We start from the raw sequence: 229862 nt of genomic DNA, 5'->3' as shown, positions 1-229862 counted from the left end.
ACTTCCAGCAGATTGACCACCTTGCGCACACCGGCGGTGGTGCGCGCGAGGTTGACCGCAGCCACGGCCTCGCCTTCGTTCACGATGCCCATCAGAAACAGTACGCCGTTCTCGGTCACCGGCTTGATGTGGTTGCTGGCGACCCGATCGTTGTCGAGCAGGCGTGCCTTGTATTTCGACGAAATGAACACGTCGTTGCTGCGCGAACCCAGGGTCGAAACTGCGGCGATTTGCAGTTCGTTGTGCACCCTGCGAATGCCCTCGATGCGCTCGGCCATGTCGCCGATGTCGGCGCGCGCCTGCGCGTTCGGAACTTCGCCCGTGACCAGCAGGTTCCTGTTGAAGGCGGTGAAATTGACGTTCGCGCTGTCGCTATAGGCGGACGGAACACGGTTCCGGCCCCGCCATTCAGAGGTTTCGTCGTCGGCCTGGATGCCGGTGGAGCGTCGGTCGTGGTAGCTGATGGCCGTACCGGCGGCACCGGTGACGAGGAGCGCAGGAACGCAGGCGCCAAGCAAGGAGGCGACGGCAAGAAGGGGGAGCAGCAGGCGTGGGACGGGTATCCGGGTCATGGTGGGTCTTGTCGGTGGATAAACGGACTACCAGCATCCAGCTGTTTGTTGTCAATTCGATGACAGAACCGGCATTACAGGTGTCGTGCATCTCGTTACCACGACGAAGATAGGGCGCTGATCGGCCTGGATGGGAGTGTTTATCGAATTTGGGCAGAAGCCTGGAGAAAAACGTCAGCAAATCGCAAGCGTTGTAACAGTTTGCAAATTTTGTTTGTTTTTGAATTTTCGCGCCGATAATTCACCAAAGCGTATCGCTTGAGAATTCCCGTGGCGTCCGTTGCCTGGCTATTTCCGGCAGCAACGCCTTGCTGACGTAGCGCGTCGAAAAATGGAAGGAGCAAACCATGTCGATCAGTAGTGTTCAAGGCAGTAACTGGCTATCGCAGATAAGTAGCCTGAATGCAGGACGCCCGCCACGGGGCAATGACGGCGACGGTGACGATATGCAGGCATCTTCGCGTCGAGGAGGCGGCCTCATGGCGGCTATCGGGAATGCGCTCAGCCAGATCGGCGTGGGCAGCAGTTCGGACTCGGCGAATTCGTCGTCAACGGAAAATGACAGCTCATCCCAAGATCCGGCCCAGGCGGTCAGCGCCTTTGTCCAGAGCTTGATGGGTGCCTTGCACGCACAGGACACCCAGGCAAGCGCGTCGCAAAATACTTCGGGAACCGATGCCGACGGAGACAATGACGGCAGCACGAGTGCTGCCCAAGGTCACCACAGGCACCATCATTTGCAAGCCGATCTGCAAAGCCTCATGCAACAACTGTCGTCTTCCAATACGAGCAACTCGTCGTCAAATTCGACAGCGCCATCCAGCGATCTTGAGCAAAGTTTCAAGAACCTGATGTCCGCCCTCGGCAATACCAATAGCAATGCAACGCTACCCAATTTTCTACAAGCCCTGAGCAATCAATTCGCCGGTGGTAGCAAAGCCGGGAACGCAGTCAGTACCAGTGCTTGACGGAGTTGCACATTGAAATGGGGCAATGGAAGGATTTCTGTTGCTTCGTTTCGCAAAACCGCTTCAGCGGGTGCGATGGAGGCTGTCGAGTAAGCCATATCCGTGGCTGAAATAAACCAATAAATGACACTATTCCCTGATAACGAGCATGTCGTTCCCAACCTGATTAATCCATATTGCGTCGTTCTTCGCACGCTAGAAGGCATAACGTGGCAGATTTTTCATTGTTTTGTATGGCTTTGTTTTATAAAGAAATAATTTGATAAAATTATCGACCACAGTTAACGCCCGAATTCGCTAGCCGTTGAATAGCTGATCGGCAACGAAATCCATGCTCCAGCAAGCATTCAATGTAGAGACCACAGGGCGTTCCTGCCTGTGTGCGGCAGCAACCCGACGACGCGGCCGCTTGCTACGCAGGTTAAGCCCTTCCTCACAGTAAATCCGGTAAGTCTTCTTGTGATTGATCAGCCAGCCTTCACGCCGCAGCAGTACGTGGATGCGTTCGGCGCCATAACGAATCCGCGTGGCCGCAATCTCACGAATACGCTGGCGCTCGGCCCGGTCATCCCGAGGTTTCGCTCGGTAGAAATACGTCGCCTGTCGCAACTGGATCACTGCTGTCGCCCGTCGAATGCTTACGCGGTAGGCGTCGATCAGGAAATTTGCCAGCTCGCGCTTGCGGGCTGGCTTCACAGTTTTTTTTGGATGACCTCCTGCAACATCTGCTTATCTAGGCTCAGGTCGGCCACCATGCGCTTGAGCCGTGCATTCTCCTCTTCAAGCTGTTTCAGCCGGCGTAACTCGGTGACGCCCAGACCACCGTATTTCTTCTTCCAGTTGTAGAACGTCGCTTCGGATATGCCCATCTTGCGATAGACCTCCCCAACAGCGGTGCCAGACTCTGCCTGACGCAATGCAAACGCGATCTGCTCTTCGGTGTATTTCGATTTCTTCATGTCAAATCTCCTGCCCCGATGGGCGTTAAATTTGCCAGAAATCGCTACTTTCACCGCTACGGTTTTGCGGGGGAAGATCAAGGAAGATCTTATGGTCATTTCTGACCTTTGAGGTGGCTCGAGGCCGCTCAGATTTTCAGCCGGAAATGCTTGGGCGACAGCCCGAAGTGGCGACTGAATGCCGTCGAGAAATTGCCCTGGCTGTTGTAGCCGGCGATCTCGGCGGCGCGGCCGACGCTGATGCCTTCCTGCTGCAGGGCGCGGGCGGCGCGCAGCAGGCGCTGTTCGCGCAGGTATTCGAAGATGGTCTGGCCGTAGGTCTGTCGGAACTGCTGCTGCAGCGTGTTCGGGTTGCAGCCGATATGCTGGGCTATGGCACTCATGTCCAGTTCGTCGGCCTGGCCGCTATCGAGCAGCTTGCGCAGGCTTTCGAGGCGCCGGTAGGCGGCTGGCGGCAGGGGCTGGGCGGGTGCCTCGCCGTCCTCGCCGGCCTGGGTCAGCGCTTCGGCGATCAGTTCCAGGGCGCGGCTTTCCTGTAGCAGCGCATGCATTGGGCCATCGAACTCGGGCGGCCGGATTAGTTGCTCGGCGACGGCGAGGCTGCGCGGCGACGGCAGCCAGCGCCGGATCGCCAAGTGCGGCAAGCCGGCCGGGAAGGGCTGGCCGGCCGAGGCGAACCATGCCTCGGTCAGGGTTATCACCACCATCCGTTCGCGAACTCCGGCCGTGCAATGGCGCTCGAACTCGACCGGCTCGGCCAGTGCGACGACGGCGCCGCGCGGGCGGCTGGCTGGGCCTTGTCCGGCATCGAGCGGGAGCGGCCGGCCGCCGAGTTTGACGCCAGCGTTGCCCTCCAGGCGGAGCAAGACCTTGATGCCGGTTTCAAGCAGCGCGGAGCGTGTGCGCAGTTCGCGCAGGTGGTCGATGTCGGTGCAGTGCATGTACAGCCCGTCGCGCACCTGGGCGACGGTGAAGTGGCCGGCCAGCAGCGGGCTACCCGGATCGGCGTCGGGCCCCAGGATGCGGTGCCCGCTGCCGAAGCGCCGGCTAAGCGCCTGGTTGTCGATCGGCTGGATGCGGCGGCGTTCGGGGTGGGCAGCGAGGCGAATGGCCTCGGTGCGGCGTGTGTGTCGACTCGGTGCAGACATCTTTCTTCGTTTGGCAAACAAAAAGCAAAGGGCTTCTTGCGATACTAGCGCCGTTTTTGGTTAATGAAAACAATTCTCGATTGCAATTGGCCATCGGTGCCTGTGAAGTTTTGGGGTAATAGCATGTATTTGAAAGACAAAATGGTAAATCTGAAACCCTTGGTCATCGCCCTCGGTCTGGCCTACACCTCGGCCGGCGCCTGGGCCGATGTCGGCGAGCGCGCCCTGGCGCCGGTGCTGGTCAGCGAGCAGGCCTATGGCGACACGACGGCGGTCGTCTCGGCCGACACGCTGGCCCGCGGCGCCGCCCGCGATGCGCGCGAAACCCTGCACAACGAGACGGGCGTCGCCGTCGGTGGTGGGGGCAGCGCGATGGCGCAGAAGATCTATGTGCGTGAAATCGAGGACACGTTGCTCACCGTCACGCTCGACGGCGTGCCTCAAGGCGGCAACGCCTTCCACCACCAGGGGCGCATCTTGATCGATCCGCATATCCTCAAGCAGATCGAGATCGACAAGGGCGGCACGGTAGCCAGCGTCGGCCCGGGCGGTCTGGCCGGTTCGGTGCGGATGACGACCAAGGAGGCGCGCGACATGCTGCGCCCCGACCAGAAGATCGGTGGCTCGCTGCTCGGCGGTGTTGCCTCGAACGACGGCTGGAATGCCGGTGGCGCCGTTTATGGCGAGGTCGCCGAGGCGTTCGATTTCCTGCTCTACGCCAAGCATAGCGACAACGGCGACTACAAGGATGGGCGCGGGATCACCCAGGAAAAGACGGCATCGACGCAGGACAGCCAGTTGGCCAAGCTGCGCTGGCGCTTGGCTCCGGGTCATGCCCTGGCCTTCAGCTACCAGGGCCTGCAGGACGAGGGCACGCGCTATCCCCGGCCGCACATGACCGGCATCCCCGGCAGCAACACGCCGATGCCGCAAAAGCTCGCCCAGCAGACGTTGACCGCCGGCTACCGCTTCGTCGGCGGCGGCGGCATTCCGGCCGTCGATTTGACGGTGTTCTCCGACGATGTCGAGAACACCCGCACCAATCGCGGCACCGGGCCGGTGTTCGGCAAGGCGGTCGGCTATAGCTTCGGCGAGCGGCTGGAAACGAGTGGCGTCAATCTGCTGCTCAAGTCGAAGATCGGCACCTCGCTGGTCCGTTACGGCCTGAACTACCATCACCGCGAGGCCGAGGCGATCAACCCGACCAAGCGCGGCGGCGCCGGCGGAACGAGCCGGGAGCAGAGCGACGTCAGCGGGCTGTTCGCCGAGGGCAGTATTCCGCTCGGCTCGATGCTGCTGCTCGGCCTGGGTGGCCGTTACGACTGGTTCTCGTACGAAGACAACCATGGCCAGCGCTTCGTCAGCAGCGGCTTCTCGCCAAACGCCAACCTGACGCTGCAGGCCACCGACGCGCTGAGCTTCCGTCTCGGCGCATCGCATACCGTGCGCGGTGCCGGCCTCAAGGAAGCCTTCATGCTCGACAACGGCCCGGGGCCGCTGATCTACCGCAATGCCGCGAACCTGAAGGAAGAAACCGCCAACAACATTGAGCTCGGCTTCAACTATGGCGCCGGGCCGTGGTCGTTCAAAGGCTCGCTTTTCCGCATGACCATCGACGACTACATCAATCTGGTCTACCGCAGCGGCCCGCCGGCCTCTGCTAGCCGCGAGAACGTCGGCACCGTCAAGTCGCATGGCTACGAGCTGGGCGGCGGCTGGAACAACGGTGTCGTCCGCGCCGGCCTGTCCGTCTCCGATGCCAAGCCGATGCTGAACGGCGCCGCCCTCGGCGACGGCGACTTCAGCCTGGGCACCACGCTGGGCCGCAGCTGGCAGGCCAGCGCCGGCTACAACCTGGCGGCCTGGAACGTCGATTTCGGCTGGAACATACGCAGCATGCAGAGCGTCACCTATCGTCCGTCCGGCGCCACAGCCGATGTCAGGAAGCCCGGCTACACGGTACACGATCTGAGTATCAACTGGCTGCCGATGGGCAAGGACAAGCTGCGCGTGACCTTCGGCGTGTACAACCTGTTCGACAAGTTCTACTACAACCAGTCGACCTACGGCTACAGCGCCGGCCAGGGCATGGTCCTCGGCTACGCCGATCCGGGCCGCAATGTGCGTCTCGACCTGCGCTGGCAGTTCTGACGGTCGAATCTCCTCCGTGCAACCCCGCATCCCCCCGGTTTTCGGCCGGGGGATATTTTTTTCGAATGATTCCGTGAACGCTTTTCCTCCTTCTCCCAGCCGCCGCGACGGCCACGATCTGGCGCTACGCATCCTGGTCGCCGCCAGCGGCGGCTATGCCCTGTGCTGGGGTTTGTTCGTCTTTCTGTGCGCCTGGCTGCCCTATGAGAAGGTCACCGTCTGGTACTTGACCGGCCAATTGGCCCCGCTGCCTTTCGTGCTTGTCCTGCTAGCCGCTTTCGCGGCCGGCTCGGCGGGGCGGGTGGCAGCCTGGAGCTTCGGCCTGGCCGGTCTACTGGCCGGCCTCGGGAGCCTGGAATGAATGCGCTGGGCAAGGCATGGCTGGGCCTGCACGCATGGGGCGGCCTGCTCTTCTCGTGGCTGCTTGTGCCCATCTTCGTGGCCGGCAGCCTGGCCGTGTTCGAACCGGAAATCGGCCACTGGATGCAGCCGGAAGTCGACGCCCGGCCGTTGCTGCCGGAGATCGCCGCCGGCCTGGCCGAAGCGCGTCTGCGCACGGTGGGCGAGGGGGCTGCACTGTGGCGGGTACGCCTGCCGAGCGCGCGCGAACCGGCGATCGGCATCGGCTGGGGGAACAACCCGCGCCAACTGAACGAAGCGCTGCTCGCCGCCGACGGCCAGTCGCTGTCGCCGCGCGCCACCCACGGCGGGCGCTTCTTCACCGATTTCCACGCCGAGCTGTTGCTCGGCCGCAACGGCCGCTGGCTCATCGGGGCGGTGGGCATCGTCATGCTCGCCAGCATCGTCTCGGGCATCTTCATCCACCACCGCATCCTGCGCGACTTCTTCACCTTCCGGCCGCGTGCCAATCGGCGGCGCGCCTGGCTGGACATCCACAACCTGCTCGGCGTGGCGCTGCTGCCCTTCCTGCTGGTCATCACCTACAGCGGCGTCGTGGTCCTCGCCGAAGCTTTCATGCCGGCCGCCACGCAGGTGTTGTACGACGGCAAGGCCGGCGGGCCGCGGGCCGATGCGGTGCGCGCCTTCCTGCGGCCGGCGAGCGGTCAGCCGGCGTCCATGCGGCCGCTGGCCGAGCAACTGGCCGGCGCCGAGGCGGTGCTCGGCGTGGGCAAGGTCGGCTCGCTGACCGTACGCCAGTCCGGCGACCGTAACGCCACGGTGCAAGCGCACCGCAGTGTGGACGACCGCCTGGCCGCGGTGGCCGACCATGTTACTCTCGATGCCGTCGACGGCCGCCTGCTGGCCCAGCAAACCGACTGGAATCCGATGACCTACGCCTATCGCGCCCAGGTCGGCCTGCACGTCGTGCATTTCGGCGGGCCGATCATGCGCGGACTGTATTTTGTCTGCGGTCTGCTCGGTGCCGCGATGATGGCAGCTGGCAGCGTGATCTTTCTGAACAAGCGTAGGCAGCGTCACGGCGAAGACCTTTTGCAGCGCTTCCTGGAAGGCTGTGCTTGCGCTTCGGTGGGCGGCATCCTGCTTGCCTGCTTGGCTTACCTGATGAGCAATCGTCTGTTGCCGGCCATCTTGCCGTCGCGCAAGGAGTGGGAAGTTGGCGCTTTTTTCCTGGCTTGGGGACTGGCTCTGGCGCATGCGCTGTGGCGTGGCCGCCGCGCCTGGCGCACCCAGTTGCTGCTTGCCGGCGGCCTGGCACTGGCTTTACCGGGGCTCGATCTGGCGACGGCCGGGGGCGGCGATGCGCTGCGCGGCGCGGTCGATCTCGGCGCCGCATTGTGCGGCGGCTTGTTACTGTTCGCCGGCTGGCGGCTGTTCCGCATGGAGGTGGTGCGATGAATCCCTATCTATTGCCGGCCCTGCTTTGTGTTGTTGCCGGCATGGCTGCCCTGGCGCTCGGCATGGAGCGCCATCATCGTCAGGTTTTCGGGCGGGGAGCAGGGGGCGGCCGGCTCCTGCTCCTGCGCTGTAGCGGCGGGTTGTTGCTGGCGCTCGCCCTGTTACCTTGCACGCTGGGCTGGGGCGCTAGCGTGGGCATCGTACTGTGGACCGGCCTACTTTCCATCGGCGTGCTGGTCAGCGCGCTGGCACTTGCCGCCATCGACTGAAATAGCTGCTTGTCGGTCCGCCTCGGTGAGCCGGCAAGGGCCGCACAGGCAAACGGTGGCCTGCCTGCCGCTCAGCCAGGAGCGCTCAAGCTTGAGGGCGGCAAGGAGCGTGGCGAGAGGCAGGAAAGCAGCCGGGCGACGATGACAGAACGTCCACCGTAATCTGGATCTTGTTCCGGTCGAGCGCGCTCATCAAATTCATTGTCGCTTCAAAGGGCGAATATGGTGCAGGGCGTAGCCAAAACAAAGCAACTGATCGCGGATTTCGTCAAAAACCAAATTCTCCCAATAAAGCTGCTTTTTGCCTTATTCGACACTGGGGGAGTTATACACAATAAGTGTGGATAAGCCTGTGGTTTTGCTGTGGATAAGTGCCATGCGGTGGCGCATGGTAAAGACTTTTCCTGCTCTGCCTGCGCAATAGGCAAAAAGAACTACTCGCGGGCAGGAACGGTATCTGGTCACGCTATAACCGCAGGATGATCGAGGCGTTCGCGCAGGCCCGGGAGTGACCCGATGGTCAGGCGCTGCGGCTGCCTGGTGCGCAGGCCGGTTGGGCGCCCTCCAGTGCGGCCAGCAGGGTGCCCAGCTTGGCCTCGGTTTCGGCCAGTTCCTGCTCGGGATTCGAACCGGCGACGATGCCGGCGCCAGCCTGCAGGGTGGCGTGTCGGCCGTCGATGAGCGCCGAGCGCAAGGCGACGGAAAATTCGCCGTCTCCTTCCGGGGTCAGTATGCCGAAACCGCCGCTGTACCAGCCGTGGCGCTGTTCCTTATGGGCGTTGAGCCATTGCAGGGCGGCTTCGCCGGGAAAGCCGCCGACGGCGGGGGTCGGGTGCAGGGCTCGGACAAACTCGAACAGGCTGCTGGATGTCCGGGAACGGGCCTGGACAGGGCTGCGCCAGTGCCACAGGCGACCGGCCGGGTGTTCGGCGGGAAGGCCGATCTGCGGTTCTCCGTCACACAGGGGGGCCAGTGCCTCGACCACGGCGCGGACGACCAGCGACTGTTCGTGACGATTCTTGTCGTCGGCCAGCGCCGGCGATCCGGGCCAGGCGGTCCCGGCCAGCGCATCGACATGAATCTGCTGCCCGCACTTGAGGACCAGGCGTTCCGGCGTCGCGCCAAGGAAGGTCTGGTTGCCGTTGCCGTGCGCGTAGATGACGCTGTCAGGTTGCTGGGCCGTCAGGGTGCCCAGGATGGCCGAGGGGGAAAAGAGCGTGTCGCCTTCGATGTGCCGGCAGCGGCTGAGCACGACCTTGTCGATGCGGCCGGCGGCGATATTGCGCAGGGCGGCGGTGACCCGGGCCTTCCAGGCTTGTTCGACGAGTTGCTCGGGGCCGGCGGGGGCGAAAGCCGTCGTCCCCGTCGCAGCGGGATGGGTCAGCCACTGCGGCCATTCGGCCAGTGCCTCGCGGATGCGGCCGGCCGGCGCACTCAGGGTCAGTGCGCAGCGGCCGCCGACGGATTCGAGCAGGATGGCCGGAATGGCCAGCAAGGCGTTGGGAAGCGGTGCGTGGTTGTCGTCGGCAAAGGCGAAACCGGCAAAGGCCAAGGCCGGTCCGTTGCGCCGCCATTCCCGGGCCAGCCCGGCAAAGGCCGCGTCGAGCGCAGAAAAGCGGTTGCTGCCGGCGCTCGTCACGTACAGGGCATGGCCGATGCCGAGGCGATATTCACCGCGCCCCGGCCGGGCGCGATACCACCAGTTTTGGCCGGCCGGAACGTTATCCAGCCAGTCGTTGGTCATCGCCGGCAGGTCAAGGCGCAGGCTGACGGCCGCGGAAGCTGGTGCGCCGGCGGCCAGTTCGTGCATCCGGCGGGCGGTGTCGTGCGAGGCGATGGTGCGGAGCAGGGTATGGATCACGCTGCCGCCTCCTGGGCCAGGCGGCGCAGCGCGCTACGTTCCAGCTTGCCGGCGGCATTGCGCGGCAGCCGGTCGAGCTGGCGCACACGGCGCGGCACGGCTGCCGAAGGGAGGTGGCGCCGCGCATGGGCGATCAGTGCTTCGGCGGCAACGTTGCCGACGACAAGGGCGACGACGAGATCGCCCCAGACCGGATCGGGTTGCCCGGTCACGGCGACGTCGACGATGCCCGGGCAGCCGGCCAGGCAGGATTCGATTTCCTGCGGATGGATGTTGCGGCCGCCGCTGATCAGCATGTCGTCGGCCCGACCGAGCACAGTCAGGCATCCGCTATCGTCGATTTCGCCAAGGTCGCCGGTGGTCAGCCAGCCATCGGCATCGGGACCGCTAACGCCGGGTTCGAGATAGCCGGCCATGATTTGCGGTCCGCGAATCCGGATGCGCCCGTCGGCTGCAATGCGTACCGCGTGTCCGGGCATCGGCCGGCCGACCAGGCCTTCCCGCCAGGGGCCGTCGTTCGGCCCGAAGGCAGCGACTAAGGCGGCTGTTTCGCTCATGCCGTAGCTGACGTAAAGCGGCCAGCCGGCGCCCGTTGCCCGTCGATGAAGCGGCGCCGACAGGGCCGCGCCGCCGATCAGGACGGCACGCAACGTGGCGGGCGGAACGATGCCATGGTCGAGCAGGCGGGCAAGCATGGCCGGTACCAGCGAAATGTGGGTGACGGGCCGGGCGTGGAGGTCGGCGGCGATGGCCTGGACGTCAAATCCTTCGTGCAGGAGGACGGTGGCGCCGACCCGCGCACAACGCCACAGGATGCTCTGGCCGCCGATATGGTAAAGCGGCAGGCTGTTCAGCCACAGGTCGCCGGCCCGCAAGCCGAGGCAGGCGTTGGCGGCGGCAGCGGCGGCATCGAGCTGGGCGTTGCCGAGCAGCACGGCGCGCGGCCGGCCTTCGCTGCCGCTGGTCGAAACGAGCAGGGCGGTGTCGGCCGGGCAGGCAGCCAGCGAAGGCGCCGGGCGTTCCGGCGGCAGAGGGAAGAAGGCGCGCCGGCCGGCGCTGCAACGGTAGGCGTCGAGCGCCAGTTCCAGGCTGCCGCCGCTGCGGGCGAGGGGCGCGCCATCGGCTGGCGCACGTTCGATGGCGAGGTCGGCGAACGACCATTGCCGGTCGCCCGCGATCAGGGCGGGCCGATCCGGATATTCCGCGGCGGTGCGGACGATGTGGTCGCGGAGCGAAGCAGGCTTCATAAGCCGGCGATTATACGCAGCCGGCAAGCGGCGGCCGGTGAGCCAGATCAAAATTCCGCGTTGCCGCGCCAGGCGGCCGCGGATGGCACCGCCTACTGTTCGACGAAGGCGCGTTCGATCACGTAGTCGCCGGCCTCGCCGATATGCCCGGAAATCTGGAAGCCGAAGCCGTCGAGCATGGTCGAGATTTCCTTGAGCATGGCTGGGCTGCCGCAAATCATGGCGCGGTCGGTGGCCGGGTCGAGCGGCGGCTGGCCGATGTCGGCGAACAGCTTGCCGGAGTGGATCAGGTCGGTCTGCCGCCCCTCGTTGCGGAAGGCCTCGCGGGTCACCGTCGGGTAGTAGATCAGCTTGTCGCGGATGTCGTCGCCGAGGTATTCGTGGTCCTTGAGGTCTTCCTCGATGTAGTCGTGGTAGGCCAGTTCGTTGGTCCACCGTACGCCGTGGATGAGAATGACCTTTTCGAAGCGCTCGTAGGTTTCCGGATCGTGGATCAGGCTCATGAAGGGGGCAAGGCCGGTGCCGGTGGCGAACAGGAAGAGGCGCTTGCCCGGCTTGAGGTCGCGCAGGACCAGCGTGCCGGTCGGTTTTCGGCTGACGAGCAGCGAGTCGCCCGCCTTCAGGTGCTGCAGGCGCGACGTCAGCGGGCCGTCCTGCACCTTGATGCTGAAGAACTCCAGATGCTCTTCGTAGTTGGCGCTGGCCACGCTGTAGGCGCGCATCAGCGGCCGTCCATTGACTTCCAGGCCGATCATCACGAATTGGCCGTTGGTGAAGCGCAGGGCCTGGTCGCGCGTGGTGCGGAAGCTGAACAGGTTGTCGTTCCAGTGATGGACGGAAAGGACGGTTTCGGTGTTGAAGGCGCTCATGGTTCGGCAATCGCTACAAGATGGATGATCTTCTCAGTGTAGTCTTGTTATTGATTCATGTAAGCGGATAATTTGTGTATTGCTTATTTGAATAATCGATATGAAATTCAGTCTGCGCCAGATCGAAATCTTCTCGGCCATCGCCCGCGAGCAAAACGTGTCGCGGGCTGCCGGGCGCCTCTGCATGTCGCAGTCGGCGGCCAGCAATGCGCTGGTCGAATTGGAGCGGCAATTCGATTGCCCGTTGTTCGATCGCATCGGCAAGTCGCTGCACCTCAACGCCTCCGGGCGCGCCTTGTTGCCGATGGCCGAGCAATTGCTCGATCAGGCCCGGGAAATCGAGTCCTGCCTGGGGGGCGGCGTTTTGGCGCCGCTGACGGTAGGCGCGACGCTGACCATCGGCAATTATCTCGGGACGCTGGTCATTGCCGAATACATGCAGCAGCACCCCGAGGCGCCGGTCAGCCTGCAGGTGGCAAATACCCAGAGCATCGTCGAGCGCTTGTTGCGCTTCGATTGCGATATCGGCCTGATCGAGGGCGAGGTCAGTCATCCGGATCTGCTCGTCGAATCGTGGCTGGAAGACGAACTGGTGGTGTTCTGTGGGCCTGCGCATCCGTTGGCGGCGGCTGGAGCGGCGGATACGGCCACCCTGGCCGGGCAGGCCTGGATACTGCGCGAACTGGGTTCGGGTACGCGTCGCCAGTTCGACCGGGGTGTGGCGCCTCTGCTCGGGCGCTACAACTTGCGCCTGGAACTGGAGCACACCGAGGCGATCAAGCGGGCGGTCGAGTCCAATCTTGGTATCGGCTGCCTATCCCGGCTGGCGCTGCGCGAGGCGTTTCGCCGCGGCAGCCTGGTTGAAATCGCTACCCCCCAGTTGGACTTGCGCCGTCATTTCTACCGCGTGCGGCATGCGCGCCGTCACGAAAGCCGGGCGGTGCAAACCTTTTGCGCGGTGTGCGACCGCATTTGCGGTGGAGTGGGGCGTACCGCCGATCTGGTCTTGCCCTTCATCCCATGAAAAAGGCCGGGAATTGCTCCCCGGCCTTTTTGCTGTGCCTGATGCGAATGGTTATAGCCTGAACCGGGCAACCGCCGATTTCAGTTCGCCGGAAACCCCGACCAACGTATTCGCAGTGCTGGCGACCGAAGCGACCGCCGACGTGTTTTCCTCGGACATCTGGGCGATGCCTTCGACATTGCGCGACAGTTCGGTCGATGCGCTGCGCTGCTCGCGCATGGCTTCGGAAATGCCGGCAATCGCGTCGCGCACCGTTTCGGTCGCCTCGCGGATGCCGTGCATGGAACTGCTGGCCTGCTGAGCCGAGGTGACCACGCCGGCCACCAGCTTGCAGTTGGATTGCATGCTGTCGACCGTCGTCGCCACGCTGCCCTGGATGGTGCTGATCACGCTGCTGATTTCCTGGACCGACAGCGTCGTCCGTTCGGCCAGCTTGCGTACCTCGTCGGCGACCACGGCAAAGCCGCGCCCCTGCTCGCCGGCGCGGGCGGCTTCGATAGCGGCGTTGAGGGCCAGCAGGTTGGTCTGGTCGGCAACGTCGCGGATGACGGTGGTGATATTGCCGATCTGATGTACGTGTTCGGACAGCAGCTGAATCTGTCGGGCGGTCTGGTCGATGCTCTCCGCCACCTGATGAATCTGGGCGGCTGCCGTGTCGACACCCTTGCCGCTCTCGATCGCCAGGCTGCCAGCTTCGTTTGCACGCTCGCTGGCATCGACTGCACTGTCGCCGACATGGTCGATGCTGACGGTCAGTTGTTCGAGTGCGGCAGCGGAGGCGGCCGTCGAACCGGACTGGTTCTGCGTGCTGTTCGATACCTGTTGCGCGGTGGTCGACAACTCACCGGCCGAATGGGCCAGGCGGTCACTGCAGCTGGAAATGTGGCTGACCACGTCGGCCAGGTCCCGGCGCATTTTTTCCATGGCCTGGATCAGTTGCCCGGCTTCGTCGCTGCCGATCTGGCTGGGTGTGTTGCGGGCGGAAAGATCGCCGGAGGCGATGCCGGCCGCCATCCGGTTGGCTTCATTCAGGCGGGCCATCAGGGCGCTGCGAATCTGCAGGCCGAGAATGCCGACGACAACAATGGCAATCAGCGAAACAATGGCGGAGGTCCAGGTTGCCGATGTCAGGGTGGCTGCACCGTCGGCAGTGGCCTTGTCGCTGAGTGTCTTGTTGTAATGCATGTGATCCGCGAACGACTGTTGCAGCGCCTGAGCATGATGGGTTACTTCTTCAAAATGCTTCAGCGCTTCTTCGTTCCGGCCTTGTTTCGCAAGATCGAGGATAGGGGCAGTGACCTGGATATAGTTCGCCAGCCCTTTATGAACCTCGTCGAGCAGGCGGCGGTCCTCTGCATCTGAAACCAAGGGTTCATAGGCTTTCAGTTCCTTCTGGAGGTTCGTACGGGCTTCTTCGATCGATTTCAACACGTTGTCGCGTTTTTGCGGGTCGCTGGTGGTTACGAGGCGATAAACGCGGATTCGCATCTGCATGAACTCCTGGCGCGCCTCGCCGAGGATGAGTACGCTAGGCACGACGTTGATGTTTCCTTCGTTGGCCGCGTCGTAGACTTTCTTCATCTGCAGGTAACCGAATCCGGAAACCAGAATCAGAGCAATGACGGCTGTCGCCATCAACAGATACAGGCGCTTCGAAATACTCATGATGAACCCCTCGGATTTATGGTTGCGCGTATGAAGCAACGCTGCCCCCGGTTTATTATTGAATGCTCATTATAGGACCGCACAAACCGTAAATGTGTAAAAAATGTTGGCGTCTTTAGCCCGGGAGAGGGGGACGCGGACAGCGGCCGGTATCGCTATTGCGAGAGTGAAATCTTGCGGAGTTGAAGTGCGCAAGATGCTTTTCGGGTTGTCGGCACGCCGCCGGTGGGCGATAGGTTGCGTCTGTTTAATTTGTTGTTTTTAACAAATTAATTGTCGATTCCGGTACTCAGACCGGAAGCGGACCGTTGGCGACTGGTGCGCGGCCGGTCGTCAGATAGCCGCGGCAGCGTTCGATGTATTCCCGCGTGCTTTTCGGCATGGCCGTACGGGCGCGCGAGATGTAGAAAATGAGGTCGCGCCCCTGGCGGATCAGTTGCAGGCCGTCGGAAAGATTGTAGGTTTGCGGCGAGTTGTCGCCGGCTGACTCGTGATGCCAGTCGATGTCCGACAGGCGCTCGCCGGCGGTGACCATGCGCGCCCAGACGTCGAAGATTTCGCTGTCGGTGCGCAGGGTTTCGGTCTTGATCTTGGCGGCGGTCGCCAGATCGAGGAGCGGGGCCTCGATATCGGCAAATGCCGGAATGCCGCTGAAGGTCTCGATCATGGCCAGGGAAATCTTGTCGATGTCGCGCAGGACCTGGCCGATCTTGATGTAGCGGCTTTCGTAGAAGTCTTCGAGCGGAATGGAGAAGGCACGGAAGGGTTCGCCCCACAGTTCGTCGATGCCTTCCTCGCCGCTGCGGTGCAGCACGCAACGTCCCAGTTCCATGGCGTCGAGCAGGCATTTGCCGCACTCGCGCATCAGCGGGTTGTCGCTGAGGATTTCGATGCCGCAGGCCTGCAGTTCGACCAGCTTGCGGAAAATGTCGGCTGCCCGGTTGAACAACGCGCCGGCCAGCATGGCGCCCTTGACGCGCTTGCGTGCCTCGTCGGTTTCGGTCTCGTAGCTTTCGCGCGCTTCGTTGAGACGGGTGCCGGGAATGTTCAGGCCATGCTCGGTATGGTTGAAAAGGCGCCGGGTCAGGGCATCGATCAGCTTTTTCTTGGCTTCCAGCGTATCGGCGGGAACAGGGTAGGTCTTGATCCAGTAGCCGTCGTACATCACGCGTTCGCGGCCGTCGACGATCCGCCGCGTACCTTCCGGGCAATCACGCGCAGCGGTTGGCGGGGGGGTTAGCGATTGTGCAGTATTCATGGGGTGAGTGCCTGTGCATTTTGGCGGGCCGGCTTTTTTTGACCGGCCTCTATTTTTTCCATGCTGCTGTCATGGTGCGGCGCAGCGTGTGGTAAATTGTACTCCGATATTTAGGCCTTTGGTCATAGGGGCGCTATCGAGGTACAACTGCGCCCCGTGCAGTTCGGCGATGCGTGCCACGATGGCCAGCCCCAGGCCGCTTCCCGGTTGCTCGGCCTGGTTCAGCCGGTGGAAACGCTGGAGAACGGTGGCGCGTGCCTCCGGCGGGATGCCGGGACCGCTGTCGCTGACCGAGAGTGTCAGCTTGTCGGCGTCGCGCCTGATACGGACCGACACCTGGCCGCCTTCGGGCGTGTAGCGCACGGCATTGTCGACCAGGTTGCGGATCAGCACCCGCAACCACTCGCCTTGCCCGGTCAGGGTTGCCGGGCTGACCGAGTCGAAGTCGAAATCGATGTTGCGGGCCAGGATCTGCGGGCCGAGGTCGGCGCAGACGGATTCAGTCAGGGCGGCCAAATCGACCGGTTGCGGGTCGGGCAGGCCGGACTCAGGATCGAGGCGGGCGAGCAGCAGCATCTGGTCCACGAGGTGGGCGGCGCGGGTCAAACCGCTTTGCAACTGTTGCAGCGAGCGGTCGTGCTCCTCGCTGTCGCGGGCTCGCTGGGCCACCTGGAGTTGGGCCTGAAGGGCTGCCAGCGGCGTGCGCAATTCGTGTGCCGCGTCGGCCGTGAAACGGCGCTCCGCCTCGAGGGTTTGTTCGACGCGCTGAAAGAGCCCGTTCAGCGCTTCGATCAGCGGGCGGATTTCCTCCGGAGCGGCAACCGGATGAATGGCCTGGAGCTGTTGCGGATCGCGGCTGGCGATCTGGTGCGCCACGCCGTTCAGCGAGGACAGGCCCTGACGGGTGGCTAGCCAGACCCAAAGGCCGATCAGCGGCAGGCCGAAGAGGGCGGGGAAGAGCAGCCGCCAGGCGATATGGCCGATCAGTTCGTCGCGGATGTGATGGTTCTCGCTGACCTGGACCTGCAGGCTGCGGCTATCGTTCCATTGGCTGAAGTGGCGCCAGTGACCGTCGTCTCCGTGGGTCTCCGAGAAGCCGCGGGCGGTCGTCAGCGGGGTTTCCGGCGCATTGTTCGAGCGGATCAGCAAGTTGCCGTCGGAGCGCCAGATCTGGAAGCGTAACTGGCGCTGGTACTTGTGGGCAGCGACACCGAGGTCCTCGACGCCTTCGCCGCCTTCATGGCTGGCCAGCGCGAGCAGCGTCTGGGCGGCCTGCGAGAGCTGGGCGTCGAACAACTCGTCGACTTCATGGTGGGCATCGATATAACTGAACACCATGGTTGCCAGCCAGGCTGCCGAGACGCCGCCGAGCAGCAGGCCGAGCAGCCGTCGACGCAGCGAGAACCAGGCGGTGGTCATTTCGGGATGGTGTAGCCGACGCCGCGCAGCGTCCGGATCAAGTCGCTGCCGAGTTTTCTGCGCAGATGGTGGATGTGGACTTCCAGCGCGTTGCTGTCGGGCTCATCGCGCCAGCCGTAGAGCGACTGTTCGAGTTGCGTGCGGGTCAGCACGCGGCCGGCGTTTTCAAGCAGCAGCTGGAGCAGCGAGAATTCGCGGCTGGACAGCTCGACCGCCTGCCCGTTCAGAGTGACGACGTGCGCCGCCGGGTCGACGGCCAGCTCGCCATGAACCAGCAGGGGGGCGGCCCGGCCGGCCGAGCGGCGGGTCAATGCCCTGATGCGGGCCGTCAGTTCATCGAGGTCGATTGGCTTGACCAGGTAGTCGTCGGCGCCGGCATCCAGCCCGGAGACCTTGTCGCCGGTGGCGTCGCGCGCCGTCAGGATCAGGATGGGCATGGTCTGCCCCCGATGGCGGGCGCGATTCAGCACCTCCATGCCGGACAGGCGGGGCAGGCCGAGATCGAGTACGACGAAATCGAAGATTTCGGTGTGCAGCGCCTGGTCAGCGGCCTGGCCATCGCGCAGCCAGTCGACCGCGAAGCCGGCCTGGCGCAGGCCAACCATCAGGCCGTCGCCCAGTTCGGGATCGTCTTCGACAAGCAGGATACGCATGGCCGGATTCTATCAGCTAGTCAGCCACCAGCTGGCGGTGAGCAGCCAGGCCAGCAGGGTGACGGCAGCCAGCGGGCGGGCCGAGGAAATCGCCTCGCCGGGTTCTCCCGCCTTGCGGCCGGTGAGCATGGCGCGAACGAGGTTTTCGCCATGCAGCAGGCTGCCCGAGAAGACGCCGGCCAGATGCACGAGCACCACCGCCAGCATGGCGGCGGCCAGGCCCTCGTGCAGTTCCTCCAGCCAGTGGCCGCCCAGTTCGTTGTAGGTTGCCCAGCCGCTGGCGCCGGTCAGTACGCCCAGCGCGAGCAAGGCCACGATTGCCCAGCCGCCGGCCGGGTTGTGGCCGGTGTGGTGCCGGGGTTGCAGGCGGAGCAGGCTGCCGAGGTAGGCGAGGACGGCGCGCGGGCCGCGTACGAAGCTGGAAAAACGGGCGTGGCGGGTTCCGACCACACCCCATATCAGGCGAAAGGCGGCAACGGAGATGACTGCGCTGCCAGACCAGACATGCAGCAAGCGGAACGTCTCGCTTTCCGAGGTCAGCCAGGCGATGACAAAACCGCCGACCATGAGCCAGTGGCCGATGCGTACCGGCCAGTCCCAGACCAGGATCTTTTGCATGATTTACCTCCTTAATTCCCGAATGGCGATGTCGTGCTCGCCGAAATTTCCTGTCGCCGCGCCACGGTGGCAGGCCTCGCAGTTGGCGGCCGATTTGACGCGCGGGTCGCTCCAGAAGCGGGCGGGGACTTCCCGGTGCTTGCGGATGAAGCGTTGGGTTTGCGAAATGCGCGGCGGGTCGCCGGCACTGCCGAGACGTTCCGGCCGGCCGGCGGCGTTCTCGAGAAATGTCCGGATTTCCTGCAATTGCCGCGCATCCAGTGTGGCATCGCTGCCGAAGTGATCGCCCAGTTGGCTCATGATGCGCCGCCAGTGGTCGGCGGCAAGCAACGCAGGGGGGTAGGGAAGGTGGCAGCTGCCGCATTCGCTCTTGTAGCTGGCCGGCGTTCCGCTCGGCAGCGGGAGATTGTCGGCCAGTACGGGAAGGGCAAATCCGAGCCCGAGGATCGTCAACAGTTTTCTCATGTCAGCGCGCCTCGCTCATATAGGCAACGAAATCGGCTTTTTCGGCGGCATTGCAGGCCCGTCCCAGGACTTCCTTGCAGTTGCGGCCAAACCATTTCTCGACCTTGGCCGGATCGCTCAGGCGTTCGCCGTTGGCCGACACCGCGAGCGGGCGTATGGCCTTGCCGGTAACCGCGTGCTGGCCGACGGCAAGCGGATTGTCGGTATGGCAGGCGGTGCAGCCGGGCATTTTGGCGTTGACGTCGAAACGCCGGTGGAAGAAGTCTTTTCCGCGCGCGGCGCTGGCGCTGAAGCCGGGGATCTGGCTGCTGGCTTCCTGAGCGTAGGCCTGGCCGATCTGTTGTGGGGTTCCGGCGTGGCTGAGCAGGCTGGTGCCCGTCAGCAGCAGGATGGCGATGGTTTTCATGCAGGTTCTCCGTGATGGCATGGGAACCAGTCTAGGGGCCTTGCCTTAAGTACCTCTTAGCCCAGGCTTAAAGCACGCTTAACGGCCGCCGGAGGCGGTGGCCGAATCCTGTTGTGCCCCGTATCGGCAGGGTTTCCAGGCGTTCTTCGGTGGCGCTCAGTCGAGATCCCACAGTTGATGCGCGTCGAGCAGCAGGCGGTAGCGCAGTTCGAGGGCATCGAGCTGGAGCAGGCGGGCCGAGAGCTGGGCTTCGTTGGCCAGCCGCCGGGCTGTCAGCAGATCGTTCAGGCTGCCTTCACCCAACTGATAGGCCCGCGCCGTCATGTCGGCAGCCCGGGTCAAGCGTTCGGCGGCCTGGCGCGCCGCCTGCCAGCCCGGTACGGCGGCTTGTGCCGACTGGACCAGGGCGACGGCTTCGGCCACGATTTTCTGGCTGCTGGCGGCCTCGCGGCGGCCGGCCACCTCGGCCTGGGCCAGCGCCGCATCGCTGCTGGCCCGCCGGGCGGTGCCGGATAGCGGAATGCTGACATAGGCGCCGACCACGCGTTCTTCGCCGGCCCGTTCGCGCGAAACATGCAGGCCGACCGTCGGGTCCGGCAGCCGGTCCCGACTGCTGCGCCCGGCCATGATCTGGGCGCGCTGCGCCTCCTGGCGGGCCAGCTGGTATTCGTGGCTGTGTTCGAGCAGGCGGTTGATCCATTCCTCGTCGCTGCCGGGAATCGCCGTCGGCTCGCTCAGGCCGGCCGGGGCAACGATCGGCAGGCCCGGAAAGCGGCGCCGGAGGTCTTCGCCGGCGGTCTGCTGGCGAATGCGGGCCTGGACACGCTGCGCCTCGGCCTGCGCCATGGCTGCCTCGCTCTGGATGGTTTCGATGCGGGCGGCGTCGCCGAGTTGCTGGCGGCGCCCGACCGATCTGGTCTGTTTGTCGAGCAGGGCGACCTGCTCATCCCACTGGCTTGCCGCGGCGCTTTCCTTCAGCCAGCTGAACCAGGCTTTGAGCAGCATGCGGCTGGATTCGTGCAGGGTGTCGCCGTAAGCGGTTTCGGCCAGCGAGACGCCGGCGGCGCCGAGCTCCGCGTCGAGTCCGGCCTTGCCGGGCAGTCGGAAGGGGCGTTCGAGCGCCGCATTCCACTCATTGAAGCGGTCGCTGCTGGCGGCCACGGGACTGACCCGGCGCTGTTGGGCGCCCAGGCGGACCGACCATTCGTAGGCGCCGGCTTCGAGTCGCGTCCGGTTCGCCTCCTCGACGCGGATCTGGCTGGCTGCGGCTTGCACGCCGGGATTGCCGCGCAGGACGCGGGCGACGACTTCGGTGGGTGGCAGGTCGGGGGTCGGCCCGGCGCCCAGGGCGGGGCCGCCGATGCTTGCCAAAAGGAGCAGGGCGACGCGTTTCACAGGTGCCCCGCCGCGATGACCGGGGTGATCCAGAAAAAGATGCTGGCACGGGGCAGCTGGTGCTTGATCAGGGCCAGCACTTCACGCTTGTCCGCCTCGGGGCCGACGGTGCGGATAACGGTGCGCGGTGCATGGCCGGCGACCAGTTCGGCATCCTCGACCAGGGGAATGACGGTGCCATGACCGTCGGCGGCATGGGTCGTGAAGCCGGGAACGAGATCGGGGCGCGACAGGAGCAGGTCTTCGACGTGCCGGGCGATATCGTCGGGCATGATCAGGGTGAGCAGGACATCAGCCATGGGATTTCTCGTTCAGGGAGCGTGCCGGAGCGACACCGAATTGCCGGAACAGGATGGGCAGCAGGATCAGGGTGAGGGCGGTCGAGGTGAGCAGGCCGCCGATGACCACGATGGCCAGCGGGCGTTGCACCTCGGCGCCGGGGCCGCTGGCGAAGAGCATGGGCAGCAGGCCGAAGGCGGCGATGCTGGCGGTCATCATCACCGGGCGCAGCCGGCGCTTGGCTCCTTCGACCACCGCTTCGGCGACGGGCAGGCCGCGCGCCAGCAACTGGTTGAAGTAGCTGACCATCACCACGCCGTTGAGCACGGCGATGCCGAGCAGGGCGATGAAGCCGACCGAAGCCGGCACGGAGAGGTACTCGCCGGCGATCAGCAGGCCGAAAATGCCGCCGATCATGGCGAACGGGATGTTGGAAAGGACCAGGAGCGCCTGGCGCACCGAGCGGAAGGTGGAAAAAAGCAGGAAGAAGATGAGCAACAGGGCGATGGGCACCACGATCATCAGGCGGGCAGCGGCCCGTTGCTGGTTTTCGAACTGGCCGCCCCAGGCCAGGCGGTAGCCCTTGGGCAGCTTGACCTCGCGTTCGACGGCGGCCCGTGCGTCGTCGACAAAACCAACCAGGTCACGGTCGCGGACGTTGGACTGGACGACGACATAGCGCTGGGCATTCTCGCGATCCACCTTGACCGGACCGTCGACGCGCTGGATGCGCGCCACGTCGGCCAGCGGCACGCTGCCGCCGCCGGGCAGCGACAGGCGCAGGGCCTCGAAGTCGGCCGGCGAGCCGCGCAGGCTGGCCGGGCCGCGCAGGACGACGGGCGTGCGCCGTCCCTGTTCGATCACGATGCCGACGGTACGGCCTTCGAGCAGGGCTTTCAGGTCGTTCTGCACATCGTCGACATTGAGTCCGAGGCGGCCGGCGGCCAGGCGGTCGACGGCGACTTTCAGGTATTGCACGCCGTCGTTCTTCAGCGTGAAGGTATCTTCGGCGCCGCGCACCTTCTTGACCGTCGTTTCGATGTCGTGGGCCAGACGGTTCAGCGTCGCCAGTTCGGGGCCGAATATCTTGATCGCCAGGTCGCCGCGCACGCCGGTCAGCATTTCGGAAACACGCATATCGATGGGCTGGGTGAAGGCATAGCCGATACCCGGAAAGTCGGCCATCACGGCGCGCAACTGGTCGGCCAGCCAGGCCGGGTCGGGCTGGCGCCAGGTGGCGCGCGGTTGCAGCACCATGAAGGTGTCGGTCTGGTTGAGGCCCATCGGGTCGAGGCCCAGTTCGTCCGAACCGGCCCTCGCGACAATGGCTTTCACCTCCGGCACCTGTTTCAGGATGGCCTGTTGAACGGCGGTGTCGATGGCGATGGTTTGTTCGAGGCCGATCGATGGCAGTTTTTCCAGCTGCATGATCAGGTCGCCTTCGTCCATGGTCGGCATGAAGCTCTTGCCGAGCCAGCCGAAGGCGCCGACAGCCGCGGCCAGGGCCAGCAGGGCGGCAACGATGTAGGGGCGGCTGCGGGAGAGTACCGAGCTGAGGAGACGATCGTAAGCCGCCGACATCCGGCGCACCAGCCAGGGTTCGTGATGCACGCCGCGCCGGATCAGCGCCGCCGCCAGCACCGGGACCACGATCAGCGACAGTAGCAGCGACGAGGCCAGGGCGAAGACGATGGTCAGCGCGACCGGGCCGAACATCTTGCCCTCCAGTCCCTGCAGCGTGAGCAGCGGCAGGAAGACGAGGATGATGATGACGATGCCCGAGGCCACCGGCGCGGCGACCTCGCGGGCGGCGCGGAAGATCAGGTGCAGCGTCGGCAGGTTTTCCGGGGCGTCGGCCAGCTGGTTCTCGACGTTCTCGACCACGACCACGGCGGCGTCGACCAGCATGCCGATGGCGATGGCCAGGCCGCCAAGGCTCATCAGGTTGGCCGACAGCCCGAACAGGCGCATCAGGATGAAAGTGGCCAGCGCCGACAGCGGCAGCATCAGGGCAACGACCAGGGCGGCGCGCAGGTTGCCGAGAAAGGCCAGAAGCAGCAGGACGACGAGGACGATGGCTTCGAGCAGGGCCTTGGAGACGGTGCCGATGGCCCGGTCGACCAGATTGCTGCGGTCGTAGAACGGCACGATGGTGACGCCGGCCGGCAGGGACGGCGCGATGTCGGCGAGACGCGCCTTGACGCCGGCGACCACCGATTGCGCATTGGCGCCACGCAGGCCGAGAACCAGGCCCTCGACGGCTTCGCCGCGCCCGCTCTGGGAAACCGCGCCGTAGCGGGTGAGGGCGCCGAAGCGCACTTCGGCCACATCGCCGACGCGGACGATGAGGCCATCCCGTGCCTGCAGCACGATGGCGCGCACGTCGTCGAGCTGGCGGATCGCTCCTTCGGCGCGGACCAGCAGCGATTCCTCGCCGTCGTTCAGGCGCCCGGCTCCGTCGTTGCGGTTGTTGGTCTCGAGGACGCTCTGCAGATCCTTCAGCGACAGGCCGCGCGCGGCCAGCAGCCGGGGATTGGGCACCACCTCGAAAGTCCGTACTTCGCCGCCCAGGCTGTTGACGTCCGCGACGCCGGGAATGGTGCGCAGTTGCGGACGGATCACCCAGTCGAGCAGGGCGCGCTTGTCGGCCAGCGGCAGGTCGCCTTCGATGGTGAACATGAACATCTCGCCCAGGGGCGTGGTGATCGGCGCCATGCCCCCGTTAACGCCCGGAGGCAGATTGCCCATGGCGGCCGCCAGCCGCTCGCCGACCTGCTGGCGTGCCCAGTAGATATCGGTGCCGTCGGCGAAGTCGATGGTGATGTCGGTCAGCGCGTACTTGGAAACCGAGCGCAGCAGGCGCTGGTGCGGGATGCCCAGCATCTCCTGTTCGACCGGCACGGCAATCCGCGTCTCGACTTCCTCCGGCGTCATGCCGGGTGCTTTCAGGATGATCTTGACCTGGGTGGTCGATACGTCGGGAAACGCATCGATGGGCAGACCGAGGAAGGCCTCAATCCCGGCACCGATGAGCAGCCCGGTGAGAACCAGAACCAGCAGGCGCTGGGTCAGCGAAAAGCGAATCAGAGCGGCCAGCATCACTCTTTCCCGACGCCGGTCAGCATCGCCTTCAGCGCCGAAACGCCTTTCACGGCCACCCGTTCCTCGGCCTTGACGCCCTCGACCGCGACCGTCTCGCCTCCCTGGCTGAGCACGCGCAGGGCACGCGGCTCGAATCGGGCGCCCTTGTCGTCGCTGGCCACCTGCACGAAGGCGAAAGTCTTCCCATCGTGGCGGAACAGCGCCGAGGCAGGCAGGCGCTCGCCGGCGCTGCCGATCCCGGCCAACTCCACCTCGACGACCTGTCCCGGGGTCAGCGTTTCCGCTCCCTTGGCGACGCTGGCGCGCAGCAGCACGGTCTGGCTCGCGCTGTCCACCGCCCGGCCAATGGCGATCAGCTTGCCGCTGATGTCCGAATTGCCCAGCTTGACCGGCATTCCTTCGCGCAAACCGGCGGCCAGACTCAACGGAGCCTGAATTTCCAGCCACAGCGGCGACAGGCGGGCGATGCGGTAGATCGGGGCCGAGGTGTCGACGCGTTGCCCCAGTTGCACGGCCTGTTCGAGCACGACGCCATCGATCGGTGCGAGCAGCGACAACGGCCCGCCCAGCTTGCCCGGTGCGATGCCGGCCAAGGCCAGGCCCTGCCGCCGTTCGCTGGCTTGCGCCCCGGCCTGGGCAGCGGCGGCGCGTGTGGCCTGCAGCCGCGATTCGGCAATCAGCCCCTCGGCGAACAGTTGCTCGTCGCGCTTCAGGTTCTGCTGCAGCAAGGCCGATTGACTGCCGGCTTGCAGCGCATCGCGCTGCAGTTCAAGTGCCTGTGGGCTGGCCAGCCGGGCGACCTCCTGGCCGCGTTTGACGCGGGTGCCAGGGGCAACGGCGAGCCATTCGATCATGCCGCCGACCGGGGCGGCGACGACCCGCATCTGCTCGTTGGGCACGATAACGCGGGCGGGCAGTCCGCCCGGTCGGCCATCGTCGGCATGACCGACGGCTTGTGTCGCGATGCCGAGCGCCTTCAGCTGGGCTGTCTGCAGGGTCAGCGTTTCGGCAAGGGCGAGCGCAGGGCAGGTGAGGCCCAGCATCAGGCAATACAGGGTAAGTCGGGCGCGCATGACAGGTTCCGGAGTGAGTCGGAAACGAGTCTACCGGTGCCGGATTAAGGCTCCCTTAAGGCACCGTTCGGTTCTCAATCGGTGTTTCGAACCCCGGCTTGCCGGGGGAGCACCCAGCGGGCCATCAACAGTGCGGCGAGCAGGGCGCAGGTGCCGGAAAAGGCGAATGCCAGCCAGCTGGCCACGGATTGCCACAGCCAGCCGAAAGCCAGCGAGGCCGGCAGCAACATGATGCCGGCGGTCAGGTTGAACCAGCCGAAGGCCGTTCCTCGCCGGTCAGACGGCGCCAGATCGGCGACCAGCGCCTTTTCGACGCCTTCGGTGGCGGCCATGAACAGGCCGTAGAAGCCGAAAAGGGCAAACAGCCAGAGGCCCTCCGTAGCCAGGCTGCCGAGCGCGATATAGAAAACGCCATAGGCGAGGTAGCCGCCGACCAGCAGGTGGCGGCGCCCGAAGCGGTCGGAGAGTGCCGACAGGGGCGTGGAAAAAACCGTGGCGACGGCCGAAATGGCAGCCCACAGCAAGGGAATCTGGGCTTCGCCGACACCCAGTTCGCGCGCCCGTAGGAGCAGGAACATGTTCGACGAATTGCCCAGCGTGAACAGCGCGACGACGACGAGGTAGCGACGAAAAACAGGCGGCATGTCGTTCAGGCGCCAGTCGAATGGCCGGTGCTCGGCGGCTTCGTGGGCCGGTTCGCGAATCGCCATGGCCAGCAACAGGCAAAGGATGGCCGGCAGCAGCGACCACAGGAAGACCTCGCGCAGCGCCATGCCGCTGGCCAGAAGGGCCGCCGCGACGAGCGGGCCGACGACGGCGCCGGCGTTGTCCATGGCGCGGTGCAGGCCGAAGGCGAGGCCGCGCTGCTCGGCGGGAACGCTGGCGGCCAGGAGCGCATCGCGCGGCGATGAGCGCAGGCCCTTGCCGATACGGTCGGCAAAACGGATGCAGAGCAGGGCTGGCCAGGCCGTGACGAAGGCGATCAGCGGGCGGGCAAAACCGGCCAGCGCGTAGCCGAAGACGATCCATGGCTTGGCGCGCCGGGTGCGGTCGAGCACCACCCCCGAGAACAGCTTGAGCAGGCTGGCCGTCGCCTCGGCGATACCTTCGATCAGACCCAGCACCCGGGGGCCGGCCATCAGCACGGAGGCCAGGTAGAGCGGGATCAGCGGATACAGCATGTCGCTGGCGGCATCGTTGATCAGGCTGATCAGGCCGATAAACCAGACGGTACGGGGCAGCGAGCGGAGCGTGGCGAGCATGGCGGAAGAGAGCATGCCAGAAGGCGGCTGGCTTGTGTATTTCGGACTCGGCACGATTTTGCGCGTGCCTTGCGGCGCCGGCCGGCCGCTCCGGGCTCCGCTTGGCGTCGCCGTGGATGGCAAGGAAAACCGGGGATGGAGTCGGCAAGACGAACGGGTATCATGCAGCCATGATTTCCGGAAAATTCCTGCCGTTGTTGTTGGCGCTGTTGTCGATGCTTCCGCTGCCCGCCGTGGCCGATGCATCGCGGCCGGGCACGGCGGAGGGTGCCGGCGAGGCTGGCGAGCCGTGGGCATTCAAGCTGACGCCGTCCTACTACGCGACGACCAACCAGCATTCGGCTACTGACCTCAACTTGCGTACTAACAGCGGGGCGCATGCCTTGTGGCTCGGCTATTACCGGCGCGGTACCGAATTCGAGCAGACGCGGGCCGGCTACGAATTCACCCTCGAAGCCGGCTACGCCACGCTCATTCCCTCGCTGCAACTGGCGACCCACGGGTTTGCCGGGACGGCGGTCAGCCTGGAAATCGGCACCTCGGTCTATGCCTTGCTGGGTTACGGCCGGACCAATGCCAGGGACTACTACAACCTGAACTTCGACCCCAACGATTCCATCGTTTATGGGATCGGCACGAGCCTGATTCCGAGCACCCGCCTGGCGCTCTATACGGTCAAGGACAACCGCCTGCACACCGAACAGGCGGTCACCCATCTGGTTGCACGCACGCAGTGGGCGGACCGCCAGCGCCTGACGCTCGACCTTTTCGAAAAAAGCGGCCGGGAGGCCGAGGAGGCGCCGAAGGTTTCTGGCCATGGCGTCGCGCTAACCTACGACTATCGCGACTTCTTCGTGCGCATGGCCCGGGATCACAAGGTCAATTTCTCGTCGGAGAACCAGTCGCGCATCTCGCTCGGGCTGCGTTTCTGACATTGTGCAGCGCAACTCCCCGGGGGCTGCACGGTCGAATTGGCTGAGATACACCGAGGGTTGAACCATGAAGTTTGAAACGAATTTTCGTCCCGGTACGCTGCCGCAGCCAACCGACAAGGCCACGCGGGAGCGTGTGCTGTCGATTCGTCCGTGGTGCGACAAGCTGTTGTCGTTCCGCACCTCGCGCAGCCAAAGTTTTCGTTTCCAGCCGGGGCAGTTCGTCCGGCTCGGCCTGGAAAGCCCGGCCGGCGACGTGGTCTGGCGGCCCTTCTCGATGGTTTCTGCCAGCTACGACGAGTACCTGGAGTTTTTCTCCATTCTGGTTCCCGACGGCGCGTTCTCCAACCGCCTCGCCCGGCTCGGTCCGGACGATCCGATTTACGTCGAAAAAGCGCCCTACGGTTATCTGACGACCAGCCGGTTCGTGGGCGGCCGGGATTTGTGGCTGCTGGCCAGCGGCACCGGGCTGGCGCCGTTCCTGTCCATCCTGCGCGACCCCGAGGTTTGGGCGCAATACGAAAACCTCGTCCTAGCCTACAGCGTCCGCCAGGCGCAGGAACTGGCCTATCAGGAAGAGATTGCCGCGCTGACGAGCGATATGCTGTTCGTCGGCGAAAAGGCACGGCTGCACTATGTTCCCATCGTGACCCGCGAGGCGCTTCCCGGTAGCCTCGGGCAGCGGCTGACCACGCTGCTGGGCGACGGATCGCTGGAAGGGCGGGTCGGTTTGCCCCTCGACCAGGCGCGCTCGCGATTGCTGATCTGTGGCAATCCGCAGATGCTGGACGACGTGCGCGGCATCCTGCAGACACGCGGCCTGCGCCCCGACCGCAGCCGCGAGCCGGGCAACTTCGCCAGCGAGAACTACTGGTGAAAGCATCCAACGACGAACCGACGCCGGGTGCCATTTACCTGGTCGAGCTGTGCAGCGGCGAACGGCGCCCCTGGCGATATTTCGGCCCGCCCGGGGCAGAGAACCCGCGCTGGCAGGATGTTGAGACGGCCTGCGAATTCGGCGAAGCGAGCGTACTGTACGTGTGGAAAATTATCCGGCGGCTGGACTGAGGGGGGCTTGCCGGCACACCATAAAAAACGCCGGCCAGGTGGCCGGCGTTCCGTGACGCGGTAAGACCTCGCTTATTCTTTGATTGCTTCGATCGCCACGTCGATGCGCACTTCGTCGCCGACGTAGGGTGCGTATTTGCCGGCGTTGAATTCGGAGCGCTTGACCACGGTCCAGGCGTTGGCGCCGATGGCGTCCTTCTTCAGCATCGGGTGCGGCATGGCCTGGAAGGAGGTAACGGTCAGCGTGACCGGTTTGGTGACGCCCTTGAGTGTCAGGTTGCCTTCGACCTTGACCGGCTTGTCGCCTTCGAAGATGACCTTGGTGGATTTGAAATGGGCGGTCGGGTACTTGGCGGTGTCGAGGAAATCCTCGCCCTGGATGTGTTCGTCGAAGGTGGCGTAGCCGGTATCGACCGACTTGGTGTCGATGGTGATGTCGACCGAACCGGTCTTGGCGGCCTTGTCGAAGACGACCTTGCCGCTGTTTTTGTTGAAGCGCGACAGCTGGGTCGAGTAGCCGAAGTGGCTGTACGAGAAGCGCGAGAAGGTGTGGGTGCTGTCGGCGACGAAGGTTTCCGGCGCGGCGAAGGCAGGGGCGGCGGCTGCGATAGCCAGGGCGAGGGTGGCGAGTTGTTTCTTCATGGTGATTTCTCCGTGTGAGATTGGGGTTACTTGCTGGTGGCGGTGATGCGGAACTTGATTACGACGTCGTTGGCGACGATGTCGAACTTGGCCCACGTGCCTTCGCCGATGGAAAAGTCGGCGCGGCGGATGATGAAGCTGCCGTCGAAGACACCGGTGTTGCCCTGGGTCGTGAAGGTGGCGGGGACGACGACATCCTGCGTCTTGCCCTTGATGCTCAGTTGACCGGCGACTTCATACTTGTTGCCGCCAAGCGGCTTGACGGTGCCGGAGACGAACCTGGCGGTCGGGAAGGCCTTGGTGTTGAACCACGGCTTGCCGGCGACTTCCTGGTCGCCTTCCGGCGCGCCGGTGTCGACGCTGGCCAGTTCGACATCGAAGGTAGCCTTGGCGGCAGCCGGCTTGGCCGGGTCGAAATTCAGCTGGCTGGCGAATTTCTTGAACTTGCCATCGACGGCGACGCCCATCTGCTTGTAGGTGAAGTTGATGGCGCTCTTGTCCGGCTGGACCTGGGTATATTCGACCGCCTGGGCCGAAAAGGCGCCGGCCAGGGCGAAGGCGAGGATGATTTTTTTCATGTCGGTTCTCCGTGAGGTGGGATCAGTGCTTGGGCAGCATCCGGGTCAGGATGTCGTCCTTGTCGATGAAATGGTGCTTCAGCGCGGCGCCGATGTGACCGGCGAGCACGGCGACGAAGAGGAGGTTCAGGCTCTTGTGCACCAGGGCCAGCAGGTCGCCGATTTCCTTGTTCTTGTCGAGCAGGTCGGGGATGGGCAGCACGCCGAAATAGACGGTCTGGAAACCCTTGGCCGAGCTCATCAGCCAGCCGGACAGCGGGATGGCGATCATCAGCAGATAAAGCATCAGGTGGCCGGCGTGGGCGGCGAACTGCATGATCTTCGGCATGCTGTCGGGCAGGGCCGGCGGGCGGTGCGCGATGCGCCAGGTCAGGCGGAGGGCGACGAGCAGGAAGGCGGTGACGCCGGCCCACTTATGCCAGGAATAGAGCTTCAGCTTGTCCGGCGACAGCGGCAGGTCGTGCATGTAGAAGCCGAGTGCCAGCAGGCCGAAGAGCAGGATGGCCATCAGCCAGTGCAGGACCTTGGCGGTCTTGGTGTAGTTCATGCGGGTTCTCCTTGCTCGAAGGCATAGGCATCCATGGCGATCACGTAATCGTCGATGCCGGCATGGAATCGTTGGCTGCGCGGATGGTCGCCGCCGGCTCCCAGTGCGACATGAAAGGGCAGCAGATGTTCCTCGCTGGGGTGCGCCTGCATGCCGTCCGGCGCCTGGCGGCGGTAGTCGAGCAGGGCCGGCACGTCGTCGGCAGCGACCCGTCCGGCCAGCCAGTCGGCAAATTCGCGGACGTAAGCCGGTGTTTTACCCCCGTCTTGCCAGGCCTTCTGATAGTCGCGCAGGTTGTGGGTAATGCTGCCCGAACCGACGATCAGGAATCCTCGTGCCGCCAGCGGGGCGAGGGCGCGACCGAGCCGGAAGGCTTCTGCCGGGCCGCCGCGGCTCTGCACCGAGAGCGGGACGACGGGTACTTCGGCGTCGGGGAACATCAGGCGCAACGGTACCCAGGCGCCGTGGTCCAAGCCCCGGGTGGCATCGGTGGCGACGGGCAGGCCGGCCGTCTCCAGGGCGGCAACCACTTCGCGCGAGGCTTCGGGGCAGCCGGTGGCCGGGTAGCGGATGGCATACAGCGCCTCCGGGAAGCCCCAAAAGTCGTGGATGGTTTCCAGTTTCTCGGCAAAGCCGACGGTCGGTACATCGGTATCCCAGTGCGCGCTGACGATGACGATGGCGCGCGGCAAAGGCAACGTGGCCGCCTTGGCGACCAGCGCGGCGCCGGCAGCCCCCGGGCGCAGCGCAAAGGTGGGTGCGCCGTGCGGGACGAAGAGAGCGGGTTGGATGGGGTTCATGACATCACTCCGTTTGCGATGGACGTACTGTATGCTCGTTTTTTGGTGCTAAATAGGGGACAATTGGCAAATAACTATTCTCGAATTGGCAACAATGGACCGTCTCGATGCGATGCAGCTGTTTGTGCGGGTGGCCGAGTTGGGTAGCTTCGCGGCCGCCGCTCAGCGGATCGGCGTTGCCCGTTCGGTGGTGACCCGCCAGATTGCCGGCCTGGAGTCGCATCTGGGCATCAAGTTGATGGTGCGCAGCACCCGGCGACTGGCGCTGACTTCGGCCGGTACGGCGTATCTGGAAAAATGCCGGGTCATCCTGAATCTGGTCGAATCCGCCGAAACGGGGGTGGCCGAAGAGCGGCAGATGCCGCGCGGCAATATCCGCCTTGGCGTGCCCCTCAGTTTTGGCCTGAAGCGCCTGGCCCCGGTGTTGCTCGAATTTGCCCGGCGCTATCCGGAAGTGAAGTTGGACATGGATTTCAGCGACCAGCGAGTCAACCTGATCAAGGAGGGCATCGATCTGTCCATTCGCGTCACCCGGCGTCTCGAGCCGGGCGATGTCGCACGCCGGATCGGCAGCAGCCGCCTGATGCTCCTGGCCGCACCCGATTACCTGGCAAGGCACGGGACGCCGCAGCATCCCGCCGAATTGGCGCGGCACCTGTGTCTTGGCTATACCAATGCAGGCAATGCCATCGTCTGGCAGTTTTCGGTGAATGGCCAGTTCGAAAACTTTCCCGTCCGCAGTTGCCTCGATGCCAATAACGGCGATGTTCTGGCCGAAGCGGCGGCGCAGGGGATGGGGATTACCTGCCATCCCGATTTTGTTGCCGAGAGTTTTCTCGCCAGTGGCCGCCTGGTCGAGATACTGCGGGAATATCCGGGGCCGGAACTGGGCATCTACGCCATGCTGCCCAGCAATCGGCACGTACCGCATCGGGTGAGGGTGCTCATGGATACGCTCGCTGAGCAACTGACGCGGCGGCTGGATGGAAACAATTCTTTACGCAGCGACGACAACCACTGAAATGACCGCACGTTAATATGAGCGGAGGGTGTCATGCCCTTTCGGCAGACAACCTGCTGTTTCCGGTACATCCAACTGAAAAGGAAGGCCTCAATGGGTATCGTGTGGACCATACTGGTCGGCTTCGTGATTGGCGTCGTCGCCAAGCTGCTGCATCCCGGCAAGGAAAACATGGGTTTCCTCGCCACCATCCTGCTTGGTGTGGGCGGTTCGTTCCTGGCCGGCATCATCGGGCAGGGCATGGGCTGGTATCAGGCTGGGCAGGGAGCCGGATTCATTGCGTCGCTCGTGGTGGCGATTATCCTGCTGGTCATCTACGGCCGCTTCCGTGACAAGGGAATCCAATGAAAAAGAAACTGCTTGCCCTGTGGGCCATGAGCCTTGCCGCAACCGCCCAGGCGGGTGCCTTGATTGATCTGTCCGCGGACTCCAGCCGGCCCGCCGCGAACGACATGGTGCGCGCCAGCGTGTTCAGCGAAGCCAGCGGCAGCAATCCGGCCGAACTGGCACGGCGGGTCAATGGCGATATTGCCGAGGCGCTCAAGGTCATTCGCGAAAGAAAGGGCGTCAACGTCAAGAGCGGCAGCCAGTCGACCTATCCGGTTTACACCCAGTCCCGCAAGATCGATGGCTGGCGGATGCGTAGCGAACTGCTGATCGAATCGAAGGACTTCGCTGCCGTTTCCGATCTGCTGGGGCGTCTGCAGCAGATGCGCCTGGCGGTTGGCGACATCAGCCAGATGCCTTCGCCGGAAACGCGGCATCAAGCCGAAGACGAGGCCATGCGCGAGGCCATACGCGCCTTCCAGAACCGTGCCGCGCTGATCGCCGATACCTTGGGCAAGAGCTGGAAGATCAAGCAGATGAACATCAACCAGGGGGGCGGCATGCCGCCTACGCCGGTGTTTCGTGGCAAGGCCGTCATGATGGCGGCTGAGGCTGCACCGGCGCCGCTGGAAGCGGGAGAAAGCCTGGTGACCACCCATGTCAGCGGGCAGATCGAACTGGCCGACTGATTGCCCTGACGGGCCGGCGAACCTTGGTGCGTCGTCGGCTCGCGGTTCGTTTCGTTCAGAAATGCAGGGTGGTGTGCAGCATGACGGTGCGCCCGAATTGCGGCATTTGCCAGCGGCGGACGCCCATGATCTGGTCGCTGGATACCGGGTCGGCATAGCGCCGGTCAAACAGGTTGTAGAGTCCGAGCGCGACGTCCCAGCGTTCGCCTGACGGGGCGTAGCGCAGGTTCAGGTTGGTCAGCAGGTAGGGAGGAAGCGACTGATTGCCCATGTCGGCGCTACGGCGGCTGATCCACTGGCCTTCAAGTCCCGCCATCAGATGGGGAAGACCGGTTGGCAGGCCGATATTGGCTTTGACCATGTGGCGCGGCGAGTTGTCGAAATGGCGCGTTTCGTCGGTGGCGTGCTGGATGCCGTAGCCGGTGCGCAAGTGGCTCCCGTTGTCCCAGCGTTGCTCGTATTCGACTTCCAGACCGATTGCCCGGACCGGGGAGCCGTTGATGGTCAGCAGGTTTTCATCCGTCGTGACCATCCGGGTTATATCGAAATGGTAGGCCGTGGCTGTCAGCTTCGACTTTGGGTTGAAACGCTTTTCCCAGGCGATTTCCAGGGAACGTATCTTTTCCGGTTCCAGGGCGAGGTTGCTATAGGGGAAGCTCGGTACCGTGTAGTAGCGTTCGTAAACGGTAGGTACGCGGAATGCCGTGCCATAAAGGATTTTGAACAATCCCGCGGTTCGTGTTTCGTGGGTCAGCCCGATACGCGGGCTCCAGAACGAAGCGGCTTGCCCTTGTGTATCGACGCGGTCGTGGCTGATCCCCAGCGTGAGCAGGGTAGCGTCGCCGATCTGAATCTCGTCCTGTGCGGTGAGGGAAATTTGCGTGCTTCTCCGGCGATCGTCGAGGCAGGGCATTGCGGTGCCGCTATCGACACAGCCGTAGCCCCGGGCATGGTTTAGCTGGTTCTGGCGCCAGTTCGATTTGTACTCGATACCCAACGTAATCCGCTGGCCGGACCAGGCGGTATTCACCAGCCGGTTCTCGATGCCCCACCAGCTGCCGTGCGCGCTATCGATGTCCATGACGCGGGGGTCGGCAATCGCGGTGTTCGAGTAGTCGTAGGGGAAAGCACCGTCGTAACGATAGTCGCCCAGATAAAACTGCTGGTGCAGGGTGTTGCTTGTGTTGAGCCGCCACTTCTTGCTCAGGTTGAGCAGGGTGTAGGTGTCCGTTTCTGTGTGGCCCCGGTCGTCGGCAAGGGTGTCGTAGCTGGCGGTGGGAACGATCTTTTCGCGCTGCGCATGGATCAGCGACAGATGCCAGTCATCGCCCCGGATTTTTGCGAACAGTTGCCCGCCTTCCTGGCCGTCTACGCGGTGCAGGTCGCGGCGCGAGCCGTCGCCGTTGACATCGTCGACCGAGAGCGTCCGGCCATGGGCTCCGAAGCCGGACACCGAGAGCAGCACATCGTGACCGCCGACCAGGCCGCCCCAACTCAGGCGCAGCCGGCGGTCTGCGCCGCTGCCGATCTTGAGCGAGGCTTCGGTTCCGACGTTGCTGCCGCTGCGGGTCACCACGTTGATGACGCCGAACATGGCGTCGCCACCGTAGATCGCCGCACTGGGGCCACGGATGACCTCGATGCGCTCGATCAGGCCGATATCGAGCGGGAAGGTCGAGTCGACCGGTGCGCTGGCGAAGATGTTCTCGGTGATTGATTGGCCGTCGATCAGCGTCTGCATGCGCGGGCGGTAGTCTCCGGGCTGCGAGATGCCACGCACACCGCCGTAGGCATAGGTGTGGTCATTGGTGACCGTGAATCCCTGCAGGCTGCGCAGCGCGTCGCCCAGCGTCCGCCAACCGTAAAGCCGAATGTCGTCGGCGGTGAGTATGGAAACGACCGAGGGGATCTGGTCCGGGTTTTCGGCAAATTTGGGCGTCGAGACGATGCGGACCTTGAGCAGATCCTCAAGCGAATTGTCGATGGCATCGATGGCGCCCCAGGCCGGGGTACCCAGCGCGAATCCCACGCTCAGCAACGCGAAGGAAAGGATATGACCGGGACGGATATTCCCGAACGTCATTCGGTATTGTCGACCGGCGCGGGTGAAGTCGGCACCGGCTTGAAGGCGAGGAATTCCTCAACCGGCATCGGCCGTGCGAACAGGAATCCCTGGAAGGTATCGCAACCGATATCGCGCAACAACGAGGCTTGCCGCTCCGTTTCTACGCCTTCGGCAACAACCGTCAGGCCCAGGGCGTGGCCCAGGGTGATGATCGCATGCACGAGTGCGCGCTCGCGGCTATCGTTTTCGAGGTCGACGACGAAGGAGCGGTCGATCTTGATTTCGTCGATGCTGAAGCGGTTCAGGTAGCCGAGCGACGAGAATCCCGTTCCGAAATCGTCGAGCGAGACGTGGATGCCACGCTGTCGCAGCTGGGCGATGACATTCTGGGCGGTATCGGCGTTCTGCATCAGAACGCTTTCGGTCAGCTCGATGACCAGCGACTCCGGCGGAATGCCGGTGCGGTTGAGTTGTTCGTCGATGAACTGGATGAGGGAGCGTTCGAAAATGCTGTCGGCCGACAGGTTGATGCTGATCCGTCCCGGCTTCATGCCCCAGGAGTGCCAGTCGGCGATCAGGTCGCAGACATGGGCGATCAGCCATTCGCTGATCGGATGGATCAGACCGGTTTCCTCGGCCAGGGGAATGAACTCGCCTGGCGAAATGATACCCAGTTCGGGGTGCTTCCAGCGCAGCAGGACTTCGGCACCCGTCAGTTCGCCTGTACGGGCGCAGAGCTTGGGCTGGAAATACGGCTGCAGTTGGCCGCCCTGTTCGATGGCGGCGCGCAGATGGCGTTCCAGCATCATGCGATGACTGGCGGCACGGTCATGCTGCGGGTCGAAGAAACTCACGCTGGCGCCGCCGCTGGCGGATGCCTGGGTGGCGACCAGCATGGCCTGGCGCATCAGTTCCGGAATGGCATCGGAATGTTCCGGGTAATCGGCGATGCCGATGAAGACCTTGATCAGGACTTCCTCATCTTGCAGCAGCAAGGGGCGCTGCATGATTTCGACGACTTGCCCCGAGAAGCATTGCACCCGCTCTTTCGACATATTCCCCGGCAGTGCGGCAATCAGGGCATGCTCGTCGTAGCGTGCCAGCTTCACTTGTTGAATGCATTCAAGATCGGCGCCGCAGCAACATCCCGGGGCTTCGAGCAAGCCCTTGAGGCGGCCGGCCAGCGCGCGGATGCTGGCATCGGCGATCTCCTGACCAAGGACGGTCTGCACGTCGCGAAGGTTGGCCAGATGAATGAAGATGACCGACAGCGGGTGTTTGCCCGACAATTCAGCCTCGCGCTCGAGCAGTTCGACCAGGCGGGCGCGGTTGTTCAGCCCGGTGACCGCATCGTGCCAGGCAAGGTCGCGAATCCTTTCCTCCTGCGTGACGCGTTCGGTAATGTCCTGGGTGAATCCTTCGGCACCAATGTAGCGGTGGCGTTCGTCGAAGCGGGGAAAACCGCGTTCGTGGACATGTTGCCAGGTATTGCTGTCGACCACGTTGCGCAGGCGGTAGTCGATCTGGTACGGGCGCCCCATGCACAATTCGGCGCGCTGGCGCAGCAGCAGGGTGCGGTCCTCGCGATGCACACGGGCCATCAGACGCTTGTCGGGGAACGGCAGCTGGCTGGCACCGATGATTTCAAGGTACTCCCGCGAGGCGCGAATGATGTTGCCTTCGGTGTCGGTCGTCCAGTTGCCGAGACGGGCGATCTGCTGGGTGTTGATCAGCGTCGCCTGGCTGTCGTACAGCTCGCGGATGGCCGAGGCGGAGCGCAGCAGGTAGCGGATGCGGTGCGGCATCAGCGGGATGTTCAGTGGCTTGGTGATGAAGTCCGTGGCGCCGCAGCGGTAGGCTTCGTCAATGGATTTCTGGTCGTCGAGCGCGGTGAGCATGATGATCGGCAGGTGTTCGAGCCGATGTTTGCGGCGCAGGATGCGGCAAGCTTCGAAGCCGTTCATGCCGGGCATCAGCACGTCGAGCAGGATCAGGCTGGGAAGGTAGCCTTCGCTGATCATCAGGATGGCCTGTTCGGCTGAGCTGGCCGTGCTGACTTCGAATTCATGCTGTGCCAGCACCGATTCGGTGATGGTGCGCATGACCGGTTCGTCATCGACGATCAGGATGCGGGGTTTGATGTTGTCCACTTTATTGCCCCTTTTTCTGGTTGAGTTCTTCCAGAAGTTTTTCGGCAGCGGAGCGGACCAGCACGAATTCCGAAACGATGTCCGGCAGCAGGCTCAGGAGCTTGTCCGATTGCTGGCTGCGGGCTGCCTGTTCGGCTGCCTTGCAGCGTGCCGAGAAATCCATCAGGCCGAGCGCCGCACTTGAGCTTTTCAGGTTATGCACGATGCGGGTGATGCGCTCGAGATCGAAGTCGCTACCCAGATTCGACAGCACCTCGATATGGGCCATGCCTTCCCGCAAGTATGAGTTCACCACATTCGGGATGATGCGGTCGGCCTCCTTGCCAAGGCTGTTGCGCAGTTCGCCGAAATCAAAGCTGGGCATCGCGGCCTCCTTGTGGTCGTCCTTCGGCGATTGCGCGGGGAGAGCTTCCGTCGCTTCGATTTCTTCAGCCGGCTCGTTGCCGATGCGGGTCGCCGGCAACCAGCGCAGCATCGCTGTACTGATGCCGCCGATGGTGACCGGCTTGGCGACGTAATCGTCCATGCCTGCCTGCAGACACATCTCGCGGTCGCCGGCGAGCGCATTGGCCGTCAAGGCGATGATTTTCTGTCGCGGCCGGTTTTCGGCGGCTTCCTGTTCGCGGATGTGGCGGGTTGCCGTCAGGCCGTCCATGACCGGCATCTGGACATCCATCAGGACCATGTCGAATGAGCGCTGGCGCAGGATATCCAGCGCCTCTTGTCCGTTGATCGCATGGCTGGTCTGACAACCCAGGGTGTTCAGGATCTGTTCGAGGATCAGGCGGTTTGTGTCGTTGTCTTCGACCATCAGCACCTCGGCACCGAAATGCAAGGCGCCGCCGGCTTGTGCCGTCTCTTCCTCGTCCTCTTCGGTCAGGCTCCACATCTGGGCCAGTTCGGTCCAGAGCGCCAGGTCGCCGAAGGGTTCGCTCAATTCGCCCTCGATCCACTCCGGCATCGGCAGAATTTGCCCTTCCGGGTTGGCAACGCCGCGTACGATCAATGCCGGTGCTGTCGGCCAGGTGTCGCGCAGTTTGAGGATGGTGCGCAAATCGGTGTTGTCTTCGAGCAGGATGGTATCGGTATTGAAACTGTCTGATGCCGACGGGTCCTGGCCCATATCCGAGGTGGAAATGGCGTTGATGCCGGCCCAGCGCAACAGATTCAGCCAGTGCTGGTTGCGTGCCTCGTTGTTGCAGGAAACGACAACATTCCTGCCGCGCAGGCCGGGCATCCATTCCGGTAGCCTGCGGGCTTCTCCGCCGGCACCCAGCAGCGGAAGCGTGATCGAGAACACGGATCCCTGGCCGGGTGTGCTGGTGACCGTGATCCGGCCGCCCATCAGCTGGATGAGGTCATGCACGATGGCCAGTCCCAGTCCGCTGCCGCCGAAGCGGCGGCTCATGCTGTTATCGGCCTGGCGGAAGGGAGAGAAAATGTCGCATTGCGCGGCTTCGCTGATGCCGATGCCGGTGTCCAGAACATCGATGCTCAACTGCTGTTTGCCGCTGTCCGTGGTGTGCCGGCAGGATATGCGAATCCCGCCGTTGCTGGTAAATTTGATCGCGTTGTTGAGCAGGTTGGTGATGATCTGGCCGAGGCGGTATTTGTCGCCGAGGATGTAGTCCGGCAGGTTCGGGTCGATGTCGAACCACAGTTCCAGCCCTTTCTTGCGCGCAGCGGGCGCGAAGGCATGGGCGACCTGGCCGATCACGTCGCGGAACGGGAAGGGGAGTTTTTCGAGCTGCAGGCCACCGGCTTCGATACGCGAGAAATCGAGAATGTCGTTGAGCAGGAAGAGCAGCGAGTCGGCCGAGCCGCGCAGGGTTGCCAACTGGCTTTGTTGATGGGCGCTGAGCTTGCCGGCGGCAAGCAGGTCGGCAACCCCGATGATGCCGTTCATCGGTGTGCGGATTTCGTGGCTCATGTTGGCGAGGAAGGCACTCTTGGCGCGGTTGGCACCTTCCGCCGCCTCTTTGGCCAGAACCAGTTCCTGGGTTCGCCGATTGACTTTTTCCTCGAGATGCTCGCGGTATTGCTCCAATGCCTCTTCACGGCTGTCGATTTCGACGAGCATGGTGTTGAAGGCATCGGCCAGTTGTCCGATTTCATCGTTGGAGTGCTTGGTCGCCCGCTCGCTGAAGTTCTTGCTGCCGGCAATCCGGTTGGCGGTGTCGGTCAGCGACCCCAGAGCGGAGAGCAGGGAACGTTGCATCCGGTTGGCGATCAGCAGGGCCAGCGCGAAGGCGACCAGCGAGGCCGCGGCAAAGGCGGCCAGATCGGTTGTGATTTCATGCCAGACGCTGCCCAGGCTTGCGGTCAGGGAAACCGTCCCGATGACCCTGTCGTTCATGGTGATCGGCACAATGCTGGTCACATGCTTCCAGTCGGCAACCGTTCCCGAGTTGGCGGCAAGCGTGCTCAGGCGGTGGGTTTCGGCGGGCGAGGTGGAGCCCGGGAGCAGGTAGGCGTAGGTAAAACTGCTGTCGGTATTGGTCATCCGGCCGACCACGATGTCCGGGTGCCGGGACAGGGCCGCAAACAGGCGTTCGGCGCCGGAAGCGTCCTGGAACTCGACGACTGCCGTGGCGTTGAAGGCGATCACCTCGGCCATCGAGCGGAGTTCGGTCAGCTTGGCTGAGCGCCGGTGTTCGGTCTGTCGAGCGGCGAAGAACAGCGCGGTACACAGCAGGCTGATGCCGATCGATACAGTGATGATCAGCGCCAATCGGCGGCGGATGGGCAGATCATGCTTCATCGAGCTGCTCCGGTAACTTGGCGGGCGAGGCGTAGCATTTGCGAACTCGCTTTCAGGTTGGCGCGACCGATCGCGTCGGCATTGACATCGAATTGCAGGCGTCCGTCGTTGCGGATCAGGGCAATGGCGCCACCGTCGCGAACGAAGGTTTCAACATCGCTGACGGTGAGTATGGGTTGCCGGTCAACCCAGCGCAAGATGGCGCCGATACGCGCTTCCTCAGTGTCCGGAATGAACAGCACCTGGCAATCGGTCAACTGGTCTGGCGTGCTCACCTTGCGGATGCGAAGTTCGCGTCCGATGATCTGGCGTCCTTCGTAACTGGCCAGGTACGGGCCAAGGCTGTCGCGCCCAAACAGGCAGATGCTGACAGTGCTGCGGGTGCCCGGCCATTCCACGTACTTGAGGAAATTGACCAGGTAGGCTGCCTTGAGTTGCGACTCCGATGTGATCTCGCCGAATGTCGACGGCATCGCCAGCACCAGGCCAAGGGCCAGTGCCAGCTGAGCAGCGATTCGACGAAAGGCGCGAGGCAGCATGTGAGGTGTCAGAAAGTCCAGCGTGTGCTGACCAGCCAGGTACGCGGGATTTCTGTCGCGGTGGTCGGGATGTAGTCGGAAATGTATTCGACCCGGTTCGCACCGATCAGGTTGCGGCCGATCAGTGCGAATTCGAGATCCTTGTTCCAGCGATAGGCATAGCGCAAATCAACGGTGACATAGCCACCTACCGTATCGAATCGCGGCGAACCCGTCGCGTTGGGGACCGTGTCGACCAGCTTGACGCGTTGGTAGCCGCTGGAGCCGCGCAACCACAGATCGAACTGTTGGTTGCTGGCGATATTCCATTGCGAGCGGAGCGATGCGACGTGGCGCGGATGGGCGCGCTCGGTAATCTCGGCGTCCTCGTTGACGATGGGGTCGCTGCTGCGGTCCATCTTCAAGGTGCTCCAGGCATACGACAGTTGCAGGCGCCAGGAGGGCATTGGCAACCAGTCGGCGGATAACTCGATGCCGTTATTCCAGCCCGCGCCTTCATTGACCGTTTGGGTCAGATTGAACATCGCCAGGGTTCCGGGAAATGCCGTGGGGATGCCGAAGTAATTACAAGCCGTTGTGTTCTGCCCTGGCAAGAAGGCGCTGCAACTGAATTGCCCTGTTTGGGAACCGGTGCGCAGGTTCGTATGCCGGTAGCGATAGGTGCTGAGGTCGGCGCTGAAGGTATTGGAGAACTGTTTGCGGTATCCCAACTCCAGGCCGCGCGACATCTCGGGGCCGAGATTGCCATTGGCATTCACGTAGCTAATCACCGGGATGGCAAACCCTGAGCTTTGGACGACCATCGCGCTACCAACAATCGAGATGTCGCGTTCGGCACGCACCGAGGTGCGGGGAGCCTGCGCCAGTTTCAGCCAGGCCGAGTCGGTGCGGGTCGGCGTCCACATCATGGTGGCGTTTGCGGAATAGTTCGTGCCGTTGTGGCTGCTGTTGTCAGCACGTGCCCCCAAGCCCAGTTTCAGGGTGTCGGCTATGAGCTGCCATTCGTCGTGGATGAATATGCCGGTATTGCGCTGGGTGTAGGACGTGCCGTTGATCGAAATATAGGGCGGGTTGGGCGATATCTCGTCTGTCGACGATTGGTGGTTGAAGCCCCAGATCAGGTCGTGACGGTCAAAGGCGCGCCGCCCCTGATAGTCGAGGTCGTAAGTCGTCCGGCTCTCGTGGATGAAGTTCGTGATCTCCATGCCGGAGTTGGTCACCGACATCTGGAGCGACGATTCGACACCCCAGTCGCTCAACCAGCGGTAGCGGCCAACCAGGCTCTGGCTGCTCATTTCCTGTGTCGGGTAGTACGACGAAACACGCAGCCCGGGTTGGCTCCAGTCAGGTTTTGTCCGCCAGATATCGCCGGTTTGGGTGCGCGTGGCATTGGCCCAGATGCTCAGGTCGCGACCCCCACCCAAGGCATGGTCGAGTCGGAAATCGATCAGCGAATTGTCGAGTCGGTCGCGTGCGTTTTCCGGATAATCGTGTTGGCGGGAATTGTCGATATGACGACCCTGGGCGGAAAGTCGCCAGCTGGTACTGTCGTTGACGATCTGTCCGAAGCGGGCGTAAAGATGGCCGTTTCCCCGGGTGCCTCCGGTCATGCTGACGGTCGTGCCGGCCTGGCTGCGCGTCGGCTTGCTGATGATGTTGATCAGGCCGTTGACCGCATTCGCTCCCCACATGACGGCGCCGGCTCCGCGAATGACCTCGATACGCTCGATGTCCTCAAGCGGAATGGGGTCGAGTTCCCAAATCACCCCCGCGAACAACGGGTGATAGATGCTGCGGCCGTCGATCAGGACCTGCAGCTTGGTTGCGAATCGTCCGTTGAAACTACGTGCCGTGACGGCGTAACGGCCATTGTCGATCTGTGCGACCTGGATGCCGGGCACCATGCGCAATACGTCAGGCAGGGCCTGGGCACCTGAGCGCCGGATGTCTTCGGCGGAAATGACGAAAGCGGCTGCGGCGACATCGGAAATGCTCTGGCTTTTGCGTGATACCGAGGTGATGTCGGTTTTGACGAGTTCTTCGAGACTCATGTCATCGATAAAAGGGTCAGCGGCCTGACTGTTCGTCGAAAAGATCGAAAGCAGGGCCATCAACACACCTGTATATCTCATTGTCATTTCCAATGTGCGATCTATCACAAGTATTATTTTTGTTATTTTATAGGCTCGAATATGATTCTCACCTTGCCAGTTTGATAATGCAAGTCGGGTTGGCTAAAAACCGATGAGATTATTCATAAATATATGAAATATTGCGTCTTGGTTTCATTTGCCGTTTCGCATCCTCGGGTGAAGAGGGAGGGCTCGATGCACATGGCGGGAGAGGGCGGTGCCCGGCCTGCCGAGCGCTCAGCCGAGCAGGGCGACCGCCTTGATCTGGGCGCGCAGGACGAGGCCGGGTCGTATATCGAGTTTTTCGGCGGATCGTCGGGTGATGCGTGCGAGCAAGGGTTCGCTTCCCGCCTGCAGTTTGACCATGATGTGGCCGGGGGTGTCGGTTGGCGCCAGGGCGACTACGGTAGCGGTCACACAGTTCAGGATGCTGGACTGCATTTGCGGCACCAGCGCCAGGCTGACATCACGGGCGTGAATGCGGCAGCGCAGCGGCGTACCGATAGCTTCGCTGCGGCGGGACACGAAGATTGGGCCACCCGAAAATTCAAGGCGTGTAAGGTCGTCGGCCTCATGGTCAGCAATGCGGGCGTTGATAACGACGCCGGCATCGTCGGCAAAGGCTGCCGGCAGGTCGAGGCGCCCGAGTACGTCATTGAGCGGGCCGCTGGCGACAGCCCGGCCATTCTCCAGTAGAACCAGGTGGTCGGCCAGACGGGCCACTTCATCCGGGGCGTGGCTGACGTAGATGACGGGAATATCCAGGTCGCGGTGCAGGCGTTCGAGGTAGGGGAGGATTTCTTGCTTGCGCCGGAGATCGAGCGCGGCCAGCGGTTCGTCCATCAACAAGATTCTGGGCGCCGCCAGCAAGGCGCGGGCGATGGCCACTCGCTGGCGTTCTCCCCCCGACAACTGCTGCGGTGAACGTTCGAGTAGATGGGCGATGCCGAGCAGGTCGGCGACTTCGGAGAGGGTCAGGGCACTGCTGCCGCGTGTCCGCCGTTGGCCGAATTCCATGTTTCCTCGCACCGACAGGTGGGGGAACAAGCCGGCCTCCTGAAAAACGACGCCAAGGGCGCGCCGGTGCGGTGGCAGGAAATGGCCGCGCGTTTCGTCCTGCCATACTTCCTCGCCAAGGGAGAAGTAGCCTTTGGCTGCCCGTTCCAGCCCGGCCATCGCGCGCAGACAGGTGGTCTTTCCCGAGCCGGAATGGCCGAACAGAGCGGTCACGCCTTGCCCGGGCAGGGTCAGGTCGACATCGAGTGAAAACCCGGCCCGTTCGACGCGAAAGCGTGCTCTGATTTCACCGCTCATGGCGCGCTCCGGCGTGCCGGGTTGAAGGTGTACAAAGCCATCAACACCAGGAAGCTGAACAGGACCATGCCACCGGACAGCCAGTGGGCCTGGGTATATTCCAAGGCCTCGACGTGATCGTATATCTGTACCGACACGACGCGGGTCTTATCCGGAATGTTGCCGCCTATCATCAGTACGATGCCGAATTCACCCACGGTATGGGCAAAACCGAGAATGGCGCCGGTCAGGAAACCTGGCTTGGCGAGCGGCACCGCGACTGACCAGAAGGTATCCCAGTGGCTTGCGCGCAGCGTGGCGGCTACTTCCAGCGGGCCGTCGCCGATGGCTTCGAAGGCATTCTGTATGGGCTGCACGACGAAGGTACTCCCGTGTACTTGCGGAAATACGCTAACTCCCGCGTTGATGCTTTATTGACAAAGGAAGGGGCTAGTACCTATTCGTGAAACTTCATAGCTTTGGAGTTCTAGTTGTGCGTAGTTGCGTCGCTGCAAGGGATTTTTGTTGTATTTGCGCAAATAAAATCTAGTTGTTTGGCGGATGTTCACTTATACGCTATACGAATCAGTAACTTAGGTTTGTTGTTGGTTTCTGGCTCCATTAAAGTCTCTGGCTATGCGTGAGAGGTTTGGGATGCTGCTTTTTCCCTTTCCTTGCAAAGGCAGTAGCGGTTTTCAGGAATGCTGTTGATGGGGCAATGGACTACATGAATGATTCTTCTCTACGCAGGGCGAAGAAGGTAACACTTCCATCCCTATCCATTACAGAGCTGTGTCACTCTGGCGATGATGGTGCGTTCCTAGTCACTGAGGCTGATGAGCCATATTTTGCTCGATATGTCATGGCTGATGGTGTCGGCGGTCGCCGAGATGGTCTGCCTAACTGGGTGCCAGCCCAATTCAATCTGTATCCCCTCGTACTTGAAGGCTCAGGGCAACCGTGGGCAGAGGCCTGTCTCTACTTACTTGCCGGACTGGAGGGTACGCCAGGCCCTGATATGCGCACTTATGATGCAAAGGCCCTTGATTTGGCTGCTTACCGCCGCTTTGTCGAGGAAACAAAGATTGACTGGACCGATTTTCATAAGAACAAGCTCTTTCGGCCAACCTACCGGTATTGTGCTCATCTAAATCTAATGCTGCGTACCGGCGAACTAGGTGCCAGGACGCTGAATCGTAGGATGGGTTCAGTTGTTGGCTTCTATCGCTGGCTGGTGAGTGAGGGTCTTTTCACCCCTGCAAATCCCCCCTGGAAGGAGCGCGATGTTTACATATCATCGAAGGACTCCTTTGGTTTTCAGCGAACGAAAGCCATCAAATCTACCGACTTGGCCATACCGGTTGCCGAGCAGCAGGATACCTTTGATGAAACCATTCAGGACGGCGGTCGATTACGCCCGCTTCCTTTGGAGGAGCAGGAGTGGTTGCTCTCAGCATTGCAGGCTGCCGGCAATACAGAGATGATTCTTATACACCTGATGGCCTTGGTGACAGGTGCTCGACTGCAAACAGTGTGTACGCTGAAGGTTTGGCATACTGAAATGGCATCGCTGTCTGATGACCCCAATGAGATAGTAAAACTGCCAATTGGGCCGGGCACCGGAGTAGACACGAAGCGGAACAAGCGTTTGGTGTTGCACATACCAGGTTGGTTTTATCGGACTCTTCAAACCTATTCCGTCAGCCATCGTGCGTGCCGTCGGCGCCAAAAATGCGGAAGGGAGGACTCCAGTCAATATCTCTTCCTTACCCAGCACGGGACACCGTATTACACCGATAAACAAGAGCGGCAGACCTTTGACCCAAAGAACAAACGGCGTTACGACTTCGATGGAGGGGCGATTGGGACATTCATTCGTAATGTAATTCGACCGTACGTCCAAAAGAATTTTGGGTGCAAAAAGTTTGATTTCAGCTTCCACGATACCCGGGCAACCTTTGGGATGAACCTGACGGACCTGCTGCTAAAGCAAGTTGAAACCGGCAAGATGACGTTGTCAGAGGTGCGGGAGTTCGTGAAGGCACGAATGGGCCACGAAAGTGCCGCAACTACTGATTTGTACTTGAATTACCGGCATCGCCTTAAATTCAAGCGTGCAGTCGTTGGGCAACATGAATCGCATCTTAAAGAGCTCTGCCGTAGAGCAATGGAAGGTGTGCTTTGAGCCAGTATCAGTCGCGCCCCGTAACGCTCTTTACTCTGCCGTTTTCCGAGGGGTTTAGGGTTCTCAATCCTGAACAGGCGGTCATCGAATTTCCTGGCAAAGGAACTCTGGATATTGGGTCGCTTTGCTTTTTAAAGCGAGCCGTGGACGGACCAAGCCGACGGCGTACGGACGGGCGGCGAGTGGACCTCTCGTCTATGGACCTCGAAAGGGTCGAACAAGTCCAGAGAATTATCCAGTACGTTGCCGACCGGTACTCCCACGGAGGTATATCCCCGGTAACAGCCCATTTTGAAACCTCTCTCGGTATTTTGAACTTCATGGACTGGGCAGATGCAGCAGGGCACCACCAAGCGTGCTGCAACGAACATTCGGCTCGTGTCGCCTTCGTCGATTTTGTTGATGGTGTTTGGGAGCGTCTGCTTCGCAAGGAGATTGTATCGGGGACAGCAGCCCGCTTCTGTAACTATCCCCTAAAGTTCCTATCGAACTTCCTTGAGGTAGACGACCTAAAGCAAGGGCTGAATTTGCCGCAAAAAAGCAATGACGATAGCCAACCAACTGTGCCACCTGTCGAGGCGAATCAAGCCAGGGCGCTAAGCCTGGCCTATTCGTTTTTTCACGGATTAACGGACCTCGTTCTCAAGAAGCTTGACTACCCGTATCAACTCGGACTCCCGAAATATCTGGAATGGCCGAACGATGGGATGTGGGTTTTTCCAATGAATGAATGGTTTCGAACGCCTCTTGAAATCGAGGCATATAGAAGCAAAAAAGACCATTCGTCGGCATATAACTTTGCTGAAGGTAGAGTCAATGCACTTCATGAAGTCTTGCATAAACACTCTTTAAGGTGCAATGCCCAGAAAAGCGTTCGGAGTGCCATCGCAAACTTAAGCGCAGCGAACAATAACGTCAGACATACCTACCGATTGGCATCCGGTATGCAAGCTCTGCAAGCGTTTACCCTTCTATTCATTGCCTACACCGGGATGAATCTGGAGCAAGTTAGGACCTTAGAGTGGAGTGGCGAGTACGAGGTCGGCACCGTTCGCCAGAAATTCCGGGTGGTCAAGTGGCGGGCGCACGGGAAAAAGCAGTCATTTGAAATTCAGTCCACGTTTTTAGCAGACTTTAAGCGGTATCTCGAACTGCGTAGCTACTTGCTGAATGGTCGTCAGTGTAAATGGCTCTTTTTCTCACTCGGCGTTAGAGGCTTGGGGCAGCCTGGGCAACTGAAGTATTACGCACCACGGCAACTGTATCAAAGGCTGATGCGCATCGATTCATCCTTGCCAGTGATTACGCCACGGCAGTGGCGCTCTGCTAATGTAGATTGGATGCTACGCAAGGAGGTACCGCTTTCGGTGGCGGCGGACGTTGTCCAGAACTCGGAAGAGACGTTGAAGGCGGCTTATGTGGCTGGTTCCCCCGAAACTCACAGAGTTGAGATGACAGCTTTTCTCGACAGGGTTTCCTCTGTTGTATTAGAGGGGGAGCAGGTGCGGAATGCCAGTCAAGAAGGGCCTGTTGGGCGCTGTTTAGATTATGGGAAGCCCAAGGCGGATGGTACATCTGGCACGGTTTCTCCCGATTGTCGCAATCCTGAAGGCTGTTTTTTCTGCGACAACTATAAGGTCCATGCCGATGAACACGATGTCCGAAAACTCCTTAGTTGCCGTTATTGCATTCAGAAAACCAGTTCGCTGGCCGCAAGCGTTGAGCACTTTGATAGCGTTTTCGGAGAGGTTCTGTCGCGCATTAACGAGCTACTTGTTGAAATTGGTAAACGCATCCAGAAACCTGAGTTGATTTCAAGCACTACTCGGTCTATTGAAGAGTTCGGTGAGCTGGATGAATATTGGGCGGCAAAACTCGAATTGCTAATCCAACTGGACTTGGTGTCCCCATGAGTCAAAGCACATTATTTAGTCCGAAGTATTTCGTAAACGACGGTAGCCCTGCACCTGACCGGTGGGACTTGAGTCGTGGGCTCATTCCCATTGATAACATGGTGGTGAGCAGGGCAAAAGACGGACAAATTCTTTCGAGATATGGGGATGGCTTTTGGGATTTAACCCCGTACTACGGTCGTGGGGATTTCACCTGTCTGTATTTTTACGTCTTTGACGACGAGTCCGTAGCGGGCACTGAATCCTTGGTGGCCGAGATGAGGTACTTTCTATTTCTGCTTATGTATGCCAGACCCGGGGTTCGGTTATCTTTGAGCAGCCTGAGAAACTATCTCAATATGCTGCGCTCGGTTGCGGTATTTGCATTTAATAAAAAATGCTCCCTAAAAGACGTATTAAGTAGCAAGCCTCGTTTGGCTGAGTATGCCTATGCCGAGCCAATCAAAGGGAAATTGACGATGTTGGCGGCCCTCCTGTCATTTTTGCTCAAATTGGGTGCAGAAAAAATAGGGTTCCTTGTTGTCGGAAAGAGTGGACAAGATGTACTTTTGGCTTGCATCCAACTCAAAGGGGATACTGGAAAACAATATCCGCCAATTCCAACTAGAATATATTCGTTACTTATATCCGCGCTTGATTCAGAACTGAAGGACTGGGAGGCTGTAGAACAAAGATATTTATCGCTGCTTAGGGAGTGCCTGGGAGACCCGATTCTCGGAAAGAGCAAGCGTCAGCAAATCACCATAGCGACAAGACATGGAATTGCGCGCACCCCAGGTGAATACAAAGATGATTTCACTAAGTTACTGTCCAACTATCGGTTGAAAGAATATTTCGACATTAACAACTTATCGTACAGTGTGCATGGCTTGGTTTTTGGATTGTCTTCGGTAATGAATGTCGCTAAATTGTACATCATTACATTTTCGGGAATGAGAAATGCCGAAGCGCGCTACCTTCCATTCAATTGTATCGACGAGGAGCGCTCACTAGGAGGTGTGGTTCACCGCCTTATTCAAGGTAATACCACGAAGCTAAAAAAGGTTAGAACTAAATGGGTGACCAATAGCGAAGGATATCGTGCAATTCGTATTGTTCAGCGTATATCGAAAGTTATTTATGCGCATCTTGGCGAAGTGCCCTCAATAACAAAGAAGCCTGATGATGATTTCCCGTTATTTGTAACTACTGCTTATCTGAACTTTACTGGACGGAACACACGACGGGCTGGAAAGACATTTCAGGCGCTCGGTAATTCGTTCTTTAGCACCAAGTTCGTGGAGCTTCGAAAGCGGGTTTGTCCCTTGATTGAAGATGGAGATTTGAAGGAGCTTGAGCATATTGACCCGCATCGTGCTTGGCGTTCTGAAGCTGAATTTCAGGTGGGAGTTCCTTGGCCACTGACCGAGCACATGTTGAGGCGGTCCTTGGCTTTGTATGCACAGAGGTCCGGGTTGGTTTCACTTTCTTCGCTACGCCGGCAGCTACAACACTTGACCGAGGAAATGTCTCGCTACTATGCCCGGGGGTCAATGTATGCCAAGAACTTTATCGGCGACGACAAAGAGCACTTTGGCTTGGAATGGCAAGAGGCCGGGCCAGTAGCATCCGGACTTGCATTCATTCGGGACGTTCTTTTCCCTGACGAGCCAATATTTGGCGGCTACGTGAAGTGGATTGAAGATCGTGTGGGCGGTGCTGAAGGGCAAATTATTCTTGACCGCGAAACTACGTTGCGGCGCTTCCGGAACGGCGAACTCGCCTACAAGGAAACGCCTATTGGTGGATGTACGAAGGTTGGCCCTTGCGATGAACTGGCCATTCGTTTTCTTGATGTGGACTGCTTGGGGGGATGCCCTAACCTAGTCGGTCGCTTATCAAAACTGGAACAGGTAATTAAGGGACAAACGGCATTAGTCAGTCGGCTTAGACCTGACTCCATTGAGTGGAAAATTGAGAAAGCAGACCTCGATGTTTTGCAGGAAACTAGGGCACGGGTCCTCCAACAGCGCGGAGAGGTTAAATAATGGGGAACCAAACACTAGATGACTACTTTGATGCACTGGAACGCCTCAAGAAGGGTGCGTCGAAAGTTGTCCCAAAGGGTACGAGAATCACCAATGATGCCGTTGCACTGGAAGCTGGCAGGGGCAAGGGCAGCATCAAAAAATCGCGTTTGGTTTTCGCAGACCTGATTGCCGCCATCGAGGAAGCAGCTCGGGCTCAAGCTTCGCCAGCACGAGAGAACTATGAACGTATTGCGCGAGCTAAAGCGGATGCTGACGACTATCGGACCAAATTAGAAGCCGCTTTGGTCAGAGAGGTGTGCTTATTACGTGAGTTGGCGGAGGTAAAGAAGAAATTAGCCCAGTTCACCGGCTCAAAGATACTGCCAATCAGAGGCGACTCAAAGCCTGCGATAACTGACTGAACAGCGAAAACCGGCAATTAACTCGCCATCAACTTCTCGGCGGTAGCTACTAAATCGCTCGCTGTACAGTTCAGTGCTCTGGCCAACTTGAGAATCGTCTGGAATGTCGGCTGCTTATGGCCGTTCTCGAGCAGAGAGACGTAGACTCGCTCCAAGTCAGCTTCAAGGGCAAGCTTTTCCTGGCTCAATGAGCAAGCCTTTCGCCGTTCGCGTAATGCTTTTCCGAATGCTTCGCTCGCTTCCACTTACCCCTCCTGACAGAGAGGAGACGGTAGGGGATGGGCAGTCGTTCGTCTTTATACTAAAGTATACATTATTTGCCGAAGACCCTTCGGCGACTGGATAACCTATCAATTGAGATGACGAGCTATGGGGCACTTGGCTAGGGCTCTGGATGCGCTGATTTCGGGTGGCCTGGAACAGCAAAGCATCAATGCCTCGAAGAAAAAAGCGAGTGGGAGCAGTGCAAGGAAAGTTTCGCCAGAGAAGTTATCTGGAATGGAATTGGTTCATGCTGTTTATTCAGAGGAAGGGGGAGATGTCGTTGGTAGCCCGACGGCAGGCTTTGCTTATTTTGCGAACGAAACAGATACCCTCGTAGTGGTTAGCGAGAATGGAAAAAACGTTAATCACGTTACACCTAACGTAATTATGATTAGCCATGCGATGGAGGTCGCTCAGGATTTGGAAGCGAGCTTCATCGTTCATGGTGCTCAAGTAGTATGCAACATACGTGGCGTCTCCCAAGCCGGAGGCTCGTATGGCGAAGCTGCATTAAGAGCAATACTGGCTTATTCGAGGGAACAAGCAACATAGCAACTCTAATAGCCAATATAAGCAGTACGCAGAGCGTAATCGACTGGCAACCCTAGTGGCAGCACCCGACTCTATGCTGAGCTTGGGGCTCATTCGTCAGATAGCTGGTGAAACCCTCAATGCAGTCTTTGGTTTAGAAAAGCTTGTCGGGGGTATATCGAATACCAAAAGATACCCAATGGCTATTACCTTCTCCGGAAAGCTGCTGACCAAAGGTGGCATCGACCTGAAACAGGTCTGGTATCACGGAATACCGTACCCCCACCTGCCCATAAGACAGGCCACGATTGTCGCCAAATGTTTCGGCGATGCCGAGCACTCTCGGATGCAACTTGAACTCTCCGCCAATGCCCCATGAAGTGCTGTTGAGGCCGGATGCCTTGTCCTTTAGCCAGCCAAGATTAGTGTGGACAATCACCTTGTCGTCGTACATCGAAAAAGACAGAGGGATGTAGGCATAGGTGTTGCCAAGCATGTTTGGCCCAGGATTGATTTCCGGGTGACGAATCGTACCGACCGCCAAGCCCCAACCCCAACCATTGGTTTCTAGTGGGCGGAACAGGGTCTTGGCTTGAAACACATAGTCAGTCGTGGCTTGTTCACCATCAGCTTTAGCCCTGCCACCACCAAACGTGAACTCGAGATTTCCTGTCGGATTGCATGCAGGAAGGGCCCAGATTTCAGTGCTATTGGGGTAGATGCGCATCCAGCTTTCAAGCTGACAACTCCCTCCCGTGGTCAGGCGAGCATCGTCAGTCACGAAAGGACGAGCAGCAAAGGCAAATGATGGAATGGCGAGAACTGCGCAGGCTAAAGCTTTAAATTTCATCGGCGTTGTCTTTTGATTTCTATATTCGTGGTCCGTTGGAATCTTCGTTCTTGATGGCGTGCCGTCATTACTCCGTTGTACTTGGACTCCAGAAGGCTTGAGTAATGATGGGTGCTTCTGCCAGTCGCCGGGTCAATTGGTCGAGTTGTTCCCCCTCCACCGCAGAGGCCAGCAATACCGCTTCGATTTCAACGGCATCATCACCAAAGGCATGAACCACCATGTCACGCGTGCCGTAGTCTGCCTTTTCCAGCATGCTTTCTAGCAATTGCAGTGCTTGTTTCTGATGCTCACGCGGGGCTATGACATACACCGTATTGGTCACTTCCACCGCGAGGGTGTCGATAGGCTGCCGGTTGATTTGATTGACGACCGGGCGAAGCAAGGTATTCGATGCAAGCACGAACAAGGCACCCATCACCGCTTCCAACAACAAGTCAGCCCCAGCGCAAGCACCTACCGCAGCCGACCCCCAGAGCGTTGCAGCGGTATTGAGTCCGCGGACGTTTCCTTCTTCTCGCATGATGACGCCAGCGCCAAGGAAGCCAATGCCAGAGACCACATAGGCAACGACACCGATAGCGCCCTGGTGTCCGTTAAGGCGGTTGGCCATATCCACAAAAATGGCCGCACCTACGGCGACCAGGACATTGGTCCGCAAACCAGCCGTCCGCTGGCGGTACTGCCTTTCGACGCCAATCAAACTGCCAAGAAGGAAAGCGGTCGTTAAGCTAATAGTGGTATCGGCCAGCGAAGCCAGGTTGATGTGTTCGATTGCTTGCAGGTTCATAGGGCACCACGTATTTACGAAGGGGTCGAAATTGGTTTCGGGATGGCTGCCGGCCTACTTGCCGCCATCCGGCGTTACGGGGTCAACGTGCGTCATCAGGTAGAGCACCGGATGGCGAGACATCACATTCAGCTTGGCTTGCCGGGCAATAGCGTGCCCTTCAGCGACCGTTAATTGCCCATCAATTTCGAGATGCACATCGGCCAGAATCATATCGCCCGTTTTGCGGGTTTTCAGTTCGTGTAGCCCGAGTACGCCCGGCGTGGCCAGAATGTCTTCCGAGATACCAGCAATCTGCTCCTCGGTCGCCGCTCTGTCGGTCAGGTCATGGAGCGCGTCCCAGGCAAATGACCAGCCCATGCGAGAAACCATGAAACCGACAATCAGTGCGGCAATTGGGTCTAGGAGAGAAAAGCCCAACAGATTGCCACCAATGCCGATGGCCACGACCAGCGAGGAAGCTGCGTCGGAACGGGCATGCCAGGCATTCGCAACGAGCATGCTGGAGCGAACACGCTCAGCCACCGCCAGCATGTAACGGAAAAGAAGCTCCTTGGCCGCCAGTGCCGCCAAGGCCACCCAGAGGGCAGTCATGTGCACTGTCGGAATGCTTTCCGGGGTTTGCAGCTTGTGCGCGGCTGACCAAATCATGCCGACGCCAACAGCCAGAAGTAGTCCTCCGAGGACCAGCGATGCCGCGTTCTCGTAACGCTGATGCCCGTAATGATGGTCGGCATCCGCTTCCTTCTGGCTGTGCTGAATGGCGAGCAATACGACGAAGTCGGCCACCAGGTCTGACAAGGAATGGATGCCGTCCGCAATCAGACCTTGTGAGCCGGACCAAATCCCCGCCACGACCTGGGAAATGGTCAGCCCGATATTGACGACCACGCTGACCCAGGTGCTGCGCTTGGTTGCTGCCTCACGCTCGGGGCTGGCGTCTTCATTATCCATCTCGGCAAGGCGGGAGAGTTCTTGTGAATCGTTCATGGTGTAGTTTCAAAAATCAAAAGGCGTCGAATCGAAATACCGGAAATTCTTGCGCTATCAGGCCAGTTTCCTGTTTCTCAGTGCCTCTCGCTTCTGATGCAGCTTGAGACCCAGATAAGTGACCCAGCCCACCGCGCCCATCGCGACCGTGAATGCCGCATAGGAGTATTCCCAAGGGATGCCGCTCGTCATCATCGAGAATTCCGACATCCCGCCCATACCGGCCAGGATGTTGATGGGCATGAAGATGATGGAGAACGTAGTCAGCTTGCTGACTCGCTGGTTCTGGTTGATGTTGATGAAACCCACCACGGCGTCCATCAGGAAGTTGATTTTTCCGAAGAGGAAGGAGGTGTGGCTATCCAGCGACTCGATGTCACGCAGGATTTGGCGGGAATCGTCATTTTGATGAGGCGTGAGTAAATGGCTGCGCACCAGAAAGGACAGCGCCCGGCGGGTGTCCAGGACATTGCGACGTACGCGACCATTCAAGTCTTCCTGGCGGGCAATATCCCCCAGGATTTCCCCGGCCTCATCGTCGGATAGGCGGGTACTCAACACCTTCTTGCCGACCTGTTCCAGTTCGGCATAAACGTCTTCCAGTCGGTCAGCCGAATACTCCGCATCGGCCGCATAGAGGTCGAGCAGGACATCCTTGCCATCGGTGACATAGCCGGGCTGCGTTCGGGCCCGCATACGTTGCAGCCGGAAGACAGGAAGCTCCTCGCTACGTACCGAGAACAGAATCTCGTTGTGCAGAATAAATGCCACAGGGACGTTACGAGACTCGTCGTTCAGATTGAGCAGGAAATCCGAATGCAGGTGAACCTCGCCGTTGTCTTCAATGTAGAAGCGGGCCGAAGCTTCCAGGTCGGTGAGGTTGTCCGGGTCTGGCAACTCAAGGCCAAAATGCTGGCCTACCCATTCCCTAACCTTGGGCGTTGGCGCAACCAAATCCACCCAGATAGGCTGGCAACCGGCAAAGTCCTGCGGTCGTTTGATGTCCGTTTGACGCAGTCGACCGTTGTGCAACTCGAAGATATTGACCATCACCTTGGAACTGATTTGATGGCCATCGCCCACCAAGGCTTCTCGAATATCGTCCGAGAGCAACTCAAGGATGTCATCCAGCCGTTCCTCGGCAAGCTCCTTCCAGACAAGCAAGCGCTCTTCCTCGGGAAGGGCGTTTAGAATCAAGGCAACGGATACCGAGGGAAGGCGAGCCAGCAGGTGCCGAAGCTCGGCGATATGCTGGCGTTGAACCAGATTGTCCACCACCTCTTTTCGTGGCGAATCCTGCCGACGGGCCATCTCGCCGACTAGGCGATGTTTGGCGAGAAGTTCCTGAACTTCGAGCAAGTCGTCCTTGACCGTATCCACCTGAATGACCTTGGTCGGTTCCATGGCTTAACCCTCCAAGTCTGGTACGACATTGCAGGTTGAAAGGGAACTGGCACTCCAATCGTCGTGCTGGTCGGCTATACGCATGGCCGACGCAGCGATAGCGAACACTCGTAGCCGGAAAACCAGAGATGCACTGTTGAACTGACGATTGAAGTTGAAACGCATGGTCTGCCTCCTGAAAACTGAAAGGCGGACACCCATGGAGACCCATGTTGAGGACGTGTTTTGCAAGCCAGCCTGTTCCTTTGGCCAGCAGAATCGGCCCAGGAGTATGGCTATGGCAGGCCATCAGTCATGCGCTTGAACATGACAAGACCTGGCAGCAAATTGTTGGTGGAATTGGAGGGAATCCTGGTGACAGGCTTCCTGCGCCGCTTCCCGCTCTTGGCGAGATAGCGGCAGTTGAACTGCGCGTTATCGTGCCGAGAGAATGCTCGTCAAATGGACAGAGCAACAACTATCACTCGAACAAGGGCCCACAGGGGGTCTCCGCGAAATAAAAACGGGCGGATTTTGAGTCATAAGGATATGAAAGTAAAGTGACAATGCGGTGAAAATCAGCGCAAGCTGTCAGTAATCACGAGATTTTTCCAATGAGACAGCTGAAGTCCAGAGTGACCCTGTCAGCTAACGCTCCTTGTGTGCGGAGCTAAAGTCTGGCCTGGACGGAAACGGACTGATACCACCTGATTGCTGGCTGTAGTACAGCCAACGAACCTGAGCAGACGTTCGCTTCCAGCAATGAGCGTCTGCTCTAGGAAACAACGCATCCGTTCGCACTCCTAAGAGTAATTTGCTGCTAGAATTCGCCCAAGGAGATGGCATTCCTCCTACTTAACCGCCCTTGGGGCTGATGATGCCTACATGGTTCCTGGTTCATCGGGAAGATGTAGGCATTCGTCCATATCCTCTCTGTATGTCCAGGTTTGCGTAAAAAAAACTTATTGGACATGCATGAAGCCTTCAAAACGTCCCGAACAAATCGACCTGTTGCCCTACCTTGGCAAGTGGATTTTGTTGTCCACGGCAGTTGCTGCCTTGGCCGGCTCGGCATCGGCCTTCTTTCTCATATCGCTCGACTGGGCGACTGAGACCCGCAATACACACCGCTGGCTTATCTGGCTACTGCCCTTGGCTGGGTTTGGCGTGGGTTGGCTCTACCTAAAGTTCGGCCAGCACGTCGAAGCGGGGAACAATCTCCTCATCGACGAAATCCATGACCCCAAGAAGGTGGTGCCGCTACGCATGGCACCGCTAGTTCTGGGCGGAACGGTCATTTCGCATCTGTTCGGAGCTTCAGTCGGCCGCGAAGGGACTGCCGTCCAGATGGGCGGCGCGCTGGCAGACCAGTTCACTCATCTTTTCAAATTGAAGCATGAGGACCGCCGCATCATCCTGATGGCAGGTATCAGTGCGGGTTTCTCGTCGGTGTTCGGCACACCGTTAGCGGGAGCTGTTTGGGGCCTTGAGGTATTGGCTATCGGCCGGCTTCGCTACGACGCACTGCTCGCCTGTACGGTTTCGGCGATTGTGGCCGACCAGGTTTGTAGCTTCTGGGGTGTTCACCATACCCACTACCTGATTACGGAAATCCCCCGCATCACTGCCTGGGGGCTGTGCGCCATGGTGTTGGCCGGCATCGTCTTCGGGCTGGCCGGCAAGGTGTTCGCCGATGCCACCCATGCGCTCGGCGGATGGGTAAAGAAGACCGTCAGCTATGGACCGCTGCGTCCTTTGCTGGGTGGCGCAGTTCTGGCCGGGGTCGTCATGTATTTCACCGCAGACCGTTACATTGGCCTTGGCATACCGGTCATTGTGGAAGCCTTTGAGAAGCCGCTGCCTGCCTACGATTTTCTCGGAAAGATGGCCTTCACAGTGTTTTCCCTGGGCTTTGGCTTCAAGGGTGGCGAGGTCACCCCTCTGTTCTATATTGGCGCCACGCTGGGCAATGCCTTGGCGCCACTTCTGAACATGCCGTTTCCGCTACTGGCCGGCATTGGCTTTGTCGCGGTTTTCGCTGGCGCGGCCAACACGCCGATTGCCTCGACCCTGATGGCGATGGAGTTGTTCGGGGCGGAAGTCGGTGTATACGCCGGTATCGCCTGCGTCATCAGCTATTTGTTTTCCGGGCACACCGGCATCTACCGCTCGCAGCGGGTTGGCCATGCAAAGCACGTGCATGCCCCGGAGGGCATGAAGCTGGGGGAACTGCCCGCCTATCACAAGCAACGACGTGCAGAAGCAGCCCAGCAGGCTGTAGAGGCCAAAACAAAGGAAGAACAATTATGAGCGACCTGACCGCCCTCCGTCTTTACTTTCCCCAGGCGGCACGTGCCAAGCCGACCAGTTTCTGGCATCGCCTGACGGCTCCGGCCTTGAGCCACCGTCTCCTGACTGCGGCCAAACGTGCCGGCATCCAGCAGGCACTGCTGCACAGAGTCCATGCCGGCTATTTGCCGGGACACAAAATGAGTCATCACCACATCGAGAGTACCCCCGCCCAACATCCGTTGTGCATCGAGCTTATTGACGCGGAAGAGCGCCTGCGTGACTTCATTAGGCAGCATGCGGATGAATTGCATCACGTGCGTGCAGTTTTCTTCCGCTGCGAACTTGCCACCTGAAAGAACAACTATCGGAACAGGAGTTCAGCATGTGGAAACCGATATTGGCCATATCCGTGGGCGCTGCACTGGGGGCTCTGTTTCGTTGGCAATTGGGTATTCGCTTGAACGGGCTCCTGCCCGGCATGCCTCCAGGCACTCTGGCAGCCAATCTTATTGGTGGCTTCATCGTGGGGCTGGCGATTGCCTATTTTGCCCAGAGCCCGACGCTTTCCCCCGAGTGGCGGTTGTTCATCATCACTGGGTTCTGCGGCGGGCTGACGACCTTTTCCACCTTTTCAGCCGAAGTCGTCACGCTACTTCAATCGGGGCAGGTGGCGTGGGCAATGGGTACGATGAGCCTGCATTTGTGCGGTTCTCTACTGAGTACCTTTGCTGGTTTGATGCTCGGCCAAGCGGTCAAAACAATCTGAGGAGACCATCATGAAAGGCTATCAAGTCACTTTCTTCACCCAGCAAGACCGGCGGCATGGTCATAAACCAGTTTCGGAGTGGCTGATGCTGACTGCACGGGAACTGGGTATTCGTGGGGCCACCATCGTAGCGGCCAGCGAGGGATTTGGGCATGACCGTCGTATCCACTCGGCACACTTTTTTGAGCTAGCCGACCAACCCCAAGAGGTGGTCATGGCCGTGACCGAGGATGAGCTCAAGCGGCTATTCGAGGTTATTGAGCAGGAGGGTGTTCATGTGTTTTACGCCAAGACGGAGGTCGAGTTTGGTGTTCTTGGGGAACCGTCTGCACAACCATGAATTACCGAAAATCTGAATTTCTCTTGGTGGCCGTCGTTGCCCTGGTCCTGGCCATCGCCTTTATCACCTTGCCCCAACTCGACCTGATGGCCAGTGGCTCGCTCTACCGTGACGGGGCCTGGCTCCTGGATAGGGATTCGCCTTGGCTCTATCCCATCTACATGGGGCTGCCCCGGCTTGGACAATTACTTTTCCTGTTGGTGGGCGTGCTGCTGGCATTGAGCCTCCTGGACCGGCACGGGAAGTTTCGCGCCATGCGCTCCGTGCTTGTCTTCCTCTTTGCCGGCATTCTGGTCGGACCGGTGATGGTGGTCGATGTCGGATTGAAAGACCATTCCGGCAGAGCTCGTCCCATCAATGTTCAAGCCTTCGGCGGGGCGAAGGAGTTCAGTCCCGCTTTCATACCTGCCAATCAGTGCATAAAGAACTGCTCTTTTGTTAGTGGCCATGTAGTCGGCGCCTCGTTCATCATGGCATTTGGCTGGCTTGGGGCTCCGCCTATCCGTCGTCGATGGCTGCTTGGAAGCTTGGGTTTTGCGGGTGTGGTCGGCCTAGCGCGCATGCTGCCCGGCGGCCATTTCTTGTCCGATGTCGCATTTGCCTGGCTCTTCGTCTACTTCAGTCTGTGGCTCACTGAGGGGCTTCTCACAGTTCTTGGATGGCGTCGTCCCGGACTTGAAGGAAATTGAAATGCTGAAAACCATACGACAACTTCCCAGAACGGTCTGGCTGATTGGCCTCATCAGCCTGGTCAACGATAGCTCCAGCGAAATGCTGTATCCACTGATTCCGCTCTACCTCTCGTCGGTCTTGATGGCGGGACCGCGAGCGCTGGGCATCATCGAAGGGATTGCTGAAGCCACTGCCAGCTTGCTCAAGTTGTTTTCCGGGGTCGTGGTTGACCGAACCCGACATTCAAAGCCGTGGGTTGTCGTCGGCTATGGGCTGGCTGCTTTCGGAAGGCCGCTGATTGCCTTCGTCACGAGTTGGCCTGGGCTGTTACTCATCCGTTTCGCCGACCGGATTGGCAAAGGGTTGCGCTCATCGCCGCGTGATGCGCTGTTGGCCGGCAGTGTTGATGCCGAGCAGCGCGGTGTGGCATTCGGTATCCATCGCGCCATGGACAATGCCGGTGCCGTGGTCGGTCCACTCGTCGCTTCGGCGCTGCTGGCAGCGGGCATGGCATTGCATGACATCTTCCTCTGGTCGGTCGTGCCGGCCTTGCTGTGTGTGGGCCTGGCGCTGTCCATTCACGAGCCCCGCGACAGACAGCCGGTTTCCACCACGCCGTTTCAGTGGAACCTGCGCGATATGCCCGATTCGTTCAAGCGTTATCTGGTCGTGGTGGCCATCTTCACGCTGGGCAACTCGTCCAACATGTTCCTGCTCTTGCGTGCCAAGGAGCTTGGGGTGTCAGAGGCCAGTATTCCACTACTATGGGCAGCTGTGTCCCTGGTGGCCATGCTTTTCTCGACGCCGCTCGCTGGACTGTCGGACAAGGTTGGCCGCATTCCACTACTGCTGGGCGGCTATGTGGCCTATGGCCTGTTCTACGCTGGGCTGGGTCTGATGACCCATGACGGCAGCGTTCTTTTCGTTTTGTTTGGTTTCTATGGCCTCTTCATGGCAGCCACGGAGGGCGTCGAGAAGGCGCTGGTCGCCGACATCGCACCAGTCGAGCTGCGTGGGACAGCCTTTGGCTGGTTCAACCTGACGGCTGGGCTATTTCTGCTGCCCGCTTCCGTCGTCTTTGGCTGGCTTTACCAGGCGTTTTCCCCGTTGGTTGCGTTCGGGTTCTCGACTGGTTGTTCGCTGACCGCTGCGCTACTGCTTTGGAGCTGGGCTTTTCGTATGAAATTGCGTGATGCTTATCAGACTGCCGACGGGGCCGACCACTGAGCCGGTAATAAATTCTCGATAGTGCGAGTGCGAGGATTCATGGCCCTGTTTCGTTATTTGCCGGTGACTTCACCAGGAAGTACGAAGCCATATTTGGTCATGACTGTACGGGCAGGCTTCGTGCCCATGTAGTCGGCAAAGCGCTTAGCGGCAGCATTCCCCTGTGCGTGCTTGATAATCACGAAACCCTGCTCAAGGGGTTGATGGAGATTGTCCGGAATCATCCAGTAACCCCCTTTGCTGGCCAGTTCGGCATTGACCGCCAGAGACAAGGCAATCACGCCGACCTGGGCGTTGCCCGTCTGGACGTACTGGGCAGTCTGGGCGATGTTCTCACCGTAGACCAGCTTCGGTTCCACTTTCTCCCAAAGGCCTGCCGTTTTCAGCGCCTCTTCGGCCCGCTTGCCATACGGGGCGTGCTTGGGATTGGCGATGGCGATGCGAGTGATTTTGGGGTCAGTAAGGCTGGCCAGTGTTATTTTTGTCGCATCCAGGCTGCCGCTCCAGAGCACGATGCGGCCGACAGCATAGGGCTTCACTTCCGAGGCCGCGAGGCCAGACGCAACTAGCTCACGGGGGAAGCCGATGTCGGCGGAAAAGAACATGTCATAAGGCGCTCCCTGCCGAATTTGCGTGTGGAACTTGCCCGACGACCCGTAGATAACATCGACTTCATCGCCAGGGTTCGCTTTTCGGTAGGTGTTGGCCAAGTCATCCATGGCGAACTTGAGGTCGGCTGCCGCCGCGATGGTGAGCTTTTCAGCTTGGGCGGCGAAGGAGAGAACGGTTGCGCAGACGGCCAGAATTGTACGAAGGTAGGGCATCGAGCTTCTTTCCGGTAAATGGCGTTCAAGCAAGCAGGGCGACCGCCTTGACCTGAGCCCAGACGGGTTGCCCGACGTGTAGGTTAAGTGCTTTTCTGGAGCGTTCGGTGATGCGTGCCAGCAGTGGGGTGTTCCGGAGGCTGAGTTGAACCAGAACGTGGCCCGGTGTGTCGGTGGGCGCAATCGCGGTGACGATGCCATGGAAGACATTCAGGATGCTGCTGGCCACTGGCTTCTCCAGCGCAAGACTGACATCGCGGGCGTGAATGCGGCAACGCAGCCGACGACCGACGGTTTCGGGGCGTCTGGCGACAAAAATACTACCGCCGACAAAGTCGAGTTGGGTCAGGTCGTCCTCCTCGTGGTGGGTGACAACAGTCTTGATGACAACGCCGGCGTCGTCGGCAAAGGCTTGAGGTAGGTCGGCGCGGGCCAAGGTTTCGGTGAGTGGCCCGCTGGCCACAACCTTGCCCGTATCAAGGAGAACAAGATGGTCGGCGAGGCGGGCTACCTCATCTGGGGCATGGCTGACATAGATTAGGGGAATCGACAGTTCATCATGCAGCCGCTCAAGGTAGGGAAGGATTTCCTGTTTGCGCTTCAGGTCGAGGGCCGCCAGTGGCTCGTCCATGAGCAACAGTTGCGGCGCGGTCAGCAAAGCTCGTGCAATCGCCACACGCTGGCGCTCCCCTCCCGATAGGCTAGCTGGTCTGCGGTTCAGTAAGCCCCCAATGCCCAGTAGTTCAGTAACATCGGATTGCTTAAACCTTCGCTCGGATTGAGGGATGCGTTTGCGACCGAACTCCAGATTGTCTTCCACGGTAAGGTGCTCAAACAGGCTTGCTTCCTGGAAGACGTAACCCAGCGAGCGTTGGTGGGTCGGAATGAATATACCTTTTGCATCGTCCTGCCAGACGACATCGCCAAGGGCGAAATAGCCTCCAGGGGCGTGCTCCAGTCCGGCAATGGCTCGAAGAACGGTGGTCTTCCCTGAGCCTGAGTGACCGAATAGCGCTGTGACGCCATGACCAGGGAGAGTAAGGTCAACATCTAGTCGAAAGTCGCCTCGGTCGATTCGGAATGTTGCGTGAATCTGGCTCATTGCTCACGTCCTTTCACCTTGTTTGGGTTCAGGGTATAGAGCGTCAGCAGGACGAGGAAGCTGAAGACCAGCATGCAGGCGGCGAGGACGTGGGCTTGTGTATATTCCAGCGCTTCGACGTGGTCATAAATCTGGACCGAGACGACTCGGGTTTTGTTGGGGATATTGCCTCCTATCATGAGGACTACGCCGAACTCGCCAACAGTATGAGCGAAGGCCAAGACAGCGCCGGACAGGAAACCAGGCTTCGCCAGGGGTACCACAACTGACCAGAAGGTATCCCAAGGGCTAGCACGAAGCGTCGCCGCTACCTCGAGTGGCCTGTCACCGATAGCCTCGAAGGCGTTCTGTAATGGTTGAACCATGAACGGGAGCGAGTAAAAAACTGAGGCGATGACTAGACCAGGGAAGGTGAAGGGCAGGAGGCCAAGGCCAAGCCATTCAGTGAACTTTCCGACAAGGCCGTTCGGCCCCATCGCCAGGAGAAGGTAGAAACCAAGGACGGTTGGTGGCAGGACGAGAGGAAGGGCGACGACGGCTCCGAAGACTCCCTTCAGCTTGGAACGTGTTCTAGCGAGCCACCATGCGATAGGGGTGCCGAAAAGCAGGAGTAGTATCGTGACCACGCTCGCCAGTTTCAGCGTGAGCCAGATGGCACCTAAGTCGTTTGCATCCATGGGTCGTGAGAATAATGGCTAGAAAAAATGGACAGTCAAGCTATCGACGGGTCCATTTTTTGGAAAAGTTGATGGACAGGTCGATTTTTTGCCACTCCATTAAAACAGCCACTTAGGTTGTCCATTTGGGTAGTTGACCGGGGTGCCAAATGCAGGGAATAGAAAACCGAGGCGATGACCAGCCCGGGGAAGGTGAAGGGCAGCAGGCCGAGGCCGAGCGATTGCGTCAGTTGACCGATGGGTCCGTTCGGCCCCATGGTGACCAGCAGGTAGAAGCCAAGCACCGTCGGCGGCAGGACCAGCGGCAATGCAACGACGGCACCGACCGCAGCCTTGAAAACGGAGCGGGTGCGCGCCAGCCACCAAGCGATCGGCGTACCGACGACGAGCAGCAGCAGCGTGACGATCGTGGCCAGTTTCAGGGTCAGCCAGACGGCAGCGAGATCGGTACTATCCATGCAGGCTAGGGGAGGGTGAAGAATCCCGGCAGTTTACACAGGGTTGGCGCGATACCGAAGCACCTTGCAAGCCCTACAGGGCGCCCGGCGTACATTCCTGGCGGCGGCGAAAATCAATTCCATGTGAATTTGCTCACGGACGTTTTTTCGGGTCTGGGAGAAACTGATGCCAAGCCAATAGGAAAGCCCGATCATGCCAGCCATTTACTCCAAGACGTTACGCCCGCAGCCTGCTGACGCCGCTGGCAAATCCGTGATGCAATCCGGTCAGGACGAGATCGGTGCCTTCAGCCTGCGCGACACCCTGAGCGGTATTTCGGTGCGTGAAGCCAATTTCGGCGAATTTCTGGCTGCCATGAAGCAGCGCGGCATGGTGGCGGTCAAGGCCTGAAGGCTGACCAAATCGACGGTTGTTGAGCCATTCAAGGCATCACGGTCGCGCGGCGACCGGAAGGGTGGTGCCCATGGGCAGGATCGAACTGCCGACCTCTCCCTTACCAAGGGAGTGCTCTACCACTGAGCCACATGGGCAACCTGGTGCGTCCTGACGGGGTCGAACCGCCGACATTCGCCTTGTAAGGGCGACGCTCTACCAACTGAGCTAAGGACGCGAAAGGGGGCGCATTGTAACCGATATCTGCCGAAAGTCGAGCTTTTGTCGCATGAAATGCGAGAAAACAGCCGGTTTTTTCGGGACTGTTTGACGCACTACGGGAAAGTCCGCACTTGATGCAAGGGGGCGAACCCCCGACAATGCGCTACTTTTCGACCCGCCGCGCCGATGTCGAATCCAGAATTCCTTTCCTGCGAATAGCCATGCACCGTATATTGCTTGCGTTCCTTCTGTTGCCCGCCACCGCCTTCGCGGCCGGTTCCCTGCCATCGGTCGGCGGCATTCCCGTCGATTTCATCCTCTTCGCCCTGACCCTGCTCGGTGTCGCGCTGTTCCATCACGCCACCTTGTATGTCGCACTGACGGGCCTGGTCACCATCAGCCTGTACAAGATTCTGTTTACCGGCTTCAAGACCGGGTTGGGGGTCGCCGGCTGGTTCGGCCACCTTGGCCACGAATGGGTGACCATCGCCAACCTGTTCTGCCTGCTCACCGGCTTTGCCTTGCTCGCCCGCCATTTCGAAAAGAGCCACGTCCCGGTCATTCTGCCCAAGTTTTTGCCCGACGACTGGAAAGGCGGCTTCGTCCTGCTGGTCATGGTCTTCGTGATTTCGAGCTTCCTCGACAACATCGCGGCTGCGCTGATCGGCGGCGCCATGGCCCACCAGCTGTTCAAGGGCAAGGTCCATGTCGGCTTCCTTGCCGCCATCGTCGCCGCCTCCAACGCGGGCGGCTCCGGCTCGGTCGTCGGCGATACCACGACGACCATGATGTGGATCGACGGCATCAGCCCGGTCGTCGTCTTCGATGCCTATGTCGCCGCCGGCGTGGCCCTGCTCATCATCGGCTACTTCGGCGCCAAGCAGCAGCATGCCTACTGCCCGATCATCAAGCATGCGCACGGCCACACCCGGATCGACTGGGGGCGCATCTTCATCGTCGCCACCATGCTCATCTTCGCGGTCGTCACCAACATCACGATCAACGTCAAGTTCCCCGAGCTGGCCGAACATTTCCCCTTCATCGGCGTCGCCGTCTGGCTCGCCATCCTTCTCACCATTCCGGTGCGCCGCCACGATTGGGAACTGCTGCCCGAAACCATCAAGGGCTCCGTCTTTCTGCTCTCGCTGGTGCTCTGCGCCTCGATGATGCCGGTCGAGGAGCTTCCACCGGCCTCCTGGCAATCCGCCTTTGTTCTCGGCTTTGTCTCCGCCGTCTTCGACAACATTCCGCTGACCGCGCTGGCTCTGCGTCAGGGCGGGTTTGACTGGGGCTTCCTGGCCTACGCCGTCGGCTTCGGCGGTTCGATGCTGTGGTTCGGCTCCTCGGCTGGCGTCGCATTGTCCAACATGTTCCCGGAAGCCAGGTCGGCGGCGAAATGGCTGCGCCATGGCTGGCATGTGGTCGTCGCCTATGTGGTCGGTTTCATGGTCATGCTCGCCGTTCTCGGCTGGCATCCGGATGCCGGACACAAAAAGGTGGCCGAGCCGGTCAAACTGGCAACGCCGGTGGCGGCGCCGGCGCAGTAGCCGGGCACCTGCCGGTTTTCCCCAAGGGCGGCTGTGGCCGCCCTTGTCGTTTCTGCGTGCTGTGCCGTCATGCTCGAGTCAGGTTGCGGTGCTAGATTCTTTCGATAGCCTTTGGCTTGACTGAAGGCGGTTTTCGAAGAAATCCGGTGTAAACACGCCGACAGGGGGAATCATGCAGTCACGTCAGGCCACGTCTACGTTGACACTGGGCGCAATCGGCGTCGTCTTTGGCGATATCGGCACCAGTCCGCTCTATGCATTGAAGGAAATCTTCAATGGCCACCATCCCATCCCGGTCACGCCGGACAATATTCTCGGCATCCTGTCGACAGTGTTCTGGTCGATCATGCTGCTGGTTTCGCTCAAATACGTTTTGCTGATCATGCGGGCCGACAACCGGGGCGAAGGCGGTTCGCTGGCGCTGCTGGCGCTGGTTACGGAGCGTGCCAGGAATCCGCGCCTGGCCTGGGTGGTCACGCTGCTCGGCATTTTCGCGGCGGCGCTGTTCTACGGGGACAGCATGATCACGCCGGCGATTTCGGTGCTCTCCGCCGTCGAGGGCATGGAGCTGGTGACGCCAACGCTGAAGCCGTATGTGATCCCGATCACCTTGATCATCCTGACCGGCCTGTTTTTCATCCAGAAGCGCGGCACCGGCTCGGTAGGCATGTTCTTCGGACCGATCATGACCGGATGGTTCGCTATTCTGGGTCTGCTGGGCCTGCTCCAGATCGCGTACAACCCAAGCGTGCTGGCCGCATTGAATCCGCTGTATGCCCTGGGTTTCATCGGCGCCCACCCCGGCCTTGCATTCCTGGCGCTGGGCTCGGTCGTGCTCGCCGTCACCGGCGGCGAGGCGCTTTATACCGACATGGGGCATTTCGGGCGTTTCCCCATCCGCCTGGCCTGGTTCGCCTTCGTGATGCCGGCGCTGGTACTCAATTATTTCGGCCAGGGCGCTTTACTGCTGGCCGAACCGGAAGCCATCCAGAATCCCTTCTTCCATCTGGCACCGGACTGGGCGCTGATTCCGATGCTGGGGTTGGCCACGCTGGCGACGGTGATCGCCTCGCAGGCCGTCATTTCCGGCGCCTTTTCGGTGGCGCGCCAATCGGTGCAGATGGGGCTGTTGCCCCGCATGCAGGTGGTCCATACCTCCGGCCACGAAGAAGGGCAGATCTACGTGCCATTTACCAACTGGAGTCTTTACCTGGCGGTCGTGGCCCTGGTCATCGGCTTCAAGTCGTCGTCCAACCTGGCGGCTGCCTACGGTATCGCGGTTACCGGCACCATGCTGATCGATACCATCCTGGTCGCTTTCGTGATGGCGCTGATGTGGAAATGGCACTGGACGCTGGTCATTGCCGTGGCAGGTTTTTTCCTGACGGTCGATATTGCCTTCTTCGCCGCGAATGCCATCAAGATTCCCGAGGGGGGCTGGTTCCCGATCGCCATGGGTCTGATTTCCTTTACCGTGCTGACCACCTGGCGTCGCGGCCGGCGGCTGGTGTCGCAGGAAATGGCCAAGCAGAGCATTCCGATGGAGGATTTCATCACCGCCATTGACGATGTCCATCGCGTCAACGGAACGGCCGTTTTCATGACCAGTTCGAAGGAAGGCGTACCGCCGGCGCTGCTGCACAACCTGAAGCACAACCAGGTGTTGCATGAGCGGGTGGTGCTGGTGACGGTGCAGACGGCCGACACACCGCACGTCAACGACATGGACCGCATCTACCTGCACCGCATGGGTAAGGGTTTCATGCGGGTGATCGTTCGCTACGGCTTCATGGAAAGCCCGGATATTCCGGCCGTTCTCGAACAGTGCAAGCACCAGGGCGAACGCTTCGACATGATGGAGACGACTTTCTACCTGTCGCGGGAAACCATCGTGCCGTCGATGACCCGACGCATGACACTGCTTCGAGCCCGCCTGTTCGCCCTGATGTCGAAGAACGCCACCAGTGCCAGCGATTTCTTCCAGATCCCGACCAATCGGGTGGTTGAACTGGGTACGCAACTGGTGATTTGAGCGTTTTGGAAGTAGGGGGGGCGGCGGAAATTTGTAGTGATCGGGTTTAATGATTGAGTTTTTATTGTTTTTGGTGAATCATAGACCGACATGGTCGCCCGTCTCCTCCGTCCCGACATCGTTTCCTCCCCGCAGCATCTTCGGCTATCCGAACTGATCTCAGCGCTGAGTCACGCGCTGGATATCACCGAAGGGCAGCCGGAGGGGCACTGCGTGCGTTGCTGCTGGATAGGCATGCACATCGGTCGACGCTTCGGGCTCGATGAGGGCGAGCTGTGGAATCTCTACTACACGCTGTTGCTCAAGGATCTGGGGTGCAGCAGCAATGCGGCGCGCATCTGCGAGTTGTATCTGACCGACGACCTCCAATTCAAACGCGATTTCAAGACGGTTGGCGACAGCCTGCCGCAAGTACTCGGTTTCGTGCTCGGTCATACCGGGTTGCAAGCGCCGCTGGCCGAGCGATTCCGCAGCGTGCTGACCATCTTCCGGGATGGTGACGAGATCGCCCAGGAGCTGATCTCTACCCGTTGCCAGCGTGGTGCCGATATTGCCCGCCTGCTGCGCTTCCCCGACAGCGTGGCGGCCGGCATCTACAGTCTCGATGAACATTTCAATGGTCAGGGAAGGCCGCAGAGGCTTGCGGGGGAAGCGATTCCGCTCTACTCGCGCATCGCGCTGCTGGCCCAGGTCATCGACGTATTTCATACGGCAGGCGGTCCGCAGGCCGCTGTCAACGAAGTGCGCGGACGCTCCGGAAGCTGGTTCGATCCCGCGCTGGTCGGGATTTTCAATGAGCTTGCCGGCGATGATGCCTTCTGGGCGACGCTGGCCTCGTCCGATGTGATGCACGCCGTTCTGGCGCTTGAACCGGCCAGTCACGTCGTCGCGCTCGACGACGATTACCTGGATGACATCGCGGCTGCCTTCGGTCAGGTCGTCGACTCGAAAAGCCCCTACACCAGCGGCCATAGCGCCCGGGTGGCGCTGTATACCGACCTGATTGCCGAAACGCTCGGCCTGCCGTCGGATCGTCGGCGCTGGCTCAAGCGCGGTGCCTTGCTGCACGATGTGGGCAAGCTGGGGGTGAGCAACAGCATCCTCGATAAACCGGGCAAGCTCGATGCCGACGAATGGGCAGCGGTGCAGTCGCATGCCGCTTTTACCGAGGCGATTCTGTCGCGTATCGGCGCTTTTGCCGAATTGGCGGTCGTTTCTGCGGCACACCACGAGCGACTGGATGGCAAGGGCTATCCGCGCGGTCTGTCGGCCGATCAGATCACGCTTGAAACCCGCATCATCACCACCGCCGACATCTTCGACGCCATCACCGCCGAACGCCCGTATCGCGGCGCCGTACCGATCCCGAAAACGCTCGAGATCATGGCCGAAAACGTCGGTACGGCCATCGATCCCGCGTGTTTCGAAGCCTTGAAGCAAGCCATCGCCCGCTTGCCGGCCTGAGCGTTTGCGGCAAGGTTTGGGCGTTCACCCGGTAAAATACGCGTTTTGCTCGCCGGCCAGCCCGGACAAGGTTTTATTGCATGACTACTGAACTCAAAGTGCCGACCGTCGGCATCGTTTCCCTGGGCTGCCCGAAGGCCGGTTCCGATACCGAACGCATCCTGACCAAGCTGCGTGCCGAGGGCTACAACCTGTCGCCCAACTACGACGATGCCGACCTAGTGATCGTCAACACCTGCGGCTTCATCGATGCGGCGGTCGAGGAATCGCTCGATGCCATCGGCGAAGCGCTCAACGAGAACGGCAAGGTGATCGTCACCGGCTGCCTGGGCGCCAAGGGCGATATCGTGCAGAGCACGCATCCCTCCGTGCTGGCCGTCACCGGCCCGCACGCCGCCGACGAAGTCATGGGCTACGTCCATCAGCACCTGCCCAAGCCGCACGATCCCTACACCGACCTGGTGCCGCCGCAGGGCGTGCGCCTGACGCCGGATCACTTTGCCTACCTGAAGATTTCCGAAGGCTGCAACCACAGTTGCACCTTCTGCATCATCCCGTCGCTGCGCGGCCCGCTGGTGTCGCGCCCGGTCGGCGATGTGCTGGCCGAGGCCGAGAACCTGGCCCGGGCCGGCGTCAAGGAACTGCTGGTCATCTCGCAGGACACTTCCGCCTACGGTGTCGACCTGAAATACCGTACCGCCTTCTGGGGCGGCAAGCCGGTCAAGACCCGCCTCAAGGAGTTGTGCGAGGCGATGGCGCAGTTCGGTATCTGGGTCCGCCTGCACTATGTCTATCCGTATCCGTCGGTCGATGACGTGATTCCGCTGATGGCCGAAGGCAAGATCCTGCCCTATCTGGATGTGCCGTTCCAGCACGCCAGCCCGAAGATTCTCAAGGCCATGAAGCGCCCGGCGTCGGCCGAGAACACGCTGGAGCGCATCGCCAAGTGGCGCTCGATCTGCCCGGAAATCGTCATCCGCTCGACCTTCATCACCGGCTTCCCCGGCGAAACGGAAGAGGATTTCGACCAGCTGATCCAGTTCCTCGAAGACGCCAAGCTCGACCGTGTCGGTGCCTTCGCCTATTCGCCGGTCGAAGGCGCCAAGGCCAACGAAATCGAAGGCCTGCCGCCGGAAGAGGTGCGCGAGGATCGTCGCCGCTGGCTGATGCAGGTGCAGGAAGACATTTCGGCCGAGAAGCTGGCCGCCAAGATCGACACGGTCATCCAGGTGCTGGTCGACGAGGTGGACGAGGAAGGCACCATCGCCCGTTCCAAGGCCGATGCGCCGGAAATCGACGGCCTGGTCTATATCGACGGCCATTTCGATGCCCAGCCGGGCGACTTCCTGCAGGTCAAGGTCATCGATGCCGACCACCATGACCTCTACGCCGAAATCGTCTGATCTGATCGACGTTCTAGCCGGCATTGTCGGCACCGCGCAGGTGCTGAGCGAGCCGGACGACATCGCGCCGTTCGTCACCGATTGGCGCGGTCGTTACCGCGGGGCGGCGCTGTGCGTCGTCCGGCCTGGCAGCACCGCCGAAGTGGCGGCCGTGGTCAGGGCTTGCGCCGAGGCCGGCGTGGCCATCGTGCCGCAAGGCGGCAATACCAGCCTGTGCGGTGCGGCGACACCGGATGCCACAGGGGCTGCGGTCGTACTCAGCTTGGGGCGCCTCAATCGCATTCTGGCGGTCGATTCCGGCAACAACACCATCACCGTCCAGGCCGGCTGCACCCTGGCCGCCGTGCAGGAAGCGGCGCGTGCCGCCGACCGGCTGTTCCCGCTGGCGCTGGCCTCGGAAGGGACGTGCCAGATCGGCGGCAACCTGTCGACCAATGCCGGTGGCGTGCAGGTTCTGCGCTACGGCAATACCCGCGAATTGACCCTCGGCCTGGAGGTCGTGTTGCCCAGCGGTGAAATCTGGGACGGCCTGCGCGGTCTGCGCAAGGACAATACCGGCTACGACCTGAAGCACCTGTTCATCGGTGCCGAAGGAACGCTCGGCGTGATCACCGCCGCCGTACTCAAGCTCTTTCCGCTGCCCAAGCTGCAAACGACCTGCTGGCTCAATGTGGCGACGCCGGCGGCGGCTGTCGAGCTGCTCAACGCCGCCAAATCGGCTTTCGATGCCCAGCTCACGGCTTTCGAACTGGTATCGGAAACCGCGCTGCAACTGGTTTTGAAGAACATTCCGGGTGCCGTGCGCCCGGGCATCGCCAGCCCGTGGTATGTGCTGGCCGAATTCTCGGATACCGAACCGGATTCCGTCGAAGCCTGGCTCGCGGCGCGCCTGGCAGCCGGCGGGGTAGGCGACGGCGTGCTGGCTGCTTCCGAAACACAGGCCGGGAAGCTCTGGGCCTTGCGCGAGCATATTTCCGAAGCCCAGAAGATCGAGGGCATCAGCATCAAACACGACGTGGCGGTGCCGGTGTCGCGTATCGCCGATTTTCTGGCGGCTGCCGATGCGGCGCTGGCAGACGCCTACCCGGGGATTCGTGTCGTTGCCTTCGGGCATGTCGGTGACGGCAACCTGCACTACAACCTGTCGAAGCCGGATGCGCAGGACAATGCGGCTTTCCTCGCCGGCCAGCCGCAGGTCAATCGCATCGTGCATGATCTGGTCCATGCCTGCGCCGGTTCGATTTCCGCCGAGCACGGCCTGGGGCAACTCAAACGCGAGGAAATCCTGCGCTACAAGAGCCCGGTGGAAATGGCCATGATGCGCTCGGTCAAGCAGGCGCTGGACCCGCAGGGCCTGATGAATCCGGGCAAGGTGCTCTGATCGTTCGGTAAGGCTTCAGGCCGGGGTGGTCTGGGCGGGAATTTCCGGCACGACCGGTTGCAGCGGGACGGCAAAGCTGAATGTGCTGCCTTGGCCGGGATGGCTGACGATGTGCAGTTCTCCGCCCAGCAGCTTGATCAGGCGGCGAACGATCGCCAGGCCGACGCCCAGGCCGCCATGGCGTCGGATGCTTGAGCCATCCGCCTGAATCAGCAAGCCCTCGATGGCCTTGAGCGCATCCGGCGACATGCCGTGGCCGGTATCGCTGACGGAAAATTCGACCCAGACGGCGTCGGCAGTGGGTTGAGCGAGACGGGCCGAGATGCTGACGACACCCTTGTCGGTGAATTTGATGGCGTTGTCGATCAGGTGTCCGAGTGCGTTGAAAAGGCATTCGCTGTCGCCGACGAGCGTTCTGGGAATCTCGGGCGCTGACTCGTGGCGAATGTCGATTCCTTTGGCGGCGGCATCCTTTTGACGGCGGTGGGTAGCCCGGGTCAGCAGGTCGGTACAAAGGAAGGGAGCGGGGGACAACTGGACCTGTTCAGCTTCGAGTTCGGACAGCTTGATCAGATTGTTGATCTGCGTCATCAGGAGGTTGGATGACAGCAGAAGGTGGTTGAGCAATTCCTTTTGTTCTGGCGGCGCATCGAGTATCAACAGGTCGGTGATACCGATGATGCCGTTCATCGGGGTACGGAGTTCGTGGCTGATATTCGACAGGAATTCCGTTTTCGCGCGAAGCGAGCGTTCGGCGACCTCACGGGCGTGGGCCAGGTGGGTCGCCAGTTTTGCCTGCTCGCGCTCAAGATGGATCGCGTCATGCAAGGCTTCGTTGAAGAACTGGGCGCTGCGCGTGACGGTGACCAGAAAAAGCAGGCTCATCAGGGAGAAGGCGATCCCCATGCTGTCGAAACTGAACCCGCAGAACGCAACGGCCGCGACGATCGGCCAGGCGTAGCATCGAAAGGCGGTGAGGTCCGCCGCAACAACCTGTACCGCGCCCGCGACCATGCCGGCCATGATGAAGGCCGTAAACAGCTTCAGGACCGGGTCGCCCGCCGTCATGAACAGGATCGTGCCTCCAGACCAGGCCAGGCCGCCGAGACAGGCGCCGATGATGGCGCGCTGGCGCCAGAGTGCGGCCTGCTCGTTGCGTTCCTCGATCTCCAGTTGCCGATAGGAATGGTCGGCGAACAGGCGCAGCAGGGCGACGGCCAGGGCGATACTGCCCCAGGCGATCAGGTATTCCTTGGCAAGATGAGCCGAACCGAGCCAGACGAGGAGGGCCGTGTTAAGAATGGAGACGATCTGTCCCAGTCGCAGATTGCGATACAGCAACGCAACCTGCGGCCCCAGTACGTCAGCATCGTCTCCGGCGGTCAATTCAGCGCCCGCCCTTCACTGGCCGCGAACAGCGCTGTCACATCTTCCGGCGTAAAGCGATAGTCGCGATTGCAGATGTCGTCGCGAATCAGGATTTCACCGTGCTCGGCGAGGATGGCCTCGGCGTCCGCACGACCGATGCCGCGGATCATGTCGCGGACTTTTTCCCAATCCTCCGGACAGTGATAGGCAACCGGCAGCGGGTCGTAGAGGCGGATACCATGAGCCGCGATGTCTTCGTGGAAGAGGCGGGTGAGCAGGCTTTCGGCATCCAGTTCGAGCAGTTCGGCAGTCTTCACGGTGGCGGCGAGCTGCGTGATGCGATCCCAGCCGTCCGGGTCGCGGGCATCGGCATCCGGCATTTTCTGCAGGAAGAGGCAGACGGCGGCGCGCGGGCTCGCCGTGGCGAACAGGCGGGAGGGTTGCTGCTCGGATTGCTCCAGATAATGTTCGAAGATAGCGGCGATGCTGTCGCCGACCATGGGAACGTAGCTCTGGTAAGGCTGGCGCGCGGTCGGCAGGTCGAGGCTCATCAGCAGCTGGCCGCCCTGGTGGGCGCCGAGCAGGTCGGGTACCGGTGCCGGCAGCACGACCGGATTGCTGCGCGCCATGCCCCGCATCTGCAGTTTTTCGTTGCAGTCCATGACCAGCAACTGGATCGGGCCACCGCCGCGCAATTGCAGGGTCAGGCGGCCGGGTTGCTTCAACTGGGCGGCAATCAGCGCCGTGACGGCGGCCGTTTCGCCGAGCAATTGCGCGACGGTAGGCTGGTAGTCGCGGCCCTGCTGCATGGCCATCCAGGCATCCCCGAGATGCACGATGGCGCCACGAATATCCAGTCCTTCGAAAAGAAAGCGGCGGACGAAACTGTCGCTCATTTCTGCAACTCCGAGGCGTAGGTTTCCGGCACAAAACCGACCAGCAGCTGCGTGCCGGTATCGAGCACCGGGCGCTTGATCAGCGACGGATAGGCGGCCATCAGCTGCAGCGCCTTGGCTTCATCGACATCGGCCCGTTCGGCGTCGGACAGCTTTTTCCACATCAGGCCGCGCGTATTGAGCAGCTTTTGCCAACCGGCGCGCGCCGCCCAGTCGGGCAGATTGCGCTCGGCAACGCCGGCTTTCTTGTAGTCGATGAATTCATGGGCAACGCCATTTTCGGTCAGCCAGTTCAGGGCCTTCTTCATGGTGTCGCAGTTCTTGATGCCGTATATCTTGGTCATATAGGGTCGTTCCTACTGAGGTGGAGATTTTATCATTTCATTGTCCGGCGTGCCGTCCCGGTCGCCGTCGACAAAAAAAGGCAGCCACGCGGACTGCCTTTCCGGGATTGGACGGTTTTCTGCAGAGGCGTCGGTCTTACTTTCTCAACTTCGCGAAGGCGGCAGCCATTGCATTGCCGGAGGGGGGCGGGGCGCTGTTGTGCCGGGATTGCCCGCCGCCAAAACCGCCGCCCGGGCGCTGTTTCGACGACGGCGCACCGCGCTGGGCACCGGCGTCGTGGCTGCGGCCCTTGCCGGGTTCGTCGGCCATGCGCATGGTCAGCGCGATGCGCTGGCGCGGCAGGTCGACTTCAAGCACCTTGACCTTGACTACCTGGCCGGCCTTGACCACGTCGTGCGGGTCCTTGACGAAGGTATTGGACAGCGCCGAGACATGCACCAGGCCATCCTGATGCACGCCGATATCGACGAACGCACCGAAGGCGGCGACGTTGGTGACGACGCCTTCGAGGATCATGCCAGGGCGCAGGTCCTTCACTTCCTCTACGCCGTCGGTGAAGGTCGCCGTCTTGAATTCCGGGCGCGGGTCGCGGCCGGGTTTCTCCAGTTCCTTCAGGATGTCCTGTACCGTCGGCAGGCCGAAGCGGTCGTCGGTGAATTTGCTGGCGTTCAGGCTCTTGAGCAGGCGACCGTCGCCCATGATTTCCTTGATCGGCTTCTTCAGGTCGACAATGATTTTTTCGACCAACGGATAGGCTTCCGGGTGCACCGACGAGGCATCGAGCGGGTTGTCGCCGTTCGGCACGCGCAGGAAGCCGGCGGCCTGTTCGAAGGTCTTGTCGCCAAGGCGCGGCACCTTCTTCAGCTCGTCTCGCGAGCGGAAGGCGCCGTTGGCATCGCGATAGCTGACGATGTTCGCGGCCAGCCCGGCATTGAGGCCGGAGATGCGGGTAAGCAGGGGCACCGAGGCAGTGTTCACATCGACGCCGACGGCATTCACGCAGTCCTCGACCACGGCGTCGAGGTTGCGCGCCAGCTTGGTCTGCGACACGTCGTGCTGGTATTGGCCGACGCCGATCGATTTCGGCTCGATCTTGACCAGTTCGGCCAGCGGGTCCTGCAGGCGGCGGGCGATGGATACCGCGCCGCGGATCGACACGTCGAGATCGGGGAATTCCTTGGCCGCCAGCTCGGAGGCCGAATAGACCGAGGCACCGGCTTCCGAGACTACAATTTTCGTCAGTCGCGCTTCCGGGTACTTCTTCATGACGTCCTGGACCAGCTTGTCGGTTTCGCGGCTGGCCGTGCCGTTGCCGATGGCAACCAGCGACACGCCATGCGTCGAGGCCAGTCGGGCGATGGTCGAGATCGAGCCGCCCCAGTCGTTGCGCGGCTCGTGCGGGTAGATGGTAGCGGTGTCGAGCAGCTTGCCGGTGGCGTCCACGACGGCGATCTTGCAGCCGGTGCGGATGCCGGGGTCGACGCCCATGGTCACGTGCTGGCCGGCCGGTGCGGCGAGCAGCAGGTCCTTGAGGTTCTTGCCGAAGATGCGGATGGCTTCTTCCTCGGCCCGTTCGCGTAACTCGTTCATCAGCTCGAGTTCGAGGTGGGTATAGACCTTGACCTTCCAGGTCCAGCGCACGGTGTCCTGCAGCCACTTGTCGGCCGGGCGGTTCTGGTGCTTGATGCCGTAGCGGGCGGCGATGCGCAATTCGCAGGGATTGGGGCCGGGCTTGATGTTCTCTTCGTCGAGTTCGGAGTCGAGCACCAGCGTGACGCCGAGCACGCCTTCGTTGCGGCCGCGGAGGAGGGCCAACGCACGGTGCGACGGCATGTCGGCAATCGGCTCGGCGAAGTCGAACCAGTCGCGGAACTTGGCGCCTTCGACTTCCTTGCCTTCCACGACCCGGGAGCGCACCTGGCCGTGCTCGCTCAGGTATTCGCGCAGTTGGGCCAAGAGGTCGGCATCCTCGGCGAATTTTTCCATCAGGATCTGGCGGGCCCCGTCGAGCACCGCCTTTGTGTCGGCAAAGCCGGCCTCGGCGTTGAGGTATTTCTCGGCCTCGTCGTCCGGCGTCAGGCTCGGGTCTTCGAGCAGGCCAAGGGCCAGCGGCTCGATGCCGGCTTCGCGGGCAATCTGCGCCTTGGTACGGCGTTTCTGCTTGTAAGGCAGGTAGAGGTCTTCCAGGCGCTGCTTGGTTTCGGCGTCGTCGATCTCGGCCTTGAGTTCCGGCGTCAGCTTGCCTTGTTCTTCGATGCTGGCAAGCACGGCGACGCGGCGGTCTTCGAGGTCGCGCAGGTAGGTCAGGCGTTCGGCCAGGTTACGCAGTTGCGTGTCGTCCAGCTCGCCGGTGACTTCCTTGCGGTAGCGGGCGATGAAGGGCACGGTCGCGCCTTCGTCGAGCAGGGCGATGGCGGCGATGACCTGGGCCGGTCGAACGCTGAGTTCAAGGGCAATGCGGTGTTCGATGGGTGCGAGCATGGGTGCGGCAGTGCAGCAAAAAAGGGGGGTGAACTATGCGCAATCCGGCCGGAAAATACAACCGTGTGCAGTTGGTGTAGGATGGTCAGGTTCGATATTCCAATCAGATTGAGGAGGAAGGGTATGAAGGTAGAAACCTATTTGTTCGGTGCAGTCGAGGTGAGTCCGGAAAAGGTCATTGCATTCCCGAACGGTCTGGTCGGATTCGAGCAGAACAAGCGGTTCATGCTGGTGCACGAGGAAGGCAATGCCCAGCCCAGCAGCTATACGCTGCAGTCGCTGGACGACCCGGCACTGGCCTTGCAGATCGTCGATCCGGTGACGCTCGGCTTCAACTACGAGCTGGCGCTCTCCGATGCCGAGATGGCTATCCTGCAGTCGCCGGCCGCCGAGGATGTGGCCGTGATGCAAGTCTTGTTCAAGCAGGAAGAGGGTGGCAAGGCGGCGATCATTCCAAGTCTGCGTGCGCCGCTGCTGATCAATATCAAGGCCCGCGTCGGCCTGCAGAAGGTCATGGTTCAGGTAAACCAGAACATCACCTTGTCGAATCTGGCAAGCAGCGTCTGAACCGGGTTTTTCGCCATTCCATGAAGGCCACCGTCGATACGCCGGTGGCCTTTTTTCTGCCGGCTTACTTGTTGGTCTGCAGCCGCTTGGCGATTTCGCCGTCACAGGCGTTGGCGACCCGTTCGTATTCTTCGCTGGTGTCGATCAAGGCCTGTGCCGTGTCGACTTTCCGGAGCTCACGTTGCACATAGGGTAGCCAGCGTTCGTTCAGTTCGTCTTGCAGGCGCGCCATGCTCTGGCCGGCCGGTCCTCGCCACGGTGCACCGGTGGCGAAACGGGCGTTGAGGGTATCGGCAAGGGTTTTCTCGAGTTCGGCCTGATGCGTCCGGTAGGCCTGCACGTGCCGCATCTCGTGTTCGTGGATTTCCTTGTGGGCGCAGCTGCCCGGCGGGAACTCGCGGGCGACGTAGACGGTCATCGGGCTGAAGCCGTAGGTCAGGACGATCTGCGGGCTGGCGCATTCCCACCGTTGACTGGCGTCGACGATGGCGGGCGTGTTCGAAGTGAAGCGTACCGTCGCGTTTCCCCGGGTCAGACCGAGTACCTGCTGGCCCGGGCGAGCCTGGGCCGAACCGAGGTTGGTCAGCGACCGGTAGCTGTAGGTTGTGTTGAGCGCAAGCGGCGTTTCCAGCTGCTTGATGGTCACCGAGGGCTTCGGGAGCTCGGCGCATGGGTCGGCTGCCCGGCCTGGCAGGGCCATGGCCAGCAGGATCAGGGCAGCCGGGCGGCGCATGCGCGTCAGATTTCCTGAAGCTTGTCGCGGTAGCGGGCAGCGTTGGCCACGTAGTGGTCCGCCGATTTTTTCAGGTTCGCGACATCGGCATCGCTCAGTTCGCGCACGACCTTGCCGGGTGAACCGACGATCAGCGAGCGATCCGGAAACACCTTGCCCTCGGGGATCAGCGTATTGGCGCCGACGATGCTGTGCTTGCCGATGACGGCGCGGTTGAGGACGACCGAGCCGATGCCGATCAGGCTGCCGTCGCCCACCGTGCAGCCGTGCAGCATGACGAGGTGGCCGACGGTGACGTCGTTGCCGATGTGCATGGGCACGCCCTCGTCGGTGTGCAGTACCGATCCGTCCTGGATGTTGGTGTTGTCGCCAATGTGGATCGGGTCGTTGTCGCCACGCAGGGTGGCGTTCCACCAGATCGAACTGTTCTTGCCAAGGCGCACGTCGCCGATGATCGTGGCGTTGGGGGCAATCCAGGCGTTGTCGCCGAGTTGCGGCTGTTTGTCGCCGAGTTTGAAAAGGGGCATGTCTGTTTCTCCCGTTGTTGGTGAAGGCCGATTTGCATGTTGGTCGACTCGGGGCCGGCCGCCAATGTTACGCTGAGAGTCGGTTGGGGGCAGCACTGCGGGCAAGCAATGAAACAGGAGTCGATGTGAATTTTCGTGGAATCAAGTTGTGGCAGTGGGTGTTGGTCGTGCTGGCCCTTCTGGCGGCGGTCGATTGGGCCATTCAGCGCCCGGACCCGCGGACCCGGGAACTGAACCGGATGATCGAGACGCAGGCCAGCCAGAAATTGCGGGAGTATCCGTATCAGTTCCATGTCATCCGGGTCGAGGGCGATACGGCGGTCATGAGCACGCCGCGCAATTTCGATGTGCCGGCCTTTCGCATGTTGGGCGTGCTGTATCCCGATATCAACGTCAAGGATCACAACAATCCGGCCTTCATCGCCGTCGAACGCCTGCTGGGGCAGGTTCAGGACGAGGCCAAGGATATCGTCCTGGCGCAACCGGGCATCCGGCAGGTGCGTTGGGAGCTCGACAAGAACTGGCTGCAGCGCAAGGGCATCGAGATGCCACTCAAGCCGTGACGGAACGCTAAGCCGCTTCGGTGGCGGCCAGTTTCTGGACGACCAGGCTGCCCACCATGTCGCCTTCGACGTTGACGGCGGTACGCACGGTATCGAGGATGCGGTCAATGGGCAGCAGGATGGCGATGGCTTCGGTGGGCAGGCCGACCGATTCGAGCACGAGCACCATCGACAGCATGCCGACGCTGGGTATGCCGGGCGCGCCGATGGCGCCGAGCATGGCGACGAAGAAAACGATCATCTGGCTGGCGATGTCGAGCTCGATGCCCGCCAGGCGAGCAACGAAGAGGGCAGCCGCCGCCTCGTAGAGGGCGGTGCCGTCCATGTTGGCCGTGGCGCCGAGCGGCACGACGAAGCTGGCGATTTCTTTCCTGACGTGCAGGTGCTGTTCGGTGCAGCGCAAGGTGACGGGCAGCGTCGCCGCGCTGGAGCTGGTGACGAAGGCCGTCAGTAGCGCTTCGCGCGAACCCTTGAAGAATTGCCAGGGCGAGTGGCGGGTGACCAGCCAGAGGATCAGCGGCAGGACGACGATGCCGTGGAACAGGGTCGAACCGATGACGACGGCGATGAAATGGCTGAGGCTGACAAGCAGGGCATGGTTTTGGGTGGCGACCAGTTGCAGCAGCAGGGCGGCCAGGCCGAGCGGGGCGAGGCGCATGATCCAGCCGACGATCATCAAGCACAGTTCCTGGAGTTCAGTCATCAGCTGGCGGATGTTGCGGTAGCGCTCGCCGCCGACGATCAGCGCAATGCCAAGAAACAGGGCAACGATCACCACGGCGAGGATATCGCCCTGGGCCAGCGCTTTGAACGGGTTCTGGAACAGCCCGCGCATGAACTGCGCGACGTAGTCGGGCAGCGACATCTGCCGTGCCTGGTAGTTGCGGGTCGCCTCGGCAAACATCTCCAGCTGCAGTCCCTGGCCGGGCTGGAAGAGATGGGCCGCGCCAAACCCGATGACGATGGCGACCCCCATGGTCAGGAAAAAGAAAGCCAGCGTCGTTGTCCACACCCGGTGCATCTGGTCGTGGGCGCGCAGGTTGGCGACGCCGGTGACAATGGAGGCGAAAACCAGCGGCACCAGGACCATGCGCAGCAGGTCGAGGAACAGGTTGCCGACCATCTTGGCGCCGTATAGCACGTCCGGTGCGACCGGCGCGGCACCAGGCGATGATAGCCAGGCGCCACCCGCCAGGCCGAGCAGGCAGCCGATCAGGATTTGCGTGTTCAGCGAGGGGAGTTTCATGGAGCGGTTCGAGGCGGAGATGCCGCCATTCTACGTTGTCGGCAGCGCCGACGACTGGCATCATCGCCGCTTCAAATCAAGGAACCGGGACATGAGCGAACTTGCTGCACTCACCGCCGCCATACAGGCCTTTCGCGATGCGCGCGACTGGCGCCAGTTCCATTCGCTGCGCAACCTGATCGTGTCGCTCAACCTCGAGGCGGCCGAATTGCTCGAACTGACGCAATGGAAGAGCGATGCGGAGATCGACGCGATGCCGGGCGAGCCGAAATCGGCCGAGGCCCTGCGCGACGAATGCGCCGACGTCCTGCTGCTTTTGCTGCTGGTGGCCGACAAGGCGGGCATCGACCTCGCGGCGGCGGCCTACGACAAGCTGCGCAAGAACGAAGACAAATACCCAGTCGCCAAGGCCTACGGCTCGCGGGCGAAGTACACCGAGTTCAGTTAGTCCCGAGCGACGGTGGCGACGGGCGGAGCCTGCTCCGGCTCAGACCGATTCGCTCTCCAGAGCATATTTGGCACCATCGCCCTGGGCCAGCAGCTCGGTCACCCGGGGCAGGGTTTCGTGCAGCTTCCTTTCCAGCGTCCACGGGGGGTTGATGATGAACATGCCGCTGCCGTTCATGCCGAAACCGTCCTTGGCCGGCGCCTTGACTTCCAGCGTGGCGTGCAGCCAGTTCCTGGCGCCCAGTCCTTTCAGGCGTTCCGGCAATTGGCGGGATTCGAGTTTGGCGAGCATCGGATACCACACCGCGTAAGTGCCGGTCGGGAAACGCTTCAAGGCTTCCTGCAAGCCTTTGATCACGGCGGCATAGTCGTTCCGGGTCTCGTAGGAGGGGTCGATCAGGACCAAGGCGCGCCGCGGTGGGGGCGGCAGCAGCGCCTTCAGACCGGCAAAGCCGTCGCCTTCGGAAACCGTGACGGCGCGGCCGCTGCCCTTGAAGCATTCCTGCAGTAGCTTGATGTCGGTGCTGTGCATTTCGAAGACGCGCAATCGGTCACTGTCACGCAACAACTGGCGGGCCAACCACGGCGAGCCGGGGTAGTGCTTCAGCTTGTCGTCGGGGTTCAGCTGGCGGACGAGATCGACGTAGTCGGTGACGGCCGGCGGCAGGCTCTTGGCATCCCACAGGCGGCCGATGCCGTCTTTGTATTCGCCCAGTTTCGTGGCATGCGGCGATTCCAGGGAGTAGCGTCCGGCCCCGGCGTGAGTGTCGATGATCCAGAACGGCGCCGGCTTCTCGCCCATGTATTCCGCGATCTGGACGAGAATGAGGTGTTTCAGTACGTCGGCGTGGTTGCCGGCGTGAAAGGCATGGCGGTAGCTGAGCATCGGGAGGGGCCTGTTTCGGGTGGGGGATGTCCGGTACCGGGGCGATGCCGGACAGGCCGGAATTGTGCCGCGTAGTCCTTGCGGCAGGCAAGCGCTGTGGCGAAGCGGCCGGCCGCTCCTAGTCGGGAATCTGGTCCAGGGAGAAAAATGCCAGGCCGTCGTTGGCTTCCATGCAATTGCCGAGCTGGCGGAGCAGGGAGCGTCCGGGCAGCTTGACCAGGACCTTCTGGCCGGAGCGATAGCTGCCCGGCGGAATGATCAGGCCGGAAAACTTGCCGTAAGCCGGCAGGCTATGCAGAAAGATGGCCCGGCAATCGCCCGCGACCTCTTCGATGGTGACATCGACGACGCTGACCTGCGGCGACATCAACTGGAGCCCGATTTCCAGGCGGACTTGCGACGATGAAATGCGGCGGACGAAACAAACGTGGATCTTGCTCGATTCGCGGGGTTGCAGGGCGACGATGTCGCCGGCCCCGAGGGTTTTCTTTTCACCCTTGATGAAGCGGAGGCGGAATCCGTCCGGGCTTTCGTCAACCAGCGCCCATTCGCTGGAGGTGAATTCACGCCCGTTGTAACGATGGGCGGCGTCTACCGAGCGCCGTGAAAAGGCGTTGCCGTCCAAAAAGGTGATGACGGAATTGAATCCGGAAACCAGATCGCCGCGGGGGCGGAAGTGGGTTCGGCTGAAGCGCCGCGAACTCTTGCCGCCAATGGCCACGCGCAGCGATTGCAGCACGGCGGGCGGGGCATTGAGGTCCGGCTCCACGGTCTTGCCAGGGCGGCGCGTGATATTGCGATCGAGTGCCGCCAGCACCTGCGAGCAGTCGACCAGCAGGCTGCCGAAGGTGGAGGTGGATGCCTGCAGGCGCGAGAGCGGGTAGCCCGGATTGCCTTCGTCGGGACGTACCATGAAGCAGGAGTCCGGGTGCTTGATGCCGGCGGGATCGGCCAGTGCATCGCCAATGCTCGCATAGGCCGCCAACTGGCGCGAGCAGATGTTGATCATCTCCAGATCGGAACGCGGCAGCTTGCTGGGTTCGAGGTAAGCGAACAGGAGCGCACCCAGGTATTCGTGTTCGATGGGCGCCGTTTCGCCGTTCAGCGGCATCGCCAGCGGCCCGCGGACCATTTGATAGAGATCGTGCAGGGTCTGCCAGGACGACGCGGAGGGCGCGGCATAGGCCCGGTAGGCCAGCAGCTGGCGACGGGAGACCATGGCCATGGCACGCTGGAGGTTGCGGTGGAAGAGGTGGCTCATGCCGCTTTCCATCTGCCCCTTGTTGATGCCTCGCGCAATGCCGGCATATGCAATCGAAAGGCCCTTGAGCAGGTTGTCGACGTGAAGTGCGGCGGTTGTCGTGACGAGCGGCAGCGGCAGGACGGCCTGGCTGATTTCCTGTTCGAGCCTCGGCAGCGCCTGCTCGGTTTCGTGCCGGATGTCCTCGAGCAGCTTGAAGCGCATGTGCAGGTTGGGCTGGCGATTCACCGTCGGCAAAACAGTGGCGGCCAGTTTGGCGACCGTCTCCTGCGGAGAAAGGCCGACCAGGGTATCCAGCAGGCCGCGGACTGCCGCAACGCTCTTCTGTTCGGCACTTGATGGGCCGAACGGGAGCAACTCGCGAAATAATTGCAGCGGGGAGTCCATGGTCTGGGGATGAAATTTGACGCTCGAATTATCAGATAAATCTGATCGATATTCTGTGGAGAATTTCCGCTTTTCGTATACTAATGTGATGAACTTGTATGAATTGTTGCTTCTGTGCGCGCTATCCGGGGCTGTCTGGTTTTGGCTGGACAGCCTGAAGGCGCGCGAGATCGGGGTTCTGGCGGCGCGCAAGGCCTGCCAGGAGGAGGGCTTGCAGTTTCTGGACGAAACCGTGGTCGGACGTTCCGTGAAATTGCAGCGGGATGACGAAGGTGTATTGCGGCTACGGCGTATTTTTGCCTTCGAGTACAGCGATACGGGCAATAATCGCTGTTTTGGCAGCGTGACCCTGACCGGCCATCACGTCGACATGCTGCATGTCCGTCCCCACCTCTACATTGTTCCGAATACACATGAAACCCTGCATTGAAGAAATCGAATTCCACGGCATCCCGGCTCTGCGTTTGCAGGGGCCGCGGGGTGCCAGCGCCGTAGTCAGTACGTTGGGCGCTCAGGTGCTCTCCTGGATCACGCCGGACGGGCGCGAGCGTCTGTTCCTGTCGGACAAGGCCGTTTTTGACGGCACGAGGGCCATCCGGGGTGGTATTCCGGTCTGCTGGCCCCAGTTTTCCGGCCTGGGCGACCTGCCGAAACACGGCTTCGTACGGACGCTTCCGTGGCAGGTCGGCGCCCGGCGTGGCGGCGACGACTACGCCCTGCTGACCATGGAACTGGCCGACGACGAGCAGACGCGCGCCCTGTGGCCGCATGCCTTCCGTCTCGAACTGACGGTAATGCTGGAGGCCGACCGGATCGATCTGGAGTTGTGCGTAGCCAATACGGGCGATGCGGCGTTCAGTTTCACCGGTGCATTGCATACCTATCTGCGCGTCGTCCAGGTCGAGGACGTGACGCTGGAAGGCCTGTACGGCCACAATTACCGGGATGCCGCCAAGGGCGACGCAATCGTTCGCGACAGCGGTACCCACATTGCGGTCGAGGCCGAGATGGATCGTGTCTATCGCCAGGTGCGTCGTCCGCAATTGCTGCAGGCCGGTAACCTCAGTCTGGCGATCCAGGGGCAGGGTTTTCCGGACGTCGTCGTATGGAACCCTTGGGTCGACCAATGTGCGGCCCTCGCCGATATGCCGGCCGATGGCTGGCGGCACATGCTGTGCGTCGAAGCCGCAGCCGAGCAGCCGGTGGTCGTGGCAGCCGGCGACGAATGGTATGGCCGGCAAACGCTGGTGGCGGTCTGAGCGGCAAGGAAATTTGATTTGCATTAGAGAGCTTGGCGTTCGGCTCCGATAGTCTCATACGGGATTGCGCCCGTTTGGCGCCATGACACCGGAGACGCCATGACCGCCCAGCCGCTCGATCTCGATACCCTCTTCGACGCCCTGGCCGAAGGTTGGCGGCTGGCAGGCGAAACGCGGGGAACCAGCATGGCCTACACCGCGATCTTCGTGTTGCTTGGCGCCGCTATCATCGGCGGTCTGCTGGCCCGCGGCTGGACCCCCTTCGTCATTGCCGCAGCGGGTGCCTTCATGCTGGTCGGGCCGGCCATCCTGGCGGGTTTCTTCGGCATTGCCGGAGATCACACGGCGGGAAAGGGGGCGGGTTTTTCATCGGTTGCCGCCGGGTTTTCCGGTGCCAGCCGCGCCATCTGGGCACTGGCCCTGGTCTGCGGCCTGCTGTTCATGATTTTCGTGACCGATGCGGCCATTCTCTACGCCTACATGATCGGCGACGTACCCGTCTGGCTGGGCGAACTGTTGCCTGCCTCGGCCAGCGTTGCTCGTTTCGTGCTGTGGTCTTCGCTGTCGGGAGCGGTGGTTGCCTTCCTGCTCTTCGCCATATCGGCCTTTGCGGTGCCGCTTTTGTGCGAGCGGCGGGTCGGGCTGGTCGAGGCGGTGGTGACCAGCGTCCGCGTCGTCTTCGGCAATTTCTTCACGACCATGGTCTGGGCCGTACTGCTGTCGGCGACGGTGATCGGCAGCATCCTGGTTTTGCCGCTGCTGTTGCTGACCTTGCCATGGCTCGCCTACACCAGTCGGGCGCTCTATCGGGTCGCGCTGCCGGTCTGAGGAGCTTGCCGGACCGGGTATAATGAGCGGTTTTCCGCATTCTTCCGCTCACCGTGTCCGCTCTCGACCAAGAAATCTCCCGCCGTCGCACCTTCGCGATCATCTCCCACCCCGACGCCGGTAAAACGACGCTGACCGAAAAACTGCTGTGGTTCGGCGGCGCCATCCAGGTGGCCGGCGAAGTGCGCGCCCGCAAGGCATCGCGCCACGCGACCTCCGACTGGATGGAGCTGGAGAAGCAGCGCGGCATCTCGGTGACCTCGTCGGTCATGCAGTTCCCGTACCGCGAGTGCATGATCAATCTGCTCGACACGCCGGGCCACGAGGACTTCTCGGAAGACACCTACCGCACGCTGACGGCGGTCGATTCGGCGACCATGGTCATCGACTCGGTCAACGGCGTCGAAGCGCAGACCATCAAGCTGCTCAATGTTTGCCGCATGCGCGATACGCCGATCCTGACCTTCATCAACAAGCTCGACCGCGAAGGCAAGGAGCCGATCGATCTGCTCGACGAAATCGAGTCGGTGCTCGGCATGCAGTGCGCCCCGATCACCTGGCCGATTGGCATGGGCAAGCGCTTCCGTGGCGTTTATCACCTGTACGACGACACCATCGCCTTCTTCGACCCGCAGGCCGAGAAGGGCACAGCGGAAATCATCAAGGGGCTGGATAATCCTCGCCTGGATGAACTGATTGGCTCCCAGGCTGACGAATTGCGCACCGACATCGAACTGGTGCGTGGTGCGTCGCATCCGTTCGACGCCGACGCTTACCTGAGCGGCAAGCAGACGCCGGTTTTCTTCGGTTCTGCGGTCAACAACTTCGGCGTACAGAGCCTGCTCGACGCGGTGGTTGAATTGTCGCCGGCGCCCAAGGCACGGCCGGCCCTGGCCAAGGGCGAGAGTCGCGAGGTGGCCCCGAACGAAGGCAAGTTCTCCGGCTTCGTGTTCAAGATCCAGGCCAACATGGACCCCAAGCACCGCGACCGCATCGCCTTCCTGCGCGTCTGTTCCGGCCGCTTCGACCGGGGCATGAAGGTCAAGCAGGTGGCGACCGGAAAGACCCTGTCGATCAACAATGCCATTACCTTCATGGCGCGCGATCGCTCCACTGCCGATGAGGCGTGGTCGGGCGACATCATCGGCATCCCCAACCACGGCACCATCCGCCTCGGCGAAACCTTCACCGAGGGCGAAGACCTGCGCTTTACCGGCATTCCGTCCTTCGCGCCGGAAATGTTCCGCCTGGCGCGTATCGGCAACCCGCTGAAGATCAAGCAACTGCAGAAAGGCCTGCAGCAGCTGGCCGAGGAGGGGGCGACCCAGTTGTTCCGCCCGATTTCCGGGTCCGACATGATTCTCGGCGCGGTTGGCGCACTCCAGTTCGACGTGGTTGCCCACCGTCTGGAGCACGAATACGGCGTACAGGTCATTTTCGAGAGCTACAACTGTTCGACGGCGCGCTGGATCACGGGCGATCCTGCCGAACTGCGCCAGCTTTCAGACCGCTACAGCGCCAACGTCGCGCTCGACGGTGCCGACGATCCGGTCTATCTGGCGCCGAACAATGTCTATCTGAACATGGTCAAAGAAAAGTATCCCAACCTGCGCTTCCTAGAAGCGCGTGAGGTAGCCTAAATGACTGTTCGGGTTCAGGAAGCGGATTTCGATACCGGTGCCGAATTGGCTGCGCTGCGTGCCGGCGATGCCCGTGTTGGCGCGCTGGCCAGCTTTCTCGGCCTGGTTCGCGACCTGAACGATGGTGCCTCGGTGTCGGAGATGACGCTCGAGCACTATCCCGGTATGACCGAGAAGGCGCTGGAGGAAATCGTTGCCGAGGCCAGGGGGCGCTGGGAAATCTACGACGCGCTGGTCATCCACCGCGTCGGGCCGCTCAAGCCGTGCGACCAGATCGTGCTGGTTGCCGTGACCAGTGCGCATCGCGGCGAGGCTTTTGCGGCCTGCGAGTTCATCATGGATTACCTGAAAACCCGTGCGCCGTTCTGGAAAAAAGAGGCGACTGCCGACGGCGGGCGCTGGGTCGATGCCCGCGAGACTGACGACAGCGCAGCGGCACGCTGGGAAAAATGAAGTAAAGCCAGCCGATAGGGCAAGGCGCGCTCAGCGCCTGCCCCAGGTCGCGCTTGCTGCCCGGTACATTGACTCCCGCCTGCGACAGCAGCGAAGTCGTACCGCTATCGCCCTGCTGCAGCATGGCGAGTGGCAGGTGCCGCAGTTTGATAAGTTGCTGGTCGCTGAAACTTGATCGTAAATTTATCGACTCGCATGAATACCGTCCGGTAGCGGAATTTCCGATACCGGACGGATAGGGACTGTTCCCGCCAATTCCAAGCAGCCGACAACAATCCGACGCCGATTTGATATTCCGTGGGGATTTGCGCCCCGGCTTGTGCTACATTGTCACGTAAAACTAATATTTTTGACATTTGTATCAAGTCAATTCAACATCAAAAAGGAGAGCAAGATGTCTGGCCCGGGAGTAACACTGCGCACCAAATTACTGGCCATGACAGCCACCACGATTGTGGCGCTGGCCGCACTGTTCGTTCTGCTGCTGATCAACGAGAAGAGTCAGATGCTCGAAGACCGACAGGCAAAAATACGAAATCTGGTCGAGGTTGCTCATGCCACTGCTGCCCACTTCGAAAAGTCGGCACGTGATGGCCAGATATCGATGGACGAGGCCAAACAGCGTGCTGCTGCCGCCATTCGCAACATGCGCTACGACAAGGTCGAGTATTTCTGGATCAACGACCTGCAGGACATGATGATCATGCATCCGATCAAGCCCGAGCTTGAGGGGAAAAAGCTGGATCAGCTGAAAGACAAGAACGGCAAGCTGCTGTTCCTCGAGTTCAACAAGGTCGTCAAAGCCAGCGGCGCCGGTTTCGTCGATTATCAGTGGCCGAAGCCGGGCTCCGACGAGGGCGTTCCCAAGATTTCCTACGTCATGGGTTTCGCCCCCTGGGGCTGGGTGATCGGCTCCGGCATTTATGTTGACGACGTGGATGCCAAGTTCCGTACCGATGCTATCGAGCTTGGTCTTCTGGGTTTGCTGATCAGCGGCTTCATCGCCATCTCCTTGACGATGTTGTCGCACAACATCGTCAAGACACTGGGTGGCGATCCGTCCCTCGCGTCGGCTGTCACCCGGCGTATCGCCAGCGGCGACCTAGCCACCCCGGTGGAGTGCGGTGCCAACGACCAGACCAGCTTGCTGGCCAACATCCGCTCCATGCAGGAAACGCTGCGCAACATGATCGCCAGCATCGTCAACAATGCCGAACAGGTCGCCAATGCCGCCGACCAGCTGCTTCACGCCTCCGAAGCCGTTGCCGACCGCGCCAGCCAGCAAAGCGATGCAGCCTCGTCAATGGCGGCCTCGGTGGAAGAAATGGCCGTCAGCATCGATCAGGTCAAGGAAAATGCCGCCGAAGCCCACGGCATCTCGCAGACGGCCGGTTCGCTATCGCAGGAAGGCGCGGCGGTGATCCATCATGCCGCCAGCGAAATGCGCAAGATTTCCGAAGCGGTACAGTCCTCCTCGCAAATCGTCGAAGAATTGGGACGGCAATCCGACCAGATCACGTCCATCGTCAATACCATCAAGGAAATTGCCGATCAGACCAACCTGCTCGCCCTCAATGCCGCCATCGAAGCGGCACGTGCCGGCGAACAGGGACGCGGCTTCGCGGTCGTCGCCGACGAGGTGCGCAAGCTGGCCGAGCGCACCAGCCTGTCGACCACCGAGATTGCCGACATGGTTTCCAAGATACAGAACGGCACACGCAATGCGGTCGACAGCATGCAGGCCGGGGTGGCACAAGTGACCAATGGTGTTGCGCTGGCCAATCAAGCTGGGGAGTCGATCAATCAAATCCGCGACGGCGCCTCCCGCGTCACGGACGTTGTGAACGGCATTTCCGAGTCGATTGCCGAACAAAGCATGGCCGGTAACGATATCGCCCAGAAGCTGGAAACCATTGCCCAGATGTCCGAGGAAAGCGCCCTGGCGGTCCGCCAGACCTCCGATGCCGCACGGCACTTGCAATCGCTGTCCGCATCGCTCCACCAGACGGTCGCCCGTTTCCGGACCTGACCGCGACCGGGCTCCGGTGCCAACCGGAGCCCGGCTCGATTTGCGGAATTGAATGATTTGCTGCCCTGACCGGCGGACAAATGCTGAGGCGGCTATCGGCCGTCGCCGGGTAGTGACGAGCATGTGGTTATTTTCTAATTTTCATATATCCTGAATGAATGGTACGCAGGGGGGGTCATGAAAATTCTTGCGGCTTTCCCGGGCGTCGTCGTCAGATCGCTGGATAGGGTGGTGTCCTCATACACCATGCGGGCCATTCGCGAAGGCTTGCTGTGGATTGTTCCCTGTCTTCTGGTTTCGGCCACTTTTCTGCTTGCGGCAGCGGTTTTCAGGATGCTGGCGGCTCCTCCGTCGCTGATTCGGGCCGCAGAAGCACTACATCGCGAGATGAGCGGCGTGCTGCCTTTCCTGGTTGCCGCGTCGATTGGCTACATGATGTCGATCCACTATCGCTTGCCGCGCTTGCCTGTCGCCTTCCTGTGCTTTTTCTATGTCGTCATCGCCGCCTCAATGTTGAAGGGGCATCCGTGGGCGGCGTCCACTTTCATCCTGTTTATTGCCATTGCTTCGCCCCTGGTCAACCTGCCGATCATGGACTGGCTACACCGGAGGAAATGGACCCAGATCGCCGGTGCCGATCTGGCCGGCGACAACGTGCGCGATTCGCTCAATCTGATCATTCCCGGCGTGCTGACAGCCATCCTGCTTGCCCTCAGCCTGTATCTGCTGCTCCTCACGCCCATGCTCGGCTACATGGATCGGCCGCTGCAGCTATCTTTCCTGGATAGCCCTTACCTCAGCGGAATTGCCGTGTCCGGGCTGAACTCCCTGCTTTGGTTCTTCGGTATCCACGGTTACTACGCCTTGCAGCCCGTGTTCGATGTGCTGAACCAGGCGGTGGCAATGAATGCCGTCGATGTTCAGGGGGGCGGCACCGGCTCCTGGGCGCTCAACAGTTCTTTGCTCGGGGCCTTCGTCTTTATCGGCGGCAGCGGCGCCACCTTTTCGTTGCTGGTCGCCATTCTGCTGTTTTGCCGGCATCGCACTTTGCGCCTGCTGGCCTGGGCGAGCCTGCCGATCGCACTGCTCAACGTCAACGAAATTCTGCTCTTCGGTCTGCCCATCATCCTCAATCCACGTCTGGCGCTGCCTTTCTTCTGTGCGCCCATGCTTAACGTGACCCTGGCTTTGGCGGTGACCAGGGCGGGTTTGATCGCGCCGGTAGTCGATAGCCTGCCGCTCAATTCGCCGGTGTTGCTGAATGCCTACCTGGCGACCGGGGGCGATTATTCGGCGGTATTGCTGCAGCTTGGCCTGCTTGCGCTGGGGGTTTTGGTTTATGCGCCGTTCATCCGCGCAATCGACGTTTTGGGGCGCGAGGAGTCGACCATCCGGGTGCGTTCCCTCGACACCACGTTCACGCAGCTTTACGAAGAGGCCAGCCTTTACGCCAACGACCCGGTGGTATTCGCTCACAGCTTCCGCAAGATGCAGCGCGAGCAGCGCGACCGTATCCGTGAGATCAGCGAATACGAGTTCTATCTTGAGTATCAGCCGCAAGTCGCGCTGGGCAGCGGCTTGTGTACGGGTTGCGAATCATTGCTGCGTGCCCGCGATCGGCAAGGGCGCAGCCAGCAACCCTGGGAGTTCCTGCAGTGGCTGGAGCGGACCGGGCTGATGAAGGATCTCGATATCTGGGTCGCCGCCGAAGCGGTGCACCAGGTCGAGCAATGGCGCGGCGAGGGATTCGTCATTCCGGTGACGATCAACGTCACGGGCTATTCGCTGGTCGATGCCGAGTATTGCGACAGGCTCGTGCGTCTTGTTGCCAGAGGGGCGGGGCAGATTTCGGTGGAGATCACGGAGCAGACCCTGGTTGGCGATATCGAGCGTATTCGCGCGGCGATCGACGAGTTCCATCGAATTGGCGCGCGGGTTTATATCGACGATTTCGGCACCGGCTACTCGTCGTTTAGCTATCTGCACCAGTTCGACATCGACGTGATCAAGATCGACCGCAGTTTCGTCGTCGCGCTGGACAGCACTCGGGGTCGGGAGACGATGCTGGGTCTCCTGCGCTTTGCCGAAACCTTGGCGCTGGATGTGGTTATCGAAGGCGTCGAGAGCGAAGCCCAACTGCAGGTATTTGCCGGGCAGGACGAGCTGGTCATTCAAGGCTGGTATTTCAGCAAGTCGCTGGCGGCCGACCAACTGGTCGAATTCGCCAAGGCCAGGCAGGCGGCGAGTGCTCGCGGCGAAGTCATCGTCGCGCGGAGTTGCTGAGCCGGCGCATGGCATCTACCCCCGACCGACCGGGAGGGGGATGGAAAACAAGGTTTTTTTACCGGCTTGTTGAAATTCTGTCGTGGCGCCCGCATCTGCTGGCTATCGAAATTTTCCCGTGAAGGACCATCATGCGTCTCGACAAGTTCACCACCAAGTTCCAGCAGGCTTTAGCCGACGCCCAGAGCCTGGCGATCGGCGGCGACCAACAATTCATTGAGCCGCAGCATTTGCTGTTGGCCTTGCTGCAACAGGATGATGGCGGTACCGCGTCGCTGCTTGCGCGGGCTGGCGTGAATGTTCCGGGCCTCAAGCGCGATCTGGAGCAGGCGCTGACCCGCTTGCCCAAGGTCGAGGGTCATGGCGGCGACGTCTCGGTCGGTCGCGACCTGAGCAACCTGCTCAATCTGACCGACAAGGAAGCCCAGAAGCGCGGCGACCAGTTCATCGCCAGCGAAATGTTCCTGCTCGCCCTGTGCGACGACAAGCACGAAACCGGGCGCATCGCCAGGCAGCACGGCCTCAGTCGCAAGTCGGTCGAGGCCGCGATCATGGCCGTGCGCGGCGGTCAGGGAGTGGATTCGCAGGAGTCGGAAGGGCAGCGCGAATCGCTGAAAAAGTATTGTATCGACCTGACCGAGCGCGCCGCGCAGGGCAAGCTCGACCCGGTGATCGGTCGTGACGATGAGATCCGCCGCGCCATCCAGATCCTGCAGCGCCGCACCAAGAACAACCCGGTGCTGATCGGCGAACCGGGCGTCGGCAAGACGGCCATCGTCGAAGGCCTGGCCCAGCGCATCGTGAACGAGGAGGTGCCGGAAACCCTCAAGGGCAAAAAAGTCCTGGTCCTCGACATGGCTGGCCTGCTGGCCGGTGCAAAGTATCGCGGAGAGTTTGAGGAACGCCTGAAGGCGGTGCTCAAGGAAGTGGCGCAGGACGAAGGTCGCATCATCCTGTTCATCGACGAAATCCACACCATGGTCGGCGCCGGCAAGGCCGAAGGCGCCATCGACGCCGGCAACATGCTGAAGCCCGCCTTGGCGCGCGGCGAGTTGCATTGCATCGGCGCCACGACGCTCAACGAATACCGCAAATACATCGAGAAGGATGCAGCGCTGGAGCGCCGTTTCCAGAAGGTGCTGGTCGACGAGCCGAGCGTCGAATCGACCATCGCCATCCTGCGCGGCCTGCAGGAAAAGTACGAGCTGCACCACGGCGTGGACATCACCGACCCGGCCATCGTGGCTGCCGCCGAGTTGTCGCAGCGTTACATCACCGACCGTTTCCTGCCGGACAAGGCCATCGACCTGATCGACGAGGCTGCCGCCCGTATCAAGATGGAAATCGATTCCAAGCCCGAGTCGATGGACAAGCTCGAACGCCGCATCATCCAGCTCAAGATCGAACGCGAGGCCGTCAAGAAGGAGAAGGACGAAGCCTCGCAGAAGCGCCTCGGCTTGATCGAGGATGAAATCGCCCGTCTGACCAAGGAATACTCCGATCTGGAGGAAATCTGGAAGGCCGAGAAGTCGGCTGTGCTCGGTTCCGCGCAGATCAAGGAGGAAATCGATCATCTCAAGGCCGACATCGCCAAATTCCAGCGCGAAGGCAAGCTGGAAAAGGTCGCCGAGCTGCAATACGGCAAACTGCCGCAGCTCGAGGCGCAACTGAAGAGCGCCGAAGCGGCCGGCGATGGCGCGCAGCAGAAAAACAAGCTGCTGCGCACTCAGGTCGGTGCCGAGGAAATCGCCGAAGTGGTATCGCGCGCTACCGGCATCCCGGTCAGCAAGATGATGCAGGGCGAACGCGAGAAGCTGCTCAACATGGAGGACCGCCTGCACAAGCGGGTAGTTGGCCAGGATGAAGCCGTGCGTCTGGTCGGCGACGCGATCCGTCGCTCACGCGCCGGTCTGTCCGACCCCAATCGCCCCTACGGCTCCTTCCTGTTCCTCGGCCCCACGGGCGTCGGCAAGACCGAGCTGTGCAAGGCGCTGGCCGAGTTCATGTTCGATTCGGAGGAACACCTGATCCGCATCGACATGAGCGAGTTCATGGAGAAGCACTCGGTCGCCCGCCTGATCGGCGCGCCGCCGGGCTATGTCGGCTACGAGGAGGGCGGTTACCTGACCGAGGCCGTCCGTCGCAAGCCGTACAGCGTGATCCTGCTCGACGAGGTCGAAAAGGCACACCCGGATGTCTTCAACGTGCTGCTGCAGGTGCTGGACGATGGCCGGATGACCGACGGTCAGGGACGTACCGTGGATTTCAAGAACACGGTGATCGTCATGACCTCCAATCTCGGCAGCCAGATGATCCAGCAGATGTCGGGCGACGATTACGGCGTGATCAAGATGGCGGTGATGGCCGAGGTGAAGACCTACTTCCGGCCCGAGTTCATCAATCGGATCGACGAAGTGGTGGTTTTCCATGCGCTGGACGAAAAGCACATTGCCGGCATCGCGAAGATACAGCTCGGCTACCTTGAAAAACGGCTGGCACAGCTCGAAATGGGCATCGTGGTCGATGACAGCGCGCTGTCCGAACTGGCGCTGGCCGGTTTCGACCCGGTATTCGGTGCTCGCCCGCTCAAGCGCGCCATCCAGCAGCAGATCGAGAATCCGCTGGCCAAGGCCATCCTGGAAGGGCGGTTCGGCGCCAAGGACACGATCCGTGTGTCCTGCGAGAACGGCATCATGCGCTTCAACAAGGGCTGATGCCTGAGCAAGGGGGAAGCGCGGTCTTTCGGCCGCGCTTCCCTCAGGTTTCCGGTGTTGTTGCGGCGTTCAGCAATTGCCCTTCTTGGCCTGGCCCGGCGGGCAATGGCCGCCACCCTGATGGGGAACGCCGTTGTTGCCGCGACCGGTGTAGTATTTTTCGCCACGCGGGCCGTTGTGCTGACGCCAGTAGTCGGGATCGCGGTATTCGTAGCCGTCCCAGTAGTAGCCGCGCGTATCGCGACTGCCGAAGGTGACGGTCACACCGCCGGGGCCTTGCACGCGGACGTTGCCGACGTTGACATTGACGTCGACGGCATAGGCGCAAAGGGAAGCGGTACCGATCAGTGCCGCCAGGATGATGTTTTTCATGAAGCGCTCCTCGTTTTGTCGTGATGGTTGTCAGGTTAAGCGAATAACGAATCGAAGCGGGTGCAGAAAACAAGGGAATTGTAATCAATGGTAAATGATCTCCAAGCTTGGCAACGTGAGCGCCAGGACGAACTGGCCGCGCCATCCAGCTGGCTGGGGCTGATCGGCTTGTTCTGGCTGCAGCCGGGCATCAATCGCGTCGGTTCCGCCGAGGAGAGCGAGGTGCTCCTGCCGGCGGGTCTTCCCGAGCAGGGGAAAATCCTCTGGGAGGCCGGGGAGGCGGTCTGGCAGCCGGCCGACGGGCCGGAGCAGATTTTGAAGACGGACCTGGACGGTGCGCCGACGGTGGTGGATATCGGCCATCTTTCGTTCTTCGTCGTCGATCGCGAAGGGCAACTGGCGGTGCGCTTGCGTGACCGCGAATGGGCGCGCAGCGCACCCTTTGCCGGGCTGGCGTATTTCCCTTTTGATGCTGACTGGGTAGTCGATGCCGCTTGGGAGGTCATCGATCCGCCGCTGGTCATGGAGGTGCCCAGCGTGACCGGCGATCTGAAGACGGTCAGCGTTTCGCACCGCGCCGTATTCGAGCATGCGGGCCAGGCAGTGGCCTTGCTGCCGATGTCGGTGGGCGGGCACGAGGTCTTTTTCGTGTTTCGCGACCGTACCAGCGGCAAGGAAAGCTATGGCGCCGGGCGATTCCTGAAGGCACCGGTGCCGGAAAACGGTCGTATCCGGCTGGATTTCAATCGCGCCTACAATCCTCCCTGCGCCTTTACGCCCTTTGCAACCTGCCCCTTGCCGCCACCGGAAAACTGGCTGTCGCTCGAGGTGCGGGCCGGCGAGAAAAAATACGCCGGAAAAGCCTGATCGGTTCGAAGGAAGCGCGGGGTGAACCGCGCTTCCTTTTTGTCAGCCGGGGAGTGAGTCCAGCGCCCTGGCGAGATGGGCGACGGTTCGTTCCGGATGGTGCAGCTTGTCGAGACCGAACAGGCCGATCCGGAAGCTGCGGAACGCAGGCGGCTCATCGCATTGCAGCGGAACGCCGGCAGCCGTCTGGAAACCCCCGGCGATGAATTTCTTGCCCGACTGGATGTCCGGGTCGGTCGTGTAGCTGACGACGACGCCGGGTGCCTTGAAACCGTCGGCCGCGACGCTGGGGAAGCCGCGGGATTCGAGGAGTTCCCGGACTTGGCGGCCGAGTTCGTGTTGTTCCCGGCAAACCTTGTCGAAGCCGTAGGCTTCGGTTTCCAGCATGACATCGCGCACGACCGCCAAGGCATCGGTTGGCATCGTGGCATGGTAGGCATGGCCGCCGTTTTCGAAGGCTTCCATGATCTGCAGCCATTTTTTCAGATCGCAGGCGAAGCTGCTGCTCGTCGTCTCGTCGATGCGGGCACGGGCGCGTTCACCCAGGGCGATCAGGGCGCAGCAGGGCGAGGCGCTCCAGCCCTTCTGCGGGGCGCTGATCAGGACGTCGACGCAGTTGGCGGCGATGTCGACCCAGATGGTTCCGGAGGCGATGCAATCGAGCACGAACAGGCCGTCAACCTCGCGCACCGCTTCGCCGACCGCCTTGATGTAGCTGTCGGGCAGGATCATGCCGGATGCCGTTTCGACGTGCGGTGCGAAGACCACGGCCGGCCGGTGCTGGCGAATGGCCGCCACCACTTCCTCGATGGGGGCCGGGGCAAAGGGTGCCTGATCGCCGTTGCCGACCTGGCGTGCCTTCATCACGATGCTTTCGGCGGGAATCTTTCCCATCTCGAAAATTTGCGTCCAGCGGAAACTGAACCAGCCATTGCGGATAACCAGCACTTTCCGGTCGTTGGCGAACTGGCGGGCCACGGCTTCCATGCCGAAGGTGCCGCTGCCGGGGACGATGACGGCCGAGTGCGCGTTATAGACCTTTTTGAGCAGGCGCGAGATGTCTTTCATCACCCCTTGAAAACGTTGCGACATGTGATTCAAGGCGCGGTCGGTATAGACCACCGAATATTCAAGCAGGCCATCGGGATCGGGGTGGGGCAGCAGGGCGCTCACGTTTGTCTCTCTCCGGTTGTTGGGTGAAGTGCCAAAGCATAACCCTGGGCAGGTGGCTGTGCCAATCATGGGAAACAAAAGGCGAATATTCCGGTCATTGCCAAGTATTCGACAGGGCGCCTTGTGTTGTTCACGATCCTGCTTGTCCGGTACGGCAACAAGGGGAGCATGCCCCAGCGGGATCGGGTGGCGGCTGCCGGTTTCCATGTCATGCGCAGACGGTTATCCTGTGTGTTCCGGGCCATTACCCTTGCCGGGGCGGCCGGCGGCAATACCGCCCTGATGACGCTGAGTGCATGAAAGGTGTAGCCATGACACAAAACCATACCCAACTGCCTTCGTATATTTCCGCCGAGAACATCGGCCCCTGGCGGATTTTCCTGCATCAGGTCGAACAGGTGGCGCCCTTGCTCGAGCCGGCGTTGCAGCCCTGGGTCGAGACGCTGCGCCGACCCAAGCGTTCGCTGATCGTCGATGTGCCGATTCGCCTCGATAGCGGCGAAATCGCCCACTTCGAGGGGTACCGCGTGCATCACAATACCTCGCGCGGGCCGGGCAAGGGCGGCATCCGTTATCACCAGGATGTGACGCTGTCCGAGGTCATGGCCCTGTCCGGCTGGATGACCATCAAGAACGCCGTGGTCAACGTGCCTTTTGGCGGCGCCAAGGGTGGCATCCGGGTTGATCCGCGCCAGCTCAACGCATCGGAACTGGAGCGCCTGACCAGTCGCTACACCAGCGAGATCAGTTCGATGATCGGCCCGGACAAGGACATTCCGGCGCCGGACATGAACACCAATGCCCAGACCATGGCCTGGATGATGGATACCTACTCGATGGGCGAGGGGCGCACCGTGACCGGCGTCGTGACCGGCAAGCCGCTGGAGCTGGGCGGTTCGCTCGGGCGGCCGGATGCGACGGGGCGCGGTGTCTTCGTCTCGGCGCGCGAGGCGGCGCGGCGCATCAATCTGCCGATCGAAGGGGCGCGGGTGATCGTTCAGGGTTTCGGCAACGTCGGCGAGGCGAGCGCCCGGATGTTTGCCCAGGCCGGTGCGCGAATCGTTGCCGTCCAGGATGTCAGCGGTACGGTCTACAACCCGGCCGGCCTGGATGTGGCAGCCCTGAAGGCTTTTCATGCAGCCAACGGCACCCTGCTCGGCGCCCTGGGAGCGGAAATGGTGCCCAGCGCCGATTTCTGGGCGCTGCCTTGCGAGTTCCTGGTGCCGGCGGCGCTCGAGTCGCAGATCAATCGTTACAACGCCGAACAGGTCACGGCGCGGATCGTCGTCGAAGGCGCCAATGGCCCGACCACACCGGAAGCCGAGGCCATACTCGCCGAACGGGGGGTGATGGTTGTTCCCGACGTGCTGGCCAATGCCGGCGGGGTTACGGTGAGCTATTTCGAGTGGGTTCAGGATTTCTCCAGCTTTTTCTGGAGCGAAGAGGAAATCAACGCCCGCCTCGACCGGATCATGACCGAGGCCTTTGACGCCATCTGGCAACTGGCCGCTGAGCGCGGCTTGTCGCTGCGCACGGCGGCATTCGTCATCGGTTGCAGTCGCGTGCTGGCGGCGCGGGCGACCCGTGGTTTGTACCCCTGAGCGCCAATACCGCATGCTAGAATTGCGGGATTGTCTTGTTTAGCTTGAGGAATGTCGCGAAATGGGTGACGTCAATACCACGTACACGTCCGATCATCAGGATTGGATGAACGAAATGCTTGCCAAGAACCCGGAATGGGTCGAAGACCAGAAGGCCGGCCGCGCCCTGTGGTGGGACAAGAAGCAGGATGTCGATACCTCGGCGCGCAATGCCGCTTCCAAGGTTCCGCAGAAATCCTACCCGTACGACGTGAATTTCTTCGGCGAATAAGCGCTACGAAAAACACCACGATCTTCAAGCAAAAAGCCGGTCATCGACCGGCTTTTTTCTTTGGCGCGCTCCGGATGTGTCCGGAGCAATTCAGGGTCAGCCCGTCAGCGGCTTGACCACGCGCTTGACGGCGGTGTCGTCCGGATGCGGGTGGATGGTGAAGCCGAGGCTGGTCATCAGGCGGAACATCTTGGCGTTGGTCGACAAGACGTCGCCGACCACGGCACGGTAGCCCTTCATGCGGGCGCATTCGATCAGTGCCGTCATCAGCTTGCGGCCGACACCGCATTTCTGCCAATCGTCGCCGACCGCGAGTGCGAATTCGACCGACTCGCCATCCGGGTTGACCACGTAGCGGGCAACACCGATCTGGTGGTCGTAGGGTTCGACGCCATCGACGTTGTCCTCGAGTTCCTTGGTGATCGTCGCCACCAGGGCCATTTCACGGTCATAGTCGATCTGCGTGAAACGCACCAGCATGGTCTGGGTCAGTTCGCGCAGGGTGTCCATGAAGCGGTAGTAGCGCGATTCGTCGGACATGTTCTTGACGAATTCCTGCTCCATGTCGGCATCTTCCGGACGGATCGGGCGGATGGTGACCACCTGGCCATCGTTCATCTGCCATTCCTGGATCAGATGCACCGGGTACGGGTAGATCGACATGTGGGCGTAGCGGTCGCCGCTCGCACTGGCAGCGTGGTCGATGACGATACGGGCATCGGCAGCGATGGCACCGTTTTCATCGACGATCAGCGGATTGAGGTCGAGCTCCTGGATCCACGGCAGTTCGCAGACCATTTCCGAGATGCAGAGCAGCACTTCCTTGATCGACTCACGGTCGGCCGGCGGCATGTTGTGGAACTGGCCGAGGATCTTGGCGGCACGCGTCGAGTCGATCAGGTCCTTGGCCAGGAAGCGGTTGAGCGGCGGCAGGGCAACCGAGCGGTCGGAGAAGATCTCGACGTCGAAACCGCCGGCACCGAAGGTGATGACCGGTCCGAAGATCGGGTCGCGGAAGACGCCGATCATCAATTCGCGGCCGTTCGGGCGCGACAGGAAGGGCTCGATCGAGACGCCGTTGATCTTGGCGTCGGGCCGGCGCTTCTTCACGGTGTCGATGATGTCGTGGTAGGCGTTGCGCACGGCCGGCGCGTTGCCGATGTTGAGGCGCACGCCGCCGGCATCGGATTTGTGCGGCAGGTCGGGCGAATCGACCTTCATGGCGATCGGGAAGCCGATCTGCTCGGCCAGCAGCAGCGCTTCGGTGGCGGTGCGGGCGACCATGGTCTGCGCCACCGGCACCTTGAAGGCGCGCAGGATGGCCTTTGATTCCATCTCGGACAGCACCTTGCGTCGTTCGGCGAGCAGCGCCTCGATCAGCATCTTGGCGCCTTCGGCTTCCGGGCGGCCGTGCTGGCGAGTCGGCTCCGGCGTCTGCAGCAGCAGTTTCTGGTTGCGGTAGTACTTGGAGATATGGTGGAACAGCTCGATCGCGGTCTCCGGCATGCGGAAGGCCGGGATGCCGTTTTCCTCCAGGTACTTGCGTCCGTCGCGTACCTGCTCTTCGCCCATCCAGCAGCAGATCAGCGAGCGGTTCAGCTTGTCGGCGACCTCGACGATGGCCTGGGCGACGGCCAACGGATCGGTCATCGCCTGCGGCGACAGCATGACCAGCGTGCTGTCCACGTTGGCGTCGTGCGTCACGGCGAGGATGGCGTCGCGGTAGCGCTCGGGTGTCGCATCGCCGCCGATGTCGATCGGGTTGGCGTGCGACCAGTTGGCGGGCAGCGCCTTGTTGAGCACGGCCATCGTTTCGTTGGTCAGTTCGGCGAGCGGGATGCCGAGGTCGCCGGCACGGTCGGCGGCCATGGCGCCCGGTCCGCCGCCGTTGGTGATGATGGCCAGGCGGTTGCCGAGCGGACGGAACTTGGAGGCCAGCGCCTTGGCGGCGTAGAACAGCTGGCCGACGTTCTGCACGCGGACGACACCGGCGCGGCGCACGGCGGCGTCGAAGACGGTGTCGGAGACGGCGGCCATGCCGGAGTGCATGGCGGTCGCAGCGGCACCGGCTTCGTGGCGGCCGGCCTTGAGCAGGATGATCGGCTTGATGCGGGCGGCCGAGCGCAGTGCGCTCATGAAGCGGCGGGCGTTGCGGATACCCTCCACGTACATCAGGATGTAGTGCGTGCGGCTGTCGTAGATCAGGTAGTCGAGGATTTCGCCGAAATCGACGTCGGCCGTCATGCCGATGGAGATCACCGACGAGAAGCCGACGTCGTTGGCCTTGGCCCAGTCGAGCACGGCGGAGCACATGGCGCCGGACTGCGAGACGAGGGCCAGGTTGCCGGCCTTGGCGGTGATCTTGGCGAAGGTGGCGTTGAGGCCGAGTTCGGGGCGGATGATGCCCAGGCAGTTCGGGCCGAGGATGCGGACGTTGTAGGAGCGGGCGATCTCGAGCATCTTGCGCTCGATGGCGGCGCCGATGTGGCCGGATTCGGAGAAGCCGGCGGTGATCACGATCACGTTGCGCACGCCGCTGCGACCGCACTGTTCAATCAGCTGGGGCACGGTCTGGGCGCGGGTGGCGATGACCGCCAGTTCGACCCGGGCGCCGATTTCCTCGATCGACTTGTAGGCCTGCTGGCCCTGGATCGTGTCGTGCTTGGGGTTGATGGCATAGAGCCGGCCCTTGTAGCCCGAGCTCAGGATGTTCTTGAAGATGATGTTGCCGACCGAATTTTCACGGTCCGAGGCGCCGATCACGGCGACGGATTTCGGTTCGAAAAGCGCGGTGAGATAGTGCTGTTCCAACATGGCAAGCCCCTCGTATTAGGCTGTTATTGTGCAGTGCGTCATTTTGTCACAGGCGCCCTGTATTGTCATTGATCAAGATAGGGTTATTGGCTAATTTTCCAGGCTGCAAGCAAGGATCACCGATTGCGACAGAAGGCGGTGGACAGGGCACTTGTTGGCGATTTCCAGCAGGCGTTGGCGCTGTTCGTCGCTCAGTTCGCCTTCCAGGCTGATCCGGCGGCTGATCCGGTCGCGGCTGGCGCCATCGAGTTCGATCTTGTCGTGACTCAACGTGACGCTGATCCGCTCCAGCGACAGGCCTTTGCGTTCGGCATACATGCGCAACGTCATCGAGGTGCAGGCGCCCAGTCCGGACATCACCAGGTCGAAGGGAGCCGGCCCGGCATCGGTGCCGCCCAGGCTTTCGGGTTCATCGGCGAGCAAGCGGTGCTGGCCTGCGGTGACTGCCTGCTGGTATCTTCCCATTCCGTTTTCCGCAACGACCACGATGCCCGACATGCCCATCTCCTCGAATGAAAACCCGACGATCATACCGCCTTCCTCATGGGTGGTGCTGCATGGCGAGCGAATTCCGGCCACCGGGGCGGTGCTCGACCTGGCCTGCGGTAGCGGCCGCCATGCCCGCTGGCTCGCAGCCAGGGGGTATGCGGTGCATGCCGTCGACCGCGATGCGGCGGCTATCGCCGCCCTGGCCGGGGTTCCGGGCGTCGAAGCCCGGCAGCTTGATCTGGAGGGCGATGCATGGCCCCTGACGGGGCGCTGCTATACCGGCATCGTCGTCACCAACTACCTGTGGAGGCCGCGCCTGCCCGATCTGCTGGCCTTGCTGGCGCCCGGCGGCGTGTTGATCTACGAAACCTTCATGTGCGGCAACGAGACCTACGGCAAGCCGTCGAATCCCGATTTCCTGCTGCGGCCCGGCGAACTACGCGAAATTGCCGCTGCCGCCGGTTTGCGGGAAGTGGCTTTCGAGGAAGGCTACACCGACCGCCCGAAGCCGGCCATGCGTCAGGCCGTCTGCGCCGTGCGCGACTGAGCGATGGCGTCGGCCAGCCGGGCGATGCCGGCCGGCGACAGGTCGTCGGTGGCAAAGACTTCCGGGTGCTGCATGCCGGTGAAATTGTGGTGCTGCGAACGGTGGTACAAGGGGTCGTAGTGAAGCTCGAGCAGTTCGCGCACCAGCGCCGGCCAGTTTCCGGCGCTGATCTGGGCATGCCAGTGTTCGAGGGTTTCCCGGCTGTGCTGCGAGCGCAGGATTTCCAGACGTGATGCCAGCAGCGCCGGGTAGCCGAGGAAGTAATCGTAATCCTTGAGCAGGAAGTCGACGCGGGCCTCGAGGGTGGCATCGACCGTCGCACAGTCGCCATGCCGGATGCGCTCGATCAAGGCTTCCGGAACATGCAGGTTGCCGATCTTGCGGCTTTCCGCTTCGACAAACACCGGGCGTTGCGGGTCGAGTCCCGACAGCGACGCCAGCAGCGCCGTTTCAAAGGCTTTCTGCGATGGTTGCGGCTGATCGGGCAGGACGCCGAGCACCGAACCCTTGTGGCTGGCCAGTGTTTCCAGGTCGAGAATCTGTGCGCCCCGCTGGCCCAAGGCTTGCAGGATGCGTGTCTTGGCATTGCCGGTGGCGCCGCAGAGAACGACAAAGCGGTATTGCGCCGGCAAGGCGGCCAGTTGCGCGATGACGTAGCTGCGCCAGGACTTGTAGCCGCCGTCCAGTTGTCCGGCTGCCCAGCCGATGGCGCGAAAGACGGTGGTCATGGAGCCGCTGCGCTCGCCGCCGCGCCAGCAGTAGATCAGCGGCTTCCAGTTTTTGGGCCGATCCAGGAAGCGTTCCTTCAGGTGGCGACCGATGTTCTCGGAAACCAGCGCGGCGCCGATTTTCTTGGCTTCGAAAGGTGATACCTGCTTGTAGAGGGTGCCGACCTCGGCGCGCTGCGCGTCGTCCAGCACCGGGCAATTGATGGCGCCCGGAATGTGGTCTTCGGCGAATTCGCTCGGGGAGCGCACGTCGATGATTTCGTCGTAGGCAGCCAGGTCGGCCACGGTGGGGTTGGGACGTTTCATCCCGCTATTTTAGCAAGGGGAGCAGGGTCGGCCAGACGTGGTCCAGGATCAGCGGTTGCGCCTCGGCAACCGGATGCAGGTTGTCCGCCTGGAAGTAGCGGGCCTGGGCGGCTACCGGCTCGAGCAGGAATTCGACCAGCGGCGTCTTTTTCGCCTTGGCGATCTCGGCAAAGCTGCGTACGAAGTCGTTGGCGTACTGGCCGTAATTGGGCGGCAGGCGCATGCCGGCCAGCGCCACCTTGGCGCCGCTGGCGCGCGATGCATCGATCATGGCATTCAGGTTGTCGCGCATCTGGCCCAGCGGCAGGCCGCGCAGGCCGTCGTTGGCCCCGAGGGCAATGACGACGACAGCCGGCTTGTGGGCCTTGAGCGCCGTATCGAGGCGGGAGCGGCCGCCGGCAGTGGTCTCGCCGGAGATCGACAGGTTGGCGACGCTATAATCGAGCCGTTTTTCGGACAGTCGCTTGTCGAGCAGGACGGGCCAGGCCTGCTCGGGCCGTATGCCGTAGCCGGCGGAGAGCGAATCGCCGATGATCAGGATAGTCTTCGCTGCCAGGGCAGGCAGCGGCAGACAGAGCAGGGCAGACACGAACAGGCAAAAGGAGAGGACAGGCCGCATGGCAGATAAACCGGTAGTGGAAGTCTCGGGCTTGGGGAAGACCGTCGATAACGGTGGGGAGCCGCTGGTGATTCTGCAGGATATTTCCTTTTCGGTCATGTCGGGTGAAACGGTGGCCATTGTCGGCGCCTCGGGTTCGGGCAAGTCCACCCTGCTCGGCCTGCTCGCCGGCCTGGATGCGCCGAGCTCGGGGGAGGTCCGGCTCGCCGGCGTATCCCTGAATGCCCTGGATGAGGACCGGTTGGCCAGGCTGCGCGGACGCGTGCTCGGTTTCGTCTTCCAGTCTTTCCAGTTGCTGCCGTCGCTGACGGCGCTGGAAAACGTGATGTTGCCGCTCGAGCTGGCGGGAATGGCCGGCGCTGCGGAGACGGCGCGCGCCTGGCTGGAGCGCGTCGGCCTCGGTCATCGTCTGAAGCACTATCCGAAGCACCTCTCCGGCGGCGAGCAACAGCGTGTCGCGCTGGCCCGCGCCTTCGCGCCAAACCCCGGCCTGGTCCTGGCCGATGAGCCGACCGGCAATCTCGATGCGGCAACCGGCAGACAGATCATCGAGCTGATGTTCGATCTCAATGCCCGCCAGGGAACGACCTTGCTGCTGGTCACTCACGACGAGGCGATTGCCGCCCGTTGCGGGCGGACCTTGCGCATCCAGTCGGGTCAGTTGACCGGCTGAGCTTTCGGCTTGCGGTGCACGAGCAGGCTGCGCCGCTCGTCGTCGGCATGGGCAAAGCTGACCTTTCCCTGTTTCACCTCACCCATCAGCACCATGTTGTCGCTCAGCGCCTCGTGGTCGTCTTTGGTGAAGGGGGGGGAATAGGTCGTGATCACGCCATAGACCGGTTTTTGCAGGTTTTCCAGCGCTGCGCGGATTTTCGGCCCCTCCGTGCTGCCAGCCTGGTTGATTGCCGCCATCAGCAGCAAGGCCGAATCGTAGCCCTGGGCGGCCGATACGGCGGACGGAATTGGCTTGCTGCCATTGGCCTGGTGATAGGCGCTGATGAAGGCGGTGCGTCGGTAATTGTTGGGGGCCTCGATGAAGGTCTGCGGCATGCGCGCACCGTCGGCGTTCTTGCCTGCCGCTTCGATGAAATTGGGCAGCGACAGCGGCCAGCTGCCGATCATCGGTACCTTCCAGCCCAGGCGGGCGCGGCCGTTGGCGATGACTGCCAGTTCCGGGCCGATGGCATAGGTCAGGATGGCCTCGGCGCCGGCCGTGCGGGCGCGCTGCAGGGCGGCGGAAAGATCCTTGACGCCGGGGGCGAAACTTTCGACCGCCACCGGCGTGATGTCGATTGCAGCCAGTTCCCTGGTCAATTGGTCGCGTCCCTGCTCGCCGTAAGGCGTGCTGTCGTGGAAAATGGCCAGCTTGGCATGGCGGCCACGCTTGACTGCTTCGCGAACGATCATCGCCGCCTGGATGTCGTCGCTGGCCGAGTTCCGGAAAGCGTAGCTGTCCGCAACGGCGGGCGGGAAAAACTGCCGGGCCACGGTGCTGCCGGTCGAGACGTTGACGATCACCGGCACCCGGGCCTCCTGATAGGCCTTCAGCGAGGCCAGCGCGACGCCGGTGTTGATGAATCCCAGGCCGGCCACCACCTTGTCCCGGCGGATGGCTTCCTCGACGACCTGCCTGCCGGTTGCCGGATCGCCCTTGTCGTCCTTTTCGACCAGCACCAGTTGCCGCCCGAGCAGGCCGCCGCCCAGGTTCATTTCGCCGATTGCCAGCCGCACCCCGGCCAGCATCGACTGGCCCATGGGCGAGGAGGGGCCAGAGTAAGGCCCGGTCACGGCGATGCGGATCGGTTCGTTGGCCATTGCAGCATGCGTGGCGATACACAACGTGATGCCGGCGATGGCGGCGGTGAGTTGATTCATGTGTCCCCTCCAGTGTGGCAGGGAAGCCTAGTGAGCGGATGGCGAAAATGGAATTGGGGTTGTCACTAAGCGGGAAAACCCGCGGTCAGCCCTCCGCTTTTGCTATATCGCGGCTTTTTCGGCGGCGGCCGGTTTCGTCTATGCCGGAAGCCTTTCGAGCGCTGCCGCCTGATTTGGTTATGTCTCTTGGGCGCTTTCCGGCATGCTTGGCCGCAAAATTTCATGCGCTTGGCGTAGCATGGCGACTGAGACTATCCCGGGTTTTCTGACGCATGTTTATCAATCTGGTCAACAATATTGCCTTCCTCATTGCCTTGGTTGCGGTGGGGCAGCTTGTCATCTCGCGCTTCCAGAGGAATACGCCGGGCCGCCAGCTGATGCTCGGTGTGCTCTTCGGTTGCGTGACCTTGCTGGGCATGGTCAACCCGGTCAATTTCGCGCCCGGCCTGATATTCGATGGCCGTTCGATCGTGCTGTCGCTGGCCGGCTTGGTCGGTGGCGGCGTAGTTGGTGCCATCGCAGCGGGGATGGCTGCCGCATATCGCTATCAGTTGGGCGGTATCGGTGCACCGGTGGGGGCACTGGTCATCCTCCAGTCAGCCTTGCTGGGCGTACTGGCACGGCAATGGTTCATGCGGCGTGGCGCTCTTCCCGGGGCGATGCATTACTTGCTGCTGGGCGTGCTGGTGCAGTTGGCACAGCTGGGGGCTTTCGCGTTGATTCCCAATCGTGCCGGTCACCCCTTCATCGAGCAGGCCTGGTGGGTGTTGCTGTTTTTCTACCCGCTTGCCTTCATGTTTCTGTGCCTGTCATTTCAACATCATGCGCAGCAGCGGGTCGATCGGCTGGCATTGCAAAATGCCCAGAAGGCTTTGACGGCTGAAGAGCATGCCAGCATGCAGCGCTTTCACGCCTATTTCGATCATTCCATCGTCGGGCTCGCCATCACCAGCCTTGAAAAAGGCTGGCTCGAAGTCAACGATGCGCTATGCAACACGCTCGGCTATTCCCGGGCAGAGCTGACGCACATGACCTGGACGGAATTGACCTACCCGGATGACCTGGCGCCCGATATGGCGCAATTCAACCGTATGCTGGCCGGCGAGATCGACAGCTACGCCATGGACAAGCGCTTCGTTCACAAGGATGGCCATCCGGTCCATACGCGCCTGGCTGTCAGCAATGTGCGCAAGGCGGATGGCAGTGTCGATTACGTTGTGGCAATGGTCGAGGATATCTCGGAGCAGAAAATATCCAGTCTCGCACTGGAGCGCAGAGAAAAGCAGCTGCGTTTTGTGCTGGCCGGCTCGGCGCTTGGTTTTTGGGACTGGGACATTGTCACCGGTACGGTGGATCGGAACGAGCAGTGGGCCGAGATGCTGGGCTATACCCCTGAGGAGATCAAGCATACGACGCGGCAGTGGACCGACTTCATTCATCCGGATGACCGGGAAAGAGCGTGGAGTTCGGTCAATGCGGTTCTTGAAGGTGGCTCAGCCATACACCGGCTGGAATACCGGATGCTCCACAAGGACGGTAGCGTACGCTGGATTCTCGATCAGGCCAGCGTGATGCAGCGCGACCAGGATGGCAAGCCGATGCGGATGTGCGGCACGCATACCGATATCACGGAGCGTAAACAGGACGAACTCGAATTGCGCCGGCATCGGCATCACCTGCAGGAGCTTGTCGCGGCCCAGACACGGGACCTGGTTATCGCAAAGGATGCTGCCGAAGCCGCCAACCGTGCCAAGAGCGCATTTCTTGCCAATATGAGCCACGAACTGCGGACCCCGATGAATGGGGTCATGGGCATGATCGAGCTTGCCAGGCGGCGCATGGTCGATCCCCGGGGCATCGACCAGCTAGGCAAGGCCAAGCATGCCGCCGAACGACTGCTCCGCGTGCTCAACGACATTCTCGATCTCTCCAAGATCGAGGCTGACCGCATGATGCTTGAAGAGACGCCGTTGCAATTGCGCGACAGCGTGGATGGCGTGGCCGGAACCCTCGGTCACGTGGCGGCTGGGAAAGACCTGGAATTACACATTGACTTGCCGGAGGATGTTGCTGGCGCCGCGCTCAAGGGCGATTCGCTTCGCCTGGGGCAGATCTTGCTCAACCTGGTCGGCAACGCCATCAAGTTCACCGAGCGGGGTGGCGTCACCTTGCGGGTCCGGGCTGTCGGCGAAACCCGCGAGGCGCTGCAAGTACGTTTCGAAGTCAGCGATACCGGTTTGGGAATAGATGCCGAAGCGAAAGGGCGCTTATTCCAGTCCTTCGAGCAAGCCGACAACAGCATGACCCGACGGTACGGCGGTACCGGTCTCGGATTGGCGATCTGCAAATCCCTCGTCCGGTTGATGGGTGGGGAAATCGGGGTCGATAGCGTACCTGGGGAAGGGAGCATGTTCTGGTTCGTGGTTCCGTTGAAAAAACGGGAGCCGGGCATGCTTCTGCAGGAAATGCCTTGCCCTGGACTCCTTGTCGAAGCACGTTTGCGCAGCCAATACGCCGGTTCGCGCATTTTGCTGGTGGAAGATGAACCCATCACTCAGGAGATTGCGCGCAGTTTGCTGGAGAATGTGAATCTGTCAGTGGATATCGCCGAAAACGGACAGCAGGCGCTCGATAAGGCCAGGTGCAACGCGTATGCCCTTATCCTGATGGATATGCAGATGCCGGTGATGAATGGTATCGACGCCGCTGGCGCCATCCGCTCGGATTCGCTTAACCGGACGACGCCCATTCTGGCAATGACGGCGAATGCCTTCGATGAAGACCGCCAACACTGTCTCGATGGCGGCATGAATGATCACATCGCCAAGCCGGTCGACCCGGGAAAACTGTATGAAACCCTTTTGCAATGGCTGGTGGCGGGTGGCGAGAAGGCGAACGCCTGATCGGAGTAGTAGTCCCTGAGAGACTTCACGCCTGTCAGGGGATTTCTTCCGTCAGCCTGCGACTTTCCCTTGGCTCGCGGAAAACCAGCGGCCGCATCCGGCGCACCGGGTTTTCGGCATTTTCCAGTGCGGCGACTACCTGGCCGTGATGCGGGCTCTTCGGGCAGACCGGGTCGGCGGCAGTGGGGTCGCCGGCCAGCAGATAGGCCTGGCAGCGGCAGCCGCCGTAGTCCTTTTCCTTGTCGTCGCAACTTCGGCAAGGTTCCTTCATCCAGCCGGTACCGCGATAGCGGTTGAAACCCGCCGATTCGAACCAGACATGGCGCAGGCTGTGGTCCTTGACGTTGGGGAAGCTCAGGCCGGGCAGCATGCGGGCGGTGTGGCAGGGTAGGGCGGTGCCGTCCGGCGTGACGGTGAGGAAGACGTTGCCCCAACCGTTCATGCATTTCTTGGGCTTGCCCTCGTGGTAGTCGGGCACGACGAAGAGAATGCGCATGCGGTCGGCCAGCCTGGCCTTCCATTCGTTGGTGATCTCCTCGGCGCACTGGAGTTGCTCGCGGCTGGGCATCAGCTGGTCGCGGTTGAGCAGCGCCCAGGAGTAGTACTGGGCGTTGGCCAGTTCGAGGTATTCGGCGCCGAGTTCGTCGGCCATCTCGATGATGCGGCCGATGTGTTCGATGTTCAGGCGGTGGATGACGACGTTCATGACCATCGGCCAGCCGCGCGCCTTGAGCATGTCGCCGACGCGCTGCTTGAGGTCGAAGGTGCGGGTGTGGGTCAGGAAATCGTTGATCTCTTTCGTCGAGTCCTGGAAGGAGAGCTGGATGTGGTCGAGGCCGGCCGCCTTGAAAGCATCGAGCCGGGCTTCGGTGAGGCCGACGCCGGAGGTGATCAGGTTGGTGTAGTAGCCGAGCTGGCGGGCCTCGGCGATGAGGATTTCGAGGTCGTCGCGCAGCAGCGGTTCGCCGCCCGAAAAGCCGCATTGCACCGCGCCCAGTTCTCGTCCTTCGCGCAGCACACGCAGCCAGTCGTCGGTGGAGAGTTCCTGCTCGTGCCGAGCGAAGTCGACCGGGTTGTAGCAGAAGACGCAATGCAGCGGGCAGCGGTAGGTGACTTCGGCGAGCAACCACATCGGCGGGCCGATACCCGGGGCGGGGTGGGTGAGCGGGGCGTTCATGCGGTGGCAGACTCGAGGCGTAGCCAGCGTTTGTCGACGGCCATGGCAATGAAGGTTTCGACATCCGGGCGCAGATCGCGGGTCGAAAAGGCGGCTTCCAGATTGGCGATGATGGCGGCGACGTCGCGCTGGCCATCGCAACGCACCAGGATTTCCCCGGCGCTCTGGTTGAGCTTGATCATCCCTTCGGGGTAGAGCAGCACATGGCAGTTCTGCGCCGGCTCCCATTGGAAGCGGAAGCCGTGGCCGAGGCGGGGGATGCCGTCCATCATGCTGCCTTGCGTTCGGCGTCGGCCGGAACGATGTTTTCCGCCACGACGTCGTTGGTGCCGTAATGCTGGCCCATGGCGTCATTCATGGCCCACAGGATGTCGAGCTTGAACTTGAGGATTTGCACGGCGCGTTCCTGCATCGGCCGGGTGCGGAAGTAGTCGAGTGTTACCTGCAGGCCCTGCTCAACGTCGCGCGGCGCCTGGCTGGTGCGGTTGCGGAAGTATTGCAGGCCCTCAGGCTCGATCCACGGGTAATGCTCCGGCCAGGTGGCGAGCCGCTGGCGGTGGATGGCCGGCGCGAACAGTTCGGTCAGCGAGGAGCAGACGGCCTCCTGCCACGGGGCGCGGCGGGCGAAATTGATGTAGGCATCGACAGCGAAGCGCACGCCGGGCAGCACGTGGGGCAGGTCGACGATTTCCTCGCGCTTCAGGCCAACCGCTTCGCCGAGACGTATCCAGGCTTCGATGCCACCCGCGTCGAAGTGCTTTTCCCCGTTGGGCAGGCCATACTCGAAACCGTCGTGGTCGAGGATGCGCTGCACCCAGCCGCGGCGAACCTCGCGGTCCGGACAGTTGGCCATGATCGCCGCATCCTTCACCGGAATGGCGATCTGGTAGTAGTAGCGATTGGCGACCCAGCCGCGAATCTGCGCCGGCGTGGCGCGGCCGGTGTTGAGCATGATGTTGAACGGGTGGTGGATGTGGTACGACTTGCCGTTCTCACGCAGCTGTGCCTCGAATTCGGCGCGGCTCCAGGTCGGGCGACCATCGTCGGCATCATGGGATTCGGCAAGGATGTCGGCTCGGATCATGGTGGCCTCGTCAAATGGTGATGCGCCAGCCATCCTCGGCTACCTCGATGCCGCGCCGGGTCAGTTCGGCCCGTTGCGGCGAGGCTTCGTCGAGGATGGGATTGGTGTTGTTGATGTGGATGAGGATCTTGCGCACGTGCCTGGGCAGTCCGTCCAGCCAGTCCATCATGCCGCCGGGGCCGGATTGTGGCAGGTGGCCGATGTCGCGGGCGGTCTTGCTCGACAGGCCGGCGGTAATCATCTCGTCGTTGGTCCAGAAAGTGCCGTCGACCATCACGCAATCGGCTTCCGCCATGCGGGCGAAGACTTCCGGCGTGCGGGCGCCGAGGCCGGGGGCGTAGAAGAGCCTGGCGCCGCTTTGCTGGTCGGTGATGGTGACGCCGATGTTGTCGCCATCGACCGATGACTCGCGGTGTGGCGAGTAGGGGGCGGCCTTGCTCGAGAGCGGCAGTACGGAGAATTCAAGACCTGCCACCCCGGGCATTGCGAATGGCGAACCGTCGAGCGGTACGGCGCGGCGATCAACGCCGCAGTAATGCGAGAGTACGTTGAGTACCGGGTTGCCGGTGGTCAAATCCTCATACACCGGGTCGGCGCACCACAGCGGCATCGGCGTCTTCTGCTCGCGTAGCATGAAGAGGCCGGTTGCGTGGTCGATCTGGCCATCCACCAGCAGGATGCCGCCGATACCGGTGTCGCGCAGAGCGCGGTTCGGCGTCAGTTCCGGCGTTGCCTTGATCTGTTGCAGGATGTCGGGCGAGGCGTTGAGCAGCGCCCAGTCGGCGCCGTCATCGCGGGTCACGCAGATGGACGACTGGGTGCGCGGCTTGGCCTGGAGGCTGCCGTTGCGCACGCCGGCACAGTTGCGGCAGTTGCAGTTCCACTGCGGAAAACCGCCGCCGGCAGCGGCGCCGAGAATGATCAGTTTCATGGGCTTGAGCGAAACCGCCATCCCTTGTGGATGGCGGCGGGCCGGCTTAGCGCGCGGCGATGTACATCGTGATTTCGAAGCCGAAGCGGAAATCACAGGCGGTCGGGGTTTCCCATTTCATGAAAGTCTCCTTTGTCGGTTGAGGTGCCGGGGTATTTGCCAGCGCTTCGTCCGGCTTCGAAGGAAGCGGACTGACAATCACTATCGCGCTTGGTCGGATGCGAGACATCCGAAATAGCTTGAACGGGAGCTCATGATTTTCATGAGTATGAAATCTGGGGAAAGTCGGCCGAGCAAGCGCGATGCACCGGCTGTTCTCGGGATTTCCGGGCAACGAGCCGGATTTGGCTCGTCGTCGGAGTTTTCTAGGCTTCCTGCGGCAGCAGGGATTGCAGTTCGTCGATGACGTGTTCGAGTTGGGCGGCGGCAGCAGCCAGGCGGGTATCGAGTCCTACCAGCTGGAAATTCGTGGCGCTGCGTTCGATCTCCAGGCAGGTCGCGGCCAACGTGTCGGCGCCCAGGTATTTGCTGGCCGATTTGAGTGTATGGACCGCCAGCCGCAAGTCGGCTGCGTTGTGAGATGCCAGTGCCGTCTGCGCATTTTTCAATTGCCGCGGGGCATCGGCCAGATAGGCCGAGATCACGCGCTGGAGCAGTTTTCCTGACTGATCGAGTTCGCGCAAGGTATCCAGGCTTGCCGGGTTGAGGGCATCGCCGCCGACAGGCTTCCCGCCGGCCGGAACGTGCGGCGGTTCCGGGGGCACCTCAGAAGGTGCCTCAAGCCTGACGTAGCGGCTCATCGTGTCGAAGAGCGTCTTTTGCTGGAACGGCTTGGTGATGTAGTCATCCATTCCCGCTGCCAGGCAGAGCTCCCGGCTGCCGCGCATGGCATTGGCGGTCAGCGCAATGATCGGAACCCGGCGCACCGACCTGCCGTCGGCTGCCTGTTCGGCTTCCCAGGCGCGGATGCGGCGGGTTGCCTCGTAACCATCCATGTCGGGCATCTGGCAATCCATCAGGATCATGTCCCATGATTTCGATTTCGCGTCCGCAACGCCGTCGATACCCCCTTCGGCAATGGCAATCTCGCAACCGAAGCGGCGCAGGATCGCACCGGCAACTTCCTGGTTGACCGGGTTGTCTTCGACCAGAAGCACTTTCAACGATGCCAGGGCTGTCGAGGCTCGATCGTTTTGCGTCGTATCCTCGCTATCGTCGGGAGCAAGGCCCAGGGCGATACGCATGGTGTTGAACAGGTGCACCTTGCGTACCGGTTTGACCAGATGCTTGTCCACGCCGGCATTGCGTGCGGTACGCGTGGCCGAAATACGGTTCAGCGAGGTGAGCATGACGATGCGGATACCGTCGAGGAGCGGGCTTTCTTCCCTGATCGCCCGGCTCAGGTCGATGCCGTTCATTTCAGGCATGCGCATGTCGACCAGGGCAATGTCGTAGGCTTGCCCGCACACGGCCGCCAGGCGCAGTTTGTCGAGCGCTTCCTTGCCGTCTGCTGCGGCATCGGCAGCCATACCCCACGTCTGAGCGTGCATGGTCAGTATTTCCCGGTTGGTGGCATTGTCATCGACCACCAGAACGCGGCGTCCGCGCAATCCGTCGCCATCCTGCTCGTGTTCGAGCAGGGGGGGGCCGCTGACCCGTTCAGCCTGGATCACGAACCAGAAGGTGCTGCCGATACCGGGCGTGCTGGTGACGCCGACTTCACCACCCATCAACTGGCAAAGGTGACGAACGATGGCGAGGCCGAGACCGGTTCCGCCGTGGTGGCGGGCCGTGCTGGCCTCGCCTTGATCGAACTCTCTGAAAACGTTGGCTTGCTTGTCGGAGGAAATGCCGCGTCCCGTGTCGCGGACTTCGAAGCGAAGTTCCATGGCGCGGCCGTCGGGCAAGGGAGTTGCCGTGACGTGCACGTTGATTTCGCCGCGCTCGGTGAACTTGACGGCATTGCTGAGCAGGTTCGACAGGATCTGCCGCAAGCGGCCCGAGTCGGCATTGATCCATAGCGGCACGTCGTTCGAGAGGCGGCAGCTGATTTCCAGCCCCTTGTTCTGGGCTGCTTCGGCAAACAGGCCGACGACATCCTCGGTCGTATCGCGCAGATGAAAGTCGACCGGATCGAGCTCGAGTTTCCCGGCCTCGATTTTTGAAAAATCGAGGATGTCGCTGATCACGCTGACCAGCGCCCGGCCTGAACGCAGCGCCGTTTCGGCCTGACGCCGCTGCTCTTCCTGCAACGGAGAATCCAGCAGCAACTCAAGCATGCCCAGAACGCCGTTCATCGGCGTGCGGATTTCGTGGCTCATGTTGGCGAGGAACATCGACTTGGACTGGGTAGCTTCTTCGGCGCGGAGCTTGGCCGAATTGGCTTCGGCGACCGCTTGTTCCAGTTCGCGATTGGATTTGGCCAGTTCCCGGCTGCGCTCGGCCAGATGCGTGTCGCGTTCATCCAGCTGGGCGAGCATGCGGTTGAAGCCGTCGGTCAGCAGACCGATTTCGTCGTCGTCCTCCTTGCGGGCGCGTAGGGAGAAGTCCTGTTCGACGGTAATCTGCCGCATTGAATCGGCGAGGTGGAAGATCGGTTCGACGATGCGGCGTTGCAGGCGTGAAGCCCAGTAGAAGGCCAGCGAGCCGACGAGCAGCGCAATGCCGAGAATCATGCCGATGCTGAGGGCGAGCTGCCTGTAGAAGCGCTTCGGGGTGGCATGGAGGTGGATGAATCCGATCGTCTCGCCGTACATTTCAATGGGCGATACATGATCGATGGCATCCAGGTTGAACATGAACTCTTCGGTCTTGGCCGCCATGGCGAACCGAAGCCAGCTATTGATCGCCTCGAGATGCCGCTTCTCCGTATCCTGCCTGCCATGTCCGGCAAAGAAGGTGCCGTGCCGGTCGAAGACGGTAACGGTCGCGATGTCTTGTTCCGCCGATAAGCTCTCCAGCAGTCTTGTGGCTTGGCGCGGTTCGTCGAACTCCAGCGCGGCCTTGACGTTGCTCGACAGAACCTGCGAGATGGCCGAAAGCCTTTCGGAAATGGCCGTGCGGAAGCTCCAGAACTGGAATACGACGAAGGCAATCGTGACGCAGGCAAGGGCGCCGCCGACCGTTGTCCAGATCAGCCGGCGCAGTTTGTCGCGTATGGAGCGCGTATGGGGCGTTGGCGGCATGAAGTGAGGCATGGGACTCAGTCTACGATAGTCGCCAGTTCGAGCAAAGAGGCGCCAGGTTCCAGTCCGCCTTCACGGGCGGCCCGCAGGTTGATCTCGAATTTGACCTTGTTCTCGCCCTGGGAAAGGCCGATCATGCCGCCGCGGCGAGCGAACTCGGGGTGGTCGCTGACGGTCAGCAATCCACCTCCCCGGATACGCAGGGCAGGCGGTACGTCGTTGAGCAATTCCCGCGCCCCGCCGGCGATGAACAGCACGTGGCACCCCTTGATCTCGGCGGTGGCCAGCGAGTCGAGCTTGCGGAACCTGGCCGTTCTGTCCCGCGCCGGTTTGCCGTCGGCGGCGGCGAGCGCCTCGGCAACTCCCGAGTTGCCATAGGCGCACAGTTGCAACGGCATGTTGCCGGAGAGCGCGGATGTCGGCCATTCGACGAATTTGACCAGCTTGAAGACAAGCGCGGCCTTGATCCGGTCTTCACGCTGAATCGTCTCCGCATGGAGGTTGACGGACAGCAGCAGGGCTGCCATCGTCAGTAATCCAGCAGTGATTCGGGTGAATGGGCGCATGTTCAAAAGCGGGTCGGGGTCAGAATTTCCACTTCAGTTGAGCGAATACCGACCGTTCGATCAGCATGTTCTGGACATCCAGCAGTTCCGAAGTAAATTCCTTGTGCTGCTTGTGCAACAGATTTCGCCCGACCAGCGCCAGTTCGACGCCAGTACTGGGGCGCCAGGCTATCCGCATGTCCGCTTCGTTGTAGGCGGGAATCGACACGGTACCCTGCGTGTCGGTGCCCAGGCGGCCTAGCGCACCGACGCGCCGGAACCAGACATCGACGTCCGTGTCGGTACGCGGATTCCAGGCCGTGCGTAGTACGACCTGATGCCTGGGGGCGCTTTCCTCACTGTCGGTGGTAAAGGAAGTGCCTTCCTCCTTTATGCCCATGCGCAGCTCGCTCCAGGCCAGTTGGAAGCGCAGGTCGGGTCGGGCACGCCAATCAACCGAGAGCTCCATGCCGTTGCTGTAACCGCTGGCACGGTTGCCCACACCGAATGGATACAGGATGGAGGTTTGTCCGGGAAGAAACAAACAGCCGGCGGAGACCGGGAGACCGGAGGGCTGACAAACCGCGGAGCCAAAAACGGCCGTCCTCAGTTCCTTGTATTCGTTGTGAAATAGCGCGAGGTCAAGACTGAGTGTGGCAAGAATCTGTTGTTTCCAGCCGGCTTCGTAGGCAACAACGGCTTCGGAGCCTACCTGGCCGCCGCCCGCCAGCAAGAGGGGACGAGGCGTGGGGTTGCCCAAGGCCCCGGGTTGAAGGATGGCCTGGTTGACGTATCCGTTCGTATCGCTTCGGCTGGGTGTCCGGACGGCGCGCGCGACCGACCACCAGAAAGTACTGGTTTCGCTTGGCGTCCACAGCAGGCGCGCATTGGGTTGGTTCTCGTATCCGGTGTAGTCGTTGTGTTCGAGCTTGGTGCCGAGGGTCAGTACCAGTTCCTGGGGGAACAGCGTGATGTCGTCTTGAATGAATACGCTGTAGAGGGTCCGCCGGGCCGAACTGGGTGAAATGGTGACGAAGGAAAGCGTATTGGCCGGTATCCCCTGGTTGGAGGCTTCCATCCGGTCCTCGCTGACACGATAGCCAGCTCCCATGACGAGGTCGTGGCCGGTGAAGCGCTTGGTTCGATATTGGAAATCGATGTCGTAGGTATTGCGGACTTCGCTCAGGTGAGCCGGCCAGTCGCGTTCGGTGTGGTCGAAGTACCCCTGGAAAGTGAACGAGTCCGTCGCGGATACGTCGCGTTGCCAGCGCCCGAGCAGGTTGCCACCGGATACTTTTTGGCTTGTTCCGGTCAGCATGTTGTAGGGTGGGCTGAGTGAATTGAGCCGCGCCGACTCGCCAGAACGCCCGTCGTAGTAATCGCCCTGCAGGGTGACTGCATCGCGCGGCGTGATTGCGAAATCGGTACGGAAACCGGCCCGCTGCTGCTGCCAGCTGTCGTTGCCGCTCGCCCCGGTGGACTCGACGGTCGAGCCGTTGCGGTCGAAGCCCTTGGCGTAAACCCGCCAGTGGCCGACGTCGCCGAGCTTTCCGCCATAGCGCGCCGAGGCTGCCAGCTTCTCGGTCGTTCCGGCGGCCGCCTCGATCATGCCTCCCTGCGTTGCCGCTGCCGATTTGGTAATGATGTTGATCACGCCATTGACGGCATTGGCCCCCCACAGTGCGGCGCCCGGGCCTCGAATGACCTCGATCCGCTCGATGTCGGCGAGAACCGCATCCTGCACGTCCCAATAGACGCCCGAAAAGGTCGGGGTATAGACGCTGCGACCGTCAATTAGGACGAGGAGTTTGTTGGTGAAGCGCCCATCCATCCCGCGGGCGCTGATTGCCCAGCTGTTATTGCTGATCTGCCCGACCTGGATGCCGGGAGCCATTCTCAGGACATCCGGAATGCTGGTTGCTCCCGAGCGTCGTATGTCATCGCCGGTGATGACAAATACTGCAGCGGCAGCGCGGGAAATAGTCTGTGGCTTCTTGGAAACCGAGGTGATTTCGAGGTTGAGGACTTCCTTCAGATCGAGGTCGAAGAAGGAGTCTCCTTGCGATCCTGATGCCGAAAGTGATGCTGTCACGAACAGAATGCCAAGCACGCGCTGGATCAGCGTTCCACTGGGACGTTGGCTAGGGCACATCATGATTCTCCCTGAAAACGGCCGTTAAAATTGATTTGTTGTCAATTTTACCATTTTAGTTGTGAATTTCAATTTCCACTAATGTCTTGCTTTTGATACAGGCTGTCAATCCGCTTGTTGCCTGATGCTTCCGTTGCGTAGCTCAGGATTCAGGGAGGCGAGAACGAACGCAATGTGCCGGGTTCAGCTGCGGGGGGCGGTAGGCCCGAGTGTCAATTGCCGAGAATGGCATGGGCCGCGCGGAGACCGCTTCTGATTGCCCCTTCGAGGGTTGCCGGATAGTCGCTCCAGGCATAGTCGCCGGCAATATGGAGGCGCCCGTTTTGTGGGGCAGGGCGATGCAGGTCAGGGGTGGCGGCAAAGGTAGCCCGCTTTTCGCGGATGGTCGACGCGCCGAGCAGCGGTGCGCCGATGCGCAGTTCGGTATCCAGCGCGTGGGCGAGCGCAGCATCGTCGCAGGCTTCCCAGTCGCCATGGCCGCTGAGAACGCAGGCCAGCAGGCCGTCCCCGCGGTCGACAACCCACTGCCCCAGCCGCCCGGATAGGGACTGCAGGGGAAAGGGGAGCTTGATGTCCGGCGGGTATCGCAGATATACCGTGGCGATCGGCTCGAAACCGTTCGGTACGGCGGCTTCCGGCCACAGCGTGGCGGCGTGTTGCGGTGCGACTGCGAGTACGGCGGCGTCGAAGGGCTGGTCGTCTACCTGTATCGAGTCGGTCTGCCTTGCCAATGTGCGCACGCGATGACGCAGCCGGATGCAGGCCCCGTGGGTCGTCAGCCAGTGGCCGGCCGGTTCGGGCAGCAGTTGGCCGAGCGGGACGCGCGGCAGCAGCAGATCCGTATCCTCGCGGCGCGGACTGCCCAGGCTGTCGCGCAGCACGTTGGCGAACAGCTGGGCCGAGGCGCGTTCGGCCGGCGTATTCAGCGCCGCAAGGCAGAGCGGTTCCCAGAGGCGGCGGCGCAGAGCGCCGGTTTGCCCTGCTCCATCCAGCCATTCGGCCACCGTCATGTCGCCGGGCAGACGGAATCCCCGACGCTTGACGCACTCCATCCACCAGGCGGTACGGAGTTTTTCGCCGAAGCCGAGACCGCGGGCGGCGAGCAGACCCCAGGCGACGTTGAGCGGCGCCGGCAGTCTGGGCAGGCTCAGACGAAACCCGCTACTGTCGATAACTTGCAGGGGGCGCCTGTCGAACAGGGTATCCGGGTCGGCGCCCACCTTGCGCATCAGGGCAAGCGTGTCGCGATAGGCGCCGAGCAGGATGTGCTGGCCATTGTCGAGTACCCGGCTATCGAGGCTGACGCTGCGCGCCCGGCCGCCCAGCACACGACCGGCTTCGAACAGGGTGACCGGAATGCCGTGTGCGGTCAGTTCGACGGCGGCGGCGATGCCCGCCCAGCCGCCGCCGATGACGGCTACGCGCATTGCCTCAGCCCTTGATCCAGGTCTTGGCGGCCAGCCACAGCTTGCGCATGGGCGGTAGCGAAATGCGCTGGTGCAGAACCTGGAAATTCTCGTCCTTGATCTCGGCGAGCAGGGTGCGGTAAATCGCCGCCATGATCAGGCCGGGGCGCTGGTTCTTGCGGTCGATGGCCGGCAATTGGGCGAAGGCCTGTTCGTAGTATTTCTGGGCGCGGTCGTACTGGAACTGCATCAGTGCCGTGAAGTTATCGGAATACTTGCCATCCAGAATGTCTTTGGCTGTCACGTTGAACTGCTGGAGTTCTTCCACCGGGATATAGATGCGGCCACGCCGGGCATCTTCGCCGATGTCGCGGATGATGTTGGTGAGCTGGAAGGCCATGCCCAGGTCGTGGGCGTATTTCTGTGTCTGGCGGTCCTGATAGCCGAAGATTTCGGCGGCGAGCAGGCCGACGACGCTGGCCACGCGGTAGCAGTACAGCGACAACCCCTTGAAGTCGAGATAGCGCGACTGCTGGAGGTCCATCTCCATGCCGTCGATGATCTCCAGCAACTGTTCCTTCGGCAGGTTGATGCCCGGAGCGACCTTCTTCAGCGCCTGGCCGACGGGGTGCTGCGGATTGCCTTCGCCGATGCGTTCGACTTCCTGGCGCCACCAGGCGAGCTTGGTCGAGGCCAGAGAAATGTCGTTGCATTCGTCGACCACGTCATCGACTTCGCGGCAGAAAGCGTAGAGCGCCATGATGGCTTGGCGGCGCTCCGGCGGCAGGAACAGGAAGCTGTAATAAAAGGAGGAGCCGCTGGCGGCGCACTTCTCCTGGCAGTATTGGTCGGGATTCATGGGGCTACATTGTAAGGGAACGACCGGCCAGAACCAGCCAGTCCCATTTGCCCAGCTTGGGGCGTCGGTTGAAAACGTCGCCACGCGTACGGCGAATCCGCTCAAGAATACGGAGTCCCCCCTGAATGGTCAGGCGGATTTCCCAACCGAGGCGGCCGGGCAGGGCATGGACCAGCGGAGCGCCGCGCAGCATCAGCGTGCTTGCCCGGTCGATCTCGAAGTCCATCAGCGCGGCCCAGTTGGCCGACCAGCGGTTGGCCGCGATATCGTCTTCGCTGACCTGGAAATGCGGAAAGTCGGTCTGCGGGATATAGACACGATCCTTTTGCCAGTCGATTGCCACGTCCTGCCAGAAGTTGATCAGTTGCAGCGCCGTGCAGATGCAATCCGACTGCATGAGATGCAGATCCTCGGTTCGCCCGAACAGGTGGAGAACGAGCCGGCCGACCGGGTTGGCCGAGCGTCGGCAGTAGTCGAGCAATTCCGGGTAGTCGGCGTAGCGCTTCTTGACCACGTCCTGCGCGAAGGCATCGAGCAGATCGCGGAAGAGCTGGATGGGCAGGGCGTGGGCGGCAATGATCTCGGCGAGTGCTGCGAACAGGGGCGTTTGCGGTGCGGAGCCGCTGGCGATGCGCTCCAGTTCAGCCTGATAGGCAGCCAGCCCGGCGAGGCGTTCTTCCGGCGTCGCGTCACCTTCGTCGGCAATGTCGTCGGCGCTGCGGGCGAAGCGGTAGATGATCTCGATCGGCTTGCGCAGGCGTGGCGGCACGAGCACGGAGGCGACCGGGAAATTTTCGTAATGATCGACTGGCATGGGCGTCGGCCTCAGACGGTGCTAGAATTCGGGCCGCTTGCCCAGGTGGCGAAATTGGTAGACGCACCAGATTTAGGTTCTGGCGCCGCAAGGTGTGGGGGTTCGAGTCCCTTCCTGGGCACCAAGTAGTTGTTTAACACAGTCTTATGTAGTCCATTAAACCCGCCTAAGTGCGGGTTTTTTATTGGGTTTGTGGGTTGTGAGGTGTAATATCGTCCAACAACATCCGGGTTGTTTTGGGGGTAAGTGTGGGGGTAGGTGATGATTCCCCTGTTGGAGTTACCCCCAGAAAGCTCTGGTGCCCCCTGTTGATTGGATGGAGTTACCCCCAATGGCGCTGAATGATACTGCGATACGTGCAGCCAAACCAACGGAAAAGCCGTACAAGCTGGCTGATGAAAAAGGCCTTTTTCTGTTGGTAAATCCCAACGGGTCCAAGTGGTGGCGCCTCAAGTTTCGGGTTGGCGGTAAAGAAAAGCTGCTGTCGTTTGGTATCTATCCAGAAGTCGGCCTAAAGGACGCAAGAAACAAACGAGATGAAGCCCGTAAGCTGTTGGCAGATGGTGGCGACCCAAGTGAGCAGCGCAAAGCCCAGAAGGCCGCAAAAACAGAGCGGGCAGCCAATAGCTTCGAAGTGATTTGCCGCGAATGGCTGGAGCAGCGGAAAGATACTGTCGAGCCAGCCCAGACTGCGAAGACCTTGGCCAGGATGGAAAACGACGTTTTCCCGTGGATTGGCGGCAAGGCGATCTCTGAAATAAGCGCTCCCGAGGTGTTGAGCGTGATGCGTCGCATGGACGAGCGGGGGGCACGCTATACCGCCCACAGAGTACGCAGCGAGATCAGCCGGGTATTCCGCTACGCCATCGCTACGGGCCGCGCTGAGCGCGATCCTTGTCCAGACCTTCGTGGGGCAATTCCTCCCGCCAAAGAAACACACTTTGCTGCGATTACAGCCCCCAAGGAAGTAGGTGAGCTTCTCCGGGCATTTGACGGCTTCAGCGGCACGTTCGTGGTCAAGTCGGCGCTACTCCTTGCTCCGCTGCTATTTACCCGTCCTGGTGAGCTACGTAAAGCAGAGTGGGCAAGTTTCGATCTGGATAAATCTGACTGGCGCTATTTCATCAACAAGACGAAGACCGAGCATCTGGTGCCACTGGCAAGGCAGTCGGTTGCCATTCTGCGTGAACTGCACGCTTTGACTGGTAACGGGCGCTACGTTTTCCCTGGCGCTCGTAGTAAGGATCGGCCAATGAGCGAGGCGGCGGTAAATGCGGCCTTACGCCGGCTCGGGTTTGATACCAAAACTGAAATATCAGGACACGGTTTCAGGGCGATGGCTAGAACCATTCTGCACGAGGAACTGCACATCAAGCCGGAAGTCATTGAGCATCAACTTGCGCACACAGTGGCTGATACCTTGGGCACGGCCTACAACCGGACAAAATTCCTCAAGGAGCGCAAGGCGATGATGCAGCTATGGGCGGATTATCTCGACAAGCTGAAAGCGGGGGCGGAAATCATTCCGCTTCACGGAAGTGCTGCATAATCGTTCATCCGTTCCATTAGGCAATCGACCAAATCTTCTCGACCGGCCATTCCGACAATCTGACTTGCGGCGATGAGGCCAAGTGCACCTGCAACACCAAGAGCTTTTGCAATTTCCGAGTCGGCATAGTTCGAACCAATCAATCCGGGAGAGTGACGTCGCGTTATCTGGTTGAAACCTGTGTGAGTGAATCCACAGAGTGCATTCCAACCTGTCTCTTTAAACCTGGACAATACGCCGTTTGGTGTGTCGATCGTCGATTCAAAGGCATCAATCATTTCTTTGATTGAAGGCAGTTTCCCTTTCTTAAATCGATGAATATCTCTTTCTGTCGCCGCATGTGTAAGCCACAGGCCACGAATCAACGACTCTGCGAGAACACGGAGGATCGCCAATAGAGACCCATTAAGGCCTACCGAGTACAGGGCAGCGATTGCGGCCTGATGTTCTAAGACAACATCAAAGCATCCTGCTGCAATCATAGATTTTTCATCGGCAGGCAGGCTCAAGCCACCTGTGGTTTGGTCGATCCAGTGAATCAACGCGATAAGTTTCGCTTGCTCAGTCTTGCTGCTCATAGCACCAATCTAGTAAGACTACTTGACACAAGATCAGCCATGCCGATCAGGCGCCTGGCTCACTCCGGATGTACGGCTCGGTCCCTACACCACCCCCCGAAATTTCGTGCATCTCAGTTTTGTTGATGATCAGCCTAATGAAGAAGTACGCGAAGAAAGGCAGCGCCAAACCGAAGGTGCAGACTACCAAGATGATCCAAACCAAGGTTTGAACAAGTACGTCACCGAAATCCAACGTGCAGACAAATTTGTAGCGTTTCATGCATTCCCTTTCTTGAGTTTGCGCGTTGTACGGCGCAAAGCTGAATAGATAAAACTACTAGCTCACTTTTTCTTTTGTTGGGGCACTGCTGCAGCAGCGCATGTCAAATTAGTGATCGGGTCTTTGGACGCCTTCGCCGCTTCCGCTTTTTCCTTTTCGGCCTTGAATGCAGGAAAATCGATGTATGCCTTTGTTCCAAGGGCCATGCCAAACAGCAACGCAATCGCGGACCCCCAGGCGAAACTCAAACCCCAATCGAATTTATTAAATCGTGCCTCGTGGTTGGCTCCCACCTCTTGGACCGAAATACTGCCCATATTGAATTTTCGGTGATCGTCGCCAAGGCCTTTTGTTATGTGGCAGAGCCGATAATATCCAGCGGCAATCGTTGCGCCTGCCAGAAAAATACCGACGATAAAGGCCGCAAGGGTTGCATATGCCCACGGGCTTGTATATCCAGCCGATCCCGCAAATGCCATCAGTGCAGCAACTCCCCCTCCGTTGGCTGTTGTTAGGAATGTGACAGCATGTCCTTCGAATGCTGACACCATTGCAGAACATCTCTCCCATTCAGTGGCGAGATAATCTTGAAAGCCCCTACCCATTCGAAGCGCCCATATTTCGTGAAAGCGTGAATGGAGAATACCAAACGTGGTGTCATCGGAGCGCGCAAACACAATGAGCGCTTGATCTGGACATACTGTTGAGTTGAGCCACACGAAATAGCGATGCTTTGAATGTGCAATGGTGGCAATGAACCGGTGCAGGCCAGCAAGGGCGTGACGCAGGGTCGGCCGGGCTTCCGCGTGACGCCACCAATGGCGGCGGTAAGACTCGCGGTTGTTACGATCACGTTCGGGCTTCACGTACTTCAGGACATATGAAAACGGTGCTTCGTATAAAGAAGCATCAGCTTCATTCATTTCAGTGCCGTAATCGATGATCCAGCCATCTAAAGCGCGCCCCGAGAGCATCAGACCATTCGCCCACGGGCGTATTACATCACTGTTTGGTTTTCCATTCGGATTGGGCAGCGGCAGCCATGAGCGGGCTAGCTCGCCCGAGATGTCAAAACTGGCTTTTTTAGATGTGCCTTGGAAGCTGACGTTAATATTTTCTGTTAGGCGCTGTGTGCGCGTTAAATCAAGGCCTTCCGCGGTTAGGTCGGCTTGGATGCCAGCTACGGGGCTGTCATTCAATCGGGCTACGGCGCCGGCGCCAAAGCAGACCAACGACACCCTTACGGCAGCCCCTTCATTGACCCAGGGCTCATCAGACCATGCCTCGAAAATGCGCGAGTTGGCTACGATGTGTTCCAACACTTTGCGATTTGCACCGCCTCGAATGGAGTTGGTGGCTACTAATCCGGCACGCAGACATCCGCCCTTAGCGATGGCAGCACATGCCTTTTCAAACCAATATGTGACTAGATCTGCCGCACCGGGAACGCGTCCCTCGTAGCAGAGCCGCAAGGAGTCTACATAGTTGTCTCCGAGTTTGCCTCGCATGACTGAACCGCCGAGAAAAGGTGGGTTCCCAACGATGCAGTCGGTAATAGGCCAAGCCGGCTCTGTTCCGTCTTGACTAAGAATGGCATCGCGGCATTCGATATGATCAAGCTTCGCCAAGATTGGGTTTCTGCGAATTTCGTAGCCGTGGGCAAGCATCCATTGAATCTCGCCAATCCAGATGGTCACCCGTGCCAATTCTGCAGCGTAGGGGTTGATTTCAATCCCCATAACGTTGGCAGGGCAGGTCTCGATGATCAACTGCCGATGCAGTCCCAATGCTTCAGCTTCCAGATTGGCGCGGTGTTCGAGATCCTTTAACGCGCGTAGGGCTAGGTACAGAAAATTCCCGGAACCACAGGCGGCGTCAAGTACCCGGAAATCCCGCAACCGGCAGATGAAGCCAAGAAAGAGTTTCTTTGATGCTTTGGCCGCCTTGGTCAACCTACCTTTCTGGGCTTCAACCTGTTTGGCCAATTTAGGCTGCAGTTCCCGAAAGCTCGGATGGCCTGAATTGGCGTCATTGCCTTCGGATTTAATCGATCTATTAATTCGGGCGTCCGCAGTTACCTTTTCAAGTGCAAGATCTTTCCCGGCCGCAGTGAGCTTCGCACGAATCTGTCGCTTGATTTCTTCCCATTCCTCGGCGAGGGGCTCGGCAATCACCGGATGAATGATTTTGCGTATTGTGTCTGGATCAGTGTAATTTGCCCCAAGCTGTGCGCGTAGCGCTGGGTCCAACCCGCGCTCGAACAATGTCCCAAAGATTGATGGCTCGATTTGCGACCAATCCATACGTGCTGCGTCCAGCAGTGCAGCAATTTGGCTGCTGCCAAGCGGAATCACCTCGATTGTTTCGAACAGACCGCCGTTGAACCAGGGAATATCCTCACCCCAGAATTCTCCGCCGATGCGCATGGATGCAAAAAGGTCGCTGAGATGCGCGGTAAGTCTGTTGGGGTTGCTCTGGCTTTTTGCCACGATATGCTGGAACTGCTGCCCCGGTAGCAGTCCGACGTCCTCAGCAAACATGCAAAACAGGCATTGAATTAGGAAGTGAGCGACCTTTTGAGGCGCGTGACCTTCGGATGCTAGAGTCTGTGCAATTTCTGCAAAGCGACCGGCAGCCTCGGCAGTGATGTCATGGAGTGTCAGGCGCGGCCGGAATTTTCCTGGGTCATCGAATACCCACCGCAGTTTCTGCAGATTTTCCGGAGCGCCAATATCTTGGAGTTGGATCGTGTGTGTCTCTGATGGCGTACCAGTAAAGTGCGTGTGAATCCGAATAACTTCACGATCGGAGACGACCAGGAGCGGCGGATTGTCAAGTGCCAGCGCGTAGGTCATCAGTTGCCTGAGCGCTTCATCCAGATTCTTTCCCGGCCGTTTGTTTTCCCAGGCAAAGCAGCCACGCTTCCATACATCTGCCCACCCACGTTTGGCTCCCGTGCGGCTGGCGCCTCGCTCGAAGCAGTAGTTGTCTGGGTCGTAGCCTGGTCGATCGACGTCAAGCAAGTCGCACAGATCCAGGAAAAAGTGGTGTGCGCCGGCGCGTTCGGAGGCACCGTTGTCATGCCACTTAGAGATAAATTGAGCTAGGAGCGTCGTCTGAGCAAAGCTGTCATGTGCGTACATGCTTACCCCCTTTATTTGTACGCTTAACGGCTTAAAATCTATGCTACTTGAGTGTATTTGTCATTAAAAATGCCAGATGGCATCTGAGGTGCTTCATCTATGGAATACAGGATTCTTGAAACCTGCCTATTTTTCCCGGGCATAACGCGAGTTGAATGTGCAAGTTGGGTGCAGGCATGGGGTTCGATCGGTGCGATTCTGGGGGCAATGTTTGCGGTCTATTGGGCCTACCGGCTTCAGGCCAATCAAAAGGCACGAGACGCCTACGATTCATACACCCAGTTCCTAGAGGTGCTGTTTCAGTTGGTCGGTGCAGCGGCTCAGATAGCCAAGAAGATTTTCGATAGTGAATTGAATGGACTCGTAACACCTGATGTGTACGCTTCGATGCACATTGAGCTATCGGCAATTCGCGACGCAATGAGAAAAATCCCGATGGAGCGCTTTGATCGATACGAATTTATCGAAGCATGGCTCGTGAGCGATGCATGTGTTCGTAAGCTACTGGCATCCATCAATCAAGTACGCTCCCCTGGGTATTCAAAACACCTTGATCCGCACTACATGCGCAATGTGGCGCACAAAATGAATCTGACGCTCGAAGACCGGGCAAAAAAGTTGATTGACGGCATCAACTTGAGAATAGCTGGGAAAGGGGATCGAAAACATGACTGAAGTACCTGTGTCTGTTCCAATCATCGCGGCTACTATCGGCGCTGGCGCTGCATTGCTTGGTACTGCTTTGTCATTCGGGCGCGACTGGTTTGTTCAGAGGCTAAAGGATGGTCAGCAACGGACATTTGTAGCAATTCGCCTAGCTGCAGAGCTTGAGGACTTCGCTATTGCTGCGCTCAAGCTGGCGCAAGACTTAAGAGTGCGGCATGGCGCGACGCCATACATCTCGTCAATTGATCCCGACGACGAATATGACGTTGAGTCGCATCTAAATGATATTGTTAGCGATGTGTTGAAGTCCAAGAGCCCGGCCGCAGAGATGACTGATTGCTGAGTGGCTACTCTCAAATCAGCTGCTAGCAATGAATGCATGGGGGTAACTTTGGGGGTAACATGAAACAAACAAAACAGCCGATCGCCTATTGGTGGCATGTTTTGCTGTTTGTTTCATTCCCTTCCTGGCACCATCAAGCAGTTGTTCATTGTCGTTCGTTGTCCATGGAACCCGCCGCGTGCGGGTTTTTTGTTGCCGGTTTCAAAGCGGACTGAATTGTCGCCCGATTCGCCCGATTTCGTCTGCTTCCACGCCCGCTTGTGCCGCAAATTCAGGCCAGTGGTCGATGGCTGCCTTGACTTGCCGGATGACCTGTTTGGCCGGGCCGATGCCGAAACGGTCGGCGACGCTCAGGCAATCGGCTTGAGTAATCCCGGAAAAACGGCCGCCGACGCCCATCAGGTGCTGGTAGGTCCATTCTCCTTGCGGATTGTAGGCATGGGTCACGTCGTAAGCGGGGGCCAGCTCCCACTGGCTGCCTTGGCGAAGGAGGAAGGAAAAGTTCTTGCTATGGTCGTCGCAGTTTGCCGCCATGATGTTGAAGACCATCCGGCGGAAAGCTTCGGTGAGTGCTTCGTGGCCGAGTCCCAGCTGCACGATGGTCAGGAACAACTGGTTGTAGTCGTGGGTTGCCTTTTGTTTGTAGTCGAGATGCGCCATGGCGCACAGCGTCTGCATGTGATGCTTGCGATTGCCGTCGCGGTCGAAACGGCGCGTCATGAAGTGGGCGCGACCGTTCTCCTCGAGGAGGCGGCAGGGCATCATGGCGATACCGGCTTCGCTAGCCATCAGGGAATAAGCGTATTCGATGCGTCCGTAATCCTGCGATGCGCCCAGCTCATTGTCCTTGCCCATGCCGTCGAACTTGAGCAGCCAGTGTTCGAAGCCGTCCTCGACGTCGAACTGGCCGGCCCGTATTTCGCTGGTGGCCGGGTTCCAGGCGATGGCTGCCTTGGCTCGCGCACCGCCGGCCGATGTGCCCACCTGGATGATCTGGGCCAGGGCGGCCTTGGCATGTGTGTCGGTGTCGATCTCGCCATGTACCGCCTGCCGGGCGCTGTCGACCAGTTTCGAGAGTTTGATCGCGGTCTGGCTGGCTACATTCGGCCCCCGCGTCGGGCGAAACTCCAATGCGCCCATGCCGCGTTTGCCCATGTAGGCGAGGCGGTCGAGTGGCGTAATGGCCGATTTCGCCACACCCTTGCCGGCCATCCAGGCGTCGATCAGGCTGTTGCCGAAGTCGTCGGGCAGGGCGTCCGCCAGCAGGGCCGGCAGCCGCTTGAAGCTGGCTTCCGGCAGATCGGTGAAGACGAAGGGCTCGCGGGCTTTTGCAAGCGGCATCGCAAGCGGCGCGAGATCGATGCCGGAAGCGGCAAAGCGCGGGTCGAATTCGAAAGCGTAGTAGCCCAGCCTGGGGTCCAGTGCAACCGCGCCGACGGTCTGCCCCCAAATACGCACCTCGATGGCGTTGACCGGCCGGTGCATGCTTACGCGCTCCTCTGTTTGCGGGGACGCGAAGCACGCTGGCGTTCGGGCTTCGTCCGGAGCATCTGCAACGGGCTGATCGAGACGCTTGGCGCCAGGGTCTCCAGCCAGGCGGCACGGTCAAGCGCACGCAGGGCCTTGATCAGGGTTTTCAGCGTACTTCCCTTGCCTGATTCGAGATTCTTCAGGGCGCTCAGGCCAATCCCGGCGCGGCTGGCCAGCGACTGCTGGTCGAGATTGGCGCGCAGACGAAGCTGGCGGACTTGCTCCCCCAGGTCGGCTTCCCAGTCTTCTGTTTTCTTTGAAATGTCCATTTAATGGATGCTTAAAAATCCAATATATATTGATTTATATACTATGGATTTAAAAACGTCTATTAATTGCTTGGGCTGCTGTCAATATTCAGGATTTCGCTGAAGAACTGGCCGGCAGGCAAGCGAAAGCCGGCTGCATTGGGGTGTCCGCCGCCACCGTAACGCGCCGCAATCACCGAGACATCCGGTGTGCTTCCCTTTGCGCGCAGCGATGCCTTGATCTCGCCATTGCCGGACAGCTGCCAGACAAGGCCGAAACTCGCTCCCTTTTCGGCCAGCAGGTTACCCAGTTCCGATGCAAACAGCGCGTTGGCATTCACCGCCAGGCCGCTGACGGCAAGCCAGCTCTGTTCGCCCGAGCTGATGATGTTCTGCCCGTGGCGAACGGCCTGCAAGGCATCGACCGGTTCGCCGCGCAGCTGGGCCGTCTGACACAGGCTGCCTTGGGCCAGTCTTTCAATTTCGCGCTGGAAGAATGTTTCGATGGCAGTTCCCGATTTCACCATCTCCAGGTAGCGCTCTGCCGATTCATCGCTGATTGCGGCAATCAACGCATGCCATGCCTCCAGGTCGAAAGGCATCAATCGCAATGCCCGGCAGAAAGGGCGCGTGCCGGGTAGCGCAAAGCGCCACATGTCCAGGTCTTCGATGTGCTGGATGGCCAGCGGTACCGGAGTGTCCGGATGAAAATGCTCCCATGCCAAGCGGGCGCCGGATTTGTTCAGATCGAAGTGGATGCTGAGTGGCAACGTCGGGTGATGGAAATGAAATCCCGCTTCATCCCGCAAGGCCGGAGCCGACCATTCTTTCAGTGCCGATGCATGGTGGTCGATCTGGGTGACCGAGCGGGCTATTCGGGCCATGCTTTCCAGCAACGCCGGGGGGAACGAAAAGTCGAGAATGAACACGTCGTGCCCGGCCACCTCGTCCATGCTCCAGGGGGCACCATGATGCATGGGGCGATAGGTGGCAGTATTTTCGTGGTGCCGCCAGGCGGCGTAAGCCGCACCGAAGCCATCCAGGCAATCGGCGTGGTAAAGAACGGTGACGGGGTGTCCCATATTCAATAGTGCGGCGGAATCTCGTCCCGCAGGCTGCGGAACTCCTGAGGCTGGCTGCTCTGAACTTGGTCGCGCAGGCTGCGCAATTCCTTCGCCAGCAGGTCTATCTGTTGTTGCTGGCGAAAAACGGTACGGTTAAGTTCCTCGACCAGATCCTCGGTATAGCTGATCTTGATTTCCAGCTCGGTGATGCGTGATTCCACATCTCTTCCTTATTTCTCGTTGCGCCAGTCGCGCAGGGTTTCCTTGGGGGGCGGCGGGGGTGTTTGGTCGCGTTGTCGAATCAAGGGCAGGGCGGCACCCAGGACGACAATGATGCAAATACCGAGGACGATCCAGGCGTTACTCATTACTACTCTCCAATGTGATTAAGATGAAGTGTACTGCGCTTCAAAAAAATCGCGAAAGGCTGTTGACAAGGGCGAATAAGGGTCTATAATGCGGCCTTCTTTAGGCGGTTAGCTCAGTTGGTTAGAGCGCCACGTTGACATCGTGGAGGTCGTTGGTTCGATTCCAATACCGCCTACCAAAATTCCTGATGAGGCTGATAATGCTGTTCCGAACTTGCACCGAAGTTCAGAAACTGTAATCGAGTCAGCTATTCGTCTATAAAAAAGTGCGGCTCGGGCCGCACTTTTTTTTCGTCCAGATTTTTTTCAGAGAATCCGCCATGCCCGATATCAAACTGCCTGATGGTTCCATTCGCTCCTACGAGCAAGCAGTGACCGTTGCCGAAGTCGCCGCCAGCATCGGTGCTGGTCTGGCCCGCGCCGCGCTGGCTGGCAAGGTCGATGGCGTTCTGGTCGATACCTCCTATTTGATCGACAAGAATGTCGATCTGGCGATCATCACCGAGCGCGATGCCGAAGGTGTCGAGGTGATTCGTCACTCGACGGCCCACTTGCTGGCCTATGCGGTCAAGGAGCTGTTCCCGGAAGCCCAGGTCACTATCGGCCCGGTCATCGAAAACGGCTTCTATTACGACTTCGCCTACAAGCGCCCGTTTACGCCGGAAGATCTGGTTGCCATCGAAAAGCGCATGGCCGAACTGGCCAAGAAGGATATCCCGGTCAGCCGCGAAGTCTGGGCGCGTGACGACGCGGTCAAGTTCTTCCTCGATCAGGGGGAAAAGTACAAGGCTGAGCTGATTGGCGCCATTCCGGCTGGTGAGCAGGTTTCGCTCTATCGCGAAGGCGACTTCATCGACTTGTGTCGCGGCCCGCACGTGCCGACCACGGCCAAGCTCAAGGTCTTCAAGCTGATGAAGGTTGCCGGCGCCTATTGGCGCGGCGACCATCGCAACGAACAGTTGCAGCGCATCTACGGCACCGCCTGGGCCAAGAAGGAAGATCTTGACGCCTACCTGCACATGCTGGAAGAAGCCGAAAAGCGTGACCATCGCCGCCTTGGCAAGCAATACGACCTGTTCCACATGCAGGAAGAGGCGCCGGGTCTTGTCTTCTGGCACCCCAAGGGCTGGGCGGTGTGGCAGGAAATCGAGCAATACATGCGCGCCGTCTATCGCAACAACGGCTACCAGGAAGTGCGCTGCCCGCAGATTCTCGACAAGTCGCTGTGGGAAAAGTCGGGCCACTGGGAGCATTACAAGGACAACATGTTCACCACGGCTTCCGAAAACCGTGATTACGCGGTCAAGCCGATGAACTGTCCGGGACACGTCCAGGTTTTCAATTCCGATCTGCGCTCCTATCGCGAACTGCCGCTGCGCTACGGCGAGTTCGGCTCCTGCCACCGCAACGAGCCGACCGGTGCGTTGCACGGCCTGATGCGCGTGCGTGGCTTCGTCCAGGATGATGGACACATTTTTTGTACTGAAGACCAGATTGAATCCGAAGTGACCGCCTTCAATGCGCTGGTCAAGAAGGTCTATGCCGATTTCGGCTTCACCGACGTCGCCGTCAAGCTGGCGCTGCGTCCGGATAGCCGTGTCGGTTCCGACGGGGTCTGGGATAAGGCCGAGGATGCCCTGCGCCAAGGTTTGCGTGCTTCCGGTCTGGAGTGGACCGAGTTGCCGGGCGAGGGAGCCTTCTATGGTCCGAAGATCGAATTCCACATCAAGGACGCCATCGGCCGTACCTGGCAGTGCGGCACCATCCAGGTTGACTTCTCGATGCCGGGTCGCCTCGGTGCGGAGTACGTTGCCGGCAACGACGAGCGCAAGGTGCCGGTCATGCTGCACCGCGCCATCCTAGGTTCGCTCGAGCGCTTCATTGGCATCCTGATCGAGAACTTCGCCGGGGCGCTGCCGCTATGGCTGGCGCCGGTGCAGGCAGTGGTGTTGAATATCTCCGAGAAACAGGCCGATTACGCTGCCGATGTTGCGCAAAAGCTGCATCAGGCAGGCTTCAGGGCCGAGGCAGATTTGCGTAATGAGAAAATTACCTATAAAATTCGGGAACATAGCTTGAACCGGCTGCCTTACCAGCTCGTTGTGGGCGATAAGGAAAAGGCGGACGGACTGGTAGCCGTGCGTACACGCGGTGGTCAGGATCTCGGACAGATGACTGTCGAGGCGCTGATCGAGCGACTCCATGGGGAAGTCGCGGCGCGTAGTGGCACGGCTTAATTATTGATATTTCGGGGGTTTTACCATCGCTCAGAACAAGGCCCATCGTTTAAACGATGAGATCACGGTGCCGGAGATTCGTCTCCAGGGTGTTGAAGGTGAGCAGCTAGGGATTGTGAATATCCGTACTGCGTTGCAGATGGCCGAGGAAGCCGGGGTTGACCTGGTTGAGATCGCGCCGACGGCAAAGCCGCCTGTCTGCCGCATCATGGATTACGGCAAGTTCAAGTACCAGGAGCAGAAGCGCGCTCACGAAGCGAAGCTGAAGCAGAAACAGGTGCAGGTCAAGGAAGTCAAGCTGCGCCCGGGTACCGACGAGAACGACTATCAGATCAAGCTCAGGAACATGACGCGCTTCCTGGAAGAAGGCGACAAGGTCAAGGTGACCCTGCGCTTCCGGGGCCGCGAAATGGCGCACCAGGAGTTCGGTATGCGCCAGCTGGAACGAATCAAGGCAGACCTCGAGGCCGTTGGTGCCGTCGAGCAGATGCCGAAGATGGAAGGTCGTCAGATGATCATGATCATCGGGCCGGCGAAGAAGAAGTAACAAGGCAGTACCCGCGGTTCGCCGCGGCAAAACAAGTGCTTTCGGGTAGTGCAAGCGTTCCCGCCGGGAACCACCTGACGGCATGACATTAAGGAGCATTCAAATGCCCAAGATGAAGACCAAGAGCAGCGCCAAGAAGCGCTTTTCGGTCCGCGCTGGTGGTTCCATCAAGCGTGGCCAAGCCTTCAAGCGTCACATCCTGACCAAGAAGACCACCAAAGTGAAGCGTCACCTGCGCGGTGCTACTGCTGTTCACGAGCGCGACGCAGCTTCTGTTCGCGCCATGATGCCCTACGCGTAAGGAGATAGAACATGTCCCGAGTTAAACGTGGTGTAACGGCTCGCGCCCGTCACAAGAAGGTTCTCGTTCAGGCCAAGGGTTACCGCGGTCGTCGCAAGAATGTATATCGCATCGCCAAACAGGCGGTGATGAAGGCTGGTCAGTATCAGTACCGTGACCGTCGTCAACGCAAGCGCCAGTTCCGTTCCCTGTGGATCGCCCGTATCAATGCCGCCGCTCGCGAGCTGGGCATGAAGTACAGCACCCTGATGAACGGTCTGAAGAAGGCAAACATCGAAGTCGACCGCAAGGTCCTGGCCGATCTGGCTGTCTTCGATCAGCCGGCATTTGCCGCACTGGCCGCCCAGGCCAAGGCCAAGCTCGGCGCCTGAGCTTAAGCTCTTGAAAAAAAAGGAGGCGAAAGCCTCCTTTTTTGTTTATTCGTATTGCTGTCGGTAGTTTTGCTGGAACAAGTCCATGGACAACCTCGATCAGATCGTTAGCGAAGCCAAAGCTGCATTCGCTGCCATTTCCGACCCGGACGCACTGGAGCAGGTAAAAGCCCGCTTCCTTGGCAAGAGCGGCCAGATTACCGAACTCCTGAAGGGCTTGGGCAAGCTCCCGCCCGAAGAAAAGAAGACTGCCGGTGCGGCAATCAACGTTGCCAAGACTGCGGTCGAAACCGCACTCAACGAGCGCCGTGAAGCCATTCGCAAGGCTGCCCTGGAGGCGCGTCTGGCCGAAGAGGCGCTGGATATCACGCTGCCCGGACGTGCCGAAGCGCGCGGTGGCTTGCATCCGGTGACGCGCACGCTGGAGCGCATCGAATCGCTGTTCGCCTCGATCGGCTTCGAAGTCGCCGATGGCCCGGAAATTGAAGAGGATTTCCACAATTTCACCGCCTTGAACACGCCCGAGGATCACCCGGCGCGTTCGATGCACGACACTTTCTACCTGCAGAACCCGGACGGCACGCTGGCCGACAAGGTGCTGCTGCGTACCCACACCAGCCCGATCCAAGCCCGCTACATGCAGGCCCACGTCGCCAAGTTCGGCCAGCTGGAAACGATGCCCGAGATTCGCATCATTGCGCCGGGCCGCGTCTATCGCGTCGATTCCGACGCGACGCATTCGCCGATGTTCCATCAGGTCGAAGGCCTGTGGGTCGGTGAAAACGTCTCTTTCGCCGATCTCAAGGGCGTCATCGCCGATTTCCTGAAGAGCTTCTTCGAAACGGACGACCTGACGGTGCGTTTCCGCCCGTCCTTCTTCCCGTTCACCGAGCCGTCGGCCGAAATCGACGTCGCTTTCATGAGTGGCGCGCTGAAGGGCCGCTGGCTGGAGATCGCCGGCTGCGGCATGGTGCATCCGAACGTGCTGCGCATTGCCGGCATCGATCCGGAAAAATACACCGGCTTCGCCTTCGGCTTCGGTCCGGACCGCTTGACCATGCTGCGTTATGGCGTTAATGACCTCCGCCTGTTCTTCGAAGGCGACCTGCGTTTCCTGCGCCAGTTCGCCTGATCCACTTTTCGAGACAAGCCCATGAAATTCTCCGAATCCTGGTTGCGTACCCTCGTCAATCCCAAGCTGACGAGCGAGGAACTCTCCCATCTGCTGACCATGGCCGGCCTCGAAGTCGAGGAACTCGATCCGGTCGCCCCGGCCTTCGACAGCGTCGTCGTCGCTCACGTGCTGGAGGTCGTCAAGCATCCCGACGCCGACCGCCTGAATGTCTGCCAGGTCGATACCGGCAACGGTACGCCGACGACCATCGTCTGTGGCGCGCCGAATGTCGCTGTCGGCCTCAAGGTGCCGAGTGCGCTGCCTGGCGCCCAGTTGCCCGGCGATTTCACGATCAAGATCGCCAAGGTGCGCGGCATCGAATCCTCGGGCATGCTGTGTTCGGCCAAGGAACTTGGCATCGCCGAAGAGGCTTCCGGCCTGCTGATCCTGTCGGCCGATGCGCCGGTCGGGCAGAGTATCCGCCAATATCTGGAACTCGACGACAACGTTTTCGAAATCAAGCTGACGCCGAACCGTGCCGACTGTCTGTCCTTGCAAGGCATCGCCCGCGAAGTCGGCGCCATTACCGGTGCAGCCACCTCGCTGCCGCAAGTCGCTGAAGTGCCGGCCAGCATTGCCGATACGCGCGCCGTCGTGCTCGATGCACCGGCCGCTTGTCCGCTGTACTACGGACGCATCGTCAAGAATGTGGACGCCAAGGCGCCGACGCCGGAGTGGATGAAGCGCCGTTTGGAGCGCAGTGGCATTCGCGCGATTTCCGCGCTGGTCGACATCACCAACTACGTGATGCTCGAACTCGGCCAGCCGCTGCACGCTTTCGACAACACCCGCCTGGAAGGCGCCGTGCATGCCCGCATGGCCAAGCCGGAAGAAAAGCTGCTGTTGCTCAACGAGCAGACCATCGCCGTCGATGCCGACGTGCTGATGATTGTCGATGAAGCCAAACCGCTGGCCATGGCCGGGGTCATGGGCGGCGAGGAGAGTGGTATCACCCTCGACACGACGGAGCTGTTCCTGGAGTCGGCCTTCTTCGCCCCAGAGGCGATTGCCGGCCGCGCCCGTCGCTACGGTTTCGCTTCGGACGCCTCGCACCGCTTTGAGCGGGGTGTCGATTTTGGCGGTACGCGCGCCGCTATCGAGCGTGCCACGCAATTGATTCTCGACATCTGCGGTGGCCAAGCCGGCCCGGTGGTCGAAGCCAAGGCTGAATTGCCGGCCAGAACGCCAGTTCGTCTGCGTACGGCTCGTGCCGAGAAAGTTCTTGGCCTGAAGCTCGGTGCCGAGCGTATTGCCGGCCTTTTCAAGGGGTTGGCCCTGTCCTTCGTGCAGCAAGGCGATGATTTCCTTGTGACGCCGCCGTCCTGGCGCTTCGATATGGAAATCGAAGAAGACCTGATCGAGGAAATTGCTCGTCTGTACGGCTACGACAACATCCCGTCGCCGGCACCGCGTGGCCGCATGGAAATGATGGTGCAGCCCGAGGCACAGCGCCCGCCTTACCGCATCCGCCAGATGCTGGCTGATCGCGGCTATCAGGAAGTGGTGAATTACGCTTTTGTCGAACAGGCCTGGGAGGCCGATTTCGCTGCGAAAGCCGACGAAGTCGACCTGATCCGTCTGGCCAATCCGATTGCCAGTCAGATGGCCGTCATGCGCTCCAACCTGTTCGGTGGCCTGATTTCCAATCTGGTCACCAACCTGAAGCGCAAGCAGAGTCGCGTCCGCCTGTTCGAGGTTGGGCGTACTTTCCATCGCGATGCTGCGGCGCAACCAGTTGCCGGCTTTCATCAACCTTGGAAACTTGCAGGTCTGGCCTTTGGTGGTGCGCTGCCGGAAGGCTGGGGGGCTGGTGCGCGCAAGGTCGATTTCTACGACGTCAAGGGCGATATCGAAGCGCTCCTGGCGCCGGCTGTGCTGCGTTTCGAAAAGCTGGCTCATCCGGCCCTGCATCCAGGCCGTGCGGCACGTGTTCTGTTGGATGATCAGGAAATCGGCTGTATCGGCGAACTGCACCCGGAATGGACGCAGAAATACGATCTGCCGCAGGCTCCGGTGCTGTTCGAGCTCGACTTTGCCGCGGTGAAATCGGTCCGAGTGCCCGCTTATGCCGAAGTTTCCAAGTTTCCGCCGGTAGTTCGTGACCTGGCGATCGTGGTTGATCAAAAGGTCGCTTTGCAGACGCTGCTTGATGGGTTGAAAGGCCAGATTTCGGGGTTGATTCAGGACATCCAGTTGTTCGATGTGTACGTCGGCAAAGGGGTCCCTGAAAACAAAAAAAGTCTTGCTTTCCGTATAGTTATGCAAGATACTCAACGCACTTTGCAAGATTCGGAAGTTGATGCTGCAATGCAGCAGCTGGTGTCCTGTTTCGAACAGGCATTCGGTGCTCAACTGCGTGCCTGACGGAACAATAACGATGACGCTGACCAAAGCCGAACTCGCCGACCTGTTGTTTGAAAAAGTCGGCCTCAACAAGCGTGAGGCCAAGGACATGGTTGAGGCTTTCTTCGAAGAAATCCGGAATGCCCTGGAAACCGGGGATGGCGTCAAGCTGTCCGGTTTCGGTAATTTTCAGTTGCGCGACAAGCCGCAACGCCCGGGGCGCAACCCCAAGACCGGCCAGGAAATCCCTATTACGGCACGTCGTGTCGTCACCTTCCACGCCAGCCAGAAACTTAAATCGGACGTTGAACTAGCCTTCGATGGAACCGCGGCATAAAACTGCAGGCGGCGATGAGTTGCCGCCGATTCCCGCCAAACGCTACTTCACCATTGGTGAGGTCAGCGAGTTGTGCGGTGTTAAACCTCACGTACTGCGCTACTGGGAGCAGGAATTCAACCAGTTGAAGCCGGTCAAGCGGCGCGGTAACCGCAGGTATTATCAGCATCACGAAGTCCTGTTGGTGCGCCGAATTCGTGAACTTCTTTATAATCAGGGATTTACGATAAGCGGTGCGCGCAATAGACTAGACGAAGGTGGTGCGGTCGAAGTGGCGACCGCCGAGGCGCCGGAAGCTGCCAAGATGCCGGGCGGCCTGCGCGGTGAATTGAAATCCATTATTGAGATGTTGCAGCTGTGAAAATGGCTGCATTTCAGATATAATGCACGGCTCGTGTCGGGGCGTAGCGCAGCCTGGTAGCGCACTTGCATGGGGTGCAAGGGGTCGCGAGTTCGAATCCCGCCGCCCCGACCAATAGAATCAAGCACTTGGGCCAATCTTCGGATTGGCCCAAGTGCTTTCTAAGGCCTGATTTCCGAAATTTCCCCCCACGTTTCCCCCCACAGATTCGTGGGCTGCTATGGGCTTACTGGATACGGCATGACACGAACGTGTTTCGTAAATTTCTTGCTCGCCGATTTGCCCGGATAAGAAAATCTCTGAGCCGTTTTGGCTATTGCTTCCATTGTCGAATGTCAGGGGAGGGGCAAATTCGCCCGCGTGGATGCCTGTCTGTCAAAAACGATAATTCCTGCTGGTTCTTCCGAATCCGAGACTTCGATTATTCGGGCTGAATACGAATAGAATGACAGGGACAATGATGCTTTATCCTGAGCACGGGGGAAGAGATGGCAAGACGCGCGGCAACAACGGAAATCGGTTCGAAAATTTCACCATTCTTGATTCGGGGAGCGGTGGAGCGCACTGGAAGTGACGATATTCCCGGCGGTTATTGTGCTGACCTGCACATGTGGGTGGTGGACGGTTGTCCGATCGTGGAAGCACGATGTGAAATAGCTGAATTAACGACAAAAACCGAAGCGCAGATTGAGCGCGACGATACAGGCGAGTCGTCGTTGCTGGAACTGCAGACCAAGACGTTGTCTCAAGTTGAGCGAGATGATCAGGACTTTGGAATCGGTTTGCTCGAACTTGCCACCAAGACTGCCAATAGACCGGAACGCGACGACTGAGTATGTATTTGGTTGTTACGAACAAAAGGGACCTGACCAGCGATTTCATTATTCTCGAACTTAGGCGACGCGGTCTGCCATATCTTCGGCTTAACACTGAAGAAATTCCCGTTGCTGTCTTTCAATGTACCCCAAGCACTGAAGGTACATGGAGGTTCGAGTTGCCCGATGCGTCGTTTGATCTGACACAGATAAAGGCTGCGTACTTCCGTCGCCCTGGAATGCCAGAACCGATGCCACAGGTCCGTGACGCGGAGCAGAACTACTGTACGCAAGAATGGCATGCCACTTTGCAATCCCTTTATTGGGCAATTGGGGAACGTTGGCTTAACCCGCCTCATTTGATCGCCTTTGCGGAAAACAAGATTTATCAGCTGACGCTCGCGAACTCCCTGGGTTTCATGATTCCGGATACGTTGGTAAGCAATGATCCCCTTGCCATTAAGAAGTTTGCCGACCGCGGGCAGATTGTCGGGAAACCGTTGAGGAATGCGGTTGTGGCGGGTGGAAATCGAGAGCGCGTGTTATTCACCACTCGTGTCTCGATTGATGAAGAAACCGATGCAGATTCAATCAGGGCGTGCCCGATGATCCTGCAGAGGGAAATTCGGAAAAAATTTGATGTTCGAGTAACGGTTGTAGGTGACCAGGTATTTGCGGCAACCATCGATTCGCAAAGCGATCCGGCCACCGAAGTGGATTGGCGGCGAATGTCCAACGCAGGCTTGGAGCATGCGGTATATCAATTGCCGGAGGCTATGGCCGACTGTTGTATTGCTCTCACGCGGAAATTGGGTTTGAGATTTGGTGCAATAGACTTCGTGCTCGACCAGGACGGCCAACTCTGGTTTCTGGAGATCAACCCCAATGGCCAATGGGGATGGATCGAAACAAGAACAGGGCATCCAATTGCCGCAGCCATCGTGTCGGAATTGGAGCGAATCGCAAATGCGTGAGCTAACAAATATTCTTTGGCCTCGCCCCGAAGAGCTTTCTGCTATAGAACTCGAGAAGTTTAGGCAGATGGACCTTGAACTAGACGCACAAATCAATGGCCTGCCCGACGTCGATGAGAAGCAGCTGGCCGCATATCTGGAAGCAGTTCAGCGTATCGCTGATGAAGAGGGAAAAAGAAAGGCTGGAGCAGAAACAAGAGGGACAACGTTTATTGCGGCTGTCGCAACCTTGATTCCTTTGATGACGTGGGCTCTTGGAAATACCGATCGTTCGATCTGTTCTGGAGGGTGGGGCTGTTTTACCTGGACGACCGTTTTCTCACTAGCTGTCATTTACTTCGTTACCGCCGCATATTGGTCGCTCAAATCTTTGGCCGTCGCTAACTTTCACGTTATTGGTGTGGAAGACATTGTCCTGATCTGTGAGAAGAAAAAAGACATTATCAGGGAACTGATCCAGCAGACTCTACTGCAGGCTCGGAAGAATCGAGACACGATTAACGAGAAGCTGACCTTTATAAAAATTGCGCAGCGCCGTTTTTTTAATGGCCTTGCCATTCTGGGCCTGTTGTTAATGTTCGATCCACTATCCAGGTTTGGGACATTTGCTTTCCTCGCGTCGAAGCTTGAAGTGTCGGCCACGCCGAGCGTTGCCGGCCCTTCAAGTTGCGTACCTGTAAACCTATTGATGCCATTCAAGCCTGATCTGCCAAAAAATTCAAAGTCGCAGGTGACCAAGAGCGATTAGCGTCCGTGCTTGGCTATATGTTTGATCGGGGGCGTGATGATCCAACCAATGCTGAGAAGAAAGGGAAAAATGTGAACGCTCGTGCACCGCACCGTGATGCAATCCGGATACTGTTCATTCTGAACGCTGGTGGTGTGCCATTGACCGATCCCAACGATCTCATGGTTGCGAAAATTTTCAGAGGCGAAGCACGTTTGCACGCCTTCGACTTCTGGATGCGTAATCCGGATTACCTGGCGAGCGAACTGCTGGATGCGTATGGCGAGACAGGTGATATCCGGCATCTTCAAGCAGCCGAAGCGATCTTCGCGAGCGATGAACCGGATTTGCGGCGCGTTCCAATGATCCGCTACCTCTTTGGCGCCTATGAGCGCCTCGATGATGCGCTTTCCTTGCTTCGATCTCGTGATCTGGTACGCATCACCGGGATCAAAGGAAAAATCAAAGTTCATGAGACCGATTTCATTCTGACAGTTCGTGGAGTGGATGTCTGCGCAAACGCAGTGGTACAGGAGCCGATTTTGGAGTGGTATGCCCAGCGGGCCGCGCTCGTCTCTGAGATCGCAGGTACACGTGGTGGTGGCGCCCTCAAGGAGAAACAGTACCAGCAGGCAACGTATGCCCAAACCCAACTCGGTGGAATCATTCCTCCCATTGGGTCCGACGTACAAAGAAGGTTGGAACAACTAAGACAAGCCGCCTAAGGGGGGAAGATGGCAAAAGACAACATGGAGTGGCTGGAGGCCATAGCCAGCCGGACCAAGGTCGATACAAACCGCGTAGAGTCGGTGTTGACTGCGCGACATATCGTGCCGACGCCAGTCCTGCCTGCCCCACGCAGGATGAAACTTCTGAGCATATCTTTCAGTGGGGTTAAGCAAGGGGTAAAGGATGCTGGGCCGTACGTTTTTGAATGGAAAGACCTAAGCATAGGGTTGTGGGGAATGATGACGGACCGGAATCTCCGGGGGAAATCGTCAATCTTCGAAGTCGTGCGCTGGTTGATACGTGGCAGACCTTCATCCAATCTTCAGGATGACGTCAAGGCTTGGATACACAACGCTTGTCTGCGCTTCGATCTGGATGGGCTCGTCCATGAAGTGCAACTCGACTGTCAAAATGGCATCAGTGGCATGTTGTCTCGGCGTTCGTCGCCGACAGCGGAGGCTACGGTGCTCGCATCGTTCAGTAGCGAAAAACAATTCGAAATGGTCATGTCGGACTTCTTTCTGCACGCCTTCTCGATGGAAGCCCTTACTACGTGGCGAGAAAGCGATTCCGACGAAAAGTCCGGGCAGGCAGTCATTCATGGCTGGCCGGCGTTGTCAGGGGCAATGTTCATCGGTACCAACTACGACGTAGTGTTGGGCGATCTGCCGGCCACCTCAGGAACGCAGCCCCGTCTCATGCAGATGTATTTGGGGGTGCCGTGGGTTTCCACATTGGCCTCGGCATCGGCGGCGTTGAAACTGGTGGAGTCAAGCAATGATCTCGAAACGCGTCGGCGCAGTCGGGGCGCGCGGGCCAGGCAAGCGCGCGTCAAGGAAATAGAAGCGCAGCTTGCCGAGAAGCGAGCGGCGTTGAGCGCGCAGCCGTCGGACGAGGAGATTCGGGCCGAACTGTCAGAATTGAGTCGCCGATATTCGGAAACGAAACGGCGGGAAAAAGCGATGCAGGAGCGTCTTGACCGCGAGACGCTGGCCGAGCAGCAAGCAAGTGCAGCCTATCTTGAGGATCGTCGGGAACTGCAGGCTTACAAGGATTCGACGGCGGCTGGTTCCATCTTTCGCTTGCTTGATCCGACCTGCTGCCCGCGCTGCGATCATGAAATCGATCCGGATCGGAAGAAAAAAGAAGCGCTCAATCACTCGTGTTCGGTATGTGGAGAGAGCATCTCAAGCAGCGAGGATGCGGAGGGCCTGAAGCAAAAACTGGAGGCGAGCGTCAAGGCATCGAAAGCCGCGTTCGACAAGGCTGAGAAGAATCGTAGGCAGGCCGAGGAAAACCTGATGGCCTTGCAAGCTGATTTGGAAACCATCCAGGTCAAGAGCGAAGCGCTGACAAAACAGCTCGGTTCATTCGAAGCCAGGAGATTGTTGTCCAACGAGATCGCTGTGCTCGAGGGACGCCTTGAAGAGGCAAACTTTGATTCTGGTACCGATGACGTCGCCGACGATGGTGAACTTGCCGTCCTCAAAGCCATAGTGGGTGAGACCGAAGCACGACTGAAAGCTGTTCGTGACAAATTCCTTGAAGAGGTTTCGACCAGCCTTCTCCATTTTGCTCAGCGTTTCGGAATGCACAGCTTGTCGAAGGTCCAGCTGCGGGGGAATGCAAATCTGCTGCTGGAGAAAGGGGGGGCCCACACCTCATTCAGCAAGGTGACAAAGGGAGAGCGCCTCCGTTTGAAGGTCGCTACGGTCCTCGCCATGATTCAGGTGGGCGAGCGCAGGGGCGTTGGTAGACACCCGGGGCTGATCATGATCGATTCGCCTGCGGCCCAGGAAGTTGCACCAGAGGATCTTCGTGAACTGCTTTCTGGTTTAAAGACTGTCTGCGAGGAACTCCCTCATCTCCAGATTTTCGTCGCGGGTATGGCGTCGAAGGCGATGAGCGATCACATTCCGTCCATCCGTCGTCGGGAAGCAGCCAATGGAGACTACCTATGGTAGTGGCTAAGTCTCCGCCACTCTTGCACCCGCTGGAAATCAAGCTGCAGTCCCTGCTCGCTGAAGGCAAGTCGCCGAACGTTGCCGATCTCGGTGGGGTCGAGGCGATTGTCGGGGAGGCGCCATCGTTGGCGATATCTCCACTGGCAGGCGAGATTTTGTCGGTGGTCTTGCGAGATTTGGGCGATGTTGCCGTCCAAGACACACGTCCATGGCATGAACTGATCGCCATCCTGATACGTGGTGCCACGAGCGACATTGTATTGATCGAGATGGTCGACGCCCTGGATACCTGCCTGCAACTGCCTGACGCAATTGCCAGTGACGCCTTTACGGTTTGCCTCGAAAAGGCGAGCAATTCTTCAGGCAAGTTAACGGGTTTTGCGCGTGCAGTAGCACTTGAAGGTGCTTTCCGTTTGGCGGTCTCGAATCGCCGAATGCAATTTCGCTTACTCGATGCTCTGCTGGGCATCGAAGTGTCGGATGAGCCGCAATTCCTCCGCTACGCCGCAAAGATCATGGGAGTCGCCCATTCGCATTGGCGGGAAACAGAATTGGTCGCAGCCCTCCAGGCTCTCACCGATTGTGACGAGGCGGCTTATGAAGCCAGCTTCGAATTGGGGATGGCATCTCTCACTTTCGCACTTGATGAGCCGCATCGAGAAGCAGCAAATTCGTTTTTCCGAGATTCCTTGCAATGGTTCAGAAGGGCTGAATCAATGCGTGAGGCGACCCCAGAAGCAACGCTCTACGGCGAATGCCTCATGCTTCTCACTGACTTCGAGGCACACAAGACGGTAAATGAGTTGAGGCAGCGTAGCGCGGTGATTCAGAAATCCGCTTTCGAGCTTCTTGCATGGCATGTTGACGCGAGTTTGCCGGCCTGGCTTGGGGCAAGGCATGTTCAGGCAGCTTGCTGGAACGATCTCGCCGGAACTCTGGCGTCGCTTGCCGACAGTTTGCAAGAGATTAGCTGGTGGGAGCCGAAAGTCGTGATCGAACGGCAGGTTCTCTCTGCTTACTGTGCAGGACGTGCGATTCTAAAACGAGGCCATGATGGCTATTTGGAGACGTTGATTCGGCCCAGGATCGAGGTGTCAATTGCACAACGAGAAGGACAAGCCTACCTCTTGAAATGCTGGCTACAGCAGAATCTCAACCACCAACTGGTTGGTGAGGTCGATGCAATCTTGAGTGGTATAGACCGCCTGATGTCCGCGGGCGCAGCGGTGCCGCGAAACCCCACTGAGGCAGCCGCCATTTGGGCACCGGTTGCTGCCATACTTTCACAAGCCCGCTGCAGCGAGGAAACGAAACGGCGGATTGGCGAACTTGTCGCAAATGCGTTGGCATTCAGCCTTGAAAACCTCAGTGGTGCAGAGATCGATATCTTTGATCATTGTCGTTCTTCGGTTGAGAATCATCCGGATCATCGTGACAACGCGCGTGGAGCCAAGCTGTTCGATGCGGTGTTATTGTGGACTGTTCGTTTCCTGAAGAATCGACTTGAAATGACCAAGAAGGATGATCCTTCGGTTACCTATCTTTTCGAGACGGCCGACGGTAGCTTGGTACCGGAGAGCGCTCTTCAGGATGATTACTTTCGCTGGCTGTGCACCCAGTCTGCATCAGGGGAGATGGAACCGACCAACCTCGGTGGCGGACGGGCCGACGTGGCGCTGAAGAATACCGGTGAGCGCATCGTAATCGAAGTTAAACGCGAGTTGCAGGATGCATCGTTTGACGCTTTAGCCAAGGACTATGCCGGGCAGACCACAGACTACCAGAACGTTAGCATTCGATTGGGGTTCCTGCTGGTGCTTGACCTGACAGGGACGAACACTGGGGGCACACCGCACATTCGATCGCTGATTCAATGCCGTTCGATACATAGAATAGGAGAGTCCGAGCCACGGTACGTCGTGATCGTTAAGGTGCCGGGGCGGCGTAGCGTGCCAAGTGCAATCATTAAGAGCGCAAAGCTATCTGCCGCTACCGGCAAGTCAAAGCGTAAGAGAACTCAGAAAACTAGAGTCGTTGGTCGGAACACCAAGAATCAGCCTGTATCGCTTTAGGTCCCGCTGCGAGGCTGGCTCCGACGATTTATGAGCAAAATCAGCCGGGTATTACCTCTATCTCGTTCGACGTGAAGTGTTAATCAGGTTGCATCTAGCAGGAGCGTATGGCAGCCATGGAAATTCCTCGGCTCCGGTTTAAATCTTTCGCATGTCACCTTTGTGTGTCCGAAATGTATCTACAATTTTCGGACATTTTCTCTTGCTAGTTGTCCGAAAAAATTATACAAATATCGGACAGGAGGCCATGTGTCAGATATCAAATCCGCCATTTCGTCGCAAATCAACGCCGCAGGTCCAGGCCACGTCTGGGTACCGACTGACTTCGTGCATCTGGGCAATCGGGATGTGATCGACAAGACCCTCCAGCGCATGGTGCTGGCGGGCGATTTGCGGCGTATCGACCGAGGCTTATACGACAAGCCTAGTATTAACCGTCTGACCCAACGTCCGACAACTCCAGACTATCGAGCAATCATCGATGCCATCGCAAGAAGGGACCAACTGCGTTTGTTGGTGGATGGCATGACTGCCGCCAATGACCTTGGCCTGACGGATGCTGTCCCAGCTCGCGTGACCATCCATACCGACGCACGCCGCCGGGCGATCAAGCTCGATAAACTCGTTATCGATTTCAAGCAAACGGCACCCAGTCGTCTCTATTGGGCCGGGCGCCCCGCCATGCGGGTTGTACAGGCTCTGCATTGGCTGAAGGACACCTTGGTCACCGACCATGACCATATTGTCAACCGACTGAAACAGCTACTCGTCGACTCCGATCAGGGCGTTGCAATCTGCCAGGATCTACGCAACGGGTTCAGCTTCCTGCCGGCCTGGATGCAGGAACTGATCCGTGATCTGCCCGGTTGCGATCCTCGGGACACCGTATCCGGAACACAGCCAATACACAGTGGCATTAAATCATCAGCCAATTCATCGCGGCGCGAAGGCATAAGGAGAGCCAATTGAATCCGTCCTTCCGCGAAGTCATCACCGCTGCCGATGGCGATCGACTCGATTTGTTTCTCGGTGCTGCTGCCCGCATGGGTACGGCGGTTCAGAACGTCGAGAAGGATTTCTGGGTGTGCTGGACTTTGGATGCCTTGTTCAATGGCTTGGCTGCCGGCGGACCTCGTCTCTTGTTCAAGGGAGGTACCTCTCTGTCCAAGGCCTTTGGCCTGATTTCACGCTTTTCCGAGGATATCGACATCACGGTTTTTCGTGACGACTTGGGGCAGGCTGCCGAGGTAGCGGAACTGGATGCCTTGAGCGGTAAGAAACGCCGAGCACGCCTTGAAGCTATCCGGGTCGCTTGCCAAGCCTATATTGCCGGCCCATTAGCGGATCAATTCAATCAGATTGCCGGTGCGGTTATTCCCGATGGTCGCTTCAAATTGGAACTCGACCCGGACGACAAAGATGGTCAGACGCTGCTCTTCTGGTACCCCGCAGTTACCCCGACAACCAACGACTACATCCGATCCGCCGTGAAAATCGAATCCGGCGCGAAGTCGGCTCTCGACCCTCATATCGCAGCATTGGTGAAGCCTTACGTGGCGCAGGATTTACCTGCATTCGATCTCACCGTCCACAACATCACCACCGTAAATCCGGAGCGTACGTTCTGGGACAAGGTCATCATCCTGCATGGCTTGCGGCAATGGCATGACCGCCGTGGCGAATTAAGGCACGGTGGTCAGCGCGTCTCGCGTCACTACTACGACGTACATCAGTTGATGCAGACGGCCGCCTCGCCGAAGTGGCAGGCCGACCAAGCACTCGCCATGGATTGTGCGCACCATGCCCGACTGTTCTTCGGGAGTGCCGATCTGGGCTTGGATATCGCTCATCCAGGAACATTTACGCTGGTCCCGAGTACTGCGATGTACGAAGCCTTATCCAAGGACTACGAAGCCATGGCAGGCATGGTCTTTGGCGAGGTCCCGAAGCTTGAAGCGGTGCTAGCCAGCGTCGAGCAATTCGAACAGACCATCAACCGCGCTATGAACGCGGACAAGTTGGCGCAAGCGGGACAACCTACATGAACGATTACTTCAGCGACCGCGAAAACGGGCCGCGAGCCCGAACCGAGCAGGTCATTTCGCCTGAGGTCTGGGCTGGTTTGGTGGCGACTGTACAGGCGCTGGTCAACAGTGGAGCCTTCGGACTGCGTTTTCCGGAGCGCTGCCCGGATGGGCAAGCTATTTGCGGCTGTGACCAGGATGCCCTCGGTGCTTCGGTCATTGCAGAAATGCCGGGATTAACGTGGCCCCTTGAAACCGCCAGACTGGTGGAAGATGGGTTCCTGCGGCAGCAGCAGCCGTTTGTGCCCGACACGTTATTGATCCTGGATTTCGTCGAGTTCGTCTACGCTTCGGTGGCGAAGCCGATTCCAGGAAAGCACCACGACTTCTTCAATCATCACCATTTCACCTTCGACCAACAATCCGGGCAGGAAGAGTTCCGGGCGACGGTCAATCGCATCTTTGCGCGCAACGGCGTGGCCTTCGAAATGCTGTCAAATGGTCGTATCGTGCGTGTTCTTCCGCCGGTGTTGGGCGATGAACTCAAAAGGACTGTGTTCCGGACGGGGGACCGAATCCTCGACAACCTGTTGGAAGAAAGCCGCACTAAATTTACCGATCGTAATCCTCTCTTGCGGCGCGAAGGTCTGGAGCGTTTGTGGGACGCATGGGAGCGACTCAAATCGCTCGCTGATCCCGAAGATAAGAAAAAATCGATCAAGATCATTCTCGATGCTACCGCCGATGAGGTGACGCTTCGGCAACGTCTGGAAGACGAAGCAAGAGAACTGACCGATATCGGTAACAGCCACCTCATTCGGCACACGGAACTCACGCAGATCCCGGTAATCGACGTCGATCACGTCGATTACCTGTTCCATCGCTTGTTTGCGATGATCCACCTATTGTTGCGAAAGAAACGACCTGTCTAGCGATTTTAGCGGTGCTTGGTAGTGGCAATAGCGATTGACTGGAATCAGGGGCTTGCTGACGGCATTTCCGCGTTTAGCCTGATGTCAGGAGGTCGATATGCGGAAATTTTTCTTCTTCGCGATCCTGGCGATTGGTGCAGGGATCGGGTTGCTGTTCACAGTCGCCACAAAGGGTGATTGGGGGTTAGGGCTAGTTGCGTTGGGGGCAGGGCTGCTCTTTGCGATACCAATCGCCGGTGCTTTGACGGGCTTTGGACCAAAGCGCAGAAAATCTCGGCGGCAGTGGCGCAATCCAAAGACAAGCGGTGTGCGCGCATCTCTCTTCAAAGGGGATGTTCCAATTCGGCGTTGGGATCGATAGTCTGCTATTTCTTCGATTTGAGCAGGTCTTTCACGACGTCCTTTGTGTTGTCTACGGTTGCGCCAGCGTCATCTCTAACCTGTTTCATGGTCTGACCAAGTAGTGACTTTCTAGATGCCAATGTCCCGTCACCTGTCTTGATGATTTCAGCCTTGTCGTCGAATTCGCCACGCTTCGCCGCGGCCTCGCCTTGAATTCGGGCGGCACGCTGCTGCACTTCCTCGCGTACGGGCGAAGGTGGTTCGGTTTTCTGATCCAGTGGACGACTTGGGTTGCTGCCAAACCGGGATGCCTGTTTCACATGAGAACGATGGACAGCGTTGATGTCCGGTGTGCTGGCGACATCACGCAATTGCTCTTTATGGAGGTCGCGGACGTCACCAAAGGAAGTCGGGAGGCTGCTCCCATCCGAAATAACCCGGTTCGGGCGCAATGACTGGCGAGCCAGTTCTGCCGACATCAAGGCGTGCGCGGCGGCGCTGTTGCCCCCGTAGGTCTGGGCGTACCGGAGGAACATCTCCATGTTGTGCGGGTCTTGGGCTATGTCGATGGAGATGGACTCCCCTTTGTCGTAGGCGGACGATACACGTTCCGCAAAACTGGTGCGGTCGGCAAGGGTGGCATCCGCCCGCTCAGAACGGGCCCGCGTCGAACCGAGGCGGGACGACATCTCGCGGGCCTCGCTCGCATCGTTCGAGAGCGCCTGCAAATAGCTGCTGTCCCTCGATACCCGGTCACCGAATTGTTTGAAGGCTACCAATTGCTCCCCGCTCAGGCTGGCCAACGCTTTCTGTTCCTGGGCGGAAAGGCTCGACTGGTAGGACTTGTCTGCGCTGGTGTGAAGGTCAGCGCCCGCGACTTTGGCATTCACGCCGACATGGGCGGCCGCACCGAAAGCAATACGTGCGACCTGCGCCTGGCTGAGGCCAGTGCTCTGGGCAACGCTTTGCGTGATCTGATCCAGCTGGTTCAGCGTGTCGCCCATTTGCTCGAAGCTGCTGGTGCTGGAACCGCTGCTGTTGCGCGTGGAGCGAAGCTTGTTGAGGCTGCGAGAGAACACATCAGATAGTGCGGCCGATTGCTCCGTGGTTGCCGTCGCGGCTTCACCGCGTGCTGCGTCGACCTGTCGGCTGGCCTGCTGTACATCCTGTTCCGAGACACGCATTGAGACCACGCGCGAAGCGAATCCCTGATTGCGTAACAGGCTGACCGCAGTTCGGCCAGTGAGCGCGTTCGATGAGAAGGTGTCGCCGGTTAGATCGTTCTGCCAACTGCTCATGAATGCCGACGTACGGTTGGGCGCCAGTTGCATCTGGTCCATACCGACATTCCCCATCGAGACGTTACCAACGGTGGCGGCCGAGGTACCGCCCGAGATCATCCCTTGCAAGCCCGACAAGCCACCGACCAGTGCGGTCCCGAAGTTTTCCATACGCTTCAGGGCAGCCCAGGCAATGAATGGAATGCTGATGGCGAGGTAACCGACAACGGCCTCCCCTGAGATTGCCCGCGAATAGATCGTTGAAGCCGTCTGCAACGCCAGCGATTTGCCCCCCGTTCCGAGGTCCGCAGCGGCGGCGAGGTCGTAGGCTGCGTAGATCGACGCCATGTAATTCAGGATGGCGTAGAGCGGCGGCCACAACTGGATCCAGATCAGTATCGCCGCATAGCCTTTGAAGGCGAGCATTGTCTCGCGACCGCTGGTGAGCAAGAGCAACAGGACCATGAGCGGAAACATCGCGTAGGTCACGGCCTCGACCACGTTGCGGAACACGGGCAGCGCCTGTTCCGCCACCTTGCCGTAGTTAAGCCAAGTCGCGTTCTGCTGGGCCACCGCTTGCGCTCGACCAACTGCCAACACCATCGCTGCCGGGTCGTTAACCTTCTGACCGACGATCTTGCTGGTGTCCTCGATCGCATTGAGCATGGCGTTCTGCCGGATGAGGTCGGCAGCCGTTGCCGCCGCAGTGGCGATGCTGTTCTTGAGATAGGCTTGCTGGATTTGTCCGGCGATGGCCGCTGCCGCAGCTGCGCCGGGCAAGGTCGGATTGAGCTGAAAGGCCAGACGTCCTTGGATACGGCTGATCTGGGCGGGCAGTCGCCCGTTGAGGCTCAGATACACATTGGGGCAGGTATCGACGCCGACACTGCCGCCGGCTCCGGTCAGCGTACTGAAGCGCGCCGGATTGGGTGAGGCCATCAACGGCCAGACATCATCCGATGCAGAAAAGACTGCCGGATCGAGCGTGCCGTCGATCAGGTCGTAGGTCGTGCAATTGTGGATGAAGTTGATCAGGTCGGTGCGGAAGGCCGGGTCCTGGAAAACCACATTGCCGGTCTCGCGGATCAGACGGTTGCCGAACATCAGGCCGTTCTGTTGATAGCTCAATTCGACCGGCAGGGCTCCGGCGCCCGGGATAACCTGGAAGGCTGTTTCGAACAGGCTGGTCAGCGTATTGCCGATTGTGCTGGTGATGCTGCCCAGCGCGGCCACGCCGAAGGGCACGTTGCCGACGATCTTGACGGCGGAGCCGCCGGTCTTGTCCACGATGCCCACCGTGACCTTGGGCACGATCAGTACCGAGAAGACCAGCACGACTGTGCCCAGCCACTTCCAGCCTTGCAGCTTCTCGGGGGCGAACGCATAGGCGACCAGGGCCGCCACAAAACCGCAGAAAGCCACGGCGGCCAGGGCGGCGGCGTAATCGCCTGAAGCGTGAATCGCCGCTGCAGCATTGAAGACGCCGAACAGGCTGTCGGCGTTCTGGTAAGCGTAGATTTCCCACATGGCGCTTTCTCCTGTCGCGCTATCGCTTCGTTTCTACTGCGACAGGTAAGCGGCCTGCTGGCCGAGCATGTCCATTACGTGTTGCGGCATGCTCGAACGCAATTGGCGTTCGAGTTGCTCCAGGTGGTTCGATACCGCCCGGAAGGAGCCGACCTTCTGGTAAAGGAGATTTTTTTCCTGGGAGAGTTGCATGAGCATGGCCTGTGCCCGCTGACGGACCTGGTTGGCCTGCTCGCGTTGCGACTGCTGCAGGGTGTAGTTCTTGTCCAGCGCAGCCATGCCCAGGCGCAGATTGCGTTCGAGAAAAACATAGGCGTAGTCGGCGGCAATCACGTCGCGGTACTGGGCGATCAGGCTGTCGGCCAAGCCCGATCCGGGGATGCTGGTGCCGATGGAGAGCATCTTGTAGACCGGCTCGGTGGTCTGGTTCACGAAACCGACCTCGGGCGAATTGTTGGGGATGGCGGTGCGCGTCGTGATCTTCTCGGCGATGGAGCGCATGATCGCCTCGACCTTGGCGGTAAAAGGCGTATGGGTGTACGTGGTGTCCAGGGTGACGACGTCGCAATTGGTGTAGTCGTTGCATTTCAAAACATGCTGCACGACATCCGTGCCGGCGGCCGCACCCTGGCCATAGAGCAGCTGGCTGATCGAGGTCAGCGTCGGGGCGATCGGCTCGGGGTCGCGGGCCGACTCTTCCGGGTAATAGATGATCGTTCCGACCAGGCTCATGATCAGTTCGCGCTCCTGGTCATCCAGATAGGCGCCGGTGTACTGCAAGGCTTTCCAGGTCAGGTTGCCGACGAAGGGGGCCTTGTTTTTTACCTTCGGGTCGCCCGAAGAGCGTGCCGTGGACAGAATGCTCGGCCGATCCGTCGCGCAGCGTCGACGTGCCGCATCGCGATCGCTTTCCATGCCCATCTCGATGGCCAGATCGGCGCAGGTTTCCTGGGAACTGTAGCCAATCGATTCTGCCGCCGTGCTGACAATGGCCTTGGCGGTTTCGCAGGAATTGATCCGGGCATTGTTGATCCAGGTCTCCAGTCCCTTGGCCCATTTGGTCAATCCGCCGAGCAGTGGCGAAACTGCTTCCAGGGCGAGCTGGAAAGCGATTCCCGGCAGCGCCGCCGTGATGTTCCTAAGCATGTTTTTGAATTCGGTCGCCGAAATGTGCGAGAAGGAGCCGCCAAAGACGTCGATGCCGCCGCAGCCTGCCTTGGCGCTGGGGAACTGGATGGCGGCCAGCTGATAAACCTTGTTTGGCGAGCGCATCATCAGATTGCCGCCGGTGTAGGTATTGAAGGTCTGGCCGCGGAAGGCGCCGGGTGCCGTGTAGTTACCGATGGCACCCAGATTGTTGAACATGTTGTTCACCTCGCTATTGAGGTCGCCGGCCCGCAGTTCAAAGGATGGGATCGCCAGCAGCAAGGCCATAAACGTGGCAGCGGCCCGCCGAAAGGCGGAATGGTCATAATGATTCATGGCGCCTCCGGGGGCAGGGCGAGACCTTGTGTGGTTGTGGTTTGCATGGCCTCGGCTTGCGGAGCGGCCACCGTGGCGATGCGTTCGAGCAACTGGGATTCCGAGAGCACCCCGAAGCCGATGGGGCTAATTTTTCCGGTAAAGGGTTGAGCCAGAAAAACGGCGGGTACCTGGCTGACTTTCAGCGTGGTGGCGATGCCGTTGTCCGGGCGGGCATTCGGGAAACTCGGCAGCGGACCGCCGTCCACGCTGATGGCGATGACCTGGATGCCGTGACGGGCCTGGAAAGCCGCCAATGTCGGTGCGAAGGCATGGCAATACGGGCAGTCCGAGCGGTAGAAGAAAAACAGGACGTGATCCTTACCGAGGTCGGCGATGGCACGCGAGCGATCCGCCAATTCGATTTGCTCGAAGACTTCCAGTGCCTTGGCATTGACCGGGCGGCCCTGCTGCGTCGGGTCGAGTTGCGGTGTGGCCCAGGCCACACGCTGTGCGATGTCGGCGAAATGAGAGGCGCGGGCGACGACCTGGGACTCCAGTTCCATGTAGCGTCGAACATTGGCTTCGCTCGGGCGCATGATGGCGATGTTGCGAGTCTCCTCCAGGGTTTTCTGGAGCCGTTCGAATTCGAGCAGTTCCGGTGCTCGTTGCGCTTGAGTGGATGGCGTAGTTGCTGTGGTCTTGCCCGGTGGCAGCGGAAGTTCGTGTTCCTCGGGGGCGGGGGCTTCATAGAAATGCCAGCCGCGCCAACTGTCGGCCCAGTAGCGGGAAGCATCCTGAGCCGCTGCACTATGACTGCCGAGCATCACGGCGCAGGTCAGCAGCACGAAAAAGGGGCGGTTGCGGCTAGGCATGCGTGGCTCTACTTCAGGGAGTGCGGTGGCTGGCCATCGAGGCAGTAATTGATGCCGAAATCAATCGTCTGGCGGCGCGGAGTAGAGGCACCGGGCAGTAAAACCCCGTCCTGCCAGAACCTGACGTTCAAGCGGGCACAACCCGCCTGGGCGTAGCGCTTCTCGGTCGTGACATCGATATAGATCGGCGAAGTGGCTGCAAAGCGCTGTGTGAGCGCGTCGGCAATTTCGCCGTTGAGGATGCCATGGGCTTCGCCATTGACGGATTGGAGGGCGGCCAACATGACCGGCCGCGGATCCGAGACTGGGGCTCTGGGGATTTCGTCGGCGAGGACGAGCGAGGCGAATCCGGCGAGCAAGGCAGCGGCGTAGGCGATCTTCATTGGCACTTCCCCTGACCGTAGTAGCAGGTTGTCAGGCGTGCGGCGTTGCTGCCCTGTATTGCGCCGGCATTGGGCAGTGTCGGGACGATGGAGGCGTAGAATTCGGTCAGATTCATGGCCGCAAAGTCGAGGCTCTGCAGTTGGGCGATGGTGAACCCCGAGCAGTCGGGACTTTCACCCGAGCCCCAGCCCTTGCCGACTTGCACGCGGCCCTGCTCATTGACGATGCGGGCCAGTTTGCTGTTAAAGCAGCACTTGCCGGTGCTGTGTTCGATACAGGAGACACAACTACCGAAAATGCGGATGCAGGAGGAGCACCAGGTGCCGACGGTATGGCACAGTCCGGCCCCTTCCTTCATGGCAAGTTTGCCTTCCTCCTCGTTGCAGGACGACATCGACATGATGATGTAGATCACCACCGCGATGACCAGGGACCAGGGATCGAAGGCAATTACCAGGTTCTCGCCGGAATAGAGCACGGCCGAGCTGGCCGGTAGTGCCGTGCCATTGACTGCGACGGTGATGCCATAGCTGGTAAAGCTGCCGCTGAAACCGCCACCCAGCAGCAAAGCCTGCATGCCCTGAACGAGGAATTCGCGGTTCTGGGAATTCATCAGGACGTCGTAGACCAGGCTCGAGCCGGTACCGAACAGGCTCTGGTTGGTCATGCCGGCGCCGGCCGAATCCGAACTGCAGCAGTTCTTCAGCAGGCGATCGCGGCAACGGTTGCCTTCGCCCTTGAACACCCGCATATTGGTTGTGTCGAGATACACACCGGCTTCGCGTCCGGCTTCCATCAACGACATCGAACGGGCGAAGTCGCCATCGTTGGTGTAGCTGGTGTTGAAGCAGTTGGTTCCCAGGCAATAGACGTTGGTCGGGCAGTTCGAGACGGTAGTTACGGTCTGCGCGGGGACCGGGCAGGTATAGGTGTCCTGGGTGACCTCACACAGCCCGCTGCCCACGTTCATCTGCTTGCAGGTACTGCCGGCTGGCGTGCAGCCGCTGCTGACCAGCGGTGCGCACTCGTCTACCGGGGCGCCCGAGGCGCAGGTCAGCGTGCGCTCATAGGACCAGCAGGCACGGGTCACGGCGCGGCCTTCGATGGCCTTAGTTGCCGGGCCGTCGACACAGGTGTCGGCAGTGGTGACGGTGCAGCGTCCGCCCGCATTGAGTGCGGCACTCTTGTCGACCCAGACATCGGTCTCGTGTTGCACCATGGCTGGCTGAACGAAAGACAGGGGCAGGTTCCACTTCAGCAGTCCGCCAAAGCTACTGAACTGAAACGTGTAGTTGCATGTGCCAGCCGTGCAGCCCGAACCCGGCATCATGCTGACCGTGAACGGGCTCCAGCAATACCCCGACCAATGCGGGGAAAGGTTGGTGACATAGGTGGCCTGGGTGGCCGGTGCTGTCGGCAGGTCGACGGTCTGCCAGCCAATGCAGGCTCCTAGCCCTCCGGCCGCATAAAAACGGAAACGCTGCATGTTGTCGTTACGGATTTGGCATTGCGCTTCCGCCACCATGTAATCGGCGCCGTTGCGGTTGACCTGGCCATGGGCGACCCAGGTGCCTTCAACGCAACTGGGCCGGAGGTCTATCTCAACCGTCAGATCGCGTCGCGTCGTGTAGTTGCCGACCCCGCTGTAGCGGTTGCAGAGCTTGGTCGTGGTGCCTGCGGCTGTGCTGACTTCGGCGGTGGTGCAGCCCGAGTAATAGTCGGCCACGCTGCCCAGAACAGTCGACGGATTCCGAGCGACGTCGCGGGCAGCAGTGACCGCCGGATCGTAGGCGGAGATCGCCGGGCGGGGCGTGTTGGCTGAGGTCAGTGCCCCATCCTGGGCCTGGCAGACCGGGTCGCTGCTACTGGTCGCGCAGGTGTTCAGTCGGACGTTGGCCGCACCCGACAGGTTGGGCTGGCCGTAATATGCCGTTTCGGGGGGCGTCGTGGTGTATTCCGGCACGACGCCCGAGGCGCTGGGCATGTTCACTGTGCCGCGAATGTCCGGGTTGGCCGCCTGGCCGGCGGCTGAGCCCTCTTCAAACGGCCCGGCGATAGCGGCGCTCTGTGTCGTAACGAAACAGAACAGGGTGATCCAGATGATCGGTCGGCGCATAAGGATCACCTATCCTTTGATGCGTTTCAGGAAGATATTGGCGGCCGGGCTGAAGCCGGGCGCCGAGCGCTGCATGTGCTCCAGCGCGTAATCCAGGCTGACGTCACCGGTCGACCGCAGGAAACTGTCGGCGGGTGCGCAACTGCCGCTGGCACAGGCAACGGGACGAGTCCCGTCGCGCACCAAGACGAAGCTGGGTACCTTGCTGATGGCGAAGCGGTCGAAGGCCAGCGGATCAATCTGGATGGCGACCTGCTGTTTGCCGATCAAGCCCTGGACCTGGGCAACCGTGTCACGTAGCGAACCGTTGGCGAAGCCGCGGATGACGATGGTGGCCTTGGCCCGCGCCGCCTGGTCGACCAGGCGTTGTAGTGTGGCGCGGGGTATCGTCAGGCTGACAAAGATGAACAGCCCTGGCCCGGTAGCCAGTCCCTGCGCCTGAGCCGTCGCATCCGATTGAGCGGCATAGCCGCGAGCCAACGCTTCCAGATCGACCGGCACGGGCGTCGCCGGTTGGGGTAGTGCCTCCAGATTCGGGCCATTCAGCGGTGCGGATCGGTGCTCGGCCCCGCTCGGCAGGGCATACTTCTGCCGCGCCAACTCGATATCCTGCTCGGTGACCGTGGGAGTCTCACGCCGAGCTTGTTCGATGTCTGCCTCCGTGACGACCGGTGAAATCTGGGCGTAGGCTGGGATGCTGACAGCGAGCGTAGCGCCGAGGCCGAGGATCAGGGGGGCAATGGTTCGATGGAAGTCAGTAGCCGACACAGCAGTTCCTTTTGCGAAACAACATGAAGGCGAAGTCCTCGCCGCGCACCGGGTATTCCTTGCCGGCTCCCCAGAGCACGGTAGTTCGCCCGAAGGGCTGGCAGCAGCGGCCGGCCTCTTTGTCGGTGTTGGGAATGGGATAGGTGAGCTGGGTTTTGTAGGCAGTCTTGTCCATCACCGGTTCGAAGTACGGTCCGCACAGACCGTCTTTGCCATGCCAGCCCCAGGCCACCAATTCGCGGTGCATCTTGGCGCTCAGGCGCTGGGCCATCAGCGCGGCCGTCCGCACGCCACCGAGGTGGTAGGGGACGTGGCCGTTGAGCGGATAGACGCCGCCCTGACACCCGGCGCACCAGAACATTTCGCGGATGCCGAAACCGACCGAGGCGGCGACGCAATCGGCGGCGCAAGCGGCAATGGCGACCGGATTGGCGAACAGCACGGCATCGGGATTGAGGATAAGGGTCAGTTCGTCATCGGCCCACAAGGGATCGACTTCGGTCATATAGGCCAGGTCGAAGGAGCTCTTTTCCAGGCAGGGAAAGTCGGTGACTACCTCCAGCCAGTACATCACTGGGTTCAGGTAGTAATGCGCCTGATAGAAACCACCACCGTCGCCGTCGCCTTCCGGCCGGGTGAAGCGGGCTGCCTCGGGGGCCGGGATGCCCGGATCGAGGTCGATGCCGCCGAGCGAGACAAGGCAAAAAGGCTTGCGCACCACTTCGACATGGCGGGCTGGCTCCCAGAAGCCGATGGACAGTCCGACGATCGGATTGACCACGCAACTGCATACGGGATTGGGCGGGTTGTCGGTGTCCTCCTGATCACCGAAATTGGCGATGCGCGCACTGCCAATGCTGATCGGCAGGATGCAAGACCAGCAGATGTCGGTGATCGGATTCGGAAAGTTGCCGGTGCAGGTTGCCGTGCCGACAGCTAGGGCCGGCAAGGACGAGAGGCCGAGGAACAGGGCCAGGAAAATAGGGAGCCTGTTCAAGAAGTAGCGTTGGCTCATCGCACGATCTCCAGTTCATCGATACGCAGTCGCATCCCTTCCTGCGATACCAGGGCCGGAACCTGGGTAATGCCCAGGCGGCGGGTGAGCAGGCCCTGCTGATCGAAGTAGACCGGCATGCGCCACGACTTCATCAGGTCGAGGTAGGAGCCGCCGACGAGGATCGGTTTGACGCGCCCTTGGTAAAAGGCGAGCAACTGTCGGGCACGGCTGACCTGACGTGGGTCGCGTCCATCGAAAAAGAGCAGGTGCCGGGACAGCGACACCACTTCCAGCGGGTTCTTGCGGGTGCCGGCGGCAAACAGCAACTCGCCCCGGGGGCCGAGAATGTTGCGATCGAGGATGAAACTTGGATCGAAGTAGAAGGTCCGGGCTATCTCTGTCGAGCGTACCCCTGCGACCGGCGGCGGGTTTCTCACGGTGGCGATGCCGCGTTCGCGGGCCTGTTCTTCGAGGCGCTTGAGTTCGCCGCTACGTTCCTTGTCGCGCAACCGTTGCTCGATCATTTGCAGCAGATGCGGCTCACTGATTTCATAGCTTGGCCCGATGACGCCGAGATCAATGGCCTGCGCGCCCGGTGCGACCAGAAGTGCGAAGAGCAGGAGCGAAGTGGGGATCCAGCGTTTCATCGCGCCACCTTGCCCGGGCAGCGAATCTGTCCGGCGAGTTGTTCGCGCCCGGCGCGGTCGCCCAGATGATTCGCCCGAATCAATGCCATCAGTGCCGGATCGCCGTCACCGTCAGCCATGGCCCGGCGTAATTCGGTTGGCGTCAGGGGGCGACCGCAGCGTCGGGCGAAAGCGGCGAGGTAATCCCGCGCCCCGGCTTCGGCGGCAGGGGCGATTTGCCGGAGCAGGGCGAGATAGTCGGCCAGGGGCACGTTGTCAGAAGGCTCAACGCCTTGCGTCACTGGGGTGCTGGTTTGTTGGCCGGGCAATATGGCACCGGCCAGAGGCTTTTGGGCCCATGCGGTAGAAAATGCCAGAAGACCGAACAAGCCGAGGGTAAAGAGGGGGCTGGCCATGGCTGGCGTCTCAGAGCAGCGGGACCACGACGCCGATCAACTGCTCCTCGCGAACCAGGCCACTTTCCTGGTAGCGCGAGTCGAAGGAGTCGGGGCTGGTACCCTGTACGTAGTAGTAACGGGGTGGAATGACAGTCGGCGCAATCGGGGCGAGTGGCCTACGGTCGTAGGCTTGTGTCTTGGCGACCCCAACTTCCTTGCCGTTGATGGCTACCTGTCGGCCGGTGACGGTTACCGTATCGCCTGGCAAACCGCGCACGATCTTGAAGAAAGGCTGGCCGCGCAGTCCCGGATAACGCTGCTGCGCCTCGCCGGCAAACGAGAAAATGACGAAATCACCGCGCTGCAAGGGATGCTGGCCGTGCCGCAGCCAGGCAACGCGATAAGGCAGGCTCGGCGTCCAGTTGAAAAGAACCGGTACGCGCGGTGTCGCGTCGACGAAGAGGCGGACATAGGCCAGGCTCCAGATGGCGACGATCGGCAGGTAGAGGTACCAGCGCTGGCGGGCATGGTGCAGGAATTCTCCAACCCACCCGAGGATGCGCCAGCCACGGCCGGGACTCGCTGCTGGACGGGCGTCCACCCGCTGAAGAGGATTGCTGTTCATGGGGCGGTCACCTTTCTGCGCAGTACGGCCGTCAGATCGACGGTATTTGGGGTTACTCCGGCCACAGCCGTCTTGAGGACGACCAGGCAGCCGCATTCGCGTGGCAATTCCTCGAGGGCGACCGGCAGGCGCTGGGCAAAGGTTCTCGCCATGAATAGTGCTTTTTGCCGGTCTTCCTCGGAACCGGCCTTGGTCAGGATCTGGGTGAATTCGGCTTCCTTGGCGCGGTATACCTCGGCCACGTCGACCACACCGATGACCAATGCGGGGCGCAGGACGAGTCGGTCGTAGGCCGTTATAGAGGCGCTGACCACGAGGAGCGTCAGCAAGCCCTGGCCTAAGAGTTGGGAGATGTTCGGTTTCATACCGTGTGCCCCCGATGGCGCAGCAATTCGCTGATCGCCTCGTCGATGGACAGGCCCTGGGCGCGCAACTCGTCGATCGGGGCGTTGTCTTCCAGCTTGTTGGAGAAGAGCAGGTGGGTGGCCGGATCGAGGATGTTGCGGGCGACGCCTTCGCCGACCGGCGACGAGATGTACAGCTCGGAAAAGACGCCGGCTTCGGTGCGAAGGGAATTGAGCAGGCGCTTCTTCGGTTCGTCCATGGTCAGCCGCCCCTTGCGGTCGAGCATTTCGATGGACTCCGGTTTCTGACGCAGCAGGAAGACCCAGTCCGAACAGTTGAAGGCCGCTTCCATCTGGGTCGAGCCGTAGAAGTCGTCGGCGCTCTGGGTCGCCGTGCCGAGTGCGCCGCCGTACTTGCGGGCGCGCCGGGCGGCTTCCTCGATGACGGCGGCCTTGACCGGGTCGTCGGCGCCGATGTCGCCCAGTTGCTGTTTCAACTCGTCGACGAAGAGCACCTTGCGCCGGTTGCGGGTGAGGTACATCTCGCCGGTGATCCGGTGCAACAGCAGGATATTGACGACCGCGTGCAGGTCGGGCCGACGTTTCAGTTCCTCGTTCTCGATGACGATGAAGTCATTGGAAAAGTCGATGTTGTTGCGGCCTTCGAAGAAGCGCTCGTATTGCCCGCCCTGGGAATACGGGTTGAGCATGATGGCGAGGTCCTTGATGCGCTGGTCGCCAACCACGCCCAGTTCTTCGATGGTTCCGCTTTTGAAGGCGTCGCGCAGTCCGGTAATGCGCAGCTCATTGCCGTATTCGCGCCAGAGCTTGAGGACCATGGCCGAGATGGCCTTGTACTGGACTTCTTCCAGGGTGTGCTGCATCGAGCACATCTTGGCGATACCGGGGACCAGCATGTCGATGTCTTCGTTGATGTCGACGATGTGGGTGAATGGGTCCAGGCAGATGTCCACGTCGGGCCGGAACTCGATATAGGTACCGTTGGCCTTGCGGCACAGCTTCTCGAAACTGCGGCCGAGATCGAGCATCCAGACCTTGGCGCCGATGGCGCGGTAGGACCAGGCCATTTCGTTCATCAGCACCGACTTGCCCGAGCCGGGGGCACCGATGATGGCGAAGTTGTAGTTGCCGAGATCGTTGTCGAAGATGTCGAGGGTCATCAACTGGCCGCGTCGCCCGCCAAAGACCAGGGCCGGCGTGCGCGTGCCGCGCCACTCGGCAATCAGCGGGGCCATGTGGATGGCGTTGGCCATGGTCTTGCGCGTGACGCGGCGCATCTTGACGAGATCCTTGTGGAATTTCTCGGTCAGTGTCATCGGCAGGCTGGCGAGCAGGGCCTGGCGGTGCATGTAGGCGTCGGCGTTGAGCTGGAAGCCGCGGCCGCGCCAGATCGCATTGGCCGCTTCGTGGGCGGCGACCGCTTTGCTGGGTGCGGTGAATATCGCCAGCTGGTGGTAGAGACTGACCAGGTTGCCGCCGGTATCGATGGCATCGGCCGCCGCCGTCCAGTCCTGCAGCTTCTTGTTGACGTCCGGCATGACGTCGGCCATCTTCGATTTGGCATTCTGCGTCGCCCGTACGTGGTTGGCGGTGACCACCGACTTGGTGATGTTGGGGTCGAGGACTTGGACGCCGAGGGTGAGCAGAAAAGGCGCGCTGTATTGCAAGGCCGGCTGCATCAAGTCGCCGATCAGCGATCCCATCTGCCACAGGGCGAAGCGTTCCGGAAAACTCTTGATCGAATAGAAGCGTGCCTCCAGAACGTCGGGGCTGGCTTCCTTCCACAAGGTCAGGCCGCTCGGATGCGGGTCCTGGATGGTGTCGAAGTCCACGATCTGATCGCGCAATTCGCGACCGTCGTCGTAATTGAGGTCCGGCGCATCGGTCTGCGAGATGCGGTCGGGGTTGGTGAATAGCGCACACCAGTTGATCAGGTCGGCGGCATCGCAGACGCGATTGGGCAGCGAGGCCGAGCGCAGGCTGGACGACATCGAATCGCGCAGGGCGAGCAGTTCGTCGCGCTTGTTGAGGTCTTCCGGGTCGCCCGGAAAGGCGACGCTCAGCATCAGGCGGAAATCCCGGATGGTGTAATGGAAACCGGCGGTCAGCGACTTCTGTGCCCCTTGCAGCAGGTGCTCGACGCGCTGGCGGGCCAGTTTGCGGAACAGGTTTCCGTTACGGGCCGGGCGGCCCCACTGTTTGGCCTGCTCGGCCTGATCCTCATCTTCGACCCGCAGATTGGCGTACTGGCGCAGCTGGCTGCGCACCTGGGGCGAGGCGAAGAGATGGAACTGGATACCGGTGCCCGGCGGGCAATTGGCGTAGAGCGAGATCAATACTTCCGCCATCCGCTCGTCGGCCCCCGACTGCGGCATCAATTCGAGCAAGACGCCCATGCTGTCGCGGTTCACGAAAATCTTCTCGGCGGCGAGATAGCCAGAGTAGGGCAGCCAGTTGGCAAACTGTTCGGCCGGTGTATCGGCCGGCTCGCCGAAGGGAAAGCGTGGCGCATGGGCGTGCTTGTGCCGGTGGGCCGAGTGCTGATCGCGGTGGACGGTGTTCATCTTGACCTCAATGCGCAGAGCCGGTGCCGGGCCCAGAAAGGGGTGGGCGTTGCAGCATGGGTAGGGGCGGCGGTGCGCTGGCGCCGGGGTCGGCGGCCGCTTCCGTGGCTGGCTTGGGCGGAGGCCTCAGTGGCGCATAGGTATCGCGGATCTGGCGTTGCACATGGTCGATCTGCCACTGGCCGTTGTCCACCTGGACATAGACGTAGCCCTGATCGTAGAGATCGCCGTCGGCGTCTTCCCAGGGCTTGATCCACAGCCGCAGGATGCGGGCCTGGGTACGTAAGGGACTGGGCGTCACGGTCATGCCGGAAGCGTTGGCCGTCGCCGAGGCAACGGGATGTCCAACCGTCGGGGAGGGGCTGTCTTCGGATGCTTCGTTCTGGCGGCGGGCGGATCGTTGGGCCTGCTGGCTGGGCAGGTTGTTGTGGAGGGCGTTGGCATAGGTACCGGATACCGAGTCGCAGGCGACGCCATCGGGGGCCTTGCAGGCGTACTTCGAGTCGCCGCCCAGGCCGGACATGCTCATGCAGGCGCTCAAGGGGAGAAGCAGGCAGACGGCACCCATTCGCAAGACCGGCGTCTTCATGGCTGCTTCTCCGGGACTGCTTGCGAATTGGCTGCTGCGAGTCGCGATTCGAACACAGCTCGTCCAACATAACCTTCGCTACGGCTACCATCCGCCCAGATCAGCGTCGGTGTCCCCTGTACCCCGAGTTGGCGGGCCAGTGCCAGGTTGCGCCCGATCGGGTGGTCGCAGGCAGCGCCGGTGTTGAGCAGGCTGTTGTCGCCATCGAGCATCAGGCGCCGCCAGGCTGCTACGCGATCCGTCGAGCACCAGACGGCGATCGGTTTGCTCTCACCCAGGAAAGGCAGCATGAAGGTATAGATGGTGATGTTGTCGAGGCTGGCCAGCTCTGCCTCCAATTGTTTGCAGTAAGGGCAGTTCGGGTCGCTGAACACGGCCAACTGGCGCTGGCCGGCGCCACGCACGGTCTTGATGGCATCGCTCAGTGGCAACTGTTCGATGCGGATCGGTGTCGCCGCGGCCGTCTGGCTTTTCTGGGTTGTTTCATCGAGTATTTTTGTTTTGCTGGCCTGCGCCAGTTTCGGGCCGGTTAGGTCGCTCATGCGCTGGGTGTCGAACAGATGGCCGAAGAGAAAGTAACGTGGTTGCCTGGCCGAGACGTAGGCTACGTTGCCGTTCATCCAGACCTCATAGAGACCGGCGACGGGCGTGCGGGCGATACTCGAGAACAGTGTTCCCGGATGGGCCTTCTGCAGCTTGGTCAGCAATTGTGCTTCGTCGGGCGTAGCCGCATTGACGGCGAGGCCGGTGCCGAGAAGAGTTGTGCTCAAGGTGGCGACGAGCGCATGCCGGCGCATGGGTTTAGTAGTTGCCATCGTCTGAGGTCTCCAGATAACGGGTTTCAGGGGAATTGGCGAAGCGGGCGCTGGTCGGTTCGCCTGTCGTCATTGGTACGTCGATGCGCACGCCCTTGGTGATCACCACGTCGACCTCGCGGCCGGCGTCCACTTCGATGACCGGGAAGGTGTTCTCGGCGAGCTTGATGTAGTACTGGGCCAGCCGGTCGAGGGCCTTGCCGACTCCGGACCCGAGGCCGGCGCGGTAGGCTTCGGCACCGGTGGCGCTGGCCACCGTGCCGAGGGCCGACGTGCTGTATTCCGTCGACGAGGTGGCCAGGCCTTGGCCGATGCCGCTGACCACGCCGGCCAGTAGGGCGTTGGCGAGCATCTGTCCTTGCTTGGTGACTAGCCGCCCGCGCATGCCGACCTTGCCGTCTTCGCCATAGATCGAGCCCTGGATCTTGACTTCCAGCGTTGCGCCGTCGGTTCGGACGCAAGACAGACTCTCGGTGCGCAAATAGGCGCGCTCGGAGCTGATGTCGCCATAGCCGGCGGCCACCACGAAGCACTCACGGTATTCGGCGCGGAAGCGGTTGGGCAGGAAGGAGTTGTCTGATAGACGGATCAGAACCGGGTGCGGGTTGGATTGCGATTGACCGCCGGTTGGCGCATCGAGGCCACCGAGCAGCGTGCCGCGGGTAAAACTGACGGGCAGGAAGGTGGATACGGTTCGCGCAGATGCTGGCGCTCCGGCTCCTGTGGCGCGTTCGGCTTTCTCGCCGGTGCTGGCAAGCAGGGAGCGCTCGGCAACGCTGATCCGCGCAATCCCTGGGCTTGCGGCTTGCAGCGAGGCCGGCGCCAAGAGATCACCGGGCGTTCCACTCGGCATTGCTCCGGCAGGCAAGCCTTTGGACGGCGGCGGCGCCGGGGGCAGGCTCGCTGCCGGCGGCATGCTGTTCGGTATGGTCGATACGGGTGCGGGCGGCTGGGGCGTAGCGGCGGCCTGCTGGGTCGAAGTCAGGCGCTGTTCCAGTTCGGCAAAGCGCTGCATGGTCTTCGCTTCGAAGGTCTGGCGATCCTTGTTGAGTCGCCCCTGTTCCTCGCGTTCGTTCTCGTACTGGGCCAGTTTGCGCCCGGCCGTGCCGACCCATTGATCAACCGGATTGACCTGGGCGCCGGGTGACATCACGCCGATATTGGTGACCGAGCTGGCGGGTCCGGTGCTTGGTTGCGTGGTGCTTGTTTTCGGAGCGCTGGCCGTGAATGCGAAAATTGACCAGAGCAGGCCGACGCCACCGGCCATCAGGGCGCCGAGCATCGCGTACTGGCGTTGCCGCGGAGACAGGTGCTGCAGCAGTTGCTGCGGCAAGCTCCGCAGTGTCTGCATCCTCTGACGCGGCGTCGTCATGGCGTCTCTCCGCGGCGGATTACATAGACACTGGTGCTCTCGCCAGGGCGAAGATTATGGTGCTCGACGGCAATACCGACGACGCTGCCCCGCTCGCGGTCGAATTCCTGTTCGGCCAAGACCATGGGCGCGTCGCTGACGTTCTGCAGCATGTATTTCTCGCCGACCAGACCGCGCCCCTCATACTGGCGCACCCGCGAAAACCGCGCCTCGTTCCACAACGGGAGCGTGCCATGGGTTTCTTCGACCCGGACATCCGGTGGCACGCGATCCGACGCCATCGCCACGAGTAGCGCTTTCATGGCTCGTACCTGATTGGGTGACGGGCCAGCCGGAAGCTGGGCCGATGGCGCATGCTTCAAGGCCTTCGGTGTCCTGTCGCGAATGACGATCGTATCGGCCGGGGTATCCGAGCGGCGCAGCAGCAAGGTGTAGGTGGCGTTGGCCGATGCGACGAAGAGATTGATCGGCTTGGCGGAATCGCCGACCGGACGGACATAGATTTCGCCCTTGTCGCGGTCGCAGGTCAGGGCGATCTCGCCGGCCGGGTTGATCGGCGATGAGCCGGTACTGGCTGGCGTCATGCCCGGCGTGGCGGGAAGGGCAGCCACCATGCCACATTGGCTCGAATGGATATTGCCGAAGACGTCAGTGATCGACGCCCCTTCGATGCGAATGCGGGTCGGTTCCCGGATCGACAGGATGGCTTCGACCGAAGCGCCGTCGCTGGTTTCGATGACTTGCAGTGCCTGGGCGGGCAGGGGTATCAGGGGGCCGGCACATGCGATGGCCAGCACAGCGCCCAGCGTCCGTTCGTGTTTTGGTGCCGGCTTGGGAGCAGAGCCGGATAGGGCCGGGTGGGTATCAGTTGCCGACATTGGCTACCTCCTTGAAACTTTTCAGATGCATACGCGCACCGGCGTAGCTGAACTCGACTCGATAGGCCTTGAGGTCGTTGGCCGTCTCGAAGCCATTGACCAGGGTGCGTAGCCGCCCGCGGACGACGACGCTCTGCCCCTCTTCGCTGGGAACTAGTTGCTGGGGGGCAAACACGGTGGCGGCGTTGATGCGCTTCAGGCGTTCGGCTTCGACTTCCTGTCGGGTCTTTAACGGGCCGTACTGGTCCGGTTCGACGTAGCCGAGCAGGATGTCCTTCTTCCAGTCGATCGAGGCCGGCGTTACGTCGAGGACCAGCCAGGCGATGAAACTGCCCATCTGCTCGAGGTATTCGCTGCTCGCCTTGTCGCGGGTGACCCAGAAGGTCTTGTCGATCGAGGGCGGTACGACGACGGTGCGTACCGTGCCGAGCAGGTTGAGGATGACGATCAGGGCAAGGATCTGGCCGGCCGCCAGGACGCCCACGGTCAGACCGAGCCCCCGGTTGCGGCGGCGCATTTCCTTGATGTCGCCGTTGAGTCGTTCGAAGTCCATGGGTTCTTCTCCTGGGCTTAGCCGACCATGCGGCGGATGTGCGATGGCGGCGTGGCGCGCATCGTGGTCAGCGGACTGGCCGGGAGGTGCCAGTACAGCCAGTGGATGGCGAAGGCCGGATGCTTGTCCGCCTTGATGCACGAGATCCAGCGCGAGACGAAGATGCCCGCCGCCATGCAGACGGCGAACGAGGTCTTGCTGCCGGACATGTAGCCCACGAAAAACATGAACAGGATCGGCGCGGCGACATCGACATCCCAGAAGCCGATCTTCCATTGGTCATCGAGACGCCGTGGAATATAGGTGTCTGCTTGCATATCGCTCTCCTGGAGTCGATGCCGGCGTTTCAGATCACCGCGCCCATGATCGCGCCGGCGATCACGAGACCAACGGCGGCGAAAATGGCGAGGCCCACGTAAAACAGGACCGGCCCGAAGTTGCGTAACGCGGAGAGCGAGATGAGCGCGACCACGAACCCGACGAAGCCGACCAGGGCCTTGATGCCAGGGCCGAGGGCGGCGATCTGGGTCAGCGCCGAGGTCAGCGGGCCGGTGATGCCGGTAAAGGCGACCAGGTCCAGGGCGTAGCCGGGAAAGGCGATACCAAGGCCAAGGGCGATCGTCGCCAGCAGCATCGCGACCATGATCGGTTTGCGCACGGCAACACGGGGGGAAGAAACCAGCACAGCAGTGTTCATGAGAACCTCCGGGGAAGAGTGGAACGTCGAATGGGGTGGGAAAGGCAGGTAGGCATCGGGATGCCCTGCAGGTGGGAGCGCGTGCTCGGCGGGTGAAGGACAGAAATCGCTCAGTTCGAGCCGCCAGGCGTCATGGCGGAAGGCCTTCGTTCATCTGGAAGACCACTTCGACCCGGCGGTTTTGTATGCGGCCGGCTTGGGTATCGTTCGGGGCAATGAAGCAGCACCCGCCTTGTGCCTTGACAGTCAGCGCCGGCGTCAGCGTCGGATAGGTTTTGAGGAGGTGGTCGCGGACCGCCAGGGCGCGTGCGAGCGCCAGCGAATCATTGAAAGCCAACGGCCCGGTATTGTCGGTACGGCCGATGATCGTGATGTGGCCTGTCGACCTCCAGTCGGCCATTGCACCATTCAATTCAGTGCGGGCGGCGGGGCTCAGCTTGGAACTGCCCAGGCCGAAACGCAGGGTGAGCGTGCGGGAGATTTCCTCTTTCGGTACAGGGGGTGACGGTACTGTGGGCGAGGCGGGCTCGGTTGTGATGGGCGCATCGATGCGCTTGGCCGATGAGGCAGGCGTTTCCTGTGCGAGCGTCTTGGGGGTACGGATCGGGCAAGCGGGAGGTGTGCAGCGTGCAAACGTCGCCTGCTGGCCGAAATTGAGTTGGGCCAACTGCGCCGGTGCAGAGCGCTGCGTGATCGCTTGGTGATCGGGTGATGGCGGCCTGGGGAACAGGCTGCACGAGGCGGCCAGGAGGGCGCAGCCGCCCATGAGGCCAATCGTCCAGTGGTGTAGTGAGCCAAATCTCATGGCGCCACCCGCACTGACATCAGGGCAAGCATTTCGCTCGAGGCTATCGGTTTGAGGGTGTTCGGTACCCTGACGAATTGGCTGCTGCGTTGGGCAGGCAATTGGCGGTAAACCCGCCAAGCATATTGGGCGCGGGCTTTGGTGCAAGCCTCGCCTTTGAGTTGCGAGCAGGCTGCGTTGTAGGCACCGACCGCATCCCATGTCGTTCCGCGCCGGGAAAACAGATCGGACAGCAGCCAGGCACCAACCTGAATGTTGGTGCAAGGATCATAAAGGTCCGATTCCCTGATGCCGTGGCGTGACAGTACTGATAGATGACGGTTGTTGATCTGCATGAGTCCAATGTCGTAGGACCCGGTGCGTTGAAAGTGTGAGCGGTTGACGGCCTTCGGGTTCAGGTTCGATTCGACCCGGGCGATCGCATAGAGCAGATCGGCGGACACGCCATAGCGCTGTCCTGCCTCTCCCCAACAGGCCAATGCTTGCGGGGAAAGCGTTGCCATGACAGCCATGGCAGCAAGGGAGACAAAGGGCGACGAGCGCATGGATCACCTCTCCAACAGAATCGGGATGGACTGCCGAGCGGCGGGCAGCCAGGTGGGTAGTCAGCGGTATGCGGACAGCCTGGGTGGGATTCGGGTTGGTCCGGATTTAACCGGGCAAGGTGATGATGAGAGAACGGGGCAGCGTAGGGCGGGTACGACTGGGTGCGGATTTGAGGTCAGGTGGCCCTTAACCAGACGCGCTTAATCGCTCGAATTGGGAGCGCTCCACCATATTGAGACGGGCCTGTTGCAAGACACTGGTGCCTTCCGGGTCATGCGCGCGGCACAGCGCTGCGCAGGCCGTTGTCAATTGGTCGAGTTGGAATTTGGGGTTGGGGTGGCGGTTGGCAGGCGAGCGTTGCAGGTCCTGCAGCAACAGGTATTGGCTCCGCCACATCGACTCGCGGCGGCGTGGAGTCTGCGGCGAGCGCAGCACCAACTCGGTACCGAGGAACCGGAAGATGCGTGCGGGTGCATCCGGCTGGGCGAAGACCTGCGAAACGCAGGCGCTGATGAGATCGGGGAGACGAAAGGTCGGCGACACGTTGGCTTCGCTGTGTAGCAACCGGTACAGCCAGTCGTGCTCTTCGAGCCACAGGCGGGTTTCGATGATCTCCTGCGGATGGAGGAGTGTGTTGTGCCGGTGCGTCGTCGATGCAGCAGTGAACATGGGCCTGACCTCAATTCGGTGACGTATTGCGCTTACGGGCGCATGGTCGAAGAGTAGGCGGTGCCACGTGGGACGTCTCCCTGGAATGGAGCGCTTATGAGGGGGATTTCGCCATCGAGGTCGGAAAAATGGATGGTCGATGACGTTACGATATGCCTACTGGCCGGTGCATGGGTACAGGCGATCAGGATGAGGGGACGAAGATGGATGCAGGAAATGCAGCGAAAGAGGCAACCGAGGAGGGATTTCGGCTGCTCGACAAGGTGACCGAATATCGATTTGCGATGGTGTTGTTGTCGGTGGCAATCGCTCTCGATGTCGCCCTGGCATGGGTCGCCCATCGCAATATTCTGAGCATGGATTGGACATCGCTTGGCAGCGCTACGATGGCCAGGTTGGGTTTGGCCTCAGTCGCTTATGCCCTATGGATGGCGGTGCTTTCTCCGGTGGCACGCTACGTGGTGGAATCCGTAGGATCTGTGCTGACCGATAACCGCTTGGGCAGCATGCTGCGTAGCATCGCCGAGCCTGTGCGTGAGACAAGTGAGCGGCGATATGCCGGGGGACGGGTACCGGTGACCGAAGCCAAACTGCGCGCGCTCAAGGACAAGGATGCATTCTGGATTGCTCAGGTAGAGAAAGCTGAAGCCTTGGAGCGTCAGAATCGGAATGAAATGGCGGCGTTTGCCCGCTTGTCGTTCTCGGTGCTGGGGTTGATGCTGATGGATTGGGGAATGCGCGAGTATTCCATCATGGGCGAAATCCTATCCGGGCTGAACGGGGACGGTGGGTGGATGGAGAGGGCCGCCGCCTTGGGGGCGTTGGCTTTTGTGTTCTTGGTCGCCTTCCCTTGGCTATACCACGCGTGGAATCCGCGACATTCTTGCGATGCCTGGATGGAGCACCCGGAATTGGCCAGAGAGCGCTTGGATGCCATCGTGGCGCAACGTAGGCAGCGCAGCAGCGAATTCCATGGGAATGTTCCTGGCTACGCCCGTCGATGAAAACATCCCAGCGCCCGCCCCGCCAGCACTCCAACCGCCAGCGGCACGCACGGAAGCAATAGTGGCGGCAGCGTCATTGGCAGCACGAAGCCAATGACTGTCAGACAGAGGGTGACGATGCCCAGGCTGGCATAAAGAGCGAACATCTCCGGGTCGTGTTGCAAGAATTCCTTGGCTTTGACGAGCCGTGCCAATCCGCCATCGACAAGGGCAGCGAGAACGAACGCGGTCACCCAGGGCAGCCATTCGAGCAGTGTGGCCAGCCGATAGCTGGCAAGCAGGAGCAGGGCATCGACCGAGCGGAAATAGGCGTTGTCGAAGAGGCGCCGATTAACTGCGGACATTTCCTGGGACACCGCCCCATTGACGCCAGCAGTAGAGGGCGCATTTTTCGCGGTCGGGATCGGGGTGACATTGGCCGTTGCTTCTTGCATTCGCACCGCTCGGTCGAGCATGCGCAGGGCGGGTTCTACTCCCCAGTATGCGGTGGCCAGCTCGTGTTCAGTGCGTAGCTGCTCGAGGAAGCGTTCCGGCGGGTGGGATGACGGCACGTACAGCACCAACATCAGCAGGATCACGAGGGACAGTATGGTGACGGCGCGGATCATGAAGGGGCCTTCGTTGCGAAGTGGGGATAGTCCGCCTCGGGATCAAGGATTGGAAACCGCCCCTTGATGATTCGGCCGCCCGATACCGACGCGAAGTACTGAAGATTTGGCAGCTTGCCCAGCACCTCGGCCGGGACCATCTCTTCGAGACTCTCGGTGAGTTGCGCGGAATAGCTCGACGAAAAGTCACCCAGATGGGCATCCGAACCATGGCTGAGGCCGACACGCACCGTATGGATCGCCGTCTTGCCGAAAGTCTCGACCACGAAGTCCTGGGTCGGCCGGTCCTTGGTGCGCAGCGCGATCAGGTTGTTGAGATTGCCCAGGGCCATGCGCGCGGCGTCCTCGCTGCCCAGCCGCTTGGCCAGATCGGCCAGGGTCTGCATGGCGCAGGTGGTGAAGATGCCGCCCTCGGCCCCCTTGTTGAGGATCTCGATCAACGGCTGATTGATGACATTGGCTACTTCATCGACGAACAGCGCAATGCGCCGGTAAATCCCCAGGTTGTAGCGCATGCCGGCCCGGGCCGCTTGATCGGCCAGAGCCAGAGCGCCAATGGCCGAGGCGACCGACGGATCGGGTAGGGAATCCAGGCACATGTAGAGCACATGGCCGGCGCGCTCGACCTTCTCGAAATTCATGATCGGCCGGGTGTCGTCCGCATCGAACGGGTCCGGTGACAGGCTGCGTCCCAAATCTCCCGAGGTCAGCATCGACAGGATGGGCAGCAGGTTGGCGGTGATTTTCTGGTAATGCTCCCGGTTATGGCGAAAGGTGCGCACTTGGGCGTCGATCACCTTGTTGCGCTGGCTCTGGGCGATGTGGTGCTCGTAGTAAGCGACGAAGGCCATCAGATCGGCGCTGGCAGCTTCCGATGGTCGCTTCAGGTTGCCGCGCTGAGCGTCGTTGAGCAGCTTCTTCATCGCCGGCAGGTCGTGCCAGCCGACGCCCAGGGTCTGGTCGTAGTAGCGGCGCAGCGAGCTTTCGAGGACCGGTTCGATGCCGCCCTCGATGTACTTGGTGAGCTTCATCAGATTCGGCCGCTCTTCGATTTCGACCAAACCCTGCACCACGACGTTGACGGCATCCCAGCCGAAGGCCGAGAAGGCCCCAGCCGTGTCCGGCGGCATGATGGACTGGATGCGTGAGGCGATCTCGGTGGGCTTCTGCCAGTTGAAGGTGAAATCCAGGCGTACCCCGCGCTCCGGGAACGCCGGGTGAAATTCGAGGAAGGTATCCGGTTCGCGGTAGTCGGCGCAGGCGCGTTCGACGACTCGTTTCAGCCGGCGGCTGTTTTTCGGGTCGATGACGATAACGACGTCGCCGCGCCGGATCGCCTGAGTGATCAGATTGGCCAAGGCGACGCCCTTGCCGGACTGGGTGGTGCCGACCAGCAGCGTGCCGCCCTCAAAGTTCTGCAGCGGCCGATGCAAGGGGACTTCTTGCGGCTCGATACCGTGGATGTAGGGCAGGCCGATCTCGGCATCCGGTTGGGGCTTTGGGTGGTAACCGAGTAGTTGCAGCCAGCGCGGCGATACCGTGAATTCCCGGTAGTCGATCTTGGCCAGTTCATAGAGCCGCTGCGAATGCACGGGCTGCCATTCGAAGCCGAAGCCCAGGAACACCGAGGACGGGTCAGGGCAGCAGCGGGCCAGATCGTCGGTACCGATGACTTCGATGGCACGCCCGCACAGTGCGGCCCGCAGGATCAGTATGTGCAGCGCCTGGGCTACTCGCAACACGCCCATGGCGAAACAAACGAGGGCAAGCGGCAGCGCCAGTTGCCGGGGAAGAGTGCCGGTGATGCCGGTCACCACGAAATAGACCAGCGCCAGTCCCCAACTGATGCCTGCATAGGCTTCGTAGGAACGGCGCCAAGGCATCTCATAGTTGCGGACCAGCATCTCAGCTGCTCTCTTCGGGTGACGCGGCAAAGGCAGCCGGATCGAGTCCGCTCACGTAGCGCGGGTCGAGTACGATACCGATAGTCTGGTGACCGTCGAACTCGTGGGAGTGTGTCGGTGGACCGTTGGGGGCTTGCTTGACCAGCATGCTCGTTTCGCTGAGGGCGCGCATGGCTAGGGATGGTTGAACGCCACGGCGCACGAATTCATCGAGTGGCACGAAAAGCCCTTGGGCGACGGCGCACACGATGGGCGGCCCCATGCCTTCGTTCAGCGTCCGAACGGCATTCGCCAGGGCGTCCCGCACCAGGGGATTCAGGCGCATGGGGGCTTGCAAGGCGAATGTGCTCCTCGCAGACGCCTGCGGGGATGAGCCGGCACCATCCTCTACCGGTGCTGCATTGGCGTCGTTGTCGCCGACGGGCGGCGGAATCAGCGGTAACTGGGAATTCTCCGGTATCAGCGTTGGGGCGGACTGGGGCGTTGGCGGTCCAGCCGAGGCAGGCGTCGGCACCGGCTTGAATTCCAGGGCTTGCGGCAAGATTTCCGGTGGTGGATCGATCCCGGCGAGGGCGATGGCCGGCGACGAAAATTTCGTGGCTTCCAGCGGCGTCTTGGCGCCCGGCGGCAGGATGGACCAGGTCGAGCGCTCGGCGCCGGGCGCTTCGAAGACGCCGGCGGCCAGCAGGAGTTCAAGCATGGTTTCCGGCGCCTTGGGAATTCCCGCCAACTGGTCGGATTCAAGCAATTGACAGATATCCTCGGCGCCGCCGGGCCAGACCAGGAACAGGCCGTCTTGGCCCAGCCAAAGGCGCGACTTCTCGCGATTGGGCATCCAGGCTGGATTCCTGCTGGCGAGTCGCCGCAGTGCATCGACCAGATAGCGTTCCAGATGCGAGCCATACTGCGGCGACCCGTAGCGGTCGGCGCTGGCCGCAAGGTTGCGGTTGATGACCAAGGCCAACGAGCGGCGGACGAGTTCATCGAGGATATTGTGCTCACGATAGATCGGGATACCGCTAATACTGGCCAGCAGATGCGGCACGATGACGCTATTGCCCTCGGAAAGATCGGCCATGACGGCCGGTGGTACGACTAGGGGAAGGGCGAACAGACCCAGACCACGGGTTTCGATCGCCAGGGGTCGCCAGCGCAGGAAATAGCGCTCGGCGCGATGGGCAGCCAGCCAGTCGGCTAGCGGCATCAGGAAGGCCGACCATGACTCGCCGGCGGCATCGGTGACGATTACATGGCTCATCAGGCGATGCAACTCGCAGCACAGACCTGCAATGAAGGTTGCATGGCGCCAGCGCGGTTCCAGTTGGCGGCGTGCGGAGATGCTCATTCGCCCCGAGAAGATATGGGCGTCGGTGCCTTGCAGACTGAAAAAAGCGGTTTCGAGGCCAAGGCGCAGGAGCCCGCCCGGCTTGCTGAAATAGTTGTCGGCAGTCGCCGGTAGCAGGTGCACGCAGGCGGCGTAACGGCAAATGAGGGGCAGCACGTCGCGTTCGAAGCTGTCCCGGTCGGCTCCGTAGCACAGCTTGATGCGTGCAATCAGGTCGGCTTCGCCGGTCAGCAACTCATCGAGCGGCAGCGCAGCAAAACCCGGATCGGAGGCGGAATAGGAAGTGGTTGGCGTAGGTATGGCAGCCATGGCGGTACAGCGTCTAGGCTAGGAAGCGACATGCCCGATTTTTCGGCTTGTGGCTTTACGTGTCTCGCAGAAACAGCAGCTATTCCGCCGGGGTTTCGCCCTCGGCATCGAGACTCAATTTACGAAAAAGCGCCACCAAACCCTGTTGGTGCTCGATCTTCTCGGCGGCAGGATACGCCGGGTATGAAGCCTGGATGCGATGGTCCAGTGGGAAACGCTCAATCAATTTGCAGAAGGGGCATGTTTCATCCGAACGGGCGACGGTGCCGATCGCAGCAATGAATTCGCAGCCGCAGCCTGGACAGGTCAGAATCGACAAGGTCGGCGTGCGGGCCAGCCAAATGCCGTCGATGTAGGAGACGAGGTTGAAGGCGCGGTCCAGACTGATGCGACAAGGCGGCGATGTAGCAGCCTGATAGGCGCGGTAGGCGAGAACCAGCGCTTCACCGGCAGTGAGTCCCTGCCTACGCAACTGGCGATACTTGGCGCCGATGAGGCAAGCATCGGTGCGCAGAATGAGATTGGCACTGTGATACCACTCGCTTGAGTCCGGCGCACGCCCGCGCGGGATAGTCTTAGGGTCGGCGAAGAACAGCCGTTGCACCTCGCGTGGCGGGAGGCCGGTAATGCCGTGAATGGTCTTCAGGCGAGCCCCCAGCTCCGCCAATTGCTTTGCCAACTGGATGGCACGCAGGTGCCGATCACCGCGGGTGGGCACAGCCGTGACCTAACGGCCAACGTTGTTCGGGGTCGGGGGATGGACCAACGCCAGAGGTCCGGCCAGTGGCCGCGGCGTACTCAACAAGGTCACCAGGTCAGCGCGCGGCGGAAAGAGAGTCGTATTGCCGATATGGATCACCAGCGACCACAGTTCGTCCAGGCTCAAACCGTGCAGGTAGTCGGCCTGCGTCGTGTCGAGCGCGAACTTGCAGCAGGTCGAAGCACGGTCATGCTGTAAACCGGCGTGGATGACGGCGAGCACGTTCAAGTTGATCCACTCGACATCGGTAAGCGTCACATAGCTCATGGTCCTGTCCTTCCAGTGAGATGGGACCACTGGCCGTGATGCCTGAGAGCTTGGGAAACATTCCAGCACGCCTTTACAGCCAGGGTAAGAATGTCAGCATAGATACGGGTAAATCGTCATGGCAATAGCATTTGCTGAAAAGCTTGATGGGTGGCCTTCTTGCCACACGCAAGGTCCGATTCATGGCATTGCTTGGCGAATGGTGAGCTCGCCGAACAGACTGCTGAGTCACTTCGGCACGTCACAGTGACGGCAGGAGAAAGCGATGATTTCAAGGCACGACACAGAACAGAAAGGCAACGTCCAAGTGGTTACTTCGAGCGATGGCGGTGCGACATCCGATGCAGATGCGCCGCCTGCGCTTGATCTGTTGCCAGGAGTGCGTGCCAGGCTGAATGAGCGGCTCGACCATGTGGGCATTCCTCAGCGCGGTCGACTAACTTACGTGGCGGCACTGACCTATCGCGCGGTTCAGACTGTGAGTCGATGGTTTGAATCCGAACGCCCAGGTCTGCCGGACGTGGAATCGCTGGCGCGGTTGTGTGACGGCCTGGGGTGCAGTTCGGATTGGGTTTTGGGCCTGACGCCCGAAATGGGCGGAAATCCTGCTCTCCAGCATGCTTCGGCAACCGAGTTGCAGTGGGTCGGCGAGGTGCTTGAACGCTTGCGTCGGATGCATCGCGACAGTGAGCCGATGCCAATGGTTGGGGATGAGATGGCGCCATCGATCCACGATGGCGACATGCTGTTCGTCGATCGCCGTTACGACAGACTGGGTGGCAATGGTGTCTATGCGCTGGAAATGAATGACCGTGTCTTGGTGCGCCGGGTCGAGAATCGCATGGGTACCGGGATCGTCTTCAAGTGCGACAACCCGGCTTATGACGACTACCCGGTTGCCGACGTGGATGCCGTCAAACGCATGGGGCTGCGTGTTCTTGGCAAGGTCCACGCCGCCGTTGGGGTTACGGTGTTCTGGAACAGTTGAATGCTGGCCGGGAAAATCTCCCGGCCAGCATTCAACGAAGCTGTGGATCAGGCCGCTTCGGCCAATCCTTTCCACTCATGGACGGACAAATCGATCAGCCGGCCGCCCAGCGCTTCGAATTCCGTCGCGCGGTCGTAGTCCTCGACCTCCTGGCTGTAATGTGTCACCGCATTGACCAGGCCGTAGCCTGACAACTGCCCCTCTGCGATCAAATGGCGCAGTACGCCAGCACGTTCGCCTTCATTCAGCAGGTAGCGCTGGGCCAGCACCTCGACCGTCTTGACGGGGTCGCCAACGAGCGGGATGTTGAGCGTCTTCTGCAGCTTCTGCGCCGTCTGGCGGAAGGTTGCTTCCGACACCGCTGCCTGCACCACGTCGCGTACCTTCAGGAAAAAGGCTTTGTCGTCGGCACGGAGGGTGTCGTCCTGGTAAACCTGGATGCGCTCATCCTCGCCACCGAGGGCGCGACCAACGTGCGTCTTGCGCAGCGAGCGATCTGGGACGATCAGGCCGTTGCTGCAGACCAGCCGGAACAGCAGTGGCTGCACCGACAGCGTGCCCTGGCCAACCTCCGAGTTCGAGATGACGACACCGGCCTGTACTACATCGCCGGGTGTCATCTCATATTTCAGGCGCGGCGTGATGCACTTCAGATACATCTTGGTCTCAGTCAGTTCGACCGACTCGAAGCGTACCTCGGGCAACTGCTGCAGGATGGGCAGCACGCTCTCTGCCAAGTCGAAGTTGTCCAGGCGGCGGTAGCGGTCCGACAGCACGGCACGCACCTGTCCATCCAGGGTGCGCAGCATGCGCCGGTCTTCCTCGCTTTGCAGCCAGGTGTTCACGTTCCGGTCGAGCAGGGCCGGCTGATCTTCGCGCATGCGCTCGAAATAGGCATACGGGATCTTCAGCTTGTCCGCCAACTGGCGGCGCGCCAGGGGCGTGACGCCATACTGCACCGGGCTGCCGCCTTCCTCAATGACCAGGCTGGTTTCGCCCTGCTCGTCGGTGGCATGGCGCACCAGCGCCGAGGGCACGATCAAGTCCTTCTTCGAATCCAACTGGCGTTCCAGTTCCTGGGCCAGGCTGACGAGAGAACGTCCGTTTTTCATAGCAATCTCCTTGTCGGAATAGAAAAGCGGAGACGGCATCACCCGCTCGCGGGGATGCACATCCCCGCCAGGGTCGATGGCGGATCGGCAAATGCCGGTCCAAATAGGGCACGAGGTGAATCGCACCGGAACTCCAGGGCTGTCTTCGCGATACCGTCGGGTATCGCCTGGTGTGACAACTACCAGTCGGGCAAATGACCTTTTCGCCGGCACCGCAGAGTGCTGCAGTGCCGCTGAAAAGGCGGGTATGCGCCATGCAGCGGCGCACACCCAGGTTGCTCAAGCTGCCTGTGAGGACAGGACCTGCACGCGGCGTAACCACAGGTCGCTCCAGTCCACGCCAGCATCCTTGGGCACGAACACCTGCACCTCGCGGCTGCCCGTATGACGTGTTTCGTGCTTCAGTCGCCGGGCCAGCACGAAGGCGCCGGCCTGACCGGCGAAGTCCCCATCGGCATCGTTGTCGGCGTAGATCCAGACCCGGCGAACCGAGTCGGGAATCCACAGCTTCTCCAGGTTGCCTGCGTTCAGGCCGGCCCAAAACGGCCGTCCCGTCGCGAGATGCAGCGCGATGCTCTTTTCGATGCCTTCGCTGATCCCCAGGTCCTCGGTCGCCTCGAAGAGACGGACCGCGGCCCCGTTGATACCGGAAGACAGCACCTTCTTCGCATCCGGCACAGCCAGCTTGGCGCCGTTCTGGAGATAGGTTCGGTGCAAGGTGACCGCATGGCCATCCTCGCCCTGGATGCAGGCCAGCATGGCCGGATACTCGGCGACCTTGTGCGACTTGCCGTCGGTATCCTTCTGGTAGTAGCCCAGCGCCGGATGGAAGCGCAGCACCTTCGGATAGACCGGCAGCGCCACGCCACGGCTGGTCAGGTAGCGATCGACTTCATCGCCCGCCGTGACCGGCTTTGCTTCGCTCCAGATTCGCTGCGCCAATTTCTTCATGCGCTCGGCGGGCGGCTCGCTGGCGCGCGGCGGCAAACTGGGCATCACGCCCAGCCAGCGTTCGACCTCGCACAGAGCCGTGTTGAAATCCATGCCCAAGGCGCCCTGCAGCAGCTTGAAGCCGCCGCCGGGGCCGCAACCGCGGCAGAAGTAGTTCCCTTCGCCGAACTTGTCGGTGTACTGGAACCGGTCGGTGCCGCCGCAGAAGGGGCAGGGCAGGTTGCGCCGCTTGAGGATGCGTGGATCGATGCCCAGGCTGGCCAGGATGTCCGTCCATTGACCATGGGCACGTTGCTTGGCCGATTCGACGCGGGCAGCGTAGTCAGCCGACTGCATGGCAGTCTCCAGCTCCGGCCAGCAAGGCCACTGAATGACCGGGAGCAACACCTTCGCCGACGGTGACCTCGAAAGTCTTGCCGCGCAGCAAGGGATACTTGCCCAGCCCCAGTTCCTGCAACAGCGAGTCCAGAGTTTGTACCGGATCGACTGAACGCAGCCGGCGGATCAGGTCAGCCAGTGCGTCGCGGTCGGCCTCCAGGTCTGAAGACATGAACTGGTCGTTCTCGTCGATGAATGACGAGGCCTGCCGTACCGGCTGGCCGGATGTCTCGCCCATCGGGATGTAGATCACATCCTCGTGGCAGACGCCCGCGTCGGTGATTTCGGCCACGTCTTTGGCGCTGCGCAGGATCACCGAGTCGCACAGAATTACCGTGGGCCATATCCAGCGTCCTTCTAACTGGACGCGGATCTGTTCGGAAACCGCTTCGACCCGCACCGTTTCATCGTCCAGGAAACGCACGTGGCGCCATGCCCAGTGCTCGGAGCTCAGGCCGATCCAGTCGAAGATCAGGAAGCCCTTGGCCCTGGCTAGCATCCAGCGCGCCGCGTTGTCGTCACCCAACCAGTCGAGGGAAACCAGCGTAACGGCTCCGCTCTCGATGGCTGCTCGGGTGGGGGCAGCGGCAACTTGCCGGACATAGCTACGGTCATCGTCTTGAATCGGATAGTCGACGATTTCGTCGAACAACTCGACCGGCAGCACATCGAGGTCGTTGAGCAAGTCCCAATGTCCCCAAGCACGCATCGCTGCGTAATAGATCGCGACGAATTGCTCGGGCAAGAGGCGAGTCTTGGCTGACTCCAGGATTTGCCGCCAACAGGCGGATAACGCAGCATTGATACGCTTGCTCTGCACGTCCTCGTCGATCAACTTGTCGCGATCCGGCAGGCGTGCCATGAATTGGCGCGAATCCAGATGTACGACATTGACCTCGTCGTACGGGCTGTAATTAGGCTTCATGACGCAGAAGCCCTGCAGGAAGACCAAGGTGTTGTAGCTGAACTTGCCGTCCTGCATCCCGGTAATATGGATGGTCCCGATTTGGCTATCCGTCGTCGTCAGATGCGCTGCGGCAAAGCGCCGCGTCAGCGGCTGCCCGTTGAACAGCACCTCAACCGGAAAACCCAGGCATAAGGTCTCGATACGATCGCCCAAGTCGGGCAGGTCAACGCCGTGAAGTTCTATCCGGGTGCCGGAGATGGCTTCGACAATGAACTCGACGTCGATGGGCGTCTTGGCCAGCGCTGCCGCGGTGTCGATGTCGACCCGCTGATGGCCCGAGGCGACGATACAGCGTGATGCGGCATAGAGGCACTTCGAGAAGCCGACCCCGAACGGGTGCTCCTCGGCGCTGGTCGCCGCATTCCAGCCCGACTCATGAAAACTCAGGAGCTTCTGGAAATCGTCTAAGCCTTGTCCATCGTCTCCAATCACCAGAACCTGTGCGCTGGCGTCGTAGTCGACTTCTATCTGCGTCGCCCCGGCACGGCGGGCGTTCTGCAACAATTCGGAGACGAGCGTGAAGCGGTCGGTGAAGGCGTAGCGTTGGTTGCGCAAAGCACCTTCCTCGTTGATTCGAACTTGTATCTGCATGATCATGCTCCATGAAGGCTAGCGGCACCGCTCCCGGCGGGATGGTCCCGCCAAGGGGAAGAAAACCACTCAGCCGAGACGGCGAACGGGTGGAGTGAACAATTGGCCGGCGGCTAAGGTGTCGATCAGGCTGTGCCGACGGAATTCGTTGAGCAGCTGGTACTGGGTGCTCAGAACCCGGCCTGCGGCGTCGAGATGCTCGACCTTTACGCCGATCGGGTGCCAGTGCACCCGGTAGGCCAGCCTGTCGGCGCCAGCGATGATGAAGGTGCGGCCGGTTCGGCCAGTGAGGACTTCGCTTTCCTTGATGAGGAATTCGATGTCCTCCGGCGCCTGGACGGTGAGCAGAGGTGCAGCTACCCCAGCGCGATGCATTGCGGTATGCATGGTGCTTTCCTTAAAGTACAGACGGGAGACAGGGCAGCTCATCGGTAGACAAACCATGCTCCATGTTCATGCCTGGTGGATCGAGGTACTGATCGTCGATTCGCCGCGATAGGGCATCGTGTCCTGCCGGCATATCCTTCAGGCAAGCGGCTCGCAGCCGTTCCCGGTGAATATGTTCCAGCATGACCGCGTCCTCATAATCGAGACGTCCCGTGATGCCATAGAGGACAAAAATTGCCAGCAGGCAAAGTGCATCCTTAAAAGTGCTCATGACGACTCCTTCAAATAAGGAGGGCTTGCGCGTTGGCAGCAAGCCCGAAAAGGGAAATGGCTTAGGCGAACAGGTCTCCCTGGGCGGAAATCCGCTTGACCTGCTCGTTGATCCACTGGGGATTCCTGGCAAGCCGAGCTGCAACCCACGCGGGGTTACTGATGACGGCATCGCGCACCCAGTCGGGAAAGCGTTCGAGCGAGGCGTCCAGCCAGGATTTCAGGTTGTGGCGGATGCGGTCGCGGATTTCCTCGGCGTCGACCCGGCCGCAATAGGCGATGGGGGACAAGGGGCTGCAACCAACTACATAGAGGCAACTGACGAAAGAGAACGGCAGGCCGTCCTTCTCGCGCTCGCTAAATACCCAACGAAGGGTGTCGAATATCTCTTCGAGGGGCGTCGCCGGGTCGGCTAAACAACTGACTTCTGCCAGCAGGCGCCAATGCAGGAAGACGATGTCTTCCTCGCTCCACTCCACAGGAGCCTCGACGTCATCAAGTATCTCATTCAGCGCGACGCGGTCAGGAATCGCCGCAGGCCGGTGATGCGAGGGGATAGACAGGGTAGGAAAGATGGCGGAAAACACCGGACCCACGGGCGTGGGACCGGAAACTCGAGGTGGTACGCTCTGATTCGGCATCGTTGGCTCCGAAAAAATGGAGGCAACGCATCCCGGGCTAAGGGGCAGATGCCCCCGTGGGGTGAGGATCGTCCGTCCGGTCAGGGACGGACGGTGCTATGGAGGTGAAGTCAAGGACTGGCTTGAAAGGGCTGTGGGACCCGCTGTGATCGGCAGCCAGCGACCGATCGAGGAAGGCTTTCGAGGGAGGGGTGTTTGGCAAACGACTTCGTGGAAACTGCGCCCCTGCCTCGAAAATTTCCTGCGATGGTATGGATTTAGTCGGCGGCTCGATCGCCACTGACAAGACTAACGTGTCGCGTATCGGGGAGATCAACGGGACGTGATAGCGAGAATGCTCCTAGGCTTGCCTTGTTTGAATGCAGGGCTAGCTACTGCATGACTCAAAGTTAGCGGCTCGAATTGCCCGGGTCAATCCCGAAATAGCACCGAATTGACCCCAATGCCGAAAGGTCCCTCAGGTTGCGGCCATTTCCGGTGGCGAATGCCTTGACCACTACGGATGATTGCCCAGAACGCGTTATTTCGAGGAATACGAGATGTCTGAAATTCAGATCGTCAAAGTAGACGAGGGTGGCGTCAATGCCCGCATCCTAGCCAAGGAGGCCAAGGCCGATTTTAGGCGGGTCGAGGCCGCCAGCTTGAAAATTCCGACACGTTTTACCAGTGCCGAGGGCAAGCGTTTCTTCGCGCGGCTGTTCAATACCCTGCAACTCAACACCCATTTCATCTCGGTGATTGCTCGCACACGACTTGACCACGAGGATGTGGCCAAAATCGAAGGCGCTATCCGCACCCAGATGGAGGCCGTGGCTGCAAACCTCAATCAAGCTATTGATGATGCCGAAGCGCTGTTCAAGGCACATGCGATCACTAGCGTGGCAAGCTACGACACGGTGCCACTGGATGTGGACGTCCATGTGCTGTCCTCTATCGGAAGACGCTACCTCGAACTCTTGGGCAAACTCGATCAGTTGATGCCTTTGTTGCAGACCCTGGAAATCCACGAGGTAATCACCACTCAGGCGGTAGACATCCAGCGGGCGAGTCTCAAGCGCCAGGTACGCGATCTCGCCAACGCTGCGCGGAACCTCGCCATGGGCCTGCGGCGAAGGATGAATGCTTTGGGTCTGCGTGTTGGCGATGGAGGGCGGCAAGAGGCTGTCGCCTCTGGCGTTTCGGATGGTACGAACACTTCAGAAACAGAGCGCGAAGCAACGGTAAATCCGCTGGGTGTGAGTACTGTTGTCCTGCCCGAATCCCTAGAAGATAGCGTACCTTCGATAGGCGACTAGCGTAGTCCCGATCAAGGTCGACTTATCGTACCTGCGCTAATATCGGCGGGAATGGAGGCATCCTGGGGGTTTTCAGAAGAGCTGTTTGGAATTGACTATGAAATGTCCAACGAAAGCAGGGGTAAATCGCTTTGCCATCCAAGGAAGACTGGCGGCGGATCGCTTTCGTCAGCGATCTGATGCATGTCTGTAACCTTGATTGCGGTGTGGGTTGGCATGACTTCGGTACTGAGGCCATCTCCAATCGCTGGCGTGCGTAGCACCTTACGTCTGGTGTATCCCGGGATGAGCGTGCGTTGGATCACTGACATCAATATCGTATCAACAAGCCCCACCAAAGCTTGACAGGCTGTTGGAGCCAAACCGCCCTCATGGCAGCGTTGCAGTCGTTACCTGCCTCCTATTCGATGATCCGCCGCGTGTGGCGCACGAAGCTAGTGCGCATGCCATGACCTTTTCCATTGGGTTGCCCTTTGGATCTTGCTTATTTTTCCTTGCAGCACGACTGGGGCGTCGGCGGCATGCCTTTGAGTTCTACTTTCCCTATCGGCCCGTGCCATTCTGACCCAGTGCGGCCACAACAATGTAGGTCATGCCTTTTGCCGGTAACTGCCGTGATGAGGTCCGATCATGCCCAACATCCATTCCCGTGTCGCTCTGAGGGCGGCGACTTCCATTGCTACTCCTGTTACGCCCAATACTCAGGTTCTTCTGCTGGCACTGCCGGAGACTGGTTTTCTACGGCAGATCCAGGTGCTGACCTTCGTTCCCATCTCCAAATCAACCCTCTGGCGGCGCATACAGGCACGCACCTTCCCAGCACCTGTCAAGCTCTAAGCACGAACTACCGTCTGGCGCGCCGAAGACATCCGATGCTGGATCGTGCAGCAGGGGAAGCCCGGATGATGGGAGGGCCGGGTCCGAAATTCGCAGCAGCGAGAAAAACTGACCAGCCCTTTGGCGGATTAGGCTCGCAGTAAAGCAATATGAGCCTGGATCATCCCGGTGATTTCCGTTTACAGGCCTTGGCCTAACCTTTCCCAATCTAATCCGAAGCTTTCCACGTCCTCATGTGGCACATGAACCCGAGGTGTGGCGCATTCACGCCATCTATTTATCGCACCAGCATCAAACGCTGGCCTTGCGCTTACTAGTAGATTTCCTGGCTGCCTGTTTCAGCGGCTATCTGGCTCACAAGGGAATACACGCCTGGAAGTTAGAGCATCCCTTTTTCTCGTGCCTTCGAAACGGCTTGTGTTCGGTTTTTCGTTCCTAATTTTGAATAAATTCTGCGCAAGTGCGTTTCCACGGTATTTTCGCTCACGAAAAGTTTTCTGCTCAGCTCCTTGTTGGAACTTCCTTCGGCAACTAGTCTGAGTATTTGGAGCTCACGTTGACTAAGCCCGCCCTCCTCTGTGCGCCCAATCATGGCCGAGTGTGTGGATGGAACGTATGCAACATTGTTGGCTGCAGATGCGTTGATCAGTTCAGTAATGTAGGCTCTAGGAACGGCCTGAGAGCGGAGTTCCAACGCCTCCAAAAGAGGAGCGAGAAGCCAGGAGTCGTCGGCAAATACGCGGAATAAACCTTTGGGTTGTGCGAGAGTAAGAGTTTTCTCTAATAAATCCAGTGCCTGAGGCCGCCTTCTGGCAGATTCGAGCGCTTGTGCCAAAAGGCAGCGTAGTCGCATTGATCTCCGGGTACGATTGTTTGCCTCGGCAAGGCGAATAGCATCTTGCAGTTCGGAGAGCATTGATGGTCCGTTTCCCGAGACTAGCGCGATTCGAGTTCTCGCGATAAACGGGTCATCAATATCGTCGCCATATGGAGACAGTCCGTTCCACCGCTCCCAGATATCGTTTGACGATATTAGCGTTAGTAACCGATTGGCTGCGGCAAAATCACCCGCTCGTAGCGCAACGCGCAATTTTCCTTGCCTAGCGGCTGCGGCAAGACGAGGAATACCGCGCAGATCACCCATATCTTGAAGATAGTCAAGTGTCTCTAGGGCTTCGCTCTGTTTGCCTCGAATAAAGAGAATTCGTGCCGCGATCCTGTAAGTTGTGATTAGATCGTCAGGCAGGCAGCAGTCTCGAATCAGGGGGAGATAATCAGATACGAGTATTTCAGCTGAATCAAGATCATTTGATTCATATAACGCTTCTATTAAGTGCGCCGCCGCCACTGCAGTGGAATTCGTGAAACGATAACCAGCGCCAATAATATTTGTGAGAGTGGCATTAAAACGTGCGTTGGCCTGTATGACGTTGCCCTGTAGCATGTCGATTACGCCTTCGAAGCATTGGCTGTAGCTGAGGGCGTGAATCGCATTGATCGGTTCAAGGAGGCGCTTGGCAATGATCAGATGCTGGTGGGCGGTGAAATAGTCGCCAATGGCAATGGCATAGTAGGCCGCGGCGTTTCGAATTAGGCCAACGACGTAAGGAGGGGCGTCGGTTAGGTTCTCGACTTCGTTGGCGGCTGTCTTGACCGCTTCCGGGAGGTGGTCTGACCATGCGCCAAGCATGATCTCGAGAACCAGCAGATCGTGCTTGTGTTGCGGACTCTTGTCTATTTCCGATTTCAGGAACGCAAGCAGGCGGCTGGCATCCTTGTATTTATGGAGAAATACCATCGAGTAGGCGCCGGCAATCGCCAACTGAAGATTCTGCTGAACCACCGCATCGGGCAGGGATTCGATCCACTGGCTAACGACTCTGAGCTGGCCGGTATGGATGAAATCAGCAGCCCTCGCCGCCATCAGTTCAGCGGCTAGTTCCGGCGCGCCAGCTGCCAGGGCGTGCTCGATCGCCTGTATACCTCGCCTAGCTTGGTCAAGCCATTTGGCAGAGCGTAGGTGCCACTGCTTGAGCATCCCTTCGACATTTCGGATGTTTGCCAGCTGGGACTGAAGGTAGTCACGAAACAGCGGGTGGTATCGGTACCATTGGCCATCAACATCGATGATTTGCAGGAACAGGTTGTCGCGCTCGATCTGCGCAATCAGTTCGGCGCTGTCGGTGCATTCAAAAACTACGTTGCACATGTCCGAGCAGAAGGACTCGAACATGCTTGACTGGATTAAGAAGAAACGCTGACGCTCAGGGAGCCTTGACAGCACATCTTCAGCCAGATAGTCGGCCAGTCCACGCGACGGCCCAGTGAGCCCCTGAAGTAGCGAGCTGGGATTCGCCTCGCCCATGAGCGCTGCTGTGGTTAATTGGAGGGCAGCAGCCCAACCGTCCGTTCCTTCCTGAAGTTTTGCTAGGTCGGCTGGTAGCAGTTCGATCTTAAGCCGACTCAAAATATAGCTGCGTGTTTCCTCTGTGGAGAAACGTAGTTCGGAGGCTTCCATTTCCAGCAACTTGCCCTGTACACGCATCCGCCCGAGAGGGAGCATGGTCTTGTGCCTGCTGCCAAGAATAACACGCTGGCCCTCATTTAGACCGGCTACCAGGTCGGTAATGAAGGTCATTACATCGGGCGAGGTGATGTGCTCGAATTCATCAATAAACAGAGAAAACGGGGCCTCAAGCATTGCCAGCGTATCCAGTAGCTCATAGGCCAGGCCATTGGCGGTTGCCGAGGCGGTGTCGAGAAGGGGCGTTTCGACTTGTTTGGCTCCCGAGTCCGGTAGGACAGAGCCGAGGCTGAGCCACAGGTACTGGGCTAGCCGGCCAACATCGTTGTCCGAGGGTTCTATAGTTAGCCAGCCGACGATTTGGCCTTGCTCCTCGAGACGCCGAAACAGGAGGGAGAGAGCGGTCGATTTTCCATAGCCGGCAGGTGCCGTCACCAGAACAAGGTTTGCTCTCGATTCCTCGACTCGCCGGCAAAAGGCATCGCGGGGAACCTGATCGCTCCGGGAGCGGGGTGGTCGCAATTTGAGCGGGTTTTGACGGACTACTCGTCCCGAAGCGGTGTTTGGATACATCTATATGGCCTTGGGCACATCAGGGTGATGTCTTGACAGGGGACTCGATCTGATGAGTTTTCATCGAACGGATTAGTATATCCAATGTAAACCAATTGATTTCGTTATTGCATTGCCGCAGTTATCCCGGATTTCCGTGATCCGTAGCAAATGCTGCTTTCCCGGGTCTCCGCGATTGAGCTGGCGTGGGTCGATGGCCAGAATCCCGTTATGCCAAGCGGTAGATCGACCCTGGCGGAACCGCAAATGAAATGATTGGAGACCCACATGAACAGTTCTGTTTCCGCAACAAAAGCCCCAAGGCTTGGTCCCTTGGGGGCTGAACCCCCACTCTTTGATACGGCGATCATGTTTCAGGAGAGTTTGCATCGCTATGCTGAAGAGGTGATGCGTCCGATTGGTGTTGCCCTGGACAGAATGACGCCGGAGCAGGTGGTGGCTACGGATTCCCCGTATTGGGAGGCGCGGAGGAAATTCGTCGAGCTCGGATTCGGGGTCGAGCTGTTGCTATCGTTTGAGCCCGCGGAGCGCGCGAAAATGATGTCGATCCTGTTCGAGGAACTGGGCTGGGGGGATTCGGGGCTAGCCATTTCCTTTGGTGCCGGCATGCTGCCAATGTATATGTGCGCCGCTTTGGGCCGCACCGATCTCCTGGCGCGTTATCCCGATGCGATGCTTGGCTGCTGGGGTATTACCGAGCCGGATCACGGCTCGGACAGCCTCGACCCGAATCGGAAGATATTTCATCCGGAAGGCCAATACGGGCGTCCGAATTGCGTCGCGCAGATTTTCGACGACGAAATCGTGATTAACGGGCAGAAGTCTGCCTGGGTATCCAACGGCACCATCGCCAAGGTGTGCGTACTTTATTGTGCGGCAGATACCGGGAGCGGGCCGGATGCTCAACGCGGTTGTGTCGTCATCGTGCCGCTCGAGGCGAAGGGTGTATCGCGTGGCAAGCCACTGGACAAACTGGGGCAGCGTGCCCTCAACCAAGGCGAAGTGTTTTTCGACAACGTCCGGATTCCCAAGGATCATCTGCTAGCCGGTCCGGATGACTTCCTGAATGCTGTGGAGATTATTCACACCGCTGCGAATGGGTTGATGGGGGCGGTGTTCACCGGCGTGGCTAGGGCTGCGTATGAGCTGGCGCTCGACTATGCCCATGAACGGAAACAGGGCGGGGTTCCCATAATCCGGCATCAGTCGGTGGCCCATCGTTTGTTCCACATGTTCCGCAAGGTCGAGGCTTCGAGGGCGCTCACCCATCGTGCGATCCACTACAACTTTGGCGATACACCGGCGTTGCATGTCGCGATGACGTCGAAAATTACTGGGACGCAGACCTCATTCGAGGTGAGCAGCGAAGCGTTGCAGATTTTTGGCGGCAATGGTCTGACCCGCGAATATCCGATCGAAAAGTTGCTGCGCGACGCCCGAGCCTCGCTAATCGAAGACGGGTGCAATGAAATTCTCGCGATTAAGGGGGGGTATCTCCTGATTGATCCGGATCGACTGTAAGGGGATTTGAGTGTCGATTATGTCTGAGCGAAATGAGTTAATTCTCGCCAATCTAATTGCGATGCGGGCGGAAACTGATCCGGATCGCGATGTCCTCACGTTCGAGAATGACGAGGGTCCGGATGAGCGGCGAACTTACAAACAACTCTGGGAGTATGGGGCACGGGTTGCTCAGGGCCTACACGATGAAAGGATGGGAAAGGGGGATTATTTCGCCATCCTCATGCAAAACCATCCCGAATTCGTGGATGTCATGGTGGGCGCGTCGATAGTCGGGAGCGTCTTTGTCCCGATTGATCCGCGAACCAAGGGTGACAAGCTTCACTACATGCTCATGCATTCTGGTTGCAAAGGGGTCGTCTGTGCGGATTACGTCCTCGATGCCTTGCTCGAGGTTTGTGATCGCCTTCCCAATCTCCAATGGATTTGGGTGCTTGGCGCACCCGAATCGACAAATTGCGCCAAGGGTGCGGTCAGGATTCGTTGGCTAAACGAGATTTATCGAAAACCGATTCCTGTCGTCAACATATCGGTCTCCGATCCTTTGGAGCCCATGCAGGTTATGTATACCTCGGGAACGACAGGGGACCCCAAGGGAGTCGTGATCCGGCATGCACGCTGGGGCGGTGTGGCCAACTGGAACGGATTGCTGGGCTATTCGCGCGATGACCGGCCGTATACCGGGCTTTCCCTGACGCATGGCAACGCGCAGCTGCTGACACTTTCTTGCGCATTGAAGTTGGGTATGCGTGCGGTATTCAGCCGAAAGTTCACGAAGTCCAGGCTCTGGGATATCGCGCGCAAGTACGGATGCACGACTTTTAACCTGTTAGGTGGCATGACGACGGCGATTTATAGCGAACCACCTAAGCCAAACGATGGCGAAAACCCGATCCGTTTCGTAATCAGTGCGGGAATGCCTGCTGCTATATGGGAGGATTTTGAGAAACGCTTCAACCTGAGCATTCTCGAGATCTATGCTGCAGTCGAAGGGGGGTTGACGATCAAGCCTATCGGCGAGGGACCCATCGGCAGCATTGGAAAGCCTCCGGCATCGCTCCGCCTCCGGCTTGTCGACGAGTACGGCGAAGACGTTCCGGTGGGGGCGCAGGGGGAAATCATATTCCAACCGGCCGATGGTGTGATGCCGACAGTGGACTATCTCCACGATCCGGACGCTTCCACGAAAAAGGTACATGGCGGCTGGTTGCGCATGGGTGATATCGGACACCTGGACCAAGATGGATGGTTGTTCTTCGATTTTCGGGCCGGCGGTGCCATCCGCCACAACGGGGATTTCATCAACCCGGCAATCATCGAGAAGGTGCTCGCCGAAAGCCCGATGATCAGCGATGTCTATGTGTACGGGGTCAAGGCAGCATCCGGTGCGCCTGGCGAGAAGGATGTCGTGGCCGCGATTGTCCCGACGAGCGCTGAGAGTCTGAGCATCCCGGCACTGTTCAGTCTTTGCCGGGCAGAGCTTGAGGCCAATTCTGTCCCGACCTATTTCCAAGTGGTCAGCGAAATCCCAAAGACGGCGTCGGAAAAACCAATTGAGCGTTTCCTGCTTGAGGCCTTCGGACGGGATGGTCAAAACGTTTTCACAAAGGATGGTCCGCAGCTGCGCAGCGTCGACCAAGTAATCAGTCAATAAAGGAGACAGCAATGGATAATCATTATCAAGTGGTTGTATATGGTGCCAGTGGTTACACCGGCAAACTGACGGCATGGAAGCTCGCTGAGCGTGGTATCCCGTTTGTCGCGGCCGGCCGCAATGCTGCCCGTCTCGAGGCTGAGATGGCTGCCTTGCCGGAACTTAAGGGGCATGATTACAAGTGCGTCGCAGTCGACAACGACAAAGCGTCCCTGGTTGAATTGTTCCGCGGTCGAAAAGTCGTAATTAACGTAGTCGGCCCCTTCATGCAGTTGGGGCAACCGGTGGTAGAGGCCTGTCTTGAGGTGGGGTGTCATTATTTCGATACCACCGGCGAGACGGATTGGATGTTCTTCCTCAAGCGCGAGTATGGTCCGCGATTTGCCGAAAAGGGCCTGGTGTTGTGCCCGGCCAATTCCTACATGTGGACCGAAGGTCTGCTGGCAACCGAGATTGCCCTCGAAACACCGGGCATCGATTCCCTGAATGTCGTGTATCTCGCCGATTCCGGGGTCAGCGTTGCGTCGACCAAATCCTTCCTACGCATGTGCACCAAGCCGCAGTTCCACATTCAGAATCGCGCGTTGGTTCAATGGGAATTCGCCAAGGCCTTCCAGGTTCTGCTGCCCGGCGAACATGAGTTCCTCAACGCCCTGCCCTGGGGCGGCGGCGGTGAGCCGGTCTGGTATGAAGGCGATCCGCGCGTGCGCAACTGCAAGACGCTGGTCTCTTTCCGCAACCAGGAGGCTTTCAATGGCGTTCTCGGCCTGCTGCAAAAATTCGAGAACGAGTGTCGTCACCTTTCTACCGAGGACCAGGAACAGACCACGAATCAATGGGGGGGCGACATCACGACGGCCGAACCCGGCCGTGAGGATCCCGAGGTCAATCGTTGTGTGCTGTCGTGTCATGCCCGCGGCAAGACAAATTCGGTCAGCGTCATCCTGCGCGGGAGTTCGCCCTACATCCAGACCGGCGTGCTGGGCGCCGAGGCCGCCCGGCGAATTCTGCGCGGCCAGTTCGACGCCGTTGGCTTTGCCTCTCCGGCCAAGGTTTTCGGTGCCAGAAACCTGCTCGGGGCACTCGCCGAAGAGGGTTATCTCAACTGGGAAGTGAAGAGCGTTTAGCCAGGAGCTTGTGATGACTTCTCACGTGTATGTGGTGGGTGTTGGGATGACGCCGTTTGGCAAGCATCTCGATAAGACGATCAAGGGGCTTGCTGCGAGCGCGACCTCAATGGCACTCAATGATGCGGGGTGTTTGGGAAAGGATGTGCAGGCGGCATTTTTCGCCAACTCGACGCAAGGGCACATGGAGGGCCAGGACATGATTCGCGGGCAGATTGCTTTGCGATCCATGGGCATACAGGGCATTCCAGTGGTCAATGTAGAGAACGCCTGCGCCAGTGCAAGCAGCGCCTTTCACCTAGCAGTCAACTATGTTAACTCGGGGGCGGCAGACGTGGCTTTGGCCGTCGGTGTCGAAAAAATGTTTTCCGCCGACAAAGCGCTGATGTTCAGTATTTTCGATGGTGCTTGGGATGTCCATGAGTCAGCGAACAATCGGGATTTGTTGCTGAAGATGGGTGGGGGCATCACGCCGCCGGACGGAACGACATCGTCCAAACCCTATTCAGTCTTCATGGATATCTATGCGGCGATGGGCCGCATGCATATGCGGGAATTCGGTACGACGCAACGGCAGTTCGCGGCTGTGTCGGCTAAGAATCACCGTCACTCCGTGAACAATCCGCTGGCGCAATACCGGGATGCGTACACCATAGAACAGATTCTGGCTGCGCCGCCAATTACCTATCCGCTGACCTTGCCGATGTGTTCCCCGATTAGTGACGGGGCGGCGGCCGCCATAGTCTGCAATGAAGCAGGCCTGAAAAGGCTGAATATTGGACAGGGCCGGGCAATCCGTGTGCTCGCCAGCGTGATGCAGATGGGTAGCGACCGCGAGGCGACGGACCTTGAGCATCATGTTGTCCGGCTGGCCTCCAGAAAAGCCTACGAACTGGCGGGCGTCGGACCGGCCGATATCTCCGTCGCCGAGGTTCACGATGCGACGGCGATTGGCGAAATCATCCAGTCGGAAGTTCTGGGGTTTTGCCCGATCGGCGAAGGAGGGCGGCTGGCGGAAGCTGGCGAAACCGCGATTGGCGGACGGATACCCATCAATCCTTCGGGTGGGCTCGAGTCCAAGGGGCATCCGGTGGGGGCAACGGGCCTTGCCCAGATTTTTGAGCTCGTCACACAACTTAGGCGTGAGGCGGGAGGGCGCCAGGTGGCCGGGGCACGCGTGGCGCTTGCCGAGAATGGCGGGGGACTGTACAGCGTTGAAGAGGCGGTTGCCTGCATCACCATACTCGGAAATTGACTGATTAAGCATTGCGCCTGGTCTGGGAGGCCATCAACGCAATAAACCATGTGAGGTAACGCAGAATGAGTATTCGTCAATCGGGGTTGGAGGGCAAGGTGGCTATTGTCACCGGCGCCGCTCGCGGCCTTGGCGCCGCAGTGGCCGCCGCGCTCGTGGCATCGGGGGTACGGGTCATGCTCACCGATGTCCTGGTCCAGGAAGGGGAAGCGACTGCCGCTCGACTTCCCGGTTGTGCCTTTCAGAAACACGATGTCACTAGCGAGAGCGATTGGCAAGCAGTCATCGAGAAGACGCTAGCGAACTTAGGTGGGCTGGACATCATCGTTAATAACGCCGGTGTAGAAAGCATGAGTCTTTTTGCCGATTGCGAATTGAGCGAGTTCAAACGGATTCAGTCTGTCAATGTCGATGGCACCTTCCTCGGAATTAAATGGGGAATCCGGGCGATGCGTCCGAACGGGGGCGCAGGGAAAGGCGGTTCGATCGTCAACCTGTCGTCGGTAGCCGGCCTGGTGGGCGTGCCAGGCCTGGGCGCGTATTGCACGGCCAAGGGCGGTGTCCGCTTGATGACCAAGGCGGCAGCCATCGAATGCGCACGCCTGGGGTATGGCATCCGGGTCAACTCGATCCATCCGGCAATCATCAAGACCCAGATGGGGATCGATGTCGTCAACAGTTGTGTGGATATCGGCCTGGCCGAGAATCAGCAGGGCGCGGAAGCCGTCATGGCGGGATTGCATCCGATGGGTTACGGCGAGCCTTCTGATGTCGCCAATGCTGTTTGTTATCTGGCTTCTTCGGCGGCCAAGTGGGTTACCGGAGCGGAGCTTGCGCTCGACGGTGGCCTAACTGCATGTTAGGAGAAACGATGAAACGTCTAAATGGTAAGGTGGCCTGGGTCACCGGTGGGGCGAGCGGCATCGGGCTGGCGACGGCACTGCTGTTCGCGCAGGAAGGCGCGCAGGTGGTTGTCACCGACATCGATCAGAAGGCTGGAAGCGCCGCCCGGGGACGATTTGCAGAGTCGGGCCTGGATGCGGACTTCCAAATTCAGGATGTAACCGACGAAGGGGCATGGAATGATCTTGGCGACTACATTCTCCGGAAATACGGAAAGCTGGATGTGCTGGTCAATAATGCTGGCATCGCCTTGATGGGCTCAGTCGAAGAGGCGAACCTCGATCAGTGGCGGCGGACCATGGCTGTGAACCTGGATGGTGTCTTTCTTGGAACACAGACGGCAATCCGCCTGATGCGCACCGCTGGAGGCAGCATCGTCAATGTTTCTTCCGTCGAAGGCATCATCGGTGAGCCGATGGTTGCCGCCTACAACGCCTCTAAAGGGGGAGTCCGGATATTCACCAAATCGGCGGCACTACACTGCGCCGACAAGGGATATCCCATCCGGATCAACTCCATTCACCCCGGTTTCGTCGGAACCCCAATGGTTGCTGGCGCGCTGGCAACCTTGGACAAGGATGTTGCCGCCGCATTTGGCGCCAGCGTTCTCAGTCGAATTCCGCTCGGGCGTTTTGCGACGCCGGAAGAAATTGCCCGCCCGATCCTATTTCTGGCCTCCGACGAGTCGACTTACATGCTGGGTGCCGAACTGGTCGTCGATGGCGGGATGACCGCACGTTAATCATCCAGGTGCCAAATCGGTATCGGGGCCGCAAACTTTTCAGGAGAGTCAGGATGTTCAAGGCAATTCAGGTCCTTAGTGAAGGAAATGCCAAGCTTGCTCTAGTCGATGAAAGCGAACTTCCGGAAGGCGACGTCACGGTTGCTATCGAATATTCGACGATCAATTACAAAGACGGCCTCCTAATCACGGGGCGCATTCCATTGATCAGGAAATTCCCAATGGTTCCGGGGATCGACTTTGCCGGTGTTGTAATTGAAAGCCACCATCCCGAATGGAGAGTCGGCGACAAAGTATTGCTCAATGGCTATGGAGTCGGCGAGGAGCATTGGGGTGGTTTGGCACAAAAGGCCAGGGTCAAAGGAGAGTGGCTCGTCCCGCTGCCCGGGAATTTAACCACCCGTCAAGCAATGGCGATCGGCACGGCGGGTTATGCCGCGATGCTGTGCATCATGACTCTCGAGCGGCACGGCATTAAGCCGGGTGATGGGGATGTGCTGGTGACGGGGGCTAATGGTGGAGTAGGCAGTATTGCTATCGCTCTTCTTGCCAGGCTGGGATATCGGGTCGTTGCCAGTACGGGCCGTCCAAAAGAGGCAACTTATCTGAAATCGCTTGGTGCGGCGGAGGTGATCAGTCGAGAGTCGCTTTCGTCGCCGGGTGCGCCAATGGCTGCCGAGAGATGGGCCGGGGCGATTGACACAGCGGGTAGCCATACTTTGGCTAATGTGTGTGCCTCGGTCAGATACGGCGGTGCGATTGCGGCTACCGGCTTGGCCCAAGGGATGGACCTAAATACGACTGTTTTGCCATTCGTGCTAAGAAATCTCGCGCTATATGGTGTTGATAGCGTCAAGGCGCCTATGTCATTGCGCCGCGAGGCTTGGACTCGCTTGGCAAATGACTTGGAAATATCAAAGCTTGAATCGATGGTGACAGTTATCTCGTTGGATGAGGCTATTCCGATGGCTACACAATTGCTCGATGGAAAGGCACCTCGTGGCCGTATCGTTGTGAGTGTTCAGGATTAATGTGGGTACTTCCATAAATTTAGTTCCGCTGAATTCCAATAATTTAAGTCTGGCTTTGATAGGGCAATTAAAGAATTTCACGGATTTCCGGGCTGATTATTGGTTAGGTGTCCTTATATACTTTGTTAACTGAGTTCGAGTTGTTTGAATAACTGTTACTTCCAGTTATTTTTTAGATGCAATTATCGGGGGCTAAATGAACTCTCACGCGCGAATTTTATTTTCGGTTGCTGGCTATTTTAATCTGGCTGTTGGTTTGATTTTTTTATTCGCGATGCCGCAGTTGGCGCAAATGATTGGCATGAATCCGATCCCCGAAGATTATGTATTGATTCATTTTGGATCTGTGCTCGTAATTGTTTTTGGGGTGGGGTATTTGAAAGTTGCGGCTGATCCTGTTGTTAACCGTCCGATAATTCAGCTTGGAATTCTCGGTAAATCCGGGGTCGTTTTGGCCGGTATGGTTGATTGGCTTCTTGGGAATACGAATGCAGCTTTTCCATTGCTTCTTACCGCTGACGTGGTTTTTGCTGTTTTGTTTGCTAATTATCTTAGGCTACATCGGGCGTGAATATTATTTCTATTTTTGATGTTGTAAAAAGGGGCTTGTTTTGAAAATACTAATTCCTGTTAAGCGGGTAGCCGACTACAACGTGAAGGTCCGGGTGAAGGCTGACGGGTCGGGTGTTGACCTGGCCAACGTCAAGATGAGCATGAACCCCTTTGACGAAATCGCCATCGAAGAAGCCGTCCGTCTCAAAGAAGCAGGCATCGCCACCGAAGTCATCGCCGTCTCCTGCGGCGTTGCCGCCTGCCAGGAAACCCTGCGCACCGCCATGGCCATTGGTGCCGACCGCGGCATCCTCGTCGAAACCGACGTCGACCTCCAACCGCTCGCCGTCGCCAAGCTCCTCAAAGCCCTCTGCGACAAAGAACAACCGCAACTCGTCATCTGCGGCAAGCAAGCCATTGACGACGACGCCAACCAGACCGGCCAAATGCTCGCCGCCCTGCAAAACTGGCCGCAAGCCACCTTCGCCTCCAAGGTTGTTCTCGCCGACGGCAAAGCCACGGTCACCCGCGAAATCGACGGCGGCCTCGAAACCCTGCAAATCACCCTGCCGGCTGTCGTCTCCACCGACCTGCGCCTCAACGAACCGCGCTACGCCACCCTGCCCAACATCATGAAAGCCAAGAAAAAGCCGCTCGACACCGTCAAGCCCGCCGACCTTGGCATCGACGTCACCCCGCGCCTCACCACCCTCAAGGTTGCAGAGCCCGCCAAACGCAGCGCCGGCATCACGGTTGCCGACGTCGCCGAACTCGTCAACAAACTCAAGAACGAAGCGAAGGTGATCTGATCATGACCATTCTCGTCATCGCCGAACACGACAACGCCGCCCTCAAGGCCGCCACCCTCAACACCGTCGCCGCCGCCCAGAAAATCGGAGGCGACATCCACCTCCTCGTCGCCGGCAGCAACTGCCAAACCGTCGCCCAGGAAGCCGCCACGCTGGCCGGCGTCAGCACCGTCAAAGTCGCCGACGCTGCCCACTACGCATCCCAGACCGCTGAAAATCTCACCGCCCTGGTGCTCGCCAACGCCGCCGGCTACAGCCACATCCTCGCCCCGGCCACCACCTTCGGCAAAAACCTGGCCCCGCGCATCGCCGCCCTGCTCGACGTCGCTCAGATATCCGAAATCACCGGTGTCGACAGCCCGGACACCTTCGTCCGTCCCATCTACGCCGGCAACGCCCTGGCCACCGTCAAGAGCGCCGACAGCGTCAAGGTCATCACTGTCCGCTCAACCGCCTTTGATGCGGTCAACCGGGAAAACAGCGCAAAAATCGAAACCATCGCTGCCGCCAATGACACGGCTCAATCCACCCTGACCAACCGCGAACTCACCAAGTCCGAACGTCCGGAACTCGGTGCCGCCAAGATCATCGTCTCCGGTGGTCGTGGTCTGGGCAGTGGCGAGAACTACCACAAGCTGCTCGAACCGCTCGCCGACAAACTCGGTGCTGCGCTCGGCGCCAGCCGTGCCGCCGTCGATGCCGGCTTCGTGCCCAACGACTACCAGGTCGGCCAGACCGGCAAGATCGTCGCCCCGCAGCTCTACATCGCCGTGGGTATTTCGGGTGCAATCCAGCACCTGGCCGGCATGAAGGACTCGAAGGTCATCGTCGCCATCAACAAGGATCCCGATGCACCGATCTTCCAGATCGCGGATTACGGGTTGGTCGGTGACTTGTTCGAAGTCGTGCCGGAGTTGGTTGAGGAGTTCTAATAGCGTCTTTTCTACTGGCGTCATAAATCTCCCTCTGCGGCCAGTAGCTTTCGGTTCGGGGATTAGTCCCCGAACTTTTTTATCTATTCAAAAAGTGCCGAGTTACGCGAGGTCTTTCTGATCATCCGAGAACTGGCGATAAAAGGTAGTAATTGGAGCAAATAGCATGACCCTAACAATGGCCGTCGTGAGGGAACGGTTGCCCGGTGAAAACCGGACAGCGATCGTCCCTGAAACCGCCAAGAAGTTTGCCGCGCTCGGCGCCAAGCTCCGCATGGAGCAGAGCGCCGGCATCTCGAGCCACTTCCTCGACCACGACTTCCCGGAGACCACACTGGTCGGCGGTATCGCCGAAGCCTACGGTGGAGCCGGCCTGATCCTGCGCGTCACCCCGCCGTCGCCGGAAGAGATCGCCGCCTTACCCGAAGGCTCGGTATTGATCGGTCTCTTGAAGCCTTTTGAATCCAAGGAACGCCTGGCCGCCCTCAACGCCCGCAAGATCACCGCCTTCGCGCTCGAACTCCTGCCGCGCATCTCGCGCGCCCAAAGCATGGACGCCCTGTCCTCGCAAGGCGCCTGTGCCGGCTACCAATGCGGCCTGATCGCCGCCGCCCGCTGCACCAAATTCTTCCCCATGCTCACCACCGCCGCCGGCACCATCCGTCCGGCCCGGGTGTTGGTGATTGGGGCCGGTGTGGCCGGTCTGCAAGCCATTGCCACCTGCAAACGCCTCGGCGCCATGGTCGACGCCTACGACGTTCGTGCCGCCGCCCGTGAGCAAATCGAATCGCTCGGTGCCAAGTTCGTCGACACCGGCGTCTCCGCCGACGGCACCGGCGGCTACGCCCGCGAACTGACCGCCGAGGAGAAAGCCGCCCAGGCCGAGAAACTCGCCAAGGCCGTCGAACTCGCCGACGTGGTCATCACCACCGCTGCCATCCCCGGCAAGAAGGCCCCCGTCATCATCACCACCGACATGATCGCCCGCATGAAATACGGCGCCATCATCGTCGACATGGCCGCCGAATCCGGCGGCAACTGTGCGCTCACCCAGCCGGGCGAACACGTCATCGCCAACGACGTGAACATCCACGGCCCGCTCAATCTGCCCTCCCGCATGCCTACCCACGCCTCGGAGTTGTACGCCAAGAACCTCTACAACTTCCTCTCGCCGTGGATCAAGGACGGCGAACTCGCCTTCGACTGGAGCGACGAAGTCGTCGCCGGCACCCTGTTGTGCAAGGATGGGCTCACCGTCCATCCGACGGTCAAACAAGTTCTGGGAGACGCATGATGGACGGCTTGCTCGCTTTATACATCTTCATGCTCGCTGCCTTCACCGGCTACGAGATCATCGCCAAGGTCCCGGTCATCCTGCACACGCCGCTGATGTCCGGTTCCAACTTCGTGCACGGCGTCGTGGTTGTCGGTGCCATGATCATGCTCGGCAACGCTGACACCCCGGTTCAGCAAGCCATCGGCTTCTTCGCCGTCGCCCTCGGTGCCGCCAACGCGGCCGGCGGTTACGTCGTGACCGAGCGCATGCTCGCCATGTTCAAGAAGAAGGAGGCCTGATCATGAGTCTTCCGCTCTACGTTCAAGGCGCCTGGTTCGCAGGTGCGCTGCTCTTCATCTTCGGCCTGAAAGGCATGAGCTCGCCAGCCAGCGCCCGGAAGGGCATCATCATTGCCGGCTACGGCATGCTGATCGCCATTGCCGGCACCTTCCTGATACCCGGCCTGCACAACCTCGGCCTGATGGCCCTGGCCCTCGTCCTCGGTGGCGCGGCTGCCTGGATTTCCGGCCAGAAGGTCAAGATCACCGACATGCCGCAGATGGTCGCCATCTACAACGGCATGGGCGGCGGTGCCGCCGCGGCAATTGCCGCCATCGAGTTCGCCAAGGGCGATGCGCACAGCACCGCCACCACCGTTCTGGCGGTGATCGGCGCGCTGATCGGTGCGGTCTCCTTCACCGGTTCCTGTGTCGCCTGGGCCAAGCTGCAGGGCGTGCTCAAGAAAGCTCATCGCCTGCCGGCCCAGAATGGCGTCAACGTCCTGCTCGCCCTGATCGCCATTGGTCTGGGTGGCGCCATGGTCGTGCTCGCCCCGGCCCAACCGGAACTGATCTTCGGCTTCTTCGCCGTCGCCCTGATCCTCGGCCTGATCGTCACCCTGCCCATCGGCGGTGCCGACATGCCGGTGGTCATCTCGCTGTTCAACGCCTTCACCGGCCTGGCCGTCGGCTTCGAGGGCTACGTGCTCGGCAACCCGGCGCTGATCATTGCCGGCATCGTCGTTGGCGCGGCCGGTACGCTGCTCACCCAGTTGATGGCCAAGGCGATGAACCGGCCGCTCTCCAACATCCTGTTCACCCCGATGGTGGCCAGCGGTGGGGGCGAGGCGATCAGCGGCTCGATGAAGGAAGTCGGCGCCATCGATGCGGCGGCGATGATGCGGTACGCCAGCAAGGTCATTATCGTGCCGGGCTACGGCATGGCGGTGGCCCATGCCCAGCACAAGGTGTGGGAAATGACCGAGATCCTGGAGGAAGCCGGCGTCGAGGTAAAGTTCGCCATCCACCCGGTGGCTGGCCGCATGCCGGGCCACATGAACGTGTTGCTGGCCGAGGCCGGCGTGCCGTACGACAAGATTTTCGATCTGGAGGAAATCAATGGTGAGTTCGGCCAGGCCGACGTGGCGCTGATCATCGGTGCCAACGACGTGGTCAATCCATCGGCACGTACCGACAAGGCCAGCCCGATCTACGGCATGCCGATCCTGAACGCCGACATGGCGCAGAACGTGATCGTGATCAAGCGCGGCAAGGGCACGGGTTATTCCGGGGTGGAGAACGCCCTGTTCTACACCGACAACTGCCGCATGCTCTACGGTGATGCCCAGCCGATGGCCGGGGAAATCATCCAGCACCTGAAAACCATGGGCTGAGTCAGAGTCTCCTCTGCGGGCAGTATCGGAAGGATCTGCTTGCGGCTTGCCGGGAAGTTTCTAACTTCCCGGTTTTTTTTGTCTATTTCATTTGCTTTCGGGCAATGCCGAGGTGCTTTTTCGTTTCGGTTGATCTTGTTGCATTGCAGCGATAGTCACGGATTTCCGTGGCTATCCACCGCTAAAAACCTAACGGCTCTCCGTGATTGAGAGATGTGCTTTCCATTGGGAGAATCAATCACACAAACATAACCAACTGCGTCGGAATTGCCGCGCAATCTCGACGAAATCAATATGGTGAGGCAGACAATTGGCTACTTTTAGACACAACATTGCGCACTGGACAATGAAGCGCCCTTGGCTTTCGCTGTTGGTCGCAATGGCCGTTACAGTGTTTTTCGGCGTAGGGGCATCCAAGGTTGAGTTTAAGACGATCTTCTCAGATCTCTTTCCGGTAACTCATCCCTTCGTTCAGACCTACCGGGATCATCCAAATTTCGGGAATCCACTTACCGTGACCATCATGGTGAAACGAACCGATGGGAAGGATGTATTCACTGCTGAGACGATGGGAAAAATATGGGACATGTCTCGGGATATCGATTTGGCACCGGGAGTCGATCACGATCAGATCGTATCGATCGCAACCGAGAAAGCTCGCTATACGGTCCTGACGGCAGATGGCATCTTTTCCAATCCGATTATGGATAACCATCCGCCAGCCACCGCAGAGGAACTGGAAGAGACGCGTCGCCGTATCAACGAGTCTCCTGCAGTTAAGTCGTTTCTGGTTTCGGGGGATCAGACTGCAGCAATCATCAATGCCACATTCATTGAGCGGCTAGTCGACTATCAGCAGGTATTCGATACGGTTCAGGCGCTTACGGCAAAGTATTCAGACGCCAATCACGAAGTATATGTCGCTGGCTGGCCGATGCTGACAGGTTGGATTTACCATTTTGGACAGCATACGCCGACGATCTTCGCTGTAACTCTAGGGTTGATGTTCGCTTGCCTTTTCTTTGCAATGCGAAATGTCGCAGGGGTAGTAACCCCGTTGGTGGTTAGTCTGACATCGGCAGTTTGGGGCTTTGGTTTTGTCGGCTGGATTCATCAGCCGGTTGAGCCGCTCCTCATGGTGGTTCCGCTGTTGCTGATCGCCCGTTCTTTTAGCCATTGCGTTCAGGCCACGGAGCGGTATTACGAAATACTGCTCGAGGTTGGAGATAAAAAAGTGGCGGCCGAGATGTCGCTAACCATGATGTTCGCACCAGGCACTCTGGGGATTTTTACCGACGTTTGTGGGTTGATGCTGGTGGGCGTTGCGCCAATCCCTGCCATGGAACGTTTCGCGCTGTTCACTGGTTTCTGGGCGATGACCCTGGTGCCCACCAGCGTATTGCTTACTCCGGTCATTCTCAGCTTGCTGCCTGCGCCGAAAAATCTGGAAAGACTGGTTGGCGGTGGTGACGCGGAGAAAGCCCAGGTTGGAATTGTGCACAGGGCGCTATATTGGATTTTGTCCGGTGCGGGCTGGCTTAGCACTGGCAGACGTGCCCGGTTTACTGCTGCAACCTTTGTCGTCCTGACGCTCGCATCCATCGCCATGATGTTCAAGGTGCAGGTGGGAAATCCTGTCGAGGGTAGCAATCTCTTGCGCGAAGACGCTGCTTTCAATACCGCAGTGCGCCAGATTAATCGACACTTCCCCGGCAGCATGACCCTTGAGGTTGTGTTCGAAGGCAAGGAAGGTCGGATCGTCCGGCAAGCAGATACCTTGAATTCAATGAGCCAGTTGCAACGCTGTCTGGAAAGCAAGGAGCATCCGCCCCGCGCGACTCTCTCTTTTGCTGATTATGCGCCAGAAGCAAACCGCTTGTTCAACGGAGGCAATCCGAAATGGTTGCCGCTTGATAACACTGACGCGGCAGCGGGAGCAGCATCAGGCGCATTAATGCTGGGAACCAGCCCGAATGCATATCTGCACATTGCCGATTTTGAGCAGAAAAATGCCACGGTGTCTCTTTGGTATTCCGACAACAAACAAGAGACGGTCGATGCGGCATTGGCTGATGCGCGTAGCTGTATTGCCGAGGTGGGCATCGAGCATCCGACTTTCAGAATTCGCCTTGCTACGGGTTCGATCGCGCTGCAACAGTCGGTGAATGAGACGGTCGATATTTATCAGTGGTACATCCTGGCAGGCCTGAATTTAGCCATTGGTATCGGCGTGGCATGGGCATACCGGTCGGTTGTAGCAGCTGTGATTCTTCTATTGCCCGTCAATTTGGCCAACGCTCTGCTAACTGCTTCCATGACCATTTTTGGCATGGGGCTGGACGTCAACAGCTTGCCGATTCTGGCAATCGGGATTGGTGTTGGTATCGACTATGGCATCTATCTCGTTAGCCGTATCTGCGAGGAATACAAGGATGCTCAGCACTATGGAAACGCCATTAAGGCAGCCCTAACGACATGTGGCAAAGCGATTCTATTTACCGCGCTCCTCATGACGATTGGTATTGCCCCCTGGTATTTCCTGTCGGAACTGAAGTTCCTTGCCGACATGGGATTGTTACTTGTCGTGGTGATGGCCATCAACACCGCACTTGCCCTCGTACTCGTGCCCCTACTCATCTACATCTACAAACCAAAATTCGTCTCCGCAGAGCATCAGTTCCTTTCGGAGTCGGTCGATGGGTGGCTCGACGACCATCGTTTGCAGCAGAAAACCAAAGCTTGAACTCGCAAAAGTGTGAGTTTCGGAAATCAACCAGGAGACAAAAATGCACCTACTGAAATTTGATTTTGACTATAGCCGTCGTGCTTTCTTGGCAAAAGCAGGAACCTTGGCAGGAGCAGGGGTGTTGGCTCCCCTGTGGCCTTTGATTGCAAAAGGTGCCGATATATCGAAGGCCTACCCAGACGAACTTATGTCGATTGATGCCTATACAAAGGGGAAGATCAAGACGGGGGATCTGATTACGGCAGCGAATGTGGATATCGTCAAAGATCTCCTGACGCCGATCGCCTATAAGCAGGTTAAGGAAATGGGTCGTCGAATTCGGATTGTTCCGACAACCAAGGATGTCTCTCGCCTCTTTCCGCACGACTATTTCGAAGCGACCTTGAAAAATGCAGGCAAGGCGAGCTTTGGTGCTGACGGGAATGTTTATGCACCAGGTGGCGAAAGGTGGATCGGTGGGAATCCTTTCCCTGACGCGAAAACGCCACTTGAAGCCTATGCAAATCTTACCCTCAGTTGGGGGCGTCACGACAGTGCGATTTATGCGGTCAAGGACTGGGACATCGGTCCTGATGGCAAAGTCAATTATCAATACGATTTTGCATGGATTGAAGAAAATACTTGCGGCCGTCTTGGTGCAGGCGGGGCAGTCGGTCCCTATAAGGGCGATAGTCACAAAGACAAACTGCGTTATCAGACCGTGCTTTTCACTGGCCCCTCAGATGTGCGCGGTACTGGCTATCTGAATACCTGGTACTACGATCAGAAAAAATTCCCAGATTTGGTCGGCTACGTTCCTGCCTTCAAGCGCGTCAGAAAATTCCCGACCAATCAGCGCTTCGAACCGATGGCACCTGGCCTTACATTCTATTTGTCGGATTCCTGGGCTGCAGGCGATCCGATGATGACTTGGGGTAACTACAAGCTGGTTGAGCGTCGTCCAATGCTGGGTGCGGTTTCTAATAATCAGGTTGACGATCCCAACTGGGAACTGCCTACTCACGGCGGACCTCAGGGCCAGACCTTCTACGAGTACAACATGGAGTTGATTCCTGAGTGCTTGGTCGTTGACGCTGAGCCCGTTGGTTTTCCGCGAGCTCCTATCGGTAAGAAGCGCGCCTGGATTGATGCACGTAACATGATGTACATCGGTTATCACACCTATGATCGTCGTGGTGAACTCTTCAAGAGTTACGAGCCAGCCTACGGCCTTTATGAAAAAAATGGCGTACGAGATCTGACAGGGAAGCACACGACATGGTCGTGGACTTCAGTCATGTCGCACGACATCCAGGCAAATCGGATGTCTCGCTTTGTTCAGGCCAAGCAGATTGCTGGTGGCTTCAAGTCCGCACGTAACGTTGAGGGGGTGTATGAGAAATACCTCACGGAGCAGGCGCTTTCCCGTTTGGGGGCCTGACATGGCGTGCTTAGGTCGCGTGATTAAGGTACTTGGTATTGCTGCGATCTTAGGGCTTTCGGCCCAAGTGGGCTTTGCCAAAGACGCTTTGGACCTTCAGGTTCAATCCAAAGGAAAACCTCACGACTTTCTTTTTGGCGTGAGCTTTGAAGGAGGCAACGGTGTTGCGGTTGGTGATCATGGACTTTTGCTGAGTACGGCTGATAGTGGTACCTCCTGGAACAGACTAGAGTCTCCTGCTTCTCAATCGGCTTTGCTATCGATTGTCCGAAGTAATGGAAGGTGCCTGGCCGGAGGCCAGCAGGGACTGATCCTACGGTCTGACGACTGTATCAAGTGGGAGTCGGTGCAAGCGGTGACTGACGCCCGCATCCTCGGAGTCCACGCCAATTCCAAGGGTGAAGCATATGCAGTGGGAGGCTTTGGCACCGTTCTCCACTCTCTCGATTGGGGTAAGTCATGGCAAACCGTAGTGGTCGATTGGAAGGGATTGCTGGGAACGGATGCGGAACCGCATTTGTACGCAGTACAGGTCGCTGAGGATGGTGCAGTCACGCTTACCGGTGAGTTCGAGCTAGTCCTAAGGTCCGCAGTCGCAGGTGGCCGCTGGGAGGTTCTGCATAAAGGAGAGCGATCTCTTTTTGGCCTGTTTGTTGGTCAGAAGGGGCGAATTTTTGCTGTGGGTCAGGAAGGTCTGATTCTTCGCTCAAACGATGCTGGGAAGACGTGGGCAGAAGTCAATAGCGGAACAAAGTCTGTTTTGACTGATGTATGGGCAAGCAATAGCGGTACTTCGGTAATTGCTGTGGGCGTCCGAACCGTGCTCTTAAGTCGAGATGGCGGTGCAATTTTCGTGGCGGATAAATCGCAGAAATCTCATTCCCTGATTCACTCGTCGGTGGCAGGTGTCGAAGGTCAGAAAGATGGTTTGGTAGTCGTGATTGGTGGAGCTTCCGGATCAATTCTTCGGGCTAAGTTTTAGGCAGTTTATGTATTAGGAGGAGGGACAACTATGAATAGTTTGAAACTTATTGGGTTAGCATCCGCCGGTATTTTTGCCTCGACCAATTGCGCACTCGCTGCAGACTGGACGTTCTCCGGAATGCTAAGGGAAGAGGTCGCCGTGAAACTTACGGATGATCAAAATCCATTTAACCAGGCTGGAAATGAATACAACGGCGTTGCAGTAAAAAGCACAGGATTGGCCCCGGGAACTTTGACTCGCCCTGCTTCACAAGCCAAGTCAGGGGATTTCAATATGTTCGCAACCCGACTTGAATTGAATCTGGATGGAAAGTTGACGGACGATTGGGCCGTGCATTTTAAGATGCGTGGTATCTCGGATCAGGTTGGCAAGGTTAACGATGCCTTCAAGGATCAGAATTTGTTTGAGCAACAATATGGCAATAACCGAAATGCTGGTGGTTTGGGTGCGGCGGGTAAGGACTGGATGCTTGACCTTCCTGTTGCATACGCGGATTACAACAGCGGGCCAGTCTGGTTGCGTATTGGGAATCAACAGATAGCCTGGGGTGAGGCAATGTTCTTCCGCGTTGCGGATGTGGCGAACGGACTGGACTTGCGTCGCCATAGTGGGTTTGATGTGGCGGCAGAAGAGTTTTCCGATAAGCGCGTCTCATCTCTCGGCATCAGAGGTACCTACCGGGTTGCTGATAAAACTCAATTAGAGGGATTTGTTCAGCAATTTAGACCTTCCGTATTGCCCGGTGCAAATGCTCCCTACAATCCTGTTCCTGCACAATTTGTAATTGATCAGAAGACCGGCTACGAAAAAGTAAAAGATGAATTTAATTTTGGTCTGCGTTTGCAAACTGAGATTGAAGATATCGGTATACAAGCGTTTGCAGTTCGGCGAAACAATCCGGATGGAGTTTTGCGTTGGACTGAAGCGCAGGGTAAAGGCGCTATTTCTGGAACCCCATTTGCAACAGGAACCAGCGGCATTTATAGCGCCCAAGAGTGGTTCAGGTATGCCAGCTTGTCTCGTCTTGATGGCGTAGGTGGCCTGCTGAGTGCATTGAACCAGTTTTCCGGCACAACTACAGGTCCCTTGGCTGGGGCTGCCAGCTTTATGGCGGGTGCTTGTGGGGCTTCAAATTCAACGCCGGGCGCAATTGCAGCTGGATCCGCAGCTGCATCTTGTATTCTTGATACGTTTTTCGATCCTGCAACAGGTTTCGGAAATTTGCAGGGATGGCTTGTTCGGGAGTACCCACGAGAAAATGTATTTGGATTTGCCCTGAATAAAGTATTTAGTGGCGAACCTGACTCCATAACCGATCAGTTGATCGGACGTTTTGAACTCTCTTACACCCCGAATAAGAAGTTTACGAATCCTACGTTGTCCAAAGACTACATTGTTAAGGATGAACTGAACTTCGCTTTTATTGCCGAGAAGTATCACAAGTTCAGTCAGGCACTGCCCGCAACTTATATGGTCTTCCAATGGATGCATAAGTCTGACAGTGATCTGTTTGGGCGTTCGCTGATGGGAAGCAATAACACCGCTGGTCAGGTGCCAAACGGCAAAAAGAATGGCTCTGACTACATTGCAGTAGTTCTACAACAACCTTCACCCTCTCTTGAGTGGCGATTCGATCTTGCGCTATTGACTGATATGAATGGTGGTTGGTTCGTTCAGCCTGGAACCAAATGGAAAGTAAATAAGGATTTCCAAGTGGATATCTACGCTAACTACTTGCGTAGCGGCAACAATGGCAAGGATTTTGCCGAAGGCTATAACTATGCGAGAGAGATGTTTGTCCGTGGTTCCTGGTATTTCTGATACCTGACGCTGTAGCAGTGCCGGCTACCTAGGTGGCCGGCACTATTCTGAGGGCAAGCAGTGGCGTTGATTCGGAAATTCGGGCCGGACTATGGCCGCCGAAAATTTGTGTCTGAAATGCTTGCGGGCGCTTTGAGCGTAGGAGTTCTAGGCTCTTCTTGGCGTACTTTTGCGGCTTCCGGCGATTCTAGGCGGGCATACCCTGATGAACTGTTACACATAGAAGCGCAGACCAAAGGGCGTTTGCAACCTGGTGACATCATCACTCGCGAAAATGTTCATCTTGTGAGCGACTTACTCGACCCGGTACGGATTTACCAGATTCGCGATCTGGGAAGGCAGCTTACGTTGGTACAAACGACGACGGAGTTGCATCGCCTAAGTCCAACAGCTTATCTTGAAGCAAGCCTACGGAATGCCGGAAAAGCAAAATTCGATGCCAAGGGTAATGTCGTTACTCAGGATGGAAAGTCATGGATAGGTGGGAATCCTTTTCCAGACCCTAAAAATGCAACAGAGGTTTTTGCGGCGCACACCCTGAGCTGGGGACGCCATGAATCATGCCTCTACGCGGTTAAGGAATACGATCTCGATCCACTCGGTCAGGTGCAGTTTCAGTATGCTTCCGGTTGGGCTGAGCTCTCCTCAGTGGAGCGGCAGACAAATAGTCTCAATCCGGCGGTTACTGCTGCCCTTAAGGACAAGCTGAGGTTGCAATCGGTTTTTTTTGTATCGCCGACTGACGTGCGTGGAGTGGCCTATCTCAACATTTGGCCCTACGATCAGAATCAGTTTCCAGAACTATATGGTTATCTGCCAGCATTTAAGCGAGTCCGTCGCTTTCCGACAAACCAGCGTTTTGAGCCGCTGATTCCGGGATCGGAGTTGTATCTATCGGATGCATGGGCTGCCGGTGACCCCTTCTTAACATGGGGTAATTACCGAATCGTTCAGCGCGGCCCCTATTTAGGGGCGGTCTCAGGTGGGTGGAATGCTGCGCATGCAAACTGGGAGCACAAGACCCATGGGGGGCCAAAAGGAAACACATTTTGGGATACAAAGGTGGAGTTGGTGCCCGAGGCTATCGTTATCGAGGCGACTCCTGTGGGGTACCCAAGAGCTCCCGTAAGTAAGAAGCTGGTTTGGTTTGATGCCAGGACACTACTGCCGCTGGCTATGGTTTCGTATGACCGCCAGGGCCAAATTTTCCGGTATTTCGATGGGTCATTTTCACTCTATGACAATGGGACTGCTCGTGTTCTAGTTGGGGGGGGGCAGCCGTATTGGTCTTGGAGTGCAATTCACGCATTTAACGTACAGACCGGCCGTATGACGCGGATTGAACAAGTACGCGAAGTCGCGGGGGGGCACAGCACACGGGTGAATGACCCCAATATCTATGACCGTTACCTTACGGTCGACGCTCTTCAGCGTCTCGGTACTTGAGTAAATGGGCAACTCAGCCGGACCTCCTCATGCCAGCCAAGAGCATTCAAAGTAACTGAATGCGGAAATGGTTTGCTGCGCCGCAGCAAATATCCCGGATTTCCAGACACTTGTTCCGGTAAATGAGCACTAATTTCCGGGATTTTTTATCACGTTGATTCTCCATATTCTTCTCGGATGAGACACCTTGCGGTGTCCTATTCGCTGGTTTTGTACCGGAAGCTGAGGAGAAAATGAGATTTCATACCAAGCGTTTTTTTTCATTTGCAGCATATCCAAACTATGTCATTGGTATTGTTTTTCTCACCACCCTGCCAGAGGTTGCATCGGAGATTGATTTGCCCCCATTGCTCGGAGGTGCTGCGTCCTTACGCTTTTGTGGTGTCCTGGTTTCGGCTTGGGGCTGTGGCTATTGGTTGATTTCTCGTGAATTACTTCCGAATAAAAGTGTGTTGGGAGCGATTTCGACATGTAAATGGATGCTTACATTGGTTTTCGTGGCTGGTTTGATGCGGGGGGATTTTTATTGGCCAATTCCCTTACTGATATTTGTCGATCTTGTTTCCATTGAGATTTTTTTTAACTGCCTGAGGCGGCTGGTTTTGCCAATCGCGGGGCGCGCAATGAGGATTTGATGTGCCTAGTCTAATTATCAATAAAGCTGCGGTGCTGGGCGCCGGGGTCATGGGTGCGCAGATCGCCGCCCACCTCGCCAACGCCAACGTGCCGGTGGTGCTGTTCGACCTGCCGGCGAAGGAGGGCGACAAGAACGGCATCGTCAAGAAGGCGCTCGATGGCCTGAAGCGCCTGCAACCGTCGCCGCTGGTGACGCGCGACAAGCTGCAATACATTGACGCCGCCAATTACGAGGAGCATCTGGAACTGCTCTCCGGCTGCGATCTGATCATCGAAGCCATCGCCGAACGCATGGACTGGAAGAACGATCTGTATTCCAAAATTGCCCCGTTTTTGCCGTCGACCGCAGTCATCGCCTCCAACACCTCCGGCCTGTCGATCAATGCGTTGGCCGAAGGCTTGCCGGAGGCGCTGCGACCGAACTTCTGCGGCATCCACTTCTTCAACCCGCCACGCTACATGCCGCTGGTCGAGATCATCGCTACCCGCGGCACCGATCCGGCCACGCTTGATGGTCTCGAAACCTGGCTGACATCGCGCCTCGGCAAGGGCGTCGTCCGGGCGCTCGACACGCCCAATTTCGTCGCCAACCGCATCGGTGTCTTCTCGATCCTGGCGGTCATGCATCACACCACCGCCTTCGGCCTCGGGCTGGATACCGTCGACGGCCTGACCGGCCCCCGCATCGGCCGCCCGAAGAGCGCTACCTACCGCACCGGCGACGTCGTCGGCCTCGACACCCTGGCCCATGTCGTCAAGACCATGCGCGATACCTTGCCGGGCGATCCCTGGCACGGCTTCTTCAACGTCCCGTCCTGGCTCGACGGCCTGATCGCCCAAGGCGCGCTTGGCCAGAAGACCAAGGGCGGCATCTTCCGCAAGCTGGGCAAGGCCATCCAGGTCTTCGATCCGGCTCTCGGCGAGTACCGTGACAGCGACGACAGTCTGGCGCCAGAAGTCGACGCCATGCTCAAGATGAGCGACCCGGCGGCACGCCTGGGCGCCTTGCGCACCTCGCACCATCCGCAGGCGCAATTCCTGTGGGCCATCTTCCGCGACCTGTTCCACTACTGCGCCGTGCAACTCGAAAATGTCGCCGACAACGCCCGCGACGTCGATTTCGCGCTGCGCTGGGGTTTCGGCTGGGCACAGGGGCCGTTCGAGCTGTGGCAGGCCGCCGGCTGGGCTGAAACGGCACAGGCGATTGCTGCCGACATCGCCGCCGGCAAGGCCATGAGCAGCGTTCCGCTACCGGCCTGGGTGATGACCAAGGGGCGCAGTGGCGTGCACGGCCCGGCTGGGTCGTGGTCGGCCAGCCGTCAGGCCAATGTGCCGCGCTCGACCTTGCCGGTCTACGGGCGCCAGCTCTTCCCGGAATTGCTGCTGGGCGAAACCCTGGCGAAACCGGAAACCAGCGGCAAAACCTTGTACGAGAACGACGGCGTCCGCTTGTGGACGCTGCCGACGGTCGACGCCGGCATCGGCATCGTTTCCTTCAAGTCCAAGATGCACGCCATCGGCGACGAAGTGCTTGATGGCGTGCTGGCTGCGCTGAAGCAGGCCGCCGACAGCCTCGACGGTCTGGTCATCTGGCACGAGGCGCCCTTTGCTGTTGGCGCCAATCTCAAGCAGATCAGCGAGGCTTGTGAGGCTAGCGATTTTGAGCGCCTCGAACAGACGGTGGCCAAGTTCCAGCGGGCGACCATGGCGATCAAATACGCGCAACTCCCCGTGGTGGCGGCAGTACAGGGCATGGCCCTGGGCGGTGGTTGCGAATTCGCGATGCATGCGGCCAAACGTGTGCTGGCATTGGAAAGCTATCTTGGTCTGGTCGAAGTCGGCGTTGGCCTGATCCCGGCCGGTGGCGGCTGCAAGGAACTGGCGCTGCGTGCAGCCCGCTGGGCGGCGCAGTCTGGTACGTCGGGCGAAGTGCTCGGCAACCTGTCGCCAACCTTCATGACCGTGGCCATGGGCAAGACCAGCAAGAGCGCCCATGAAGCGATCGATCTTGGTTTCGGTAAGGCGGGCGACACGATCCTGTTCAATGCCCGCGAACTGCTTTTCGTTGCACTTAAGGAGGCGCGGCTACTGGCTGATGCAGGCTACGCGCCACCCGTTCCGGCGCGTGGCGTGCCGGTTGCTGGTCGGACTGGCATTGCTAGCATGGAAATGACGCTGGTCAACATGCGCGAAGGCGGCATGATTTCAGCCCACGATTACCGCGTTTCCCGCGCCGTGGCCGTTGCCCTGTGCGGCGGCGAGGTTGAATACGGCAGCCTGGTCGACGAAGCCTGGCTGCTGGCCATCGAACGTCGGCAATTCCTCGAACTCCTCAAAACCCCGGAAACCCAGGCGCGCATCAAGGCCATGCTGGACACCGGCAAACCCCTGCGTAACTGAGACGGCGGAGACAGACAATGAACAATCAGATTCAGGACGCCTACATCGTCGCCGTGACCCGCACCCCGGTCGCCAAGCGCAAGGGCATGTATCGCAACGTGCGGCCGGACGACCTGCTGGCCCACGTTCTCAAGAGCGTGATGGCGCAGGCGCCGGGGCTGGACCCGGCGCTGATCGGCGACATCATCGTCGGTTGCGCCATGCCGGAAGCCGAGCAGGGCATGAACGTCGCCCGCATCGGCGTGCTGCTGGCCGGACTGCCCAACAACGTGCCGGGCATCACCATCAACCGCTTCTGCTCGTCCGGTTCGCAGGCGGTGGCCGATGCCGCCAACCAGATCCGCCTCGGCCAGGCCGATGTGATGATCGCGGCCGGCACCGAGTCGATGACGGTGATGACCAACATGATGGGCAACAAGGTGGTGGTCAATCCGGCCGTGTTCGCCCACGACGAGCAGCGTGCCATCGCCTTCGGCATGGGCCTGACCGCCGAGAAGGTGGCCGAGCAATGGCACATCAGCCGCGAGGAACAGGATGCCTTCGCCTACGCCTCGCACCAGAAGGCCTGTGCAGCGATCGATGCTGGCCATTTCAAGGCCGAGATCACGCCGTATCTGATCGACGAATATCTGCCCGACCTGAAGACCGGCGAGGTCAAACATCGTCAGCGCCTGGCCGAGCATGACGAAGGGGCGCGCGCCGACGTGACGGTGCAGAGCCTGGCCAAGCTGAAGCCGGTGTTCCACGCCAAGGGGTCGGTGACGGCGGGCAACGCCTCGCAGATGTCGGACGGTGCGGCGGCGGTGCTGCTGGTCTCGGAAAAGATCCTCAAGCAGTTCAACCTGGTGCCGCTGGCCCGCTTCTGCAGCTTTGCCGTTGCCGGAGTGCCACCCGAAATCATGGGCATCGGCCCCGTCGCCGCGATTCCCAAGGCGCTGAAGCAGGCCGGCATTGCCGAGCATCAGCTCGACTGGATCGAACTGAACGAAGCCTTCGCCGCACAGGCATTGGCCGTGCTGAAAGATGTGCCGCTCGACCCGAGCAAGATCAACCCGCTCGGCGGCGCCATCGCGCTGGGCCATCCGCTCGGCGCCACCGGCGCCATCCGCACGGCCACGCTGGTGCACGGCCTGCAGCGCACTGGCGGCAAGTACGGCATGGTCAGCATGTGCATTGGCACCGGCATGGGTGCGGCTGGCATCTTCGAACGGCTGTGATGAGAGGTGTATTCGAAACGGCTCTAAAACACTCTTGTTTTTCTCAAGAGCGGAATACTTTTGTAGATTTAGTTCAAATTTGAACGTTATTTGTGGATATTCGGTTCTATGTGGCTAAGTAAGAGACGACTGTCAAAAATTATTCACGAACTTTCCCGCGCGCTAAGTGCAAATCAGCATAGCGGATTTGAGCTAGGTGTTTTAGGTCTTCAACCAGAGCTGTCCGATTTTCTGGTGGCGAGAGATCAGTTACTTGGGGAGTTTCAGCGGCTCAATGATGCAGTTCGCGAACATGACGATACGTCTCGAAAACTATATCAAGAGATAGCTTGCGGTAATGCACGTATTGAAAAATATAAATGCCGATTAGATATAGCTCAGAAAGTTAGCGATGAGTGTTTCTGGGAGATTCGATCTGTTATCTATCCTTTGCAGAAGTCGCAGGAAGTTTTATGGACGGATCGACTCAGGGTTTTACTTGGGTTCAGTGGGAAAGACGATTTTCCTGATGTACTACAGAGCTTAATTAACTGCCTTCATTCTGATGATGTGACCCCCACTTTGCTGGCCTTGAACGCCTGTCTAAATGACCGTTATAGCGTATTGCCGTTTTCTATTACATTTAGATTGATAACAAAAGATGGCGACTGTCGATTTTTTCGTATGAAGGGTGTTGGTAATCAAACTGGAGCTGCTTCGACATTCGAATTTGCTGGTTCTGTAAGAGACATTTCAGATGAGATGTCCAGAGATGCTTTGCTCCAAACTGCGTATATCAGGTTCCAATTGGTTCAAGAAATGCTCAGTGATGGAATCTGGGATATCGCCTTATCTAAAGGGGATCCTCTTAGTTCTGATAGTAAATATTGGTGGTCACCACAAATAAGGCAGCTTTTGGGGTTTGAAACGGAAGACGATTTTCCTAATGTTTTGGAAAGCTGGGCAAGTCGTGTTCATCCAGATGATAAGCAAAGAGTGTTTGAATGTTTTATGGCACATCTTTCAGACCGTTCAGATCAACATCTTTACGATATTGAATATCGACTAAGGCATTGTTCCGGTGAATATCGATGGTTCCATGCGAGAGGGTATTCTCAGCGTGATAAAAGTGGAGTGCCTATAAGGTTTGTTGGAACAATGACTGATGTACACGCAAAAAAGCTGCAAATCGAATTTCAGCATTCCGAGTCTCGTCATCGTGAGCAGTTAGAAGTACAGATGGAGAAAATTAGTGAAATCATGCTAACTATAAAAGACATAGCAAATCAAACAAATCTTCTTGCACTCAATGCCGCAATTGAAGCTGCTCGCGCAGGAGAGGCCGGGAGGGGGTTTGCTGTTGTTGCCGATGCAGTAGGCAAATTAGCGGGGCGTACAAGGGACGCTACCGAATATGTTGAAAAATTGACGCCTGCTCGCTGAATGCAATTTGCGACGATTTGTATTTCTGAAATGTTTGGAGACAGCAGCAATGAGTGATTACCGCGCCCCGGTAAAAGACATGCGTTTCGTCATGGACGAACTGGCCGGCTTCAAGGAACTGAGTCAGATTGCCGGCTACGAGGAGGCAACACCCGATCTCGCCGATGCCATTCTCGACGAAGCCGCCAAATTTGCCGGCGAAGTCCTGTCGCCGCTCAATCGCGTCGGCGACAAGGAAGGCTGCAAGTTGACGGCCAATGGCGTGACGACACCCAACGGCTGGAAGGACGCTTATCGCCAGTTCCGCGAAGCGGGCTGGAACGGCATTACCTCGCCGACGGAGTTCGGCGGACAGGGCCTGCCCGATACCTTGGGTGTCGCCGTCAAGGAAATGCTCTGCTCGGCCAACATGGCCTTCTCGCTCGGCCCCTTGCTTACCACCGGCGCCGTCGAGGCACTGCTGACCTGCGCCAGCGACGAACTGAAGGCCATCTACCTGGAGAAGATGATCTCCGGCGAATGGACCGGCACGATGAACCTGACCGAGCCGCAGGCCGGCTCCGATCTGGCGCTCATCCGCTCGCGCGCCGAGCCGCAGGCCGACGGCAGCTACAAGGTCTTCGGCCAGAAGATCTTCATCACCTACGGCGACCACGACATGACGGACAACATCGTCCATCTCGTGCTCGCCCGCCTGCCGGATGCACCGGCCGGGGTGAAGGGCATTTCGATGTTCCTGGTACCGAAGTTCCTGGTCAATGCCGATGGTTCGCTTGGTGCGCGCAACGATGCCTACTGCGTTTCGATCGAACACAAGCTTGGCATCCACGCCAGCCCGACCTGCGTCATGGCCTACGGCGACAATGGCGGCGCGGTCGGCTACCTGCTCGGCCAAGCCAATCGCGGCCTCGAATACATGTTCATCATGATGAACGAAGCCCGTCTCGGCGTCGGCCTGCAAGGCATCGCCCTCGGCGAGCGCGCCTACCAGCAGGCGCTCGGCTATGCACGCGAACGCAAGCAGGGCCGCGATTCTGTCACTGGCGAAGCCCTGGTCACTCTGGACCACCATCCGGACATCCGCCGCATGCTTATGCTCATGAAGTCGCGCGTCGAAGCCTGTCGCGCCATGGCCTACTACACCTCCGGCCTGCTCGACCGCGCCCACGCAGCCGGGTATACCGAGGAAGGCAAGCGTCAGCTCTGGCTTGCCGAATTCATGATTCCCATCGTCAAGGGCGGCGGTACCGAAATGGGTATCGAAGTGACCTCGCTGGGCGTCCAGATCTACGGCGGCATGGGCTTCATCGAGGAAACCGGCGCAGCGCAGCACTGGCGCGATTCGCGCATCACCACCATTTACGAAGGCACCACAGGCATCCAGGCCAATGACCTGTTGTTCCGCAAATTGATGCGCGACCAGGGGGCAACGGCTAAGGTCATCTTTGGCGAGGTTCACGCCACGGCCAAGGCACTGGGCGCCTCCGGCAAGCCGGAACTGCAGGCCATCGGCCAGCGTCTTGGCGTTGCCCTCAAGGCCTGGACCGACGCCACCGAATGGCTGGCCGCCAACGCCAAGACCGGTCTGAGCGGCGTGCTGACCGCCGCCGTTCCTTACCTGCATCTGGCGGTGACCGTCTGCGGCGGCTGGTTCATGGGCAAGGCCGCACTGGCTGCGGCTGGCTATCTCGACACGGGCGAGGGCGACCAGGCTTTCTACCGCGCCAAGATCGCCACGGCCCGCTTCTATGCCGACCAACTGCTGCCGCAGGCCGGCGCCTTTGCCGAAACCGTGATGGCAGGCGATGCCGCGATTCAGAATATAGGCGCTGAATTGTTCTAGTTGAACCCGATTTTTGCTGAGTCTTTTTATTGTTGGAGTTCCAAATCCATTATTGGAGAACTGCCATGCGTACTGATCGCGATGCGATGGAATACGATGTCGTGATCGTCGGCGGCGGCCCTTCGGGGCTGTCCGCAGCGATCCGCATCAAGCAACTGGCCGAGCAGAACGGCAAGGAAGTCTCCGTCTGCCTGCTGGAAAAAGGCTCGGAAATCGGCGCCCACATTCTCTCCGGCGCCGTGCTCGAACCGCATGCCCTGAATGAACTGTTCCCGGACTGGCAGGAGCGCGGTGCGCCCCTGAACTCACCGGCCGGCGAGGACCGCTTCCTATTCCTCACCGAAAGCGGTTCGTTCAAGCTGCCGACGCCGCCGCAGATGTCCAACCACGGCAACTACATCATCAGCTTGGGCAACCTGTGCCGCTGGCTCGGCGAGCAGGCCGAGGCGCTGGGCGTCGAGATCTATCCGGGCTTCGCCGCCGCCGAGGTGCTCTATCACGAGGACGGTTCGGTCAAGGGTGTCGCTACCGGCGATCTGGGCATCGGCAAGGATGGCCAGCCCGGCCACAACTTCCAGCCGGGCATGGAACTGCATGCCCGCCAGACCATCTTCGCCGAAGGCTGCCGCGGTTCGCTGACCAAGGAACTGTGGGGCAAGTTCAACCTGCGCGACGGTGTCGATCCCCAGACCTACGGCATCGGTATCAAGGAACTGTGGGAAATCGACCCGGCCAAGCACCAGCCCGGCCTGATCGTGCATACCGTGGGCTGGCCGGTGGATTCGGCGACCTACGGTGGTTCCTTCCTCTACCACCTGGAGAACAACCTGGTGGCGGTGGGTTACGTCGTCGGTCTCGACTATAAGAACCCGTGGCTGTCGCCCTACGAGGAATTCCAGCGCTACAAGACGCATCCGGCCATTCGCGGCTTCTTCGAAGGCGGCCGGCGCATTTCCTACGGCGCCCGCGCGTTGTCCGAAGGCGGCTACCAGTCGGTGCCCAAGCTGTATTTCCCGGGCGGCCTGCTGGTCGGCGACACCGCCGGTTTCCTCAACGTGCCGAAGATCAAGGGCACGCACATGGCCATGGAGTCCGGCATCGTCGCCGCCAGGGCCGTGTTCGAGCATCTGTTCAAGGAAGGTGCCGGCGCCGAGGTCACCGAATACGGCGAGCAGATCAAGCAGAGCTGGCTGTGGGCCGAGTTGTACAAGGTCCGCAATATCCGCCCGGCCTTCAAGTGGGGCCTGTGGGGCGGGCTGGCCTACGGCGCAATCGATACCTACCTGTTCGGCGGCAAGGCACCGTGGACCATGCGTCACTACGACGATCACAGCCAACTGGGCGACAAGAACGTCTATCCGAAGATCACGTATCCGAAGCCGGACGGCAAGATCAGTTTCGACCGCCTGTCGTCGGTTTTCCTGTCGGCGACCAACCACGAGGAAAACCAGCAGACGCACCTGCGCCTGAAGGATGAGTCGGTGGCGATCTCGGTCAACTACGTGAAATTCGGTTCGCCGGAAACGCGTTACTGCCCGGCCGGTGTGTACGAAATCCTCGGCGAGGACGAGGGCAAGCCGCGCTTGCAGATCAACGGGCAGAACTGCCTGCACTGCAAGACCTGCGACATCAAGGACCCGACCCAGAACATCAACTGGACGGTGCCAGAAGGTGGTGGCGGGCCAAACTATCCAAACATGTGATCGGGATCAGAGCATGACAGCGGTTGGCCATTTGCCTGACGGTTACCCGGAAAAAACGCCCGAGAACAACAAGGAGAACGGCACCACGTTTCAAAAATCATTGGAGTTCCCAGGCGACTGCATGTACGCCACGACACTGCTCGGTCTGATCTCGATGCTGTACTTCAAGGGCTACGACGATTTCTCTACGGCGTGTGCTTTTTCGATCATCCTGCTTCTACTGGCCGAACTTAAGGCGATTAGCATGCGTAACGATCTCGATGCGCCGGAATGGCTCCATATTTTGTCAAAGGTATTTTGGCACCTTCGCGAAGCGGCGAGGTTACGTGTGGCGGTTAATGGTGTGGGCGCAAAAACTGCGCTTGAGACGAGCGCCCAGGACAATTTGGCCGATCCGGCGACATTCGAGGTAAGGCCTGTTGTTCGGCCGAACGACACAGTATGGATTACCGCATATGCAGAACTCACAAAACCGACAGTCGTTTGATTTTGATCTGATGGCAAAACTTGCACAGGAGTCGCCAGCAGAATTCGCACGGCTGAGAGCGAAACTGATTGATCAATCGATTGGGAGTTTTTCCAATGCGGTGGATGGGTGTGAGCTGCAGGGCGAGATAGATCTCGAACGAGTGTGCCGTGGGCAAGGCGCAGAAGCCTCAGTGGCCCTGGCAAAGCGGCTGTATGGCTTGATACAGCAAATGAAACGCTTGGCCAATGAGTTGGAACACGAAGTCTGCAAATGATGGGGAAGCTTTGGTTCTAAGGCGGGGATATTTAAAGGGGCAACGGCATTGGTCCGGCTGACTTGATGCAGCCTAATCAATTACAACATTCAACCGGAGGCTGGGGGTGTCGATTTCGAAAGTTTTTCCCATGCGCGCGTTGCATAGCTTACCCAGAATCTCTACGTTGTACGAATCTCCGAGGGCCGTTCGATTTGTGAGTGATACGGGGATTTTCATCGCCTTGGCGATTGGCGTTGCAGTCGATACCTGCCTTGTATTTGACGGTCCGCAATAATGTGGGTCGGCCACAATGATTCTGGAACGGATTATCCGATTCAGGCTGAATATTCCGGTCTGTCAGTAGGCAACAGTCAGTCCGAGCACATTTTCTTTTCCATGCTGCGCTGCCGGGGCGCTGGCGGCATGATGTCGAGTTTTTCGTTCCCTATCGTTCCGCGCCATTCTGACCTAGCGCGACCGAGACAGAGCAGGTCACGTCCTTTGCCGGCGCAAGCCGCAATGAGGTCAGATCATGCCATCTATCCGTTCTACCGTCGCCGAGATGGTGACGTCTTGCAGTGTTGCACCCGCCATGCAGATGGCCATCACCCTGGCGCTACCCGAGACCGGTTTTCTGCGTCAGGCCCAAGTTTTGGCCTTCGTACCATTTTCCAAGTCGACGCTCTGGCGGCGCGTTCAAGAAGGAAGCTTTCCTGCGCCCATAAAGCTATCCGTACGGGTGACCGCATGGCGTGCCGAGGACATTCGCCATTGGATCGCGCAGCAAGGTCTGCGCTGACGATCGAAGGTCGCCCTAGAGTCGCACGGCCGAAGCGTCCATATGTCCGCTGCGTTTCAAACGGCCCTAGAAGAGGTTGTGACTCGCCTCAGCATGGGAACTGCCAGCAAATTGCCGCTGACAACAGTGCTTTCAGCCTGATGAGGATATCCCGTGTCTTTCCAGGCGATTTCTCCTGGCAAAGGGGGATTCGGCGCTTGAACATTCAGGAATGTGTCCGGGTCATGGGAGATGCAAGTCATGCAGGTTAGTCCGCAGAACAGCAGGCGCGACGAGAACGCTTGGCTGTCCATCGAGATGCTTCGTGCTGTCATCGACGGTGAAACCTATGAAACGGTGGGTGCCCGATTCGGTGTCTCGCGTACTGCCGTAGAGCGGCGCATCAAGGCCATTGCAGTTCAGCTTACCCAGGTCGTTGGCGTTGATGGAATCAAGGAAGAAGGTGCCGCTTTCGTACGGCGATTGCGTTTGTGCCGGGATGCCATTTTGGTTGCTTTGGCGAATTTCCAGCCTCAAGCACTACCAACTACCCGTCCGACCCGGATTTTTTCAGCAGAGGACGTGGCGCAGGGTGCAGTGCGTATCAAGGGGCGAGCTAGTCGTACATGGCACGATTTGGCACTCTATTACATCCTGTTCAGTACTGGCCTGCGTCCCCTCGAAATCGCCAGGCTTGAAGTGCGCGACTATCTGCACCCCGACGGCAACGTGCGCCGGGAGTCGGAACTGCGGGCCGAAGTAGCCATCAACGGCAAGCCGCGGCCGCTATACTTCAGTAGCAGCCGGCTCGACAAAGTGCTGGCTGCCTACTTCCAGGAACGGTGCCGGGGTGGGTATGGGATGGGTGAGCCGGATGCCTACCGTGGCCTCGATCCAGGAAGCCGGGTGTTTTTGTCCCCGAGAGGCGAACCTTACAAGATCCTCCCTAACAATGATGCACCGGGGCAGGACCGTCATGTCTGTCGCGCCTTGCTGGAAACCTACCGTAAGTTGTTCCGCTATGCCGAATTGAAAGGCCTGAGCGCTCAGTCCGCTCGACTGACACTGATGTCGCGGATGTACGAGCGCGGCGCCGATGAGGAGCAGGTGGGGGTAATCCTCGGCATTGGCGAGCGTAGCGCGGTACGCGAACTGCTGCCGCGTCCACGACCGACGCTGGCTGAAATTCTCGATGAATCGGTCTGAGTTGTGATGGACGCCCAGCGGTTTGCCATCCTTGGGCAGGTGATCGAGGACGACAGTCCGCAACTCCAGGAGGCACTTGCCAAAATTTACAATATCTCCGAACGGCCCCGTTGTCTTTGCGTGCCGAAAGGGGTCGAGATGTACGTAGCCCGACATCGACGGTTTGTCATTAAACGCATGCCGGACAGCGGTAGTGCTCACCATCCGGGTTGTCCTTCCTTCGAGCCTGAAGCGCAACTGTCGGGATTGGGCGAATTGATCGGCGACGCAGTGCTGGAATCCGTGCCTGGCCAGGTAGAACTGCGCGTCGATTTTCCCTGGACAAGGATGACCGGGCACAGCGTGCCGCGCGGTGAACCACACGAGGTAGTCGAGGTGGGGGTGCCGCGACTGCGCATGACGTTGCGGGCCTTGCTGCATTTCCTGTTCGAGCGCGCCGGCTTCAACCGCTGGAGTCCGGCGATGGCGGGCAAGCGCAATCAGGGGGTGTTGTGCAAGTACCTGCAGGAAGCCGCTGAAGAGATCATGGTCAAGGGCGTACCGCTGGCCCAGCGCCTGTATGTGCCCGAACCCTTCAGCGAAACCGCCAAAACTGAGGTTGCCAGGCGCCGACGCGAGAAACTGGCGGTACTGCGCCCCCACGATGGCCAGACGCCACTGGCCCTGGTGGTCGGCGATTACAAAGGAAACGACGTAACGGCTCAGGGACGTCGGGTCTGGATTCGCCACATGCCGGATGCCCCGTTGCTGATCGCGGCCCGGAACTGGGAGCGGATCGAGCGGGTGTTTGCTCCTTTGTTCGAGGCGCGGGATGCCGACACCGGCCACCCAGTGCGCTTAGTCATGGCTGCGCTGATCCGCGCCCGCCGCGAATACACCTACGAGATCGAAGCGGTGAGTCTGATGCTGACGAGCGAGCACTGGATTCCCCTCGAAGGTGTGTATGAACTGCCGTTGATCGTCGCTTTGGTTGCCCAGCACCGCCGTTTCGTCAAACCCTTGCGCTACGACGCCCGCTCTGCCTCAGCTTTTCCCAATGCATTGCTACTCGATGCCGGGCCGGCCCCGGTGCCCTTGCACGTCGTCAGCGCCTTCATGGACCCCAAGGAGCGAGCGGCGAAGGAGAAAGCGGTAGCGGCGTGCAAGGACGATGCTTGGGTGTGGTGGACGGATCAGCCGATGCCTCCCTTGAAAAGGGTAATCGGCTCTGGCTGAACGATCTTTGCACGGCCGCCAAGGGTGAGGATCTGGACGCCAACATCACCAGTTCACACAGTTCCTTCCATGTCTTGAAGAAGTGGGGCTGTGACAGGCACGCAGGTTTTCGGATTACGCCCTTGGCACCCAGAGCAAAGGCTTCGGCGAAAGCTGCCGACTCCGCTAATTTCGACCAGGTCGCCTTGGATTTAGGCTGCATAGATGGTGCAGAATTTCAGCATCTTTCTGAACGAGTTACGGAAAGCGTTGGGCGGGCCCTGCGACGAGTTCGAAGCGCGCCATGTCGGTATTTGGCCGTGACCGCGCTGGGTAAAGAATTGCATGGGGTTGATGTGAAAGGAAGTAGCGGGAACATGAATTGTCGGAATGTCCCGACGATCATGAAGGAGCTCCGCCATGGCCCATCCCAATACATCCCCGGCAATTGCGGTGCAGGGTGGTGGTGCGGTACCGACCTTGCTCGGCCAAGGAACTGCCCGTATTCCCACGGGCGGTAAGATTCGTGCCGGTATCAAAGTACTGACCAAGAAAGCCGCTGACGAGCCGAAGGCTAAAGCGATTTATGAACAAGGGGTGGCCGCCGGCCAATCCTTCGAGCAGATCGAGCGAGCCATTACAGCAGCCCTGCCAGATATCAAGGCACCGCTAGTTCCGCGCAACGTCCCGTGGTTTACTGTACGAGCTTTGGACTTCCCAAATCCCGCGATCGCCAGGGAAATTCTGGAGGCCTATGGCGACGATCGGGGGGAGGGGCGGCGTCTTTACCGCTTCCCGGTGGTATTCCCGTCGGACTTCTGGCAGACCGTCATGCCCCACGAACTGGCGGCCTGGGGCGCGCACGAGAAGCACTATTGGTCGCAATACTCGGCTGATGGCCGAGTCCGCCATTGCATGTGCCATGCGCCGGTGCCGGTGGACGACACGGGACGGCGCACGATCCGTCTCTTCGGTGGACGCAAGACCATGGTCCGTGAAGATAACGGCGGTCTCTGTGACCCCGAGGCCTGCCGAGAATATCAAGCACGCCAGTGCAACCTGACTGGGCGCTTCCTGTTCTTCATTCCCGGAATCCGCTCCATCAGTGCCTTCGAGCTACATACCAATAGCTTCTATGCAATGAACGCGGCGATCCAAAAGTTCGAGACTGTGGGCTTCTTGCGCGGTGGACGAATTTCCGGCTTCCTCGATCGGCAACGTACGCCTTTCTACCTGACCAAGAGACTCATGGAGGTGGCCCATATCGATGAGCAGGGACGGGCGGTGCGCGTGCCCCAATGGATCATCGATCTGGAGGCGCCAGTCGATGTCACAGCATTGCTGCGCGACAACGACGATACCGAAACGATTCTGGCCCAGGCCCAACTAGCGACGCAAGTCCTGCAAGGGGATCGCGCCGAGGTCGAAATTGAATTCCCGGTGTCCCCGGTGTCGGCAGACGAAGTTAAGTTGCCTGACTCGCCGGGAGGCATCGGACTCACCGAGGAAGCGCCGGAAAGGAATGGGCACCCCAGTTTCGAGCAGTTGATGCACCGGGTGGAGGCCTACGGAATTGGGCCTGAGCAGTACAGAGCCTATGCTGACCGGCGCTGGGGACGGGGCTGGAAGCTCAATCCGAACGGTCGTCTCCAGGCCTGGAACGAGCTGGAACGCTACGGCAATGACCCGCAGGGTTATGGCGACAAGATCGAGAGCGAATTGAAACTGGCGACGCGTGGGAGGACAGCATGATCCGCATCGCCCATTTTTCCGACCTGCATTACGGTCCACGGAATCTGGCGGAGGCCGATCGTTGTTTCTCGGCGGCGATTGACCGGGCTATCGCTTTGGGGGCAGAGGCGGCGGTCATCTCCGGCGACGCCACCGACCACGGCCTCGATTTGCACGCTCCGGCCGTCGGCCGACTCGCTGTACAACTGCGCCGGCTGGCCGACCATTGCCCGGTACTGATGCTGCAAGGCACCTTCTCGCACGAGCCGCCCGGAACGCTTTCCATCTTCCGGCTGTTGGGTGGACGTCATCCAATCCATGTCGCCGAGCGTATCGAGCAGGTGGTGCTGACAGCGCGTAGCGAATGGATTCCTTCGAACGGCTGGTGCTTCGATGCCTTGCCACCCGACGCACGGGCCGTGTTTACTTTCCTGCCGACGGTTAACAGGGCAGTAGTGGCCGCGACGGTCGGTGCGGCAGAAGCCGCCCAAGCCGTCGGCGAGCATCTGGCCCAGTTGCTGCGCGGCTATGCGCCGATCCACCGCACGGCCCGCCGGCTGGGTATACCGACCGTTGGCGTTTCGCATGGTACCGTGTTCGGTTCCCTGAATGAGCATGGTGTGCCGATGGCCGGATTCGACCACGAATTCACCACCGGCGCCCTGTTTGGCAGCGAGGCCCAGGCGTTCATGCTGGGGCATATCCATCGCCATCAGTCCTGGGAGTTGGAGGGGCGGGGAGGGCGGCAATGTATTGCCTATGCCGGCTCGATCGGCCGTTTCCATTACGGCGAGGAAGGCGAGAAGGGGTTTCTGTGTTGGGACGTCGATGCCGATCAGGCGCAGTGCACGCTGGAACCGACGCCCGCCCGGCGGACCATGGATATCGTTTTCGAGGGCAAGCCCGACCTCGATGCCTTGCGCGCAAGCCTCGCACGACAGGACATCGCTGGAGCTTACTTGCGTGTGCGTTGGACTGTCGCCGACGAGGATCGCCACGGGGTCGACCGTGCAGCCATCGAACAACTGCTGACCGGGGCGGCGGAAATTAAATTGGAGGGGCGGATCGTCCCAGTGGTACGTGCACGGGCAGCGGGAATTTCGCAGTTGGCGAACCTGGCAGACAAGGTCCAGGCCTGGGCAGAGGTAGCCGGGATTAGCAAGGTGCCGTTGCAGCGTTGTTTGGTCGCGTTGCGTACCGAGAGCCCGGAGGACATCGCCCAGAACTTGCTCCGTGCCGGAACCTCCGTTGCCCTCTGATACGGCGCAGAATCGGCTGGAAGCTCACGCAGCAATAGTGGCTTCCTCGTCCTCGTGGTGTTTTGTGGGCAGGGGCGAACGAGCGCAGTCAGGGGTAGATGTTTTGGTATTCCGCGCATTCGTTTTGTCCTTGGGGCCTTGCTTTGGCTTGCTGATCCGCTGCTGGATATTGCGGGCAAAGATGCCGCAACGGAACAGCAGCCAGCACTGCCACATCCAGTAGAGTAGCGTCACGCCGATCGGTACCAGAAGGGCGCGCTGCTGCTCCACGATTTTGTCGACGAAGGCAGGAGTATCGGAATCGCGGAATGCTTTGCAGACGATGCCGACCTCGTCGTTGCTGAACGACGTCGGGTTAGGGCTGGGTAGCACATCGTCCAGGCAGGCTTTCTTGGAAACAAATCCTTCTCCGCCCAGCGGCACGGCAGTGGTTTCCGATAGCCAGAACCATTTCTGGCTTTCTTTAAATTGCAGGAGCGCCTGATCCATTCGCAATCCATAGCCCGTGAGGATCGTCGCTCCCGCCAAACCACCCAACAGGAGCACTTGAAACACCTGCAGGGGACGGCCGGGGATGCGCTCCTCACGCAGTCGGCAAGCTTCGAGATCGAACAGGTCACCGCATGCCCTGATGTCGGCGATTTCTTCGTCATGAACTGCCGACCAACGGAGAATACGCTTCGCTTGTGCCAAGGTGCGGACCGGCATTCCGGAAAAGAAACGGAACGTGACGAGGCGATTGCGGTTCTCGATGAATTTGCCAATCTCCCGGTCGGCCATGGCCGTTTTGCCGAAGATCAAGCGCCAGATTCGGGTGATCACGACATGGGTGGATCGGGTGCGCCAGCAGACCCAGCCGAGGAGCGAGCCGATGGTCAGCGCGAAGAGTACCGGTTGGGGGAGGCCGATCTTGTCGGCCAGCCATTGTGTCAAACCGCTGAATTCGATCGAAGTGTTCATGATCCTGGAATGAGTTGAAGGAGCTCCAGTATAGGCAGGTCCAGTCTCTTGGCATGAGACGTTGCTTGATGGTTTGGAATTTTCTATGGATTCGCTAGCGACAAAGTGTCTCGATGCCTGTGAGGCATATGAGCCTTCTCACGAGGGGCAGCTGCCATCCGGGGGATTCTGGCCTTGCATGCCGAATCCGGGATGAGATTCTGGGTGCTCAATCAAGGAGCGAGCAATGCAACCGCTTTCACTGACTTTGAAGGGCTTCCGCGGCATCCGCGATGGCTTGGGACGTGTTGTTCTCACGCTTGACTTCGAGCGACTGGTTGCCGGTGCCGAACTGGTTGCCATCGCTGGTGCCAACGGACGCGGCAAGACCACCGTGATGGATAACCTGCATCCCTACCTCACGATGCCGTCACGGGCAGCTTTGGCTGGGCCCGGTGGTTTTTCCTATTACGACCATGTCTTTCTGCCGGAAAACGAGAAGGATTTGACCTGGACGCATGGCCGCCGGCACTATCGTTCCCAGGTCGTCATCCGCCTCAATGGGCGACGCAGGACCGAAGCCTTCCTGTTCGCTCTCGCTAACGATGGCGTGTGGAAACCGGTGATTCTGGACGATGGCACCATCTCGGACGGCAAGGTAGATACTTATACCCGCTGCATCGAGTCCATTTGCGGGAGTGCCGATACCTTCTTCACATCGGTTTTCTCGGCTCAAGGCAAGCGTCAACTGAGTGCCTATCGAAATGCAGAAATCAAGACCTTGCTGGCCGACCTGCTCGGGCAAGAGGAAATTCGTACGCTAGGACTGAAAGCGGCCGAAACGGCACGCTTGCTCAAAGCCGGTCTGGGGGCGATTCGCCAGGAGCGGGAAAGGCTAGAGGAGGAAGCGGAAGGCATCGAGGCAGAACGCCGGAGGCTCGACGGCGCTCCGGCACATGTCGCCAATTCGCTCGTCTCCCGGCAGACGAAGCAGGCGACCCTGGCGCAGGCCCGGACCCGGCACGCCCAGTTATTGGCGGAACGTGGGCTGTCGCAAGGCGTGGAGAGCCGTCGGGCGCAGCTTCAGGGGGAGTGCCAGCAAGTGATGCTGGCCGGCACCCGGGCCATCGAAGCACTGAATGTTCAGGAACAGACCGAATGCCGGCGTCTGGAACGATTGTCGCAGCGTATCGCCCAGCGTCTCGTTCAGGAACGTGCCCGGCGCCAGGGACTACTGAGCCAGCGCCGGCAATGCCTCTCGTTGTTGGCTGTTGCCGAGCGTGTCCGATGGGCGCAGCTTCGCCACCCTCTGGCCGGGCGCATCCTTTCTTTGCGATCCGACCAACTCGGCGAATGGCGCGAGCGGGCGCAACGACTGGTTCAATGCGAGACCTCGGAGCGATTCATCGAGCAGAAACTGTCTGGAATCGAACGCGAGGCTGGCCAGGCTGCGCTCAAGGCCGAGGAATTGGCGCGGCGACTCGGCCTGACGGGAGAAGTCCCTTGCGTCGGCACGGACCTGCAAGGTGAATGCAAGCTCCTGAACGATGCGCGGGAAGCTAAGAGTTTGGTTCCCAGCGCTCAGGTCACGATCAACCGTCTGGCGCGCGAGAAGGATGCGGCGACGAAGGAACTGAAAGTCCTGGGAGCGCAGCGTGATGAGCTTGCCGGAGCGCCGCAGGCGAAGGCCTTGGCAGAGCGGTTGGTTGATCGTGCCAGTGCGCGTGTGGCGCGGCTTACGCTGTTGGCCGAGAGAGGGGCTGAATTGGCGCGCGTCCGGGAGGCTCTCGCCACGATTGATGAAGAGCTTGCGATGCTTGGGCAAGAAACGGCCGAGGCTGAAACGCCCGAGGAGATGGAGGAGCGTCAGCAAATCGCTAGCACACGGCAGGCCATTGCCGCGGAACACGAGTCGCAGGCAAAACACTACCGCGACACCCTGAACCGCCTCAAAGAGCTTCTCGCTAGTTTGCCTGCTCCCTATGACGAATCCAGCCTGGTAAACGCACAGACGCAGGTGGAGCTGGCTTTGCGGGGTGTGGAGGCTGCCGAACAGGCGCACATGGCCGCAGTACGCGATGCGGAAGCACTGGGTGCTTTGATTCGGCAGGCGCAAGCGCTGGCTTGCCGGCGTACGCAGATCGAAAGCCGGATCGCCAAGATCGAATCCGAGCTGAGCAACTGGACGCTGTTTGCGAAGTGCATGAGCAACGACGGTCTGATTGCACTGGCCATTGATGATGCAGGCCCTACCTTGTCTCGCTTGGCCAACGACTTGTTGCTGGCCTGTTACGGTTCGCGCTTTACCGTCTCCATCCAGACCCTGGTCGAAACGCTCAAGGGCGAGCAGAAGGAGGGTTTCGACATCCTGGTGCACGATGGTGAATCCGGCGAAAGCAAGAGCGTCGGACTGATGAGTGGCGGCGAACGGGTATGGATCTCATACCGAGCTCGGCATGAGATCCACTATGCCGCGAACCGGGTTATGCCGAGTCTCGTACTGAATCTCAAGAATGACACAG

General features: G+C 60.0%; 208 protein-coding genes, 5 tRNA genes, 2 pseudogenes and 1 riboswitch (1 of these 216 running past the window's edge). Of the genes and pseudogenes, 105 read left to right on the top strand and 110 right to left on the bottom strand.

Annotated elements, in window-relative coordinates; genetic code table 11:
* Nucleotides 1-572 carry the 5' portion of a BON domain-containing protein gene (locus F1002_RS16355; RefSeq protein ID WP_150430107.1) on the bottom strand. 55 nt of this gene lie to the left of the window's left edge, so the window shows 572 of its 627 coding nt (coding positions 1-572); the start codon lies at nucleotides 570-572; its stop codon lies beyond the left edge, outside the window.
* 347 nt (nucleotides 573-919) lie between these two features.
* On the opposite strand from F1002_RS16355, the gene F1002_RS16350 reads away from it, so the two are divergent.
* Complete coding sequence (locus F1002_RS16350; protein ID WP_150430106.1) at nucleotides 920-1540, top strand: hypothetical protein; 621 nt, start codon at nucleotides 920-922, stop codon at nucleotides 1538-1540.
* A gap of 300 nt (nucleotides 1541-1840) precedes the next feature.
* Here F1002_RS16350 and F1002_RS16345 read toward each other — a convergent pair.
* Together F1002_RS16345 and F1002_RS16340 are read right to left on the bottom strand one after the other, a co-directional pair.
* A pseudogene (locus F1002_RS16345) lies at nucleotides 1841-2499 on the bottom strand (transposase); the annotation flags it as partial.
* 128 nt (nucleotides 2500-2627) lie between these two features.
* On the bottom strand, nucleotides 2628-3647 hold the full coding sequence (locus F1002_RS16340) for a helix-turn-helix domain-containing protein (protein WP_150430105.1): 1020 nt from the start codon (nucleotides 3645-3647) through the stop codon (nucleotides 2628-2630).
* A 141-nt stretch (nucleotides 3648-3788) separates the two neighbouring features.
* Here F1002_RS16340 and F1002_RS16335 point away from each other — a divergent pair, with 141 nt between their 5' ends.
* The 4 genes from F1002_RS16335 to F1002_RS16320 all read left to right on the top strand — a co-directional run bounded on the left by F1002_RS16335 (nucleotide 3789) and on the right by F1002_RS16320 (nucleotide 7885).
* Complete coding sequence (locus F1002_RS16335) at nucleotides 3789-5798, top strand: TonB-dependent receptor domain-containing protein (protein ID WP_191090439.1); 2010 nt, start codon at nucleotides 3789-3791, stop codon at nucleotides 5796-5798.
* Nucleotides 5799-5871: 73 nt separating this feature from the next.
* Nucleotides 5872-6159, top strand: a complete 288-nt coding sequence (locus tag F1002_RS16330; RefSeq protein WP_150430103.1) for a hypothetical protein — start codon at nucleotides 5872-5874, stop codon at nucleotides 6157-6159.
* The gene (locus tag F1002_RS16325) at nucleotides 6156-7616 is read left to right on the top strand and encodes a PepSY domain-containing protein (protein ID WP_150430102.1); all 1461 of its coding nucleotides are present in this window, start codon (nucleotides 6156-6158) and stop codon (nucleotides 7614-7616) included. Before F1002_RS16330 ends, F1002_RS16325 begins: the two co-directional genes overlap by 4 nt.
* Nucleotides 7613-7885 (top strand): DUF3325 domain-containing protein, encoded by a 273-nt coding sequence (locus tag F1002_RS16320; RefSeq protein WP_150430101.1) that lies wholly within the window; start codon nucleotides 7613-7615, stop codon nucleotides 7883-7885. The genes F1002_RS16325 and F1002_RS16320 overlap by 4 nt, the downstream gene beginning before the upstream one ends.
* A gap of 520 nt (nucleotides 7886-8405) precedes the next feature.
* On the opposite strand, the gene F1002_RS16315 is transcribed toward F1002_RS16320, so the two are convergent.
* From F1002_RS16315 to F1002_RS16305, 3 genes are all read right to left on the bottom strand, one after another.
* Entirely contained in the window at nucleotides 8406-9746 is a 1341-nt protein-coding gene (locus tag F1002_RS16315) for an isochorismate synthase MenF (protein WP_150430100.1), read from the bottom strand.
* Nucleotides 9743-10993 carry a class I adenylate-forming enzyme family protein gene (locus tag F1002_RS16310; protein ID WP_150430099.1) on the bottom strand — a complete coding sequence of 417 codons (1251 nt, stop codon included), beginning with the start codon at nucleotides 10991-10993 and terminating at the stop codon, nucleotides 9743-9745. Before F1002_RS16310 ends, F1002_RS16315 begins: the two co-directional genes overlap by 4 nt.
* Before the next feature lie 92 nt (nucleotides 10994-11085).
* Entirely contained in the window at nucleotides 11086-11862 is a 777-nt protein-coding gene (locus tag F1002_RS16305; RefSeq protein WP_150430098.1) for a ferredoxin--NADP reductase, read from the bottom strand.
* A 100-nt stretch (nucleotides 11863-11962) separates the two neighbouring features.
* Here F1002_RS16305 and F1002_RS16300 point away from each other — a divergent pair, with 100 nt between their 5' ends.
* Entirely contained in the window at nucleotides 11963-12886 is a 924-nt protein-coding gene (locus tag F1002_RS16300; protein WP_150430097.1) for a LysR family transcriptional regulator, read from the top strand.
* A 51-nt stretch (nucleotides 12887-12937) separates the two neighbouring features.
* Here the strand turns inward: F1002_RS16300 and F1002_RS16295 are convergent, their stop codons facing one another.
* The 12 genes from F1002_RS16295 to F1002_RS16240 form a co-directional block, all read right to left on the bottom strand.
* Nucleotides 12938-14551 carry a methyl-accepting chemotaxis protein gene (locus F1002_RS16295; protein WP_150430096.1) on the bottom strand — a complete coding sequence of 538 codons (1614 nt, stop codon included), beginning with the start codon at nucleotides 14549-14551 and terminating at the stop codon, nucleotides 12938-12940.
* 289 nt (nucleotides 14552-14840) lie between these two features.
* Complete coding sequence (locus tag F1002_RS16290) at nucleotides 14841-15809, bottom strand: hypothetical protein (RefSeq protein WP_150430095.1); 969 nt, start codon at nucleotides 15807-15809, stop codon at nucleotides 14841-14843.
* A 69-nt stretch (nucleotides 15810-15878) separates the two neighbouring features.
* Entirely contained in the window at nucleotides 15879-17228 is a 1350-nt protein-coding gene (locus F1002_RS16285; protein ID WP_150430094.1) for an ATP-binding protein, read from the bottom strand.
* A complete protein-coding gene (locus F1002_RS16280) occupies nucleotides 17225-17881 on the bottom strand; it encodes a response regulator transcription factor (RefSeq protein WP_150430093.1) in 657 nt (218 codons plus the stop codon). Before F1002_RS16280 ends, F1002_RS16285 begins: the two co-directional genes overlap by 4 nt.
* A 12-nt stretch (nucleotides 17882-17893) precedes the next feature.
* A complete protein-coding gene (locus F1002_RS16275; RefSeq protein WP_150430092.1) occupies nucleotides 17894-18499 on the bottom strand; it encodes a cytochrome b/b6 domain-containing protein in 606 nt (201 codons plus the stop codon).
* Nucleotides 18500-18502: 3 nt separating this feature from the next.
* Complete coding sequence (locus tag F1002_RS16270; protein WP_150430091.1) at nucleotides 18503-18964, bottom strand: diheme cytochrome c; 462 nt, start codon at nucleotides 18962-18964, stop codon at nucleotides 18503-18505.
* 1 nt (nucleotide 18965) lies between these two features.
* Entirely contained in the window at nucleotides 18966-19370 is a 405-nt protein-coding gene (locus tag F1002_RS16265; protein ID WP_150430090.1) for a DUF1924 domain-containing protein, read from the bottom strand.
* Nucleotides 19371-19526: 156 nt separating this feature from the next.
* On the bottom strand, nucleotides 19527-20765 hold the full coding sequence (locus F1002_RS16260) for a TolC family protein (RefSeq protein ID WP_150430089.1): 1239 nt from the start codon (nucleotides 20763-20765) through the stop codon (nucleotides 19527-19529).
* A complete protein-coding gene (locus F1002_RS16255; RefSeq protein WP_150430088.1) occupies nucleotides 20762-21064 on the bottom strand; it encodes a DUF3240 family protein in 303 nt (100 codons plus the stop codon). The genes F1002_RS16260 and F1002_RS16255 overlap by 4 nt, the downstream gene beginning before the upstream one ends.
* The gene (locus tag F1002_RS16250) at nucleotides 21057-24143 is read right to left on the bottom strand and encodes an efflux RND transporter permease subunit (RefSeq protein ID WP_150430087.1); all 3087 of its coding nucleotides are present in this window, start codon (nucleotides 24141-24143) and stop codon (nucleotides 21057-21059) included. The genes F1002_RS16255 and F1002_RS16250 overlap by 8 nt, the downstream gene beginning before the upstream one ends.
* Nucleotides 24143-25219: an efflux RND transporter periplasmic adaptor subunit gene (locus F1002_RS16245; RefSeq protein WP_150430086.1), complete on the bottom strand. Its 1077-nt coding sequence runs from the start codon at nucleotides 25217-25219 to the stop codon at nucleotides 24143-24145. Before F1002_RS16245 ends, F1002_RS16250 begins: the two co-directional genes overlap by 1 nt.
* 74 nt (nucleotides 25220-25293) lie before the next feature.
* Complete coding sequence (locus tag F1002_RS16240) at nucleotides 25294-26496, bottom strand: MFS transporter (RefSeq protein ID WP_223879641.1); 1203 nt, start codon at nucleotides 26494-26496, stop codon at nucleotides 25294-25296.
* A gap of 155 nt (nucleotides 26497-26651) precedes the next feature.
* Here F1002_RS16240 and F1002_RS16235 point away from each other — a divergent pair, with 155 nt between their 5' ends.
* The 3 genes from F1002_RS16235 (at nucleotide 26652) to F1002_RS16225 (ending at nucleotide 28481) form a co-directional block, all read left to right on the top strand.
* A complete protein-coding gene (locus F1002_RS16235) occupies nucleotides 26652-27413 on the top strand; it encodes a hypothetical protein (protein ID WP_150430085.1) in 762 nt (253 codons plus the stop codon).
* 67 nt (nucleotides 27414-27480) lie between these two features.
* The gene (locus F1002_RS16230; RefSeq protein WP_150430084.1) at nucleotides 27481-28290 is read left to right on the top strand and encodes a ferredoxin--NADP reductase; all 810 of its coding nucleotides are present in this window, start codon (nucleotides 27481-27483) and stop codon (nucleotides 28288-28290) included.
* Nucleotides 28287-28481: a hypothetical protein gene (locus tag F1002_RS16225; protein WP_150430083.1), complete on the top strand. Its 195-nt coding sequence runs from the start codon at nucleotides 28287-28289 to the stop codon at nucleotides 28479-28481. The genes F1002_RS16230 and F1002_RS16225 overlap by 4 nt, the downstream gene beginning before the upstream one ends.
* A 72-nt stretch (nucleotides 28482-28553) precedes the next feature.
* Here the strand turns inward: F1002_RS16225 and F1002_RS16220 are convergent, their stop codons facing one another.
* Genes F1002_RS16220 through F1002_RS16205 form a run of 4 tightly spaced genes read right to left on the bottom strand, consistent with a single transcriptional unit; the run spans nucleotide 28554 to nucleotide 31048 of the window.
* On the bottom strand, nucleotides 28554-29123 hold the full coding sequence (locus F1002_RS16220; protein WP_150430082.1) for a YceI family protein: 570 nt from the start codon (nucleotides 29121-29123) through the stop codon (nucleotides 28554-28556).
* 26 nt (nucleotides 29124-29149) lie between these two features.
* Nucleotides 29150-29701, bottom strand: coding sequence for a YceI family protein (locus F1002_RS16215; protein WP_150430081.1), 552 nt, complete (start codon nucleotides 29699-29701; stop codon nucleotides 29150-29152).
* 22 nt (nucleotides 29702-29723) lie between these two features.
* Complete coding sequence (locus F1002_RS16210) at nucleotides 29724-30248, bottom strand: cytochrome b (protein ID WP_150430080.1); 525 nt, start codon at nucleotides 30246-30248, stop codon at nucleotides 29724-29726.
* Nucleotides 30245-31048 carry a class III extradiol ring-cleavage dioxygenase gene (locus tag F1002_RS16205; protein ID WP_150430079.1) on the bottom strand — a complete coding sequence of 268 codons (804 nt, stop codon included), beginning with the start codon at nucleotides 31046-31048 and terminating at the stop codon, nucleotides 30245-30247. Before F1002_RS16205 ends, F1002_RS16210 begins: the two co-directional genes overlap by 4 nt.
* 94 nt (nucleotides 31049-31142) lie before the next feature.
* Between F1002_RS16205 and F1002_RS16200 the strand changes: the two genes are divergently transcribed.
* From F1002_RS16200 to F1002_RS16190, 3 genes are all read left to right on the top strand, one after another.
* Nucleotides 31143-32069: a LysR family transcriptional regulator gene (locus F1002_RS16200; RefSeq protein WP_150430078.1), complete on the top strand. Its 927-nt coding sequence runs from the start codon at nucleotides 31143-31145 to the stop codon at nucleotides 32067-32069.
* A gap of 93 nt (nucleotides 32070-32162) precedes the next feature.
* Nucleotides 32163-32417 (top strand): GlsB/YeaQ/YmgE family stress response membrane protein, encoded by a 255-nt coding sequence (locus F1002_RS16195; protein WP_150430077.1) that lies wholly within the window; start codon nucleotides 32163-32165, stop codon nucleotides 32415-32417.
* Nucleotides 32414-33085 carry an SIMPL domain-containing protein gene (locus tag F1002_RS16190; protein ID WP_150430076.1) on the top strand — a complete coding sequence of 224 codons (672 nt, stop codon included), beginning with the start codon at nucleotides 32414-32416 and terminating at the stop codon, nucleotides 33083-33085. Before F1002_RS16195 ends, F1002_RS16190 begins: the two co-directional genes overlap by 4 nt.
* A 55-nt stretch (nucleotides 33086-33140) precedes the next feature.
* Here F1002_RS16190 and F1002_RS16185 read toward each other — a convergent pair whose 3' ends face one another.
* The 7 genes and pseudogenes from F1002_RS16185 to F1002_RS16155 all read right to left on the bottom strand — a co-directional run.
* Nucleotides 33141-35168, bottom strand: coding sequence for a TonB-dependent siderophore receptor (locus F1002_RS16185; protein ID WP_150430075.1), 2028 nt, complete (start codon nucleotides 35166-35168; stop codon nucleotides 33141-33143).
* A complete protein-coding gene (locus F1002_RS16180) occupies nucleotides 35165-37300 on the bottom strand; it encodes an EAL domain-containing protein (RefSeq protein WP_150430074.1) in 2136 nt (711 codons plus the stop codon). The genes F1002_RS16185 and F1002_RS16180 overlap by 4 nt, the downstream gene beginning before the upstream one ends.
* 1 nt (nucleotide 37301) lies before the next feature.
* Nucleotides 37302-40061 carry an ATP-binding protein gene (locus F1002_RS16175; RefSeq protein WP_150430073.1) on the bottom strand — a complete coding sequence of 920 codons (2760 nt, stop codon included), beginning with the start codon at nucleotides 40059-40061 and terminating at the stop codon, nucleotides 37302-37304.
* Nucleotides 40058-40600 (bottom strand): YfiR family protein, encoded by a 543-nt coding sequence (locus tag F1002_RS16170; protein ID WP_150430072.1) that lies wholly within the window; start codon nucleotides 40598-40600, stop codon nucleotides 40058-40060. The genes F1002_RS16175 and F1002_RS16170 overlap by 4 nt, the downstream gene beginning before the upstream one ends.
* A gap of 8 nt (nucleotides 40601-40608) precedes the next feature.
* Nucleotides 40609-42732 carry a TonB-dependent siderophore receptor gene (locus F1002_RS16165; RefSeq protein ID WP_191090438.1) on the bottom strand — a complete coding sequence of 708 codons (2124 nt, stop codon included), beginning with the start codon at nucleotides 42730-42732 and terminating at the stop codon, nucleotides 40609-40611.
* A gap of 237 nt (nucleotides 42733-42969) precedes the next feature.
* Nucleotides 42970-44046, bottom strand: a complete 1077-nt coding sequence (gene modC / locus F1002_RS16160) for a molybdenum ABC transporter ATP-binding protein (protein WP_150430070.1) — start codon at nucleotides 44044-44046, stop codon at nucleotides 42970-42972.
* Nucleotides 44043-44411 (bottom strand): annotated as a pseudogene (locus F1002_RS16155) (molybdate ABC transporter permease subunit); the annotation flags it as partial. The pseudogene F1002_RS16155 and the gene modC (F1002_RS16160), both read right to left, overlap by 4 nt.
* A gap of 332 nt (nucleotides 44412-44743) precedes the next feature.
* Between F1002_RS16155 and F1002_RS16150 the strand changes: the two are divergent.
* Genes F1002_RS16150 through F1002_RS16135 form a run of 4 tightly spaced genes read left to right on the top strand, consistent with a single transcriptional unit; the run spans nucleotide 44744 to nucleotide 50554 of the window.
* Nucleotides 44744-46210 (top strand): site-specific integrase, encoded by a 1467-nt coding sequence (locus F1002_RS16150; protein ID WP_150430069.1) that lies wholly within the window; start codon nucleotides 44744-44746, stop codon nucleotides 46208-46210.
* On the top strand, nucleotides 46207-48123 hold the full coding sequence (locus F1002_RS16145; RefSeq protein ID WP_150430068.1) for a hypothetical protein: 1917 nt from the start codon (nucleotides 46207-46209) through the stop codon (nucleotides 48121-48123). Before F1002_RS16150 ends, F1002_RS16145 begins: the two co-directional genes overlap by 4 nt.
* Entirely contained in the window at nucleotides 48120-50150 is a 2031-nt protein-coding gene (locus tag F1002_RS16140; RefSeq protein ID WP_150430067.1) for a hypothetical protein, read from the top strand. The genes F1002_RS16145 and F1002_RS16140 overlap by 4 nt, the downstream gene beginning before the upstream one ends.
* Nucleotides 50150-50554 carry a hypothetical protein gene (locus F1002_RS16135; protein ID WP_150430066.1) on the top strand — a complete coding sequence of 135 codons (405 nt, stop codon included), beginning with the start codon at nucleotides 50150-50152 and terminating at the stop codon, nucleotides 50552-50554. Before F1002_RS16140 ends, F1002_RS16135 begins: the two co-directional genes overlap by 1 nt.
* Nucleotides 50555-50571: 17 nt before the next feature.
* On the opposite strand, the gene F1002_RS16130 is transcribed toward F1002_RS16135, so the two are convergent.
* Entirely contained in the window at nucleotides 50572-50799 is a 228-nt protein-coding gene (locus F1002_RS16130; protein ID WP_150430065.1) for a helix-turn-helix domain-containing protein, read from the bottom strand.
* A gap of 133 nt (nucleotides 50800-50932) precedes the next feature.
* Here F1002_RS16130 and F1002_RS16125 point away from each other — a divergent pair, with 133 nt between their 5' ends.
* Nucleotides 50933-51370, top strand: coding sequence for a hypothetical protein (locus F1002_RS16125; protein WP_150430064.1), 438 nt, complete (start codon nucleotides 50933-50935; stop codon nucleotides 51368-51370).
* A gap of 133 nt (nucleotides 51371-51503) precedes the next feature.
* Here the strand turns inward: F1002_RS16125 and F1002_RS16120 are convergent, their stop codons facing one another.
* From F1002_RS16120 to F1002_RS16105, 4 genes are all read right to left on the bottom strand, one after another.
* On the bottom strand, nucleotides 51504-52199 hold the full coding sequence (locus F1002_RS16120; RefSeq protein WP_150430063.1) for a hypothetical protein: 696 nt from the start codon (nucleotides 52197-52199) through the stop codon (nucleotides 51504-51506).
* A gap of 67 nt (nucleotides 52200-52266) precedes the next feature.
* Nucleotides 52267-52989, bottom strand: a complete 723-nt coding sequence (locus F1002_RS16115) for an MgtC/SapB family protein (protein ID WP_223879640.1) — start codon at nucleotides 52987-52989, stop codon at nucleotides 52267-52269.
* A gap of 54 nt (nucleotides 52990-53043) precedes the next feature.
* The gene (locus tag F1002_RS16110; RefSeq protein ID WP_191090437.1) at nucleotides 53044-53979 is read right to left on the bottom strand and encodes a cation diffusion facilitator family transporter; all 936 of its coding nucleotides are present in this window, start codon (nucleotides 53977-53979) and stop codon (nucleotides 53044-53046) included.
* Between the two features lie 57 nt (nucleotides 53980-54036).
* Entirely contained in the window at nucleotides 54037-55383 is a 1347-nt protein-coding gene (locus F1002_RS16105; protein WP_150430062.1) for a magnesium and cobalt transport protein CorA, read from the bottom strand.
* A gap of 805 nt (nucleotides 55384-56188) precedes the next feature.
* Nucleotides 56189-56253: riboswitch (Fluoride riboswitch) on the top strand.
* 84 nt (nucleotides 56254-56337) lie between these two features.
* Between F1002_RS16105 and F1002_RS16100 the strand changes: the two genes are divergently transcribed.
* From F1002_RS16100 to F1002_RS16075, 6 genes are read left to right on the top strand one after another with little or no spacing between them, the layout of a single operon-like run.
* Entirely contained in the window at nucleotides 56338-57672 is a 1335-nt protein-coding gene (locus F1002_RS16100) for a voltage-gated chloride channel family protein (protein WP_150430061.1), read from the top strand.
* Entirely contained in the window at nucleotides 57669-58007 is a 339-nt protein-coding gene (locus F1002_RS16095; protein WP_150430060.1) for a DUF190 domain-containing protein, read from the top strand. Before F1002_RS16100 ends, F1002_RS16095 begins: the two co-directional genes overlap by 4 nt.
* Before the next feature lie 29 nt (nucleotides 58008-58036).
* Nucleotides 58037-58420 (top strand): fluoride efflux transporter CrcB, encoded by a 384-nt coding sequence (gene crcB, locus F1002_RS16090; protein WP_150430059.1) that lies wholly within the window; start codon nucleotides 58037-58039, stop codon nucleotides 58418-58420.
* A gap of 10 nt (nucleotides 58421-58430) precedes the next feature.
* Nucleotides 58431-58760: a DUF190 domain-containing protein gene (locus F1002_RS16085; RefSeq protein WP_150430058.1), complete on the top strand. Its 330-nt coding sequence runs from the start codon at nucleotides 58431-58433 to the stop codon at nucleotides 58758-58760.
* On the top strand, nucleotides 58757-59449 hold the full coding sequence (locus tag F1002_RS16080) for a phosphatase PAP2 family protein (RefSeq protein WP_150430057.1): 693 nt from the start codon (nucleotides 58757-58759) through the stop codon (nucleotides 59447-59449). The genes F1002_RS16085 and F1002_RS16080 overlap by 4 nt, the downstream gene beginning before the upstream one ends.
* 1 nt (nucleotide 59450) lies before the next feature.
* A complete protein-coding gene (locus F1002_RS16075; RefSeq protein ID WP_150430056.1) occupies nucleotides 59451-60659 on the top strand; it encodes an MFS transporter in 1209 nt (402 codons plus the stop codon).
* Between the two features lie 53 nt (nucleotides 60660-60712).
* Here the strand turns inward: F1002_RS16075 and modA are convergent, their stop codons facing one another.
* Genes modA through F1002_RS16055 form a run of 4 tightly spaced genes read right to left on the bottom strand, consistent with a single transcriptional unit; the run spans nucleotide 60713 to nucleotide 63720 of the window.
* Nucleotides 60713-61483: a molybdate ABC transporter substrate-binding protein gene (gene modA, locus F1002_RS16070; protein ID WP_150430055.1), complete on the bottom strand. Its 771-nt coding sequence runs from the start codon at nucleotides 61481-61483 to the stop codon at nucleotides 60713-60715.
* A 25-nt stretch (nucleotides 61484-61508) separates the two neighbouring features.
* Nucleotides 61509-62585: a molybdenum ABC transporter ATP-binding protein gene (gene modC / locus F1002_RS16065; protein ID WP_150430054.1), complete on the bottom strand. Its 1077-nt coding sequence runs from the start codon at nucleotides 62583-62585 to the stop codon at nucleotides 61509-61511.
* Nucleotides 62582-63262 carry a molybdate ABC transporter permease subunit gene (gene modB, locus F1002_RS16060; protein ID WP_150430053.1) on the bottom strand — a complete coding sequence of 227 codons (681 nt, stop codon included), beginning with the start codon at nucleotides 63260-63262 and terminating at the stop codon, nucleotides 62582-62584. Before modB ends, modC (F1002_RS16065) begins: the two co-directional genes overlap by 4 nt.
* A gap of 35 nt (nucleotides 63263-63297) precedes the next feature.
* The gene (locus F1002_RS16055; RefSeq protein ID WP_370452168.1) at nucleotides 63298-63720 is read right to left on the bottom strand and encodes a molybdate ABC transporter permease subunit; all 423 of its coding nucleotides are present in this window, start codon (nucleotides 63718-63720) and stop codon (nucleotides 63298-63300) included.
* Nucleotides 63721-63913: 193 nt separating this feature from the next.
* Between F1002_RS16055 and F1002_RS16050 the strand changes: the two genes are divergently transcribed.
* Complete coding sequence (locus F1002_RS16050) at nucleotides 63914-64111, top strand: hypothetical protein (RefSeq protein ID WP_150430052.1); 198 nt, start codon at nucleotides 63914-63916, stop codon at nucleotides 64109-64111.
* Nucleotides 64112-64176: 65 nt separating this feature from the next.
* Here F1002_RS16050 and F1002_RS16045 read toward each other — a convergent pair.
* Together F1002_RS16045 and F1002_RS16040 are read right to left on the bottom strand one after the other, a co-directional pair.
* Nucleotides 64177-64251, bottom strand: a tRNA-Thr gene (locus tag F1002_RS16045).
* 4 nt (nucleotides 64252-64255) lie between these two features.
* Nucleotides 64256-64331, bottom strand: a tRNA-Val gene (locus F1002_RS16040).
* 142 nt (nucleotides 64332-64473) lie between these two features.
* Between F1002_RS16040 and F1002_RS16035 the strand changes: the two genes are divergently transcribed.
* From F1002_RS16035 to F1002_RS16015, 5 genes are all read left to right on the top strand, one after another.
* Nucleotides 64474-65862, top strand: coding sequence for a citrate transporter (locus tag F1002_RS16035; RefSeq protein ID WP_223879639.1), 1389 nt, complete (start codon nucleotides 64474-64476; stop codon nucleotides 65860-65862).
* Nucleotides 65863-66034: 172 nt separating this feature from the next.
* The gene (locus tag F1002_RS16030) at nucleotides 66035-67894 is read left to right on the top strand and encodes a potassium transporter Kup (protein WP_150430051.1); all 1860 of its coding nucleotides are present in this window, start codon (nucleotides 66035-66037) and stop codon (nucleotides 67892-67894) included.
* A gap of 90 nt (nucleotides 67895-67984) precedes the next feature.
* Nucleotides 67985-69358: an HD-GYP domain-containing protein gene (locus tag F1002_RS16025; protein ID WP_150430050.1), complete on the top strand. Its 1374-nt coding sequence runs from the start codon at nucleotides 67985-67987 to the stop codon at nucleotides 69356-69358.
* A gap of 80 nt (nucleotides 69359-69438) precedes the next feature.
* Nucleotides 69439-70761, top strand: a complete 1323-nt coding sequence (gene rimO, locus F1002_RS16020; protein WP_150430049.1) for a 30S ribosomal protein S12 methylthiotransferase RimO — start codon at nucleotides 69439-69441, stop codon at nucleotides 70759-70761.
* A complete protein-coding gene (locus F1002_RS16015) occupies nucleotides 70736-72142 on the top strand; it encodes an FAD-binding oxidoreductase (protein ID WP_150430048.1) in 1407 nt (468 codons plus the stop codon). Before rimO ends, F1002_RS16015 begins: the two co-directional genes overlap by 26 nt.
* A gap of 15 nt (nucleotides 72143-72157) precedes the next feature.
* Here the strand turns inward: F1002_RS16015 and F1002_RS16010 are convergent, their stop codons facing one another.
* The 4 genes from F1002_RS16010 to F1002_RS15995 all read right to left on the bottom strand — a co-directional run bounded on the left by F1002_RS16010 (nucleotide 72158) and on the right by F1002_RS15995 (nucleotide 77232).
* The gene (locus F1002_RS16010; RefSeq protein WP_150430047.1) at nucleotides 72158-73528 is read right to left on the bottom strand and encodes a HAMP domain-containing sensor histidine kinase; all 1371 of its coding nucleotides are present in this window, start codon (nucleotides 73526-73528) and stop codon (nucleotides 72158-72160) included.
* Nucleotides 73525-74406, bottom strand: a complete 882-nt coding sequence (locus F1002_RS16005) for an Hsp33 family molecular chaperone HslO (protein WP_150430046.1) — start codon at nucleotides 74404-74406, stop codon at nucleotides 73525-73527. Before F1002_RS16005 ends, F1002_RS16010 begins: the two co-directional genes overlap by 4 nt.
* Nucleotides 74403-74750 carry an arsenate reductase gene (locus F1002_RS16000; RefSeq protein ID WP_150430045.1) on the bottom strand — a complete coding sequence of 116 codons (348 nt, stop codon included), beginning with the start codon at nucleotides 74748-74750 and terminating at the stop codon, nucleotides 74403-74405. Before F1002_RS16000 ends, F1002_RS16005 begins: the two co-directional genes overlap by 4 nt.
* A gap of 136 nt (nucleotides 74751-74886) precedes the next feature.
* Entirely contained in the window at nucleotides 74887-77232 is a 2346-nt protein-coding gene (locus tag F1002_RS15995; RefSeq protein WP_150430044.1) for a Tex family protein, read from the bottom strand.
* Nucleotides 77233-77355: 123 nt separating this feature from the next.
* Between F1002_RS15995 and fliW the strand changes: the two genes are divergently transcribed.
* The gene (gene fliW / locus F1002_RS15990) at nucleotides 77356-77799 is read left to right on the top strand and encodes a flagellar assembly protein FliW (protein WP_150430043.1); all 444 of its coding nucleotides are present in this window, start codon (nucleotides 77356-77358) and stop codon (nucleotides 77797-77799) included.
* A 64-nt stretch (nucleotides 77800-77863) separates the two neighbouring features.
* Here the strand turns inward: fliW and F1002_RS15985 are convergent, their stop codons facing one another.
* Nucleotides 77864-78532: a hypothetical protein gene (locus tag F1002_RS15985; protein WP_150430042.1), complete on the bottom strand. Its 669-nt coding sequence runs from the start codon at nucleotides 78530-78532 to the stop codon at nucleotides 77864-77866.
* A gap of 5 nt (nucleotides 78533-78537) precedes the next feature.
* On the bottom strand, nucleotides 78538-79059 hold the full coding sequence (locus tag F1002_RS15980) for a gamma carbonic anhydrase family protein (RefSeq protein WP_150430041.1): 522 nt from the start codon (nucleotides 79057-79059) through the stop codon (nucleotides 78538-78540).
* Nucleotides 79060-79184: 125 nt separating this feature from the next.
* Between F1002_RS15980 and F1002_RS15975 the strand changes: the two genes are divergently transcribed.
* On the top strand, nucleotides 79185-79622 hold the full coding sequence (locus F1002_RS15975) for a hypothetical protein (RefSeq protein ID WP_150430040.1): 438 nt from the start codon (nucleotides 79185-79187) through the stop codon (nucleotides 79620-79622).
* A gap of 7 nt (nucleotides 79623-79629) precedes the next feature.
* Here F1002_RS15975 and F1002_RS15970 read toward each other — a convergent pair whose 3' ends face one another.
* Nucleotides 79630-80868, bottom strand: coding sequence for a dicarboxylate/amino acid:cation symporter (locus tag F1002_RS15970; RefSeq protein ID WP_150430039.1), 1239 nt, complete (start codon nucleotides 80866-80868; stop codon nucleotides 79630-79632).
* Between F1002_RS15970 and F1002_RS15965 the strand changes: the two genes are divergently transcribed.
* Complete coding sequence (locus tag F1002_RS15965) at nucleotides 80867-81316, top strand: nucleotide pyrophosphohydrolase (protein WP_223879638.1); 450 nt, start codon at nucleotides 80867-80869, stop codon at nucleotides 81314-81316. The two genes, F1002_RS15970 and F1002_RS15965, sit on opposite strands and share 2 nt — an antisense overlap.
* Before the next feature lie 39 nt (nucleotides 81317-81355).
* On the opposite strand, the gene F1002_RS15960 is transcribed toward F1002_RS15965, so the two are convergent.
* Together F1002_RS15960 and F1002_RS15955 are read right to left on the bottom strand one after the other, a co-directional pair.
* The gene (locus tag F1002_RS15960) at nucleotides 81356-82201 is read right to left on the bottom strand and encodes a 23S rRNA (adenine(2030)-N(6))-methyltransferase RlmJ (RefSeq protein WP_150430038.1); all 846 of its coding nucleotides are present in this window, start codon (nucleotides 82199-82201) and stop codon (nucleotides 81356-81358) included.
* Between the two features lie 118 nt (nucleotides 82202-82319).
* Nucleotides 82320-83849 carry a hypothetical protein gene (locus F1002_RS15955; RefSeq protein WP_150430037.1) on the bottom strand — a complete coding sequence of 510 codons (1530 nt, stop codon included), beginning with the start codon at nucleotides 83847-83849 and terminating at the stop codon, nucleotides 82320-82322.
* Nucleotides 83850-83937: 88 nt separating this feature from the next.
* Here F1002_RS15955 and F1002_RS15950 point away from each other — a divergent pair, with 88 nt between their 5' ends.
* The 8 genes from F1002_RS15950 (at nucleotide 83938) to clpB (ending at nucleotide 95055) form a co-directional block, all read left to right on the top strand.
* Nucleotides 83938-84279 (top strand): DUF3301 domain-containing protein, encoded by a 342-nt coding sequence (locus F1002_RS15950; protein ID WP_150430188.1) that lies wholly within the window; start codon nucleotides 83938-83940, stop codon nucleotides 84277-84279.
* Entirely contained in the window at nucleotides 84263-85108 is an 846-nt protein-coding gene (locus F1002_RS15945; protein WP_150430036.1) for a D-hexose-6-phosphate mutarotase, read from the top strand. The genes F1002_RS15950 and F1002_RS15945 overlap by 17 nt, the downstream gene beginning before the upstream one ends.
* A gap of 99 nt (nucleotides 85109-85207) precedes the next feature.
* A complete protein-coding gene (locus F1002_RS15940) occupies nucleotides 85208-85936 on the top strand; it encodes a DUF2189 domain-containing protein (protein WP_150430035.1) in 729 nt (242 codons plus the stop codon).
* A 53-nt stretch (nucleotides 85937-85989) separates the two neighbouring features.
* A complete protein-coding gene (locus tag F1002_RS15935; RefSeq protein ID WP_150430034.1) occupies nucleotides 85990-87576 on the top strand; it encodes a peptide chain release factor 3 in 1587 nt (528 codons plus the stop codon).
* The gene (gene moaE / locus F1002_RS15930; protein WP_150430033.1) at nucleotides 87577-88029 is read left to right on the top strand and encodes a molybdopterin synthase catalytic subunit MoaE; all 453 of its coding nucleotides are present in this window, start codon (nucleotides 87577-87579) and stop codon (nucleotides 88027-88029) included.
* Between the two features lie 394 nt (nucleotides 88030-88423).
* On the top strand, nucleotides 88424-90058 hold the full coding sequence (locus tag F1002_RS15925; RefSeq protein WP_150430032.1) for a methyl-accepting chemotaxis protein: 1635 nt from the start codon (nucleotides 88424-88426) through the stop codon (nucleotides 90056-90058).
* A gap of 177 nt (nucleotides 90059-90235) precedes the next feature.
* The gene (locus F1002_RS15920) at nucleotides 90236-92341 is read left to right on the top strand and encodes an EAL domain-containing protein (RefSeq protein WP_150430031.1); all 2106 of its coding nucleotides are present in this window, start codon (nucleotides 90236-90238) and stop codon (nucleotides 92339-92341) included.
* Nucleotides 92342-92472: 131 nt separating this feature from the next.
* Nucleotides 92473-95055: an ATP-dependent chaperone ClpB gene (gene clpB, locus F1002_RS15915; RefSeq protein ID WP_150430030.1), complete on the top strand. Its 2583-nt coding sequence runs from the start codon at nucleotides 92473-92475 to the stop codon at nucleotides 95053-95055.
* Nucleotides 95056-95124: 69 nt separating this feature from the next.
* Here clpB and F1002_RS15910 read toward each other — a convergent pair whose 3' ends face one another.
* A complete protein-coding gene (locus tag F1002_RS15910; RefSeq protein WP_150430029.1) occupies nucleotides 95125-95427 on the bottom strand; it encodes a DUF2502 domain-containing protein in 303 nt (100 codons plus the stop codon).
* Nucleotides 95428-95514: 87 nt separating this feature from the next.
* On the opposite strand from F1002_RS15910, the gene F1002_RS15905 reads away from it, so the two are divergent.
* Nucleotides 95515-96294, top strand: coding sequence for a DUF1684 domain-containing protein (locus F1002_RS15905; protein WP_150430028.1), 780 nt, complete (start codon nucleotides 95515-95517; stop codon nucleotides 96292-96294).
* Nucleotides 96295-96336: 42 nt separating this feature from the next.
* Here F1002_RS15905 and F1002_RS15900 read toward each other — a convergent pair whose 3' ends face one another.
* Complete coding sequence (locus F1002_RS15900) at nucleotides 96337-97467, bottom strand: aminotransferase class V-fold PLP-dependent enzyme (protein WP_150430027.1); 1131 nt, start codon at nucleotides 97465-97467, stop codon at nucleotides 96337-96339.
* 311 nt (nucleotides 97468-97778) lie between these two features.
* Between F1002_RS15900 and F1002_RS15895 the strand changes: the two genes are divergently transcribed.
* Together F1002_RS15895 and F1002_RS15890 are read left to right on the top strand one after the other, a co-directional pair.
* On the top strand, nucleotides 97779-99068 hold the full coding sequence (locus F1002_RS15895) for a Glu/Leu/Phe/Val dehydrogenase (RefSeq protein ID WP_150430026.1): 1290 nt from the start codon (nucleotides 97779-97781) through the stop codon (nucleotides 99066-99068).
* Nucleotides 99069-99129: 61 nt separating this feature from the next.
* On the top strand, nucleotides 99130-99339 hold the full coding sequence (locus F1002_RS15890; protein ID WP_150430025.1) for a DUF3460 family protein: 210 nt from the start codon (nucleotides 99130-99132) through the stop codon (nucleotides 99337-99339).
* Nucleotides 99340-99435: 96 nt separating this feature from the next.
* Here the strand turns inward: F1002_RS15890 and F1002_RS15885 are convergent, their stop codons facing one another.
* Nucleotides 99436-102153, bottom strand: a complete 2718-nt coding sequence (locus tag F1002_RS15885) for a bifunctional acetate--CoA ligase family protein/GNAT family N-acetyltransferase (RefSeq protein WP_150430024.1) — start codon at nucleotides 102151-102153, stop codon at nucleotides 99436-99438.
* 90 nt (nucleotides 102154-102243) lie between these two features.
* Nucleotides 102244-102651, bottom strand: a complete 408-nt coding sequence (locus tag F1002_RS15880) for an OsmC family protein (RefSeq protein WP_150430023.1) — start codon at nucleotides 102649-102651, stop codon at nucleotides 102244-102246.
* On the opposite strand from F1002_RS15880, the gene F1002_RS15875 reads away from it, so the two are divergent.
* Entirely contained in the window at nucleotides 102650-103189 is a 540-nt protein-coding gene (locus F1002_RS15875) for a bifunctional 2-polyprenyl-6-hydroxyphenol methylase/3-demethylubiquinol 3-O-methyltransferase UbiG (protein WP_150430022.1), read from the top strand. The genes F1002_RS15880 and F1002_RS15875 overlap by 2 nt on opposite strands.
* Here the strand turns inward: F1002_RS15875 and mnmH are convergent.
* A complete protein-coding gene (gene mnmH, locus F1002_RS15870; protein ID WP_150430021.1) occupies nucleotides 103162-104223 on the bottom strand; it encodes a tRNA 2-selenouridine(34) synthase MnmH in 1062 nt (353 codons plus the stop codon). The two genes, F1002_RS15875 and mnmH, sit on opposite strands and share 28 nt — an antisense overlap.
* Before the next feature lie 4 nt (nucleotides 104224-104227).
* Nucleotides 104228-104842, bottom strand: coding sequence for an arylesterase (locus F1002_RS15865; RefSeq protein ID WP_150430020.1), 615 nt, complete (start codon nucleotides 104840-104842; stop codon nucleotides 104228-104230).
* On the opposite strand from F1002_RS15865, the gene F1002_RS15860 reads away from it, so the two are divergent.
* The gene (locus tag F1002_RS15860) at nucleotides 104841-105515 is read left to right on the top strand and encodes an ABC transporter ATP-binding protein (RefSeq protein ID WP_150430019.1); all 675 of its coding nucleotides are present in this window, start codon (nucleotides 104841-104843) and stop codon (nucleotides 105513-105515) included. The genes F1002_RS15865 and F1002_RS15860 overlap by 2 nt on opposite strands.
* Here the strand turns inward: F1002_RS15860 and F1002_RS15855 are convergent.
* Complete coding sequence (locus tag F1002_RS15855; RefSeq protein ID WP_150430018.1) at nucleotides 105500-106717, bottom strand: ABC transporter substrate-binding protein; 1218 nt, start codon at nucleotides 106715-106717, stop codon at nucleotides 105500-105502. The genes F1002_RS15860 and F1002_RS15855 overlap by 16 nt on opposite strands.
* Nucleotides 106718-106989: 272 nt before the next feature.
* On the opposite strand from F1002_RS15855, the gene F1002_RS15850 reads away from it, so the two are divergent.
* Nucleotides 106990-109620: a PAS domain-containing protein gene (locus tag F1002_RS15850; protein ID WP_150430017.1), complete on the top strand. Its 2631-nt coding sequence runs from the start codon at nucleotides 106990-106992 to the stop codon at nucleotides 109618-109620.
* Nucleotides 109621-109654: 34 nt separating this feature from the next.
* Here the strand turns inward: F1002_RS15850 and pqqE are convergent, their stop codons facing one another.
* The 11 genes from pqqE to hpnC all read right to left on the bottom strand — a co-directional run bounded on the left by pqqE (nucleotide 109655) and on the right by hpnC (nucleotide 121773).
* Complete coding sequence (pqqE, locus tag F1002_RS15845; protein ID WP_150430016.1) at nucleotides 109655-110797, bottom strand: pyrroloquinoline quinone biosynthesis protein PqqE; 1143 nt, start codon at nucleotides 110795-110797, stop codon at nucleotides 109655-109657.
* Complete coding sequence (gene pqqD, locus F1002_RS15840; protein ID WP_150430015.1) at nucleotides 110794-111069, bottom strand: pyrroloquinoline quinone biosynthesis peptide chaperone PqqD; 276 nt, start codon at nucleotides 111067-111069, stop codon at nucleotides 110794-110796. The genes pqqE and pqqD overlap by 4 nt, the downstream gene beginning before the upstream one ends.
* The gene (gene pqqC / locus F1002_RS15835; protein WP_150430014.1) at nucleotides 111066-111881 is read right to left on the bottom strand and encodes a pyrroloquinoline-quinone synthase PqqC; all 816 of its coding nucleotides are present in this window, start codon (nucleotides 111879-111881) and stop codon (nucleotides 111066-111068) included. The genes pqqD and pqqC overlap by 4 nt, the downstream gene beginning before the upstream one ends.
* A 10-nt stretch (nucleotides 111882-111891) precedes the next feature.
* On the bottom strand, nucleotides 111892-112812 hold the full coding sequence (gene pqqB, locus F1002_RS15830; RefSeq protein WP_150430013.1) for a pyrroloquinoline quinone biosynthesis protein PqqB: 921 nt from the start codon (nucleotides 112810-112812) through the stop codon (nucleotides 111892-111894).
* A 46-nt stretch (nucleotides 112813-112858) separates the two neighbouring features.
* Complete coding sequence (gene pqqA, locus F1002_RS15825; protein WP_141353941.1) at nucleotides 112859-112933, bottom strand: pyrroloquinoline quinone precursor peptide PqqA; 75 nt, start codon at nucleotides 112931-112933, stop codon at nucleotides 112859-112861.
* 244 nt (nucleotides 112934-113177) lie between these two features.
* Nucleotides 113178-115997 carry a response regulator gene (locus tag F1002_RS15820; protein ID WP_191090436.1) on the bottom strand — a complete coding sequence of 940 codons (2820 nt, stop codon included), beginning with the start codon at nucleotides 115995-115997 and terminating at the stop codon, nucleotides 113178-113180.
* Nucleotides 115998-116014: 17 nt separating this feature from the next.
* Nucleotides 116015-116524 carry a YfiR family protein gene (locus F1002_RS15815; RefSeq protein WP_191090435.1) on the bottom strand — a complete coding sequence of 170 codons (510 nt, stop codon included), beginning with the start codon at nucleotides 116522-116524 and terminating at the stop codon, nucleotides 116015-116017.
* A gap of 58 nt (nucleotides 116525-116582) precedes the next feature.
* Nucleotides 116583-118694, bottom strand: a complete 2112-nt coding sequence (locus tag F1002_RS15810; RefSeq protein WP_191090434.1) for a TonB-dependent siderophore receptor — start codon at nucleotides 118692-118694, stop codon at nucleotides 116583-116585.
* A 212-nt stretch (nucleotides 118695-118906) separates the two neighbouring features.
* On the bottom strand, nucleotides 118907-120121 hold the full coding sequence (gene hpnE / locus F1002_RS15805; protein ID WP_150430009.1) for a hydroxysqualene dehydroxylase HpnE: 1215 nt from the start codon (nucleotides 120119-120121) through the stop codon (nucleotides 118907-118909).
* A 4-nt stretch (nucleotides 120122-120125) separates the two neighbouring features.
* On the bottom strand, nucleotides 120126-120959 hold the full coding sequence (gene hpnD, locus F1002_RS15800; protein ID WP_150430008.1) for a presqualene diphosphate synthase HpnD: 834 nt from the start codon (nucleotides 120957-120959) through the stop codon (nucleotides 120126-120128).
* A gap of 4 nt (nucleotides 120960-120963) precedes the next feature.
* Nucleotides 120964-121773: a squalene synthase HpnC gene (gene hpnC, locus F1002_RS15795; RefSeq protein WP_150430007.1), complete on the bottom strand. Its 810-nt coding sequence runs from the start codon at nucleotides 121771-121773 to the stop codon at nucleotides 120964-120966.
* Nucleotides 121774-121812: 39 nt separating this feature from the next.
* Between hpnC and F1002_RS15790 the strand changes: the two genes are divergently transcribed.
* Nucleotides 121813-121897 (top strand) — tRNA-Leu (locus tag F1002_RS15790).
* 207 nt (nucleotides 121898-122104) lie between these two features.
* Entirely contained in the window at nucleotides 122105-123322 is a 1218-nt protein-coding gene (locus F1002_RS15785; RefSeq protein WP_150430006.1) for an integrase arm-type DNA-binding domain-containing protein, read from the top strand.
* Here F1002_RS15785 and F1002_RS15780 read toward each other — a convergent pair.
* From F1002_RS15780 to F1002_RS15770, 3 genes are all read right to left on the bottom strand, one after another.
* The gene (locus tag F1002_RS15780; protein ID WP_150430005.1) at nucleotides 123304-123900 is read right to left on the bottom strand and encodes a hypothetical protein; all 597 of its coding nucleotides are present in this window, start codon (nucleotides 123898-123900) and stop codon (nucleotides 123304-123306) included. The two genes, F1002_RS15785 and F1002_RS15780, sit on opposite strands and share 19 nt — an antisense overlap.
* Nucleotides 123901-123946: 46 nt before the next feature.
* Nucleotides 123947-124162: a DUF6693 family protein gene (locus F1002_RS21520; RefSeq protein WP_150430004.1), complete on the bottom strand. Its 216-nt coding sequence runs from the start codon at nucleotides 124160-124162 to the stop codon at nucleotides 123947-123949.
* Between the two features lie 62 nt (nucleotides 124163-124224).
* On the bottom strand, nucleotides 124225-127305 hold the full coding sequence (locus F1002_RS15770; protein WP_150430003.1) for a DNA methyltransferase: 3081 nt from the start codon (nucleotides 127303-127305) through the stop codon (nucleotides 124225-124227).
* Nucleotides 127306-127404: 99 nt separating this feature from the next.
* Between F1002_RS15770 and F1002_RS15765 the strand changes: the two genes are divergently transcribed.
* Both F1002_RS15765 and F1002_RS15760 read left to right on the top strand, forming a co-directional pair.
* Nucleotides 127405-127980 carry a hypothetical protein gene (locus tag F1002_RS15765; RefSeq protein ID WP_150430002.1) on the top strand — a complete coding sequence of 192 codons (576 nt, stop codon included), beginning with the start codon at nucleotides 127405-127407 and terminating at the stop codon, nucleotides 127978-127980.
* Complete coding sequence (locus F1002_RS15760) at nucleotides 127973-128314, top strand: hypothetical protein (protein WP_150430001.1); 342 nt, start codon at nucleotides 127973-127975, stop codon at nucleotides 128312-128314. Before F1002_RS15765 ends, F1002_RS15760 begins: the two co-directional genes overlap by 8 nt.
* A 201-nt stretch (nucleotides 128315-128515) precedes the next feature.
* On the opposite strand, the gene F1002_RS15755 is transcribed toward F1002_RS15760, so the two are convergent.
* The 5 genes from F1002_RS15755 to F1002_RS21035 form a co-directional block, all read right to left on the bottom strand.
* Nucleotides 128516-129799 (bottom strand): type II toxin-antitoxin system HipA family toxin, encoded by a 1284-nt coding sequence (locus F1002_RS15755; RefSeq protein WP_150430000.1) that lies wholly within the window; start codon nucleotides 129797-129799, stop codon nucleotides 128516-128518.
* 2 nt (nucleotides 129800-129801) lie between these two features.
* Nucleotides 129802-130113 (bottom strand): helix-turn-helix domain-containing protein, encoded by a 312-nt coding sequence (locus F1002_RS15750; protein WP_150429999.1) that lies wholly within the window; start codon nucleotides 130111-130113, stop codon nucleotides 129802-129804.
* Nucleotides 130114-130175: 62 nt separating this feature from the next.
* Entirely contained in the window at nucleotides 130176-131174 is a 999-nt protein-coding gene (locus F1002_RS15745; protein ID WP_150429998.1) for a DHH family phosphoesterase, read from the bottom strand.
* A 2-nt stretch (nucleotides 131175-131176) separates the two neighbouring features.
* The gene (locus F1002_RS15740) at nucleotides 131177-131377 is read right to left on the bottom strand and encodes a SlyX family protein (protein ID WP_150429997.1); all 201 of its coding nucleotides are present in this window, start codon (nucleotides 131375-131377) and stop codon (nucleotides 131177-131179) included.
* A gap of 9 nt (nucleotides 131378-131386) precedes the next feature.
* Entirely contained in the window at nucleotides 131387-131524 is a 138-nt protein-coding gene (locus F1002_RS21035; RefSeq protein WP_191090432.1) for a hypothetical protein, read from the bottom strand.
* Between the two features lie 102 nt (nucleotides 131525-131626).
* Here F1002_RS21035 and F1002_RS15735 point away from each other — a divergent pair.
* From F1002_RS15735 to F1002_RS15645, 19 genes are all read left to right on the top strand, one after another.
* Nucleotides 131627-131703, top strand: a tRNA-Val gene (locus F1002_RS15735).
* Between the two features lie 141 nt (nucleotides 131704-131844).
* A complete protein-coding gene (gene thrS, locus F1002_RS15730) occupies nucleotides 131845-133761 on the top strand; it encodes a threonine--tRNA ligase (protein ID WP_150429996.1) in 1917 nt (638 codons plus the stop codon).
* Between the two features lie 25 nt (nucleotides 133762-133786).
* Nucleotides 133787-134308: a translation initiation factor IF-3 gene (infC, locus tag F1002_RS15725; RefSeq protein WP_084019665.1), complete on the top strand. Its 522-nt coding sequence runs from the start codon at nucleotides 133787-133789 to the stop codon at nucleotides 134306-134308.
* Between the two features lie 103 nt (nucleotides 134309-134411).
* On the top strand, nucleotides 134412-134609 hold the full coding sequence (gene rpmI / locus F1002_RS15720; RefSeq protein WP_150429995.1) for a 50S ribosomal protein L35: 198 nt from the start codon (nucleotides 134412-134414) through the stop codon (nucleotides 134607-134609).
* Between the two features lie 11 nt (nucleotides 134610-134620).
* The gene (gene rplT, locus F1002_RS15715) at nucleotides 134621-134980 is read left to right on the top strand and encodes a 50S ribosomal protein L20 (RefSeq protein WP_150429994.1); all 360 of its coding nucleotides are present in this window, start codon (nucleotides 134621-134623) and stop codon (nucleotides 134978-134980) included.
* Nucleotides 134981-135065: 85 nt separating this feature from the next.
* Nucleotides 135066-136112 (top strand): phenylalanine--tRNA ligase subunit alpha, encoded by a 1047-nt coding sequence (gene pheS / locus F1002_RS15710; protein WP_150429993.1) that lies wholly within the window; start codon nucleotides 135066-135068, stop codon nucleotides 136110-136112.
* A gap of 21 nt (nucleotides 136113-136133) precedes the next feature.
* A complete protein-coding gene (pheT, locus tag F1002_RS15705) occupies nucleotides 136134-138518 on the top strand; it encodes a phenylalanine--tRNA ligase subunit beta (protein ID WP_150429992.1) in 2385 nt (794 codons plus the stop codon).
* Nucleotides 138519-138525: 7 nt separating this feature from the next.
* Nucleotides 138526-138834 carry an integration host factor subunit alpha gene (locus F1002_RS15700; protein WP_223879645.1) on the top strand — a complete coding sequence of 103 codons (309 nt, stop codon included), beginning with the start codon at nucleotides 138526-138528 and terminating at the stop codon, nucleotides 138832-138834.
* Nucleotides 138818-139195 (top strand): MerR family transcriptional regulator, encoded by a 378-nt coding sequence (locus F1002_RS15695; protein WP_150429990.1) that lies wholly within the window; start codon nucleotides 138818-138820, stop codon nucleotides 139193-139195. Before F1002_RS15700 ends, F1002_RS15695 begins: the two co-directional genes overlap by 17 nt.
* Nucleotides 139196-139232: 37 nt before the next feature.
* Nucleotides 139233-139309, top strand: a tRNA-Pro gene (locus F1002_RS15690).
* 374 nt (nucleotides 139310-139683) lie between these two features.
* Complete coding sequence (locus F1002_RS15685) at nucleotides 139684-140028, top strand: hypothetical protein (protein WP_150429989.1); 345 nt, start codon at nucleotides 139684-139686, stop codon at nucleotides 140026-140028.
* Nucleotides 140029-140030: 2 nt separating this feature from the next.
* Complete coding sequence (locus F1002_RS15680; protein WP_150429988.1) at nucleotides 140031-140984, top strand: MvdC/MvdD family ATP grasp protein; 954 nt, start codon at nucleotides 140031-140033, stop codon at nucleotides 140982-140984.
* The gene (locus F1002_RS15675; RefSeq protein WP_150429987.1) at nucleotides 140977-141732 is read left to right on the top strand and encodes a hypothetical protein; all 756 of its coding nucleotides are present in this window, start codon (nucleotides 140977-140979) and stop codon (nucleotides 141730-141732) included. The genes F1002_RS15680 and F1002_RS15675 overlap by 8 nt, the downstream gene beginning before the upstream one ends.
* Before the next feature lie 5 nt (nucleotides 141733-141737).
* Nucleotides 141738-142436 carry a hypothetical protein gene (locus F1002_RS15670; RefSeq protein ID WP_223879636.1) on the top strand — a complete coding sequence of 233 codons (699 nt, stop codon included), beginning with the start codon at nucleotides 141738-141740 and terminating at the stop codon, nucleotides 142434-142436.
* Nucleotides 142437-142445: 9 nt separating this feature from the next.
* Entirely contained in the window at nucleotides 142446-144404 is a 1959-nt protein-coding gene (locus tag F1002_RS15665) for a large ATP-binding protein (RefSeq protein WP_150429986.1), read from the top strand.
* Nucleotides 144398-146476: a hypothetical protein gene (locus F1002_RS15660; RefSeq protein ID WP_150429985.1), complete on the top strand. Its 2079-nt coding sequence runs from the start codon at nucleotides 144398-144400 to the stop codon at nucleotides 146474-146476. The genes F1002_RS15665 and F1002_RS15660 overlap by 7 nt, the downstream gene beginning before the upstream one ends.
* Before the next feature lie 249 nt (nucleotides 146477-146725).
* Nucleotides 146726-147445: a DUF6088 family protein gene (locus tag F1002_RS15655; protein ID WP_150429984.1), complete on the top strand. Its 720-nt coding sequence runs from the start codon at nucleotides 146726-146728 to the stop codon at nucleotides 147443-147445.
* A complete protein-coding gene (locus F1002_RS15650) occupies nucleotides 147442-148521 on the top strand; it encodes a nucleotidyl transferase AbiEii/AbiGii toxin family protein (protein WP_191090431.1) in 1080 nt (359 codons plus the stop codon). Before F1002_RS15655 ends, F1002_RS15650 begins: the two co-directional genes overlap by 4 nt.
* Nucleotides 148518-149432, top strand: a complete 915-nt coding sequence (locus F1002_RS15645; RefSeq protein ID WP_150429983.1) for an AbiJ-NTD4 domain-containing protein — start codon at nucleotides 148518-148520, stop codon at nucleotides 149430-149432. The genes F1002_RS15650 and F1002_RS15645 overlap by 4 nt, the downstream gene beginning before the upstream one ends.
* 365 nt (nucleotides 149433-149797) lie before the next feature.
* Here the strand turns inward: F1002_RS15645 and F1002_RS15640 are convergent, their stop codons facing one another.
* The 22 genes from F1002_RS15640 to F1002_RS15535 form a co-directional block, all read right to left on the bottom strand.
* Nucleotides 149798-152581 (bottom strand): conjugal transfer protein TraG N-terminal domain-containing protein, encoded by a 2784-nt coding sequence (locus F1002_RS15640; protein WP_150429982.1) that lies wholly within the window; start codon nucleotides 152579-152581, stop codon nucleotides 149798-149800.
* Between the two features lie 33 nt (nucleotides 152582-152614).
* The gene (locus F1002_RS15635; RefSeq protein WP_150429981.1) at nucleotides 152615-154063 is read right to left on the bottom strand and encodes a conjugal transfer protein TraH; all 1449 of its coding nucleotides are present in this window, start codon (nucleotides 154061-154063) and stop codon (nucleotides 152615-152617) included.
* Nucleotides 154060-154917 (bottom strand): conjugal transfer protein TraF, encoded by an 858-nt coding sequence (traF, locus tag F1002_RS15630; RefSeq protein ID WP_150429980.1) that lies wholly within the window; start codon nucleotides 154915-154917, stop codon nucleotides 154060-154062. Before traF (F1002_RS15630) ends, F1002_RS15635 begins: the two co-directional genes overlap by 4 nt.
* Nucleotides 154918-154925: 8 nt before the next feature.
* Nucleotides 154926-155300 carry a hypothetical protein gene (locus F1002_RS15625; RefSeq protein WP_150429979.1) on the bottom strand — a complete coding sequence of 125 codons (375 nt, stop codon included), beginning with the start codon at nucleotides 155298-155300 and terminating at the stop codon, nucleotides 154926-154928.
* On the bottom strand, nucleotides 155297-157417 hold the full coding sequence (traN, locus tag F1002_RS15620) for a type-F conjugative transfer system mating-pair stabilization protein TraN (RefSeq protein ID WP_150429978.1): 2121 nt from the start codon (nucleotides 157415-157417) through the stop codon (nucleotides 155297-155299). Before traN ends, F1002_RS15625 begins: the two co-directional genes overlap by 4 nt.
* A gap of 9 nt (nucleotides 157418-157426) precedes the next feature.
* On the bottom strand, nucleotides 157427-158185 hold the full coding sequence (gene trbC, locus F1002_RS15615) for a type-F conjugative transfer system pilin assembly protein TrbC (RefSeq protein WP_150429977.1): 759 nt from the start codon (nucleotides 158183-158185) through the stop codon (nucleotides 157427-157429).
* Complete coding sequence (traU, locus tag F1002_RS15610) at nucleotides 158172-159200, bottom strand: conjugal transfer pilus assembly protein TraU (protein WP_150429976.1); 1029 nt, start codon at nucleotides 159198-159200, stop codon at nucleotides 158172-158174. Before traU ends, trbC begins: the two co-directional genes overlap by 14 nt.
* Nucleotides 159197-159829 carry a type-F conjugative transfer system protein TraW gene (gene traW, locus F1002_RS15605; RefSeq protein ID WP_191090430.1) on the bottom strand — a complete coding sequence of 211 codons (633 nt, stop codon included), beginning with the start codon at nucleotides 159827-159829 and terminating at the stop codon, nucleotides 159197-159199. Before traW ends, traU begins: the two co-directional genes overlap by 4 nt.
* On the bottom strand, nucleotides 159826-160110 hold the full coding sequence (locus F1002_RS15600) for a hypothetical protein (RefSeq protein ID WP_223879635.1): 285 nt from the start codon (nucleotides 160108-160110) through the stop codon (nucleotides 159826-159828). The genes traW and F1002_RS15600 overlap by 4 nt, the downstream gene beginning before the upstream one ends.
* Before the next feature lie 124 nt (nucleotides 160111-160234).
* Nucleotides 160235-160831: a conjugative transfer signal peptidase TraF gene (traF, locus tag F1002_RS15595; protein WP_150429974.1), complete on the bottom strand. Its 597-nt coding sequence runs from the start codon at nucleotides 160829-160831 to the stop codon at nucleotides 160235-160237.
* Nucleotides 160828-161196: a hypothetical protein gene (locus F1002_RS15590; protein ID WP_150429973.1), complete on the bottom strand. Its 369-nt coding sequence runs from the start codon at nucleotides 161194-161196 to the stop codon at nucleotides 160828-160830. Before F1002_RS15590 ends, traF (F1002_RS15595) begins: the two co-directional genes overlap by 4 nt.
* Nucleotides 161193-163760 carry a type IV secretion system protein TraC gene (gene traC, locus F1002_RS15585; RefSeq protein ID WP_150429972.1) on the bottom strand — a complete coding sequence of 856 codons (2568 nt, stop codon included), beginning with the start codon at nucleotides 163758-163760 and terminating at the stop codon, nucleotides 161193-161195. Before traC ends, F1002_RS15590 begins: the two co-directional genes overlap by 4 nt.
* A gap of 7 nt (nucleotides 163761-163767) precedes the next feature.
* A complete protein-coding gene (gene traV / locus F1002_RS15580; RefSeq protein WP_150429971.1) occupies nucleotides 163768-164349 on the bottom strand; it encodes a type IV conjugative transfer system lipoprotein TraV in 582 nt (193 codons plus the stop codon).
* Entirely contained in the window at nucleotides 164346-165164 is an 819-nt protein-coding gene (locus F1002_RS15575) for a DsbC family protein (protein ID WP_150429970.1), read from the bottom strand. Before F1002_RS15575 ends, traV begins: the two co-directional genes overlap by 4 nt.
* Nucleotides 165151-166536: a TrbI/VirB10 family protein gene (locus tag F1002_RS15570; RefSeq protein WP_150429969.1), complete on the bottom strand. Its 1386-nt coding sequence runs from the start codon at nucleotides 166534-166536 to the stop codon at nucleotides 165151-165153. The genes F1002_RS15575 and F1002_RS15570 overlap by 14 nt, the downstream gene beginning before the upstream one ends.
* Nucleotides 166533-167414, bottom strand: coding sequence for a type-F conjugative transfer system secretin TraK (locus F1002_RS15565; RefSeq protein ID WP_150429968.1), 882 nt, complete (start codon nucleotides 167412-167414; stop codon nucleotides 166533-166535). Before F1002_RS15565 ends, F1002_RS15570 begins: the two co-directional genes overlap by 4 nt.
* Nucleotides 167401-167967 carry a type IV conjugative transfer system protein TraE gene (gene traE, locus F1002_RS15560; RefSeq protein WP_150429967.1) on the bottom strand — a complete coding sequence of 189 codons (567 nt, stop codon included), beginning with the start codon at nucleotides 167965-167967 and terminating at the stop codon, nucleotides 167401-167403. Before traE ends, F1002_RS15565 begins: the two co-directional genes overlap by 14 nt.
* 17 nt (nucleotides 167968-167984) lie before the next feature.
* Nucleotides 167985-168284: a type IV conjugative transfer system protein TraL gene (gene traL, locus F1002_RS15555; protein WP_150429966.1), complete on the bottom strand. Its 300-nt coding sequence runs from the start codon at nucleotides 168282-168284 to the stop codon at nucleotides 167985-167987.
* Between the two features lie 29 nt (nucleotides 168285-168313).
* Nucleotides 168314-168664, bottom strand: a complete 351-nt coding sequence (locus F1002_RS15550; RefSeq protein WP_150429965.1) for a hypothetical protein — start codon at nucleotides 168662-168664, stop codon at nucleotides 168314-168316.
* Between the two features lie 130 nt (nucleotides 168665-168794).
* Nucleotides 168795-169430, bottom strand: coding sequence for an OmpA family protein (locus F1002_RS15545; protein WP_223879634.1), 636 nt, complete (start codon nucleotides 169428-169430; stop codon nucleotides 168795-168797).
* A 35-nt stretch (nucleotides 169431-169465) separates the two neighbouring features.
* The gene (locus F1002_RS15540; RefSeq protein WP_150429963.1) at nucleotides 169466-170014 is read right to left on the bottom strand and encodes a lytic transglycosylase domain-containing protein; all 549 of its coding nucleotides are present in this window, start codon (nucleotides 170012-170014) and stop codon (nucleotides 169466-169468) included.
* A gap of 187 nt (nucleotides 170015-170201) precedes the next feature.
* Entirely contained in the window at nucleotides 170202-170684 is a 483-nt protein-coding gene (locus tag F1002_RS15535) for a hypothetical protein (protein ID WP_150429962.1), read from the bottom strand.
* 203 nt (nucleotides 170685-170887) lie between these two features.
* Between F1002_RS15535 and F1002_RS15530 the strand changes: the two genes are divergently transcribed.
* On the top strand, nucleotides 170888-171688 hold the full coding sequence (locus tag F1002_RS15530; protein WP_150429961.1) for a hypothetical protein: 801 nt from the start codon (nucleotides 170888-170890) through the stop codon (nucleotides 171686-171688).
* On the opposite strand, the gene F1002_RS15525 is transcribed toward F1002_RS15530, so the two are convergent.
* The 5 genes from F1002_RS15525 to F1002_RS15505 all read right to left on the bottom strand — a co-directional run bounded on the left by F1002_RS15525 (nucleotide 171673) and on the right by F1002_RS15505 (nucleotide 176881).
* Nucleotides 171673-172296 (bottom strand): DUF4400 domain-containing protein, encoded by a 624-nt coding sequence (locus F1002_RS15525; protein WP_150429960.1) that lies wholly within the window; start codon nucleotides 172294-172296, stop codon nucleotides 171673-171675. The genes F1002_RS15530 and F1002_RS15525 overlap by 16 nt on opposite strands.
* Nucleotides 172293-174200 (bottom strand): conjugative transfer system coupling protein TraD, encoded by a 1908-nt coding sequence (gene traD, locus F1002_RS15520; protein ID WP_150429959.1) that lies wholly within the window; start codon nucleotides 174198-174200, stop codon nucleotides 172293-172295. The genes F1002_RS15525 and traD overlap by 4 nt, the downstream gene beginning before the upstream one ends.
* Nucleotide 174201: 1 nt before the next feature.
* A complete protein-coding gene (gene mobH / locus F1002_RS15515) occupies nucleotides 174202-175854 on the bottom strand; it encodes a MobH family relaxase (RefSeq protein ID WP_150429958.1) in 1653 nt (550 codons plus the stop codon).
* A gap of 79 nt (nucleotides 175855-175933) precedes the next feature.
* Nucleotides 175934-176572: a FlhC family transcriptional regulator gene (locus F1002_RS15510; protein ID WP_150429957.1), complete on the bottom strand. Its 639-nt coding sequence runs from the start codon at nucleotides 176570-176572 to the stop codon at nucleotides 175934-175936.
* A 9-nt stretch (nucleotides 176573-176581) separates the two neighbouring features.
* Nucleotides 176582-176881, bottom strand: a complete 300-nt coding sequence (locus tag F1002_RS15505; RefSeq protein WP_150429956.1) for a hypothetical protein — start codon at nucleotides 176879-176881, stop codon at nucleotides 176582-176584.
* Nucleotides 176882-177146: 265 nt separating this feature from the next.
* Between F1002_RS15505 and F1002_RS15500 the strand changes: the two genes are divergently transcribed.
* The gene (locus tag F1002_RS15500; RefSeq protein ID WP_150429955.1) at nucleotides 177147-177869 is read left to right on the top strand and encodes a S24 family peptidase; all 723 of its coding nucleotides are present in this window, start codon (nucleotides 177147-177149) and stop codon (nucleotides 177867-177869) included.
* Between the two features lie 47 nt (nucleotides 177870-177916).
* Here F1002_RS15500 and F1002_RS15495 read toward each other — a convergent pair whose 3' ends face one another.
* From F1002_RS15495 to F1002_RS15470, 6 genes are all read right to left on the bottom strand, one after another.
* The gene (locus tag F1002_RS15495; RefSeq protein WP_150429954.1) at nucleotides 177917-178981 is read right to left on the bottom strand and encodes a DUF932 domain-containing protein; all 1065 of its coding nucleotides are present in this window, start codon (nucleotides 178979-178981) and stop codon (nucleotides 177917-177919) included.
* A gap of 279 nt (nucleotides 178982-179260) precedes the next feature.
* Nucleotides 179261-180268: a toprim domain-containing protein gene (locus F1002_RS15490; protein WP_150429953.1), complete on the bottom strand. Its 1008-nt coding sequence runs from the start codon at nucleotides 180266-180268 to the stop codon at nucleotides 179261-179263.
* Nucleotides 180255-181868, bottom strand: coding sequence for an ATP-binding protein (locus F1002_RS15485; protein ID WP_150429952.1), 1614 nt, complete (start codon nucleotides 181866-181868; stop codon nucleotides 180255-180257). The genes F1002_RS15490 and F1002_RS15485 overlap by 14 nt, the downstream gene beginning before the upstream one ends.
* 69 nt (nucleotides 181869-181937) lie before the next feature.
* Nucleotides 181938-182255, bottom strand: a complete 318-nt coding sequence (locus F1002_RS15480; RefSeq protein WP_150429951.1) for a hypothetical protein — start codon at nucleotides 182253-182255, stop codon at nucleotides 181938-181940.
* 10 nt (nucleotides 182256-182265) lie between these two features.
* Nucleotides 182266-182526, bottom strand: a complete 261-nt coding sequence (locus F1002_RS15475; protein WP_150429950.1) for a hypothetical protein — start codon at nucleotides 182524-182526, stop codon at nucleotides 182266-182268.
* A 61-nt stretch (nucleotides 182527-182587) separates the two neighbouring features.
* The gene (locus F1002_RS15470; protein ID WP_150429949.1) at nucleotides 182588-183166 is read right to left on the bottom strand and encodes a hypothetical protein; all 579 of its coding nucleotides are present in this window, start codon (nucleotides 183164-183166) and stop codon (nucleotides 182588-182590) included.
* A gap of 539 nt (nucleotides 183167-183705) precedes the next feature.
* Here F1002_RS15470 and F1002_RS15465 point away from each other — a divergent pair.
* Together F1002_RS15465 and F1002_RS15460 are read left to right on the top strand one after the other, a co-directional pair.
* Complete coding sequence (locus F1002_RS15465; protein WP_150429948.1) at nucleotides 183706-184461, top strand: AcaB family transcriptional regulator; 756 nt, start codon at nucleotides 183706-183708, stop codon at nucleotides 184459-184461.
* 630 nt (nucleotides 184462-185091) lie between these two features.
* A complete protein-coding gene (locus tag F1002_RS15460) occupies nucleotides 185092-185298 on the top strand; it encodes an AlpA family transcriptional regulator (RefSeq protein ID WP_150429947.1) in 207 nt (68 codons plus the stop codon).
* A 379-nt stretch (nucleotides 185299-185677) separates the two neighbouring features.
* Here F1002_RS15460 and F1002_RS15450 read toward each other — a convergent pair whose 3' ends face one another.
* A complete protein-coding gene (locus F1002_RS15450; RefSeq protein ID WP_150429946.1) occupies nucleotides 185678-188395 on the bottom strand; it encodes a LuxR C-terminal-related transcriptional regulator in 2718 nt (905 codons plus the stop codon).
* 267 nt (nucleotides 188396-188662) lie between these two features.
* Between F1002_RS15450 and F1002_RS15445 the strand changes: the two genes are divergently transcribed.
* The 31 genes from F1002_RS15445 to F1002_RS15295 all read left to right on the top strand — a co-directional run bounded on the left by F1002_RS15445 (nucleotide 188663) and on the right by F1002_RS15295 (nucleotide 226401).
* On the top strand, nucleotides 188663-189916 hold the full coding sequence (locus tag F1002_RS15445; RefSeq protein ID WP_150429945.1) for an acyl-CoA dehydrogenase family protein: 1254 nt from the start codon (nucleotides 188663-188665) through the stop codon (nucleotides 189914-189916).
* Nucleotides 189917-189935: 19 nt separating this feature from the next.
* Nucleotides 189936-191570 carry an AMP-binding protein gene (locus F1002_RS15440; RefSeq protein WP_150430184.1) on the top strand — a complete coding sequence of 545 codons (1635 nt, stop codon included), beginning with the start codon at nucleotides 189936-189938 and terminating at the stop codon, nucleotides 191568-191570.
* Between the two features lie 11 nt (nucleotides 191571-191581).
* Entirely contained in the window at nucleotides 191582-192697 is a 1116-nt protein-coding gene (locus F1002_RS15435; RefSeq protein ID WP_150429944.1) for a trans-acting enoyl reductase family protein, read from the top strand.
* A 13-nt stretch (nucleotides 192698-192710) separates the two neighbouring features.
* Nucleotides 192711-193952 carry a thiolase family protein gene (locus F1002_RS15430; RefSeq protein WP_150429943.1) on the top strand — a complete coding sequence of 414 codons (1242 nt, stop codon included), beginning with the start codon at nucleotides 192711-192713 and terminating at the stop codon, nucleotides 193950-193952.
* Between the two features lie 65 nt (nucleotides 193953-194017).
* Nucleotides 194018-194815, top strand: coding sequence for an SDR family oxidoreductase (locus tag F1002_RS15425; protein ID WP_150429942.1), 798 nt, complete (start codon nucleotides 194018-194020; stop codon nucleotides 194813-194815).
* The gene (locus F1002_RS15420) at nucleotides 194809-195597 is read left to right on the top strand and encodes a glucose 1-dehydrogenase (protein WP_223879633.1); all 789 of its coding nucleotides are present in this window, start codon (nucleotides 194809-194811) and stop codon (nucleotides 195595-195597) included. The genes F1002_RS15425 and F1002_RS15420 overlap by 7 nt, the downstream gene beginning before the upstream one ends.
* Nucleotides 195598-195650: 53 nt before the next feature.
* Nucleotides 195651-196628, top strand: a complete 978-nt coding sequence (locus F1002_RS15415) for an MDR family oxidoreductase (RefSeq protein WP_150429941.1) — start codon at nucleotides 195651-195653, stop codon at nucleotides 196626-196628.
* A gap of 196 nt (nucleotides 196629-196824) precedes the next feature.
* A complete protein-coding gene (locus tag F1002_RS15410) occupies nucleotides 196825-197199 on the top strand; it encodes a hypothetical protein (protein WP_150429940.1) in 375 nt (124 codons plus the stop codon).
* 40 nt (nucleotides 197200-197239) lie between these two features.
* Nucleotides 197240-197989, top strand: coding sequence for an electron transfer flavoprotein subunit beta/FixA family protein (locus F1002_RS15405; protein WP_150429939.1), 750 nt, complete (start codon nucleotides 197240-197242; stop codon nucleotides 197987-197989).
* A 2-nt stretch (nucleotides 197990-197991) separates the two neighbouring features.
* Nucleotides 197992-198921 (top strand): electron transfer flavoprotein subunit alpha/FixB family protein, encoded by a 930-nt coding sequence (locus F1002_RS15400; protein WP_150429938.1) that lies wholly within the window; start codon nucleotides 197992-197994, stop codon nucleotides 198919-198921.
* Between the two features lie 166 nt (nucleotides 198922-199087).
* A complete protein-coding gene (locus tag F1002_RS15395; protein WP_150429937.1) occupies nucleotides 199088-200215 on the top strand; it encodes an NAD(P) transhydrogenase subunit alpha in 1128 nt (375 codons plus the stop codon).
* On the top strand, nucleotides 200215-200496 hold the full coding sequence (locus tag F1002_RS15390; RefSeq protein WP_223879632.1) for an NAD(P) transhydrogenase subunit alpha: 282 nt from the start codon (nucleotides 200215-200217) through the stop codon (nucleotides 200494-200496). Before F1002_RS15395 ends, F1002_RS15390 begins: the two co-directional genes overlap by 1 nt.
* A gap of 2 nt (nucleotides 200497-200498) precedes the next feature.
* Nucleotides 200499-201869 carry an NAD(P)(+) transhydrogenase (Re/Si-specific) subunit beta gene (locus F1002_RS15385; protein WP_150429935.1) on the top strand — a complete coding sequence of 457 codons (1371 nt, stop codon included), beginning with the start codon at nucleotides 200499-200501 and terminating at the stop codon, nucleotides 201867-201869.
* A gap of 346 nt (nucleotides 201870-202215) precedes the next feature.
* Nucleotides 202216-204612, top strand: coding sequence for an RND family transporter (locus tag F1002_RS15380; protein WP_150429934.1), 2397 nt, complete (start codon nucleotides 202216-202218; stop codon nucleotides 204610-204612).
* A gap of 43 nt (nucleotides 204613-204655) precedes the next feature.
* Nucleotides 204656-206035, top strand: coding sequence for a DUF1329 domain-containing protein (locus tag F1002_RS15375; RefSeq protein ID WP_150429933.1), 1380 nt, complete (start codon nucleotides 204656-204658; stop codon nucleotides 206033-206035).
* A gap of 19 nt (nucleotides 206036-206054) precedes the next feature.
* Complete coding sequence (locus tag F1002_RS15370) at nucleotides 206055-207017, top strand: photosystem II stability/assembly factor-like protein (protein ID WP_150429932.1); 963 nt, start codon at nucleotides 206055-206057, stop codon at nucleotides 207015-207017.
* 30 nt (nucleotides 207018-207047) lie between these two features.
* Complete coding sequence (locus F1002_RS15365; protein ID WP_150429931.1) at nucleotides 207048-208841, top strand: DUF1302 family protein; 1794 nt, start codon at nucleotides 207048-207050, stop codon at nucleotides 208839-208841.
* A gap of 117 nt (nucleotides 208842-208958) precedes the next feature.
* A complete protein-coding gene (locus tag F1002_RS15360; protein ID WP_150430182.1) occupies nucleotides 208959-210287 on the top strand; it encodes a DUF1329 domain-containing protein in 1329 nt (442 codons plus the stop codon).
* Nucleotides 210288-210520: 233 nt separating this feature from the next.
* On the top strand, nucleotides 210521-210922 hold the full coding sequence (locus tag F1002_RS15355) for a hypothetical protein (protein ID WP_150429930.1): 402 nt from the start codon (nucleotides 210521-210523) through the stop codon (nucleotides 210920-210922).
* A 1-nt stretch (nucleotide 210923) separates the two neighbouring features.
* Nucleotides 210924-213323 carry a 3-hydroxyacyl-CoA dehydrogenase/enoyl-CoA hydratase family protein gene (locus F1002_RS15350; protein WP_150429929.1) on the top strand — a complete coding sequence of 800 codons (2400 nt, stop codon included), beginning with the start codon at nucleotides 210924-210926 and terminating at the stop codon, nucleotides 213321-213323.
* Nucleotides 213324-213340: 17 nt separating this feature from the next.
* Nucleotides 213341-214540, top strand: coding sequence for an acetyl-CoA C-acyltransferase (locus F1002_RS15345; protein ID WP_150429928.1), 1200 nt, complete (start codon nucleotides 213341-213343; stop codon nucleotides 214538-214540).
* A gap of 108 nt (nucleotides 214541-214648) precedes the next feature.
* The gene (locus tag F1002_RS15340) at nucleotides 214649-215962 is read left to right on the top strand and encodes a PAS domain-containing methyl-accepting chemotaxis protein (protein WP_150429927.1); all 1314 of its coding nucleotides are present in this window, start codon (nucleotides 214649-214651) and stop codon (nucleotides 215960-215962) included.
* Between the two features lie 49 nt (nucleotides 215963-216011).
* Complete coding sequence (locus F1002_RS15335; RefSeq protein ID WP_150429926.1) at nucleotides 216012-217805, top strand: acyl-CoA dehydrogenase C-terminal domain-containing protein; 1794 nt, start codon at nucleotides 216012-216014, stop codon at nucleotides 217803-217805.
* A gap of 65 nt (nucleotides 217806-217870) precedes the next feature.
* Nucleotides 217871-219508, top strand: coding sequence for an electron transfer flavoprotein-ubiquinone oxidoreductase (locus F1002_RS15330; RefSeq protein WP_150429925.1), 1638 nt, complete (start codon nucleotides 217871-217873; stop codon nucleotides 219506-219508).
* Nucleotides 219509-219521: 13 nt separating this feature from the next.
* On the top strand, nucleotides 219522-219995 hold the full coding sequence (locus F1002_RS15325) for a hypothetical protein (protein ID WP_150429924.1): 474 nt from the start codon (nucleotides 219522-219524) through the stop codon (nucleotides 219993-219995).
* Nucleotides 219964-220251 carry a DUF3135 domain-containing protein gene (locus F1002_RS15320; RefSeq protein WP_150429923.1) on the top strand — a complete coding sequence of 96 codons (288 nt, stop codon included), beginning with the start codon at nucleotides 219964-219966 and terminating at the stop codon, nucleotides 220249-220251. Before F1002_RS15325 ends, F1002_RS15320 begins: the two co-directional genes overlap by 32 nt.
* A 514-nt stretch (nucleotides 220252-220765) precedes the next feature.
* On the top strand, nucleotides 220766-221032 hold the full coding sequence (locus F1002_RS15315) for an AlpA family transcriptional regulator (protein WP_191090429.1): 267 nt from the start codon (nucleotides 220766-220768) through the stop codon (nucleotides 221030-221032).
* A 240-nt stretch (nucleotides 221033-221272) separates the two neighbouring features.
* Complete coding sequence (locus F1002_RS15310; RefSeq protein ID WP_223879631.1) at nucleotides 221273-222217, top strand: site-specific integrase; 945 nt, start codon at nucleotides 221273-221275, stop codon at nucleotides 222215-222217.
* 6 nt (nucleotides 222218-222223) lie between these two features.
* On the top strand, nucleotides 222224-223432 hold the full coding sequence (locus tag F1002_RS15305) for a DUF1173 family protein (RefSeq protein WP_150429921.1): 1209 nt from the start codon (nucleotides 222224-222226) through the stop codon (nucleotides 223430-223432).
* A gap of 399 nt (nucleotides 223433-223831) precedes the next feature.
* On the top strand, nucleotides 223832-225163 hold the full coding sequence (locus F1002_RS15300) for a hypothetical protein (protein ID WP_150429920.1): 1332 nt from the start codon (nucleotides 223832-223834) through the stop codon (nucleotides 225161-225163).
* On the top strand, nucleotides 225160-226401 hold the full coding sequence (locus tag F1002_RS15295) for a metallophosphatase family protein (RefSeq protein ID WP_150429919.1): 1242 nt from the start codon (nucleotides 225160-225162) through the stop codon (nucleotides 226399-226401). The genes F1002_RS15300 and F1002_RS15295 overlap by 4 nt, the downstream gene beginning before the upstream one ends.
* 24 nt (nucleotides 226402-226425) lie before the next feature.
* Here F1002_RS15295 and F1002_RS15290 read toward each other — a convergent pair whose 3' ends face one another.
* Complete coding sequence (locus tag F1002_RS15290) at nucleotides 226426-227361, bottom strand: DUF6216 family protein (protein ID WP_150429918.1); 936 nt, start codon at nucleotides 227359-227361, stop codon at nucleotides 226426-226428.
* A gap of 226 nt (nucleotides 227362-227587) precedes the next feature.
* On the opposite strand from F1002_RS15290, the gene F1002_RS15285 reads away from it, so the two are divergent.
* Nucleotides 227588-229862, top strand: a 2275-nt coding sequence (locus tag F1002_RS15285) for an AAA family ATPase (protein ID WP_191090428.1), incomplete at its 3' end; no start/stop codon positions are given.

It is taken from the genome of Dechloromonas sp. CZR5 (assembly GCF_008711155.1).
Classification (GTDB): Bacteria; Pseudomonadota; Gammaproteobacteria; order Burkholderiales; family Rhodocyclaceae; genus Azonexus.
Note: the sequence above shows the minus strand (reverse complement) of the source record. Positions and strands in the feature narration are given on the sequence as shown.

Bases quoted from the DNA above. Each gene is read 5' to 3' on its own strand.
- F1002_RS16200 (WP_150430078.1), top strand. From the start codon at position 31,143: ATGGACCGTCTCGATGCGATGCAGCTGTTTGTGCGGGTGGCCGAGTTG.
- F1002_RS16115 (WP_223879640.1), bottom strand. From the start codon at position 52,989: ATGAACCTGCAAGCAATCGAACACATCAACCTGGCTTCGCTGGCCGAT.
- F1002_RS16215 (WP_150430081.1), bottom strand. From the start codon at position 29,701: ATGAAAAAAATCATCCTCGCCTTCGCCCTGGCCGGCGCCTTTTCGGCC.
- pheS (WP_150429993.1), top strand. From the start codon at position 135,066: ATGGACAACCTCGATCAGATCGTTAGCGAAGCCAAAGCTGCATTCGCT.
- F1002_RS15575 (WP_150429970.1), bottom strand. From the start codon at position 165,164: ATGGCAACTACTAAACCCATGCGCCGGCATGCGCTCGTCGCCACCTTG.
- F1002_RS15640 (WP_150429982.1), bottom strand. From the start codon at position 152,581: ATGTGGGAAATCTACGCTTACCAGAACGCCGACAGCCTGTTCGGCGTC.
- modC (WP_150430054.1), bottom strand. From the start codon at position 62,585: ATGAGCCAGATTCACGCAACATTCCGAATCGACCGAGGCGACTTTCGA.
- F1002_RS16055 (WP_370452168.1), bottom strand. From the start codon at position 63,720: ATGGATAGTACCGATCTCGCTGCCGTCTGGCTGACCCTGAAACTGGCC.
- F1002_RS15495 (WP_150429954.1), bottom strand. From the start codon at position 178,981: ATGAAAAACGGACGTTCTCTCGTCAGCCTGGCCCAGGAACTGGAACGC.
- F1002_RS15480 (WP_150429951.1), bottom strand. From the start codon at position 182,255: ATGCATACCGCAATGCATCGCGCTGGGGTAGCTGCACCTCTGCTCACC.
- F1002_RS15290 (WP_150429918.1), bottom strand. From the start codon at position 227,361: ATGAACACTTCGATCGAATTCAGCGGTTTGACACAATGGCTGGCCGAC.
- F1002_RS16235 (WP_150430085.1), top strand. From the start codon at position 26,652: ATGATTTCCGGAAAATTCCTGCCGTTGTTGTTGGCGCTGTTGTCGATG.
- moaE (WP_150430033.1), top strand. From the start codon at position 87,577: ATGACTGTTCGGGTTCAGGAAGCGGATTTCGATACCGGTGCCGAATTG.
- F1002_RS15865 (WP_150430020.1), bottom strand. From the start codon at position 104,842: ATGCGGCCTGTCCTCTCCTTTTGCCTGTTCGTGTCTGCCCTGCTCTGT.
- F1002_RS15420 (WP_223879633.1), top strand. From the start codon at position 194,809: ATGTTAGGAGAAACGATGAAACGTCTAAATGGTAAGGTGGCCTGGGTC.
- F1002_RS15430 (WP_150429943.1), top strand. From the start codon at position 192,711: ATGACTTCTCACGTGTATGTGGTGGGTGTTGGGATGACGCCGTTTGGC.
- F1002_RS15635 (WP_150429981.1), bottom strand. From the start codon at position 154,063: ATGAATCATTATGACCATTCCGCCTTTCGGCGGGCCGCTGCCACGTTT.
- F1002_RS16000 (WP_150430045.1), bottom strand. From the start codon at position 74,750: ATGACCAAGATATACGGCATCAAGAACTGCGACACCATGAAGAAGGCC.
- F1002_RS15940 (WP_150430035.1), top strand. From the start codon at position 85,208: ATGACCGCCCAGCCGCTCGATCTCGATACCCTCTTCGACGCCCTGGCC.
- F1002_RS16005 (WP_150430046.1), bottom strand. From the start codon at position 74,406: ATGAGCGACAGTTTCGTCCGCCGCTTTCTTTTCGAAGGACTGGATATT.
- F1002_RS16270 (WP_150430091.1), bottom strand. From the start codon at position 18,964: ATGAGAAAACTGTTGACGATCCTCGGGCTCGGATTTGCCCTTCCCGTA.
- rpmI (WP_150429995.1), top strand. From the start codon at position 134,412: ATGCCCAAGATGAAGACCAAGAGCAGCGCCAAGAAGCGCTTTTCGGTC.
- F1002_RS15960 (WP_150430038.1), bottom strand. From the start codon at position 82,201: ATGCTCAGCTACCGCCATGCCTTTCACGCCGGCAACCACGCCGACGTA.
- F1002_RS15330 (WP_150429925.1), top strand. From the start codon at position 217,871: ATGCGTACTGATCGCGATGCGATGGAATACGATGTCGTGATCGTCGGC.
- F1002_RS16080 (WP_150430057.1), top strand. From the start codon at position 58,757: ATGAATTACCGAAAATCTGAATTTCTCTTGGTGGCCGTCGTTGCCCTG.
- F1002_RS15695 (WP_150429990.1), top strand. From the start codon at position 138,818: ATGGAACCGCGGCATAAAACTGCAGGCGGCGATGAGTTGCCGCCGATT.
- F1002_RS16165 (WP_191090438.1), bottom strand. From the start codon at position 42,732: ATGAGATATACAGGTGTGTTGATGGCCCTGCTTTCGATCTTTTCGACG.
- F1002_RS15450 (WP_150429946.1), bottom strand. From the start codon at position 188,395: ATGTATCCAAACACCGCTTCGGGACGAGTAGTCCGTCAAAACCCGCTC.
- F1002_RS15540 (WP_150429963.1), bottom strand. From the start codon at position 170,014: ATGCGCTCGTCGCCCTTTGTCTCCCTTGCTGCCATGGCTGTCATGGCA.
- pqqE (WP_150430016.1), bottom strand. From the start codon at position 110,797: ATGAACGCCCCGCTCACCCACCCCGCCCCGGGTATCGGCCCGCCGATG.
- F1002_RS15770 (WP_150430003.1), bottom strand. From the start codon at position 127,305: ATGTACGCACATGACAGCTTTGCTCAGACGACGCTCCTAGCTCAATTT.
- F1002_RS16240 (WP_223879641.1), bottom strand. From the start codon at position 26,496: ATGCTCTCTTCCGCCATGCTCGCCACGCTCCGCTCGCTGCCCCGTACC.
- F1002_RS15435 (WP_150429944.1), top strand. From the start codon at position 191,582: ATGGATAATCATTATCAAGTGGTTGTATATGGTGCCAGTGGTTACACC.
- F1002_RS16025 (WP_150430050.1), top strand. From the start codon at position 67,985: ATGGTCGCCCGTCTCCTCCGTCCCGACATCGTTTCCTCCCCGCAGCAT.
- traW (WP_191090430.1), bottom strand. From the start codon at position 159,829: ATGAAACGCTGGATCCCCACTTCGCTCCTGCTCTTCGCACTTCTGGTC.
- F1002_RS16300 (WP_150430097.1), top strand. From the start codon at position 11,963: ATGAAATTCAGTCTGCGCCAGATCGAAATCTTCTCGGCCATCGCCCGC.
- traV (WP_150429971.1), bottom strand. From the start codon at position 164,349: ATGAAGACGCCGGTCTTGCGAATGGGTGCCGTCTGCCTGCTTCTCCCC.
- F1002_RS16030 (WP_150430051.1), top strand. From the start codon at position 66,035: ATGCAGTCACGTCAGGCCACGTCTACGTTGACACTGGGCGCAATCGGC.
- F1002_RS15645 (WP_150429983.1), top strand. From the start codon at position 148,518: ATGAACGATTACTTCAGCGACCGCGAAAACGGGCCGCGAGCCCGAACC.
- F1002_RS15980 (WP_150430041.1), bottom strand. From the start codon at position 79,059: ATGCCCCTTTTCAAACTCGGCGACAAACAGCCGCAACTCGGCGACAAC.
- F1002_RS15950 (WP_150430188.1), top strand. From the start codon at position 83,938: ATGAACTTGTATGAATTGTTGCTTCTGTGCGCGCTATCCGGGGCTGTC.
- F1002_RS15325 (WP_150429924.1), top strand. From the start codon at position 219,522: ATGACAGCGGTTGGCCATTTGCCTGACGGTTACCCGGAAAAAACGCCC.
- F1002_RS15390 (WP_223879632.1), top strand. From the start codon at position 200,215: ATGGACGGCTTGCTCGCTTTATACATCTTCATGCTCGCTGCCTTCACC.
- F1002_RS16075 (WP_150430056.1), top strand. From the start codon at position 59,451: ATGCTGAAAACCATACGACAACTTCCCAGAACGGTCTGGCTGATTGGC.
- pqqB (WP_150430013.1), bottom strand. From the start codon at position 112,812: ATGAAACTGATCATTCTCGGCGCCGCTGCCGGCGGCGGTTTTCCGCAG.
- F1002_RS16255 (WP_150430088.1), bottom strand. From the start codon at position 21,064: ATGGCTGATGTCCTGCTCACCCTGATCATGCCCGACGATATCGCCCGG.
- F1002_RS16135 (WP_150430066.1), top strand. From the start codon at position 50,150: ATGGGGAACCAAACACTAGATGACTACTTTGATGCACTGGAACGCCTC.
- rplT (WP_150429994.1), top strand. From the start codon at position 134,621: ATGTCCCGAGTTAAACGTGGTGTAACGGCTCGCGCCCGTCACAAGAAG.
- F1002_RS16265 (WP_150430090.1), bottom strand. From the start codon at position 19,370: ATGAAAACCATCGCCATCCTGCTGCTGACGGGCACCAGCCTGCTCAGC.
- F1002_RS15445 (WP_150429945.1), top strand. From the start codon at position 188,663: ATGAACAGTTCTGTTTCCGCAACAAAAGCCCCAAGGCTTGGTCCCTTG.
- F1002_RS15970 (WP_150430039.1), bottom strand. From the start codon at position 80,868: ATGAAACTCCCCTCGCTGAACACGCAAATCCTGATCGGCTGCCTGCTC.
- F1002_RS15400 (WP_150429938.1), top strand. From the start codon at position 197,992: ATGACCATTCTCGTCATCGCCGAACACGACAACGCCGCCCTCAAGGCC.
- F1002_RS15955 (WP_150430037.1), bottom strand. From the start codon at position 83,849: ATGGACTCCCCGCTGCAATTATTTCGCGAGTTGCTCCCGTTCGGCCCA.
- F1002_RS15785 (WP_150430006.1), top strand. From the start codon at position 122,105: ATGGCGCTGAATGATACTGCGATACGTGCAGCCAAACCAACGGAAAAG.
- F1002_RS15660 (WP_150429985.1), top strand. From the start codon at position 144,398: ATGGTAGTGGCTAAGTCTCCGCCACTCTTGCACCCGCTGGAAATCAAG.
- F1002_RS15305 (WP_150429921.1), top strand. From the start codon at position 222,224: ATGGACGCCCAGCGGTTTGCCATCCTTGGGCAGGTGATCGAGGACGAC.
- F1002_RS15475 (WP_150429950.1), bottom strand. From the start codon at position 182,526: ATGAGCACTTTTAAGGATGCACTTTGCCTGCTGGCAATTTTTGTCCTC.
- F1002_RS16015 (WP_150430048.1), top strand. From the start codon at position 70,736: ATGACCTCTACGCCGAAATCGTCTGATCTGATCGACGTTCTAGCCGGC.
- F1002_RS16220 (WP_150430082.1), bottom strand. From the start codon at position 29,123: ATGAAGAAACAACTCGCCACCCTCGCCCTGGCTATCGCAGCCGCCGCC.
- F1002_RS16120 (WP_150430063.1), bottom strand. From the start codon at position 52,199: ATGAAATTTAAAGCTTTAGCCTGCGCAGTTCTCGCCATTCCATCATTT.
- crcB (WP_150430059.1), top strand. From the start codon at position 58,037: ATGTGGAAACCGATATTGGCCATATCCGTGGGCGCTGCACTGGGGGCT.
- F1002_RS15525 (WP_150429960.1), bottom strand. From the start codon at position 172,296: ATGATCCGCGCCGTCACCATACTGTCCCTCGTGATCCTGCTGATGTTG.
- F1002_RS15910 (WP_150430029.1), bottom strand. From the start codon at position 95,427: ATGAAAAACATCATCCTGGCGGCACTGATCGGTACCGCTTCCCTTTGC.
- F1002_RS15570 (WP_150429969.1), bottom strand. From the start codon at position 166,536: ATGACGACGCCGCGTCAGAGGATGCAGACACTGCGGAGCTTGCCGCAG.
- F1002_RS15340 (WP_150429927.1), top strand. From the start codon at position 214,649: ATGTGGCTAAGTAAGAGACGACTGTCAAAAATTATTCACGAACTTTCC.
- F1002_RS16205 (WP_150430079.1), bottom strand. From the start codon at position 31,048: ATGAACCCCATCCAACCCGCTCTCTTCGTCCCGCACGGCGCACCCACC.
- F1002_RS16190 (WP_150430076.1), top strand. From the start codon at position 32,414: ATGAAAAAGAAACTGCTTGCCCTGTGGGCCATGAGCCTTGCCGCAACC.
- F1002_RS15750 (WP_150429999.1), bottom strand. From the start codon at position 130,113: ATGGACATTTCAAAGAAAACAGAAGACTGGGAAGCCGACCTGGGGGAG.
- F1002_RS15820 (WP_191090436.1), bottom strand. From the start codon at position 115,997: ATGCCGCCAACGCCCCATACGCGCTCCATACGCGACAAACTGCGCCGG.
- F1002_RS15875 (WP_150430022.1), top strand. From the start codon at position 102,650: ATGCCCATCTCCTCGAATGAAAACCCGACGATCATACCGCCTTCCTCA.
- traF (WP_150429980.1), bottom strand. From the start codon at position 154,917: ATGCCTAGCCGCAACCGCCCCTTTTTCGTGCTGCTGACCTGCGCCGTG.
- F1002_RS15310 (WP_223879631.1), top strand. From the start codon at position 221,273: ATGCAGGTTAGTCCGCAGAACAGCAGGCGCGACGAGAACGCTTGGCTG.
- F1002_RS15295 (WP_150429919.1), top strand. From the start codon at position 225,160: ATGATCCGCATCGCCCATTTTTCCGACCTGCATTACGGTCCACGGAAT.
- F1002_RS16350 (WP_150430106.1), top strand. From the start codon at position 920: ATGTCGATCAGTAGTGTTCAAGGCAGTAACTGGCTATCGCAGATAAGT.
- rimO (WP_150430049.1), top strand. From the start codon at position 69,439: ATGACTACTGAACTCAAAGTGCCGACCGTCGGCATCGTTTCCCTGGGC.
- F1002_RS15505 (WP_150429956.1), bottom strand. From the start codon at position 176,881: ATGAGCTATGTGACGCTTACCGATGTCGAGTGGATCAACTTGAACGTG.
- F1002_RS16335 (WP_191090439.1), top strand. From the start codon at position 3,789: ATGGTAAATCTGAAACCCTTGGTCATCGCCCTCGGTCTGGCCTACACC.
- pqqD (WP_150430015.1), bottom strand. From the start codon at position 111,069: ATGATGGACGGCATCCCCCGCCTCGGCCACGGCTTCCGCTTCCAATGG.
- hpnE (WP_150430009.1), bottom strand. From the start codon at position 120,121: ATGCGCGTAGCCGTCATCGGCGGCGGCTGGGCGGGCATCGCCGCCGCC.
- F1002_RS15945 (WP_150430036.1), top strand. From the start codon at position 84,263: ATGAAACCCTGCATTGAAGAAATCGAATTCCACGGCATCCCGGCTCTG.
- F1002_RS16050 (WP_150430052.1), top strand. From the start codon at position 63,914: ATGCCAGCCATTTACTCCAAGACGTTACGCCCGCAGCCTGCTGACGCC.
- traL (WP_150429966.1), bottom strand. From the start codon at position 168,284: ATGCAAGCAGACACCTATATTCCACGGCGTCTCGATGACCAATGGAAG.
- hpnC (WP_150430007.1), bottom strand. From the start codon at position 121,773: ATGCCAGTCGATCATTACGAAAATTTCCCGGTCGCCTCCGTGCTCGTG.
- F1002_RS15385 (WP_150429935.1), top strand. From the start codon at position 200,499: ATGAGTCTTCCGCTCTACGTTCAAGGCGCCTGGTTCGCAGGTGCGCTG.
- F1002_RS15860 (WP_150430019.1), top strand. From the start codon at position 104,841: ATGGCAGATAAACCGGTAGTGGAAGTCTCGGGCTTGGGGAAGACCGTC.
- F1002_RS16230 (WP_150430084.1), top strand. From the start codon at position 27,481: ATGAAGTTTGAAACGAATTTTCGTCCCGGTACGCTGCCGCAGCCAACC.
- F1002_RS16170 (WP_150430072.1), bottom strand. From the start codon at position 40,600: ATGCTGCCTCGCGCCTTTCGTCGAATCGCTGCTCAGCTGGCACTGGCC.
- F1002_RS16095 (WP_150430060.1), top strand. From the start codon at position 57,669: ATGAGCGACCTGACCGCCCTCCGTCTTTACTTTCCCCAGGCGGCACGT.
- thrS (WP_150429996.1), top strand. From the start codon at position 131,845: ATGCCCGATATCAAACTGCCTGATGGTTCCATTCGCTCCTACGAGCAA.
- F1002_RS15550 (WP_150429965.1), bottom strand. From the start codon at position 168,664: ATGAACACTGCTGTGCTGGTTTCTTCCCCCCGTGTTGCCGTGCGCAAA.
- F1002_RS21520 (WP_150430004.1), bottom strand. From the start codon at position 124,162: ATGAAACGCTACAAATTTGTCTGCACGTTGGATTTCGGTGACGTACTT.
- F1002_RS16105 (WP_150430062.1), bottom strand. From the start codon at position 55,383: ATGGAACCGACCAAGGTCATTCAGGTGGATACGGTCAAGGACGACTTG.
- F1002_RS16110 (WP_191090437.1), bottom strand. From the start codon at position 53,979: ATGAACGATTCACAAGAACTCTCCCGCCTTGCCGAGATGGATAATGAA.
- F1002_RS16245 (WP_150430086.1), bottom strand. From the start codon at position 25,219: ATGCGCGCCCGACTTACCCTGTATTGCCTGATGCTGGGCCTCACCTGC.
- F1002_RS15765 (WP_150430002.1), top strand. From the start codon at position 127,405: ATGGAATACAGGATTCTTGAAACCTGCCTATTTTTCCCGGGCATAACG.
- F1002_RS15355 (WP_150429930.1), top strand. From the start codon at position 210,521: ATGAGATTTCATACCAAGCGTTTTTTTTCATTTGCAGCATATCCAAAC.
- traC (WP_150429972.1), bottom strand. From the start codon at position 163,760: ATGAACACCGTCCACCGCGATCAGCACTCGGCCCACCGGCACAAGCAC.
- F1002_RS16275 (WP_150430092.1), bottom strand. From the start codon at position 18,499: ATGCAAAAGATCCTGGTCTGGGACTGGCCGGTACGCATCGGCCACTGG.
- F1002_RS16210 (WP_150430080.1), bottom strand. From the start codon at position 30,248: ATGAACTACACCAAGACCGCCAAGGTCCTGCACTGGCTGATGGCCATC.
- modA (WP_150430055.1), bottom strand. From the start codon at position 61,483: ATGCCCTACCTTCGTACAATTCTGGCCGTCTGCGCAACCGTTCTCTCC.
- F1002_RS16285 (WP_150430094.1), bottom strand. From the start codon at position 17,228: ATGACCACCGCCTGGTTCTCGCTGCGTCGACGGCTGCTCGGCCTGCTG.
- mobH (WP_150429958.1), bottom strand. From the start codon at position 175,854: ATGGCTGCCATACCTACGCCAACCACTTCCTATTCCGCCTCCGATCCG.
- F1002_RS15590 (WP_150429973.1), bottom strand. From the start codon at position 161,196: ATGAAACCGAACATCTCCCAACTCTTAGGCCAGGGCTTGCTGACGCTC.
- traE (WP_150429967.1), bottom strand. From the start codon at position 167,967: ATGGACTTCGAACGACTCAACGGCGACATCAAGGAAATGCGCCGCCGC.
- F1002_RS16140 (WP_150430067.1), top strand. From the start codon at position 48,120: ATGAGTCAAAGCACATTATTTAGTCCGAAGTATTTCGTAAACGACGGT.
- F1002_RS16340 (WP_150430105.1), bottom strand. From the start codon at position 3,647: ATGTCTGCACCGAGTCGACACACACGCCGCACCGAGGCCATTCGCCTC.
- F1002_RS16305 (WP_150430098.1), bottom strand. From the start codon at position 11,862: ATGAGCGCCTTCAACACCGAAACCGTCCTTTCCGTCCATCACTGGAAC.
- modB (WP_150430053.1), bottom strand. From the start codon at position 63,262: ATGGATGCAAACGACTTAGGTGCCATCTGGCTCACGCTGAAACTGGCG.
- F1002_RS15895 (WP_150430026.1), top strand. From the start codon at position 97,779: ATGACACAAAACCATACCCAACTGCCTTCGTATATTTCCGCCGAGAAC.
- fliW (WP_150430043.1), top strand. From the start codon at position 77,356: ATGAAGGTAGAAACCTATTTGTTCGGTGCAGTCGAGGTGAGTCCGGAA.
- F1002_RS15920 (WP_150430031.1), top strand. From the start codon at position 90,236: ATGAAAATTCTTGCGGCTTTCCCGGGCGTCGTCGTCAGATCGCTGGAT.
- F1002_RS15500 (WP_150429955.1), top strand. From the start codon at position 177,147: ATGATTTCAAGGCACGACACAGAACAGAAAGGCAACGTCCAAGTGGTT.
- F1002_RS15485 (WP_150429952.1), bottom strand. From the start codon at position 181,868: ATGCAGATACAAGTTCGAATCAACGAGGAAGGTGCTTTGCGCAACCAA.
- traD (WP_150429959.1), bottom strand. From the start codon at position 174,200: ATGCTGGTCCGCAACTATGAGATGCCTTGGCGCCGTTCCTACGAAGCC.
- F1002_RS21035 (WP_191090432.1), bottom strand. From the start codon at position 131,524: ATGAGTAACGCCTGGATCGTCCTCGGTATTTGCATCATTGTCGTCCTG.
- F1002_RS16320 (WP_150430101.1), top strand. From the start codon at position 7,613: ATGAATCCCTATCTATTGCCGGCCCTGCTTTGTGTTGTTGCCGGCATG.
- F1002_RS15565 (WP_150429968.1), bottom strand. From the start codon at position 167,414: ATGTCGGCAACTGATACCCACCCGGCCCTATCCGGCTCTGCTCCCAAG.
- F1002_RS15335 (WP_150429926.1), top strand. From the start codon at position 216,012: ATGAGTGATTACCGCGCCCCGGTAAAAGACATGCGTTTCGTCATGGAC.
- F1002_RS15905 (WP_150430028.1), top strand. From the start codon at position 95,515: ATGGTAAATGATCTCCAAGCTTGGCAACGTGAGCGCCAGGACGAACTG.
- F1002_RS15345 (WP_150429928.1), top strand. From the start codon at position 213,341: ATGAACAATCAGATTCAGGACGCCTACATCGTCGCCGTGACCCGCACC.
- F1002_RS15545 (WP_223879634.1), bottom strand. From the start codon at position 169,430: ATGGGCGGCTGCGCCCTCCTGGCCGCCTCGTGCAGCCTGTTCCCCAGG.
- F1002_RS15320 (WP_150429923.1), top strand. From the start codon at position 219,964: ATGCAGAACTCACAAAACCGACAGTCGTTTGATTTTGATCTGATGGCA.
- traN (WP_150429978.1), bottom strand. From the start codon at position 157,417: ATGCGCCGACCGATCATCTGGATCACCCTGTTCTGTTTCGTTACGACA.
- F1002_RS16100 (WP_150430061.1), top strand. From the start codon at position 56,338: ATGAAGCCTTCAAAACGTCCCGAACAAATCGACCTGTTGCCCTACCTT.
- F1002_RS15985 (WP_150430042.1), bottom strand. From the start codon at position 78,532: ATGCGCCGCCCGGCTGCCCTGATCCTGCTGGCCATGGCCCTGCCAGGC.
- F1002_RS15755 (WP_150430000.1), bottom strand. From the start codon at position 129,799: ATGCACCGGCCGGTCAACGCCATCGAGGTGCGTATTTGGGGGCAGACC.
- F1002_RS16150 (WP_150430069.1), top strand. From the start codon at position 44,744: ATGGACTACATGAATGATTCTTCTCTACGCAGGGCGAAGAAGGTAACA.
- clpB (WP_150430030.1), top strand. From the start codon at position 92,473: ATGCGTCTCGACAAGTTCACCACCAAGTTCCAGCAGGCTTTAGCCGAC.
- F1002_RS15680 (WP_150429988.1), top strand. From the start codon at position 140,031: ATGTATTTGGTTGTTACGAACAAAAGGGACCTGACCAGCGATTTCATT.
- F1002_RS15365 (WP_150429931.1), top strand. From the start codon at position 207,048: ATGAATAGTTTGAAACTTATTGGGTTAGCATCCGCCGGTATTTTTGCC.
- F1002_RS15415 (WP_150429941.1), top strand. From the start codon at position 195,651: ATGTTCAAGGCAATTCAGGTCCTTAGTGAAGGAAATGCCAAGCTTGCT.
- F1002_RS15360 (WP_150430182.1), top strand. From the start codon at position 208,959: ATGCTTGCGGGCGCTTTGAGCGTAGGAGTTCTAGGCTCTTCTTGGCGT.
- F1002_RS16250 (WP_150430087.1), bottom strand. From the start codon at position 24,143: ATGCTGGCCGCTCTGATTCGCTTTTCGCTGACCCAGCGCCTGCTGGTT.
- F1002_RS15760 (WP_150430001.1), top strand. From the start codon at position 127,973: ATGACTGAAGTACCTGTGTCTGTTCCAATCATCGCGGCTACTATCGGC.
- F1002_RS15965 (WP_223879638.1), top strand. From the start codon at position 80,867: ATGGAGCGGTTCGAGGCGGAGATGCCGCCATTCTACGTTGTCGGCAGC.
- F1002_RS15490 (WP_150429953.1), bottom strand. From the start codon at position 180,268: ATGCAGTCGGCTGACTACGCTGCCCGCGTCGAATCGGCCAAGCAACGT.
- F1002_RS15300 (WP_150429920.1), top strand. From the start codon at position 223,832: ATGGCCCATCCCAATACATCCCCGGCAATTGCGGTGCAGGGTGGTGGT.
- F1002_RS15685 (WP_150429989.1), top strand. From the start codon at position 139,684: ATGGCAAGACGCGCGGCAACAACGGAAATCGGTTCGAAAATTTCACCA.
- pqqC (WP_150430014.1), bottom strand. From the start codon at position 111,881: ATGATCCGAGCCGACATCCTTGCCGAATCCCATGATGCCGACGATGGT.
- F1002_RS15425 (WP_150429942.1), top strand. From the start codon at position 194,018: ATGAGTATTCGTCAATCGGGGTTGGAGGGCAAGGTGGCTATTGTCACC.
- F1002_RS15440 (WP_150430184.1), top strand. From the start codon at position 189,936: ATGTCTGAGCGAAATGAGTTAATTCTCGCCAATCTAATTGCGATGCGG.
- F1002_RS15665 (WP_150429986.1), top strand. From the start codon at position 142,446: ATGGCAAAAGACAACATGGAGTGGCTGGAGGCCATAGCCAGCCGGACC.
- F1002_RS15625 (WP_150429979.1), bottom strand. From the start codon at position 155,300: ATGAAGATCGCCTACGCCGCTGCCTTGCTCGCCGGATTCGCCTCGCTC.
- F1002_RS16295 (WP_150430096.1), bottom strand. From the start codon at position 14,551: ATGAGTATTTCGAAGCGCCTGTATCTGTTGATGGCGACAGCCGTCATT.
- F1002_RS15470 (WP_150429949.1), bottom strand. From the start codon at position 183,166: ATGCCGAATCAGAGCGTACCACCTCGAGTTTCCGGTCCCACGCCCGTG.
- F1002_RS15395 (WP_150429937.1), top strand. From the start codon at position 199,088: ATGACCCTAACAATGGCCGTCGTGAGGGAACGGTTGCCCGGTGAAAAC.
- F1002_RS15460 (WP_150429947.1), top strand. From the start codon at position 185,092: ATGCCCAACATCCATTCCCGTGTCGCTCTGAGGGCGGCGACTTCCATT.
- F1002_RS15535 (WP_150429962.1), bottom strand. From the start codon at position 170,684: ATGTTCACTGCTGCATCGACGACGCACCGGCACAACACACTCCTCCAT.
- F1002_RS16280 (WP_150430093.1), bottom strand. From the start codon at position 17,881: ATGCGTATCCTGCTTGTCGAAGACGATCCCGAACTGGGCGACGGCCTG.
- F1002_RS15675 (WP_150429987.1), top strand. From the start codon at position 140,977: ATGCGTGAGCTAACAAATATTCTTTGGCCTCGCCCCGAAGAGCTTTCT.
- F1002_RS15890 (WP_150430025.1), top strand. From the start codon at position 99,130: ATGGGTGACGTCAATACCACGTACACGTCCGATCATCAGGATTGGATG.
- F1002_RS15925 (WP_150430032.1), top strand. From the start codon at position 88,424: ATGTCTGGCCCGGGAGTAACACTGCGCACCAAATTACTGGCCATGACA.
- F1002_RS15850 (WP_150430017.1), top strand. From the start codon at position 106,990: ATGTTTATCAATCTGGTCAACAATATTGCCTTCCTCATTGCCTTGGTT.
- F1002_RS15745 (WP_150429998.1), bottom strand. From the start codon at position 131,174: ATGGGACACCCCGTCACCGTTCTTTACCACGCCGATTGCCTGGATGGC.
- F1002_RS16185 (WP_150430075.1), bottom strand. From the start codon at position 35,168: ATGACGTTCGGGAATATCCGTCCCGGTCATATCCTTTCCTTCGCGTTG.
- F1002_RS15815 (WP_191090435.1), bottom strand. From the start codon at position 116,524: ATGGCAGCCCTGCTGCTGTCCGTCAACCTCCATGCGGAGACGATTCAG.
- F1002_RS16035 (WP_223879639.1), top strand. From the start codon at position 64,474: ATGCGCTACTTTTCGACCCGCCGCGCCGATGTCGAATCCAGAATTCCT.
- F1002_RS15375 (WP_150429933.1), top strand. From the start codon at position 204,656: ATGCACCTACTGAAATTTGATTTTGACTATAGCCGTCGTGCTTTCTTG.
- F1002_RS16085 (WP_150430058.1), top strand. From the start codon at position 58,431: ATGAAAGGCTATCAAGTCACTTTCTTCACCCAGCAAGACCGGCGGCAT.
- F1002_RS15810 (WP_191090434.1), bottom strand. From the start codon at position 118,694: ATGTGCCCTAGCCAACGTCCCAGTGGAACGCTGATCCAGCGCGTGCTT.
- F1002_RS16175 (WP_150430073.1), bottom strand. From the start codon at position 40,061: ATGAAGCATGATCTGCCCATCCGCCGCCGATTGGCGCTGATCATCACT.
- traU (WP_150429976.1), bottom strand. From the start codon at position 159,200: ATGAGCCAACGCTACTTCTTGAACAGGCTCCCTATTTTCCTGGCCCTG.
- F1002_RS16290 (WP_150430095.1), bottom strand. From the start codon at position 15,809: ATGAATACTGCACAATCGCTAACCCCCCCGCCAACCGCTGCGCGTGAT.
- F1002_RS15855 (WP_150430018.1), bottom strand. From the start codon at position 106,717: ATGAATCAACTCACCGCCGCCATCGCCGGCATCACGTTGTGTATCGCC.
- modC (WP_150430070.1), bottom strand. From the start codon at position 44,046: ATGAGCGGTGAAATCAGAGCACGCTTTCGCGTCGAACGGGCCGGGTTT.
- F1002_RS16195 (WP_150430077.1), top strand. From the start codon at position 32,163: ATGGGTATCGTGTGGACCATACTGGTCGGCTTCGTGATTGGCGTCGTC.
- traF (WP_150429974.1), bottom strand. From the start codon at position 160,831: ATGAACAGCAATCCTCTTCAGCGGGTGGACGCCCGTCCAGCAGCGAGT.
- F1002_RS16325 (WP_150430102.1), top strand. From the start codon at position 6,156: ATGAATGCGCTGGGCAAGGCATGGCTGGGCCTGCACGCATGGGGCGGC.
- F1002_RS15885 (WP_150430024.1), bottom strand. From the start codon at position 102,153: ATGTTGGAACAGCACTATCTCACCGCGCTTTTCGAACCGAAATCCGTC.
- F1002_RS15530 (WP_150429961.1), top strand. From the start codon at position 170,888: ATGGATGCAGGAAATGCAGCGAAAGAGGCAACCGAGGAGGGATTTCGG.
- F1002_RS15315 (WP_191090429.1), top strand. From the start codon at position 220,766: ATGCCATCTATCCGTTCTACCGTCGCCGAGATGGTGACGTCTTGCAGT.
- F1002_RS15465 (WP_150429948.1), top strand. From the start codon at position 183,706: ATGTCTGAAATTCAGATCGTCAAAGTAGACGAGGGTGGCGTCAATGCC.
- pheT (WP_150429992.1), top strand. From the start codon at position 136,134: ATGAAATTCTCCGAATCCTGGTTGCGTACCCTCGTCAATCCCAAGCTG.
- F1002_RS15780 (WP_150430005.1), bottom strand. From the start codon at position 123,900: ATGAGCAGCAAGACTGAGCAAGCGAAACTTATCGCGTTGATTCACTGG.
- F1002_RS15995 (WP_150430044.1), bottom strand. From the start codon at position 77,232: ATGCTCGCACCCATCGAACACCGCATTGCCCTTGAACTCAGCGTTCGA.
- F1002_RS15880 (WP_150430023.1), bottom strand. From the start codon at position 102,651: ATGTCGGGCATCGTGGTCGTTGCGGAAAACGGAATGGGAAGATACCAG.
- F1002_RS16310 (WP_150430099.1), bottom strand. From the start codon at position 10,993: ATGAAGCCTGCTTCGCTCCGCGACCACATCGTCCGCACCGCCGCGGAA.
- mnmH (WP_150430021.1), bottom strand. From the start codon at position 104,223: ATGAAACGTCCCAACCCCACCGTGGCCGACCTGGCTGCCTACGACGAA.
- F1002_RS15380 (WP_150429934.1), top strand. From the start codon at position 202,216: ATGAAGCGCCCTTGGCTTTCGCTGTTGGTCGCAATGGCCGTTACAGTG.
- F1002_RS15410 (WP_150429940.1), top strand. From the start codon at position 196,825: ATGAACTCTCACGCGCGAATTTTATTTTCGGTTGCTGGCTATTTTAAT.
- hpnD (WP_150430008.1), bottom strand. From the start codon at position 120,959: ATGAATCCCGACCAATACTGCCAGGAGAAGTGCGCCGCCAGCGGCTCC.